At 69.3% G+C, this 230,686-nt stretch carries 191 protein-coding genes, 13 tRNA genes, 3 rRNA genes, 1 other RNA gene, 6 pseudogenes and 1 riboswitch (2 of these 215 cut by a window edge); of the genes and pseudogenes, 104 read left to right on the top strand and 110 right to left on the bottom strand.

What is annotated here, in order from left to right; all coding sequences use genetic code 11:
• The 6 genes from OG507_RS22170 to pstB all read left to right on the top strand — a co-directional run.
• Positions 1–683 carry the 3' portion of a CHAD domain-containing protein gene (locus tag OG507_RS22170; RefSeq protein ID WP_327368929.1) on the top strand. It extends 316 nt beyond the left edge of the window, so only the last 683 of its 999 coding nucleotides appear in the window; its start codon lies off the left edge, out of view; it ends in the stop codon at positions 681–683.
• Positions 680–1,111, top strand: coding sequence for an NUDIX hydrolase (locus OG507_RS22165; protein ID WP_327368928.1), 432 nt, complete (start codon positions 680–682; stop codon positions 1,109–1,111). Before OG507_RS22170 ends, OG507_RS22165 begins: the two co-directional genes overlap by 4 nt.
• 211 nt (positions 1,112–1,322) lie before the next feature.
• Positions 1,323–2,462, top strand: a complete 1,140-nt coding sequence (gene pstS, locus OG507_RS22160) for a phosphate ABC transporter substrate-binding protein PstS (protein WP_327368927.1) — start codon at positions 1,323–1,325, stop codon at positions 2,460–2,462.
• Between the two features lie 141 nt (positions 2,463–2,603).
• Positions 2,604–3,599, top strand: a complete 996-nt coding sequence (gene pstC, locus OG507_RS22155; RefSeq protein WP_327368926.1) for a phosphate ABC transporter permease subunit PstC — start codon at positions 2,604–2,606, stop codon at positions 3,597–3,599.
• Complete coding sequence (pstA, locus tag OG507_RS22150; protein WP_327368925.1) at positions 3,596–4,681, top strand: phosphate ABC transporter permease PstA; 1,086 nt, start codon at positions 3,596–3,598, stop codon at positions 4,679–4,681. Before pstC ends, pstA begins: the two co-directional genes overlap by 4 nt.
• 28 nt (positions 4,682–4,709) lie before the next feature.
• Complete coding sequence (gene pstB, locus OG507_RS22145; protein WP_327368924.1) at positions 4,710–5,486, top strand: phosphate ABC transporter ATP-binding protein PstB; 777 nt, start codon at positions 4,710–4,712, stop codon at positions 5,484–5,486.
• A gap of 172 nt (positions 5,487–5,658) precedes the next feature.
• Here the strand turns inward: pstB and OG507_RS22140 are convergent, their stop codons facing one another.
• Together OG507_RS22140 and OG507_RS22135 are read right to left on the bottom strand one after the other, a co-directional pair.
• A complete protein-coding gene (locus OG507_RS22140; RefSeq protein WP_327368923.1) occupies positions 5,659–6,657 on the bottom strand; it encodes an inorganic phosphate transporter in 999 nt (332 codons plus the stop codon).
• Between the two features lie 5 nt (positions 6,658–6,662).
• Positions 6,663–7,283, bottom strand: a complete 621-nt coding sequence (locus tag OG507_RS22135; protein WP_327368922.1) for a DUF47 domain-containing protein — start codon at positions 7,281–7,283, stop codon at positions 6,663–6,665.
• A gap of 200 nt (positions 7,284–7,483) precedes the next feature.
• Between OG507_RS22135 and OG507_RS22130 the strand changes: the two genes are divergently transcribed.
• Positions 7,484–7,876 carry a metal-sensitive transcriptional regulator gene (locus OG507_RS22130; RefSeq protein WP_327368921.1) on the top strand — a complete coding sequence of 131 codons (393 nt, stop codon included), beginning with the start codon at positions 7,484–7,486 and terminating at the stop codon, positions 7,874–7,876.
• Positions 7,877–7,898: 22 nt separating this feature from the next.
• On the opposite strand, the gene OG507_RS22125 is transcribed toward OG507_RS22130, so the two are convergent.
• Positions 7,899–8,093 carry a hypothetical protein gene (locus OG507_RS22125; RefSeq protein ID WP_327368920.1) on the bottom strand — a complete coding sequence of 65 codons (195 nt, stop codon included), beginning with the start codon at positions 8,091–8,093 and terminating at the stop codon, positions 7,899–7,901.
• Positions 8,094–8,224: 131 nt separating this feature from the next.
• A complete protein-coding gene (locus tag OG507_RS22120) occupies positions 8,225–9,133 on the bottom strand; it encodes a hypothetical protein (protein WP_327368919.1) in 909 nt (302 codons plus the stop codon).
• Positions 9,134–9,266: 133 nt separating this feature from the next.
• Between OG507_RS22120 and OG507_RS22115 the strand changes: the two genes are divergently transcribed.
• Together OG507_RS22115 and OG507_RS22110 are read left to right on the top strand one after the other, a co-directional pair.
• Positions 9,267–9,455 (top strand): hypothetical protein, encoded by a 189-nt coding sequence (locus tag OG507_RS22115; protein ID WP_442811110.1) that lies wholly within the window; start codon positions 9,267–9,269, stop codon positions 9,453–9,455.
• A 69-nt stretch (positions 9,456–9,524) separates the two neighbouring features.
• Entirely contained in the window at positions 9,525–11,153 is a 1,629-nt protein-coding gene (locus OG507_RS22110; RefSeq protein ID WP_327368918.1) for an FAD-binding oxidoreductase, read from the top strand.
• A gap of 74 nt (positions 11,154–11,227) precedes the next feature.
• Here OG507_RS22110 and OG507_RS22105 read toward each other — a convergent pair whose 3' ends face one another.
• The 6 genes from OG507_RS22105 to OG507_RS22080 all read right to left on the bottom strand — a co-directional run bounded on the left by OG507_RS22105 (position 11,228) and on the right by OG507_RS22080 (position 19,323).
• Complete coding sequence (locus OG507_RS22105; protein ID WP_327368917.1) at positions 11,228–11,959, bottom strand: phosphatase PAP2 family protein; 732 nt, start codon at positions 11,957–11,959, stop codon at positions 11,228–11,230.
• 268 nt (positions 11,960–12,227) lie between these two features.
• Entirely contained in the window at positions 12,228–13,238 is a 1,011-nt protein-coding gene (locus OG507_RS22100) for a bifunctional lytic transglycosylase/C40 family peptidase (protein WP_327368916.1), read from the bottom strand.
• A 111-nt stretch (positions 13,239–13,349) separates the two neighbouring features.
• Entirely contained in the window at positions 13,350–13,940 is a 591-nt protein-coding gene (locus tag OG507_RS22095; RefSeq protein WP_327368915.1) for a hypothetical protein, read from the bottom strand.
• The gene (locus OG507_RS22090; protein WP_327368914.1) at positions 13,937–16,210 is read right to left on the bottom strand and encodes an alpha/beta hydrolase; all 2,274 of its coding nucleotides are present in this window, start codon (positions 16,208–16,210) and stop codon (positions 13,937–13,939) included. Before OG507_RS22090 ends, OG507_RS22095 begins: the two co-directional genes overlap by 4 nt.
• Before the next feature lie 840 nt (positions 16,211–17,050).
• On the bottom strand, positions 17,051–18,922 hold the full coding sequence (locus tag OG507_RS22085; protein ID WP_327368913.1) for an alpha/beta hydrolase: 1,872 nt from the start codon (positions 18,920–18,922) through the stop codon (positions 17,051–17,053).
• Positions 18,919–19,323 (bottom strand): hypothetical protein, encoded by a 405-nt coding sequence (locus tag OG507_RS22080; protein ID WP_327368912.1) that lies wholly within the window; start codon positions 19,321–19,323, stop codon positions 18,919–18,921. Before OG507_RS22080 ends, OG507_RS22085 begins: the two co-directional genes overlap by 4 nt.
• A 310-nt stretch (positions 19,324–19,633) precedes the next feature.
• Here OG507_RS22080 and OG507_RS22075 point away from each other — a divergent pair, with 310 nt between their 5' ends.
• On the top strand, positions 19,634–20,107 hold the full coding sequence (locus OG507_RS22075) for a carboxymuconolactone decarboxylase family protein (RefSeq protein ID WP_327368911.1): 474 nt from the start codon (positions 19,634–19,636) through the stop codon (positions 20,105–20,107).
• A gap of 60 nt (positions 20,108–20,167) precedes the next feature.
• Here the strand turns inward: OG507_RS22075 and OG507_RS22070 are convergent, their stop codons facing one another.
• The 3 genes from OG507_RS22070 to OG507_RS22060 form a co-directional block, all read right to left on the bottom strand.
• Positions 20,168–20,812 (bottom strand): GNAT family N-acetyltransferase, encoded by a 645-nt coding sequence (locus OG507_RS22070; protein ID WP_327368910.1) that lies wholly within the window; start codon positions 20,810–20,812, stop codon positions 20,168–20,170.
• An 86-nt stretch (positions 20,813–20,898) separates the two neighbouring features.
• On the bottom strand, positions 20,899–21,267 hold the full coding sequence (locus tag OG507_RS22065) for an iron chaperone (RefSeq protein WP_327368909.1): 369 nt from the start codon (positions 21,265–21,267) through the stop codon (positions 20,899–20,901).
• Between the two features lie 9 nt (positions 21,268–21,276).
• Positions 21,277–21,747: an ATP-binding protein gene (locus OG507_RS22060; protein WP_327368908.1), complete on the bottom strand. Its 471-nt coding sequence runs from the start codon at positions 21,745–21,747 to the stop codon at positions 21,277–21,279.
• Between the two features lie 209 nt (positions 21,748–21,956).
• On the opposite strand from OG507_RS22060, the gene OG507_RS22055 reads away from it, so the two are divergent.
• Genes OG507_RS22055 through OG507_RS22045 form a run of 3 tightly spaced genes read left to right on the top strand, consistent with a single transcriptional unit; the run spans position 21,957 to position 23,254 of the window.
• Positions 21,957–22,808 carry a helix-turn-helix domain-containing protein gene (locus OG507_RS22055; RefSeq protein ID WP_327368907.1) on the top strand — a complete coding sequence of 284 codons (852 nt, stop codon included), beginning with the start codon at positions 21,957–21,959 and terminating at the stop codon, positions 22,806–22,808.
• A 13-nt stretch (positions 22,809–22,821) separates the two neighbouring features.
• Complete coding sequence (locus tag OG507_RS22050) at positions 22,822–23,013, top strand: DUF397 domain-containing protein (RefSeq protein ID WP_327368906.1); 192 nt, start codon at positions 22,822–22,824, stop codon at positions 23,011–23,013.
• Positions 23,006–23,254, top strand: coding sequence for a DUF397 domain-containing protein (locus OG507_RS22045; protein WP_327368905.1), 249 nt, complete (start codon positions 23,006–23,008; stop codon positions 23,252–23,254). Before OG507_RS22050 ends, OG507_RS22045 begins: the two co-directional genes overlap by 8 nt.
• Before the next feature lie 78 nt (positions 23,255–23,332).
• Here the strand turns inward: OG507_RS22045 and OG507_RS22040 are convergent, their stop codons facing one another.
• Positions 23,333–24,169, bottom strand: coding sequence for a hypothetical protein (locus tag OG507_RS22040; RefSeq protein ID WP_327368904.1), 837 nt, complete (start codon positions 24,167–24,169; stop codon positions 23,333–23,335).
• A gap of 152 nt (positions 24,170–24,321) precedes the next feature.
• Here OG507_RS22040 and OG507_RS22035 point away from each other — a divergent pair, with 152 nt between their 5' ends.
• From OG507_RS22035 to OG507_RS22005, 7 genes are all read left to right on the top strand, one after another.
• Positions 24,322–24,948, top strand: a complete 627-nt coding sequence (locus tag OG507_RS22035) for a DUF402 domain-containing protein (RefSeq protein ID WP_327368903.1) — start codon at positions 24,322–24,324, stop codon at positions 24,946–24,948.
• A gap of 286 nt (positions 24,949–25,234) precedes the next feature.
• On the top strand, positions 25,235–25,543 hold the full coding sequence (locus OG507_RS22030; protein WP_018101695.1) for a hypothetical protein: 309 nt from the start codon (positions 25,235–25,237) through the stop codon (positions 25,541–25,543).
• Positions 25,544–25,722: 179 nt separating this feature from the next.
• Positions 25,723–26,595 (top strand): hypothetical protein, encoded by an 873-nt coding sequence (locus OG507_RS22025; protein ID WP_327368902.1) that lies wholly within the window; start codon positions 25,723–25,725, stop codon positions 26,593–26,595.
• Positions 26,585–27,943, top strand: a complete 1,359-nt coding sequence (locus OG507_RS22020; RefSeq protein WP_327368901.1) for a hypothetical protein — start codon at positions 26,585–26,587, stop codon at positions 27,941–27,943. The genes OG507_RS22025 and OG507_RS22020 overlap by 11 nt, the downstream gene beginning before the upstream one ends.
• Positions 27,940–29,490 (top strand): SCO6880 family protein, encoded by a 1,551-nt coding sequence (locus OG507_RS22015; RefSeq protein WP_327368900.1) that lies wholly within the window; start codon positions 27,940–27,942, stop codon positions 29,488–29,490. Before OG507_RS22020 ends, OG507_RS22015 begins: the two co-directional genes overlap by 4 nt.
• A gap of 56 nt (positions 29,491–29,546) precedes the next feature.
• Positions 29,547–30,965 carry an ATP-binding protein gene (locus OG507_RS22010; RefSeq protein WP_327368899.1) on the top strand — a complete coding sequence of 473 codons (1,419 nt, stop codon included), beginning with the start codon at positions 29,547–29,549 and terminating at the stop codon, positions 30,963–30,965.
• 1 nt (position 30,966) lies between these two features.
• Positions 30,967–32,502, top strand: a complete 1,536-nt coding sequence (locus OG507_RS22005) for a type IV secretory system conjugative DNA transfer family protein (RefSeq protein ID WP_327368898.1) — start codon at positions 30,967–30,969, stop codon at positions 32,500–32,502.
• Between the two features lie 56 nt (positions 32,503–32,558).
• On the opposite strand, the gene OG507_RS22000 is transcribed toward OG507_RS22005, so the two are convergent.
• From OG507_RS22000 to OG507_RS21980, 5 genes are all read right to left on the bottom strand, one after another.
• Complete coding sequence (locus OG507_RS22000; RefSeq protein ID WP_327368897.1) at positions 32,559–33,119, bottom strand: GNAT family N-acetyltransferase; 561 nt, start codon at positions 33,117–33,119, stop codon at positions 32,559–32,561.
• A gap of 103 nt (positions 33,120–33,222) precedes the next feature.
• Positions 33,223–33,339, bottom strand: a 5S ribosomal RNA gene (gene rrf / locus OG507_RS21995).
• A gap of 77 nt (positions 33,340–33,416) precedes the next feature.
• Positions 33,417–36,538, bottom strand: a 23S ribosomal RNA gene (locus OG507_RS21990).
• A 299-nt stretch (positions 36,539–36,837) separates the two neighbouring features.
• Positions 36,838–38,363 (bottom strand): 16S ribosomal RNA (locus tag OG507_RS21985).
• Together the 16S, 23S and 5S rRNA genes form the textbook arrangement of a ribosomal RNA operon.
• A gap of 690 nt (positions 38,364–39,053) precedes the next feature.
• Entirely contained in the window at positions 39,054–39,611 is a 558-nt protein-coding gene (locus OG507_RS21980) for a MarR family winged helix-turn-helix transcriptional regulator (RefSeq protein ID WP_327368896.1), read from the bottom strand.
• 155 nt (positions 39,612–39,766) lie between these two features.
• Here OG507_RS21980 and OG507_RS21975 point away from each other — a divergent pair, with 155 nt between their 5' ends.
• Positions 39,767–41,068, top strand: a complete 1,302-nt coding sequence (locus tag OG507_RS21975) for an MFS transporter (RefSeq protein ID WP_327372050.1) — start codon at positions 39,767–39,769, stop codon at positions 41,066–41,068.
• A gap of 54 nt (positions 41,069–41,122) precedes the next feature.
• Here OG507_RS21975 and OG507_RS21970 read toward each other — a convergent pair whose 3' ends face one another.
• On the bottom strand, positions 41,123–42,853 hold the full coding sequence (locus OG507_RS21970) for an ATP-binding SpoIIE family protein phosphatase (RefSeq protein WP_327368895.1): 1,731 nt from the start codon (positions 42,851–42,853) through the stop codon (positions 41,123–41,125).
• A gap of 186 nt (positions 42,854–43,039) precedes the next feature.
• A complete protein-coding gene (locus OG507_RS21965; protein WP_327368894.1) occupies positions 43,040–44,464 on the bottom strand; it encodes an NAD(P)/FAD-dependent oxidoreductase in 1,425 nt (474 codons plus the stop codon).
• Between the two features lie 339 nt (positions 44,465–44,803).
• Between OG507_RS21965 and OG507_RS21960 the strand changes: the two genes are divergently transcribed.
• Together OG507_RS21960 and OG507_RS21955 are read left to right on the top strand one after the other, a co-directional pair.
• A complete protein-coding gene (locus OG507_RS21960; RefSeq protein ID WP_327368893.1) occupies positions 44,804–45,676 on the top strand; it encodes a TetR/AcrR family transcriptional regulator in 873 nt (290 codons plus the stop codon).
• A 500-nt stretch (positions 45,677–46,176) separates the two neighbouring features.
• The gene (locus tag OG507_RS21955; protein WP_327368892.1) at positions 46,177–48,162 is read left to right on the top strand and encodes a sigma-70 family RNA polymerase sigma factor; all 1,986 of its coding nucleotides are present in this window, start codon (positions 46,177–46,179) and stop codon (positions 48,160–48,162) included.
• Positions 48,163–48,182: 20 nt separating this feature from the next.
• Here the strand turns inward: OG507_RS21955 and OG507_RS21950 are convergent, their stop codons facing one another.
• Both OG507_RS21950 and OG507_RS21945 read right to left on the bottom strand, forming a co-directional pair.
• Positions 48,183–51,635 carry a BTAD domain-containing putative transcriptional regulator gene (locus OG507_RS21950; RefSeq protein ID WP_327368891.1) on the bottom strand — a complete coding sequence of 1,151 codons (3,453 nt, stop codon included), beginning with the start codon at positions 51,633–51,635 and terminating at the stop codon, positions 48,183–48,185.
• A gap of 73 nt (positions 51,636–51,708) precedes the next feature.
• Entirely contained in the window at positions 51,709–53,820 is a 2,112-nt protein-coding gene (locus OG507_RS21945; RefSeq protein WP_327368890.1) for an asparagine synthase-related protein, read from the bottom strand.
• 1,203 nt (positions 53,821–55,023) lie between these two features.
• Here OG507_RS21945 and OG507_RS21940 point away from each other — a divergent pair.
• The 4 genes from OG507_RS21940 (at position 55,024) to OG507_RS21925 (ending at position 60,672) form a co-directional block, all read left to right on the top strand.
• Complete coding sequence (locus OG507_RS21940) at positions 55,024–56,601, top strand: sporulation protein (RefSeq protein WP_327368889.1); 1,578 nt, start codon at positions 55,024–55,026, stop codon at positions 56,599–56,601.
• Positions 56,602–56,756: 155 nt separating this feature from the next.
• Positions 56,757–58,013, top strand: coding sequence for an L-2-hydroxyglutarate oxidase (lhgO, locus tag OG507_RS21935; protein WP_327368888.1), 1,257 nt, complete (start codon positions 56,757–56,759; stop codon positions 58,011–58,013).
• Positions 58,014–58,152: 139 nt separating this feature from the next.
• Entirely contained in the window at positions 58,153–58,926 is a 774-nt protein-coding gene (trmB, locus tag OG507_RS21930) for a tRNA (guanosine(46)-N7)-methyltransferase TrmB (protein WP_442811109.1), read from the top strand.
• Positions 58,927–59,016: 90 nt separating this feature from the next.
• Entirely contained in the window at positions 59,017–60,672 is a 1,656-nt protein-coding gene (locus tag OG507_RS21925) for a PrsW family intramembrane metalloprotease (protein WP_327368886.1), read from the top strand.
• Positions 60,673–60,690: 18 nt separating this feature from the next.
• Here OG507_RS21925 and OG507_RS21920 read toward each other — a convergent pair whose 3' ends face one another.
• From OG507_RS21920 to OG507_RS21895, 6 genes are all read right to left on the bottom strand, one after another.
• Positions 60,691–61,635, bottom strand: coding sequence for an aldo/keto reductase (locus tag OG507_RS21920; protein ID WP_327368885.1), 945 nt, complete (start codon positions 61,633–61,635; stop codon positions 60,691–60,693).
• 200 nt (positions 61,636–61,835) lie between these two features.
• Complete coding sequence (locus OG507_RS21915) at positions 61,836–63,083, bottom strand: M23 family metallopeptidase (RefSeq protein WP_327368884.1); 1,248 nt, start codon at positions 63,081–63,083, stop codon at positions 61,836–61,838.
• A gap of 11 nt (positions 63,084–63,094) precedes the next feature.
• A riboswitch (cyclic di-AMP (ydaO/yuaA leader) is annotated at positions 63,095–63,247 on the bottom strand.
• Between the two features lie 340 nt (positions 63,248–63,587).
• A complete protein-coding gene (locus tag OG507_RS21910) occupies positions 63,588–64,751 on the bottom strand; it encodes a PP2C family protein-serine/threonine phosphatase (protein WP_327368883.1) in 1,164 nt (387 codons plus the stop codon).
• A 234-nt stretch (positions 64,752–64,985) separates the two neighbouring features.
• Positions 64,986–65,059, bottom strand: a tRNA-Met gene (locus OG507_RS21905).
• Between the two features lie 118 nt (positions 65,060–65,177).
• Positions 65,178–66,380, bottom strand: a complete 1,203-nt coding sequence (locus OG507_RS21900) for an SPFH domain-containing protein (RefSeq protein ID WP_327368882.1) — start codon at positions 66,378–66,380, stop codon at positions 65,178–65,180.
• A gap of 55 nt (positions 66,381–66,435) precedes the next feature.
• On the bottom strand, positions 66,436–66,657 hold the full coding sequence (locus OG507_RS21895) for a hypothetical protein (RefSeq protein WP_327368881.1): 222 nt from the start codon (positions 66,655–66,657) through the stop codon (positions 66,436–66,438).
• 252 nt (positions 66,658–66,909) lie between these two features.
• On the opposite strand from OG507_RS21895, the gene OG507_RS21890 reads away from it, so the two are divergent.
• From OG507_RS21890 to OG507_RS21855, 8 genes are all read left to right on the top strand, one after another.
• Complete coding sequence (locus OG507_RS21890; RefSeq protein ID WP_327368880.1) at positions 66,910–67,335, top strand: SHOCT domain-containing protein; 426 nt, start codon at positions 66,910–66,912, stop codon at positions 67,333–67,335.
• Positions 67,336–67,432: 97 nt separating this feature from the next.
• Positions 67,433–68,848 carry an FAD-binding oxidoreductase gene (locus OG507_RS21885; RefSeq protein WP_327368879.1) on the top strand — a complete coding sequence of 472 codons (1,416 nt, stop codon included), beginning with the start codon at positions 67,433–67,435 and terminating at the stop codon, positions 68,846–68,848.
• A 48-nt stretch (positions 68,849–68,896) separates the two neighbouring features.
• Positions 68,897–69,556: a hypothetical protein gene (locus OG507_RS21880; RefSeq protein WP_327372049.1), complete on the top strand. Its 660-nt coding sequence runs from the start codon at positions 68,897–68,899 to the stop codon at positions 69,554–69,556.
• 1,546 nt (positions 69,557–71,102) lie between these two features.
• Positions 71,103–71,441, top strand: coding sequence for a MerR family transcriptional regulator (locus OG507_RS21875; protein ID WP_266359503.1), 339 nt, complete (start codon positions 71,103–71,105; stop codon positions 71,439–71,441).
• A 765-nt stretch (positions 71,442–72,206) separates the two neighbouring features.
• The gene (locus OG507_RS21870; protein ID WP_030304224.1) at positions 72,207–72,410 is read left to right on the top strand and encodes a cold-shock protein; all 204 of its coding nucleotides are present in this window, start codon (positions 72,207–72,209) and stop codon (positions 72,408–72,410) included.
• A 320-nt stretch (positions 72,411–72,730) separates the two neighbouring features.
• A complete protein-coding gene (locus OG507_RS21865; RefSeq protein ID WP_327368878.1) occupies positions 72,731–74,245 on the top strand; it encodes a DEAD/DEAH box helicase in 1,515 nt (504 codons plus the stop codon).
• A 44-nt stretch (positions 74,246–74,289) separates the two neighbouring features.
• Positions 74,290–74,700 carry a CBS domain-containing protein gene (locus OG507_RS21860; protein WP_327368877.1) on the top strand — a complete coding sequence of 137 codons (411 nt, stop codon included), beginning with the start codon at positions 74,290–74,292 and terminating at the stop codon, positions 74,698–74,700.
• Between the two features lie 54 nt (positions 74,701–74,754).
• A complete protein-coding gene (locus OG507_RS21855) occupies positions 74,755–75,066 on the top strand; it encodes an SCO5918 family protein (protein ID WP_327368876.1) in 312 nt (103 codons plus the stop codon).
• Positions 75,067–75,201: 135 nt separating this feature from the next.
• Here the strand turns inward: OG507_RS21855 and OG507_RS21850 are convergent, their stop codons facing one another.
• From OG507_RS21850 to OG507_RS21835, 4 genes and pseudogenes are all read right to left on the bottom strand, one after another.
• Positions 75,202–75,396, bottom strand: coding sequence for an IS3 family transposase (locus tag OG507_RS21850; protein ID WP_327372048.1), 195 nt, complete (start codon positions 75,394–75,396; stop codon positions 75,202–75,204).
• A gap of 44 nt (positions 75,397–75,440) precedes the next feature.
• Positions 75,441–76,124 (bottom strand): annotated as a pseudogene (locus tag OG507_RS21845) (IS3 family transposase); the annotation flags it as partial.
• A gap of 41 nt (positions 76,125–76,165) precedes the next feature.
• Complete coding sequence (locus tag OG507_RS21840; RefSeq protein WP_327368875.1) at positions 76,166–77,296, bottom strand: IS110 family transposase; 1,131 nt, start codon at positions 77,294–77,296, stop codon at positions 76,166–76,168.
• A 126-nt stretch (positions 77,297–77,422) separates the two neighbouring features.
• A complete protein-coding gene (locus OG507_RS21835; protein WP_327368874.1) occupies positions 77,423–77,704 on the bottom strand; it encodes a hypothetical protein in 282 nt (93 codons plus the stop codon).
• A gap of 276 nt (positions 77,705–77,980) precedes the next feature.
• Between OG507_RS21835 and OG507_RS21830 the strand changes: the two genes are divergently transcribed.
• Positions 77,981–78,544: an HD domain-containing protein gene (locus OG507_RS21830; RefSeq protein ID WP_327368873.1), complete on the top strand. Its 564-nt coding sequence runs from the start codon at positions 77,981–77,983 to the stop codon at positions 78,542–78,544.
• Here OG507_RS21830 and OG507_RS21825 read toward each other — a convergent pair.
• Together OG507_RS21825 and OG507_RS21820 are read right to left on the bottom strand one after the other, a co-directional pair.
• Positions 78,532–78,999 carry an NUDIX hydrolase gene (locus OG507_RS21825; RefSeq protein ID WP_327368872.1) on the bottom strand — a complete coding sequence of 156 codons (468 nt, stop codon included), beginning with the start codon at positions 78,997–78,999 and terminating at the stop codon, positions 78,532–78,534. The two genes, OG507_RS21830 and OG507_RS21825, sit on opposite strands and share 13 nt — an antisense overlap.
• Complete coding sequence (locus OG507_RS21820) at positions 78,986–79,759, bottom strand: helix-turn-helix transcriptional regulator (protein ID WP_327368871.1); 774 nt, start codon at positions 79,757–79,759, stop codon at positions 78,986–78,988. Before OG507_RS21820 ends, OG507_RS21825 begins: the two co-directional genes overlap by 14 nt.
• 97 nt (positions 79,760–79,856) lie before the next feature.
• On the opposite strand from OG507_RS21820, the gene OG507_RS21815 reads away from it, so the two are divergent.
• The 5 genes from OG507_RS21815 (at position 79,857) to OG507_RS21795 (ending at position 83,361) form a co-directional block, all read left to right on the top strand.
• Positions 79,857–80,549, top strand: coding sequence for a haloacid dehalogenase-like hydrolase (locus tag OG507_RS21815; protein WP_327368870.1), 693 nt, complete (start codon positions 79,857–79,859; stop codon positions 80,547–80,549).
• A gap of 107 nt (positions 80,550–80,656) precedes the next feature.
• Positions 80,657–81,559 carry a radical SAM protein gene (locus tag OG507_RS21810; protein ID WP_327368869.1) on the top strand — a complete coding sequence of 301 codons (903 nt, stop codon included), beginning with the start codon at positions 80,657–80,659 and terminating at the stop codon, positions 81,557–81,559.
• Positions 81,552–82,193: an AAA family ATPase gene (locus OG507_RS21805; protein WP_327368868.1), complete on the top strand. Its 642-nt coding sequence runs from the start codon at positions 81,552–81,554 to the stop codon at positions 82,191–82,193. The genes OG507_RS21810 and OG507_RS21805 overlap by 8 nt, the downstream gene beginning before the upstream one ends.
• On the top strand, positions 82,111–82,758 hold the full coding sequence (locus tag OG507_RS21800; RefSeq protein ID WP_327368867.1) for an SAM-dependent methyltransferase: 648 nt from the start codon (positions 82,111–82,113) through the stop codon (positions 82,756–82,758). The genes OG507_RS21805 and OG507_RS21800 overlap by 83 nt, the downstream gene beginning before the upstream one ends.
• A 15-nt stretch (positions 82,759–82,773) precedes the next feature.
• Entirely contained in the window at positions 82,774–83,361 is a 588-nt protein-coding gene (locus OG507_RS21795) for a class IV adenylate cyclase (RefSeq protein WP_327368866.1), read from the top strand.
• Positions 83,362–83,872: 511 nt separating this feature from the next.
• Here the strand turns inward: OG507_RS21795 and OG507_RS21790 are convergent.
• The 5 genes from OG507_RS21790 to OG507_RS21770 all read right to left on the bottom strand — a co-directional run bounded on the left by OG507_RS21790 (position 83,873) and on the right by OG507_RS21770 (position 89,428).
• Positions 83,873–85,606 carry a relaxase/mobilization nuclease domain-containing protein gene (locus OG507_RS21790; protein WP_327368865.1) on the bottom strand — a complete coding sequence of 578 codons (1,734 nt, stop codon included), beginning with the start codon at positions 85,604–85,606 and terminating at the stop codon, positions 83,873–83,875.
• Positions 85,603–86,151, bottom strand: a complete 549-nt coding sequence (locus OG507_RS21785) for a MobC family plasmid mobilization relaxosome protein (protein ID WP_327368864.1) — start codon at positions 86,149–86,151, stop codon at positions 85,603–85,605. Before OG507_RS21785 ends, OG507_RS21790 begins: the two co-directional genes overlap by 4 nt.
• Positions 86,152–86,459: 308 nt before the next feature.
• The gene (locus OG507_RS21780; protein WP_327368863.1) at positions 86,460–87,287 is read right to left on the bottom strand and encodes a DUF2637 domain-containing protein; all 828 of its coding nucleotides are present in this window, start codon (positions 87,285–87,287) and stop codon (positions 86,460–86,462) included.
• Positions 87,288–87,656: 369 nt separating this feature from the next.
• Positions 87,657–88,982 (bottom strand): DUF3631 domain-containing protein, encoded by a 1,326-nt coding sequence (locus tag OG507_RS21775; protein WP_327368862.1) that lies wholly within the window; start codon positions 88,980–88,982, stop codon positions 87,657–87,659.
• Between the two features lie 215 nt (positions 88,983–89,197).
• Entirely contained in the window at positions 89,198–89,428 is a 231-nt protein-coding gene (locus tag OG507_RS21770) for a hypothetical protein (protein WP_327368861.1), read from the bottom strand.
• Positions 89,429–89,522: 94 nt separating this feature from the next.
• Between OG507_RS21770 and OG507_RS21765 the strand changes: the two genes are divergently transcribed.
• From OG507_RS21765 to OG507_RS21755, 3 genes and pseudogenes are all read left to right on the top strand, one after another.
• A complete protein-coding gene (locus OG507_RS21765) occupies positions 89,523–90,203 on the top strand; it encodes a helix-turn-helix domain-containing protein (protein WP_327368860.1) in 681 nt (226 codons plus the stop codon).
• A pseudogene (locus tag OG507_RS21760) lies at positions 90,200–91,069 on the top strand (site-specific integrase); the annotation flags it as partial. The gene OG507_RS21765 and the pseudogene OG507_RS21760, both read left to right, overlap by 4 nt.
• A gap of 271 nt (positions 91,070–91,340) precedes the next feature.
• Positions 91,341–92,171, top strand: coding sequence for an IS5 family transposase (locus tag OG507_RS21755; RefSeq protein WP_327368859.1), 831 nt, complete (start codon positions 91,341–91,343; stop codon positions 92,169–92,171).
• Here the strand turns inward: OG507_RS21755 and OG507_RS21750 are convergent.
• The gene (locus tag OG507_RS21750; protein ID WP_327368858.1) at positions 92,089–92,655 is read right to left on the bottom strand and encodes a hypothetical protein; all 567 of its coding nucleotides are present in this window, start codon (positions 92,653–92,655) and stop codon (positions 92,089–92,091) included. The two genes, OG507_RS21755 and OG507_RS21750, sit on opposite strands and share 83 nt — an antisense overlap.
• Before the next feature lie 120 nt (positions 92,656–92,775).
• Here OG507_RS21750 and OG507_RS21745 point away from each other — a divergent pair.
• Positions 92,776–93,521, top strand: a pseudogene (locus OG507_RS21745) (site-specific integrase); the annotation flags it as partial.
• 34 nt (positions 93,522–93,555) lie between these two features.
• Here the strand turns inward: OG507_RS21745 and OG507_RS21740 are convergent.
• The 5 genes from OG507_RS21740 to OG507_RS21720 form a co-directional block, all read right to left on the bottom strand.
• Positions 93,556–93,628 (bottom strand) — tRNA-Lys (locus OG507_RS21740).
• 81 nt (positions 93,629–93,709) lie between these two features.
• Complete coding sequence (locus OG507_RS21735) at positions 93,710–95,251, bottom strand: amino acid permease (protein WP_327368857.1); 1,542 nt, start codon at positions 95,249–95,251, stop codon at positions 93,710–93,712.
• 250 nt (positions 95,252–95,501) lie between these two features.
• A complete protein-coding gene (locus OG507_RS21730) occupies positions 95,502–97,763 on the bottom strand; it encodes a DEAD/DEAH box helicase (protein ID WP_327368856.1) in 2,262 nt (753 codons plus the stop codon).
• 198 nt (positions 97,764–97,961) lie between these two features.
• The gene (locus OG507_RS21725) at positions 97,962–98,531 is read right to left on the bottom strand and encodes a hypothetical protein (protein ID WP_327368855.1); all 570 of its coding nucleotides are present in this window, start codon (positions 98,529–98,531) and stop codon (positions 97,962–97,964) included.
• A gap of 196 nt (positions 98,532–98,727) precedes the next feature.
• Positions 98,728–99,078, bottom strand: a complete 351-nt coding sequence (locus OG507_RS21720; RefSeq protein WP_030929660.1) for a metallopeptidase family protein — start codon at positions 99,076–99,078, stop codon at positions 98,728–98,730.
• A gap of 263 nt (positions 99,079–99,341) precedes the next feature.
• Between OG507_RS21720 and OG507_RS21715 the strand changes: the two genes are divergently transcribed.
• From OG507_RS21715 to OG507_RS21705, 3 genes are all read left to right on the top strand, one after another.
• A tRNA-Glu gene (locus OG507_RS21715) sits at positions 99,342–99,414 on the top strand.
• A gap of 38 nt (positions 99,415–99,452) precedes the next feature.
• A tRNA-Asp gene (locus OG507_RS21710) sits at positions 99,453–99,527 on the top strand.
• Positions 99,528–99,549: 22 nt separating this feature from the next.
• Positions 99,550–99,626: transfer RNA gene (locus tag OG507_RS21705), tRNA-Phe, on the top strand.
• Positions 99,627–99,664: 38 nt separating this feature from the next.
• On the opposite strand, the gene OG507_RS21700 is transcribed toward OG507_RS21705, so the two are convergent.
• The 3 genes from OG507_RS21700 to OG507_RS21690 are packed head-to-tail and all read right to left on the bottom strand — an operon-like array spanning position 99,665 to position 101,766.
• The gene (locus tag OG507_RS21700; RefSeq protein ID WP_327368854.1) at positions 99,665–100,513 is read right to left on the bottom strand and encodes a cytochrome c biogenesis CcdA family protein; all 849 of its coding nucleotides are present in this window, start codon (positions 100,511–100,513) and stop codon (positions 99,665–99,667) included.
• Entirely contained in the window at positions 100,510–101,325 is an 816-nt protein-coding gene (locus tag OG507_RS21695; RefSeq protein WP_327368853.1) for a DsbA family protein, read from the bottom strand. The genes OG507_RS21700 and OG507_RS21695 overlap by 4 nt, the downstream gene beginning before the upstream one ends.
• 60 nt (positions 101,326–101,385) lie before the next feature.
• Complete coding sequence (locus tag OG507_RS21690) at positions 101,386–101,766, bottom strand: hypothetical protein (protein WP_327368852.1); 381 nt, start codon at positions 101,764–101,766, stop codon at positions 101,386–101,388.
• Positions 101,767–101,921: 155 nt separating this feature from the next.
• Here OG507_RS21690 and hrpA point away from each other — a divergent pair, with 155 nt between their 5' ends.
• From hrpA to OG507_RS21675, 3 genes are all read left to right on the top strand, one after another.
• Entirely contained in the window at positions 101,922–105,857 is a 3,936-nt protein-coding gene (gene hrpA, locus OG507_RS21685) for an ATP-dependent RNA helicase HrpA (RefSeq protein ID WP_327368851.1), read from the top strand.
• Between the two features lie 136 nt (positions 105,858–105,993).
• Positions 105,994–106,068: transfer RNA gene (locus OG507_RS21680), tRNA-Asp, on the top strand.
• Positions 106,069–106,205: 137 nt separating this feature from the next.
• Positions 106,206–106,472, top strand: coding sequence for a DUF6274 family protein (locus tag OG507_RS21675; protein ID WP_327368850.1), 267 nt, complete (start codon positions 106,206–106,208; stop codon positions 106,470–106,472).
• A 555-nt stretch (positions 106,473–107,027) separates the two neighbouring features.
• On the opposite strand, the gene bldC is transcribed toward OG507_RS21675, so the two are convergent.
• Positions 107,028–107,234, bottom strand: a complete 207-nt coding sequence (gene bldC, locus OG507_RS21670) for a developmental transcriptional regulator BldC (protein ID WP_003949541.1) — start codon at positions 107,232–107,234, stop codon at positions 107,028–107,030.
• A gap of 523 nt (positions 107,235–107,757) precedes the next feature.
• Complete coding sequence (locus tag OG507_RS21665; RefSeq protein WP_327368849.1) at positions 107,758–108,603, bottom strand: hypothetical protein; 846 nt, start codon at positions 108,601–108,603, stop codon at positions 107,758–107,760.
• 176 nt (positions 108,604–108,779) lie between these two features.
• Here OG507_RS21665 and OG507_RS21660 point away from each other — a divergent pair, with 176 nt between their 5' ends.
• Both OG507_RS21660 and OG507_RS21655 read left to right on the top strand, forming a co-directional pair.
• Positions 108,780–109,862: a Leu/Phe/Val dehydrogenase gene (locus OG507_RS21660; RefSeq protein ID WP_327368848.1), complete on the top strand. Its 1,083-nt coding sequence runs from the start codon at positions 108,780–108,782 to the stop codon at positions 109,860–109,862.
• Between the two features lie 312 nt (positions 109,863–110,174).
• A complete protein-coding gene (locus OG507_RS21655) occupies positions 110,175–110,432 on the top strand; it encodes a DUF3073 domain-containing protein (protein WP_030929682.1) in 258 nt (85 codons plus the stop codon).
• Between the two features lie 266 nt (positions 110,433–110,698).
• Here OG507_RS21655 and purM read toward each other — a convergent pair whose 3' ends face one another.
• The 8 genes from purM to purS form a co-directional block, all read right to left on the bottom strand.
• Positions 110,699–111,772, bottom strand: a complete 1,074-nt coding sequence (gene purM / locus OG507_RS21650) for a phosphoribosylformylglycinamidine cyclo-ligase (protein WP_327368847.1) — start codon at positions 111,770–111,772, stop codon at positions 110,699–110,701.
• A 60-nt stretch (positions 111,773–111,832) separates the two neighbouring features.
• Positions 111,833–113,359: an amidophosphoribosyltransferase gene (gene purF, locus OG507_RS21645; protein WP_327368846.1), complete on the bottom strand. Its 1,527-nt coding sequence runs from the start codon at positions 113,357–113,359 to the stop codon at positions 111,833–111,835.
• A 388-nt stretch (positions 113,360–113,747) separates the two neighbouring features.
• On the bottom strand, positions 113,748–114,575 hold the full coding sequence (locus OG507_RS21640) for an META domain-containing protein (RefSeq protein WP_327368845.1): 828 nt from the start codon (positions 114,573–114,575) through the stop codon (positions 113,748–113,750).
• 50 nt (positions 114,576–114,625) lie between these two features.
• Positions 114,626–115,426 carry a maleylpyruvate isomerase family mycothiol-dependent enzyme gene (locus tag OG507_RS21635; RefSeq protein ID WP_327368844.1) on the bottom strand — a complete coding sequence of 267 codons (801 nt, stop codon included), beginning with the start codon at positions 115,424–115,426 and terminating at the stop codon, positions 114,626–114,628.
• Positions 115,427–115,455: 29 nt separating this feature from the next.
• Positions 115,456–116,094: a TetR/AcrR family transcriptional regulator gene (locus tag OG507_RS21630; protein WP_327368843.1), complete on the bottom strand. Its 639-nt coding sequence runs from the start codon at positions 116,092–116,094 to the stop codon at positions 115,456–115,458.
• Between the two features lie 387 nt (positions 116,095–116,481).
• On the bottom strand, positions 116,482–118,731 hold the full coding sequence (gene purL, locus OG507_RS21625; protein WP_327368842.1) for a phosphoribosylformylglycinamidine synthase subunit PurL: 2,250 nt from the start codon (positions 118,729–118,731) through the stop codon (positions 116,482–116,484).
• A complete protein-coding gene (gene purQ, locus OG507_RS21620) occupies positions 118,728–119,408 on the bottom strand; it encodes a phosphoribosylformylglycinamidine synthase subunit PurQ (protein ID WP_327368841.1) in 681 nt (226 codons plus the stop codon). Before purQ ends, purL begins: the two co-directional genes overlap by 4 nt.
• Positions 119,405–119,665: a phosphoribosylformylglycinamidine synthase subunit PurS gene (gene purS / locus OG507_RS21615; RefSeq protein WP_176729353.1), complete on the bottom strand. Its 261-nt coding sequence runs from the start codon at positions 119,663–119,665 to the stop codon at positions 119,405–119,407. Before purS ends, purQ begins: the two co-directional genes overlap by 4 nt.
• 382 nt (positions 119,666–120,047) lie before the next feature.
• Between purS and OG507_RS21610 the strand changes: the two genes are divergently transcribed.
• From OG507_RS21610 to OG507_RS21590, 5 genes and pseudogenes are all read left to right on the top strand, one after another.
• The gene (locus tag OG507_RS21610; protein WP_327368840.1) at positions 120,048–120,383 is read left to right on the top strand and encodes a histone-like nucleoid-structuring protein Lsr2; all 336 of its coding nucleotides are present in this window, start codon (positions 120,048–120,050) and stop codon (positions 120,381–120,383) included.
• Between the two features lie 199 nt (positions 120,384–120,582).
• A tRNA-Gly gene (locus tag OG507_RS21605) sits at positions 120,583–120,654 on the top strand.
• A gap of 98 nt (positions 120,655–120,752) precedes the next feature.
• Positions 120,753–120,825, top strand: a tRNA-Gly gene (locus OG507_RS21600).
• Positions 120,826–121,054: 229 nt separating this feature from the next.
• A pseudogene (locus OG507_RS21595) lies at positions 121,055–121,561 on the top strand (response regulator transcription factor); the annotation flags it as partial.
• Between the two features lie 22 nt (positions 121,562–121,583).
• Positions 121,584–121,656 (top strand) — tRNA-Gly (locus OG507_RS21590).
• Between the two features lie 59 nt (positions 121,657–121,715).
• Here the strand turns inward: OG507_RS21590 and OG507_RS21585 are convergent.
• From OG507_RS21585 to ffs, 6 genes are all read right to left on the bottom strand, one after another.
• On the bottom strand, positions 121,716–122,630 hold the full coding sequence (locus OG507_RS21585; RefSeq protein WP_327368839.1) for a phosphoribosylaminoimidazolesuccinocarboxamide synthase: 915 nt from the start codon (positions 122,628–122,630) through the stop codon (positions 121,716–121,718).
• A gap of 89 nt (positions 122,631–122,719) precedes the next feature.
• A complete protein-coding gene (locus OG507_RS21580) occupies positions 122,720–124,183 on the bottom strand; it encodes a N,N-dimethylformamidase beta subunit family domain-containing protein (RefSeq protein WP_327368838.1) in 1,464 nt (487 codons plus the stop codon).
• Positions 124,184–124,364: 181 nt separating this feature from the next.
• Positions 124,365–126,158 (bottom strand): hypothetical protein, encoded by a 1,794-nt coding sequence (locus tag OG507_RS21575; protein WP_327368837.1) that lies wholly within the window; start codon positions 126,156–126,158, stop codon positions 124,365–124,367.
• 351 nt (positions 126,159–126,509) lie between these two features.
• Positions 126,510–127,760, bottom strand: a complete 1,251-nt coding sequence (gene purD, locus OG507_RS21570) for a phosphoribosylamine--glycine ligase (RefSeq protein ID WP_327368836.1) — start codon at positions 127,758–127,760, stop codon at positions 126,510–126,512.
• A gap of 102 nt (positions 127,761–127,862) precedes the next feature.
• On the bottom strand, positions 127,863–130,016 hold the full coding sequence (locus tag OG507_RS21565; protein WP_327368835.1) for a DNA polymerase III subunit gamma and tau: 2,154 nt from the start codon (positions 130,014–130,016) through the stop codon (positions 127,863–127,865).
• Between the two features lie 66 nt (positions 130,017–130,082).
• An RNA gene (gene ffs, locus OG507_RS21560) (signal recognition particle sRNA small type) lies at positions 130,083–130,179 on the bottom strand.
• A gap of 132 nt (positions 130,180–130,311) precedes the next feature.
• Here ffs and OG507_RS21555 point away from each other — a divergent pair.
• Positions 130,312–130,399, top strand: a tRNA-Ser gene (locus OG507_RS21555).
• 91 nt (positions 130,400–130,490) lie between these two features.
• Here the strand turns inward: OG507_RS21555 and OG507_RS21550 are convergent.
• The 4 genes from OG507_RS21550 to OG507_RS21535 all read right to left on the bottom strand — a co-directional run bounded on the left by OG507_RS21550 (position 130,491) and on the right by OG507_RS21535 (position 134,622).
• Positions 130,491–131,753: a hypothetical protein gene (locus OG507_RS21550; RefSeq protein WP_327368834.1), complete on the bottom strand. Its 1,263-nt coding sequence runs from the start codon at positions 131,751–131,753 to the stop codon at positions 130,491–130,493.
• Positions 131,754–131,876: 123 nt separating this feature from the next.
• Positions 131,877–133,649, bottom strand: coding sequence for a tyrosine-type recombinase/integrase (locus tag OG507_RS21545; protein ID WP_327368833.1), 1,773 nt, complete (start codon positions 133,647–133,649; stop codon positions 131,877–131,879).
• Entirely contained in the window at positions 133,646–133,945 is a 300-nt protein-coding gene (locus tag OG507_RS21540) for a helix-turn-helix domain-containing protein (protein ID WP_327368832.1), read from the bottom strand. Before OG507_RS21540 ends, OG507_RS21545 begins: the two co-directional genes overlap by 4 nt.
• A 131-nt stretch (positions 133,946–134,076) precedes the next feature.
• Positions 134,077–134,622, bottom strand: coding sequence for a helix-turn-helix transcriptional regulator (locus OG507_RS21535; protein WP_266770085.1), 546 nt, complete (start codon positions 134,620–134,622; stop codon positions 134,077–134,079).
• A 275-nt stretch (positions 134,623–134,897) separates the two neighbouring features.
• On the opposite strand from OG507_RS21535, the gene OG507_RS21530 reads away from it, so the two are divergent.
• The 5 genes from OG507_RS21530 to OG507_RS21510 all read left to right on the top strand — a co-directional run bounded on the left by OG507_RS21530 (position 134,898) and on the right by OG507_RS21510 (position 140,824).
• Positions 134,898–136,427: a DnaB-like helicase N-terminal domain-containing protein gene (locus OG507_RS21530; protein WP_442811108.1), complete on the top strand. Its 1,530-nt coding sequence runs from the start codon at positions 134,898–134,900 to the stop codon at positions 136,425–136,427.
• 250 nt (positions 136,428–136,677) lie between these two features.
• Complete coding sequence (locus OG507_RS21525; RefSeq protein WP_327368830.1) at positions 136,678–137,517, top strand: DUF2637 domain-containing protein; 840 nt, start codon at positions 136,678–136,680, stop codon at positions 137,515–137,517.
• Positions 137,518–137,836: 319 nt separating this feature from the next.
• Entirely contained in the window at positions 137,837–138,388 is a 552-nt protein-coding gene (locus OG507_RS21520) for a MobC family plasmid mobilization relaxosome protein (RefSeq protein WP_327368829.1), read from the top strand.
• 5 nt (positions 138,389–138,393) lie between these two features.
• On the top strand, positions 138,394–140,130 hold the full coding sequence (locus tag OG507_RS21515; RefSeq protein ID WP_327368828.1) for a relaxase/mobilization nuclease domain-containing protein: 1,737 nt from the start codon (positions 138,394–138,396) through the stop codon (positions 140,128–140,130).
• Positions 140,131–140,296: 166 nt separating this feature from the next.
• On the top strand, positions 140,297–140,824 hold the full coding sequence (locus OG507_RS21510) for a hypothetical protein (RefSeq protein ID WP_327368827.1): 528 nt from the start codon (positions 140,297–140,299) through the stop codon (positions 140,822–140,824).
• A 46-nt stretch (positions 140,825–140,870) separates the two neighbouring features.
• Here OG507_RS21510 and OG507_RS21505 read toward each other — a convergent pair.
• From OG507_RS21505 to OG507_RS21485, 5 genes and pseudogenes are all read right to left on the bottom strand, one after another.
• Positions 140,871–141,011, bottom strand: a pseudogene (locus tag OG507_RS21505) (NUDIX hydrolase); the annotation flags it as partial.
• A 135-nt stretch (positions 141,012–141,146) separates the two neighbouring features.
• A complete protein-coding gene (locus OG507_RS21500) occupies positions 141,147–141,713 on the bottom strand; it encodes a hypothetical protein (protein ID WP_327368826.1) in 567 nt (188 codons plus the stop codon).
• A 3-nt stretch (positions 141,714–141,716) separates the two neighbouring features.
• Entirely contained in the window at positions 141,717–148,139 is a 6,423-nt protein-coding gene (locus OG507_RS21495) for an RHS repeat-associated core domain-containing protein (RefSeq protein ID WP_327372047.1), read from the bottom strand.
• Between the two features lie 221 nt (positions 148,140–148,360).
• Entirely contained in the window at positions 148,361–151,915 is a 3,555-nt protein-coding gene (locus OG507_RS21490; RefSeq protein ID WP_327368825.1) for a LamG-like jellyroll fold domain-containing protein, read from the bottom strand.
• Positions 151,916–153,084: 1,169 nt separating this feature from the next.
• A pseudogene (locus tag OG507_RS21485) lies at positions 153,085–153,282 on the bottom strand (DNA-binding protein); the annotation flags it as partial.
• Between the two features lie 866 nt (positions 153,283–154,148).
• Here OG507_RS21485 and OG507_RS21480 point away from each other — a divergent pair.
• On the top strand, positions 154,149–154,979 hold the full coding sequence (locus tag OG507_RS21480; protein WP_327368824.1) for an IS5 family transposase: 831 nt from the start codon (positions 154,149–154,151) through the stop codon (positions 154,977–154,979).
• On the opposite strand, the gene OG507_RS21475 is transcribed toward OG507_RS21480, so the two are convergent.
• On the bottom strand, positions 154,897–155,463 hold the full coding sequence (locus OG507_RS21475) for a hypothetical protein (RefSeq protein ID WP_327368823.1): 567 nt from the start codon (positions 155,461–155,463) through the stop codon (positions 154,897–154,899). The genes OG507_RS21480 and OG507_RS21475 overlap by 83 nt on opposite strands.
• Before the next feature lie 923 nt (positions 155,464–156,386).
• On the opposite strand from OG507_RS21475, the gene OG507_RS21470 reads away from it, so the two are divergent.
• The 6 genes from OG507_RS21470 to OG507_RS21445 all read left to right on the top strand — a co-directional run bounded on the left by OG507_RS21470 (position 156,387) and on the right by OG507_RS21445 (position 163,840).
• The gene (locus OG507_RS21470; RefSeq protein ID WP_327368822.1) at positions 156,387–157,460 is read left to right on the top strand and encodes an LLM class flavin-dependent oxidoreductase; all 1,074 of its coding nucleotides are present in this window, start codon (positions 156,387–156,389) and stop codon (positions 157,458–157,460) included.
• A 103-nt stretch (positions 157,461–157,563) separates the two neighbouring features.
• Complete coding sequence (locus tag OG507_RS21465) at positions 157,564–157,815, top strand: ferredoxin (RefSeq protein WP_327368821.1); 252 nt, start codon at positions 157,564–157,566, stop codon at positions 157,813–157,815.
• Complete coding sequence (locus tag OG507_RS21460; RefSeq protein ID WP_327368820.1) at positions 157,805–159,199, top strand: NAD(P)/FAD-dependent oxidoreductase; 1,395 nt, start codon at positions 157,805–157,807, stop codon at positions 159,197–159,199. The genes OG507_RS21465 and OG507_RS21460 overlap by 11 nt, the downstream gene beginning before the upstream one ends.
• A gap of 74 nt (positions 159,200–159,273) precedes the next feature.
• On the top strand, positions 159,274–160,509 hold the full coding sequence (locus tag OG507_RS21455) for a cytochrome P450 (protein WP_327368819.1): 1,236 nt from the start codon (positions 159,274–159,276) through the stop codon (positions 160,507–160,509).
• 52 nt (positions 160,510–160,561) lie between these two features.
• Entirely contained in the window at positions 160,562–162,319 is a 1,758-nt protein-coding gene (locus OG507_RS21450) for a helix-turn-helix domain-containing protein (protein WP_327368818.1), read from the top strand.
• 162 nt (positions 162,320–162,481) lie between these two features.
• Positions 162,482–163,840: a diaminopimelate decarboxylase gene (locus tag OG507_RS21445; protein ID WP_327368817.1), complete on the top strand. Its 1,359-nt coding sequence runs from the start codon at positions 162,482–162,484 to the stop codon at positions 163,838–163,840.
• A 32-nt stretch (positions 163,841–163,872) separates the two neighbouring features.
• Here the strand turns inward: OG507_RS21445 and OG507_RS21440 are convergent, their stop codons facing one another.
• From OG507_RS21440 to OG507_RS21400, 9 genes are read right to left on the bottom strand one after another with little or no spacing between them, the layout of a single operon-like run.
• On the bottom strand, positions 163,873–164,835 hold the full coding sequence (locus OG507_RS21440; RefSeq protein ID WP_327368816.1) for a discoidin domain-containing protein: 963 nt from the start codon (positions 164,833–164,835) through the stop codon (positions 163,873–163,875).
• Positions 164,832–165,365 (bottom strand): phage tail protein, encoded by a 534-nt coding sequence (locus OG507_RS21435; RefSeq protein ID WP_327372046.1) that lies wholly within the window; start codon positions 165,363–165,365, stop codon positions 164,832–164,834. Before OG507_RS21435 ends, OG507_RS21440 begins: the two co-directional genes overlap by 4 nt.
• 50 nt (positions 165,366–165,415) lie before the next feature.
• Positions 165,416–167,392, bottom strand: a complete 1,977-nt coding sequence (locus OG507_RS21430) for a putative baseplate assembly protein (protein WP_327368815.1) — start codon at positions 167,390–167,392, stop codon at positions 165,416–165,418.
• The gene (locus OG507_RS21425) at positions 167,389–167,802 is read right to left on the bottom strand and encodes a GPW/gp25 family protein (RefSeq protein ID WP_327368814.1); all 414 of its coding nucleotides are present in this window, start codon (positions 167,800–167,802) and stop codon (positions 167,389–167,391) included. Before OG507_RS21425 ends, OG507_RS21430 begins: the two co-directional genes overlap by 4 nt.
• 6 nt (positions 167,803–167,808) lie before the next feature.
• Positions 167,809–168,102, bottom strand: coding sequence for a PAAR domain-containing protein (locus OG507_RS21420; protein WP_327368813.1), 294 nt, complete (start codon positions 168,100–168,102; stop codon positions 167,809–167,811).
• A 37-nt stretch (positions 168,103–168,139) separates the two neighbouring features.
• A complete protein-coding gene (locus tag OG507_RS21415) occupies positions 168,140–170,110 on the bottom strand; it encodes a VgrG-related protein (protein ID WP_327368812.1) in 1,971 nt (656 codons plus the stop codon).
• Entirely contained in the window at positions 170,110–170,919 is an 810-nt protein-coding gene (locus OG507_RS21410) for a CIS tube protein (RefSeq protein WP_327368811.1), read from the bottom strand. The genes OG507_RS21415 and OG507_RS21410 overlap by 1 nt, the downstream gene beginning before the upstream one ends.
• Positions 170,920–170,924: 5 nt before the next feature.
• Positions 170,925–171,362, bottom strand: coding sequence for a phage tail protein (locus OG507_RS21405; RefSeq protein WP_327368810.1), 438 nt, complete (start codon positions 171,360–171,362; stop codon positions 170,925–170,927).
• 53 nt (positions 171,363–171,415) lie between these two features.
• Positions 171,416–171,871, bottom strand: a complete 456-nt coding sequence (locus OG507_RS21400) for a hypothetical protein (protein ID WP_327368809.1) — start codon at positions 171,869–171,871, stop codon at positions 171,416–171,418.
• Between the two features lie 996 nt (positions 171,872–172,867).
• On the opposite strand from OG507_RS21400, the gene OG507_RS21395 reads away from it, so the two are divergent.
• Positions 172,868–173,137 carry a hypothetical protein gene (locus tag OG507_RS21395; RefSeq protein WP_327368808.1) on the top strand — a complete coding sequence of 90 codons (270 nt, stop codon included), beginning with the start codon at positions 172,868–172,870 and terminating at the stop codon, positions 173,135–173,137.
• Here OG507_RS21395 and OG507_RS21390 read toward each other — a convergent pair.
• From OG507_RS21390 to OG507_RS21375, 4 genes are all read right to left on the bottom strand, one after another.
• The gene (locus tag OG507_RS21390; RefSeq protein ID WP_093896703.1) at positions 173,124–173,267 is read right to left on the bottom strand and encodes a DUF6760 family protein; all 144 of its coding nucleotides are present in this window, start codon (positions 173,265–173,267) and stop codon (positions 173,124–173,126) included. The genes OG507_RS21395 and OG507_RS21390 overlap by 14 nt on opposite strands.
• Positions 173,264–173,728 carry a hypothetical protein gene (locus tag OG507_RS21385; protein ID WP_327368807.1) on the bottom strand — a complete coding sequence of 155 codons (465 nt, stop codon included), beginning with the start codon at positions 173,726–173,728 and terminating at the stop codon, positions 173,264–173,266. Before OG507_RS21385 ends, OG507_RS21390 begins: the two co-directional genes overlap by 4 nt.
• Complete coding sequence (locus OG507_RS21380) at positions 173,728–174,171, bottom strand: phage tail protein (RefSeq protein WP_266747442.1); 444 nt, start codon at positions 174,169–174,171, stop codon at positions 173,728–173,730. Before OG507_RS21380 ends, OG507_RS21385 begins: the two co-directional genes overlap by 1 nt.
• A gap of 101 nt (positions 174,172–174,272) precedes the next feature.
• Positions 174,273–175,823: a phage tail sheath family protein gene (locus OG507_RS21375; RefSeq protein ID WP_327368806.1), complete on the bottom strand. Its 1,551-nt coding sequence runs from the start codon at positions 175,821–175,823 to the stop codon at positions 174,273–174,275.
• Between the two features lie 262 nt (positions 175,824–176,085).
• Here OG507_RS21375 and OG507_RS21370 point away from each other — a divergent pair, with 262 nt between their 5' ends.
• The 4 genes from OG507_RS21370 (at position 176,086) to OG507_RS21355 (ending at position 181,759) form a co-directional block, all read left to right on the top strand.
• On the top strand, positions 176,086–180,111 hold the full coding sequence (locus tag OG507_RS21370) for a phage tail protein (RefSeq protein ID WP_327368805.1): 4,026 nt from the start codon (positions 176,086–176,088) through the stop codon (positions 180,109–180,111).
• A 13-nt stretch (positions 180,112–180,124) separates the two neighbouring features.
• Complete coding sequence (locus tag OG507_RS21365) at positions 180,125–180,799, top strand: hypothetical protein (RefSeq protein ID WP_327368804.1); 675 nt, start codon at positions 180,125–180,127, stop codon at positions 180,797–180,799.
• 262 nt (positions 180,800–181,061) lie between these two features.
• The gene (locus tag OG507_RS21360; protein ID WP_327368803.1) at positions 181,062–181,445 is read left to right on the top strand and encodes a type II toxin-antitoxin system RelE/ParE family toxin; all 384 of its coding nucleotides are present in this window, start codon (positions 181,062–181,064) and stop codon (positions 181,443–181,445) included.
• On the top strand, positions 181,442–181,759 hold the full coding sequence (locus OG507_RS21355) for a helix-turn-helix domain-containing protein (RefSeq protein ID WP_327368802.1): 318 nt from the start codon (positions 181,442–181,444) through the stop codon (positions 181,757–181,759). The genes OG507_RS21360 and OG507_RS21355 overlap by 4 nt, the downstream gene beginning before the upstream one ends.
• A gap of 126 nt (positions 181,760–181,885) precedes the next feature.
• On the opposite strand, the gene OG507_RS21350 is transcribed toward OG507_RS21355, so the two are convergent.
• The 4 genes from OG507_RS21350 to OG507_RS21335 all read right to left on the bottom strand — a co-directional run bounded on the left by OG507_RS21350 (position 181,886) and on the right by OG507_RS21335 (position 187,672).
• Positions 181,886–183,967 carry an ATP-binding protein gene (locus tag OG507_RS21350; protein ID WP_327368801.1) on the bottom strand — a complete coding sequence of 694 codons (2,082 nt, stop codon included), beginning with the start codon at positions 183,965–183,967 and terminating at the stop codon, positions 181,886–181,888.
• Positions 183,964–184,743 carry a DUF4255 domain-containing protein gene (locus tag OG507_RS21345; RefSeq protein WP_327368800.1) on the bottom strand — a complete coding sequence of 260 codons (780 nt, stop codon included), beginning with the start codon at positions 184,741–184,743 and terminating at the stop codon, positions 183,964–183,966. Before OG507_RS21345 ends, OG507_RS21350 begins: the two co-directional genes overlap by 4 nt.
• Positions 184,744–184,771: 28 nt before the next feature.
• Positions 184,772–186,877 (bottom strand): HYR domain-containing protein, encoded by a 2,106-nt coding sequence (locus tag OG507_RS21340; RefSeq protein WP_327368799.1) that lies wholly within the window; start codon positions 186,875–186,877, stop codon positions 184,772–184,774.
• Positions 186,878–187,045: 168 nt separating this feature from the next.
• The gene (locus tag OG507_RS21335; RefSeq protein ID WP_327368798.1) at positions 187,046–187,672 is read right to left on the bottom strand and encodes a response regulator transcription factor; all 627 of its coding nucleotides are present in this window, start codon (positions 187,670–187,672) and stop codon (positions 187,046–187,048) included.
• A 211-nt stretch (positions 187,673–187,883) separates the two neighbouring features.
• Between OG507_RS21335 and OG507_RS21330 the strand changes: the two genes are divergently transcribed.
• Entirely contained in the window at positions 187,884–189,206 is a 1,323-nt protein-coding gene (locus tag OG507_RS21330) for a COG1470 family protein (protein ID WP_327368797.1), read from the top strand.
• A 40-nt stretch (positions 189,207–189,246) separates the two neighbouring features.
• Here OG507_RS21330 and OG507_RS21325 read toward each other — a convergent pair whose 3' ends face one another.
• Positions 189,247–190,041, bottom strand: a complete 795-nt coding sequence (locus OG507_RS21325; protein WP_327368796.1) for an eCIS core domain-containing protein — start codon at positions 190,039–190,041, stop codon at positions 189,247–189,249.
• A 259-nt stretch (positions 190,042–190,300) separates the two neighbouring features.
• On the opposite strand from OG507_RS21325, the gene OG507_RS21320 reads away from it, so the two are divergent.
• Entirely contained in the window at positions 190,301–190,918 is a 618-nt protein-coding gene (locus OG507_RS21320) for an HhH-GPD-type base excision DNA repair protein (protein WP_327368795.1), read from the top strand.
• Between the two features lie 49 nt (positions 190,919–190,967).
• Here OG507_RS21320 and OG507_RS21315 read toward each other — a convergent pair whose 3' ends face one another.
• The gene (locus OG507_RS21315; RefSeq protein WP_327372248.1) at positions 190,968–191,261 is read right to left on the bottom strand and encodes a helicase HerA-like domain-containing protein; all 294 of its coding nucleotides are present in this window, start codon (positions 191,259–191,261) and stop codon (positions 190,968–190,970) included.
• A gap of 103 nt (positions 191,262–191,364) precedes the next feature.
• Here OG507_RS21315 and OG507_RS21310 point away from each other — a divergent pair, with 103 nt between their 5' ends.
• Both OG507_RS21310 and OG507_RS21305 read left to right on the top strand, forming a co-directional pair.
• Positions 191,365–191,661: a type II toxin-antitoxin system VapB family antitoxin gene (locus OG507_RS21310; protein ID WP_072488263.1), complete on the top strand. Its 297-nt coding sequence runs from the start codon at positions 191,365–191,367 to the stop codon at positions 191,659–191,661.
• 165 nt (positions 191,662–191,826) lie between these two features.
• Positions 191,827–192,420, top strand: coding sequence for a LytR C-terminal domain-containing protein (locus OG507_RS21305; protein WP_327372045.1), 594 nt, complete (start codon positions 191,827–191,829; stop codon positions 192,418–192,420).
• Positions 192,421–192,469: 49 nt separating this feature from the next.
• On the opposite strand, the gene upp is transcribed toward OG507_RS21305, so the two are convergent.
• On the bottom strand, positions 192,470–193,105 hold the full coding sequence (upp, locus tag OG507_RS21300) for a uracil phosphoribosyltransferase (RefSeq protein ID WP_327368794.1): 636 nt from the start codon (positions 193,103–193,105) through the stop codon (positions 192,470–192,472).
• A 104-nt stretch (positions 193,106–193,209) separates the two neighbouring features.
• Here upp and OG507_RS21295 point away from each other — a divergent pair, with 104 nt between their 5' ends.
• The 9 genes from OG507_RS21295 (at position 193,210) to OG507_RS21255 (ending at position 198,731) form a co-directional block, all read left to right on the top strand.
• Positions 193,210–193,437, top strand: coding sequence for a hypothetical protein (locus OG507_RS21295; RefSeq protein ID WP_327368793.1), 228 nt, complete (start codon positions 193,210–193,212; stop codon positions 193,435–193,437).
• Between the two features lie 187 nt (positions 193,438–193,624).
• On the top strand, positions 193,625–194,191 hold the full coding sequence (locus tag OG507_RS21290) for a tRNA adenosine deaminase-associated protein (protein ID WP_327372044.1): 567 nt from the start codon (positions 193,625–193,627) through the stop codon (positions 194,189–194,191).
• 123 nt (positions 194,192–194,314) lie between these two features.
• Positions 194,315–194,743, top strand: coding sequence for a tRNA adenosine(34) deaminase TadA (gene tadA, locus OG507_RS21285; protein ID WP_327368792.1), 429 nt, complete (start codon positions 194,315–194,317; stop codon positions 194,741–194,743).
• A 78-nt stretch (positions 194,744–194,821) separates the two neighbouring features.
• Positions 194,822–194,906 (top strand) — tRNA-Ser (locus tag OG507_RS21280).
• 195 nt (positions 194,907–195,101) lie between these two features.
• Positions 195,102–195,323 (top strand): hypothetical protein, encoded by a 222-nt coding sequence (locus tag OG507_RS21275; RefSeq protein WP_327372247.1) that lies wholly within the window; start codon positions 195,102–195,104, stop codon positions 195,321–195,323.
• Positions 195,324–195,332: 9 nt separating this feature from the next.
• Positions 195,333–195,626 carry a Dabb family protein gene (locus OG507_RS21270; RefSeq protein WP_327368791.1) on the top strand — a complete coding sequence of 98 codons (294 nt, stop codon included), beginning with the start codon at positions 195,333–195,335 and terminating at the stop codon, positions 195,624–195,626.
• A gap of 197 nt (positions 195,627–195,823) precedes the next feature.
• Entirely contained in the window at positions 195,824–196,741 is a 918-nt protein-coding gene (locus OG507_RS21265) for an RNA polymerase sigma factor SigF (protein ID WP_327368790.1), read from the top strand.
• A gap of 236 nt (positions 196,742–196,977) precedes the next feature.
• A complete protein-coding gene (locus OG507_RS21260; RefSeq protein ID WP_266747420.1) occupies positions 196,978–197,844 on the top strand; it encodes an RNA polymerase sigma factor SigF in 867 nt (288 codons plus the stop codon).
• Positions 197,845–197,912: 68 nt separating this feature from the next.
• Complete coding sequence (locus OG507_RS21255) at positions 197,913–198,731, top strand: hypothetical protein (RefSeq protein WP_327368789.1); 819 nt, start codon at positions 197,913–197,915, stop codon at positions 198,729–198,731.
• A gap of 31 nt (positions 198,732–198,762) precedes the next feature.
• Here OG507_RS21255 and OG507_RS21250 read toward each other — a convergent pair whose 3' ends face one another.
• Positions 198,763–198,972: a hypothetical protein gene (locus OG507_RS21250; protein ID WP_327368788.1), complete on the bottom strand. Its 210-nt coding sequence runs from the start codon at positions 198,970–198,972 to the stop codon at positions 198,763–198,765.
• A 348-nt stretch (positions 198,973–199,320) separates the two neighbouring features.
• Between OG507_RS21250 and OG507_RS21245 the strand changes: the two genes are divergently transcribed.
• The 5 genes from OG507_RS21245 (at position 199,321) to OG507_RS21225 (ending at position 204,803) form a co-directional block, all read left to right on the top strand.
• Complete coding sequence (locus OG507_RS21245) at positions 199,321–199,842, top strand: MarR family winged helix-turn-helix transcriptional regulator (RefSeq protein WP_327368786.1); 522 nt, start codon at positions 199,321–199,323, stop codon at positions 199,840–199,842.
• A 23-nt stretch (positions 199,843–199,865) separates the two neighbouring features.
• On the top strand, positions 199,866–202,379 hold the full coding sequence (locus OG507_RS21240) for an MFS transporter (protein ID WP_327368785.1): 2,514 nt from the start codon (positions 199,866–199,868) through the stop codon (positions 202,377–202,379).
• Between the two features lie 154 nt (positions 202,380–202,533).
• Positions 202,534–203,349 (top strand): YceI family protein, encoded by an 816-nt coding sequence (locus OG507_RS21235; RefSeq protein ID WP_327368784.1) that lies wholly within the window; start codon positions 202,534–202,536, stop codon positions 203,347–203,349.
• A gap of 9 nt (positions 203,350–203,358) precedes the next feature.
• Positions 203,359–203,829 (top strand): PPOX class F420-dependent oxidoreductase, encoded by a 471-nt coding sequence (locus OG507_RS21230; protein ID WP_327368783.1) that lies wholly within the window; start codon positions 203,359–203,361, stop codon positions 203,827–203,829.
• Positions 203,830–203,843: 14 nt separating this feature from the next.
• The gene (locus tag OG507_RS21225) at positions 203,844–204,803 is read left to right on the top strand and encodes an NAD(P)-dependent oxidoreductase (protein ID WP_327368782.1); all 960 of its coding nucleotides are present in this window, start codon (positions 203,844–203,846) and stop codon (positions 204,801–204,803) included.
• Between the two features lie 16 nt (positions 204,804–204,819).
• Here the strand turns inward: OG507_RS21225 and OG507_RS21220 are convergent, their stop codons facing one another.
• Positions 204,820–205,578, bottom strand: a complete 759-nt coding sequence (locus OG507_RS21220; RefSeq protein WP_327368781.1) for a TetR/AcrR family transcriptional regulator — start codon at positions 205,576–205,578, stop codon at positions 204,820–204,822.
• A 95-nt stretch (positions 205,579–205,673) separates the two neighbouring features.
• Complete coding sequence (locus tag OG507_RS21215; RefSeq protein WP_327368780.1) at positions 205,674–207,203, bottom strand: MFS transporter; 1,530 nt, start codon at positions 207,201–207,203, stop codon at positions 205,674–205,676.
• Positions 207,204–207,332: 129 nt separating this feature from the next.
• On the opposite strand from OG507_RS21215, the gene OG507_RS21210 reads away from it, so the two are divergent.
• Positions 207,333–208,190, top strand: coding sequence for an endonuclease/exonuclease/phosphatase family protein (locus tag OG507_RS21210; protein ID WP_327368779.1), 858 nt, complete (start codon positions 207,333–207,335; stop codon positions 208,188–208,190).
• Positions 208,191–208,193: 3 nt separating this feature from the next.
• Here OG507_RS21210 and OG507_RS21205 read toward each other — a convergent pair whose 3' ends face one another.
• The 6 genes from OG507_RS21205 to OG507_RS21180 form a co-directional block, all read right to left on the bottom strand.
• The gene (locus tag OG507_RS21205) at positions 208,194–210,389 is read right to left on the bottom strand and encodes a glycosyltransferase family 39 protein (protein WP_327368778.1); all 2,196 of its coding nucleotides are present in this window, start codon (positions 210,387–210,389) and stop codon (positions 208,194–208,196) included.
• Positions 210,386–211,717 carry a bifunctional glycosyltransferase family 2/GtrA family protein gene (locus OG507_RS21200; RefSeq protein ID WP_327368777.1) on the bottom strand — a complete coding sequence of 444 codons (1,332 nt, stop codon included), beginning with the start codon at positions 211,715–211,717 and terminating at the stop codon, positions 210,386–210,388. The genes OG507_RS21205 and OG507_RS21200 overlap by 4 nt, the downstream gene beginning before the upstream one ends.
• 26 nt (positions 211,718–211,743) lie before the next feature.
• Positions 211,744–213,318: a HAMP domain-containing sensor histidine kinase gene (locus OG507_RS21195; protein ID WP_327368776.1), complete on the bottom strand. Its 1,575-nt coding sequence runs from the start codon at positions 213,316–213,318 to the stop codon at positions 211,744–211,746.
• Positions 213,319–213,322: 4 nt separating this feature from the next.
• Positions 213,323–214,060 carry a response regulator transcription factor gene (locus OG507_RS21190; RefSeq protein ID WP_327368775.1) on the bottom strand — a complete coding sequence of 246 codons (738 nt, stop codon included), beginning with the start codon at positions 214,058–214,060 and terminating at the stop codon, positions 213,323–213,325.
• Between the two features lie 135 nt (positions 214,061–214,195).
• Positions 214,196–215,074, bottom strand: coding sequence for an amidohydrolase family protein (locus OG507_RS21185; protein WP_327368774.1), 879 nt, complete (start codon positions 215,072–215,074; stop codon positions 214,196–214,198).
• A 63-nt stretch (positions 215,075–215,137) separates the two neighbouring features.
• Positions 215,138–216,019 (bottom strand): DUF2797 domain-containing protein, encoded by an 882-nt coding sequence (locus OG507_RS21180; RefSeq protein ID WP_327368773.1) that lies wholly within the window; start codon positions 216,017–216,019, stop codon positions 215,138–215,140.
• Between the two features lie 297 nt (positions 216,020–216,316).
• Between OG507_RS21180 and sigJ the strand changes: the two genes are divergently transcribed.
• Both sigJ and OG507_RS21170 read left to right on the top strand, forming a co-directional pair.
• Positions 216,317–217,261: an RNA polymerase sigma factor SigJ gene (gene sigJ, locus OG507_RS21175; RefSeq protein WP_327368772.1), complete on the top strand. Its 945-nt coding sequence runs from the start codon at positions 216,317–216,319 to the stop codon at positions 217,259–217,261.
• A gap of 93 nt (positions 217,262–217,354) precedes the next feature.
• Positions 217,355–218,551: an NAD(P)/FAD-dependent oxidoreductase gene (locus OG507_RS21170; protein ID WP_327368771.1), complete on the top strand. Its 1,197-nt coding sequence runs from the start codon at positions 217,355–217,357 to the stop codon at positions 218,549–218,551.
• Positions 218,552–218,688: 137 nt separating this feature from the next.
• On the opposite strand, the gene OG507_RS21165 is transcribed toward OG507_RS21170, so the two are convergent.
• Positions 218,689–218,761, bottom strand: a tRNA-Arg gene (locus tag OG507_RS21165).
• Between the two features lie 229 nt (positions 218,762–218,990).
• A tRNA-Ser gene (locus OG507_RS21160) sits at positions 218,991–219,081 on the bottom strand.
• A 234-nt stretch (positions 219,082–219,315) separates the two neighbouring features.
• Here OG507_RS21160 and OG507_RS21155 point away from each other — a divergent pair.
• On the top strand, positions 219,316–219,777 hold the full coding sequence (locus tag OG507_RS21155; RefSeq protein ID WP_327368770.1) for an SSI family serine proteinase inhibitor: 462 nt from the start codon (positions 219,316–219,318) through the stop codon (positions 219,775–219,777).
• Positions 219,778–219,992: 215 nt separating this feature from the next.
• Positions 219,993–224,012, top strand: coding sequence for a PAS domain-containing protein (locus OG507_RS21150; protein ID WP_327368769.1), 4,020 nt, complete (start codon positions 219,993–219,995; stop codon positions 224,010–224,012).
• Between the two features lie 132 nt (positions 224,013–224,144).
• On the opposite strand, the gene OG507_RS21145 is transcribed toward OG507_RS21150, so the two are convergent.
• The 4 genes from OG507_RS21145 to OG507_RS21130 form a co-directional block, all read right to left on the bottom strand.
• Positions 224,145–225,776, bottom strand: coding sequence for a long-chain fatty acid--CoA ligase (locus OG507_RS21145; protein WP_327372043.1), 1,632 nt, complete (start codon positions 225,774–225,776; stop codon positions 224,145–224,147).
• Positions 225,661–227,487 carry a recombinase family protein gene (locus OG507_RS21140; protein ID WP_327368768.1) on the bottom strand — a complete coding sequence of 609 codons (1,827 nt, stop codon included), beginning with the start codon at positions 227,485–227,487 and terminating at the stop codon, positions 225,661–225,663. The genes OG507_RS21145 and OG507_RS21140 overlap by 116 nt, the downstream gene beginning before the upstream one ends.
• Before the next feature lie 74 nt (positions 227,488–227,561).
• Positions 227,562–227,861 (bottom strand): hypothetical protein, encoded by a 300-nt coding sequence (locus OG507_RS21135; RefSeq protein WP_327368767.1) that lies wholly within the window; start codon positions 227,859–227,861, stop codon positions 227,562–227,564.
• A 17-nt stretch (positions 227,862–227,878) separates the two neighbouring features.
• Positions 227,879–228,274 carry a helix-turn-helix domain-containing protein gene (locus OG507_RS21130; RefSeq protein WP_327368766.1) on the bottom strand — a complete coding sequence of 132 codons (396 nt, stop codon included), beginning with the start codon at positions 228,272–228,274 and terminating at the stop codon, positions 227,879–227,881.
• A 321-nt stretch (positions 228,275–228,595) separates the two neighbouring features.
• Between OG507_RS21130 and OG507_RS21125 the strand changes: the two genes are divergently transcribed.
• The 5 genes from OG507_RS21125 to OG507_RS21105 all read left to right on the top strand — a co-directional run.
• Entirely contained in the window at positions 228,596–228,814 is a 219-nt protein-coding gene (locus OG507_RS21125; RefSeq protein WP_327368765.1) for an XRE family transcriptional regulator, read from the top strand.
• Entirely contained in the window at positions 228,811–228,990 is a 180-nt protein-coding gene (locus OG507_RS21120; protein WP_327368764.1) for a hypothetical protein, read from the top strand. Before OG507_RS21125 ends, OG507_RS21120 begins: the two co-directional genes overlap by 4 nt.
• Positions 228,991–229,056: 66 nt before the next feature.
• On the top strand, positions 229,057–229,440 hold the full coding sequence (locus OG507_RS21115) for a hypothetical protein (RefSeq protein WP_327368763.1): 384 nt from the start codon (positions 229,057–229,059) through the stop codon (positions 229,438–229,440).
• Positions 229,437–229,814: a hypothetical protein gene (locus tag OG507_RS21110; protein WP_327368762.1), complete on the top strand. Its 378-nt coding sequence runs from the start codon at positions 229,437–229,439 to the stop codon at positions 229,812–229,814. Before OG507_RS21115 ends, OG507_RS21110 begins: the two co-directional genes overlap by 4 nt.
• A protein-coding gene (locus OG507_RS21105) for an ERF family protein (protein ID WP_327368761.1) crosses the window boundary here: on the top strand, positions 229,811–230,686 show its 5' portion. It continues 204 nt past the right edge of the window; only the first 876 of its 1,080 coding nucleotides appear in the window; it begins with the start codon at positions 229,811–229,813; the stop codon falls past the right edge of the window. The genes OG507_RS21110 and OG507_RS21105 overlap by 4 nt, the downstream gene beginning before the upstream one ends.

The raw sequence follows: 230,686 nt of genomic DNA, 5'->3' as shown, positions 1-230,686 counted from the left end.
GCCGGCTCCTCGAAGCGCTGCACGCCCTGTCCGGCACCTCGCTGCCCGCCGCCCGTACGGGATCCGGCGCCGATGCGGCCGACGACAAGGAGCGCGCCGCCCTCGGCGTCGGCGCCGCCCGGGCCGGGGCGCTGCTGGAGCGGCAGCTGACCCTCGCCCGGACCCGCGCGCACTCCGCGGCGCTCCAGGCGCTCGGCTCCTCCCGCTTCCACGCGGTGGCCGACGGGGTCGCGCTGCTCGCCTCCGAGGTACCGCTCGCCGCGGCGGCCACGGCCCCGGCGGAGGAGATGCTGCACGGGCCGGCCGACCGGGCCGAACAGCAGCTGCTCGGCGCGGTGGCCGCGCTCCCCTCGGACGAGGCGGTCGAGCCGTACAACGAGGCGCAGGACGCGCCCTGGCACCGGACCCGGCTGCTGCTGCGCCTGCACCGGTACGCCCACGAGGTGGTACGGGGCGCACCCGACCCGGTCCTGGCCGCGCCGGGGCACGCGCTCGATCTGCACCGGGATGCGGCGGAGGCGGCCGCGGCCGCGGCGTCTGCGGCCCGAACGCCCCGGATCGCGCCCGCGACCGCGTACGCCCTCGGGGTGCTCCACGCCGACCAGCGGCACGAGGTGGAGGCGGCCCGCGCCGTGTTCCGCGAGAGCTGGCCGTACGCGACCGCGGCGGTGACCGCGCCGTGAGCGGGCCCGTGCTCGCCGCGGGGTGCGTGCTGTGGCGCCGCTCGGAGCACTCCGGCGAGCTGGAGGTCTGTCTGGTCCACCGGCCTCGTTACGACGACTGGTCGCATCCCAAGGGCAAGCTGAAGCGCGGCGAGTCGACGCTGGACGGCGCACGGCGCGAGGTCCTGGAGGAGACGGGCCACCACTGCGCACCGGGCGCCGTGCTGCCCACCGTCCGGTACGTGGTGAACGGGCGCCCCAAGGAGGTCGCCTACTGGGCGGCCGAGGCGACCGGCGGCTCCTTCGTACCGAACGCCGAGGTCGACCGGGTGAGCTGGCTCTCCCCGGCAGCGGCCCGCACCCGCCTCACCCAGCCGCGCGACCGGGACCTGCTGGACGCCTTGCTGATCGGCCTGCCGCACAGCACATCCAGCCCTTCCGGCGACTGAGGCCACAGGCCCGAGCCCGTACCGGCGGTGCAGAACCGCACCGTCCGACACGGTTCACCTTCCGTTCACTCTCCTCCGTAGGCGCCTTCACCTGTTCTGCCTAACTTCGGCTGTGCACGGTGCGCGGCGAAACCGCCGCAGCACCCACCACATCGCACGCCGTCGTAGAACAAAACTGACCTCGGCGGCTCCTGGAAGGAAACACCCGAAAGTGAAGCTTCAGCGCAAGAACCGGCTTCGTGCCACCGCGCTCGGTGCCCTCGCCGTCTCCAGCGCCCTGGTCCTCACGGCGTGCGGTTCCGACAACAACAGCGGCGACGCGACCACCGGTGGCAACGGCGGCAAGACGACCGCCGCGTCGGACATCAAGTGTGACGACGCCAAGGGCCAGCTGCTCGCCTCCGGCTCCAGCGCGCAGAAGAACGCCATGGACCTCTGGGTCAAGAACTACATGGCCGGCTGCACGGGCGTCGAGGTCAACTACAAGTCGTCCTCCTCCGGTGAGGGCATCGTCGCCTTCAACCAGGGCACGGTCGGCTTCGCCGGTTCCGACTCGGCGCTGAAGCCCGAAGAGGTCGCCGACTCGAAGAAGATCTGCAAGACCGGCCAGGGCATAAACCTTCCGATGGTCGGCGGCCCGGTCGCCATCGGTTACCACCTGGAGGGTGTCGACAGCCTCACGCTGGACGCCCCCACCCTTGCCAAGATCTTCGACGGCAAGATCAAGAAGTGGAACGACGCGGCGATCGCCAAGCTCAACACCGGCGCCAAGCTCCCGGACAAGGCCATCCAGCCCTTCCACCGCTCCGAGGACTCCGGCACCACGCAGAACCTGGGCAAGTACCTCGGTGCTGCCGCCCCGAGCGACTGGAAGTACGAGGCCGAGAAGAAGTGGCCGGCCCCCGGTGGCCAGGCCGCGTCCGGCTCCGCCGGTGTCGCCGCCCAGGTGAAGCAGGTCGACGGCTCGATCGGCTACTTCGAGCTCAGCTACGCCACCTCGCAGTCGATCTCCACCGTCGACATCAACACCGGTGGCTCCGCCCCGGTCAAGGCCTCCTCGGAGAACGCCTCCAAGGCCATCGCCGCCGCCAAGATCAAGGGCACCGGCAAGGACCTGGCGCTCGACCTCGACTACACCACCAAGGCCGAGGGTGCCTACCCGATCGTCCTGGTGACGTACGAGGTCGTCTGCGACACGGGCAACAAGGCCGAGACCCTTCCCACCGTCAAGTCCTTCCTGACCTACACCGCCGGTGACGCGGGCCAGAAGCTCCTCTCCGAGGCCGGCTACGCGCCGATCCCGACCGAGATCAACGCCAAGGTCCGCGAGACCATCGCGTCCCTCAACTAGTAACAAGCAACACCAGCAGCACCCGCAGCAACACAAGGCAGGCCGGCCCGGAGCACCCCTCCGGGCCGGCCATCGCCACCACCCATCCGGTGCACCGCCGCCAGGGGAGCCCGCCGCTCCCCCACACAGACCGGAAAGACCATGGCTTCCACCACACCGATAGACACGCCGCCGGCACCGCCGGTGGCGCGCAGGCGCGCCAAGCCCAAGACCGGGCGCGCGGGCGACAAGGTATTCCTGGGCCTCTCCAGGGGCTCGGGCATTCTGCTGCTCGTGATCATGGCGTCGATCGCCGCGTTCCTCACCTACCGCGCCACGCTCGCCGTCACGAAGGACGAGGGCAACTTCCTCACCACCTTCGACTGGAACCCGGCCGGCGACCCGCCGGTCTTCGGCATCGCGGTCCTCCTCTTCGGCACGGTCGTCAGCTCGATCGTCGCGATGGCCATCGCCGTCCCGGTCGCTGTCGGCATCGCCCTGTTCATCTCCCACTACGCGCCGCGCAAGCTGGCCGCGCCCCTCGCATACGTCGTCGATCTGCTCGCCGCAGTACCGAGCATCGTGTACGGCATCTGGGGCGCCCTCTTCCTGGTCCCGTACCTGGAGGGCCTGAACCTCTGGCTCGACCAGTTCTTCGGCTGGACCTACCTCTTCGAGAAGACCGAGGTCGGCGTCGCCCGCTCGCTCTTCACCGTCGGCATCCTGCTCGCGATCATGATCCTGCCGATCGTGACCAGCGTCAGCCGCGAGGTCTTCCTCCAGGTCCCGAAGATGCACGAGGAAGCCGCTCTCGCCCTCGGCGCCACCCGCTGGGAGGTCATCCGCCTCTCGGTGCTCCCCTTCGGCCGCTCCGGCGTGATCTCCGCGTCGATGCTGGGCCTGGGCCGTGCGCTCGGCGAGACGATGGCCGTCGCCACGGTCCTGTCGCCGAGCTTCGTCATCTCCGGGCATCTGCTCAATCCGGGTGGCGGAACGTTCGCCCAGAACATCGCCGCGAAGTTCGACGAGGCCGACCAGTTCGGGCGTGACGCCCTGATCGCCTCCGGCCTCGTGCTCTTCATCCTCACCCTGCTGGTCAACGGCGCGGCCCGGCTGATCATCGCCCGCCGCAAGGAATACTCGGGGGCCAACGCATGAGCCAGGCAGCCAACACCGGCATCCAGGAACGCCCCACTCCGATGGCGCCCGCACACAGGACCAGCCTCAGCAGCCGGTCCCTTCCCCGCTGGGCCCCCCTCGCCTTCGCGGCCGTCGCGCTCGCACTGGGCGTGGGCACGGGCGCGGCGGCGGGCTGGCACAGCCGCACCCAGTGGGGACTGTTCTCCGCCCTGCTCTTCGTCGTCATCTCCTACGTCACGACGACGGTCGTCGAGAACCAGCGCCAGGCCAGGGACCGGCTCGCCACCAGCGTCGTCTGGGTGTGCTTCCTCCTCGCCGTCGTCCCGCTGTTCTCGCTGATCTGGACCACGGTCAGCCGTGGTGCCAAGGTCCTCGACGGTTACTTCCTGAGCCACTCCATGGCCGGTGTCCCCGGCATCGAGCCGGGCGGCGGCGTCTACCACGCGCTGATCGGCACCCTGGAGCAGGTCGGCATCGCCACCCTGATATCCGCCCCGATCGGCCTGCTGACCGCGGTCTATCTGGTGGAGTACGGCAAGGGCGCGCTCGCCAAGGCCGTCACCTTCTTCGTCGACGTGATGACGGGCATCCCGTCCATCGTCGCCGGTCTCTTCATCCTGTCGATCATGCTGATCGCGAAGCTCCAGCCGTCCGGCCTGATGGGTTCGCTCGCGCTCACGATCCTGATGATCCCGGTCGTGGTCCGCTCCACCGAGGAGATGCTCAAGCTCGTCCCGAACGAGCTCCGCGAGGCATCGCTCGCCCTCGGCATCCCGAAGTGGCGCACCATCCTGAAGGTGGTCATCCCCACCGCGATCGGCGGCATCACCACCGGTGTGATGCTCGCGATCGCCCGGATCGCCGGTGAGACCGCGCCGATCATCCTGCTGGTCTTCGGCAGCCAGCTGATCAACTCCAACCCCTTCCAAGGTGCACAGTCCTCGCTCCCCTTCTACATCTGGGAGCAGTACAAGATCGGCAGCGAGGCGTCGTACGACCGTGCCTGGGCCGCTGCTCTGGTCCTGATCGCCTTCGTCATGATCCTCAACCTGGTGGCCCGCGGCATCGCCCGCTGGAAGGCCCCGAAGACCGGCCGCTGACCGCGGCACGAAAGAAGCAGTGATTCAGATGGCCAAGCGCATCGACGTCAGCGGTCTGTCCGCCTATTACGGCTCCCACCTCGCCATCGAGGACATCTCGATGACCGTGGAGCCCCGCTCCGTGACCGCCTTCATCGGCCCGTCCGGCTGCGGCAAGTCCACCTTCCTGCGCACCCTGAACCGCATGCACGAGGTCACCCCCGGTGGCCGCGTGGAGGGCAAGGTGCTGCTGGACGACGAGAACCTGTACGGGGCGAACGTCGACCCGGTCACCGTGCGCCGCACGGTCGGCATGGTCTTCCAGCGTCCGAACCCGTTCCCGACCATGTCGATCTTCGACAACGTCGCGGCGGGCCTCAAGCTGAACGGCTCGTACAAGAAGAACCAGTTGTCGGACGTCGTCGAGAAGTCCCTGCGCGGCGCGAACCTCTGGAACGAGGTCAAGGACCGGCTGAACAAGCCCGGTTCCGGTCTCTCCGGCGGTCAGCAGCAGCGCCTGTGCATCGCCCGCGCGATCGCGGTCGAGCCGGACGTGCTGCTGATGGACGAGCCGTGCTCCGCCCTGGACCCGATCTCCACCCTCGCCATCGAGGACCTGATCGGCGAGCTGAAGGAGCGCTTCACGATCGTCATCGTGACGCACAACATGCAGCAGGCGGCCCGAGTCTCGGACCGCACGGCGTTCTTCAACCTCTCAGCGGTCGGCAAGCCCGGCAAGCTCATCGAGATCGACGAGACGGAACGCATCTTCTCCAACCCGTCCGTCCAGGCCACCGAGGACTACATCTCGGGCCGCTTCGGATAAACCCCAAGGATGGCCTTTGGGTGCTGCATGGCGGTGCCACCCGTAAGGCAAAGGGTTCGCCCCGCTCCCTGTACAGGGGGCGGGGCGAACCCGTCTGGCCGGCCGAACTCAAGCCCGTACGGCGATCGAGGACAAAGCGGCCACCGGACGACCCGGGTGACCCCACGTCCCGTCACCCGAACAGCAGCACCACAACCCCATAACTCGCGGCAGCCACCAACCCCGCGGCCGGCATCGTGATGAACCACCCCAGGATGATGTTCTTGGCAACCCCCCACCGCACCGCGTTCACCCGCTTCGTGGCGCCCACGCCCATGATCGCCGAGGTGATCACATGCGTCGTGGAGATCGGCGCATGGAACATGAACGCCGAGCCGAACATGATCGACGCACCCGTCGTCTCCGCCGCGAACCCCTGCGGCGGGTCCAGCTCGATGATCTTCCGGCCGAGCGTACGCATGATGCGCCAGCCGCCCGCGTACGTACCCAGCGAGAGCATCAGCGCGCAGACGAGCTTCACCCAGACCGGAATCGGGTCGCTCGGGCTCTCGACATCGGCGATGACCAGGGCCATCACGACGACACCCATCGTCTTCTGCGCGTCCTGCAGACCATGACCGAGCGCCATGCCCGCGGCCGAGACCGTCTGGGCGATCCGGAAGCCGCGCTTGGCCTTGTGCGGGTTGGCCCTCCGGAACATCCACATGATCGCGACCATCACCAGATAGCCGACGATCAGACCGATGACCGGCGAGAGGAACATCGGGATGACGACCTTGTCGAGCACCCCGTCCCAGTGCACCAGCGTTCCGCCGGCGAGCGCCGCACCGACCATGCCGCCGAACAGCGCGTGCGAGGACGAGGACGGCAGCCCGAAGTACCAGGTGACGAGGTTCCAGATGATCGCACCGACGAGCGCGGCGAAGAGGATTCCCATCCCCTTGTCCCCCTCGGGGGTCGCGATCAGACCCTCGCTCACGGTCTTGGCGACACCGCTGCCGAGAAACGCACCCGCGAGGTTCATCACCGCGGCCATCGCCAGCGCCGCACGCGGTGTCAGTGCACGGGTGGAGACGGACGTGGCGATCGCGTTCGCCGAGTCGTGGAAGCCGTTGGTATAGGTGAAGCCGAGCGCGACACCAATGGTCACGATCAGCGCAAAGGTGTCCACGTGGTTCAGGACTCCTTGACCGCGATGGTCTCCACCGTGTTGGCGACGTGCTCGAACGCGTCGGCCGCCTCTTCCAGCACGTCCACGATCTGCTTGAGCTTCAGCACCTCTATGGCGTCGTACTTGCCGTTGAAGAGGTGGGCGAGCAGCTTGCGGTGGATCTGGTCCGCCTGGTTCTCCAGACGGTTGACCTCGATCCAGTATTCGGTGAGGTTGTCCATGGTCCGCAGACTCGGCATCGCCTCGGCGGTCAGCTCGGCCGCCCGTGCCAGCACCTCGATCTGCTGCTCGACTCCCCTGGGGAGTTCTTCGACCTGGTACAGCACGACCAGGTCGACGGCCTCCTCCATGAAGTCCATGATGTCGTCGAGCGACGATGCGAGGTTGTAGATGTCCTCACGGTCGAACGGCGTGATGAAAGAGGAGTTCAGCTGGTGGAAGATCGCGTGGGTGGCGTCGTCCCCCGCGTGTTCCGCTGCCCGCATGCGCTCCGCGATCTCGACTCGGGAGGCAGAGTCCGCCCCGAGCAGTTCCATCAGGAGTTTCGAGCCCGTGACGATGTTGTCCGCGGATGCGGAGAACATGTCATAGAAGCTCGTCTCCCTGGGGGTCAGACGAAAGCGCACGTGGGGTCCTCGGGGTGCTTTGGATTTGGTCAGGCTGATGCTAGGCGCATCATCCGGCCACGGCTAACCGGCATTCTTCAGTGTCGCGCATCGGGCCCGGTGATCAGCACGGGCCCCCGGTCACGTTTCGGCAGAATTCGTTAGGATATACCCACCAGGGGTATATAAACGGCAGGGTAAAGGGAAAACGGGAGGCAGCAATGACCACCACCGAGGCCGCCGGGACCACCGCCTCCACCACTGTGGAGAAGGAACCCGCGGAGAAGGAAGCGGTGGAGACGGGAGCGGTCGTCACCGACCACGACCGGGGTATACACGGCTACCACCACCAGAAGGCCGAGCACCTCAAGCGGCTGCGCCGGATCGAGGGCCAGATCCGCGGTCTGCAGCGCATGGTCGACGAGGACGTCTACTGCATCGACATACTCACCCAGGTCTCGGCGTCCACGAAGGCGCTCCAGTCCTTCGCGCTCCAGCTGCTGGAGGAGCACCTGCGCCACTGCGTCGCCGACGCGGCGGTCAAGGGGGGCGAGGAGATCGACGCGAAGGTCGAGGAGGCCACGAAGGCGATCGCCCGCCTGCTCCGTACCTGACCGGGTGCGGGCCGCCCCGCACTCACCCCCGGTGCTCGGCCTGCCGGGGGACGGTGGTTCGCTCGGCGGTCACCCGGACGTTCAGCACCTCGTCGATACGGTCCGCACTGAGCCGTTCCCCGACGGCGGCCGACGCGGCGATCATCAGCTCTCCGCAGAGCTCGATCTCGGCGAGGGCCACATGGTCGGATACGGTCCGCGCGCTGAGCGTCACCACGTCACTCACCTCTCACTGCCGTCGCCGGCTTCCTAGCGTAGGGAGCGGACCACGTGCCGCGCATGGCACGGACGGACCATTTCGCGCCACCGGCCTGCCTACGTCCCCGTCTTCGTCCGTCTGTCGCGCGGCTACCGCTGCTGGATCCTCCCGGTGTAGATGTCGCGTTCGTCCGGCAGCCGTACGGTCACCGGCACCCCGAATCCGTACAGCAGCGTCGTCGACACCACCTCCGCCGCCGGTCCCTCGTTGGCGAAGCTGAACCGGTGGCGGACCTTGCGCAGCCGCCCCTGGTCGTCCAGATACGCATCGAACGGCACCGTGTCCGTATGGAAGCCCTTCGCCGCCGCGGCGAGGGCTCCACGCGACTGCGGCGAGGCCTCGCTCGCCGCCCGGCCGATGTCCGAGATCCCCCGGTAGTGCCGCACGGCCACCCCGGCGAGATCGGTCGTCCCCACGTACGTCGCCTGCTGCGCCCCGCGCAGCAGCTCGGCGGCGGCCATCGGATCGGTCACCCCGCCGGTGACCAGATTGCCGTCCTCCAGGGTCGTCGTGTCGATCCTGACCCACTTGTCCGCGGGCACTCCGGCGCCGCGGTTCATCATGTAGAGAGCGCCGGGGGTCAGCAGTTCGGTGATGGGGCGGTGCTCGTCCTCACCGGCGGCGTCCTTGGGCAGCACGACCTTGAGCCGGCCCATCTGACGGCGGAAGTCGTACGTGCCCCGGCCCCTGATCGTCACCCGCGTCCCGCCCGCCGCGGTCTCCATCGACGTACGCACCTCGGCACTTCCGGCTCCGGCCCCGGGCGTGGCCCCGGTCATCCGCCCCGCCCCGGTCCCGCTCGTCGTCCCCGCCAGCACGGCGGCCGCGCGGTGGACCGCGTCGAGGGAGGTGTCGGCCCCGCCCCGTTCGTCGGCCATGGCACGGTCCCCGCCGCCACCGCCGCCCGCGCATCCGGCGGTCGCCGCCATCACGCCCACCACGGCAAGGGCGCAGACAGCGCGCGCCCCGCCTCCGGACCTGTGCTGCTGCACCACCATCGCCTGCCAACCCCCAACGACGTACCGCTTGCCCGAGCCCCCCACCCGTTCCGCATAACGACAGCCCGTGTCCCCCGTCACGCCGCTCCCCTACGCCACGCCGCCGGGTGGCCGCGCCCAGTACCGTGGACGGGTGTACGTCCAACACACCGAAGAGGCCCCGCAGACGTCCCCCACCCCCGCGTCCTCCGGACACGAGTCCACGACCGTGGAACGCGGCTCCTTCTGCACCGCCCGCTGCAGCTGCGGCTGGTCCGGACCGGCCCGCCGCTCCCGGGACCGGGCGCGCACGGACGCCGCGGAACACAGCGCGGCGCCCTGACGTCGTACCCCCTCCTCCTTCCTCTTCCCCCCACCGACCGGCCCATGAGTGCCCTGCCCCGGAGGCCCGATGAACCTGCCGCTCCTGCCCGACCGGCGCACCCTGCTCACGGCGGGCGTCGCAGCAGCGCTCACCGGCGTCACGGCGACCGCCTGCAGCGGCGCGTCCGGCTCCGGTCCGAACTCGGGCGCCGAATCCGGCGGCGACCCCTCGGGCACATCGGCCACCAAGGGCAGCACTCCCGCCGCACCGGCCTCGTCGAAGCCCTCCCCCTCCGGCCCGGCGGACTGGTCAGCCCTGGCCAAGAGCCTCGACGGCACCCTTGTCCGTCCTCAGGACGCGGCCTACCCGACGGCCCGTCAGCTCTACAACACCCGCTTCGACGGCCAGAAACCCGCCGCCGTCGCATACGTCAGGCACGAGGCGGACATCCGCGAGTGCCTGGCCTTCGCCCGCCGCACCGCCACCCCCGTCTCCATCCGCAGCGGCGGACACTCCTACGCGGGCTGGTCGAGCGGCAACGGCCGTCTGGTCATCGACGTCTCGTCGCTGTCCCGCGTCGAGAAGACCGGCGCGATCGGCGCGGGCGCCAAGCTCATCGACGTCTACCAGGGCCTCGTCCGCCACGGCCTGACGATCCCCGGCGGCTCCTGCCCCACGGTCGGCATCTCCGGCCTCACCCTCGGCGGCGGCCATGGCGTCGCCTCCCGCGCGTACGGGCTGACCTGCGACAGCCTCACCGCGGCGACCCTCGTCACGGCCGACGGCAAGACCCTCACCGTGGACGCCAAGCACCACCCGGACCTCTTCTGGGCGCTGCGCGGCGCGGGCAACGGCAACTTCGGCGTGGTCACCGAGCTGAGGTTCCGTACCCGCCCGGTCCCGCAGACCGTCACCGCGTACATGTCCTGGCCCTGGTCGCGCGCCCGCTCCGTCATCACGGCCTGGCAGGAGTGGGGGCCGTCCCAGCCCGACGAGATCTGGTCCTCGGCCCATCTCGACGCGGGCCCGGGCGGCGTCGACCCGACGGTCTCGGTGGCCGCGTTCAGCCTCGGTGCGTACGGTGACCTGCAGAACGCCGTCGACCGCCTCGCCGACCGGATCGGCGCCCCGGCATCCTCCGTCTCGCTGCGCCGCCGCAGCTACCAGGAGGCGATGCTCGGGTACGCGGGCTGCGCGGGCATCTCCGACGCCCAGTGCCATCTGCCGGGCACGACACCCGGCCGCACCCCGCAGGGCACGCTCCAGCGCGAGACGTACGCCGCCGCATCCGATTTCTACGACCGCTCCCTGTCCCCGGCGGGCGTGAACGCGCTGCTCGACCGGGCCACGGCATTCACACGGATTCCCGTGAGCCAGGGCGCAGGCGCCGGTTCCATCGCGCTCACCGCGCTCGGCGGGGCGATCAACCGGGTCTCCCCGCAGGCGACGGCGTTCGTCCACCGCCGCTCACGCGTACTCGCCCAGTACATCGGCGCCTGGAGCCCCGGCACGGCGGGCAAGGCCCAGCAGGACTGGCTGAAAAACACCCACGCGGCGATGCGACGGTACGCGTCCGGGGCGGCGTACCAGAACTACACCGACCCGACGCTGACCGACTGGCGCCAGGCCTACTACGGTTCGGCGGCCGACCGTCTCACCCAGCTGAAGAGGCAGTACGACCCCGGCCGTCTCTTCACCTTCCCGCAGGCTCTCTGACTCCCGAAGGTCTCTGACGCACGGTCAAGGGCGCGGCATGACAACGGCCTGCCGCGCCCTTCCTGTCCTCTTCCCTACGCGGCCAGGTCCTTCTCGCCGTTCCCGCCGCCCGTTCCCGGGCGCGGCTCGGGGATCCCGAGCGCCCCCGACCGCCCGTCGGCCGCTGCCGAGGACACCGGCCGGCGCGAACGCACGAGCCGTCCGAGCCGGTCCGAACAGGAGACGGCCGTCACCAACGGGGTCAGCAGCATCATGGCCAGCGGGGCGAGCAGCAGCGCGGCTGCCGTGCCGAGGGCGAAGCCGCCGATGACGTCGGTCGGGTAGTGGACACCCATGTAGATCCGGCAGAAGCCTTCCAGCAGGGCGAGGCCGATCGCCGCGATGCCGAACTTCCGGTTGGCCACGAAGAGCCCGACGGCCAGGGCCATCGCCATCGTGGCGTGGTCGCTCACGAAGGAGAAGTCGTTCTTCCCGTCCACCAGGACATCCAGCCCCTGGTGGTCCCGGAACGGGCGCGGCCGCTCCACGAAACCGCGGATCGGGATGTTGATGAGCAGTGCGATCCCGGCGGCGAGCGGAGCCCACACGATCCCGGCGACCGCCGTCACCGAATCGTCGGCCGTGCCGCGCCGGCGTACGCTCCACCAGCACCACAGGACCACCAGGACCATGCCGAGCATGATCCCGTACTCGCCGACGAACTCCATGACCCGGTCGAACCAGGTGGGAGCGGACTTCGCGAGTCCGTTGATGTCGTAGAGCAGGCTGACGTCGGGGTTCGACCCATCCAGTGCGAGTCCAGCCATCTGCTGCGGCCCCTTGCCTTGTCTGCTGCCGCGGGGCACGTCCATGTGCACCGCTTTGACGAACCCCCGTGTCGGTTCGATCACTATGTGGATCGGTAATTCGGTCGTGCGTGGTGGCTGGTCTGCCGGTCCACCCAGGGAACGACGCGCTCCGGGTGTACGTTCCACTCTCCACCGAATGATCACCATGACGTTATCGAAGAGTGACTCATCATCGCAGCTCAGGGCCCAGGCTTCACGGAGAGTTCCGGCCACCGCCGCCCGTGCATCATCCCGTCGGCAGGGCGGTCGGAAGAGCCGCGGCCCCGTCCTTGGTCACGCGCGTCGCGCCGAAGTAGTCGGGTGTATCGATCTTGTCGAACCGGATCACTGCACCGGTGTAGGGGGCGTTGATCATGTACCCGCCCCCGACGTAGAGCCCCACGTGATGGATGGCCCGCGAGTTGTTCAGATCGTCCGAAAAGAACACCAGGTCTCCGGGGAGCAGCTCGTCCCGCGAGGGGTGCGGCCCGGCGTTGTACTGATCGTTCGCCACGCGCGGCAGCTCGATGTCCACGGTGCGGTACGCGGCCTGGGTCAGCCCCGAACAGTCGAACCGCCCGCCCTGCTCGGCCGTTCCGTTGCCGCCCCACAGGTACTTCGTACCGAGCTTCTTCTGCGCGAAGTAGATCGCCCCGGCCGCCTGCTGCGAAGGCTGCACCCGTCCGACGGGCCGGGCGAAGCTCTTCTCCAGGGACCGGATGACGGTGACGTAGTTCTGCGTCTCCGCGATGTCCGGGACCCCGCCCGCGCGGATCACCCGGTACGCACCGGCGTTGTACGCGGCCAGCATGTTGTCGGTCGGGTCCCCGGGCACCTTCTTCACGTACCCGGCCAGTTCGCAGTCGTACGAGGCGGCGGACGGGATCGCGTCGGCCGGATCCCATACGTCCCGGTCCCCGTCGTTGTCCCCGTCGATCCCGTGTCCGGCCCAGGTGCCCGGGATGAACTGGGCGATGCCCTGAGCGGCGGCGGGACTCTGGGCCCGGGGGTTCCACCCGCTCTCCTGGTACAGCTGGGCGGCCAGCAGGGCCGGGTTGATGGCGGAACAGAGGTTGCCCCACTTCTGCACCAGCGGCTGGAACTTCGCGGGCACGGCCCCCTTCGCCAGCCCTACGGCCCCACTGCTGCCGGAACCGACGAGTCCGGCAGCGGCCGAGTACGTACCGACGACGAGCAGCGCCACGAAGCACATGGCCATGCCTGCGCCGATGCCACCGACCACCCAGAATTTCCGCACCCCTCAACCATCCCCCATCGGAGCCGGGTTCATGGGCGGTTTCGCGGGTGTGTACGAATCATCCGGGTCGTCAGGGTCGTTGACCGGCCACTCCGGCGTACTGACCTGACGTCAGGACGCTCCGGCGGACCAGTAGTCGGAGTGCACGTTGGGGCGCGGAAGCGGGTAGACCCCTTCGTAGGCAGGTCCGTTCGGCTCGGAGGCGGAATCGGCGACCTTCGACTCCTTCACACAGGGACTGTCCGCCTCGAAGAACGCCTGTCCCTTGCCGCGGAAACTCACACTGATACCGAAGCCGTCCTTCGTCTGCGCGTAGACCGCCGGGAACACCTTGTCGTTGTTCTTCGCCTTGATGCGGTAATCGCTCTTGCGCCAGAACTGCTCGACCTGGTCCAGGAAGCTCTGCCGGCGCTCCGCCGACACGATGGTCATCACGGTGCGCCTGCGCGTCACATCGCAGCTGCCCGTCGTCGTCGGGCCGTGCGCCCACTGCACCTCGGGGTCGATCTGGTCGAGTACGGCGTCGAGCATGCCGTCGGACCGTTCGGCGGCCTCCTGCATGTTCATGTCGCTGGTCTCCTCGGTGCTCCCGGTGGAAGCCTTTGTGCTGCTGCCGCCCGACCGTCCGTCGACGCTGCCGCAGCCGGCCAGCGCGAAACCGACAGCCAGGGTCGCCGCGACGATCTGGAACCTTCGCTTCATCGCTGTTCCTCCATCTTGAGCCTGTCGGAGTGTCCCGACACGATCAGAGCGATGCCGTCCGCCGACATGGCGTCCCGTACCGGATCGAAGTAGTTGGAGTGCGCGTCGAAGCTCACACCGTTCGTGCTGATCAGCGGCTGGCCGGGGGCCACCGGGAATCGTGTGGCCCCGAAGGCCCTGCTCGCCGGGTCCTTGCCGAACCAGAGGTCGTCGTCGCCCGGATCGGCCAGGTCTCCGGCGAAGTATGCACCGGCGGGGCCACCCAGGATCATCCCCACCGCGCCCACCGCGGCCTGCGTCTTGGACGGGAGCTGGGTCACCGGGTCGTTGGCCGCGGCGCCGACGAAGACGTGCCCGCTGCCGACGCCGAGGTCCACGGCACGATCCACTCCCACCCCCGGGCTGCCGACCAGGATGATGTCGTCCACGCCCGGAATGCCGCCGTCGCGCTGCGTCGCGGCACCCACGGTGCGTGAACCGTAGGAGTGCCCGATCGCCGTGATGTGCGGGTCCTTGTTCTGGTTGGTGGCCGCGATGCCGCCCATGAAGTCGCTGTAGGCCACGCCGCCCTTCTCCGCCCGGCCGGTGCCCGCGACCGCCAGGCTCCGCAGCCCGTCGGGGGTCTGCGGTGCGTCGTAGCCGAGCCAGACGATCGACGCGGTGGACTGCTCGTACCCCTGGGCGCCGATCGCCGTGTCACGGGCACGCTTGAGGTCGTTCTTCGCGAACTCCTCGTCGAGGGAGGTGTTCAGCCCCGGCACATAGGCCGACACGTTCTTCGAGGTGTCGGGGTTCCCGAAGGAGACGATCGCCCGGCCGTTCCCCTCGTCGCTGATGCCGAGCAGATACATCGGCGGCGAGCTCCCCTCCTTCAGCTGCCGGTCGATCTCCCGCAGGCCCGCCAGCTGGTCCTTCGACTTGGAGTCGGTCTTCCCCTCCAGCTTCGACATCAGCTCCGGGAGGTTTCTCCGGTTGGCCGCGTCCCTGTCCGCCGCGGGAATGCCGTCGAGATTTCCGATCCGGTCCGGGGAGAGCTCCAGGTACTGATCGCGCTGTTGCTGCGTCAGCCCGTCCCACCAGTCCTTGCGTTGAGCGGCGGTGGCATTTTTCGGGATGCGGTCGTTGAGGTAGTCGCGCTCCGCGTCCCGTACCGCCGCCTCGACGCGCGTACCGGAGCCGGGCAGCCCGGCAACCGCGCCGCCGCCCCCGCCGGACGCCTCGGTCATGTCCCAGGCGGCCGCGACGTATTCGCCCTTGCCCCACTTGTCCCCGGCGCCGTGTGCGGCCTGGGCGTACTGGTCGGCGATGCCCTTTGCGCTGTCGACGGGGTGGATGACCGTGTCGACGACGCCGCTGACGTCACCCCAGAGCCCGTCGTCGCCGACGACGCCGGTGAGGAAGTTGCCGTCGGAGGGGCGGGAGGAGGCCGGGTCAGGGGTTTGTCTACCCGCGTCGACCTGCGAAGAAGAAGAGCCGGTGGCCGAGCCGGAGGATGAGGAGGTGTCGGCGCCACCGGCCGAGGTGGACCCACCGGAGGTGTCAGATCCTCCTGCCCCGGTGCCACCGGTCACGGTCGAGCCTTCAGAGCCCGCGCCTCCGGCGGAATCGGATCCGCCGCCGGTCGAGGTGCCGCCACCGCTACCCGTATCCGTATCCGTATCCGTGCCCGTATCCGTGCCCGTATTCGTGCCATTGCCGGCGACCACGTCGACATCGGGTGCCGGGCAGGCGCTTCCGGTCAGTCGGCAGATGGCGTTCCGGATCTCCCCGGTCAGCTGCCCGCCGATGCCCGTAGCCACGAGCCCGCCGACGAGGGCCACGACCACGAGGGTCATTCCCAGGTACTCCATCGCGGTCTGACCGGAGTCCCGACGCCACTTGATCAACCGCGCGATGCTGAACGGCCGGTGCCCGGCACGCTGTTCAGGACCGAGCCCGAACCATTCGCGCGAGCCGGACCGCAACAGCAGAACGACGACGACAACCGGCACCACCAGCTGCGCCACACCTTGCCCACCGGTGTCCTCACCCAGCACCGCCAGGGCGCCGAGGATGAGCCAGGCATGTACGGCGAGGAGCCCGCGCCGGATCCAGACACCGCCGGTGCGCAGGTACAGCGAGAGTACGAATCCGGTGACGCCGGGCAGTGCGGCGTACAGCACCATGCCCAGGAGGTGACCGTCCACCGCGTCGACGGACGAGGCCACGACCAGCGCGTCGATCGCGCCCACGACCGTGACGACGAAGAGCAATCGAACGAGAATCAGCACCGCCTGCAGCGAGCGCGACAACGACTGCCTGCCCGGACGGGCGTCGGCACCACGCACATCGGCGCCATCTGGAGCGGCTAATTCTCGTATGCCAGACACGACGAGTCTCCCAGCTTTGTGAGTGGGCGCAGCGACAGTTCGATCGGTCTCTGTATGCGACCACACCAACACGGGGCGCGGCATGGGCCCCAGGGCCCAATGCCAGACTCAATGTCCCCGGTGACCAGCACGTCCTTTATCCGCACCGAGCGGCTGGTTACGGGTCATTGGGGACGATGAGACTGCGTCAGGGAGCCCCGGCGGACCAGAAATCGGAGCGGACGTTGGGAGGCGGAACTGGCTTCCCAACGTGCACCTCTTCGCCAGGAGCCGGGGTTGGCGGCGCAACCCTGGACTCTTCGACGCAAGGTGTCGCCACTTCGAAGAATGCCTGGCCGCGTCCTCCGATGAGGAGCCTCACTCGGAACCCATCCGGCGTCTCGAAATAGGTTGCAGGACTTGCAGCGTTGGCATTGACTCCGAGTTGGCGATATCCAGATTCCTTCCAACCTCGCTCCACGATTCCGAGGAAGCTCCCTCTACGCTGTTCGGAAATTACGGTCACCACAGCACGACGCCGAGAAACGTCGCAACTTCCTTCCGTGCTCTCTCCGTGAACCCAATTAACTGGCGGATGAATTCTCGCAAACGTATCATCGAGGATCCCATCTGCCCTGTCCGCAGCTTCTTGCATATTCATGTTCACGTTGCCTCCACCATCACTCGAAGCTGGCGAGCCATCCACGGATTCACACCCGAAAAGAAGCATCGATGCCGCGATCAAAAGAGCGGCGGACACCCTCATCTGGGACGCTCCCGTTGAATCTCTTCCGACTTCCCCGAAACGATTCTTGCGATATTGTCCGCTGACATCAGATCCTTAGAAGGGTTGAAATAATTTGAATGCGCCTCCACCGGGCCATGGCCTCGCTCGAACGGGCGCGGACCATCACTCACGGCAAACCTGTTTGCCCCGAAGTCTCGGTGTGCCGGGTCAGTTCCAAACCAGACCTCGCTGTCGTCAGACTGTGCATCCTGTGACGCGTATCCGGCGAATCCGCCAGCAAGCCCCCCTGCTGCACCACCGATGACAGCGCCAACTGGACCCGCGCTCGCGCCCAGCACGAAGCCCGTCGATGCCCCGCCAGCAACACCAGCCCCGATTCCGCTCGCCTCCTTGCTATTGGGCAATTTGGTAACCGGGTCATTCTCAGCCGCCCCCACGAAGACGTGATCCTTACCAACACCTAGATCTTCGGCGGTTCGTGCACCCGTCCCCGGGCTGCCCACCAGAATGATGTCATCAGCACCTGGAATGCCACTTCGCTCCTGTGCAGCCAAGCCGACAGTCAAGGACCCATACGAATGACCAATGGCCGTAACGTGCGGGTCTCCGTACTGACTGGTGGAAGAAATTCCAGCCATGAATCTGTTATATGCATGAGCGCCAGCCCTAGCATTTTGTTCACCCATTACATCCAAGTTCCCCAAAGGATCACCGGCTGACGTCTGCGGTGCGTCGTATCCAAGCCATACAATCGAAGCGCTCGGAGACTCGGGGTTCATTTCCTTGGCCCCTAGAGCCGTATCCCTAGCCCGCTTCAAATCACTCTTCGCGAATTCCTCGTCGAGGGCCGTCCCCAACCCCGGCACATACGCCGAGACATTCCTTGCCGTATCCGGATTCCCGAACGAAACGATCGCCCGTCCATTCCCCTCGTCCCCGATGCCGAGCAGGAACATCGGAGGCTGACGGCCCTCCCTCAGCTGCCGGTCGATCTCCCGCAGGCCTGCCAGCTGCGTCTCCGATCTCGGGTCGTCGCGCCCCTCCAGCTTCCCCATCAGCAGCTGCAGGTTGTCCCGGTTCGCCGCGTCCCGCACCAGCGCCGGAATGCCGTCCAAGTTTCCGATCCGGTCCGGGTACACCGCCAGGTACTCCTCGCGCTGTTCGTCCGTCAGGGCGGACCACCAGGCCTTCCGCTCGGCCGGGGAGGCGTCGTGGGGGATGCCGGCTTTCAGGTAGCCGCGTGCCGCATCCCGTACCGCCGCCGCGTCGCCCGCCGCGTCGGCCCACGTGGTGTCGGGGACCTTCAGGCCCTCCTCGGCCCTCAACTTGCGCAGGATGCGGGCGTACCGCCAGTCGATCTCGGCCGCCGTCCGCACGGCCTTGGCCACCCGGTCCGCGATGTCCCGCGCCTTCGCCGCGTTCGGGTTGGGCGCGACCAGGCCCGACGGCGGCAGCAGGCCGGGCGCCTCGCCCACCGATGCCTTCCCGCCCGGCAACGGCTTGCCGTCGATCAGGCCCTCGCCCGCGGCCGGGTACGTCACCGAACCGTCCGCGTGCACCGTGAACTTCAGGGACTCCGCATCATCCAGCGCCTCCCGCAACGCCCGTTGCTGGGCCCGCAGTTCGTGGGCCAGGCTGTTCAGCGTCGTACGGAGCAGACCGCACTCCGTGTAGACGTAACCCAGGTTCCGGCTCATCTGCTGGAGCCGCCCGACCGCCGCCTCCGCCGCCGCACCCCGCTGCGTACCGCGCAATCCGTTCAGGAGCTGCGTCTCGATCCGGTCCCGCCCCGCGTCGGCACGGTTGCTCGCCTTGCCCCAGCCGTCGGCCGCGCCCTCCAGTTCGCCGCACTTCAGGTCCTGTAACTGCGCCCAGGTGAGGGTCATCGCGCCCCACCCCGGTCCGGCGACGCCACCGGCGCGAACGACGACTTCACGCTCTCGTTCGTCTCGCCCTGGGCCCGCGCGACGGCCCTCAGCTTCCCGGCCAGCGCCGCGCACTCCCCCCGCGCGGCCTCGAACCGCCGCTCCCACGACTCCCGTACGGACCCCAGCTCGGCCAGCGCGGTCAGACCGGCCGTTCCGGCGAGCAGACCCTCGTGCGCGGCCGCCAGTTCCGACCTCACCGGGCCGAGGTGCGTGCACATCCCCTCCGCACCACCGGCGGCCCGCAGCCAGACCCCGTCGCTGTGCTTCAGCACGTCTCGCACGGCACCGGCACCGGCACCACCGCCACCCGCCCCGCCCGCCAGATCACTCAGCCGCTCCCGGTCACCCGGCTGTCCCACCGCTGCCACTCCGACCACCCCGCTCCGTCCTCGACCGTGGACTTGGTCGTGGAGCGGCACTGTGCCAAATCACGTGTGCGCGACACGCCGCGCCCGCACACGCCACAAGGCGTAACGCCCTTTGAGGCCCGGCACGCCGGACCAGGTCATTCACCCGAACGAAGTGGCCGGAATGACGTGGATGGCGGGGAAGGGCGTCTCGGCAGCGGTCCGAGCGACTCCGAGACGTACGTCACATCCGTTCCCGTCACATCTTGTCGAGCAGCCCCGTCAAGGAGGTGTAGCCACCGAAAACGGCAAGGAGTGCACCATGGATGCTCGCTTGAACCTTCTCGACAACCCGGTCGCGGCCAAGGCCCTGAGGCACCTCGCCTCGGCGGGCAAGGTGATCGCTGACTCGACACTGCCGGCCGCGACGCAGGAACTGGTGAAGATCCGCGCCAGCCAGATCAACGGCTGCGGCTTCTGCACCGACATGCACACCAAGGACGCCGCACACGCCGGGGAGACCTCGGTGCGCCTCAACCTGGTCGCGGCCTGGCGGGAGGCCAAGGTGTTCACCGACGCCGAGCGTGCCGCCCTGGAGCTGACGGAGCAGGGCACCCGCATCGCCGACGCGTCCGGTGGCGTCACGGACGAGGTCTGGGCGAATGCCGCCAAGCACTATGACGAGGACCAGCTCGCCGCCCTGGTGTCGATCATCGCCCTCATCAACGCCTTCAACCGCGTGAACGTCATCGTCCGCCAGCCCGCCGGCGACTACCAGCCCGGCCAGTTCGGATAACTCGGTCACACGCCCCCGGGCACCCCTCGCCGGGGCCCGGGGGCGTCCGAACGAACCGGCCTACGCGCGCTGTCCTGGCACGCTGTCCGGTTCCGGGTCGGTGGCGAGGCGGGCATGCAGATGCTCGTCGTGGTACACGCCGTCGCCGTAGCGGTGGGACGCCCGCAGGGTGCCCTCGGGGAGGTAGCCACAGCGGTCGGCCACCCGGCAGGAGGCCTCGTTGCCGGCGGCGTGGGCGATCTCGATCCGACGCGCGTCGGCCGTGGCGAAGGCCCAACCGGTCACCGCCCCGGTCCCCCTGGTGGCCAAACCCCGTCCACGGGCGGCCGGGAGCATCCAGTAGCCGATCATCGCGAGACCGTCCGCACGGTCGACCCAGCGCAGGGTGACATTGCCCAGCAGAGCGTCGCCGGTGGCGTCCAGCACGGCGAAGAGAGCGGCGTCACCGCTGTCCCAGATGGCTTCGCGATGCTCAAGCGCCGCCACGGCCTCGCTGCGGTCGGCTGCGCGAAAGGGGTTCCAGCGGGCGATCAACGGGTCCGCCGCCGCGGCGACCAGCCCGTCCAGCAGCACCTCCAGCTCGGCGGCCTCCCGCCCCCATGGGCGCAGCAGTACGTCCCCCAGGTCGAGCGTGGTACGTACGAAATTCCGTCGCTCGCCGGGGCCCTGTACGGCGGGCGGAGGCACGGGCAGAGAGGTACTCATGGTCCCTTCCTACGCGGCGGCCCGGTCCAATGCCAATGGTTTTCCACCGGTGTACGGGTACGGAAGCACGGGCCTGACCGACCCGCTCAGCAGACCGCGCCCGGCCCCGCGGCCGCCGTGGCCCGGAGCAGATCCCGCAACAGGTCGAAGTCGATGGCCTCCGTCCTACGGAAGCGCAGACAGCCCTTGCCCATGTCCTGCCCTGCCAGCCGCTCCGCGAACGCCTCACGCACATCGCTGCGCATCAAGTAGAAGGAGACGTACTGCTTCTGCGAGGCGAACGCGATCTCCGCGGTGCCGTCCCGCTCGTACGCGGGCATCCCGTACGCCATGACCTCGTCGAACCCGGCCAGCTCCGCCCGGCACAGGCTCCGCAACCTCGCCAAGGCGTCCCTGCGCTCCTCGGGTACCTCGGCCAGATACCCGGCCACGTCCTTCGCCTCGCTGCGCACCATGCAACGAGGCTATGCCCGCCCCGCACCCCTGTCGCCCGCCCCGCCGTCCCCCTTCGCCGCACACTCCACCCAGAGCAGCTTCCCGCCCTGCCCCGGCAACGCACCCCGCATGGGATACGCGCCCCAGCTCTCCGCGTAAAGGGTGACGAGATAGAGCCCCCGCCCCCGCTCAGCCAGCTCCGCCGGAGCCTCGGCACTCCAGCGGAACGGAGCGGGAATGTGCGGATCGGTGTCCCAGACGCTCAGCCGGACACGGCTGCGCCCGGCATCGCGCATGCGCAGGGAGTACGGCCCCGAGGAGTGCAGGTACGCATTGGTGACCAGCTCGCACGCCAACAGCTCCGCGATCTCGATGAGTTCGCTCATGCCGTGCACGCGCAGCACGGTACGAAGCGTCGAGCGGGCCACACCGGGGGCGCGGGGATCCTGCGGGAGTTGGAGGGTGTATGTCCAGGGCGGGGATACCGTGGCACTGACCATGGAAGTCTCCGTTCACGGAGGGAAGTTGGATCATGCGTTTCCGGTTGCCCGGTGACGAGGCCGCTCCGTCGAGCGGGGTGCTTCCGGGCGGGTGGCCTGAGTCAGACACTAGATTCCCGGCAAAGAAGTTTTGCGAAACTACGAGAAAATCCATTCCGATTACCTCGTGTGAGTGACATCCCAACCAGACGGGAACCAGGAGGAGTCAAATGGCAGCAAGGCCCACGTCCACGGCCCGCCGCAGCCGCCTGGCAGCTGAGCTCCGCAAGCTCAGGGAGCGGGCGGGGATAACCGCGCGCGAGGCCGCCCAGCAGGTGGGAACCAGCTCAGGGCAACTGAGCAATGTGGAAAGCGCCCGCTTCGGCGTGAGCCCCGACCGAGTGCGCATCATGGCCCGCGTCTACGCCTGCTCCGACGCGGTGTACGTCGACGCACTGGCAGCCATGGCGAGTGAACGGTCGACCGGCTGGTGGGAGCAGTACCGGGGCATCCTCCCGACAGGAATGCTGGACCTCGCGGAGTTCGAGCACCACGCAGTCGCGTTGCGTACCGCTTACACATGCCATATTCCCGGCCTCCTCCAGACCGCGGATCACGCACGCGAGGTCTTCGGCCAGGTGGTGCCCGAACTGACACCACCGGAGATCGAGCACCGCGTCTCCCACCGCATCAAGCGGCAGGACGTCATCTACCGGGCATTGCCCATCGCTTACTCCACGGTCATACACGAGGCAGCGCTACGGATGAGGTTCGGCGGACACACCACAGCACGCAGACAGCTGGAACACATCCTGGAGATGAGCGACCACGCACACATCAGTGTCAGCGTGATCCCGTTCGATGCCGGCGCCTACCCGGGCTCCGGCCAGTCCGTTGCCTACGGAGTCGGTCCCGTTCCCCAGTTGGACACCGTGCATCTCGACCAGTCCCACGGGTCCGTACTGCTGGATGCCGAGCCTCAGCTGCTGAAGTACCGCACACTCCTTGACCGGATGGAAGCTGTCGCGCTCACTCCGAAGAAGTCTCAGGACTTTATCCGCCGTATCGCAAAGGAACTATGAAAGGGACGTCATCATGTCCACATCCTTCTGGCAAAAGTCGTCGTACTGCGGGGAAGGGGACGCGTGCATACACATATCCACCTCGCCCACCCGCACCGTGAGTCTGACCGAGTCCGGCGACCCCGCCGGAGCGATACTCCACACCACCCCCGCTGCCCTCGGCACCCTTCTCCGCGCACTCAAGGAGAGCCACGCCCATGGCTGACACTCCCGCCGACCTGACGTGGATCCGCGCCGCCCCCGAGGGCGAGGACGGGCCCGGGCCCTGGTTCGAGGTCGCCTTCGGACCGGACGAACTCGTCTGCCTCCGCGTGAGCGACGACCCCACCAACATCGTCACGACCACCCGGACGAAGTGGGACGCCTTCACCAAGGGCGCCCTCGCCGGCGAGTTCGACCACTTCGCGGAACTCGACGGCGGCCGGGACACGGCGACGCCGGTCTGATCCGAGCCGCGTCCCGGCCGGTGAATAGTGACGGAGCCCGGCATGCGTCCGTACACCTGACACCTGGCAGAAGTCGTCCTACTGCGCACGGGCGGCGGGCGTGGTCACCGTCACCGGGCGGCCGAGGAGAAGCTCGTCCGCGACGAGCGTCAGCACGTCGGGGCGGTGCACGGCCAGGGCGGGGGCTGCCGTGTGCCAGGTGTCCAGGCGCAGGGCCTGGGCGATCAGCGGGCCCGCGCGATCAGCCCCGGCCCGGGCGGCCACGCTCACCAGCGCCTCCGCCTGCCGTTCCGGGAAGTCGATGGACCGAGCCACGGCCTCGGCGCCGTCCACATCGCCCGCCCGGGCCATCGCCTCCACCAACTCCGCCAACGCCGATGCCCGGTCGTCCAGTTCGGGGATGGCGCGAGCCAGGGGCTCGGCCTCACGGAAGAGGCCTGCGGCACGGTCCGCACGGTCCGCTCCCCCGCCCCCGGCCCCGGCCCCGGCACTGACCATCACCCCCGCCACCTCCCACAACGAGCGCGCGCTCTCGTACGGGTCGTCGACCATCCGGGCCAGGGCCCCCGCCTCCCGGGCATCCACGACAGGAGCCGGGCCCTGCCTGCCGGGCACACCCAACTCCCGTAGCAGCGACCGCGCGGCGGCCAGGATCTCCGGGTCCTGATCGGCTCCGGAGGCCGACAGCAGCTCGCCCAGCCGGGCCTGCCACACCCCCGGCTCCTCCTCGCTCGCCTCCAGCACCTGCGCGCTGTCCTCGCCGCACTCGCCGTCCGCGCCGCGAGCGAAGAAGCGTCGGCGCACCGCCTCACGCAGACTGTCGTACGTGTCGCGGACCGCGCTGCTCGCGGTGTCCGTGAGCCCGGCCGACGCACCCGCCGCCAGCGCCGCCACCACCAGGTCGACCCCGGCCATACCCGCCCCCAGTCGTTCGCCCGCCCCGATATGACACAGCGTCACCCTTCCCCGCAAGGCCCGTGACACCGCCGCCCAGCCTGACAACCGCCGACGGGCACGGCGGGCCCGTTCACGTGTCCGCCCGCCCCACCGCGGGCATGATCAACGACATGAACGACGACCCGGGCCGGATACTCCGCTGGAACTTCTTCATCGGCGGACACCTGAGCACCTCGGTGCCCGTACGTCTCGTCGAGCGCACCGACGTGGGTCAGCTCGTATGGATGGAGACCGGTACGCCGATGTGGCGTACGGAACTTCCGCGCGGGACGCACCTGCGGGACATCGCCCCGCAGGACCGCCCGGCCGGCGGGTACCCCTTGGTGGCCGACCGATGGCCGATGGGCAGCGCGCTCTTCTACCAGCCGACCGGGGCGGCGCACTCCGTCCTGTGGCTCTTCGGGCGCAGACGGAAGTTCCTCGGCTGGTACGTAAATCTGGAGCGCCGCGTCCACCACGGCGACGACATCGACATCGCCGACCACGAACTCGACATCAATGTCGCTCCGGACCGGTCCTGGCAGTGGAAGGACGAGCGGTCCTTCGCCGAGAAGACCGGCCACCCGGCCTACTGGTCGGCCGACGAAGCGGCGGCCATCCGGACCGAGGGCGCAAGAGTCGCACGGCTCGCCGAGGCCGGAACGTTTCCCTTTGACGGCACCTGGTGCGATTTCCGGCCACCACCGGCCTGGACCACACCGCCCCGGCCACCCGTTCCACGCCACCCGCTGCTCTGACCGGGGCCCGTGCCGACCATGCCCTGCCCAAAGGGTCTCGGCCAGGGTGGCGGGATGACAGTCATTGCCCGGGGTCACCCCCCGTGATACACAGAGTAACCATACATATTCGGTCATACACCGATTCGATCCGCAGGTCAGGGTGGTCAAACCGGCCACACGTGCGAGATCCGGGTAAAGAGAGCCGTCAAGCCGTCGTACGAGAGCAGTTTCATCAGCGAAGATAGAGAGCGACCCATGTCGTGTGGCAAGGGCAGTGAACTACCCAACAGGGGCGGTGACTTACATGATCCTGGCAGCTGAAAAGGGCGACATCACCACCATCATCGGCGGAATCGCCCCGAACTGGGGGCCGTTCGGGACCTTGGGCAACGAGGCCCGCGTAATGATCGAGGTCGTGATGGCCATTGCCATCCTGCTCTGCCTCGGCATCGCGGTCTGGGGTGCGGCAAAGCAGCGCATCGGCGCCACGGCACTGCGTGACACGTTCAGCGCCGAGCAGGGCAAGGGGCTGATCGTTGCCGGTCTGACCGGTGTGTTCATCATCGGATCGCTGGGAACTCTGTTCACCATCGTCTACGGAATGGCTGTCTGACCGCCTGTCATCCCGCGCCAGGGGCAGTCCCGCCCACCCCCACACCATCCGCCCGTCGTGCCCACCGGCAGAGGTTGCGTCTCCCTGATGTCGAGTCACCACACCGCGCCCGCGCGAGAACCCGCACGGCTACCGTCGTACTACCCGGTTCAGGAAACGGTTGAGGGGGCGTACGCGGCATGAGTCTCGGCGACGAGAACGGCTACGGCAGCGGTTCGGGTCGTACGGACGATGGATACAGCACCATCGGCGGTACGCGCCAGACCCGTACCCGTCTACCCGACGGCGAGGGCGGCGACGGCTACGGCACCCCCCGCCGCCCCGCCCGCAGCTCCCGCTCCCTCGTCACGGTGGTCGGCGTGGTCGTCCTCCTGATCGCGGCCATCGCGCTCGCCAACATGGGCGGCGGCGACAAGGACGGCAGCGGCGACGGCCCGGGAAACGGGGGGAACAAGGCGGGCGCGGCACCCACGGCGGCCACGGGGACGAAGCCGGTGACGGGGAAGAACGGCTCGATCCCTTCGGGGTTCGCCCACGACGAGCAGGGGGCGCAGAGCGCGGCGTCCAACTTTGCGGTGGCGCTGGGGTCTGTCGGGATGTTCAACGCGGACACGCGCCGGAGCATCGTTCAGGCCACCCACGACCCAGCCGTCGTGGACGGCCTGCTGGCCGCCATGACGAAGGCATACTCACCGGGCTTCCTCGAAAATGTCGGCCTCAACGAGGACGGCACCACCCCCAGCGGCCTGACCTTCGTCTCTCGGACCATCCCGGTCGGCACGAAGGTGATCGAACAGAGCAGCGACACAGCCACCGTTGAGGTCTGGTGCACGGGTCTCGTCGGAATGGCCGGACAGGGTTCCACCAAACCTGTCACCGCAACGTGGTTCACCATCTCGGAGAAGCTCAAGTGGGTGGGCGGCGACTGGAGGATCGAGTCGTCGAGCCAGACGGAAGGCCCCACACCCGTCAATGGCGACAACAGGGCATCTACCGCGGACGAGATCGCCGGTGCGGTTGAGGGATACGGAGGCTTCACCTATGCCCGCTAGCTATCGCTCGCGTGCGCGCTCCCTCGTAACGCTTCTGGGCAGCCTGCCGGCCACAGCGATCCTGCTGACTTCGTCGGCCGCTGCGGCCCCGTCTCCATCGCCCTCGCCCACTCCCAGCGAGAGTGACAATGCCTGCGACCTCATCGTGGGACTCGCCAAGGACTACTGCGAGAACGGCGACGCAGGCGCCCCCAAAACCGACCCCTCCAGCACCCTCGACAACTCCCTGGACCCCCTCTCCTCCCTCGCCCGCGGCTGCGCCGACGCCGCCGCATGGGTCGTCGACAAGCTCAGCGAGGCAGTGAAGCAGACCGCGAACGTCGACTTCACCAACGAGACCTTCCGTCAGCAGTACGCCATCGTCTTCGCGGCCTCCGCCATCCTCACGCTCGTCCTGTGGCTGTTCGCCGTCGCCAAGCGCGCCATCCGTGGCGTCCCGCTCACCACCGCGATCTCCGAAGCCGTCGGATTCCTCTGGCTGACCGTCATCGCATCAGCCTTCACCCCGCTGATCCTGTACGTGGTCGTATCCGCCACCGACGGCGTCAGCGACGTGATCGCCGCGGCCACCGGGAACAAGGCCGATGTCTTCTTCGGGTCGTTCGCCGAAGCACTCAAGAGCGGCTCGGACATCGGCGGCGGGCCGATCATGCTGATCGTCGTCTCGCTCGTCTCGATCCTCGCCGCGGGCGTCCTCTACCTGGAGCTCGTCATCCGGGCCGCCCTGCTCTACGTCGGCGCCCTCCTGGGCACAGTCGTCTACGCGGGCCTCGTCGACAAGAACATGTGGGGCCATGTACGCCGCTGGGCGGGCATCATGATCGCGGTGATCATGGTGAAACCGGTCATCGTCATCGTCCTCGGTCTGGCCGGCGCCCTCTCCACCGACGACGGGCCCAACGCCTTCTCCTCCGTCGTGTCCGGCCTCGCCATCATCATCCTGGCGATCTTCGCCTCCGCGATGATCTACCGCTTCGTCCCCGGCTTCGGCGACGAGATCCAGGGCGCCCGCACCAACCGCAAGCAGGCCACCGACGGCTCCCAGGCCGCCGCCCTGATCAGCTCCCCCGCCGCCCTCGTCTCCCAGGGCATCAAGACCCACAGCGGCCGGAACGGCGGAGGCGGCGACAACGGCGGACAGGGCAGCACCGGAGCCCGGCCCGCCAACCCCGTCAGCGGCGGCGTCGCCGCCCACGGCTCGCGCAACCCCGGAGGCGGCGGATCCGCCACACCTCCGCCCCGCAGCGGATCGGGGCCGACCTCCGGCACCCCCCACGGCAGCCGCTCCCCCCGAGGTGGCGGATCAGGCAGTTCAGGTAACAACAGCACGGGAGGTGGAGGGCGTTGACGACTCAGTCCCACACGATCGCGCCCCGCCGTACGTATCTCATCGGCCGCGCCCGGCCGAACGCGATCGTCGGCAAGAACCGCGAGACCGGCGAGATCGCGCTGATCATCGTCGGTGCGTTCCTCGGCATGATGAGCGGGCTGCTCGTCCCCTACCTCGCTGCGCGGATCGTGCTGCTCACGGGCTTCCCCCTCCTCGCCCTCGCGGTCGTCTACCTCCCGTACAAACACCGCACCCTCTACAAATGGTTCGAAATCAACCGCAGCTACAAGCGCACCCTGCGCCGCGGTACGACCTACCGCTCCACCGCCATGGAGGCGGGCGTCAGCGCCGACGGGCGTGAGGTCGAGATCGGGCCGCCCCCCGGCATCGGCCGGATCAACTGGCTCGCCGCCCCCTTCGGACCGGACGAGATCGCCGTACTCCTGCACGCCGACCGCCGCACCGTCACCGCGGCGATCGAAATCGAGGGGCCCGGCGTCGGGCTGCGCGACAGCGAGGACCAGGAGGCACTGGTCGACCGGTTCGGCACGCTGCTCAAGCACGTGGCCAACGGCGACGGGTTCGTGACCCGCATTCAGATGCTGGCGCGGACCCTTCCCGCCGACCCCGACGCGCACGCCAAGGACGTCGCCCAGCGCGGCGACAAGGCGGCCCCGGGCTGGCTGCAGGAGTCGTACGACCAGCTCCAGTCGATGGTCTCCACCTCCAGCGAGCAGCACCGCGCCTACCTCGTCGCCTGCATGCACTACACCCGCGAGCTGGCCGCCGAGGCCAACGCCATGGCCCGCGCCGCCCGCCCCACGGCCGGCCGCAAGCTCGACCGGGACGCGGGCCTCGCCGTCGTCATGGCGCGCGAACTCACCGACATCTGCGCCCGCCTCGCCGAGGCCGACATCCGGGTGCGCCAGCCGCTCGGCCAGAGCCGTCTCGCCTCCCTCGTGCACTCCATGTACGACCCCGACCACCCCATCGACCACATCCAGGCCATGACCAAGCGCAATGCCTGGCCCGCCGAACTGGACGCCGTCGAGCCGACGTTCCTCCAGGCCAAGACCCGCGAATCGGCCACCCGCGCGCCCTGGTGCCACTCCACGGCCTGGGTGAAGGAGTGGCCGATGACACCCGTCGGCGTCAACTTCCTGGCCCCGCTCCTCGTCCACACGCCCGATGTGATCCGTACGGTCGCGGTCTGCATGGACCTCGAACCCACCGAGGTCGCCATCGAGCGGATGCTCACCGAGAAGACCAACGACGAGGCGGAAGCCAGCCGCCAGGCCAAGATGAACCGCACAGTCGACCCGCGCGACATCGCCGCGCACGGCCGGCTCGACCAGCGGGGTGAAGATCTTGCGAGCGGCGCGGCCGGAGTGAACCTGGTGGGGTACATCACCGTGTCTTCAAGATCACCCGAGTCCCTCGCCCGCGACAAGCGAACGATCCGCGCCTCTGCAGGAAAGTCGTATCTCAAGCTGGAGTGGTGCGACCGCGAGCACCACCGCGCCTTCGTGAACACCCTGCCGTTCGCCACCGGCATCCGCCGCTAGTCGCACGCAACGCCGCAGACAACCGAGAGAGAAACGAGAGGGAGGTCGGTCACGCCATGCGAGATCCGCTGTCCGCGCTGTCGGACGCCTTCACCGCCTTCCTCTTCGGGAAGGTGGAGACGACGAGGCTGCCCGTCCGCACGTCGACGGGACAGGCCCAGGCCGTCTATCTGCCCACCGCCGCCCCCGGCCTCGGCGACTCCGGCGTGATCATCGGCCGCGAGGTGTACTCCGGCAAGGGCTACATCTACGACCCCTTCCAGCTGTACGGACAGCAGCTGCCCGCCCCGCACTGGCTGGTGCTCGGCGAGTCCGGCAACGGCAAGTCCGCGCTGGAGAAGACGTACGTGCTCCGCCAGCTCCGCTTCCGCGACCGCCAGGTCGTCGTCCTGGACGCCCAGGGCGAGGACGGCGTCGGCGAATGGAACCTCATCGCCCAGGAGCTCGGCCTCACCCCGATCCGCCTCGACCCGACCTCCGCACTCAACGGCGGCATCCGGCTCAACCCGCTCGACCCCGCGATCACCACGACCGGCCAGCTCGCCCTGCTCCGTACGATCATCGAAGTCGCGATGGGACACGGCCTGGACGAACGGTCCGGCTTCGCGCTGAAGGTCGCCCACGCCTACGTCAACGAGACGATCACCGACCGGCAGCCCGTCCTGACCGACATCGTCGACCAGCTGCGCCACCCGGAACCCGAGTCCGCCGAGGCGATGAACGTCGACATAGATGACGTACGGGCCTGGGGCCTCGATGTCGCCCTCGTCCTGGACCGGCTGGTCGACGGCGACCTGCGCGGCATGTTCGACGGCCCCACCTCCGCCGGCATCGACCTCGACGCCCCGCTGATCGTCTTCGACCTCTCGCACATCGACAGGAACTCGATCGCGATGCCGATCCTGATGGCGATCGTGGGCGTCTGGCTGGAGCACACCTGGATCAGGCCCGACCGGAAGAAACGCATCTTCCTGGTCGAGGAGGCCTGGCACATCATCAACTCGCCCTTCGTGGCCCAGCTCTTCCAGCGCCTGCTGAAGTTCGGGCGCCGACTGGGGCTGTCGTTCGTGGCCGTCGTCCACCACCTAAGTGACGTCGTCGACGGAGCGGCCGCCCGCGAGGCCGCGGCGATCCTCAAAATGGCCTCGACCCGCACGATCTACGCCCAGAAGGCCGACGAGGCCAGAGCGACGGGACGCGTGCTCGGCCTGCCCCGATGGGCCGTCGAGATCATCCCGACCCTCACCCCCGGCATCGCCGTCTGGGACGTCAACGGCAACGTCCAGGTGGTCAAACACCTGATCACCGAGGCCGAACGACCCTTGGTCTTCACCGACCGCGCGATGACCGAGTCCTCCGCGACCGAACTCCTCCCGGAGGACGTACGCGCCGCCGACCTGGAGGCGGAGCAACGCGCGGCACGCATCGAGCACCAGCAACGACTGAACGAGTCGTCCGAGTCAACGGTGGCATGACATGGCAGGGCGCGGCGAGGTACGCACCGGCGGCAGCGCAGGCGATGGAGGCGGCGGAGGCGGCATTCCGGACGGACTGCTGATCGGCCTGCTGGCCTTCCTGCTCGGGCTGACGCTCCTGGCCTGGACGGCCACGGGCCTGGCCGGACTGTTCACGCACGGCGCCTGGCCGAAGGGGGTCACCCTCGCTGAGACCCCCCTGGCGATGCGTCAACTCGTCACCACCCCGCACGACCTGCCGGCCGCCTGGCCGCACACCCCTGCGGACGAGCTCTCCGGGTACGGGCTGTTCTGGGGCCTGTTCATAGGCGAACTGATGGTGCTGCTGGTGCTGACGGTCTTCGTCCTGGGGGTAGTGGCCCGCTGGCGAGCGGTACGGGCACGGCAACGGAGCGAACGCTACGAATACGGGGACGAGTCCGATCCCGTACGGCACTGGCAGGCCCCCCACCCACGGCAGCCACAACCGAAGCCGGAGCCTGAGCCTGAGCCGACGGTCCATTCCATGAACCCCGTCCTCCCCGCTCCCGCTGTCGTGCCCCTGGAGCACACCCGGCCCGAGACCACACCACCCGCGCCTCCCGTACTCCCCACGCCCCCCTCCCCGCGCATCCCCCTCGTCGTCTACGGACCGGCCGCCACCCGCCGCCCCACCGTCGTCCAGGCGATCCAGGAGGCCGATGGGCCCGCGCTCGTCGTGATCTCCGACCCCACGGTCTGGGCCGAGACGAAGGACGCCCGCGCCAAGCTCGGCCCGGTCCTCGTCTACGACCCGGGCCACCTCTGCGACACCCCGGCCCGCCTCCACTGGTCGCCCACGGCCGGCTGCGAACAGTCCGACACGGCCGCAGCCCGCTCCACCGCACTCCTGGCCCCGGTCCGGCCGCAGGCCCGTATCGACGCGACGACGGCCGATACCGCGGAGACGCTCCTGAAGTGCTGGCTGCACGCCGCCGCCATCGACGGCCGCCCCTTCCGCCAGGTCCACCGCTGGGCCCTCGGCGGCAGCGCCCACGAACCGGTGCGGCTGCTCCGTACCCACCCCAAAGCGGCATCCGGACTCGCCGGCGTCCTGGAATCGGCGCTCACCGCCCACCCGGAACGCCGCGAGATGGCACAGGAATTGACGGTACGAGCCTTCGCCGCGCTCTCCTCGGTCCACATCCGCGAGACCTGCACACCGAACCGGGCCGATTCGCTCGTGCTGGAATCTTTTGCGGGCGAGGGGGGCACCCTCTATGTGGTCGGTGAACCGATCGAGGATCCCCGATCGCGCCCCGGAGCGATGCCTCTGCTCACGGCACTCGCCTCACACGTGGTCGAGCACGGCCGCCGCATGGCCGCACGGTCAACCGACGGTCGGCTCGACCCACCAATGACGCTCGTGCTCGACGACGTCGCCGCGGTGGCGCCCCTCCCCGGGCTCCCGGAACTGCTGTCGACGGGCCAGGCCCTGGGCCTGCCGACCCTGGCCCTTCTCCGCTCCCAGGAACAGGCCCGCGCCCGCTGGCCCCAGGACCTCGCCGGATCGCGCTAGCCGGGCGGGATCCAGCGACCCGGCGCCCCAGTACCCCGGCGGCCGCCGACCCGCGCCTACGCCGTCCGCTCGACCGCGTACTCCAGCTCCCGAGCGGACGGGTCGCTGGGCACAGGCACCGTCTGTCCCGTGGCCACAAACCCGATCCGCCGATACAGCGCCGCAGCCCGCGCGTTGTCCTCGTGCACATACAGCCGCACCCGCTCGATCCGCGGCTCCCCCAACGACCACGCCCAGTCCGTCCCGGCCTGGAACAACGCCTCGGCAAGGCCCTTGCCCCGCGCCTCGGGGCGTACGAACACGCCGACGACATGCGCCTGATGGACATCGGCCCCCTCCCCGAACCGTGCCTCCGCATCCGGCCGCTCGATCAGCACGGTGACGCTTCCGTCCCAACGCCCATCAGGCGCCACAGCGACGAACTGCCGCACGTCGCCGCCCCCGTCCTCGGAGCCACCGAGCGCCCGGTCCTGCCAGAACTCGTCGGAGCAGGCCGCACCCTGCGCATACGTCTCCAGAAAGGCCAACGGCGCCGCCGGATCCTGCAGCGCGGCCAGCCGCAACTCCTTGACCAGGGGCCATTCAACGGCGCGTACAGCTCGAATCACATGTTCCATCCGCCGATCCTGCCCTTCCCGGCCCGACTTGCACAAACAATATTTGGGGGCAAACGCAGAAAAGCCCCGTGCCACAAGGGCACGGGGCTTTCCCGTAAAAGGAGTTCGGCGGCGTCCTACTCTCCCACAGGGTCCCCCCTGCAGTACCATCGGCGCTGAAAGGCTTAGCTTCCGGGTTCGGAATGTAACCGGGCGTTTCCCTAACGCAATGACCACCGAAACACTATGAAACAAACAAACACCGGAACAACACGGCCGTTCGTTATTTCAGAACTAACACAGTGGACGCGAGCAACTGAGGACAAGCCCTCGGCCTATTAGTACCAGTCAGCTCCACCCGTTACCAGGCTTCCACATCTGGCCTATCAACCCAGTCGTCTACTGGGAGCCTTAACCAATCAAGTTGGTGGGAATACTCATCTCGAAGCAGGCTTCCCGCTTAGATGCTTTCAGCGGTTATCCTTTCCGAACGTAGCCAACCAGCCATGCCCTTGGCAGAACAACTGGCACACCAGAGGTTCGTCCGTCCCGGTCCTCTCGTACTAGGGACAGCCCTTCTCAATATTCCTACGCGCACAGCGGATAGGGACCGAACTGTCTCACGACGTTCTAAACCCAGCTCGCGTACCGCTTTAATGGGCGAACAGCCCAACCCTTGGGACCGACTCCAGCCCCAGGATGCGACGAGCCGACATCGAGGTGCCAAACCATCCCGTCGATATGGACTCTTGGGGAAGATCAGCCTGTTATCCCCGGGGTACCTTTTATCCGTTGAGCGACAGCGCTTCCACAAGCCACTGCCGGATCACTAGTCCCGACTTTCGTCCCTGCTCGACCCGTCGGTCTCACAGTCAAGCTCCCTTGTGCACTTACACTCAACACCTGATTGCCAACCAGGCTGAGGGAACCTTTGGGCGCCTCCGTTACTCTTTAGGAGGCAACCGCCCCAGTTAAACTACCCATCAGACACTGTCCCTGATCCGGATCACGGACCCAGGTTAGACATCCAGCACGACCAGAGTGGTATTTCAACGACGACTCCACAACCACTGGCGTGGCCGCTTCAAAGTCTCCCACCTATCCTACACAAGCCGAACCGAACACCAATATCAAACTATAGTAAAGGTCCCGGGGTCTTTCCGTCCTGCTGCGCGAAACGAGCATCTTTACTCGTAGTGCAATTTCACCGGGCCTATGGTTGAGACAGTCGAGAAGTCGTTACGCCATTCGTGCAGGTCGGAACTTACCCGACAAGGAATTTCGCTACCTTAGGATGGTTATAGTTACCACCGCCGTTTACTGGCGCTTAAGTTCTCAGCTTCGCCGACCCGAAAGTCAGCTAACCGGTCCCCTTAACGTTCCAGCACCGGGCAGGCGTCAGTCCGTATACATCGCCTTACGGCTTCGCACGGACCTGTGTTTTTAGTAAACAGTCGCTTCTCGCTGGTCTCTGCGGCCACCCCCAGCTCACCGAGTAAATCGGATCACCAGTGATGGCCCCCTTCTCCCGAAGTTACGGGGGCATTTTGCCGAGTTCCTTAACCATAGTTCACCCGAACGCCTCGGTATTCTCTACCTGACCACCTGAGTCGGTTTAGGGTACGGGCCGCCATGAAACTCGCTAGAGGCTTTTCTCGACAGCATAGGATCATCCACTTCACCACAATCGGCTCGGCATCAGGTCTCAGACTTAATGTGTGACGGATTTGCCTATCACACGCCCTACACCCTTACCCCGGGACAACCACCGCCCGGGCTGGACTACCTTCCTGCGTCACCCCATCGCTTACCTAATACAAGTCTGGTCCGTCGGCTCCACCACTACCCTCAACTCCGAAGAGATCGGGCCGGCTTCACGGACTTAGCATCGCCTGATTCAGTACTGGGCGTTTCAAAGCGGGTACCGGAATATCAACCGGTTGTCCATCGACTACGCCTGTCGGCCTCGCCTTAGGTCCCGACTTACCCTGGGCAGATCAGCTTGACCCAGGAACCCTTAGTCAATCGGCGCACACGTTTCTCACGTGTGTATCGCTACTCATGCCTGCATTCTCACTCGTGAACCGTCCACAACTCGCTTCCGCGGCTGCTTCACCCGGCACACGACGCTCCCCTACCCATCCACACTCCCGTTGGGGATATATGTGTGAATGACACGACTTCGGCGGTACGCTTGAGCCCCGCTACATTGTCGGCGCGGAATCACTTGACCAGTGAGCTATTACGCACTCTTTCAAGGGTGGCTGCTTCTAAGCCAACCTCCTGGTTGTCTCTGCGACTCCACATCCTTTCCCACTTAGCGTACGCTTAGGGGCCTTAGTCGATGCTCTGGGCTGTTTCCCTCTCGACCATGGAGCTTATCCCCCACAGTCTCACTGCCGCGCTCTCACTTACCGGCATTCGGAGTTTGGCTAAGGTCAGTAACCCGGTAGGGCCCATCGCCTATCCAGTGCTCTACCTCCGGCAAGAAACACACGACGCTGCACCTAAATGCATTTCGGGGAGAACCAGCTATCACGGAGTTTGATTGGCCTTTCACCCCTAACCACAGGTCATCCCCCAGGTTTTCAACCCTGGTGGGTTCGGTCCTCCACGAAGTCTTACCTCCGCTTCAACCTGCCCATGGCTAGATCACTCCGCTTCGGGTCTTGAGCGTGCTACTAAAACGCCCTATTCGGACTCGCTTTCGCTACGGCTTCCCCACACGGGTTAACCTCGCAACACACCGCAAACTCGCAGGCTCATTCTTCAAAAGGCACGCAGTCACGACATGCAAGCAAGCTCGCATGCGACGCTCCCACGGCTTGTAGGCACACGGTTTCAGGTACTATTTCACTCCGCTCCCGCGGTACTTTTCACCATTCCCTCACGGTACTATCCGCTATCGGTCACCAGGGAATATTTAGGCTTAGCGGGTGGTCCCGCCAGATTCACACGGGATTTCTCGGGCCCCGTGCTACTTGGGAAATCCTCAAACGAGCCGTTGATGTTTCAGCTACGGGGGTCTTACCCTCTACGCCGGACCTTTCGCATGTCCTTCGCCTACATCAACGGTTTCTGACTCGTCGACCAATCGGCAGATTGATCAAGAGAACTCCCGCAACCCCGCATGCGCAACCCCTGCCGGGTATCACACACATACGGTTTGGCCTCATCCGGTTTCGCTCGCCACTACTCCCGGAATCACGGTTGTTTTCTCTTCCTGAGGGTACTGAGATGTTTCACTTCCCCTCGTTCCCTCCACACTGCCTATGTGTTCAGCAGCGGGTGACAGCCCATGACGACTGCCGGGTTTCCCCATTCGGACACCCCCGGATCAAAGCTCGGTTGACAGCTCCCCGGGGCCTATCGTGGCCTCCCACGTCCTTCATCGGTTCCTGGTGCCAAGGCATCCACCGTGCGCCCTTAAAAACTTGGCCACAGATGCTCGCGTCCACTGTGCAGTTCTCAAACAACGACCAGCCACCCACCACCCCACCCTGAAAGGCGAGTTCACTGGGGCCGGCAACTGAAGGCGACCTCACGGCCGAACCCTCAGACACCCAACAACGTGCCCGGCACAACCGGCCCCTTCCCACGTTCCACGCCGAAGCAGTACTAGTGAAAAACAACCTGTCGCACCGAATAGTCAACGTTCCACCCATGAGCAACCACCGCCGGACATTTGCCAGCGTAATGGCCTCTGACCAGGCCAGACCTGGTAAGAAGTGCTCCTTAGAAAGGAGGTGATCCAGCCGCACCTTCCGGTACGGCTACCTTGTTACGACTTCGTCCCAATCGCCAGTCCCACCTTCGACAGCTCCCTCCCACAAGGGGTTGGGCCACCGGCTTCGGGTGTTACCGACTTTCGTGACGTGACGGGCGGTGTGTACAAGGCCCGGGAACGTATTCACCGCAGCAATGCTGATCTGCGATTACTAGCAACTCCGACTTCATGGGGTCGAGTTGCAGACCCCAATCCGAACTGAGACCGGCTTTTTGAGATTCGCTCCGCCTCACGGCATCGCAGCTCATTGTACCGGCCATTGTAGCACGTGTGCAGCCCAAGACATAAGGGGCATGATGACTTGACGTCGTCCCCACCTTCCTCCGAGTTGACCCCGGCAGTCTCCTGTGAGTCCCCATCACCCCGAAGGGCATGCTGGCAACACAGAACAAGGGTTGCGCTCGTTGCGGGACTTAACCCAACATCTCACGACACGAGCTGACGACAGCCATGCACCACCTGTACACCGACCACAAGGGGGGCACCATCTCTGATGCTTTCCGGTGTATGTCAAGCCTTGGTAAGGTTCTTCGCGTTGCGTCGAATTAAGCCACATGCTCCGCTGCTTGTGCGGGCCCCCGTCAATTCCTTTGAGTTTTAGCCTTGCGGCCGTACTCCCCAGGCGGGGAACTTAATGCGTTAGCTGCGGCACCGACGACGTGGAATGTCGCCAACACCTAGTTCCCAACGTTTACGGCGTGGACTACCAGGGTATCTAATCCTGTTCGCTCCCCACGCTTTCGCTCCTCAGCGTCAGTAATGGCCCAGAGATCCGCCTTCGCCACCGGTGTTCCTCCTGATATCTGCGCATTTCACCGCTACACCAGGAATTCCGATCTCCCCTACCACACTCTAGCCTGCCCGTATCGACTGCAGACCCGGGGTTAAGCCCCGGGCTTTCACAACCGACGCAACAAGCCGCCTACGAGCTCTTTACGCCCAATAATTCCGGACAACGCTTGCGCCCTACGTATTACCGCGGCTGCTGGCACGTAGTTAGCCGGCGCTTCTTCTGCAGGTACCGTCACTCTCGCTTCTTCCCTGCTGAAAGAGGTTTACAACCCGAAGGCCGTCATCCCTCACGCGGCGTCGCTGCATCAGGCTTTCGCCCATTGTGCAATATTCCCCACTGCTGCCTCCCGTAGGAGTCTGGGCCGTGTCTCAGTCCCAGTGTGGCCGGTCGCCCTCTCAGGCCGGCTACCCGTCGTCGCCTTGGTAGGCCATCACCCCACCAACAAGCTGATAGGCCGCGGGCTCATCCTTCACCGCCGGAGCTTTCAACCCCGTCCCATGCGGGACAGAGTGTTATCCGGTATTAGACCCCGTTTCCAGGGCTTGTCCCAGAGTGAAGGGCAGATTGCCCACGTGTTACTCACCCGTTCGCCACTAATCCACCCCGAAAGGCTTCATCGTTCGACTTGCATGTGTTAAGCACGCCGCCAGCGTTCGTCCTGAGCCAGGATCAAACTCTCCGTGAATGTTTTCCCGTAATCGGGACAACACAACACGAGAGCGGAACAACCGGTCGGAATAAGACCGGTCATTCACAGCGTCCTCGCTGTGTACATTGCCCACCAGATCAGTGATCCGGCAGGACTTTCAAAGGAACCACCAACCTGCCGAAGCAGGCCGGGGTATCAACATATCTGGCGTTGACTTTTGGCACGCTGTTGAGTTCTCAAGGAACGGACGCTTCCTTCGTACTCACCCACAGAACATTCTCTGGGGCTTTCCTCCGGGCTTTTCCCTTCGGTCTTGCGTTTCCGACTCTATCAGACTCTTTCGTGTCCGATTCCCGGTCGAAGCGGGCTCCGCTTTCCAGTTCCTCGCTTTCGCGTCTCCCTTTCCGGCGAGTCCGACTCTATCAGATCCTTTCGGGCCTGATTCCCAGTCAGTGGGGCTTGTCTTCCCGGCCCTCGGGCCGTTCCGACGTCCAAACTCTAGCGGATTTTCCCGGGGTCTCATAATCGAGCCCCCGCAAATTAATTTCGGCATGCCGAAATTGCTCCGAGTAGGAGATCGTGCAGAGTTTTGGTTGCCGCATTCGCGGCGGGATCGGTTGTCGCAGAACCGTTCCGGCTCCGTGACAACTCGAAGAACTTTACGGATCGGCGAGGGGTGTGTCAACCCCGCCAGGTCAAGCCGTTTTCCGCGCTCGCCGGCGTGGGTCAGCCCAGATCGGTGAGGCGGCCGCCGGCGTCCGGCTGGGCGTGCTCCACGCGGCGCAGCAGGCGGATCAGCATGTCGCCGAGGACTCCGCGTTCGTCACTTGTGAGGTCCTGGAGCAGGTCCTCCTCGAAGTCGGAGGCCATGCGCATCGCCTCCAGCCACTTCGTACGGCCTTCGTCGGTCAGCTCGACGATCACGCGTACCCGGTTGTTCTCGTCCCGGTCGCGGGTGACCAGGCCCTCGCTCGCCATGCGGTCGATGCGGTGGGTCATCGCCGCCGGGGTGAGGCCGAGGCGCTTGGCGAGTTCTCCCGGACCCAGGCGGTACGGGGTGCCGGCCAGGACCAGGGTCTTGAGGACCTCCCATTCGGCGTTGCTGATGCCGAGGGCGGCGACCTGGCGTCCGTACGCCACGTTCATCCGGCGGTTCAGTCGGCCCAGGGCCGAGACGACCTGCTCGACCTGGGGGTCCAGGTCCCGGAACTCGCGCTGATAGGCGGCGATCTGCTCGTCGAGGCTCGGCTCCTGGGGGCCGGGCGGCTCGGTGGTGTCGGACATGGCGGGCAGTATCGCATGCCCCCCAAAGCCGTCGAAGTCCTTCGGTTCGAATTGTTGAGCTTCTAACTTTAGTGTTAAAGTCTTCGGGTTCGAGTCGTTCGGATGGCTCGGTACATCGCTTCGAGACCTTGAGGTAGGTGAGTGTGACCAGGGAGATGGGTGCAGCACTGCGGCGGATCCAGCTGGGCAGCGCGCTGAGCGCGTTCGGGCTCGGGTTCACCGTTCCGTATCTGTACGTCTATGTGGCGCAGGTACGGGATCTGGGTGCCGGCACTGCGGGCGTCGTGCTGGCGGTCTTCGCCATGGCCGCGCTCGCCGTTCTGCCGTTCACCGGGCGTGCCATCGACCGGCGCGGACCGCTGCCCGTGCTCGTCGTCGCCTCGGCCTTCGCTTCCCTGGGCGCGGTCGCCCTCGGCCTGTCGTCGAGCGTGACCGCCTCCGTGCTGTCGGCCGCGCTCCTCGGCGCGGGTACGGCGGTCATGCAGCCGGCACTCGCCACCATGCTTGTGTGGTGTTCCAGCACCGCCACCCGTACGCGTGCCTTCGCCATGCAGTTCTTCCTGCAGAACCTCGGACTCGGCATCGGTGGACTGGTCGGCGGGCAGATCGTCGACACGAGCCGACCGGAGACCTTCACCCTGCTGTTCCTCATCGAGGCCGTGATGTTCATCGTGCTCGGTGTCATCGCCTCCACGGTGCGGCTGTCCCGTACCCCCTCCTTCTCCGACGCCAGGCCCACCGACGGGTCAAAGGCGCCGGGCGGGCTGCGGGCGCTGCTCTCGCACCGGGCCATGGTTCAGCTGTGCGTGCTGGGATTCGTGCTGTTCTTCGCCTGCTACGGACAGTTCGAGTCCGGGCTCGCGGCATACGGCACCGAGGCCGCCGGGATCCAGCCGTCGACGCTCGGTATCGCGCTGGCCGCCAACACGGCCGTCATCGTCGTGGCGCAGTTCGTCGTGCTGCGTCTCGTCGAGCGCCGCAGGCGCAGCCGGGTCATCGCCGCAGTCGGCCTGATCTGGGCGTTCGCCTGGATCGTGGCGGGGTACGCGGGGCTCGGGCACGGCAGCCAGACCATGGCGACGGCCGCGATGATCTCCACGTACGCGCTGTTCGGACTCGGTGAGTCGATGCTGTCGCCGACCGTGGCGCCGCTGGTCGCCGACCTGGCGCCGGAGTCGATGGTCGGGCAGTACAACTCCGCGTTCGCCCTGTGCAAGCAGCTCGCGCTGGCGGTCGGTCCGGCAGTGGGCGGGCCGATGGGGGCGACGCTGCACGGGCCGTACATCGTGACGTTCGTGTTGTTCTCGCTGGGCATCACGGTGCTGGCGCTGCGGCTCGGCCGACGGCTCACTCCCGTACAGGACCAGCCTTCTCTGGAGACTGTGCCGTCCAGGGTGGTGGCCGTGTCTCTGCCCGAGGCCGAGTCCGTGGCCGCCTCTGCCGTCGGCACTCGCTGAGGCGATGAAGCGAAGAACATGAGCAGGGGTCCTGTTGCGGCAGGGCCCCTGCTGCTATTGCGGCAGGGCGAATTCGCACCAGACCGCTTTGCCTCCGCCCGGTGTGCGGCGGCTGCCCCAGGACGTGGCGATCGTCGCGACGATGGAGATGCCGCGGCCCGACTCGTCCGCCGGATCGGCCCGGCGGCGGCGCGGCAGGTGGTCGTCGCCGTCGGTCACCTCGATGATCAGGCGGCGGTCGGTACGGCGCAGGCCAAGGCGCATCGGCGGGGTGCCGTGCTTGAGGGAGTTCGCGACGAGTTCACCGGCGGCCAGTACGCCCAGGTCGCAGAGCTCGACCGGGAAGCGCCACGACGTCAGGACGCCGGTCGCGAAGGCTCGGGCGCGCGGGGCCGCTTCGACGCCGCCGAGGAGATCGAGCGAGGCGTTGTGGAACAGCTCCGCGTCCGCCCCTGTACGGGCGGGGTGCTGGACCACCAGCACCGCCACGTCGTCGTCGTGTTCCGCGGTGACGCCGAGGGAGCGGATCAGCCGGTCGCAGACCACCTGGGGTGAGCCCTTGGCACCGGACAGGGCCCGTTCCAGAGCGGCGACGCCCTCGTCGATGTCCTCGCTGCGGCGTTCCACCAGGCCGTCCGTGTAGAGGACCGCGGTGGAGCCGGGCGGCAGCGCGATCGCGCCCGAGGTGTGGATCCAGCCGCCGGTGCCGAGCGGCGGGCCCGTCGGGTCCTCGGCGCGGTGGACCGTACCGTCCTCGTGGCACACCAGGATCGGGAGGTGGCCGGCGGAGGCGTAGACGAGGCGGCCCTCGTTCGGATCGTGGACCGCGTAGGCGCAGGTGGCGATCTGGCTGGCGTCGATCTCGGCGGCGAGACCGTCGAGGAGCTGGAGCACCTCGTGCGGCGGGAGGTCGAGGCGGGCGTAGGCGCGCACGGCCGTGCGGAGCTGGCCCATGACGGCGGCGGCTCGCACCCCACGGCCCATCACGTCCCCGATGACCAGGGCGGTACGGCCCGCGCCGATCGTGATCACGTCGTACCAGTCGCCGCCGACCGCGGCGTCCGTGCCGCCGGGCTGGTAGGTGGCGGCGATCCGCAAGTCGTCGGGCTGCTCCAGCTCCTGCGGGAGCAGGGAGCGCTGGAGGGTGACGGCCGTTTCGCGGTGGCGGCGCTCGCTGGCGCGGAGCCGTTCGGCGGCTTCGGCGTGGTCGGTGACGTCGGCGGCGTACACGAGCACTCCGCCTTCGCTGCCTTTGTTCCTGTTCTTGTCGTTCTTGTCGTTCTTGTCGTTCTTGTCGTTCGTGATGTTCTTGTCGTGCCTGATGTCCCTGTGCACCGGGGTGCAGGTCACTGTGTACGAATTGCCGCTGCGGACCTTGCGGGACTTGACCGTACGAGGCGTGCCGCTGCGCAGGACCTGGTCCATGAGGGGCAGCAGGCTGAGCTCGGCGAGCTCGGGCATGGCCTCGGCCGCGGTGGCGCCGGATGGGCGGGATCCGAAGGCAGCGGCGTAGGCGTCGTTGACGTACGCGATCCGGTGGTCGGGGCCGTACACCAGAGCCACCAGGGCAGGGAGCTGGCCGAGGATGTCCCGGGCGGAGAGATCCTCCAGGTGGGGGCCGCCGGCCCCGGGAGGCTCGCTGTGCGCGTCGCCCTCCGGCGGGCAGGGACCGGTCTCGGGCTGTGCGTACTCGGCGCGGGCCGAGGGCACGGAACTGCGGTCGTCCCGTGCGGCGGCGCGGCGCTGCGTTCCGGGTAGGCGGGCGCTCCAACGCGTGAAGTTCACGGAATTTCTGGCCTCGTGTGTCGGTCTGGTCCGCTCGGGCGGGCTGCTCACTGTCGGTCACTGCCGGCCGGGTCACTCTGTGCAGGTGTGGGCCCACCCATGGTCACACGTCCAGTGTGACGGACCGTACTGACAGTTGCCGGTACGGCCGGTCCCGGGCGGGTGAGGTGGTGGGCCGACGCGTGGTCAGCCGCCGGTGCCGGGCGGGCCGTCGGTGTGCGACGGGCCGCCCTGGCCGGGGCGTTTGCCTCCTGCGGCGAGTTCGAATTCGGCGCGCGGGTGTTCCAGCGAGCCGAGGGAGACGATCTCGCGTTTGAAGAGCCCGGCGAGGGTCCATTCGGCAAGGACACGGGCCTTCCGGTTGAACGTCGGGACTCGGCTGAGGTGGTACGTACGGTGCATCAGCCAGGCCGGATATCCCTTGAGCTTACGGCCGTAGACATGGGCGACGCCCATGTGGAGACCGAGTGAGGCGACGGAACCCGCGTAGCTGTGCCGGTACTCCTTGAGAGGTCGGCCGCTGATCGATGCGAGGACGTTCTCGGCGAGGACCTTGGCCTGGCGTACGGCGTGCTGGGCGTTGGGGGCGGTCTCCTTGCCGGTTTCCGCGGCGGTCAGGTCGGGTACGGAGGCGGCGTCCCCGGCGGCCCAGGCGTGCTCGACCCCTTCGACGGTGAGCTCCGCCGTGCATCTGAGCCTGCCGCGCTCGTTGAGCGGCAGGTCGGTGGCGGCGAGGATCGGCGCGGGTTTGACGCCCGCGGTCCACACGAGGGTGCGTGTCGGGAAGCGGGAACCGTCGCTCAGGACGGCGATCCGGTCCTCGCAGGATTCCAGCCGGGTGTCGAGGCGTACGTCGATGTTTCGGCCGCGCAGCTCACGGATCGCATAGCCGCCCATCGCGTCGCCGACCTCGGGAAGGATGCGGCCGGTCGCCTCCACGAGGATCCATTTCAGGTCCTCGGCCTTGATGTTGTGGTAGTACCGCGAGGTGTAGCGGGCCATGTCCTCCAGCTCGGCGAGGGCCTCGACGCCCGCGTATCCGCCACCGACGAAGACGAAGGTGAGGGCGGCGTCGCGGATGGCCGGGTCGCGGGTGGCGGAGGCGATGTCCATCTGCTCGATGACGTGGTTGCGCAGGCCGATGGCCTCCTCGATGGTCTTGAAGCCGATGCCGTGGTCGGCGAGGCCGGGGATCGGGAGGGTGCGCGAGACGGAGCCGGGCGCGAGGACGAGTTCGTCGTACGGGATCTCCACGGCGCCGGTGCCGTCCTCCCCCGTGGCGAGGGTGGTGACGGTCGCGGTGCGCTTGGCGTGGTCGATGCGCTGTGCCTCGCCGATGACGATCTTGCAGTGCGCCAGGACCCGGCGGAGCGGCACGACGACATGGCGCGGCGAGATCGAACCGGCCGCCGCTTCGGGCAGAAATGGCTGATACGTCATATAAGGCTCGGGGGTGACGACGACGATCTCGGCCTCACCGCTTCTGAGTCTCTGCTTCAGCTTCCGCTGGAGACGCAGCGCTGTGTACATCCCGACGTAGCCGCCGCCGACGACGAGAATGCGCACACCCGGCGGGGGGCCGGGGGGTGTTCCCCCGGAATCTGAAGCCATCACCACCCCATGACGCAACGTGCTCAAGGGTTTGTCCACAGCCCCGGCAAATTGTGTGACCGGAGGTTCTGGACGGGCCGTGGCCGTTGATCGCGGCGGCGATACGGAAGCTGCGCAGGTCAGGCCTTGAAGTAGGGGTGCGGGGAGGGGGGCGAATCAGTGACCAACCGGTCCTTGCTCCGATCGGGGGGCGCTCCGTGCGGAACTACCCCTTCTGAATTGACCCGGGCTCAACTATGTTCGTATGTCGTCGGGGTGTCGGGCTGGGACCGTGATCCACACTCCGGCTCAAACGGCGGGAAGTCTCCGGGGGGAGACGTCATAACCGGGGGAACAGTTATGCACATTCAGGATTCTCATTGGTCGACTGCTGCTGCAGTCACGCCCCATTCGTCCGACGGAAACGGACGAAACGGAGCAGTGGGGACAGTGAACACGGCGAGTCCGGTCGGCACGGCCGGGACGGCCGGCCCAACAGGGACGACCGGAGCGGCCGCGCGCCCGGCGCCGCTTCGTGTGGACGCACAGCGCAATCTGGAACATGTGCTGCGGGCCGCGCGCGAGGTGTTCGGCGAGCTGGGATACGGGGCTCCGATGGAGGACGTGGCTCGGCGCGCCAGAGTCGGGGTCGGCACGGTGTACCGGCGCTTCCCGAGCAAGGACGTGCTGGTGCGGCGGATAGCCGAGGAGGAGACCTCCCGGCTGACGGACCAGGCACGGACCGCGCTGGGCCAGGAGGACGAGCCGTGGTCGGCGCTGTCGCGCTTCCTGCGGACGTCCGTGGCCTCGGGCGCGGGGCGGCTGCTGCCGCCGCAGGTGCTGCGGGTCGGGGTCGATGTCGACGCCGATGCGGCTGTCGGTGCGGGCTCCGGCGCCGAGGGCTCGGGCGGTGCTCGGGACGAGACGCGGGTGCCGCAGCAGCGTCAGGGCGCGGGTCAGGCCGACCCCCGACCGGCCGACGGGCACTCCGCTGCCGAGACCGGCATCGAGGACGACGGCACGGGAGCCGGTGAGCTGCTTGAGGTCGTCGGCCGCCTGGTGGACCGGGCGCGGGCAGCCGGTGAGCTGCGCCGTGATGTGACGGTGGCGGACGTGCTGCTGGTCATCGCGACGGCGGCACCTTCGCTGCCCGACCCGGCCCAGCAGGCCGCGGCTTCGAGCCGGCTCCTGGACATCCTCCTGGAGGGACTGCGCTCGCGACCGGCTGCGTGAGCGGGGCGGAGCCGGACCAGGTGGCCGGCGTGGTCGGGCCGGCGTGAATCGGGTGGGTGGTGAGCGGTCTGCGTGGCCCGATTCGGTCGGTCCCCCTTGGCAGCTCGTCGTCGCCCCTCCGGTTCCGTATCCGGCTGCCGCGTCCGTCCTTTCGAACGGGTTCGGCCAGGCGCTCTGTCTGCGCGCCGAACGGCTATCGTCCGGCTCCCGGGCGCCGCTCGAATAGCTTGTGATCGGTGTTTGACCGGTGTTTACCCCGTGATTGATCGGGATTTGTTCGGGCTCGATCGGCGCTCGCCGGTGGGGCTGCTGCCTGTTGTCTACGACCCACCCGTGCAGAAAAGCTCAATGAGCCTTCCCCGAATGGGTGACCGCTAGTGCTCACATTCGGGAAAACGCCCCGGATGAGTGGTTGCAGGGGCTGAAGGTTCGGCGTGATTGCGCCATGTGGCACTCTGGCTCGATGTTCGGGTCCGACAGCGCATACGGGGGCTTCCGCGATGAGCGGTGACGGGCAGCAGCAGGAAGAGCCGTTCGACGGCGTCTCCGCTGCAGGCGGTACGACGGAGGCCGGAGGGCCGGCCTCCCCGCAGGTACCGAGTCAGGCCGGACCCGGGCGGTCGGGTGCTGACGCCCAGGGCGGCACTGTCCTGCCCGGTCCATGGCCGGGACCCGTCGAGTCCGGTGCCGAGGCCGAGGTCGCGGTGCCGATGCAGCGGGAGGGCGGCAGCACCACCGCCGGCTCCTCCGGCTCCGCGTTCTCCGACGCCGAACTGATCAGGCAGATGCGGGAGGGTGACGATCTCGCGTACGAGGAGCTGTTCCGGCGGCACTCGGACGCGGTGCGCCGCTACGCGCGCACCTGCTGCCGGGACGCGCACACCGCCGACGACCTGACGGCCGAGGTCTTCGCCCGCACCCTGCAGGCGGTACGGAGGGGCAAGGGGCCCGAGGAGGCGGTACGGGCCTACCTCATGACGGCTGTCCGGCATGTCGCAGCCGCCTGGACCAAGACCGCCAAGCGCGAGCAATTGGTCGATGACTTCGCGGTGTTCGCCGCCCAGGCATCCCAGCCCTCCCAGATGTCGGACGCGGACACGCTCGACCTGGGTGCCGATGTGCTGGCGATGCACGAGGCCGAGCAGTCGATGGCGATGCAGGCGTTCCGCAGCCTGCCGGAGCGCTGGCAGGCGGTGCTGTGGCACACCACCGTCGAGGAGGAGTCGCCCAGCGAGATCGCCCCGTTGTTCGGCCTGACCGCCAATGCCACGGCGGTCCTGGCCAGCCGGGCCCGCGAAGGGCTCAAGCAGGCCTACCTCCAGGCGCACGTGAGCCAGGCGCTCACCTCGGGCGGTGACTGCGCGCGTTACGCCGACCGCCTCGGCGCGTACGCCAGGGGCGGGCTCCGGATGCGGGCCGAGCGCGGGTTGCGGGGGCATCTGGACGAGTGCGGGAAGTGCCGGCTCGCCGCGGGCGAACTGGCCCATGTCAACGCCGGGATTCCCGCGCTGCTGCCGGTCGCGGTCATCGGCTGGTTCGCCGCCGGATATGCGCTCAAGGCCGCCGGGATCGTCGCCGGAGGCGCGGCGGGTGCCGCTGGTGCGGGTGCCGCAGCGGCGGCGACCGGGGGAAGCTCGTCCGGGAGTGCGGCCGGTGGCGCCGCGGCCTCGGAAGGGCTCGGCGCCCCGGCGAAGGCCGGTATCGCGGCGGCGGTTGCCGTCGCCGTGGCGGGTGCACTGGCATGGGCCCTGATCAGCAACGACCGGCCGGAGCCCGAGGCCAGGCACGAGGACAAGCCGACTGCCGTGGCACCCGCGGTGCCGACACCCGCACCGCCGGAGCCGACACCGCCGCCGAAGCCCGAGGCACCCGCGCCGCCCGCGCCGCCCGCCTCCTCCACGATTCCCCCACCGAAGCCGACACCCACACCGACGCCCACACCGACGCCCACACCCGATCCCGCACCGACACCGACACCGACGCCCAAGCCGTCGACGCCTCCCGCGCCGAAGCCGTCCGCCCCGGCACCGCCGCCTCCGCCACCCGCCCCGACCGTCTATCAGGTCAGCGAGCTGAGCTACTCCGTGCTGGGTGACCACACCGGCCCGGAGGTGGTGATCAACGAGAGCAACTGGGTCTGGCAGCGCTCCAGTCTGTCGATCAGCGGCAAGCAGTACGCGCACGGGGTGACCGTCCACGGCCGGTCCTCGGTCACCATCCAGCTGAACCGGCAGTGCACGCGTTACGAGGCCGAGGTCGGGATCGACGACCTGACGATGGGCTTCGGCTCGGTGCGTTTCTCCGTCTTCAACGGTGACGGGGCGCGGCTGTGGCAGTCCCCGATCGTGAACGGCAACGACCCTGCCGTACCCGTCGGGGTCGGCATCTCCGGTCAGGAAAGGATCCGGCTAGTCGTCGAGCGGACACAGCCGGGCGGCGGCCTGGCGCTCGCCGACTGGGCGGATTCGACCATCAGCTGCCGGTGACGCGGCGGGGGGCGAGGCCGTCAGGCATGGCCGCGGTCATCGCATTCCGCCGTTTCCGCCGGGGCACCCGCGGCGTCCGGGAGTTCTGCGGTGATGCGGGTCAGTAGCTCGATGACGTCGTCGACCGTCAGCGTGCGGCCCGCGGCGCGCTCCGACTCGTACAGCCGAGGTCCCAGTTCCTCGTGCGCCTGCCGCTCGGCCTCGTCCACCTCGGCCTGCTGCGCCTTGGTTCTGGGACCGGACAGACGCCAGCCGTCGGCCGCCGCCAGGATCCGTACGGCGGCTCCGTGGCGGCCCACCTTCGGCAGTACGGTCGCCACGCCGTCCGCCAGATGCCCGGTGACCAGCTCGGCGCACTGGGCGTCCCTGGCCACACGCAGTGCGAGCGTCAGACCGCGCACCCCGGCCACCGGGCCGCCCCCGGGCCCCGGCTCGTGCACGGCGATCCGGGCGGCCAGCCCCTGGACCACCGCGGTGAAGTGCGACGGCGGGCTGCCGCGCCCTACCGAGGCCTCCGCCTCGGTGAGCTGCCGTCGCGCCTCCGCTGTCTCGCCGCGGTCCAGGGCCAGGGTGGCGCGCAGAAAATGGGCGTAGGCGCGGGCGTCGTGCACCTGGTAGCGCTCCGCCTCGCCCTCCGAATCCCCCAGCCGCCGCTCAAAACCCGCGATGTCTCCCGTGCGGTAGTCGAGTTCGGCGAGGCGGGCGAGGAGGAACGGCGCCTCGGCGTGCGCCCCGACCTCACGGGCGAGCAGCAGCGCCTCCTCGTACGCCGCACGCGCCTCCTCGTACCGTCCGCGCATCACGCCCGCCTCCGCGGCGGCGCCCGCGACCTGTGCGCGCATCCAGCGTTCGCCGACGCGACGGCTCAGCTCGCGCAGCTCGGCGAGATCGTCGTCGATCCCGGGCATGCCGCCTGGCATGTCGACGATCATGTGGGTACGGAACATCAGCGTGATGCCGTACTCCCAGGCCCCACCATGGATACGGGCGTTGGCGACCGCCGCCTCGATCCGCTCGTGTGCCTCGGCGGAGGTGCGGCTCACGAACGAGGTCATCGGCCAGAGCAGTCCCGGGAAACGGGCGGACTCCGGACCGGAGGACATGAACGCGTCGGCCACCCGGCCCATCAGGGCCTGGCGCCGGTCGTCACCGCGGATGTCGTTGACCGGGCCGCTCTCCACGGCGAAGAAGTACCGCAGTATTTCCAGATGCATGCGCGGCCAGAAGCGGGGGTCGCTGCTCTCGGTCGGTTCCGGTCCGAGCGCCACGGCCCGCTCGGCCCAGGTGAGACCCTCGGGACGGTAGTTCCGCAGGAACCAGAACCACCCCATGCCGAGCACCAGACGCACCGCATCCGGTTCGCACGGGCTGGTGACGACGGTGCGGTGGAGGGCGGCCCGGATGTTGTCGAGGTCCGTCTCCAGGCGTTCGATCCAAAGGAGCTGGTCGCCGGAGCGGAGGCGGGGTTCGGCCTCCTCCACCAGCGCGACGAAGTACGCGGTGTGCGCACTCGCGGCGGCGGCCCGTACATCCGGGGTCTCGGCGGCGCGCTCGGTGGCGTACTCGTGGATGGTCTCCAGGAGGCGGTAGCGCATCGCGCCGGAGGCGGTCGGGGTGGCGACGACGAGGGACTTGTCGACGAGGGCGCCGATCAGGTCGGCGGTGGAGTGCCGTGCAGGGGTTCCGGTGACGCGGGCTTTGCCGGTAGGGGCTGGTCCCGCGGTGGTGACGGCTTCTGCGGCGGGCAGGTCCCAGCCGCCCGCGAAGACGGAGACCTGCCGCAGAACCGTTCGTTCGTCCTCGTCCAGCAGGTCCCAGGACCAGTCGACGACGGCGCGCAGGGTCTGCTGACGCGGCAGTACGGTCCGGCTCCCGCTGGTCAGCAGCCGAAACCGGTCGTCGAGCCGGTCCGCGATCTGGCGCGGACCGAGCAGCCGCAGCCGGGCAGCGGCGAGTTCGATGGCGAGCGGCTGCCCGTCGAGCCGTCGGCAGATCTCGGCGACGGCATCCGGATCGTGCGCGGCCTCCTGCTCGGGGTCGAAGTCGGGCCGTACGGCGCGGGCGCGCTCCGCGAACAGCCGGTGCGCGGGGTCGGCCGGAAGCGGGCCGACCGGGCGTACGGATTCGCCGGGGACGCCGAGGGGTTCGCGGCTGGTGGCGAGGATGCGCAGCTGTGGGCAGTGGGTGAGCAGGGTCTCGGCGAGGGCGGCGGCCGCGTCGATGACGTGTTCGCAGTTGTCGAGGATGAGGAGGAAGGGGCGGATGCGGGAGCAGTGCGCCAGGTGCTCGACGAGGAGATCGGTCGGGTCGGTGCGCAGTGGCTGTCCGTCGCGGTTGTTGTCCCGCAGGAGGGCCGTCTCACGCAGACCGAGAGCGGAGAGTACGGCTCCGGGGACGTCCACGGGGTCGTCGACGGGAGCGAGCTCGGCGATCCAGGCGTCCGTGGGGACCGAAGCCGCCCGGCTGCCCGGGGCGGCGGCCTCCTCGGCGAGGCGGGTCTTGCCGGAGCCGCCGGGTCCGGTGAGGGTGACCAGTCGGGATCGGGTCAGATCGGCGCGGATGGAGCGCAGTTCGGGCTCGCGGCCGACGAACGAGGTGAGCCGGGGGCGGAGGTTGCCCAGGACGGTGGCGCGGGGCAGTGCGCCGGGCGCATCCGGTACGGCCGGTACGGGTGCTTCGGAGGGCTCGACCGGCGGCGGAGCGAGCAGTTCCCGGTGCAGTGCGATCAGTTCCGGTCCGGGATCGGTGCCGAGGCCGTCGGCCAGGGCACGGCGGGCGTCCTCGTAGGCGGCCAGCGCGTCGGCCTGGCGGCCTTCGGCGCGCAGGGCGCGGATCAGCTGGGCCCGGAAGCGTTCGTCGTACGGGTGGGAGGCGGCCAGCTCCTTGAGCTCCGGTACGAGGGTGGTGCGCGGTCCGGCAGCGAGCCGCTCGCCTACGCCAACTCCCGCACCCGCACCCGCACCTGTCGCAGCACACCGCAGATCGGCTTCGATCCGGCGTTCCAGCGCGGCCAGGCGGTGGGCCTCCGGGCGCAGCCCGTGGCCGTGCTCCCGGTCCGGCAGGTCGGCCAGGGCCGGGCCGCGCCACAGGGCGAGCGCGGTGCGGAGCGTGCGGGCGGCCGTCACGGGGTCGCCCGCGTCGAGCTCCTCGGTCCCCTGACGGGACAGCCGCTCGAACACATGCAGGTCGACCTCGTCTGGCGTGGCCTCCAGGCGGTAACCGCCGTGCGTGCTCCTGATCGCGTCCCTGCCCAGCACCCGGCGCAACCGGCCCACGAGGGCCTGGAGCGCGGCGGGAGCGTCGTACGGCGGATCATCGGCCCATACGTCGTCGACGAGATCGGCGACGGGGACGGGCCGGCCCGTACGCAGGGCGAGGGCGGCGAGGAGGGCGCGCAGCCGCGTACCGCCCACGGGCAGCGCACTGCCGTTCTCGTCTCGCGCCTCGGTGGCGCCCAGGATCAGGTACCGCACCCGGCCATTCTGTCCCGCGCGGCGGCCGGAGGCAGGCGCCCACCGCGAACGGACGCCGCCGCTGCTGCCGGTGCTACGGCTGCAGCGTCCGCCTCGCCGGGACGACTCCGCCCGCGACGGCGCGCTGGCGGGGTGCCGCCGTGCCCGTCCAGCAGGTGCCGCGCCGCGAGACGAGGCGGCGGAGCCAGAGTTCCGTGGACGCCAGGTGCGCCAGGCCGTCCAGCGGGAGCGGTTCGCCCTCCGAGGCCGCGCGCAGCGCCTTCCGTACGACGCGTGCCTCGACCAGGCCCGCGTCGGCGAGCAGCGGTGCGTCGAAGAGGGAGATCAGGTCGGGGAGCGCGGCGCGCAGGCCGGTGCGCGCGGTCGCGTTCGAGGTGGCGAGGGAGGGGGTGCCCCAGCCGGGCGGCAGTTCGTGGATGCCCGCGCCCGCGAGCACCCGGCGCAGGATCGCGGCGCGGGCGCCCGGCTGGACCCGGAGCGATTCGGGGAGCGCGCGGGCGGCGCGTACGACCTGATTGTCGAGGTACGGGGCGTGCAGCCGCTGGCTGCGGTTCTCCGCGGCCTGCTCCAGGATCCGGTGGTCGGCGGCGTACCGGGCGAGGGCCGCCCGGGCGCGGGCCTCGCCAGGGCGCTGGCCGGAGGCGGGACGGATCGCCGCCTCCTGCAGCCGGACCGATACCTCGGCGAGCGCCTCCCCCGTCAGCCAGCGCGCGGCGGGCCCGGGCCGCGACCAGGCGAGGGCGGCGAGCGAGGCGTCGGCGGGGGTATCGAGGTCGGGGCTGTAACGGTTGGCGTCCGGCAGCCGGTCGGCAGCCGTCTCCAGGCCGGTGCGGTACGACGTACGGGACAGCCGGCGGGCCGCGCGGTAGACGGTCAGCGGGACGAAAAGGGAGTGCGCGGTCGGGCCCTCGGCCCTGGCGAGCGCGGCGACCGGGCGCAGCAGATGGCGTCGGCGCCGGTCCATCAGCAGGTCCGCGAGACGGGCCGGGTGGGCGTCGAGCACCTGCCGGGCGCCGCCGCCGACGAGGTGGTCGGCGCTGCCTGAGGCGAGGCGGCGGCGGTGGCGCTCGGCGACGACGAGGGACGGGGCGGGCTCGTCGGTGAGTGGCCCGCCGCCCAGGTCGGCGTAGGGCAGGGCCTCTTCCCCGGCGGCGACGACGACGTGGTGCAGGCGCGGGTTGGCCGCGATGACGCGGGCGCGTTCGAGTTCGTCCTCGTGTCCGCGTGTGGTGAGGTCGTTGAAGGTGACGGCGAGCAGCCGCTCCCCCGCTCCCGTGCCGTGGCCGAGGAGGGTGCCGGGCAGGCCCGGCAGTCCGGCGGCGAGCAGTGCGAGGGTGGCGGAGCCGCTGCCTCCGGAGAGGTCGGCACCGATGCCGGGTACGGGTGCGCCGCGGGCGGCGCGTCGCTCGGCGGGCCCCATGCCGGGCACCGGTCCCGGGTCGGGCGGCAGGGTTTCGGGGGCGTGGCGCGGGGCCGTTAGCCTGGCGCGTACGGCTTCGACCAGGGCGTCGCGCACCCCGTCGACGGCGCTGACCGGGTCGAGTTGGGGCGCGGCGACGGCGAGGGAGGCCACGGCCTCGTACCCGGTGATCTCGCGCGAACCCTCGCGGAGGATGAGCGCGTGCCCCGGCGGGATGCGCTTCACTCCGGCGTACGGGGTGCCGTCGCGCAGCGCCTCCGGTGTTTCGGGGCAGGCGAGCAGGGCGGCCAGGTGGCCGATGTCCAGCTGGGCCTCGATGAGGTCGGCGAGCGGGAGCGCGGCGGTGGCGTACGCCGTACCGCCTGCCCAGGGCGTGTAGAAGACCGGGCGGGCTCCGGCGAGATCCCCGATGACGGTGATCCTGCGGCCGACCTGGACGACGGTCGTGTAACTGCCGGGCCAGGAGGTGAGATGGCGCAGGGCTCCGCCTCGGGCGGCGAGGAGGCCGGCGCGCAACTGCTCGTCGGTGGCGCCGCAGCAGCCGAGGACGGCGAGCCGGGCGGTGGGCGCACCTTCGGCGGTTTCGAGCGTGCTGGTACGGATCTCGTCCGGGCGCCAGTCGCCGACGGCCCAGAGCGGATCGGGGTCGCCCCACAGGAGTTGGGATCCGACGGGATGCATCGTGCGCCCCTCGTCGTCGGCGCCGACCGCACCGGCCGTGCCGAAGCTCGCGGCGATACTGCTCCACCCCACCAACCAACGCATCGCCGCCTCCACAGGCTGTGGACAAAACGGCGCAACCGAAAAATACGGGGAGAACTGCGGTAACGCGCAGCGCCGTTGCGAACATGCTGCCACGACAAAGGCGCGCAGGAGGGGCCACGGACGGCGCACGTCGTATGCGCATGCGCCCCTGGCAAAGGCCGGAGCGGAGGCGGGTGGCGGCCCGGTGCGGACGAACGCATGCGGGCGGAGCCCTGGCGGCGACCCTCCGGCGCGACAGCCGACACCGGCCCGCACCCGGCCCGCACGGAGTGACTCATGCGCCAACGGGCTTGCACGGGGGGCCTGTTGCCTTCCCCGTACGGGCAAGGTCTACCGGCCGAAATCCGGCCACGCCGCGAACGGCCACAGACCGGTGACGGGCAAACACCGAACGGTCGGCGGGATGTCCGCGAATCGGGCGATCCAACCTCGGCCGACCGACGACATTCGGCCATTCTCGGGGCGCGTTGCAACCCGGCGACAGCCAACTCGGTACATCAGAAGTCCCTTTTCGCCCCACTTCATTCCCGGATTCTTCCCGAAGACCTCCCGCGAATCCGCCGCCGGTCGCCGAAGGCCGCCGGCGGAGCGGCAAGGGCCCAGGACCGGCCCGGCGTCCGCCCCGCACCGGTGTCCACGCACGGTCCGGGAGATCTCGTCCACCTCCCGGACCGGTCCACCGCCTGCGGGGAATGAGGCGGCAGTGTCCCCCAGCCCACTGAGTCCAATGCAGTGGGCCGACCCACGCAGCACCCATGCAAGCGCCTCCGAAACGGCCGTACGAGAGCGCACGGCCGGGCGCACGGCCACACACCAGGAGCACGTCCGAGGCCCGGCGGGCGACGCCGCCACCACGCTCGAACAGCACCTCCGGGTGCACGCGACCGGGGCGTCGAACGGGTCCGGGCGGGGGGCCGAGCGGGGTGTGGGGCCGCTGCGCGGCGACCGCCGGAGCGGAGCCGCGCATTTTCTCCCGTCCGCACGGACAACAATCCCGCCATACGGACGTCTGCCCCTTAACGGTAGGGATGCGGCGAACTACGCTGGGTTTACTGAGGTTCTCGGCAGGAGGCATATTCCTCGGAGCTCGGCCATATGCGTGTGCGGCCGGAGTGCCGGGGTCCGTCCCTGGGGAGAACACGGTACGAATGCCGCGCGCCGCAACGGTGACGCGGCTGCCGTCTGTGTGTCGAGGGGTGGCGCATGTCCAGGGAGCAACGCGGACCGAACGAGAAGCTCGGAACCGTTCTCGCCCTCGCGGGAATCAGCAACGCCGGGCTCGCCCGGCGGGTCAACGACCTCGGGGCGCAGCGCGGTCTGACACTCCGGTACGACAAGACCTCGGTGGCCCGGTGGGTCTCCAAGGGCATGGTGCCGCAGGGCGCCGCGCCCCATCTCATCGCGGCGGCGATCGGCGCCAAACTCGGCCGCCCGGTACCGCTGCACGAGATCGGGCTCGCGGACGCCGATCCCGCGCCGGAGGTCGGGCTGGCCTTTCCGCGCGATGTGTCCGAGGCGGTGCGTTCGGCCACCGAGCTGTACCGGCTGGATCTGGCCGGACGACGGGCGGGCGGCGGCGGGATCTGGCAGTCGCTGGCGGGCTCGTTCTCGGTCAGTGCGTACGCGACACCCGCGTCCCGCTGGCTGATATCCCCCGCCGATCCGTCGGTGGCGCGCGACTCGGCAGCCGCCGAGGCGGCGATCCTCGGCACCCGGAACACAAGGGGCGCACACCCCGGTGCAGGGGCGCAGAGGACGCCGTCCATCCCCGCCCAGCCGGGCCCGGAGACCGCACCCACAAGCGCGACGGCGACAGCGGGCACGACTACGAGCACGACCGCAACCGCGAGCGACGTCTCCCCGCTGCGGGTCGGCCACAGCGATGTCTCCAAGCTGCGCGAGGCGGCCCAGGACGCCCGCCGCTGGGACTCCAAATACGGCGGCGGGGACTGGCGTTCCTCCATGGTCCCCGAGTGCTTACGGGTGGATGCCGCACCGCTGCTGCTGGGTTCGTACAGCGACGAGGTGGGCCGGGCGCTCTTCGGCGCGGCGGCCGAACTGACCAGGCTCGCCGGCTGGATGGCCTTCGACACCGGCCAGCAGGAGGCCGCCCAGCGCTACTACATCCAGGCGCTGCGCCTCGCGCGGGCCGCGGCCGACGTGCCGCTCGGCGGCTATGTGCTCGCCTCGATGTCGCTGCAGGCGACGTACCGCGGATTCGCCGACGAGGGGGTCGACCTCGCGCAGGCCGCCGTCGAACGCAACCGGGGGCTCGCCACGGCCCGCACCATGAGCTTCTTCCGCCTGGTGGAGGCCCGCGCCCATGCCAAGGCGAGCGACGCATCGGCCGCAGGGGCCGCGCTGAAGGCCGCCGAGGGCTGGCTGGAGCGGTCCAGGGACGGCGATGCCGACCCGTCGTGGCTGGGCTTCTACTCGTACGACAGGTTCGCGGCCGATGCCGCGGAGTGCCACCTCGACCTGAAGGCGCCCCGGCAGGTCCGGCGCTTCACCGAGCAGGCCCTGTCCAGGCCGACCGAGGAATTCGTCCGCTCGCACGGGCTGCGGCTCGTGGTGTCCGCGGTGGCCGAGCTGGAGTCGGGAAATCTGGACGCGGCCTGCGCGGCGGGCACCCGGGCGGTGGAGGTGGCCGGCCGCATCTCTTCGGCGCGGACCACGGAGTACGTACGGGATCTGCTCCACCGGCTCGAACCGTACGGGCACGAACCGCGCGTCGCCGAGCTGCGCGAAAGGGCCCGGCCTCTGCTGGTGGCGCCCGCGTAGCCCCCCGCGCAGCCGGATCGCGCAGAACGCTTCCTGCACCTCCCCCCACGGCGCCCGGCAGCCGCCAGGCGTAAGGATTCGGCGCCACGCTGGGCTTCGCTGGTTTGAGTGCGTTGTCAGTGGGTCAGTGCACTATCGGGGTGGGAGGTGGCGTGATGATGACGCACGCGGCGTACGACTGCGATGTGCTGGTGATCGGCGGCGGGATCGTCGGTCTGTCGACGGCGTATGCCATCACGCGCACCGCTCCGGGCGTCCGGGTCACGGTGCTGGAGAAGGAGTGGGGCCCCGCCCGTCACCAGACCGGGCGAAACAGCGGAGTGATCCACAGCGGCATCTACTACCGCCCCGGCTCGCTCAAGGCCCGGTACGCGGTGCGCGGCGCCGCCGAGATGGTCGACTTCTGCGCCGAGCACGGCATCGCGCACGCGGTGACCGGCAAGCTGATCGTGGCGACCGAGCGCTCCGAGCTGCCCCGGCTGCACGCCCTGGTCCAGCGCGGCCGGCAGCACGGGCTGCCGGTGCGCGAGCTGGGCCCCGCCCAGATCGCGGAGTACGAGCCGCAGGTGCACGGACTCGCCGCGATCCATGTCGGATCGACCGGGGTGTGCGACTTCGGGGCGGTCGCGGCGCGGTTCGCCGCCGAGGTCAGCGGGGCGGGCGGAGTGATCCGTTACGGGGCGGAGGTCACCGCCATCGACCGGCGCCCCTGGGGTGTGGCGGTGCGTACGGCGCACGGTCCGGTGGTGCGGGCCCGGGTGCTGGTCAACTGCGCGGGCCTGCACAGCGACCGGATGGCGCGGCTCGCGGGCGACGACCCGGGGGTGCGGATCGTGCCCTTCCGGGGGGAGTACTACGAGCTGGCGCGGCCGGAGCTGGTGCGCGGCCTGGTCTATCCCGTGCCCGATCCGGCGTTCCCGTTCCTCGGCGTGCATCTGACCCGAGGCCACGACGGCAGCGTCCACGTCGGTCCGAACGCGGTGCCTGCGCTGGCCCGCGAGGGGTACGGCTGGCCGGTCGTACGCCCCCGTGAGCTGGCGGACACCCTGTCCTGGCCCGGCACCTGGCAGATCGCGCGAAGACACTGGCGGTACGGGGCGGGCGAGGTGCACCGCTCGCTGTCGAAGCGGGCGTTCACGGCGGCCGTGCAGCGGCTGCTGCCCGAGGTCACGGAGTCCGATCTGAGACCGGCCCCGTCCGGGGTCAGGGCCCAGGCCGTACTGCGGGACGGCACCCTGGTGGACGACTTCCTGATCCGCGAGGCCCCGCACACCGTGCACGTACTGAACGCTCCGTCGCCCGCCGCGACGGCCTCCCTGCCCATCGGGCGGGAGGTGGCACGCAGGGCCCTGCTCCGGGCAGGGGGGACGGGGTGGAAGCCGCCCGCCGTAGAATCGGGGCATTGTGTCTGAGTCCTTGAACCCCGCAGATCCCGCCGCAGGTCCCTCCGGAGATCCCGCCGCGACCTCTCCCGCGAGCTCTTCCCCGAGCCCTGCCACGACCTCTTCCGCGAACCCTGCCGCCCCGGCGCCCGGGGCGGCCGCTGCCGGGATTCCGGACGAGTTGCGCGCCGCCTCCTTCGAGCGGCAGCGCAGGCTGCGCCAGGAGCCGCGCTTCCCCGGCGGACCCGCGATCGACCCGGCCGGATCGCACCACGAGCGCCGGATCCGCAGCTTCCAGCCGCGCCGCAGCCGCGTCACACCCGGCCAGGAGGACGCCCTGCTGAGGCTCTGGCCGAAGTGGGGCCTGGACATCGACGGGCAGCGCGTCCTCGATCTGCCCGAGCTGTTCGACGGGCTCCCGGTCGTGCTGGAGATCGGGTTCGGCATGGGCGAGGCCACCGCCCAGATGGCGGCCGACGACCCGGGCACGGGCATTCTCGCCATCGACGTGCACACCCCTGGCCAGGGCAATCTGCTCGGTCTCGCGGACCGGAACGGCCTGTCCAACATCCGGGTCGCCAACGGTGACGCGATCATCCTGCTGCGCGAGATGCTGAAGCCGGAATCGCTGGACGGGCTGCGGGTGTACTTCCCCGATCCGTGGCCCAAGAAGCGCCACCACAAGCGGCGGCTGATCCAGCCGGAGTTCCTCGATCTGGTGGCACAGCGGCTGAGGCCGGGGGCCGTGATCCACTGCGCGACCGACTGGGAATCGTACGCCGAGCAGATGCTGGAGGTGCTGACCGCGCACCCCCTCTTCGAGAACACCCAGGCTGACGGCGGCTATGCGCTGCGGCCTGCGTTCCGGCCGCTGACCCGGTTCGAGGGGCAGGGCCTCGACAAGGGCCATGTCGTGCACGACCTGCTCTTCGCCCGCCGCTGAGACCTGAGAGCTGAGAGCTGCGCGCCTGCATGTCTGCGCGCCGACGCCCCATGGCCAGCTGTCAGTGCTGCTGGTTAGGGTCATCGGGTGGTGTCCGACGGGTCTGTCCAGCAGCGACAGTCGCAGCCGGCCGTCCCGCTCCTCGAGGAGCAGCGGGTCGGCGAGATCCTGGCTGCCGTGCCGGAGCGCACGCACTGGCGTTACCGGCCGCGCCGCGTCGGCATGGTGTGGCGCAGCAGGACATTCCGCATCGCGGCCGTGTGCACGGTGCTCGCGCTGTGTGCTCTGGCGATCCTGGCCCTGGTCCGCGATCAGACGGGGACCGAGGGGTTTCTCGTGGGCCTCGGTCTCGCCGTGCTGCCCGTCCCGCTCCTGATGGCGGCGTTCCGCTGGCTGGACCGGGTCGAACCGGCGCGCTGGCGGAATCTGCTGTTCTCCTTCGCCTGGGGTGCGTTCGCGGCCGCCCTGGTCGCGATCATCGCCAATTCGTTCGCGACCCGCTGGATAGCCACGGCCACCGCCGACCCGTCGAGCGCCGACACCCTGGGTGCCACGGTCATAGCGCCGGTCATCGAGGAGAGCGCCAAGGCCGCGGCCGTCCTGCTGATCTTCCTGTTCCGAAGACGGGAGTTCAACGGGATCGTCGACGGTGTCGTCATCGCCGGCTTCACCGCGAGCGGCTTCGCCTTCACCGAGAACATCCTCTACCTGGGCACCGCCTTCGGCGAGGACCAGCAGATCGGCACCTCGGGTGTCGTCTCGGTGACCGCCGCGACGTTCTTTGTACGGGCGGTGATGTCGCCGTTCGCCCATCCGCTCTTCACGGTGCTGACCGGAATCGGCTTCGGGCTCGCCGCGGCCGGCGCGCGGCGAGCCCGGTTCCGCCGCATCGCGCTGCCGCTGATGGGTCTCGTCCTCGCCATGGGCATGCACGCCCTGTGGAACGGGTCGGCGTCGTTCGGCCCGTACGCCTTCTATGCCGTGTACGGGGTGTTCATGGTCCCGGTCTTCGGCCTGGTGACCTGGCTGGCGATCTGGTCGCGCCAGCGGGAGCTGCGTGCGCTCTCCGCCGAGCTGCCCGCCTACGCGGCGGCCGGCTGGCTGACCCCCGCCGAGCCGCTCGCCCTCTCCTCGATGCGGGCCCGCGGCATGGCGCGCGACGCGGCACGCCTACGACATGGCACCGCGGCGTGGACAAGCCCGTACGGACCGGCATACGCGCAGGCACACGTACCGGGACACATACCGGGATACGAGCCGGCATACGAACCACCGCGCGCACCGGGATACGCACCACCGTACGGACAGGGCTACGGACCGGGGTACCCGCCGGGCTTCGGGCAGGCACACGCGCCGCGGCGCGGTCCGTCGTCACAGATCACGGCGCACGCCAAGGCGCAGGCCAAGGCCCGCGGCAAGGCGGCCGCCCGCGCCGTCGCCGAGTACGAATCGTTCGCGACGTCCCTGGCCTCGCTGCGCCGGCAGGCCCGCCGCGGGGCGGCGGGCCCGGACTTCGCCGAACGCGAGCTGGAGCTGCTGCACCACCTCTGGCAGCGCAGGGACGTGGCCGCCCCTGCCCTGACCTACGCGGCGCAGGCGACGGGCCGCCTTCGTCCTCACCGCCTGCCAACACCCCCGTACGCGTATCCGTACCCGCGGCACGCTCGGCACGGCGGCAACACCGACAACACCGGCAACGGATTCAACCCTTATCTGAACCCGCCCCAGCCGCCCCAGCCGCAGTAGGGCCGTGGCTCAGCCGCGTCAGGCGGATGCCTCGGTGAGCTCCGCCAGTTCCTGCTCGGTCAGCGTGAGGTCGGCGACGGCCACCAGCGCGGGCAGCTGCTCGACCGTGCGGGCCGAGGCGATCGGCGCGGCGACGGTCGGCCGGGACGCGAGCCAGGCCAGCGCGACGGTCGCGACCTCCGCATCGTGCTCCTTGGCGACCTTGTCGAGTGCGGCCAGGACCTTCTGTCCCCGCTCCGACTCCAGGTACTGACCGGCCCTCTCGGCGCGTGCGCTCTCCACCGGAGCTCCCGGGCGGTACTTGCCGGTGAGGAAGCCGGCGGCCAGGGCGAAGTACGGAACGGCGGCGAGCCCGGACCGCGCGGCCGTGTCCTGGAGCTCGCCCTCGTACGTGTCACGGGAGACGAGGTTGTAGTGCGGCTGAAGGGCGACGTAACGGGCCAGCCCCTCGCGCTCCGAGAAGTCCAGGGACGCCCGGAGCCGCTCGGGGCTGATGTTGGAGGCGGCGATCTCCCGGACCTTGCCCTCCTTCACCAGGTGGTCGAGGGCGGTGATGATCTCCTCGACCGGGACGGTCTCGTCGTCGAAGTGCGTGTAGTAGAGGTCGATGTGGTCGGTACCGAGCCGGCGCAGCGACTCCTCGGCCGCGTCCTTGATGTTCGCGGCGGAGAGCCCCTTGTACGAGGGGTGGGCGCCGACCTTGGTCGCGACGACGATGTCGGAACGGTTGGAGCGGGCCGCGAGCCACTTGCCGATGACGGTCTCCGACTCACCGCCCTCGTTGCCCGGGATCCAGGCGGAGTAGGAGTCGGCGGTGTCGACGAAGTTGCCGCCCGCCGCGGCGTAGGCGTCCAGCACGGCGAACGACTGTGCCTCGTCGGCGGTCCAGCCGAAGACGTTGCCACCGAGGGCGAGTGGGAAGACCTGCAGGTCGGAAGTGCCCAGCTTACGAAGTGAAGTCATATGTGGATCAACGAACCCCGGCGGGACCGCTATTCCGTTCGCCCCGCCGTACGGGTGGCTGTGCCCCGTACGGGTGACTCCGCCGTACATACAGACCGGCAGCCCTGACGTCGGGGGGTGAGCGTCAGGACTGCCGGGGTTCAGCGGCCGGCGAACCGGCTCGGATCACTCAGATCATCATGCGGATCACGAGGGGGTCATCACGGGGTGAGGCCCTTGTCGCGCAGCCAGGCCATCGGGTCGATGCCCGTGCCGTCGGGGGTGTGGACCTCCAGGTGGAGGTGCGGTCCCGTCACATTGCCGGTCGCGCCGACCCGGCCGATGGTGTCACCGGTGGTGACCTTCTGGCCGACGCTGACGTCGATCGAGGACTGGTGGCAGAACCACAGCTCCGTACCGTCCTCGAGCTCCAGCACCGTGCGGTAGCCGTACGAACCGGACCAGCCGGCCGACTTGATGGTGCCGCTGTGTACGGCCTTGATCGGGGTGCCGGTCGGCGCCGCGAAGTCGAGGCCGGTGTGGTAGCCGGAGGACCACATCGAACCGGCCTGGCCGAAGGTCGAGGTGATCGTGTACGAGGAGGTCGGGATGGCGTAGCTGGCGGCGAGCTTGGCGAGCCGCTCGGCCTCGGCCTTCGCCCTGGCCGCCTCCTCCGCCTTCTTCTTCTCGGCGGCGGCCTTGGCCTCGGCCGCGTCCTGCTGCTTCTTGGCCTCGGCGGCGGCCGCCTCCGCGGCTTCCTTCTCCTGGGCCGCCTTGGCCTCGGCGTCGGCGGCGTCCTGCTGCTGCTCGGCCTGCTGGAGGATGCGGGCGCGGAGCGCCTCACCCGCATCCGTCGCGCCCTGCTCCGTCTCGGCGGTGGTGAGGCCGGCGGTGGTGAGCGGGGAGGCAGCCGCGGCCGCCTCGGCCTTGTCGGCCTCGGACTCTCCGGTGAACAGAGAGCCCACGCCGGGAAGGGACTTGGCGTCGGGAAGGTTGTCCGCGATGGAGTCGGGAAGGGATATGGAGACCGGCGGCTTGCTCTGCGCGGTGGCCATGCCGCCCGCGCCGACCGCCGCGATGACGCCGACCCCGAGCACCGTGGAGCTACGGGCGAGTCCGTTGCGCTGCTTGGCGACGCGGTGCTTGCCGCGTACGGGGCGTACGGACTCCTCGGTGGGGTTCCACTCGTCCCAGCTTCTGTCGGGCTCGCTGTTGCCGTCGGCGCGGAAGTCGCCGCCGAACTCACCGGCGAGCGCGCCGCCCTGCTCGGTGTCGTAATCGGCGCCGAACGCCGTTTCCGTCCCGGTGGTCGCGTAGTCCGAGCCGAAGCCGGTACCGAAACCGGGTCCCGTCCCGTAGTCGGATCCGTTTCCGGTTCCGTAGTCGGATCCGAAGTCAGCGCCGAAATCGCCACTGAACTCGGGGTTGAACCGAGAAGGGGCCTCGGAGGCAGGCTTGTTGGACGCCACGGGGGCGCACTCCTTTCCTTCCTTCTCGCCTACCGGGTTAGCTGACGGGTTCGGAGCAGGAAGGTCTCCTACGGGCCCCTCTGCCTCTCACGAGACACAGGTGTCCGATTCACCCCATGTAGGTGGTTCCCCGGTTCCCTTGCGGAATTCGGCGCTCGCGCACGGTGCCGCCACTGACGACGGCTGGGACGACCGCGCTGCGTTATCGAACGTTAATAGACACACGGGCCTGATTCCAAGCCGTTCCCACTGATCGTTCACGTCTTTGGCCCGGACTTTACGGGACATAACCGGCTGGAATCGGACGAGTTGATCGGCCCTCAGCCACTACCCGTTTTCTGACGTTGCGTCAAACGTTATGCGGAGCGGCGCCTCTCGGTTACGTACGGTGGCACCCCTCGTCCAGACGGTGGCATCCCTCGTCCGGGGCGACACCGTCCCGTACGAAGCACCTGCGCGCACACGAAGCACGCGGGCGCCCGAGCACCCCTCCCACCCCGCCCGTCACGTCTCTTCCCGGCCCACGATCCTCACGGTCCTGCGCCGGTCCGGCTGCCCCTCCACGGGACGTACGACCGCGAGCAGCGCCATGTCGTCGGTCGACTCTCCCCCCGTGTGCAGCCGTACGTCATCGGTGAGCGCGGACAGCAGTTCCTCGGGCCCGGGAAAGATCCGCCCGCGCAACCGGGCCGCAGGGTCGTAGAAGACCCCGTCGGCGTTCCGTGCCTCGGAGAGGCCGTCGGTGTAGAGAAGCAGCGTCGTCCCCGCCGGCAGGTCCCATTCGTCCGTCCGGTCGGGCCACACCCCCAGATCCATCCCGAGTGGCAGCGCGGGCACCGTGGGTGCCAGCACGTCCAGCGCCCCGTCCGAGTGCAGCAGGATCGGCTCGGGGTGACCGCGGTTGACGATCCGCACCCGGGACAGCCCGGGCGGGATCTCCGCCAGTACGGCGGTGATGAAGCCCTCGAACTCGTCGAGCCCGGCCCGCCGCGTCCCCTCCCGCGCCAGCGCCCGCTCCAGCCGCTGCGCCACGCCCTCCAGCGAACGCTCCTGCTCGGCGGCCTCCCGGAACGCCCCGATGACCACCGCCACCGACTCCACGGCGTCGAGCCCCTTCCCCCGTACGTCCCCGACCACCAGCCGCACGCCCTGCGGGGTGTCCGTCACGGCGTACAGGTCGCCGCCGACGAACTCGTCCGCCTGCGCCGCCTCGTACCGAGCCGCCACATGCAGCCCGCCGATCCGGTCGGACGGCTTCGGCAGCACCGCCCGCATGGCGGTCTCCGCGATGACCCGCGCGGAGGCCAGCTGCTGATTGCCGCGCCGCACGACCGTATTGATCACGACGGCGAGTACCGAGACGGTGGCCACGGTGAGCAGCTCGATCAGCGGCACGATCAGCGGCAACGAGTTGTTGTACACCCGCAGCACGGCGACGGCCACCATCGCGGCGACGCCGGTGAGGATGGTGCTGGCCAGCGAGAAGAACGGTGCGGCGATCAGCGGTGCCGCCACGAACAGCGGAATGGCGGTGAAGGCGGGCGGGGTGAGGATGTCGAAGGCCAGTCCGCCGAGGATCATCATGAAGGGCAGCAGGCGGACGAACCGCCGGGTACGCGCGACGTCACCCACTCCATGTCTGCCGCGCCGCTTCAGCCGCTTCCACACCTGTGGTCTCCTGCCCGGTACGCGCGCGGCTGCGGACGGTACCGCGCCCCACCCCCAGACTCGCCGGAGCGGAGCCGCACGGCGACTCCTCGTCGGCCAATGGGAGTACGTGTATGGCGCAACGCACACACCGCCCGGGCCTGCCCGTTCATGGACCCGCGGGCCCACCGACCCGGGCCGCGAAATGAATCAGACCCGGCACGCTGCGTGCGTGCCGGGTCTGACATTCTTCAGTAGCGGGGACAGGATTTGAACCTGCGACCTCTGGGTTATGAGCCCAGCGAGCTACCGAGCTGCTCCACCCCGCGTCGGTAAACACAACTCTACGGCATGTCCGGCGCACTCATGACCACTGAGCGAATCATGACCCCTGAAGCCCCCCGCCTCCCTCTCCTCTCCCTCTCCCTCCTCTCCTTCCCCTCCCCCTCAGTTCGTCTCGGTGATCCGGGGAGGGGCGGCCTTCCCGTCGACCACCGCCTGCTTCATCGGGCTCGCGCCGCGCTGGAGGGAGTGAAGGATCGCCAGTCCCTGGCTGACGACACCCGCCGCCATCTCGTTGACACCATTGGTGCCGTTGAGAACGGTGAGGTCGGCACCCGACATGCCGCGGGCGGCCGCGTCGGCCAGGGCGGGCAGGTTCTCCACGATGCGGTTGGCCGCGATGAGCTCCTGGTTGCCGTCGCGCAGCGAGGTGGCGCGCACGCTGTTGGCGTCGGCCTGCGCCTGGGCGAGGGTCCGCTCCGCGTACGCGCTGCCGTCGGCCTCGAACTTCGCCCGGTCACGGGCCGCTTCCGCGAGGGTGCGCTGGCGGTACGCCTCGGCGTCCGCCGGACGCCGGACCTCCGCTTCGAGCCGTTGCGCGGCGAGAGCCGCCTGCCGCTCGGCCAGCGCGGTCTGCTCCTCGATGACCTCCTGGGAGGCCCTGGCCTGGGCGAGCGGTCCGGCCTGGGCTGCGCAGGCGTTGTACTGCTCGGTCTCGGCGAGGAAACCGGCCCGCTTGATCGCGGTGTCCCGTTCGTACTCGGCCTTGAGCGCCGCGGCCTGCTGCTCGCGCTCGGCCGCTTCCTGGTCGGCCCTGGCCTGGGCGATCCGGGCCTGGCTGGCGACGGCGGCCGCGTGCGGGGCGGCGAGGTTGTTGATGTAGCCGGTGGCGTCGTCGATCTCCTGGATCTGGAGAGCGTCCACGACGATGCCGAGTTTCTCCATCTCGCCGTGGCTGCCCGCGATGACCTCCTGGGAGACCCGGTTCCGTTCCCGGATGATCTGCTCGACGGTCAGTCCGCCGATGATGGAGCGAAGGTGACCGGCGAAGATCCGGCCGGCGAGCTCCTCCATCTGTTCCTGCTCGGACAGGAAGCGGCGTGCGGCGTTGGCGATGGAGACGGCGTCGTCCCCGACCTTGAAGACGGCGACGGCCCGGACGTTGAGGCGGATGCCCTGCTGCGTGACGCAGTCCTCGGTGATCTCCGCTTCGCGCAGCGTCAGGGAGAGCATGCGCGCCTTCTGCTTCACCGGGAGTACGAAACTGCCGTGGCCGGTGACGATCCGGAACTGGGTGTCCAGCGTCTGCCCCTTGGAACCGGATATGAGCATCGCCTCGTTGGGGGCGGGAACGTGCCAGAAGAACATGAGAAGACTCCTGCCGTACGTGACTTGCCGTACGCGACCTGCTGACCGCTTCGGCTCAGGACGGCAGGCGTTCCACGATCACGCCGCGCGCCGAGACCGAGTCGACGACAACGACGCGTACGTCCCTGTCGATCGACGTCGCCGACCATGCGGTGTAGGCCTCCGACCCACCCCGTACGGCCACCAGTACCTCGCCCGGGCCATCGGGCGGAATCGGCACGGTGACACGCCCGATCGCCCCGACCGGGCTCAGGGCGGACTCATCCGCCGCGTGCATGCGCCCTCGCGAGCGTCCCTGCGTACGCCTGCTCACACCACTGCCCACGCCGCTTCATGAACACGAGGCGACCCCGCCTCCTGGAGGCCCGAACCTCCCTCGACATTTCCACGGTACTCCGCGCCCGCCCCCGGGGATCGCCCCTGTGGACAGTCCCGAACGACAACGCGCGAGGGTGAATTTGGGGTGATATGACTTATTTACCATTCAGCCAGTCGACGCGATGAAATCGCGGTGATCAGGGAGCCGACCGTGGACGATTACCCCCTGCTCAACCTCTTCTGGACCATGCTCTGGTTCTTCCTCTGGATCATGTGGCTGTTCCTGCTCTTCAAGGTCATCACGGACATCTTCCGCAGCGACGACCTCGGCGGCTGGGCCAAGGCGGGCTGGTTGATCGTGGCCCTGCTGCTGCCGTACCTCGGCGTCCTCCTGTACGTGATCGTGCGCGGCAAATCCATGGGGAAGCGGGACATCAAGGAGGCGCAGGAGCGCGAAGCGGCCTTCAAGGCGTACGTACGGGAAGCCGCAGGCACCCACGACGCGCAGGGGCAGGGCGCGAGGGGGCAGAAGCAGGGCGGCCATGTCGACGACCTGGCGAAGCTTGCCGAGCTGAAGGACAAGGGCGCCATCACGGACGAGGAGTACCAGCGGGCGAAGACGAAGCTCCTGGTCTGAGCACCCCGGTTGTCTCTCTCCTCGCGGTCCGGCGAACTGGCACGGTTCCCGGACCGCGGGAAGGCTTGAGACATCACCTCAGGGAGATGGCCGGACCATGAACGGGACCACGCTCGAAACCCTGGACGCGATGCGGAGCGCGCTGCGCGGTCCCGTCATCGGTCCGCAGGACCCGGAGTACCGGACCGCCCGCACGGTCTACAACGCCATGATCGACAAACGTCCGGCGGCCGTGGTGCGGTGCAGGGACACGGCGGACGTCATGGCCGCCGTCGACTTCGTCCGGGACGAGGGTCTCGTGCTCGCGGTCCGCGGCGGCGGGCACAGCGGGGCCGGCCTGTGCCTGGTGGACGACGGCGTCACCATCGACCTCTCGCCCATGCGCTGGGCGCACATCGACCCCACCGCGCGTACGGCGATGGCCGGCGGCGGAGCCACCCCCGGCGACCTCGACCATGCCGCGCACGCCTTCCGGCTGGCCACCCCCGCCGGAATCCAGTCGACCACCGGCCTCGGCGGCCTCACCCTGGGCGGCGGTCACGGCCACCTCACCCGCAGATACGGCCTGACGGCCGACAATCTGCTGGCCGCGGACGTGGTCCTGGCCGACGGCACCGCGGTGACGGCGAGCGGCACCACCCACCCCGACCTGTTCTGGGCGCTGCGCGGCGGGGGCGGCAACTTCGGCATCGTCACCTCCTTCACCTTCCAGATGCACCCGGTGGGCACCGTGGGCGTCGCCATCACCCTCTGGCCGGTCGACCGGACCCCCGACGTACTGCGCTGGTACCGCGACTTCCTGCCGCAGGCCCCCGAGGACCTGAACGGCTTCTTCGCCGCGCTCACCGTGCCGCCCGGTCCGCCGTTCCCGGAGGAGATCCACGGTCAGAAGATGTGCGGCGTCGTGTGGTGCTGGACGGGCGACCCCGGCCTCCTCGAAGCCACCCTGAAACCCGTGTCCGACCCCGGCCCGCCCGCATTCCACTTCGCGGCGCCGATGCCCTACACCGCCCTGCAGTCCATGTTCGACGAGCTGCTCCCCAGCGGCCTGCAGTGGTACTGGCGCGGCAACTTCTTCGACCGGATCACCGACGACGCCATCGCCGTACACGCCAAGTACGCCGAGAACCTCCCCACCGACCTGTCGACCATGCACCTGTACCCGGTCGACGGCGCCGCCCACCGACCGGGCCCCGACGACACGGCCTGGGCCTACCGGGACGCGATCTGGTCCGGCGTCATCGCGGGCATCGACCCGGACCCGGACAACGCCCAGAGTCTGAGGCAGTGGTGCGTCGACTACTGGGAGGAGCTGTACCCGCACTCCATGGGCGGCACGTACGTGAACTTCATCGGCGCGGGCGAAACCCCGGACCGGGTACGCGCCACCTACCGCGACCACTACGACCGCCTCGCGGCCATCAAGCGCACCTACGACCCGTACAACTTCTTCCACACCAACCAGAACATCGAGCCGGCGGACGGGAGTGTCGCAGCGTCTACAGTCCTGTAGACGACCTATGTTGCGCAGACGGATGCCACCGGTGAGCGCCGGTCCGTGATGAAGAAGCTCCCCGAGGTCACGCTCGCCTTCTGGATCATGAAGATCGCCGCCACCACGCTCGGCGAGACGGCCGCGGACCTGTTCTCCCAGACGCTGGAACTGGGCTACTTCCTCACGACCATCGCGCTGTTCCTGGTGTTCGTGATGACGCTGGCGGTGCAGCTGCGGTCCAGGCGCTACAACCCGTTCCTCTACTGGACGGTCATCCTCTCCACGAGCATGGCCGGCACCACCATGTCGGACTTCATGAACCGCGACGCCAGTTCCGCGTACCTCACTACAGGCACTTCCTCGCTGGGCCGGGGCCCGCAGGGCCTCGGCCTGGGCTACCCCGCAGGCGCCGCGATCCTGGTCTCCCTGCTGATCGCCGTCTTCATCGCCTGGAAGCCCACCGGACAGACCTTCGCCATCCGCGACATCGTCAACTTCCGCGGCGAGGCCCTCTTCTGGTCCGCGATCCTGGTGTCGAACACGCTCGGCACGTCCATGGGCGACTTCCTCACCAAGCCCGCCACCAGCGGCGGCCTCGACCTCGGTACCCCGGGCTCCTCGGCGGTACTCCTGACCGCCCTCCTCGGCCTCATGGCCTACGCCCACACACAGGAACGCAAAACACCCCGGAACGACGAAGCGCCCCGCCCGGCAGAAACCGGATGAGGCGCTTCCCAGCAGGTCGGAGGGGATGATCCCCGCCCCCGCCACACGTAGGCCGTGTGGGACTCGAACCCACAACCAACGGATTAAAAGTCCCGGCAGGGTCCTGCCGGGACTTCCGCCAGCTTCCACGCTGGTCCAGAAATGCCTAGTCAGAGGCATGTCGCATGCTGGCCGGTCCAAGGTTGTGTGCGCCATGTCAGCACGTCCGCTCACGCATCGCTCACGCATCCAGGCCCCGCTGAAGACGACCGAGCCAGCACACCTTCCAAATGTTCATCAGGGATCCGAGGTGGGTCGGTGGGCGTGCCGACCTGGAGCGGAGAGGTCGGCAGGTGGGTTCCTCAACGATCCCGGACACCGGTGGATGGGACCAGAACTGAGACCGCGGCGCGGCCGGAGCCTTGCCGGTCAAGAGCAGACAGCAGTCAGCCGTGGCGGGTTCGAGTTTGAACCAGCGGCCCTTTGTCCCGAATGAGGTTCGGCGAAGATCGTGACCTGCGAGGAAATCCCGGGCGCTCCGGCGCGCGCTGGCAATGCATGCCGTGGAGAGGGCAGTTGCCACGTTGACGCTCATTGTGTTCATCAGGCCACCCTGGTCCCTGGATCGTCACGCAGGTCCTATCTGGCGGCGCTTGTGCCCGGCCTGCGGTGTGTCAACCGCACGAGCCCCCGCGTGTCCTGAGCGATCATCCGCATGGCCAGACGTGGCGACTGCGGTGTTCGCGGCGTCGAGGCTGCGCGTAACGGCGCTGGTCGGAGCGGGCGAGCCTGGCTGGAGCGGGGCCGCCGCACACCCCTTCCGTGACCGAGGCCGACTATCTCTCCGCCTGGGTAACGGAAATCTATGTCGGCCAGAGTAGACATTGGGTGGTGGTGTGGTTATGGTTTCTCTCGTAGCCCAGAGAGACAGCAGGGCCCGGCAGAGACGAACTGCCGGGCAGCAGTAACCGTAGTTGCAGTTCGCAGGACGGTGCGGTGGTGGAGTTCCGAAGCCAGGGTTGTTGCAGGACGGCGACGGGACTGGCGACCGGACCGGGTGGCCCGCAGTGATCAGGGGCCGCCGTGAGCAGTACCCGCAAGTGCAGTACGCAGCAGTGAAGTCAGTGAGCAGCACCTCGGTGAAGGCGTCGGCTGCGGACGCGCGCACCGGGAGGTTCGGCAGTGGGGTTCTAAGCCAGAGCAGATGCAGGACGGGCGACGGGGCTGGCTGTCGAAAAGTGGCGCTGGCACAGGCCACAGAGCAGTACGCAGGAGAGCAGTACCAGCAGTAGGTAAGTGATGATCCCAGAGGGAAGAACGGAGGAGCCAGGCGCCATCAGGATCGCCCGGGTGGAAGTTTTGAGCCCGGGTACCGCAGGACATCGATAGCGAGGTGGTCTCCGGTCAAGCAACCGCGATCCCCGCACCCCCGACAACTTCCAGGTCGGGTCAGCGGAAATAGAAGGCCGGCGCAGTATCAGGGTCGGCAGATGGTGTAGCAGTTCCTTCGGGGCTCGGGTGCCGTACGGCACCCGAGCCCCTCCACGCGTTCCACAGAGAGGTGCAAATGACAGCAGACGACTCGTTCGGCCGTCTCAACGACGACGACTACCCTGCCTACACGATGGGCCGGGCCGCCGAGATGCTCGGTACCACACAAGGTTTCCTCCGCGCCATCGGAGAAGCCCGCCTGATCACCCCGCTGCGTTCCGAGGGCGGCCACCGGCGCTACTCCCGCTACCAGCTGCGCATCGCCGCACGCGCCCGCGAACTCGTCGACCAGGGCACCCCCATCGAGGCCGCCTGCCGCATCATCATCCTCGAGGACCAGCTCGAAGAAGCCCAGCGCATCAACGCCGAATACCGCCACGCCGCCGAATCAGAGAACCCGACGACCGCGGGCTGACGCGTGGCTTCTGGGTCAACTGCCTTGACCAGGATGCTCCCTTCGCCCACATCTTCGTCGTGGGCGTTCTGCTGCGGCGGAGGAGCCAGGGTGACCGCCTCCGTCTGCCGTATGTCGTAGGACGCTTCATCGGCAGGAAGGTGTGAGGCAAGGGCCGCGGGAACTGTGAAGTGGTTTGACGCGCAGAACGGCTGCGGCTTCACCGCCCGGACAGTGGCGGCTCGGACGTGTTCGCCCACCGTACGGCGATCAGCCCGCGCGCGGAGCGTACTGCTGCCCCGGGCAGGTCCTGCTGTCCGACTGGTTCGCACGAACGGTGGGCGTCGGCCGCCTTCAGTCTCAGTCCATGGTGGTGGGATCTGGGGCACTCGTGAGAGCGCCGCGCAGCAGCGCTGCGCTGATCTGCGTCGGGACCCGTATACGGGCTGATGGGCCGCCGTAAACGACGACCGCTCTTCCTGGAACGCTGTGTTCCGGGTGGATCAATATCTATGACCGCGAGACGAGAGTTTAATGTGCCGCGCGGACAGTGTGTTTACTGCAACGGGAAGAGCGGAATTATTGACCGTACGCAGGCCGCTACCGCATGCTACTGTCGATCTCAGTTGCAGTCGTGGTTCCCAAAAACCTCAACGCCTTTCGTCGGCATTTTTAGCCGCAGGGAGCGTTTTGTATTTCCGGTCATCTCCGGGCGGGGCATCATCGCGGCGACCCGGTATCCGTGGATTGCGGGTTCCGGCGTACTGCCCCACAAGGAGATATGACATGGCGTCTGGCACTGTGAAGTGGTTCAACGCGGCCAAGGGTTTCGGCTTCATCGAGCAGGACGGTGGCGGCGCTGACGTGTTCGCCCACTTCTCGAACATCGCCGCTCAGGGCTTCCGTGAGCTGCTCGAAGGTCAGAAGGTCACCTTCGACATCGCGCAGGGCCAGAAGGGCCCGACGGCTGAGAACATCGTTCCTGCCTGACGCTGACGCGCACTTCGTAGCTGGGGCCCGCATCCCTCGGGGTGCGGGCCCCAGCTACGGGCATTCCCCGGGGCTTCCCTGTGGGGCAACGACGCCCGCAGATCCCTCTCCAGGAATGCGGACCTCTTTGAAGATGCACCCGTAGACGTCCGGGATCTCACGTCCGCATGACGTCACCCATTTCATCGCCTGCACTTGCACCGGATTCACCGCGGGCCAGATCTGCTTTCGCATTTCGTTCGGCTCGTTCTTGTGATTCCCCGCGCTGTTCTTCTGCTGCGAGAATTCCTTGATACGTGCCGTATCAAGGAAGGTTCTGAATGAACCCCTCACGTACGAACAACCGCTCCTCCCGCAGCCGTACCGGCGGTCCCGCCTTCGGCTCCGGCGCCGGTTCGCACCGGGGCAACCGCTTCGGCACGCCCGCCCCGAGCCGTTCCGGAGGGCCGAGCCGCCCAGGCGGCCGCGGCCGGCGGCCCGCGGCGGCCTCGGGCGAGTTCGCCCTGCCCAAGACGATCACTCCCGCGCTGCCCGCCGTCGAGGCGTTCGCCGACCTCGACATGCCCGAGCAGTTGCTGGCCTCGCTCACCGCGCAAGGCATGAGCGTCCCGTTCCCGATCCAGGGCGCGACCCTGCCCAATACCCTCGCGGGCCGCGACGTCCTCGGTCGCGGGCGCACCGGCTCCGGCAAGACCCTCGCCTTCGGCCTGGCCCTGCTGGCCCGCACCGCCGGGCAGCGCGCCGAGCCCGGCCAGCCGCTGGCCCTGATCCTCGTGCCGACGCGTGAACTGGCACAGCAGGTGACCGACGCTCTTACCCCCCACGCACGCTCGGTGAGGCTGCGCCTGGCCACTGTCGTCGGCGGAATGCCGATTGGCAGGCAGGTCAGCGCGCTGCGCCGTGGTGCCGAAGTCGTCGTCGCGACGCCGGGCCGCCTCAAGGACCTCATCGACCGGGGCGACTGCCAGCTGAACCAGGTCGCGATCACCGTCCTGGACGAGGCCGACCAGATGGCCGACATGGGCTTCATGCCACAGGTCACCGCGCTCCTGGACCAGGTCCGCCCCGAGGGCCAGCGGATGCTGTTCTCCGCCACACTCGACCGCAACGTCGACCTCCTGGTCCGCCGCTACCTCACCGACCCGGTCGTCCACTCCGTCGACCCGTCCGCAGGGGCGGTCACCACGATGGAGCACCACGTGCTGCATGTCCACGGCGCCGACAAGCACCGGATGACGACGGAGATCGCGGCGCGCGAGGGCCGGGTGATCATGTTCCTGGACACCAAGCACGCTGTCGACCGGCTGACGCAGAATCTGCTGAGCAGCGGGGTGCGGGCCGCCGCCCTGCACGGCGGGAAGTCGCAGCCGCAGCGCACCCGGACCCTGGCCCAGTTCAAGACCGGGCATGTCACTGTGCTCGTCGCGACGAACGTCGCGGCGCGCGGTATTCACGTCGACAATCTCGACCTCGTTGTCAACGTCGACCCGCCGACCGACCACAAGGACTACCTCCACCGCGGCGGCCGTACCGCGCGGGCCGGCGAGTCCGGCAGCGTCGTCACTCTGGTCACCCCCAACCAGCGCCGCGACATGAGCCGCCTCATGGCAGCCGCCGGCATCGTGCCGCAGACCACTCAGGTCCGCTCGGGCGAGGAGGCACTCAGCCGGATCACCGGCGCCCAGACCCCCTCCGGCATTCCCGTGACGATCACCACGCCGGTGGCCGAGCGACGTCAGCGCAGCCGGAGCGCGGCCTCCCGCGGTCGACGCAGCCCCGCTTCGACTGCCCGGCGCACGATCGTGCGGCAGTCCTCTTTCGACGCGGCGGCCTAGAACTCTTGATCAGGAAACTGGCCCATCTCTGCAGGAGGCACATCTTGGCACTAGTTCAGATGCAACCCCGCCCGGCGAGCGCCACCCCCGCGCACAGGACAGTGGCCGACACCATGGACACGGCCGGACCGCAGGTCTGCGACGACATGACCATCGAAGTCGCCCTGGCCGTCATGACCAGTGCCCGCACCGAGCACCTGCTCGTCTGCGACAACGACGGCCTGTGCACCCAACTGGTCACCCAGGCCCAGCTCGCCGCGGTCCGTGACAGCCCCGCGTACACGGACCGGGTCCAGCTACGCGACATTCTCGACAACCGCGGGCCGTTCACCTCACCCGGTACCACGATCACCGAAGCCCAGCACGCGATGCGCGGCCGCCGGCCCGGTGCCCTGCCGGTCGTCGACGAGCAGGGCAGCGCTCCGGGCGTCCTCGCCCTTGCCCTTGCCCACTGAACCGCCTCACCGCGGCGAAACCATTCCCCTTCATTCTTCTCTCTGTGAGGCATCATGCGCTGCGTCATCGCCCGCTTCCCGTTCGACCTCACCAAGAGCGGCGTCCTGGAATCCATGAAGGGCATCAAGCCCGAACAGGTCATCGGCGAGTCCGTGATCATCGGCCGCCGCACCTACCCCGTCAAGCAGGTCGGGCAGGTCATCACACGCCAGGACCGCCGCGATTTCAGCGCCGGCGAAATCCTCCGGGCCATGACCCAACTCGGCTTCACCTGCCCCGGCCTTCCCCACACCGCCGCGCCCACACGCGTCCTCAACCCGTTCCAACAGGCTTCCGCGATGCTCGGCGCCCCTGCCGCCGTCTGACCGACGCGCAGGCGCAAGCCGCCACCAAAACAACAGTGAGGGTCCTCAGCGCAGCAGTGGATTCAGTGGTCGGAGTAGCTGAAGTCGCCCATGGTCCAAGCGCTGACGTGAACCGCCCCGGGTTCGGTAGAGATCTCAGATTGTGGTTGTGGCCTGGGGTTTTGTGAGTTCTGTGTAGTAGTTGGTCTCGTACTCGGCGGGTGGGACGTGGCCTATCTCACCGTGCAGGCGCCGGTGGCAGTACCAGTCGATCCACTCGGCGGTGGCCAGCTCGACCTGGGAAAGGGTCTTCCAGGGCCGTTGAGGCTTGATCAACTCGGTTTTGAACAGGCCCGATCGTGCTCTCCATCAGGGCGTTGACGCTCCTATAGTTGTCAACTCGCGGCGATGCCGGCCGCGTCCAGGTGTTCGGCCAGCTTGAAACTGGTGTACTGGCTGCCCGCATCGCTGTGGTGTATCAACTCGCCTCGAACGTGGGGATGTTCATCGCGGTCACGCTGCCACAGCGCCATCTCCAGAGCGTCCAGGACGAGCTGGGTCTCCTTCGACGTCGCGGCGGACCAGCCGACGATCCGGCGGGAGAAGGTGTCCACGACGAAGGCCACGTAGACGACGCCGGCCCAGGTCGCCACGTGCGTGAAATCCGTGACCCAGCAGCGGTTCGGTGCGGCGGCGACGAAGTCACGATCCACCCGGTCCGGTGCCCGCTCGGCCTGCTGGTCCGGTCTCGTGGTGATGACCTTCTTACCGCGGACCGCGCCGGCGATGCCCAGCTCGCCCATCAGCCGTTCGACAGTGCAGCGGGCCACCTTATGTCCCTGCCGGTTCAGCTCCCGCCAGATCTTCCTCGCCCCGTAGACGCGGTAGTTGGTGGTGTGGACCTGACGGATCAGTTCCCTGAGTTCCGCGTCCCGCACGGTACGGGCGGACGGGGCTGCCAGTCGCTTCTTGTGTGCGTAATAGGTGGAAGGGGCGATCTTGCAGTCGTGCTCGGTGAGCGTCCTACAGATCGGCTCGACCCCGCCGAAGCGGTCCCGGTACTCGTCGATGAACGCTACGAGCGCGTGTGTGGCCGGTCGAGCTCGGCGATGCTTCTATGTCAAGCCACCTGCGGCAGTTCCTGGATGATCTGCTGGTCGTCATGGGCAGCCTCGTCTGCCAGCAGAGCCCGGAAGACCCGGTCGGAGATGCGGCGCCGCAGCAGTCGCAGAGCCTCTTTCACGGTCTTTCCCGCGGCGAGCTGCTTGGCGTAGTACGCAGCGCCGGGCCCGTCTTGACGGACTTGGGTGACGGCAGCCATGTGCAGGGCGTTGTTGATGGTGCGGTTGCCTCCCCGATTGAGGCGGACGCGAACCGTGTTGGAGGACCAGACGGGTATCGGGGCGGTGCCGTTGAACCGGGCGAAAGCGTCCTTGGACTTGAAGCGAGTGGCCCCGGCCGTCTCTCCGAGGATCATCGCCGCCGACAGGGCCCCGCATCCGGGCACCGCCAGCAGATTCGGAGCCAGTTCGCGAACCAGATGCCGTAGCTGGGCCTCCATCGCGTTGATGCGCAGGGTCAGGCGCCGACAATCCTGGACCAGATCCAACGCGATCTCCGCCACGACTCCGCGTCGGGCGACGAGGCCCGCTTCCAAGCTGTCCAGGACGCACAGGCGCTTCAGACCGCGCGAAGGAACGACCAGCTCGGGGTCGATCTCGTGCAGGAACCAACGCAGCTTGTTGGCGATGGCGGTGCGCTGCCGGACCAGAGTGCGTCGGTGATCGGAGCGCAACTTGACCTCGCGGGTCGGGCCGTCCAACTCGGCCTTGGGCAGATCGGGCTCTCGCAGAGCGACTCGAGCCACCGCTTCAGCGTCGATCGGATCAGACTTGCCACGCTCGCGGGCCGAGCGCCGCGCGCCGGCCATCAGTCGCGTGTGCACGCGCACCACCGCGTACCCCGACACCAGTAGGTCCGCCTCGAAACGTCGGGTCAGATGCCGGCAGTCCTCGATAGCGAGTAGGACCTGCTCAAACTGTCCCAGCCAGACGCAGATCTGCCGGCGGCCCCTGGCGGTGGCGTCCACGGTCAGCTGCGTCAGGCGCCTTCCGACCTGGTCTACCGCGACCAGGGTGTGAGTCTTCTTGTGGGAGTCGATACCGACCACGATCACGGGATGCCTCCAACGGGAGTCGGACGAGGTGTCGTCGTTCTCCGCGGGGGCACGCCTCAATCGGGCGAACAGCACGCTTCTATCAGGCCACATCGCGAAGAACGGAGACGCCGACGGGGCGGCACATCGCCGAAAAGCCCTCAACTGGCGGGGCAGCAAAGAAAAGAGCCAGCCCCATCGGCATCTGTCACTGTCGCACCGTCACCGGGTCGACGTCTCCAACGATGGCATTGACGCGAAGAAACTCGCCGCCGCCTTCAGGATCTCGTTCGCCCACTTCAGCTCGGCCTTCTCCTTCTTCAACGCCTTGAGCTGGACCGACTCCTCCGTCGTCGTCCCGGGCCGCGTCCCCGCATCGACCTCGTGCTGCTTCAGCCAGTTCCGCAGCGTCTCGCGGGAGCCGATGCCGAGCTTCTCGGTGACCGCCTGCAAAGCGGCCGTCTCGTTCGGGTAGTCGTCGCGCACCTCGGCGACCATGCGCACCGCACGTCAGCGCAGCTCAAGCGCGTAACGGGAAGGTCGTGCCATGACTCGATCCTTTCACGAAATCAAGTCTCCATTCGAGCCGGGGCGGTTCAGTCTGCCCAGGGGCGGCAGCGGTGGACTTCGATGGCGTACGCGTTGTGGCTCGACCAGCACAAAAACTCGGGTGGCGCCGTCTTGGTCTCTCTAGCACCGTGTACCAGTGGCTGAGAATGCAAGGGACAGGGAAGACAGTCCTCTGGACTGCGCGAGGCAGATCTGGGCAGCATCCCGATCATGGATGGATCGATGGTGGACTGGGCGATACAGGTCGGCGAGACGGAGCTCAGTTCTGTGCTTCCTCGGCGATGGGCACATTCCCAAGGGGTCGCGCGTCGCGCGGTCGATCTCGGGAGGATCTTGAGGAGTGATTCCGGCCTTCTGGCTGCTGCCGCCACGCTCCACGACGTCGGATACGCGCCACGCCTGGCAGCTACGGGATTCCACCCTCTCGACGGCGCGCGGTTCCTCCGTGACGCTCACAGCGCTGATAGGCGGCTGGTGCGACTCGTCGCGAACCACTCATTCGCGGTATTGGAAGCCGAGGAACGCGGACTGAGGGACGTGCTTGAAGCTGAGTTCCCAGTTCTCGAGGATCAGCGGCTCGTGGATGCGTTGGTCTACTGCGACATGACGACGACTCCCGACGGGCGGCGGACCACTGCCGAGGAGCGGGTGACGGAGATCGTGGGCCGCTACGAGGCTGACAGCGTGGTCGGGCGGTTCATTCGTCGAGCGGCGCCGGAGCTCTTAGCCGCTGTGGAGCGGGTGAAGGCGGCGCTGGCTGCTCAGCCCAGGTAGGGGTACGTGCCGGCGAGGTAGTCGCCGATCTGTTGGCGCATGCTGGGGTGGATGTCGTACTGGTCCAGGTCGGATGGCTGGACGTAGCGGACGCCGTCGGCTTCGTCGTTGATGGTGGGCTCGCCGCCCACTGGGCGCCCGATGTAGGTGTTCTCGTACTGCTGGCGGATCTCACCGTCGGTGTAGGCGACGATGTGGTTGGGGTTCGTGTAGACCCCGAGGAAGCCGGTGATCTCGGCGATGATGCCGGTCTCTTCCAGGCATTCGCGCACCGCGCACTGTGCCGCTGTCTCGCCGATGTCCTGCGCGCCCCCCGGCAAGGCCCATTGGCCTGTGTCCCGACGGCGCTGGAGAAGGATGGCGCCGCTGTCGTCGACGACGAGCAGGTTGTTGGCGGGAATGAGTGTGTTCGCCTTGGGGGCTTTGGGATCGTTGTAGTACTCAGTCCTGCCCATGTGACGAGGGCCCTTCCTGGTCTGGCGTCCAGGGCCGCGCGGTGGCCCAGACAGCTTCGAAACTCTGAGCGTAGTTGTCGAACCACCCTGCAGCGTCAACTCGCTTGAGATGGAGCAGAGGGTTGGCGCTGGCCGGCTGGCCCCAGACATGCGGGTTGGCCAGTAGGTCGTCGTCGTAGCGGAACAGGGAGGTGTAAAGCGTGGTGTCGTGCAGCCTGACCTCGCAGCCTGCCTCGGACAGTAGGGGTCGGTAGTAGGTCAGGGAGGCGCGGATCTTGGCGGCGAGTGTGTCGCCGATGCCTTCTTCGCGGCCGCGGATGGCCGCTGCCTGGCCGTTCGAGTCGCCGAAGCAGAGACGCACTTGAACACCTTCGGCCGCGCGCTCGGCAAGCATCTTGGCGACGTGGGGGTTGGACTGCGCGAAGAAGGTGCCCGAGAAGACGAGGACGCTGATCTGCTCCTGGGCTCCCTTCAGCAGCGAGAGCCACATGTCCCGGGGAACACTGGCCCGGTTCTGATAGGTCCCGACGAGCTCCAAGCCTGACCCGTCACTGGGCTGTCCGGCACTCGGCGCTGGGGCTGGCCAGAGGAACACCTCCTCCACCCGTAAGTGCTGGGCAGCGCGGAATCGGTGGCGCGGATGGGGAACGCGCCCGCCGAGCCAGCGACTGACGGTCTTCGGGTCTACCTCGCAGACTTCAGCGAGTGACTCGGGCGAGACGCCGCGCTGGGCGAGTACGGAGTGCAGTCGCTCGTTCACAGACGCCATACAAGCCGAGGCGGCCAGGAGCGGGCAAGGACGTCATGGGACGTTCCTCGGAAGCCGAAGCGTCGACCACGGTACTTACGCTGGTCGTATGGAGCTCATCGTCCTGTGGGACATCGACCACACGCTCATCGAGAATGCCGGGATCAGTAAGGAGATCTACGCTGCCGCCTTTACGGCGCTGGCGGGAACCGCTCCGATCGAACCTGCGCGGACGGAGGGCCGTACGGATCGCCTGATCATGCGTGACATGTTCCAGCGGAACGGTCTGTCCGAGCCGGACTGGGCGGCTGTCGAGGCTGCTCTTGCCAGCGCCGGGGAGGAACGCCTCCACGATCTCAGCGTGCGCGGGACGGCGCTGCCGGGCGTGCGTGACGTCTTGAAGGTGACCTCGGTACACGAGGGCTGGGTGTCTTCGGTTCTCACCGGCAATATCGCGGCCAATGCCCGCGTGAAGGTATCGGCCTTCGGACTGGACCCTCTCCTCGACCTGTCTGTTGGTGCCTATGGGGCTGACGCTCTCCAGCGTCCGGGCTTGGTCGCTGTTGCCCGGGAGCGCGCCCAACGCCTCCGAGGCGCGTCGGATGACGTGCCTGTCGTGCTGGTAGGAGATACCCCGAGGGATGTTGAGGCCGCGCTCGCCACGAACTCCGGGATCATTGCGGTCGCTTCTGGCGTCCACAGCGTCGAAGAATTGGCCGCTGCCGGCGCGCAGGTAGTGCTACCGAACCTGACGGACACTGCGCATGTTCTCGGGGTCCTGGAGACCTTCGCGGCCCACTGAAAACGTCCCAGGACGTCCCCGGGGCGTCCGGATACGCGGTGATGCTGTCCGTACTCGTTCCGCCAGCATCAGGTCTCCCACCAGGCAACTGCCCGAAGGAGACCCACGTGATCGGGGAAGTCACCGGGATCCGCAGGATCCGGATGCTGTACCTGCAGCTGTTGTACCGCTGCAACTTCGAGTGCCTGCACTGCTTCCATGGCAAAAGGCTCCAGCACGCCGATGCCTTCACTGCAGACGAGGCCGTCAACCTCCTCACACTCATGCGCGACCAGTACGGCACCGAGGCTGTCACCCTGCTGGGCGGCGAGCCATTCGTCTACAAGGACCTCGCCTACGTCGTCCGGTACGCCAAGCAGGAACTGGGCATGCAGGTCGAGATCTGCACCAATGGTTATCGGATCGAGCGCCGGCTCACCGAGATCGCCCCCCACCTGGACCTACTGCGAGTGTCGCTGGAGGGCATCGGCTCGACCAACGACCACATCCGCAAGTTCGGCAGCTACCAGAGCGCGCTGAGCGCACTCGACATCGCCCGGGGACTCGGTGTCCGCACCGGCGCGACCATGACGGTCACCTCTCGCAACATCGGCGAGGTGCTCCCGCTTGCCCGCACCCTGCAGCGCTATGGCGTCGAGCAGTTGAAGCTTCACTGCCTCCGGCCGGTCGGTAACGCAGCAGATCACCCGGAGCTCCTCATCACCGACCCCGCTGCCTACATCCGTCTTCGAGCCCAGCTCCAGACCGCCGGGCTGACCATCGAGGTGATCGTCGACGAGGACCTGTCCGAGCACGGCGCCCCAGAGGTCTGCGCTCCTGCGGGAGGCCCAACGGAGATCGAGCGGATCGAGGCCGACCCGCGCGGCGCACTCACCATGTCCTGCAAGGCCGTCGGCAAGGACTCCCACGCCTTCTGGTACGACAAGCTCGCTGACCACATCGACCACCGGCCATCCGCCACCGACGAACTCACCCTCGCGGTACCGGACGTGGTGTACGGCCGTGTCTGACGCCCCGCTGTTCGAAAGCCTCGAAGGACTTCGCGGCACCGGCAAGTCGACCATCGCACCGATGCTGGCAGCAGCCCGTGAAGCCGTTCTGGTCCCGACCGTGCCGCTCTTCTACCAGCCTCTGCGGCGCGAGGTGGACCTGCGGGGGAATGCCGAGGCCAGGATGTCCTTCTACCTGTCCGCGCTGTTCACCGCGGCCGATGAGATACGGCGCTACCTGTCCTCAGGCACCCCGGTCGTCGTGGAGAGCTACTTCGCTCGCTGCCTCGCCACCCACCGCGCTCTCGGTGCCCGTCTCGGGGTCAGTCTGCCGCCCGACCTGCCGCAGCCCGTGACCTACCAGCTGATGTGCGACGAAGACGAGCGCCGACGTCGGCTCGCTGAGCGGACCAAGCCGGTCTCCCGCTGGGACACCCTCGTCGAGGGCGCTGCCGACCGGGTTACCGACGCCTATGCCCAGTTCCCGATGCACCGCGTGGACACCACGCGCCTGGACCCCGACGAGGTCCTCCAGGCGATCCTGGCCACCGACACGCAAGGAGCACACCACCGTGCAGACGCAGAGCCTGTGGGAGCACACCCTCACCTTCTTCCCCCAGTTCCTCGCCGCGCTGAAGGAACGTGCCACTCCTGACGCCACTGTCGCGGTCGTCGGCGCGAGCGACGGCAAGTTCATCCTGCCGCTGGCCGCAGCCGGCTATCGCGTGATCGCCGTAGAGCGTGATCCCTTTGCTCTTCACGGCGGCGAGGTCAGCCTCCCGGGTGACAACCGGGCTCACGCGATGGGCCTCATCGACCGCCTCAAGCTCGAATCGCTCTACGACAGCGTGCAGGTCGTGGAGGAGGACCTCCTTCAATGGGAGCCTCTGGACATGCCGTGCGACGCCATCTGGACGAGCTGCTCGTGGCATTACAGTGCCAACCACCATCGCCCGCTCGCCGAGTTCGTCACCCGCATGCAGGCTTCCGTACGCCAGGACGGCTTGTTCGGCGCGGAGTTCATGATGCCTGTCACCCAGCGCCAGCACCTGATCGAGCACTACACGTCCCCCGAGAAGCTCCGGCGTCACTTCATCGGCGACTGGGACGTTCTGCTGACCCTGCGAACGAACGAGTTCGCCGAGCGAGCCCACATCGGCCAGCTCCAGGACCACACCCACCGGATGGGCCTGCTCCTCGCGGCCCGCACCCCCTCGTAGCGCTAAGGAAAACCCATGAAGCACGAGTACGAGGCCAAGTTCCTCGCCATCGACGTCGCCGGCCTCCAGGCCAAGCTCACCGCTCTCGGTGCCGCCCAAGCGTTCCCGCGCACACTTCTCACCCGCAAGATCTTCGAAAACGATGCCCTCGAAGGAGGTGCCTGGGTGCGGCTGCGTGACGAGGGCACCCGATCGACGCTGACACTCAAGCAGGTCACCGACGCCACCACGATCGACGGCACCACCGAGATCGAAACCGAGGTCACGGACCTGCACGCCCTGGCCGAGATCCTCCGCAACCTCGGCATGCGCGAGGTCCGGTACCAGGAGAACTACCGCGAGGAGTGGCGCCTCGGCGAGGTCGCCTTCGACTTCGACACCTGGCCGGACCTCCCCACCTTCATCGAGATCGAAGGGCCTGACGAGGCATCGGTCCGACAGGCAGCTGCACTGCTCGACCTCGACTACTCCGAAGCCCGGTTCGGCAGCGTAGATGAGATCTACAAGAGCGAATCCGGCCGCGACATCCTGGCCGAACCCACCCTCCTCTTCGCGGACGCCGACAAGAGTGAGGCAGCCCCAGTGGCCGCCCATGGCCACTGACCTTGAGGGCTGAACTGTGCTTATGGAACTGGCCGTACCACACCGGGTGATACCCGGGATCGCCGAGTTCGCTCACGGTGGTCTGCCCGCACCGGCAGGTACCGACGACGGCAACCACTGGATCGATGGGCTCTGCTGGCTCTACTGCGGCCAGAAGTGGACGCGTGTCCTGTGGATCGGTCCCGTGAGCGTGGCCGGTGCCCAAGCAGCGATGTACGCGTGCGGCCCCTGCATCCGGGTACTTCAGGAGCAGGTCTGGCAATCCATCCTTCTCAACGATGATCCGGTTCGTTCGACGCGGCCCGGGATCCCCACTCAGGCAGAGCCTGTTGGCGGACGTCGGGCGGGGAAGCATCGAGCACGAAGTGGATTCTTGCGCCGCGGCTGAGCCTGCTTGGTCGGTGCGGTCACCGCGACTCTCCACAGCAATGGCTCTGCGCGAACGCCGTACCAACCAGCCGCAGGGGACGGTCACCCAACGGGTTTCCGTCCCCTGCGGCTGTGACGACTTCTATCGGCGGCGGGGCTGTTGGCGCTTGTCTGTGGGCGAGCCGGTTGCTGCGTGCTTTGGGGTTCGGTTCTGCTGGACGGGGGCTCCTGCGGTCGTGGTGGTGCGCAGGCGGGCCGCTTCGGCTCGACGGTTGCGTACGGGGTTGCGGCTGGTGTGCTGGATACGGGTGATCAGGACGCGGGCGGGTTGACGGGCGGTGGTCAGTTCACGTTGAGCGGCGGCTTCCTGGAGTAGCTGGTGGGGTTGGTGGCCGCGTGCTTCGGCATCGGCCAGGACGGTGGCGAGGGCGTGCCAGCCGGGGTCGGTGAGGATCCGGTCGGCGTGTTCGGGGACGGCGGCGCGTACGTCGCTGGCCAGGGTCCGACGAGTCTCGTCCTTGGGCCGTCGGGCTTCGAGTTCGGTGAGCGTGGGGGCGAGGGCGTGGTCGGCCGCTGCCTGAAGATGCTGGAGGGCCTGCCGGGCGGAGTCGGCCTGGTGGGCGTGGCCTTTGGCGTCGTGCCAGCGTCCGGCGAGGATGGCGGCCCAGACCATGGCGGCGACGAGGGCGGCAAGGGTGCCGTCGGGGCCGGTGGCGGTGTTGGCGATGTCGCGGGCCGCTGCCCGCAGAGCGTGGGCAGCTCGGTCTTCGGACCGGGTTTGGGAGCGCTCGGCGCGGGCGAATGCCTTGCTGGCCGCTTGTAGCTGGACACGCAGGTCCGCAGGAGCCTTCTCGGCAGTGGCTTGTATGAGTTCGCCGAGGGCAGTGATCTGGGCCTGGGCCAGCGCGTCACCCATGTCGCCGGTACTGGTGTCAGCGAGGTGGGTGTGGAGGGTGTCGAGGGCTTCGGTTGCCTGCTGCCAGGGGGTGCTGGGCCGGTTGCGGCGGGCGGTGGGGTGCTCCTCCGGCGCGCTGCTTTCCAGGCGCGTTTTCAGTTTGGGCAGGGTGAGATCGGGGGCGATCTTCCCGCCGAGGTGGAAGATCTGCTCGCCGTCCTTGTTCAGGTCGCCGGGCCGGCCGACCGCGTAGCCCAGGAGGTCACCAGAGGGTCCGCGGCGGGGCTTGACCTCCACGTCGCCGGCTTCGAGGTAGGCGAGGAGTTCCTCGGCGGTGGTGGCGTGCGGAATGGCGGCGCGGATGCGGTCCTGGAGCCACTCGCGGCTGGTCTGCTCCCAGCCGAGCCGGTCTGCCTTGTGCATCTCACCCTGGGACGGTCGGCGGGTGCCGGTGCGGTCGCCCTTCTTCAGTTGGCGGAGGCCGTAATCCTTCTCGATCTGGCGGCATGCGTCGCCGACGCGGATACCGCTGTCGTGGAGCTTGGGGCGGCGTCCGTCCTCGCGAACGGTGGTGGCGAGGATGTGAATGTGGTCGTCGGCGTGACGAACGGCTATCCAGCGGCAACCGAGGTCGTCGCCAGCCGGGGCGATGCCGGCCGCTTCGACTATGCGTTGGGCGATCTCGCCCCACTCGTTGTTGGAGAGGTGACGGTCCTCGGAGGCGGCGCGGACGGGGCAGTGCCAGACGTGGTCGGTGACCTTCTTACCGAACTCGCTGTTCCGAAGGTGAACGGGCTCGTCGAGGTGGCGGGCGAGCTGGGTGAGGGTGGCTTGCGCGTCGCGGCCGGGGTCGGGCATGCCGAGCATCGCGAAGCTGGCGACGATGTGCGGGTCGGTGTGCTCGTCGTGGCGGCCGGGGCCGTAAAGGTAGGCGAGCAGGCCACGGGTGTTGGACCCGGACGGTTTGATGGCAGCGATCATGCGGACAGGTCCTTCCTGGGGTCGGTCGGCTCTCGCAGGGTCTCTGCGATCAGCTCCATCAAGTGGTGCAGCTCGTTGAGGCGCTGGCGGATGTCAGGCGGGGTGAGGTCGCTGTTCAGCGCGCGGGCGATCTGGTTGACGTTGACGCCGATGCGGTTGAGCTCGCGCAGCACCTGGGCACGGAACATGTGCGTACGGCGGCGGTCCTCGGACAGCGGCAGGTTTGCCGTGAACCGACCGGATACGAAGGCGAGGACGATGTCGGCGGCGAAGCCGGATTCGCCCTTGTAGCCGTGCTCGGCGGCAGCCTCTTGGAGCTGGGTCTGTTCGTCGCCGGTGAACCGCAGTGGGCCGACGCGGACGGTCCGCTTGGTGCCGGTGAAGCGGCGGATCGTGGGCTGGACGTTTTGCACGGATCGCTCGCCGGCGGCGGGCACCGAGCGAAGGATCTGCTGCTGGACGGTGTGGAGCGTGTCCGGGTCGTGGCCGCCCTCGGCCCCAAGGCCCTGCTCCGGCGCCCCCTGGCGCTGGGCCGTCTCCGCCACCCCCGCGGCGGAGACCCCCGAAGACCGGCCTTGAGTCGGACTCGGGGTACTACTGGCTCCGCCAGGAGCAGCCCGTCCGAAGGCGCGCCGCAAACGCTCCAGCGTCGTCATCGGCTTCGTCGGTGGCTGTGGCTCGTCAGGGTCGGTCTCGGGGTGGTGCGGGTCGTACGTCACGGTCGGTTCTCCGGAGTGGCGCGGGTGGGCCGGCGGCGCGGATGGCCGTCGGCCCGTCCACAGGTGTGGAAAAGCGGTCGGGTGGCGAGGGCGAAGGCCGGTGGGCGCGCGAGTTGCGCCCACCGGCTGGGCGGTCAGGCGCCCTTCTGCCTGGTGCCGATCGTGGTGTCGAGTTCGCGTCGGAGGGTTTTCATCACTTCGGTGAGCCGTTTGCCGCCGACCGTATGTCCCTTGGCCCGTATGGCCTGCTGAACGCAATCACGGGTCAGCTTTCCTTCCTGGGCTGCGGCGACTCGCCCGATGTCCACGAGTTCCTCGACCGTCGCGCTGGCCGGACGGCCACCGCGTGGCTTGCCGCTCGGTGCCGGCGGAGCTTCCGCCTGCTGAGCGGAAATCGCCACCGGTCGCTCGGTGAGGGGATCGGACGGCTGAGCGGAAGGTTCCGGCGACAGGGCGGATTCCGATTCGGTTTCGCCCGTAGGCCGGTCGACGAGCTGGTGGATCTGCCGCATCAGGACGCCGAAGGCCAGCAGGGCCGCGGTCGGGGGTACGGCAGCGACGACGTAGTCGAGTAGGGGCACGGGGCCGGGATGGCCCGTGCCGCTGACTCCGGCCACGTTGAGCGCAATGGAGCCGACCGAGCCGGTCGCGGTCAGGGCGACGGCCCAGCCGTCGGAGACCGCGCGCAGCCCTGCGCGGAGCATGAGCAGTTCGCCGGCGACGATGAACGCGTCCAAGGTCGCGGGCCAGGCCCATTGCCGGGTGGGCGAACTGCCGAGGCCGTGCTGTCCGGCGACCTCGGCGAGGTGGGCGTAGGAGAGCCAGAAGCCGCCGGTGGTCAGGGCCACGATGACGACCCCTGCGGCGACGAGCGCGTACCGCTCGGCGGCATGCCTCGTCGGCTGCGGCCTTGGGGGTGGCGGGCTGGACTTGCGGTGGGAGGAGAGGGCGGAGAGGGACAAGCGGGGTTCTCCTGTGGTCCGTGGTCTGGTGGTCCGTCTTGGCCGTCTTGGCCGTTGCAAGCCCAGGTCAGGGCCGGGACGGCGCGGTGTGGCCCCTGGTGTCCCGGCCGGTGGGCGGGGCGATCCCGGCTCTGCGCCGGCCGGGACGGCGGGGCCCGTCATGCCGTCCCGACCGCTGCGGGTCTGACCTGCGGCGGTACGGCAGGGACGCGTGGGACGGCACAAGACGGATCTGGTCGTCGTCCGGGGAAGATCACGCCCTGCAGTGCCGCGCTGCCGTCTTGGCCGCGACTGCCGTCTTGGGCGCAGGCCGTGTGACCTGCGGGATCACGGCAGGGACGGCAGGGACGGCATCTGGGGCCGTGGGGCTCAGCCCGCTTCGGGGACGCCGGTCCCGTGGTCCACGGGGTGGACGGTGGGGCAGTAGCGCCGCCACGCGTCGAGGAACTTGTTGCGCGTGTACCCCTTGCGCTGGGTTCCGTCGGCGAGGCGGACGTTGCCGGGCTTGATGCCGAACTCGCGCAGCAGGTCCCCCAGGTGGCGGGAGGTGAGCCCGTCGCGTCCCCACTCCGCCCAGGGGCTTTCGGGGTCCTGACGGAGCAGACGGAGGATGTCCTCCGTGGTGAGGCTGTCGGGCTCGCGCTGAGCGGCGAAGGCCCTGCGGATGTCGGCCAGGATCCGCGCTCCGCCGGGCCGGTCCTCTTCCACTTCGACCTCCGTGGCGACCATCCGCCCGCATGCTGTGCGGGCGAGGCGGGGCCAGGGCCCGGCGGCGAGGTCCGCGACGATGACCAACGGCTCCCAGGTGTCGGCGGCCCGGTCCTCCACCGGCATGTCCGGCTCTCGTTCCGCCGCTACGTCCATCTGCGGCTTGGCCCACTGCGCTATCCGGTCCCGCAGCTCGTGCAGGGCGGGTATGTCGCGGCGTGACCGAAACGGCTTGACGCGCTCGCCCTCGGCCCGACGACGCATGCGGACCACCACGGCCCTGTCCATGATGGTGTCGGGCAGGTCGCCGATTCCGGCGAGCGCCGCCATCGCGAACGTCGCGAACCGATGCGGGATGTGGTCGTTGCCGACGACCCGCGTGACGTAACGGTTGCGCTGGTGACCCGCGTTGAGCAGGCCGCGCATCTCTTCGTTCTTCTCCGCCTGCTTGGGTGTGCCGAAGATCGTGTCCGCCTCGTCCACCAGCAGGGTGGGCGGTTCCTCCGTGATCGACCGGAAGACCGCGGCCGGCGTGGTGTTGATGGTGATCATCGGCTCGTGGACCGTCTCGGTCAGCACGTCGAGCAGCCGGGACTTGCCGCACCGCTTCGCCGGCCCCACCACGGCCAGCCGTGGCGCGTGCTGCCACGCGGGTTGAAGATGCGTCGCAGCCACCCACAGCGTGACCGCGTCCAGCGCCTCAGCGGAGGGAAGGATCACGAACTTCGCTATCTGGGAGCGCAGTTCGTCCAGCAGCGCCGACCCTGCTGTCGGCTCCGGGTCGGCGATCGACTCAGCGCCAGGTATCACCTCCGGGCCCGGTGCCGCCTGTGGGGCGGTGTGTCCCGCCGAGGTGGCGTACTGGGCGCTGCGGTCGGGGTGCTCGCGGGTTTCGCCCTGGAGGTGGTCCGGCCGCCCGGGTACGGCGACCGGCGGCCACGCGGGCTTGTCGGGGGTGGAATAGGGCTCGGCTTCCGCGTGTTCCACGGGGCAGCTCCTCGTCTGGCGGTGGCGGGCTTGCGCGCCCTGGCCGCCGGGTTGGTTCTTCCAGGGCCGCTCGGGGTTGCTCGGGCCTCCGGCGTTGCGTCGCCGGAGGCCCCCTTCGTTGCCCGAGGGAACACGGACCGTACGGCCACACCCGCCAACAGTCCAGCGATTCTGTGTCAGCTCAACGCAGAACCGTTTGCTATGGCACCGCCCGTTCACGCCGCCAGCCCGAGCAGATCCAGCAGATCTGCGGTCACAACCCGGTAGGCGTTGCCGAGCCGCAGGACCTTGCACGGGTACGCGCCCCTCTTCGCCAGCTCATACCCCTTGCTCCGGCCGAGACCCAGGGCACGATTACCGGTCTCCAGGTCAACGGCTACCGGCAGGGCCAGCAAATCCTCCCGGCTCATCCCCCCGGGTCGCCCTCCTGTGATGTTTTCGCACATGCGGCATCCCTTTCGGTACAGCCCTCGGCGAACGCGGTCATCACGTCCAGCTCCAGGCGTCTATCAATCAGCATCCTCAAGCTAATGTGTCTGTATGACACAACGCAGTTTCGATGATGAAGAGGACGACTTCCCGGAGTGGGTGGACCGGGTCCAGGCCAACGTGGCCGGAGAAGTCCGCCGGAGAAGGAAGGAGATGGGATGGAGCGCGCAGGACCTGGCCGACCGGTGCGAAGAACTCGGGCATCCCATTCCGCGCAACGTGATCGCCAACATGGAGTCGGGACGCCGGGCCAGCCTCCCGCTGGTGGACGTCCTCGTCCTGGCCGCTGCGTTGGAGACGTATCCGGCCTGCCTGGTCTTCCCGGTCGGCTACGTCGACCGGACCCAGGAACTCCCCTTCCAGAGCCTCGTGCCGACCTGGGACGCTCTGCGGCGCTTCACCGGAGAACAGGAAGTCCCCGGACACGACGCTGGCCTGGTCCCCGACTTCGAAGCCCACGCCAGTCTCGTGCGCACCGCCCTGGCCGCCCTCGACGAACAAGAGCAGGCGCGGTTCGCGGCCAGGACGGCAACCAGCCGCGCTCAGCAGGAAGAAGCCGAACGCAAGCGGAGTGCGTACGCCGACCAGGCCATCTCCGCCAAGTACAAGCTCCGTTACCTCCGCCGGGAGCTCCTCGACGACGGAGCCATCCCACCCGACCTCCCAGCCGCACTCCACGACGTCGACCCGCCCGAATGGGCCCCTGATATCACTACGGAGGAACGCCCTTGAAGGGCTCCACCCACCGCCGCTGCTACTGCCGCGACCCCAAGACCGGCAAGCCTCTCGGCAAAAAGTGCCCTAAGCTCGCCGGCCGAAAGCACGGCTCCTACTCCATACGCCAGGAACTCCCGCCCCGCGAGGACGGCACCCGCCGTTCCTTCAACCGAGCTGGCTACGCGACGCTGAAAGCCGCACAGACAGATCTGGACCACGTACGGGCTCTGATCTCCATCGCCGATTCGGACGACGCTCACGATCTCGCCCGCATAGCGGCCCTGCTCGAACAGGTCGCGGACGAGAAAACTCCGTTGCCCGGCATCGAGGACACCCGCAGGCGCTTCAGGGCGGGCTTGGACTTGATCGGCCGGCGGACTGTAGCCGAATGGCTCGATCAGTGGCTTTCCTCGAAGAAGTCACGGAAGACGACGCTCAACGGATACGCCTCGCACATCCGCGTCCATCTGAAGCCTCGCATCGGCCATGTCCGCCTCGACCGTCTCAACGTCGGCCACCTGGTGGAGATGTACGACGGCATAGCCGACGCCAACGAGGTGATCCAGGCGGAGAACCTCGAACGGCGCGAGCAGATCGCCAGGTGCAAGCCCAGCAAGCCCGGCCGCCCCGTCGCAGCCGAACGGGCACGGCTCGCCAGCGAGCGGGCAAAGCTCGCCGAGATGAGGCCGTTCCGGAAAATCACCGGACCAGCGACGCAGCAGAGCATCCGGCGCACGCTGCGAGCGGCGTTGAACGCGGCGATCGCCCAGCAGTACATCACCTTCAACCCGGCCTCCCACGTCGAGCTGGAGTCCGGCAAGCGCCCGAAGCCTCTGCTCTGGACCGAACAGCGAGTGGAACGCTGGCGTGCCACGGGTGAGTGCGTTGTGGCAAACCGGATCTCGTTCGAAGCCCGCGGTGCGGGTGATCATTCGGACAGAGATGCCGGTGCGGTCGTGGGCATAGAGAAACGGGCCCCTTGGTAGTGACGTGGTTGTTGAGGCCGGTCACGAGCAAGGAGGCCCGTTGTCGGACGAGTTGACCATCTCTGCTGTGCCTGCGTCCACTGCGGTCACCCTTGGGTGTGACTGCTACGTGCACCGGTTCGGTTCGATCGCTGCGGGGCGGCGGGCAGGCTGCTATCCGAGTGACATGACGGACGCGGAGTGGGCCGAGGTCCGCTCCGTGATGCCGGTGCCGGCCTGGCTCCTGAAGCGGGGCGGGCGTCCGGAGGCGTTTTGCCATCGCGAGATGCTCGACGCGGTGCGCTACCTCGTCGACAACGGTGTGAAGTGGACGGCTCTGCCGGTCGACTTCCCGTACTGGCGGGCGGTCTACGATTTCTTCCGCCGCTGGCGGTCCTACGACTACGTGCGTGAGCTGTACGAACGCCTGCGACGCTCGGCGAGGGAACGCACGGGCCGCAACGCCGAGCCCAGTGGGGGGATCATCGACAGTCAGTCGGTGGACGCCTCCGAAACCGTCGGTGAGGACAGTCGCGGATACGACGGGGGCAAGTCATGTGACGGCCGCAAGCGCCACATCCTGACCGACACAGAGGGCCTGCTCCTGGAGGTCACCGTGACCACAGCGGATGTGCATGACTCCAAGGCCGCCCCGGCGCTGCTGGAGGCATTCATGGAACAGCCGGGCCGGCTGCTGAAGCTGGTGTGGGTCGACAGCGCCTGCCAGGGTCCGGCGCTGGCGAAGGCGTTCGCCCGCCACGGGGTGCGGATCGAGGTCGTGCGCCGGTCCGACGGACAACGCGGATTTGTCGTACTGGCCCGCAGGTGGGTGGTGGAGCGAACGCTGAGCTGGCTCTCCCGCTCACGCCGCCTCAACCGCGACCACGAACGCCGCCCCGATCACCACCAGCAGATGGTGTGGTGGGCCGCCGTGATCAGGCTGTCGAGGCGCCTGGCCGCAGACGCTCCGCGCTGGCCGGAGAAGCGTCCCGAGCGACTGCTCCCGGCGCCGGCGTGAACCGCCCGTCCTCCGCCCGCAGCAGCCAGCCCCGCTTCTCCAGCACATAGGCACGGTGACGGATCTTCTCCACCTCGTTCTTGATCTCCGCCTCCCGGCCCACCGCCCGGGTCAGCTCCACCCCGTTCACCGGCCCCGAAGCGGCCACCACCGCGGCGAACACCTCCCGATACACGCCGCTGAGCACCTCCTCACCGATGCCCGGCCGCCACACCGGCGGCCGCCCACCATGCACCGGGCCTGAACCGTTCGGTCCCCCAGCGGCAGCCACCTCACCACCAGACAGCACAGAAACCGGCGTATCCACCGCGCTCTCCTCGGCCAGCACCGACACCAGCTCCTCACACCCCACCCGGGCCCGCTCGACCCGCTCCCGCGCGGCATCCACCTCCGCCTGAGCCTGCTCGAGGACCTCCGTCCAGGACTCCAGCTCCTGCCTCGCCCGCGCCTCACGCCGCTCCATCAACCCCAGCACCGACGGCATCACAACCTCCTCGATCAACAACAAGCCGCCCGCTGCCTGCCCCTACCCCTCCACGATCACACCCCGCACACGAAGAAGCCCCTGCTCATCGAACAGGGACTCCCTTTGCCACAACGCACTGAGCTTCCTTCACCAGTGATGGTCTGGACGCCAGCGCAGTTCGGAACGTTCCTGGACGCAGCCGAAGCCGACCGGCTCTACACGCTCTTCCACCTCGTAGGCACCCGCGGTCTCCGCCGAGGCGAAGCCGTTGGCCAGAACTGGACCGACGTCGACCTGAACGCCGGCCTCATCACACCGGCCAAAGAGATCGTGGTCGACGGCTGGGATCCGTACGAGTCCGCCCCCAAGACGGACGGCAGCGCCGGCACGATCGCTCTGGACAGCGTCAACGTCGCTCTCCTGCGAGAGCACCACACGGCCATGCTGAACGCCCGGGAAAAGTGGGGCACCGCTTGGAACGAGACTGGCAAGGTCTTCACTCGCGAAGACGGCTCCTGGTTGCACCCTGAGACGGTCTCCGAGACGTTCCGACGCATCCTCGCCACCACCGACCTGCCGCCCATCACCCTGCGCGATCTGCGTCACGTCGCGGCCACCCTCACCCACGGCGGGGGCGCGATCTGCACACGATCAAGGAGACGCTGCGCCACTCCACGATCACGCTGACCTCGGACACGTACACGAGCCTGCTGCCCGAGGTCGACAAAGCTGCCGCAGAAGCCGCCGCTGCTCTGGTGCCACGTGCTCGTAAAGCCCCCTCCGTAGCGCCTGCTGTCGGGCCGTCCGCTCACGCATCGCTCACGCAAGAGGCCGGGAAAGACGAAGCGCCCCGACCGGATGAAACCGATCGGGACGCTAAGTAGCAGGTCAGAGGGGGTTTCCCCTCCCTGCCGACAGTAGGCCGTGTGGGACTCGAACCCACAACCAACGGATTAAAAGTCCGCTGCTCTGCCAATTGAGCTAACGGCCCTCGGCGAATCACCCCTGAGCATAGCCCGCCGGGGCCCGGCCGCCGATCGGGTATTGGTTGCCGGGCCCGGTCGCGCTCGGATCAAGGGGTGTGGGAGGGGGTTCGGGCAGGAGCGTCGGGGGTGGTCGTGCGTGTGTGATCCGGGTTGAGGAACCAGTGGCGGGCGGAGGCCAGCCACCATGTCGCCGCGAAGCCGAGGACCACCAGGACCGCGATGGGGGCGTAGTTGAACGTCTCCCAGGTGACCGGCGAGACCTGCGGCAGCATGAAGAGCACCGTGATGACCACGACCCAGGCCACCGCGACGATGCCGATCGGGCGGGACCAGCGGCCCAGGTGCCAGGGGCCCGGGGTGAAGTCGTCGCCCCGGAGCAGGCGGAGCAGGGTGGGGATGACGTAGGCGATGTACAGGCCGATCACGGCGATCGAGGTCACCGCCGCGTACGCCGTGACGTTGATCAGATACGGGAGGCCCAGGGCCAGGGCGCCGATGGCGGCGAGCCAGACCGCGGCCACGGGGGTGCGGGTGCGCGGGCTGACGGTGTGCCAGAGGCGGGAGAAGGGCAGGGCACCGTCGCGGGAGAAGGCGTAGATCATGCGGCTGTTGGCGGTCACGGACGCCATGCCGCAGAAGAGCTGGGCGCCGATCACGATCAGCAGCAGAAACTTGCCGGTGGTCGCGCCGAGGGCGTCCAGGAGGATCTGGGCGGGCGGGGCGCCGGTCGGGGAGTTCAGCGCTCCGTCGTACGACTGGATGGCGAACGTGAAGCCGAGCAGGAGGACGAAGCCGGCGATCCAGGACGTCCAGATCGACTGGACGATGCCGCGCGGGCCCGCCGTGGCCGCGTCGTGGGTCTCCTCCGTCATATGGGCGGAGGCGTCGTAGCCGGTGAAGGTGTACTGGGCCATCAGCAGACCGATCATCACGACGTAGAAGCCGTTGCCCCAGCCGGTGTTGTTCACGAACTCGGTGAAGACGAACGACGCCGACTGATGCGAGTCCGGCACGAAGGTCAGCGCGCCGACGATGACGGCGACGCCGAGGACGTGCCACCACACGCTCACGCTGTTCAGGACCGCGACGATCCCCACACCGAAGGTGTTGAGCAGACCGTGCACCAGCAGGATCGCGGCGAAGAGCAGGATCGTACGGGTGGGCGTGACCTCGAATCCGAACTGGAGGTTCAGATACGCGCCCAGGAAGGACGCCGCCCCGAAGTCGATCCCGGCGGTGACGGCGACCTGGCCGAGGACGTTGAACCAGCCCGTGAACCAGGCCCAGGCCGCCGCCGAGCGCGGCGGGGCCAGCCGGTGGGCCCAGAAGTAGAGACCGGCGGAGGTCGGGTACGCCGAACAGATCTCGGCCATCGCCAGGCCGACGAACAGCGTCATCAGGCCGACTCCGACCCAGCCCCACGTGATGACGGCGGGGCCGCCCGTGTTCATGCCGAAGAGGTAGAGCGTGAGACAGCCGGAGAGCACCGAGATGATCGTGAACGAGACGGCGTAGTTGGAGAACGCCGACATACGCCGGGCCAGCGTCTGTGTGTACCCGAGCTGCGCGAGACGTTCCTCGTCGGAAACGCCCGTCGGCCGCCTGTCCTCGCCGGTGTCTTTTGTCATGTCCCCAGCGATGCCCTCGCGCCGGAGCACGCATGCGGTCGCCATGGTTACGACTGGGAAAACATGCCGGGCCCCGAAAGGAGCCTGCCCCGGCCCGTACCCGACGCGAAACATCCGTGTCGGAAGATCCCCTTGCAGATGTGACGGGCCGGCACATCGCCGTAGAAGACGGAAAGCGGGCCCGCTCGTCAAGAGCGGGCCCGCCTCCGAAGAACCTCAGCAGACCTTCAGCGGGTCCGCTTCAGCGTGTTCAGCCGTTGCGCTTCCAGCGCGGCTTGTCGTCACGGCGGCCGAAGGAACCGGTGTTGGTGCCGGTACCGGTGCCACGGTGGTCGTCGCGGCGGCCGGTCGGACGGTCGCCGCCACCGGAGCGGAAGCCGCCGGAGGGACGGTCGTCACGACGGTCGCGGTTGAACGGACGGTCGCTGCCGCCGGAGCGGAAGCCGCCCGACGGGCGCTCGTCACGACGGTCGCGGTTGAACGCCGGACGGTCGTTGTCACGGCGGTCGAAGGAACGGCCACCGCGGTCGTCACGACGGTCGTTGGAGCGGAAGCCGCCCGAGGGCCGGTCGTCACGACGGTCGCGGTTGAAGGAGGGACGGTCGTTGTCACGGCGGAAACCACCGGCCGGACGGTCGTCACGACGCTGGAAACCACCACGGTCACCACCGCGGTCGTCACGACGGTCGCGGCTGAAGGACGGACGGTCGTTGTCACGGCGGAAACCACCGGCCGGACGGTCGTCACGACGCTGGAAACCACCACGGTCACCACCGCGGTCGTCACGACGGTCATCACGACGGTCGTTGCCACCGCGGTAACCGCCACGGTCGCCGCCGCGGTTGTCCCGGCGCTCGAAGTTGCCGCGGTCGTCGCGACGCTCGTCACGGGCAGCGGGCTGCTCGGGCACGGACACGGCGGCCTCGATCGCGGCCTCCGCCTCGGCGGCGGCCTCGGCCACCGCCAGCTCCGGGTCGTCGCCCCGCTCGCGCGCGGCACGGGCGACCAGGCGATCGGCCTCCTCGCGCAGCTCACCGGCGCGGCGCTGGACACGCTCCAGCTGCTTGGTCAGGTCGGCGACCTCGCGCTCCGCCTGCTTGGCGGCGTTGTTCGCGGAGTCGGCCTGGACCTCGGTCAGCGAACGGGCACCGGTGATCTCGGCGACCTCCGGCTCGAAGACACCCGCGCCCTGCACGATGTGGCGGGAGGCGTCGACGCCCGCGTCCTCCATCAGGCGGAAGATCTGGCGGCGCTGGTGCGGCAGCGCCAGCGAGACGACGACACCGGACTTGCCGGCCCGGGCGGTACGGCCCGAGCGGTGCAGGTAGTCCTTGTGGTCACCGGCCGGGTCCACGTTCAGGACCAGGTCGATGCCGTCGACGTGGATACCGCGGGCGGCGACGTCGGTCGCGACGAGCGCGTTGACGTAACCCTTCTTGAAGTCCTCAAGAACGCGGGTACGGGCGCCCTGCGTCATGCCGCCGTGCAGCGCGTCCGCCTTCACGCCCGACTCGATGAGCTGCTCGGCGATGCGGTCCGCTCCCAGCTGGGTACGGACGAAGATGATCGTGCGGCCCTTGCGCGCGGCGATGGCGGAGGTGACCGGCGCCTTGTCCTTCGGCTTCACGACGAGGACGTGGTGCGACATGGTCGTGACGTTGCCCTGGGCGCTGTCGACCTCGTGGCTCACCGGGTTGTTCAGGTAGCGCTTGACCAGCGTGCCGATCTCGTTCTCCATCGTGGCGGAGAAGAGCATGCGCTGACCGCCGACCGGAACCTGGTCGAGCAGCTCGGTGACCTCGGGCAGGAAGCCCAGGTCGGACATCTGGTCGGCCTCGTCGAGGACGGCGACCTGGACGTTCTCCAGGGAGCAGGCGCCCCGGTTGATGATGTCGCGCAGCCGGCCCGGGGTGGCGACGAGGACGTCGACACCGCGCTCCAGCGCGTAGATCTGGTTGCCCATCGACGTACCGCCGCAGACGACCTTCATCTTCAGGCCGAGCACGTCGCCGTACGGCTGCAGCGCGTCCGCGACCTGCATCGCGAGCTCACGGGTCGGGGTGAGGATGACCGCGCGGGGCTTCTTCTTGTCGGTGTGGCCGCCGGCCAGCGTGGCCAGGGTCGGCAGACCGAAGGAGAGGGTCTTGCCGGAGCCGGTACGGCCGCGGCCCAGGATGTCCTTGCCGGCCAGGGCGTCCGGGATGGTCGCGGCCTGGATCGGGAAGGGCGCGGTCACACCGTTCTGCGCGAGCTTGCGGACGATGCCCTCGGGCAGGCCCAGATCGGCGAAGGAGACGGTCGGCTCGGCGTCCTCGGCCTCCTCGGCGGCGTCGGCGTCGTCAGAGGCCTCGGCTGCGGCGGAGGTGGTGTCGGAGTCGGTGGTGGCCTCGGTGGAGTCGACCGTCTCGGTCGACTCGGACACCGCGGCGGCCTCGGCCACTACGGCCTCGGCGTCGGTGGCAATCTCGTCGTTCTCGGGCATGACGGTGTTGTCAGAGCTGAAATTGGACATGCGAAATGCGAAACCTTCCGGAGTCTCGGCACGCGCCCGTAACTCCGTGATTCGCAATTTCGACCGCCTCAATGCGGTCCAGCCACGGCAAGGGAGAGTACGCGCCACACGGCGCGCTTCTGTTTCGGCGCCGGGCAATGGGATCAAACGATCTGCCACCATACGCACTCCCCCCCACATTGCGCAAACTGCCCTCCGCTATACCGGCCCCACCTGCGGTGATGCGTCCGGCGTCCGCAGCATCACCGGCTCCTCCGGCGCGGCCATCGCATGGCTGCGGAGCTGAGCCGCCGGCGAGGAGGACGGCTGCGGCGACGGCTCCGAGGGCTCCGGATCGGGCGAGGCGGGCGGCTCGGGAGTGGCCGGCTCGGACGGCGGCGGGGATTCGGGCTGCTGCGGCACCCCGGGCCCCGGCGGCGCGACCGAGGGCACGGGCAGCCCGCCGCCGCCCGTCGGCCCCGGCTCACCCGGGATCACGCCGGGGCGTACACCGCCCGGCGAGCCCGAAGGACGGGCGGAGCCGCTCGCCCCCGGCGATTCGGGCGTCTCCCGCTCGGAGTGCGCCTCGGCACCGCCCCCGCCGGTGCGGGCGCCGCCCGTGCCCGCCACGGTGCCGCCGTCCGGCCCGGCCGAGCTCCCCTCCGGCCCTGACGACGGCGACGTCGACGGTTTCGCTCCGTCGTCGCCGACACTCATGCAGCCTGTGGACGCGGCGACCGTCACTGCGATGACGGCCGCCCATCGGACGGGGGCGGGCAGCTGGCGCACGGGGGCACCTCCGGGGGTGCGAAGAGAGGGCGGAGCGGTACGGGGTGAAGCGGGGGGCGCTGTGCCCAACTCCCGTTGCCCCGCCCGGGACACGCCCCACGCCCGGCCCGCACACCTCCCGCACGCCTCCTGCACGACGCTCACGCGCCCGCTCGCACGCCCGCATGCCCAGCCGGCTCATCTCAGCCGGCTCACCTCATCCGTAGCCGAGCGCGTGCAGCCTCTCGTCGTCGATGCCGAAGTGATGGGCGATCTCATGGACGACCGTGATCTCGGTCTCGGCGACGACGTCCTCGCGCGACTCGCACATACGCAGCGTCGGCCCGCGGTAGATGGTGATCCGGTCCGGCAGCACCCCCGCGTACCACTCGCCGCGATCCGTCAGCGGCGTGCCCTCGTACAGCCCGAGCAGCTCCGGATCGCCGGGGTCCGGTTCGTCCTCGACGAACACCGCGACGTTGTCCATCAGCCGCGTCAGCTCCGGCGGGATCCGGTCCAGCGCCTCGGCGACCAGTTCTTCGAACTCTTCGCGCGTCATCTCCAGCACCCCGTCATTGTCCCGTACGGCCGCTCACCGCGCCCCGGACCGAACCGCCCGCCGCCCGCCGACCCCGGACGAGATTTCGGTTTGGCTGACGCCGAAATGCCGTAGTACAGTCTCCGACGTGCCCAAGGGCGCCGGTCAGGGCTTGACCGTTCTGAAACCCTAGAGGTTGAAGGAGAAGCGGAACCTCTTGAGGGAAAGCGGAGTCACATGCTTCTCACGTCCCCTGGGGCGACAGACGAAGAAGCAACAGCACCAGCAGTTCTGCCCTCATCGTCTAGTGGCCCAGGACGCCGCCCTTTCAAGGCGGTAGCACGGGTTCGAATCCCGTTGGGGGCACGCACAACCTTGTGCGACACTTAGTCGCACAACAGCTTGGTCCTGTGGAGCAGTTTGGAGTGCTCGCCACCCTGTCAAGGTGGAGGCCGCGGGTTCAAATCCCGTCAGGACCGCTGCAGCCCTTGTGAGCTGCGTGGCTGGGTAGCTCAGTTGGTACGAGCGATCGCCTGAAAAGCGATAGGTCGCCGGTTCGATCCCGGCCCCAGCCACCACCCGAAGGCCCCGTCCGATGGACGGGGCCTTCGCCGTGTCAGGCTTCTTCCCGCTCCGCCGAGTTCGCGCCCCGGCCGCGCCACGCCCTTACCGCCAGCACCAGCAGCACCACCGCGACCGCGGCCACCAGCGCCATCGCGTCCGGCACATGCTCTCCGATGCGCTGGGCCCACTGCTCGACGGCGAACGAGTCGTCCACGTCCAGCAGTCCGGGCAGCGCCGTCGTCCCGTCGTACGCGAGGAAGAGCGCGCCGAGACCGATGAAGAAGAGCCCGGACAGCAGCGTCGTGGTGTGCAGCTCGAAGCGGCCGAGCCGGAGGGTGCGACCGCGCAGCCAGGCGCGCCGGCCCAGGTCGAAGCGTTCCCAGAGCAGCGCGAGCAGGAAGAGCGGGACCGCCATGCCCAGGGCGTAGACGGCGAGCAGCAGTCCGCCGTAGACCGGGCTGCCGCTGACCGCCGCCACGGTGAGGACGCTGCCGAGGATCGGCCCCGCGCAGAAACCCGCCAGTCCGTACACGGCGCCCAGCGCATAGACGGATGCGGCGGTGGTCGGGCGGATCCGGCCGCTGAGGGCGACGATCCGGCGCGAGGCGAAGCCCAGCCCGACGATCTGCGCGATGCCGAGCGTGATGATCAGCCACCCCGCGCCGAGGACGAGCGCGTCGCGGTGGCTGTAGAAGAGCCGTCCGGCGTACGAACCGGCGGCGCCGAGCGGGACCAGTGTGGTGGCCAGACCGGCGTAGAAGATGCCGGTACGGGCCAGAAGCCGCGATGCGGAGTCGATGGAGTACGCGAAGAAGGCGGGCAGCAGCAGTGCGCTGCATGGGCTGACCAGGGCGAGCAGCCCGCCGAGGAGGGCTGCGAAGTAGCCGATGTCGGCCGTCATTTCGCGCTGCCCTCGGCGGCGCCCTCAGCGCCCTCGCCGTTCTTGGTGTCCTCGGTCTCGCGGGCCTTCTCGGCCGCCGCCTCGATGAGCTGGGTGAAGGTCTCCACGGGCTGGGCTCCGGCGACCGGGCGGCCGTTGATGAGGAAGGTCGGGGTGGAGGTCGCGCCGATCCCGTACCCCTGTTCCTGGTCCTTGGCCACGGCGGTGGCGGCGGCGGAGCCGTCCATGTCCCGCGCGAACCGGTCGAGGTCAGCGACCCCGGCCTGCTGGGCGAGCGCCTTCAGCCGGTCCTTGCCGAACCCCTTCTCCTTGGCGCCCTCGGCGTACGCGGCGCGGTGGAACTGCCAGAAGCGGCTCTGCTGCCCCGCTGCCCATGCGGCGCGCGCGACGGCCTCGGACTCGGCGCCGAAGATCGGGAAGTTGCGCCACTCGATGCGCAGGGTGCCGTTGTCGACGTACTTCTTCACCAGGGCGGGTTCGGTGTCGCGGGCGAACTTGCCGCAGTAGCCGCACTTGAAGTCGGCGTACTCGATGAGGACGACGGGTGCGTCCTCGCGGCCCTGCGCGAGCTTGTCACCGGCGTCGCGCCGGGCGAGCTTCTCCAGCTCGGGATAGACACCGGCGTCCGGGTCCGTGGTGACCTCGGCGACCGAGGAGGAGGAGGAGGAGGAGGAGGAGGAAGAGCCCGAGCGGTCGGGGGCGGTGGCCCGGTAGGAGACGTAACCGAGCAGGGCCGCGGCGAGTACGACTCCGGCGCCGTAGATCAGCGGCTTCCGGGACGACGGCGTACGTGAGGACTGGGACTTGGGCATGCGGGACTCCGTGCTGGTGATGCGGGAGGGAAGAGGGACGGCCGGTCGGAGAGCGGTCGTCTACACCCTCAGCACGGAGAGCTCGACCGGAGTGGGCGCGGCAGCCGCGGGGCCGTGCAGCCTTATCCATACGGACGGGCGGACCGGTCCCTGGCCGGTGGCGGCGGGCAGGCCCCACTGGGCGAGGCCGGGCGCCTGGTCGTACGCCGCACGGGCCCGGCCCGGCAGCGCGGGCTCGCCGTCCTCGTGCTTCCGGCTCCTGCCGCAGCCCGGGGCACCGTCCCGGTCCATGGCCGACACGACGACGGTGGGACTGTCCGTGGCAGCCACGCTCCCGGCGCCGGCCTCATCAGCAGCCACGCCGGCCGTCGCCGGTCCGCAGAGCAGTCCCAGTACGACCGCGAGCACCGCCATCAGGCAGCACCACTGCGTACGGGACACGGGACCGGCCTTTCCGGACAGGGGCAATGGGTGGTCAGCTGCCGGAAATGGTACGTGCTGTGACCCCGCGGCTGCGCGCAGTGCCGACATGGTGACCCGGACCGCACGAAATACGTTCGCCGTTCGTCGGGCCCGGGTGAGATCCTGGGCTCCGTATGTCTACTTCCTTCGCTGATCTCCAGTCCCTGCTCGGACAGCTCTCGCTCCGCGACGCGCACCGGCTCGGCCGTCGTCTCGAAGGGGCGCGCCGCATCCGCAAGCCCGAGGCCCGGCAGTCCGTGCTGGACGAGATCGCCACCGAGGCAGGAAGGGCTTCCGAGCGGCTCGCGCTGCGTGCCGGGCGGGTGCCCGCCGTGTCGTACCCGGAACAGCTCCCGGTCAGCCAGAAGAAGGACGAGATCCTGGAGGCGATACGCGACCACCAGGTCGTGATCGTCGCCGGGGAGACCGGCTCCGGCAAGACCACGCAGATCCCGAAGATCTGCATGGAGCTGGGGCGCGGTGTCCGGGGCATGATCGGGCACACCCAGCCGCGCCGGATCGCGGCCCGTACGGTCGCCGAGCGCGTCGCGGAGGAGCTGAAGACGCCGCTGGGCGAGGCGGTCGGCTGGAAGGTCCGCTTCACCGACCAGGTGAACCCCGACGCGACGTTCGTCAAGCTGATGACGGACGGCATCCTGCTCGCCGAGATCCAGACGGACCGCGAGCTGCGCGCGTACGACACGATCATCATCGACGAGGCCCACGAGCGGTCGCTGAACATCGACTTCCTGCTCGGCTATCTGGCCAGGCTGCTGCCCAAGCGCCCGGATCTGAAGGTCGTCATCACCTCGGCGACGATCGACCCCGAGCGGTTCGCACGCCACTTCGGCAAGGCGCCGATCGTCGAGGTCAGCGGGCGTACGTACCCGGTCGAGGTGCGTTACCGCCCCCTCCTCGAAGAGGAGGGGGACGACTCCGACCGCGACCAGATCACGGCGATCTGCGACGCCGTCGACGAGCTCCAGGCGGAGGGGCCCGGCGATGTCCTGGTCTTCCTCTCCGGCGAGCGCGAGATCCGCGACACCGCGGACGCGCTGAACAAGAAGAATCTCCGCCACACCGAGGTGCTCCCCCTCTACGCGCGCCTGTCGCACGCCGAGCAGCACCGTGTCTTCCAGCGCCATACGGGCCGGAGGATCGTTCTGGCGACGAACGTCGCCGAGACCTCGCTGACCGTCCCCGGCATCAAGTACGTGATCGACCCGGGCAATGCCCGGATCTCCCGCTACAGCCACCGCACCAAGGTCCAGCGGCTGCCGATCGAACGGATCTCGCAGGCCAGCGCCAACCAGCGCAAGGGCCGCTGCGGCCGTACGTCGGACGGCATCTGCATCCGGCTGTACTCCGAGGACGACTTCCTGACCCGTCCGGAGTTCACCGACCCCGAGATCCTCCGTACGAACCTCGCCTCCGTCATCCTCCAGATGACCGCGGCCGGCCTCGGCGACATCGAGAAGTTCCCCTTCATCGATCCGCCGGACCACCGCAACATCCGGGACGGCATCCAGCTCCTCCAGGAGCTGGGCGCGCTGGATCTGGAGGAGAAGTCCCCCCAGGAGGGGAAGAAGGGGCAGCGGCTCACCGAGCTCGGCCGGAAGCTCTCGCAGCTGCCCGTCGACCCGCGCCTGGCCCGCATGGTCATCGAGGCCGAGCGCAACGGCTGTGCCCGCGAGGTCATGGTGATCGCCGCCGCGCTCTCCATCCAGGACCCGCGCGAGCGGCCCTCGGAGAAGCAGACGCAGGCCGATCAGCAGCACGCCCGCTTCAAGGACGAGACATCGGACTTCCTGGCGTTCCTGAATCTGTGGCGGTACGTCCGTGAGCAGCAGAAGGAGCGCGGCTCGTCCAGCTTCCGCCGGATGTGCAAGCAGGAGTATCTGAACTTCCTGCGCATCCGCGAATGGCAGGACATCTATACGCAGCTGCGCACGGTCGCCAAGCAGATGGGCATCCAGCTGAACGAGGAGGACGCGCCCGAGCAGTCGGTGCACACCTCGCTGCTGGCCGGGCTGCTGTCGCACATCGGGCTGAAGGACACCGAGAAGAACGAGTACCTGGGGGCCCGCAGCGCCAAGTTCGCGATCTTCCCCGGATCGGCGCTCTTCAAGAAGCAGCCGCGGTTCGTGATGTCGGCCGAGCTGGTCGAGACGTCCCGGCTGTGGGCACGGGTCAACGCCAGGGTCGAGCCGGAGTGGATCGAGCCGCTGGCCCAGCATCTGCTGAAGCGCACCTACAGCGAGCCGCACTGGGAGAAGGACCAGGCGGCGGTGATGGCGTACGAGCGGGTCACGCTCTACGGGGTGCCGATCATCGCCCAGCGCAAGATCAATTTCGGCCGGATCGACGCCGAGACCTCCCGCGATCTGTTCATCCGCAATGCCCTGGTCGAGGGCGACTGGCGGACGCACCACCAGTTCTTCCACGACAACCGCAAGCTCCTCGGCGAGGTCGAGGAGCTTGAGCACCGCGCCCGGCGCCGCGACATCCTCGTGGACGACGAGACGCTCTTCGACTTCTATGACCAGCGCATCCCCGAGCACGTGGTCTCCGGGGCGCACTTCGACTCCTGGTGGAAGCAAAAGCGCCGCGACGAGCCTGACGCGCTGGACTTCGAGCGTTCGATGCTCATCAACGAGAAGGCCGGGGCCGTCACCAAGGACGACTACCCGGACTCCTGGCGGCAGGGGAAGCTCAAGTTCAAGGTGACGTACCAGTTCGAGCCGGGCGCGGACGCCGACGGTGTGACCGTCCACGTCCCGCTCCAGGTGCTCAACCAGGTCACCGCCGAGGGCTTCGACTGGCAGATCCCGGGCCTGCGCGAGGAAGTGGTCACCGAGCTGATCCGCTCGCTGCCCAAGCCGATCCGCCGGCACTACGTCCCCGCGCCGAACTACGCGGACAAGTTCCTGGACCGGGCCGTGCCGCTGCAGGAGCCACTGCCGGTCACGCTCGCGCGTGAGCTCCAGCGCATGGTCGGCGTCCCGGTCTCCGCCGACGACTTCTACCTGGACCGCATCCCCGACCACCTGAAGATCACGTTCCGGATCGTCGACGAGCGGCGCCGCAAGGTGGCCGAGGACAAGGACCTGGAGGCGCTGAAGCTCCAGCTGCGCCCCAAGGCCCGCCAGGCCCTCTCCAAGGCCGCTGCGGCCACCGCGGGCCCGTCAGGCGAGTCCATCGAGCGGTCCGGCCTCACGGACTGGACGATCGGCACCCTGAACCGGGTCTTCGAGACCCGTCGGGCCGGCCAGCCGGTCAAGGCGTACCCGGCGCTCGTCGACCAGGGCGAGACCGTGGCCGTACGTCTCTTCGACACCGAGGTCGAGCAGCAGCAGGCGATGTGGCTCGGCACCCGGAAGCTGATCATGCTGAACGTGCCGGTGAACCCGGCGAAGTTCGCCTCGGACAAGCTGACGAATCAGCAGAAGCTGGCCCTGTCCCGCAATCCGCACGGCTCCATCCAGGCGCTCTTCGAGGACTGCGCGACGGCGGCCGCCGACCGGCTGATCGGCGCGCACGGCGGCCCGGCCTGGGACGAGGAGTCGTTCCGGAAGCTGTACGACAAGGTGCGCACCGACCTCGTCGCCCTGACCGAGCACACGGTCAAGCAGGTCCAGCAGGTGCTGGCCGCCTGGCAGGCCTGCGAGCGGCGGCTGAAGGCCACCAGCAGCCTGGTCCTGGTCAACAACGTCACCGATGCGCGGGACCAGCTCGCGGCCCTCGTGCCGCCGGGCTTCGTCACGAAGACCGGGCTGCGCAGGCTGCCCGACCTGATGCGCTATCTGGTCGCCGTGGACCGCCGACTCCAGCAGATGCCCACGGCCGTCCAGCGGGACACCACGCGCATGGACAAGGTCCACGAGATGCAGGACGAGTACGCCTGGCTGCTCGAACAGATGCCGCAGGGCAGGCCCGTTCCTCAGGAGGTCCTGGACATCCGCTGGATGATCGAGGAGCTGCGGGTCAGCTATTTCGCACACGCCCTGGGGACGGCCTACCCCGTCTCCGACAAGCGGATCGTGAAGGCGATCGACGCGGCGGCCCCGTGAGACGGCCCTGCCCGGAGACGTAACGGCCCCGGTCGGAGGCGTAACGGGACCACCACCTTCGGTGAGGTCGACCGGACCCTCTGACCTGCTGTAGAGTCTGTCTTCGCAGCCAGCCGCGAGGCAGCAGCGAAAACCTGGTCCTGTGGAGCAGTTTGGAGTGCTCGCCACCCTGTCAAGGTGGAGGCCGCGGGTTCAAATCCCGTCAGGACCGCAGTAACGAAAGCCCGGATCCTCAAGGATCCGGGCTTTCGCGTGTCTTGACTCCGGCAACTGCCAACGAGTACTCAGAAACCAGGGGCCGCCCCTGTTTCCCGGTGTGGGGCGGCGGTCCACCGGGAGGTGGCGCGTATGGCGGCGTCCACTGGGCACGAGACCCGCGCGCTCCTGCGCGCTCATCTGGCCGCCGCTTCCGGCTATCGCCATCTCACTCACCACTGTCCGATCTGCCACCGGCTCCTGCGGCTCGCCATGGAGCCCGTGACGGCCTCCCAGGCCGCATTCCCCTCCGAGCAGACGGTGCTGTGCCCGGAAAGCGACGACGACCCCGGGAGCAGCCCCCCGAATGGCCCCCGGGAAGGCCGGGGGGCCCGGGACGAAAGCCCTTCACCCGGGTGACCAATGGCGCGATATTCCGCTTCTCGAAGGTGGCAGGCTCGCACTTGGCAAGACTCGTGCAGTGTGACGGGAGTCACCGAATGAGTTTTGAGAAGGGGTGGCTTTACTCCCTTCCTACAACTGGCGAATTTAATATGTGCAATTGCACCACTCGGAGGGCAGCGACGCGGAGCACCGCGGGACCCTCCGAACCGCCCCGTTCCGGCCTCCCCGGGGCGGCCGGGAACAGTCCCGCACAGAGTCGCGCAAGCCCGCACGGCGCCCGCCCGAAGCCGAACGGAGCCGACCGGACGGCCGGTTTCCAGCGGCGCCCATATACGGCCCTGTGCAGCTTCTGGCAGCCTTGAGAGGCGTGGGCGGGCAGGACCCCGAGGTCGTGAGAGCACAAAAAAGATCGCGCTGGACCCGGCGGAGTCCAGCGCGATCGAACGACGCACCCGTATTGCACAGGTATGGCGCCCGTTGGGGCGGGCGCCCGTCATGTGGAGCTATGGGTGGGCCTGTACGGGTTGGGGGACCCGGAAGCCCTGTTGTGGCGCGGCGACAGGGGGTGTGTCAGGCCTCGCTGCGCTGCTGCGGAATACCCGCAAGCAGTGCGCGGACCTCTGCCTCGCGGTACCGGCGATGTCCACCGAGCGTGCGGATGGACGTGAGCTTGCCCGCCTTGGCCCAGCGGGTAACCGTCTTCGGGTCCACGCGGAACATCGTGGCAACCTCAGCCGGGGTCAGCAGCGGCTCGGCATCAGGGGTGCGAGCGGTCATGAGCGGCCTCCTCGGGAGAACCGAACCATCTCGGTTCTTTCCTCTAAATTCTGCACCTTGACCCACGTTGCCCGAAATGGCGGACGCGGGCCGAGTCGGTTATAGGACGAACGGCTTGTCCTCGGCACTACAACTACACCATCCGTCCAGCCACGTCGGCCAAACCGATGGAATTGCCCTCCCAGGTGTTCATCAGCGACGGAAGCCGATGGACCATGCCATAGCGGACAGTCACACCATCGTGACGATCAGTCACAGAGCGATCAGGAGTCATCAGACCCCCCATAGAGTGCAATACCGAGTAATCCGCCCATACTTGGACGGATGAAGCCCTCCCCGGACTCCTTGTCCTATTTTGGCACGAGGAGTAGGGAAGGGCGCAAGGGCGCAGTTAGTGCTATCCGTCACGCTTGAGGCAAAGGCCCGGTTCGGGACGTAGGTCCTAGGACCACTGAGGTACGGTTCCGTCCCTTCATCCCCACGTGTCACAAGGGTCACAGGTTCAGACGCGGATGAGGTCTCGTCAGTTCGCGAATTGACGATCCCTTACCGCCCGCCAGCGCTCCGCCAGCCGCCCGTACGCCTCACTCGCCCCTTCGGCGTCACCGGCCTGCAGCGCCGCGATGCCCTCGGCCACATCGGCGGCCGAACGGTCACCCGCGAGCTGCTCCGCCGGCAGGGCGTGCACCAGCCCGGCATAGTCCAGCTCGACCAGTGCGCGCGGATGGAACTCCTCCAGCCAGCGCCCCACGTCCACGAGCCCCTCGGTCAGCGGCCCCTCGTCCACGGTCTCGCGCAGCGTCTTCAGCGCCCGGGCCAGCCGGCGCCGGGCCTGCACCATCGGCGTCCGGTAGCGCAGCACGGGCGCCCGGCCGTCCTCGCCCGCCTGCGCGTACTCCCGCTCCTCGTCGGAGAAGAGCACGAACCAGCGCACCGGAACCTGCCACACCGAGGTGAGGATCCAGGGCCGCGCGTCCGGATTGTGCTCCGCCCACCGCTCGTGGTCCGCGACCGCCTGTCCGCGCACCACCGGCGGCAGCACCGCGTCCAGCACCGGGCCGGGGAACATCTCCATCAGCTCGTCCAGCGCCAGCCAGCCGCGCAGCCTGGTCCGCCACGGGCAGACGCACACCACGCCGTCCAACTCGGCCACGAACGCGTCGCCGCTCTCGTGCGCCGGCACGCCGACCGGCGGAGTGGCCACCAAGTCGGCGAGCGAACGGCGCAGTTCGTCCTGGGCCGTGGGGATGCGGGAGCGCCCGGCGTATCGGGCCCAGTGGCCGCGTTCGGGCTCCGGGAAGGCGGCCAGCGGCTCGTACACCCGAAGGTAGGACGCGTAAGGGACGAGCACTGAAGACACCACCGACATGCAGCAAATCGTGTCATGCCCGTACTCCGCCGGGGGGTGATCCTCGGCACTGGAACAGATCTACGTCCGCGTAGGACTTACGCTCTTGCCCAGTCGGACCGGCCGTGCCGGCAGGTCCGCGGCCCTCCCCACCTTCAGGAGGGTCCTCCGCCGCTTCGTACTTGGGAGTCACCACAGTGACCGATGTGACCGACGGCGTCCTGCACACCCTGTTCCACTCGGATCAGGGGGGCCACGAGCAAGTCGTGCTCTGCCAGGACCGTGCCAGCGGCCTCAAGGCCGTCATCGCCATTCACTCCACCGCTCTGGGCCCGGCCCTCGGCGGCACCCGCTTCTATCCGTACGCCTCCGAGGAGGAGGCCGTCGCGGACGCCCTGAACCTGTCGCGCGGTATGTCGTACAAGAACGCCATGGCCGGTCTCGACCACGGCGGCGGCAAGGCCGTGATCATCGGTGACCCCGAGAAGATCAAGACCGAGGAACTGCTGCTGGCCTACGGCCGGTTCGTGGCCTCGCTCGGCGGGCGTTACGTGACCGCCTGCGACGTCGGCACCTACGTCGCCGACATGGACGTCGTCGCCCGCGAGTGCCGCTGGACCACCGGCCGCTCCCCGGAGCACGGCGGCGCCGGTGACTCCTCGGTCCTCACCGCGTTCGGTGTCTTCCAGGGCATGCGGGCCTCGGCCCAGCACCTGTGGGGCGACCCGACGCTGCGTGGCCGAAAAGTGGGGGTCGCCGGAGTCGGCAAGGTCGGGCACCACCTCGTCGAGCATCTGCTCTCGGACGGCGCGGAGGTCGTGATCACGGACGTGCGCGAGGATTCCGTCCGCCGCATCACCGACCGGCACCCCGAGATCGCCGTCGCCGCGGACACCGCGGCGCTGATCCGTACCGAGGGTCTCGACATCTACGCCCCGTGCGCGCTCGGCGGCGCGCTGAACGACGACACTGTTCCGGTGCTCACGGCGAAGGTGGTGTGTGGCGCGGCCAACAACCAGCTGGCGCACCCGGGCGTCGAGAAGGACCTCGCGGACCGTTCGATCCTGTACGCACCCGACTACGTGGTGAACGCGGGCGGTGTCATCCAGGTCGCCGACGAGCTGCACGGCTTCGACTTCGACCGGTGCAAGGCGAAGGCGTCGAAGATCTTCGACACCACGCTCGCCATATTCGCACGTGCGAAGGACGACGGCATTCCGCCGGCCGCCGCGGCCGACCGGATCGCCGAACAGCGCATGTCCGAAGCGTGCCGTAGCTGACGGTCGCCGGGGCATCACCCGGCGTCCTCACCTCTTCCTGCCTGCCGACCCGCCGACCGGCGAGACAAGACTCACGCCGGTCGGCGGGTCGCATGCCAAGAAGAGGTTAAAATCGCAGTTGACCAGCGAGGACGGGGCTTCTCGCCGGTCTTCTTCCGGGGCACGTGATGCGGGCGGCGTACCGTATGGCCGCGGAAGCAGGTACCGTTAAAGCCCTACGGGCACGGTCTCTCTGTCGAGAGTCCGTCCCGAAACATGAACGCGTGTCAAGACTCTGGGGCCGTCGAGCCCCGTCACCGAGGGGGTCGAGCCATGGGGCGCGGCCGGGCAAAGGCCAAGCAGACAAAGGTCGCCCGCCAGCTGAAGTACAGCAGCGGCGGGACTGACCTGTCGCGTCTGGCCAATGAGCTGGGCGCATCGCCTTCGAGTCAACCACCGAACGCAGAGCCGTTCGAGGACGACGACGAGGAAGATGACCCGTACGCACAGTACGCGGATCTGTACAACGACGACGAGGACGAGGACGAGGACGACCAGTCCGGTCCGTCGTCACAGCGCCGCGGCGCTTGACCTCGCGCTGACACATCAACCCGGTCCGGGCCTGCCCCGGACCGGGTTCTGTGCTACCCCGATCCGGTCCATCCGACGAGGCGTTTCCGGTGCCCGACGGGCGACTGACGGCGCTGGCATCGCCCGGTGCATCATCGGCATCGCTCGGTGCGCCACCGGCGTCTCCCGGCACTTCGAGGCGCATTCTCTCCGCGCATCGAGCCCGCCCGGCGTCCGAGGACGGCGCGGCGACCGGGCGGACCCGGTCGTCACCCCTCCGCAGCGCACTAGCGCGCGTAGCCGCCCACCAGCTCCGCGCCCGAGGCGTGCGCGCCGCGCTCGACGATCTCGCCTGCGACCCAGGAGTCGACCCCGCGGTCGGCCAGCGTCGTCAGGGCCGCGTCCACGGACTCGGCCGGGACGATCGCGATCATGCCGACGCCCATGTTCAGCGTCTTCTCCAGCTCCAGCTGCTCGACCTGACCGGCCTTGCCGACCAGGTCGAAGACCGCGCCGGGCGTCCAGGTGGAGCGGTCGACCCTGGCGTGCAGTCCGTCCGGGATGACCCGGGCCAGGTTGTTGGCCAGGCCGCCGCCGGTGACGTGGCTGAAGCCGTGCACCTCGGTCGTACGGGTGAGGGCCAGGCAGTCCAGCGAGTAGATCCTGGTGGGCTCCAGGAGCTCTTCGCCGAGCGTCCGGCCGAACTCCTCGACCTCGCGGTCCAGCGCCCAGCCGGCGCGGTCGAAGACCACGTGCCGGACAAGCGAGTACCCGTTGGAGTGAAGACCGGACGATGCCATGGCGATCACGGCGTCACCCTTACGGATACGTTCCGCGCCCAGCAGACGGTCGGCCTCGACCACGCCCGTACCGGCGCCCGCGACATCGAAGTCGTCCGGACCCAGGAGACCCGGGTGCTCGGCGGTCTCGCCGCCGACCAGGGCGCAGCCGGCGAGGACACAGCCCTCGGCGATGCCCTTCACGATGGCGGCGACACGCTCGGGGTGCACCTTGCCGACGCAGATGTAGTCGGTCATGAAGAGCGGCTCGGCGCCGCAGACGACCAGGTCGTCGACGACCATGCCGACGAGGTCGTGGCCGATGGTGTCGTACACGCCCATCTTGCGGGCGAGGTCGACCTTGGTGCCGACGCCGTCGGTGGCCGAGGCGAGCAGCGGACGCTCGTAACGCTTGAGGGCCGAGGCGTCGAAGAGGCCGGCGAAACCGCCGAGGCCGCCGAGGCCCGCGACCTCGGGGCGCTGCGTCTTCTTCACCCACTCCTTCATCAGCTCTACGGCGCGGTCGCCGGCCTCGATGTCGACGCCCGCTGCCGCGTAGGAAGCACCTGTTGTCTCAGACATTGCCTGGGATCTTTCGTGTGGAAGTACGGGGCTGGTGGCCGGAGGTGTATGGCTGGACCGTCACGGACGACGCAGTGCGTCGGCCGCGGCGGTCGCCGCGGGGCCTGCCGCCAGCTCGGTCTCCAGCAGCTGCTTGCCGAGCAGCTCCGGGTCCGGCAGCTCCATCGGGTACTCACCGTCGAAGCAGGCGCGGCACAGGTTCGGCTTGGCGATCGTCGTCGCCTCGACCATCGCGTCGAGCGAGATGTACGCGAGCGAGTCGGCCCCCATCGACGTGCAGATCTCGTCGACGGACATGCCGTTGGCGATCAGCTCGGCGCGGGTCGCGAAGTCGATGCCGAAGAAGCAGGGCCACTTCACCGGCGGGGACGAGATCCGGATGTGGATCTCGGCGGCGCCTGCCTCGCGGAGCATCCGGACCAGTGCGCGCTGGGTGTTGCCGCGGACGATCGAGTCGTCGACGACCACCAGGCGCTTGCCCTTGATGACTTCCTTGAGCGGGTTCAGCTTGAGGCGGATGCCCAGCTGGCGAATGGTCTGGGACGGCTGGATGAAGGTCCGGCCGACGTAGGCGTTCTTGACCAGACCGGCGCCGAACGGGATACCGCTGGCCTCCGCGTAACCGATGGCGGCGGGGGTGCCGGACTCCGGGGTCGCTATGACCAGATCGGCCTCGACCGGGGCCTCGGCGGCCAGCTTGCGGCCCATCTCCACGCGGGAGAGGTAGACGTTGCGCCCGGCGATGTCGGTGTCGGGGCGGGCGAGATAGACGTACTCGAAGACACAGCCCTTGGGCTTCGCTTCCGCGAAGCGCGAGGTGCGCAGGCCGTTCTCGTCGATGGCGACGAGCTCGCCCGGCTCGATCTCGCGGACGAAGCTGGCACCGCAGATGTCGAGGGCGGCGGACTCGGAGGCCACCACCCAGCCGCGTTCCAGACGGCCGAGAACCAGCGGGCGGATGCCCTGCGGGTCACGGGCGGCGTAAAGGGTGTGCTCGTCCATGAAGACGAGCGAGAAGGCGCCCTTCACCTCGGGGAGCACCTTGGCGGCGGCTTCCTCGATGGTGAGCGGCTTGTCGTCGTCACCGGTCTGGCCGGCGAGCAGCGCGGTCACCAGATCGGTGTCGTTGGTCGCGGCGACCTGGGTGGCGCGGCCGTCCTTGCGGGGAAGGTCGGCGACCATCTCGGCGAGCTGGGCCGTATTGACCAGGTTGCCGTTGTGACCCAGGGCGATCGAGCCGTGCGCGGTCGCACGGAACGTCGGCTGCGCGTTCTCCCACACCGAGGCACCGGTGGTGGAGTAGCGGGCATGACCGACCGCGATATGGCCCTGGAGGGATCCCAGGGACGTTTCGTCGAAGACCTGCGAGACCAGTCCCATGTCCTTGAAGACCAGGATCTGGGACCCGTTGCTCACTGCGATGCCCGCGGACTCCTGTCCACGGTGCTGCAGGGCATACAGTCCGAAATAGGTGAGCTTGGCGACCTCTTCGCCCGGAGCCCAGACACCGAAGACGCCGCAAGCGTCCTGGGGGCCTTTCTCTCCGGGGAGCAGGTCGTGGTTGAGTCGTCCATCACCACGAGGCACACCACCGAGTGTAGGCGAGATCGACCACTGGTCCGAATTCGGGACACCGGGCCGGAGCATTGGGAAAGCGCCTCCGGGGGCGGTTCGGGAGGCACTTCGGGTGATCACTCGGAGTGATGGATTCCGGGTTGGGGCGGGGTGCGGGAGCGGGCGCGGACCGGCCACAGGGCGTTGACGGCCCGGACCAGCGGCCGGTTACCGGCTGGTTTCGGCCACGCGGGGCACGGGGGCTCCAAGGCCCGGATTGTGGCGCTCGGTGAGGTGACCGACTCCCCGGTACGGAGTCCGGCCGAACGTCCGTTTCGTGGTGAGCCTCACACCGGAGAGCCCGGTATGCGGCTTCTCGGGGCTCGGGTGGTGAGGTGTTCGATGCGGCGTCGGGTGTGAGTCAGCTTGTTGCCGCGGTGGCCGATGCGCCGAGGCCCCTGCCGTTCGCCGCGGTGAGGGTCAGGGTGCGGTGATCGATGCGGTACGTCGTCCGGCCGTCCAGGACCGCGAGCAGTTCGCGCTCCAGCTTCATCCGGGGGGCCCGGCACATCATCTTGGTGCCGACGATCCGGCCGAAGGTGATGGTGGAGCCGGAGACCGTCGCGGTGCCGCGGAACGCGTTGCAGCCGAGGTTTCCCTGTACGGAGCCGTCCTCGTCGAAACTCAGCCGCGCCGTCTCCCGCGTCCCCGCGGGCGGGGACGAGGCGACCGTGCCGGAGACCAGGGTGGTGACGGTCCAGGTGGTGCCGGTGAGCGGGGCGGGCGGCTGCGCCGTGAGGGCGAGGGAGTCGCCGTTCTTCGCGGTCAGGGTGAGGGTCTTGTTCGCCACGGCGGCGCTCAGCTCGCCGCTGAGCACTCCGGACATGGCCGCCTCGAAGTGCTGTGCGTCCTTCTGGCAGGCCATTGCGGTGCTCGTGCCCGTACCGACGGTGATCGTCCCGCCGTCGATACGGGCATCGGCGGTGAAGTGGTTGCAGCCGTAGCTTCCCGAGGCCCGGCCCTTGGAGTCGATCTCGACATGGGCGCCGGGCAGGGCCGCGGTGCGCTTCCCGCCGACCGTCACCGAGTCGACGTCCCAGCGGACACCGGTGACGGGCGACCCAGTCCGTACGGCACCGCCGCCGGAACCGGAACCGGAACCGGATTCGCCCCCGCCTCCCGCTTCCGTACCGCAGGCGGCGAGGGTGAGGAGAGCCAGGACTCCGACGGCCGTACGTTGTGTCCGCATGGCCCTGGGACGGGGCGGGCGATCGTCCGGTTCCCCCTCGCCCCGTCAGGTCACCCCATCAGGGGCAGCAGCGCGGCGAGGTCGGCGCGCTCGCCGCTGGCGCTGACCTTCGCCTCGTCGAGCGCCCGCGCCCACTCCGTACGCCCGGTGGCGAGCCGGATCCAGGTGAGCGGATCGGTCTCGACGACATTGGGCGGCGTGCCTCGGGTGTGCTTGGGGCCCTGGACGCACTGGACGACGGCGAACGGCGGTACGCGCACCTCGACCGAGCCGCCCGGCGCCTTCTCCGCGAGGGCGTCGGCGAGCAGCCGGGTGCAGGCTGCGAGCGCCTGGCGGTCGTACGGGATGCCGAGGCCGGCCGCCTCGTTCAGGTCGTCGGTGTGCACGACGAGTTCGACGGTACGGGTGACCAGGAAGTCGGCCAGCCGCATCGCACCGGCCCGGGTCGGCAGCAGCCGTTCCTCGGGGGCGCCGGGCACCAGCTCCTCGAACCGCGCGGCGACCTCCCCGTACAGCGCGTCCAGATCCGGATGGTCAGCGGCTAGCGCCTTGGTGTCGTCGGCGATGCGCGCGGCCCGGTCCGCGGTGGAGAAGGGCCATTCGAGCAGCGTCAGCTCGGGCTTCGGCGAGGCGGGTTCGGGCAGCTCCAGATTTTGCGTCACGTGCGAGAGCCCCATGGTCAGATGGGCGGCCAGCTCGCGCACGGTCCAGTCCCCGAGCCGGGTCGGCAGCGCGAGCTGTTCGGGCGTCAGGGCGCGAACGGCTTCCCGGACATGGGCGAACTGCGCCAGGACCGCGGTCCGGGTCTTGACCGGGTCGTAGCGGCGGGCTCGTTTCTGGGACGGCGGCATGGTCAAGGAGCCTAGGGCCTTCCGGCGAGTCAGGGGCGGGTCGCGAAGCCGCCGAGGCCCTTGTCGAGCAGGTCGAAGCCGCGCTCGGCGAGTGCGACGGCATCCGGCGCGACCCTGTCCGCCGACTCCCCGGCCAGCAGCCGCAACTGGTTCGCGACGATGAGAGCGTTGCGGGTGGCGATGAGCTGAGCGGATGCGATCCGGGCGAGAGACGGCTCCTCCCCCTCCTCGACCAGGACCTCGGCGAGCAGATCCAAGGAGCGCAAGGAGAACGCGTGAGCCCGGATGAGCAGCGCCGGGGTCTCCTGGATCAGCCGGCGCAGTCCGAGGACCAGGGGGGCGTCGCTCATCCCGACGGAGGGGTCGCGGGCCTCGATGGCGGCCAGGAACTGATGCCGCACGGCGGACGCCGCCGACTCGCCGAAGGCCCGTTCCCGTACCACCCGCGCGACATCCCCGACGTGCTCCTCCATGGGTGCGAGGACCAAGTCCTCCTTGCCGGCGAAGTAGTTGAAGACAGTCATCTTCGACACCTCGGCCGCCTCGGCGATCTCGGCGACCGAGACCTTGTCGAAGCCGCGCTCGGCGAAGAGCTCGGTGGCCGCGGTCAGCAGACGGTGCCGCGTCTGGAGCTTCTTGCGCTCGCGCAGGCTCATCCCCTCAGTCATGGCGTCACTGTACCAGGATGAACATTGATCTCAGATTAATTCTTGACTCGATATACTTTTCTGGTCCATGGTGGTGCCTTTCCAGGACACCGCCCCGGCCCACCAGTTGGGCGTGGCAACCACCGGCGTCCGGTTCTTCCAGACCCTCGGCAGCGCACTGGGCACGGGCGCCCTCGCCCTCGACGAACGCACCGGTGGCCGTGTGAATTGCCCGCCCATTCGCCGAAAGCGCCACGCCACCGGTGAACGGAATTCTTCGGGCCGAAAATGCGCCCACCTGCGCGTACGGGCCGAATTCCCGGAGATCCGGAACCACCGACCGCCGGGACAAAACGTGAACGGCCCCGCCCGTCAACCGGGCGGGGCCGTCCTCGGACAGGATCGGCGTCAGGCGAGCAGACCCGGAATGGTCTCCTCGTGCGCCGTGCGCAGCTCGCTCAGCGGAATGCTGAACTCGCCCTGGATCTCGATCTCCTCGCCGTCCACGACACCGATACGGGTGACGGGCAGACCCCGCGCCCCGCACATGTCGTTGAAGCGGAGCTCCTCGCTGCGCGGAACGGAGACGACCGCGCGCCCCGCCGACTCGGAGAAGAGGAAGGTGAACGCGTCCAGACCGTCCGGCACGACGAGACGGGCACCCTTCCCGCCGCGCAGGCAGGACTCGGTGACCGCCTGGATCAGACCGCCGTCGGAGAGGTCGTGCGCCGCATCGATCATGCCGTCGCGGGAGGCCGAGATCAGGATCTCGCCGAGCAGCTTCTCGCGGCCCAGGTCGACCTTGGGCGGCATGCCGCCCAGGTGGCCGTGGATGACCTCGGACCAGGCCGAGCCGCCGAACTCCTCGCGCGTGTCGCCCAGCAGGTAGAGGAGCTGGCCCTCTTCCTTGAAGGCGACCGGCGTACGCCGGGTGACATCGTCGATCACACCGAGCACGGCCACGACCGGCGTCGGGTGGATCGCCGTCTCACCGGTCTGGTTGTACAGCGACACATTGCCGCCGGTGACCGGGGTGCCCAGCTCCAGGCAGCCGTCCGCGAGACCACGGGTGGCCTCGGCGAACTGCCACATGACGTCCGGGTCCTCGGGCGAACCGAAGTTCAGGCAGTCCGAGATCGCGAGCGGCTTGGCGCCGGAGGCGGCGACATTGCGGTACGACTCCGCCAGCGCGAGCTGCGCACCGGTGTACGGGTCGAGCTTCGCGTACCGGCCGTTGCCGTCGGTCGCCATGGCCACGCCCAGGTTCGACTTCTCGTCGATCCGGACCATACCCGCGTCCTCGGGCATCGCGAGGACGGTGTTGCCCTGCACGAACCGGTCGTACTGGTCCGTGATCCACGCCTTCGACGCCTGGTTCGGCGAGGCGACCAGCTTGAGCACCTGCTCGCGCAGCTCGGCGCCGTTCGCCGGACGGGCGAGCTTGCCCGCGTCGTCGGCCTGCAGCGCGTCCTGCCAGGACGGCCGGGCGAACGGGCGGTGGTACGTCGGACCCTCGTGGGCGACGGACCGCGGCGGCACGTCGACGATCTGCTCGCCGTGCCAGAAGATCTCCAGCTGGGAGCCCTCGGTCACCTCACCGATGACGGTGGCGATGACGTCCCACTTCTCGCAGATCTCCAGGAACCGCTCGACGTGCTGCGGCTCGACGATCGCGCACATGCGCTCCTGCGACTCGCTCATGAGGATTTCCTCGGGCGAGAGGGAGGAGTCGCGCAGCGGAACGGTGTCCAGCTCGACGCGCATACCGCCGGAGCCTGCGGAGGCCAGCTCGGAGGTGGCACAGGAAAGGCCCGCACCGCCGAGGTCCTGGATGCCGGCGACGAGCTTCTCGCCGAAGATCTCCAGGGTGCACTCGATCAGGAGCTTCTCCTGGAACGGGTCGCCGACCTGGACGGCCGGACGCTTCGCCGGGCCGGTCGACTCGAAGGTCTCCGAGGCGAGGACCGAGACGCCGCCGATGCCGTCGCCGCCGGTGCGGGCGCCGTACAGGATCACCTTGTTGCCGGGGCCCGAGGCCTTGGCGAGGTGGATGTCCTCGTGCTTCATCACACCGATGCAGCCGGCGTTGACGAGCGGGTTGCCCTGGTAGCAGGCGTCGAAGACGACCTCGCCGCCGATGTTCGGCAGACCCAGGCAGTTGCCGTAACCGCCGATGCCCGCGACGACGCCCGGCAGGACGCGCTTGGTGTCGGGGTGGTCGGCCGCGCCGAAGCGCAGCGGGTCGACGACCGCGACCGGGCGGGCGCCCATGGCGAGGATGTCGCGGACGATGCCGCCGACGCCGGTCGCCGCGCCCTGGTAGGGCTCGATGTACGAGGGGTGGTTGTGCGACTCGACCTTGAAGGTGACCGCGTAACCCTGACCGACGTCGACCACACCGGCGTTCTCGCCGATGCCGACGAGCATCGCGTCGTTGGCGGGGACCTTCTCGCCGAACTGCTTGAGGTGGACCTTGCTGCTCTTGTACGAGCAGTGCTCGGACCACATCACGGAGTACATGGCGAGCTCGGCGCCGGTGGGACGGCGGCCCAGGATCTCGCGGATCCGGGCGTACTCGTCCTCCTTGAGGCCGAGCTCCTTCCAGGGCTGCGCCGTATCCGGGGTCTCGGCCGCGTGCTTGACCGTATCCAGGCTCATGCGTTGACCAGCTTCTTGATGATCGAGGTGAAGAAACCGAGGCCGTCGGTGCGGCCGGTTCCGATCAGCGGCTCGACGGCGTGCTCCGGGTGCGGCATCAGACCGACGACATTGCCCGCGGCGTTGCTGATGCCGGCGATGTCGCGAAGCGAGCCGTTGGGGTTCATGTCCACGTAGCGGAAGGCGACACGGCCCTCCGCCTCCAGCTCGTCGAGCACGCGCTCGTCGGCGACGTAACGCCCGTCCATGTTCTTGAGCGGTACGGAGATCTCCTGGTCCGCGGAGTAGTCCGAGGTCCAGGCCGTCTCCGCGTTCTCGACACGCAGCTTCTGGTCGCGGCAGATGAAGTGCAGGTGGTTGTTCCGCAGCATCGCGCCGGGCAGCAGATGCGCCTCCGTCAGGATCTGGAAGCCGTTGCAGATACCGAGGACCGGCATGCCTGCCCTGGCCTGTTCGATGATCGTCTCCATCACCGGCGAGAAGCGGGAGATGGCTCCGGCCCGCAGATAGTCGCCGTAGGAGAAGCCGCCCGCCAGGATGACCGCGTCGACCTGGTGCAGGTCCTTGTCGCGGTGCCACAGCGACACGGGTTCGGCGCCCGCGACCCGTACGGCCCTCAGGCTGTCCTTGTCGTCGAGCGTGCCGGGAAAGGTGACGACTCCGATACGAGCAGTCACTTCGACTCCTCGGCCTTCTCCACCTTCACGGTGAAGTCCTCGATGACGGTGTTGGCGAGGAATGTCTCGGCCATCTCGTGAATACGGCTGAGGGCGGCGTCGTCGACCGGCCCCTCGACCTCCAGCTCGAAACGCTTTCCCTGACGTACGTCCGCGATTCCCTCGAAGCCGAGACGGGGCAGTGCACGCTGCACCGCCTGTCCCTGCGGGTCGAGGATCTCGGGCTTGAGCATGACGTCGACTACGACGCGTGCCACTGGCACTCCCGGTTTGGTGTGGTGCGGCTGTTTCTCCGGGGGGCTCCCCAGACCCCCGCAGGTCCCCTCAGCGTACCTGGCCAGAAATTCTACGCGGGTAGATATCGAGGACCCTTGATCACGCCCAGATTTCGGCCGTGACAACAGATCGGGAAAGTCCTGCAAAAAAAATCCTCACCAGCAGCACACATAGAAGGCTGACACGCGGAGGTAAATCGGTGGGCTTCACAATGCGGCACCCACCGCTGTACAAATGATTACCAGGGAATGCAGCATTGCCCGTAATCAGTCGACACCGGTCGGCTCGCATCCGCCTAACAGCCGGAAGGCCGGCATCAGCGCATGTCAGACGCGCCGACGCCGTAGGAAAGGACCGATATCCGTGGCTCAGCGCGTAGTGGTCTCGCTCTTCGACGACATCGACGGGGGAGCAGCGGCGGAAACGGTCACCTTCGCCCTGGACGGGAAGTCGTACGAGATCGACCTCAATCCGTCCAATGCAAAGAAACTGCGCAAGGCCCTGGCGCCGTACGTGGCGGCGGGCCGAAAGCAGACAAATGCCGGTAAGCGCGGCAGGGCGCCGGTGTCGTACCGGCACACCTCGCTCGAACCCGACCCGGCGGCCGTGCGCGCCTGGGCCCGCTCCCACCGGATGGAGGTGCCGGCCCGCGGCCGGATCCCCAAGAAGGTCTACGAGGCGTTCCGCGAAGCCAGTTGAGCCGCCCGCACGCGGGCGGCTCGCCCGGAGCGTGCGCCGGGGAGTGCGCCGGACCGTCGCCGGAGCCTGCCGGGGAACGCCCCGGCGCACGCCTCAGCGACACCCCGCAGCCACCGACTTGCGCTACACCCCTGCAGTTCGGCTAAAGTCTGGAGCACGCCGAGGGGCAAGGCCGAAAACGCCGAACCCCACGCAGCGTGCGGGTGTAGTTCAGTAGCAGAACATCCCCCTTCCAGGGGGAAGGCGCAGTGTGCAATTCCTGTCACCCGCTCTGCATCGCTCTTATCGGCCACTCCGGTGGTTCGGGTAGAGTAGTGCTCGCACCGCCCGATGGATCTCCTCAAGGGGAGTACAATGAGCGGCAGTAATGCGGACGTGGCTCAGTTGGTAGAGCATCACCTTGCCAAGGTGAGGGTCGCGAGTTCGAATCTCGTCGTCCGCTCTTGATCGTTCGAAGGCCCTGGTCGATATCGACCAGGGCCTTCGTCGTATTCGCGGCAGCGATCCGGCGGAAATCTGCGGGCATGACCAGCGAAGACATTCCCGGCGTCCGCGCGATCGGCGTCGTGGCGGACGCCACACACCGTCGAATTGCCGGCGGCCCTCACCCGGCCCGACTGCCACCGAGGCCGTACGGATGCCCGAACTCGTGAGCGCGGTGCGTGTTGCGGGCGGCCGGTCCGGAGGCGTGGGCCATGGTGCGGGCCCGTCACTCCGGTGTGGCGGTCCTCGATCTGGAGATGCCGCGCGCCAGCGGTGTGAGTGTGGCCACATCGCTGCGGACCGAACTCTCCGGCTGCCGGACGACGATCGTGACGGGTCGCGGGCGGTCCGGGCATCTGAAGCGGGCACTCGCAAAGGGCACGCGGGCCTTCGTACCGAAGAGCGCCGGCACCCGGCGGTCGACCGGGATCATCCGTACCGCGCACGCCGGAAACCGTTATGTGGACCCGGAGTTGGCGACCGACGCGGTCTTCGCCGGGGACTCGCCGCTGAGCGCGCGCGAGGCCGAGGTGCGGGAACCTGCGGCGGACGGGGCGCCGGTCGCGCAGATCGCGGAGCGGGCCGTGCTGTCGCGGGGAACCGTAAGGAACCACCTCTCGGTGGCCGTCTCGAAGTCCGGGGCGGAGAAACGTCGTGGGGTGGTGCGTCTCGGACGCGAGCGCGGATGGGTATAGTGGTCCTCGCGCTTCGGCGCTTGCGGACGTAGCTCAGTTGGTAGAGCGCAACCTTGCCAAGGTTGAGGTCGCCAGTTCGAACCTGGTCGTCCGCTCGGTTCAGCAAGAAGCCCCCGGCCTTTGGGCCGGGGGCTTCTTCGTGTGCGGACGGGCCCTACTGCCAGGGCGAGCCGGTGAGGAGTTCGTACGCCTCCAGGTACTTCGCCCGGGTCGCGTCCACGATCTCCTGGGGCAGTGCCGGGGGCGGCTGCTCGCTCCTGCGGTCCCAGCCGGAGGCGGGCGAGGTCAGCCAGTCGCGTACGAACTGCTTGTCGTAGCTGGGCTGGGCCCGGCCCGGCTCCCAAGTGGCCGCGGGCCAGAAGCGCGAGGAGTCCGGCGTCAGCACCTCGTCCGCGATGATCAGCTCCTCGCCGCCGTCGGCCGTGGGAGCGAAACCGAACTCGAACTTCGTGTCGGCGAGGATGATTCCGCGCTCGCGCGCGATGTCCCGGGCCCTGCCGTACACGTCCAGCGTGGTGCGGCGCAGCTGGGCGGCGGTCTCCGCGCCGACCTGGCGGGCCACCTCCTCGTAGCTGACGTTCTCGTCGTGGTCGCCGACGGCCGCCTTGGTGGCGGGGGTGAAGATCGGCGCCGGGAGCTCGGAGCCGTCGAGGAGGCCCTCGGGCAGCGCGAGGCCGCAGACCGTGCGGGACTCGTTGTACTCGACGAGGCCGGAGCCGGTGAGGTAGCCGCGGGCGACGCACTCGACCGGGACCATCCGCAGCGACTTGCAGATCAGGGTGCGGCCGGCCCAGTCCGCGGGGGCTCCGGCGGGGAGTTCCGTGGACAGGACGTGGTTCGGTACGAGATCGGAGAGCCGGTCGAACCACCAGAGCGAGAGCCGGGTGAGCACGCGGCCCTTGTCCGGGATCTCGGTCGGCAGGACCCAGTCGTACGCGGACATGCGGTCGCTGGCGACCATGACGAGGTCGCCCGCCTCGTTCCGGTACAGGTCGCGCACCTTGCCCGTGTGGAGGTGGGTGAGCCCCGGGACCTGCACTGGCTCGGGCTTTTCTACAAATCCGGACACGCTGCCTCCGCGTAGGTTGATCCAGGAGTCGCTCCGATTGTCCCGTATCCGGTGCGGCGGAGTGGAACGGGGTGGCGGTGACGTGTCGTTCAGGCGCGTTTGCAGATGCGGTCGAGGAGGTTGGCGGTGGCCCGCTGGATGCGGGGGTCCACATGGCCGGGGCGGTCCAGGGCCGGGGACCAGGCGAAGGTGCCGGAGGCGAAGACGAGCGCGCCGGACGGGGCCCGGTACAGGGAGGTCTCCTGGTGGCGCTTGGCTCCTTCGCTGTCCTGGTACGGGGAGTGGGCGAGGAGAATGCGGCTCTCGTGCTCGGGGAGCGAGGTGCGCGGGAAGTAGCGGTCGGCCTCGCCCGCGACCAGGCCGTCGATCTCGTCGCCCTCGCCCGCGCCCGTCGCGTCCCACAGCCAGTGCTCGGCGTTCCGTACGACCAGGGGGTGCGGGTCGGGGACCCGGCCCGCGTACTGGATGCCGAGGAGTTGCTGTTCGGGGCGGTCGATCTCGCGCCAGAGCGCGGGCTTTCCCGGGCCGCGGCGTTTTCGGCAGGTGAGCAGCCGGTCCGGGACTCCGGACGGCGACGGGGAGAGGCTGACCTGCCAGTACATGGTGTTGGCGGAGAGGAAGACGAGCGAGGTGCCGCCGTCGCGGGCGCGTTCGGCGGTGCGGCGCATGGGCACCGACCAGTACTCGTCGTGACCGGGGAAGACCAGGCCCCGGTAGCGGCCCGGGTCGATCCGGCCGGCGTGCAGATCGCGGGTGTCGGCGTACGCGATGTCATAGCCGTACCGCTCGGCCCAGCGGATGAAGTCGTAGGCATGACCGACGTGGAGCGGCAGGCCGGCGCCCGCGTACGGACGGTCGAAGGAGACGGTGACCGCGGCGTCCTCCTCGCCGAGGAGGCGGCCCTGCTCGTCCCAGGCGTGGTAGAGGCTGGCGCCTGTGCGGCCGTCCTCCGGGTAGAGGTTGTACGCCTGCCAGGTGATGTCCGGCAGGATCAGCAGCAGATCGGCCGGGTGCTCGTCGCGGACCGTGAACGGGATGTGGGAGCGGTATCCGTCGACCGTGGTGAGCACGGCGACGTAAGCGCCGATCGACCAGTAGGCGGGGATCTGCAGCCGCCAGGACTGCCACCAGTGGTGGCAGGAGACCGTGCGGTCGGCGGTGAGCGGGGCGGGCTGGACGATGCCGGAGAGCCGGGGACTGGTGGTGATCTTGGCGGCGCCGTCGCCCCCGTAGTGGCCGATGCGGTAGATGTCCACGGAGAACTGCTGGGGCGGATCGACGGTGATGTGGAAGTCGATCGCCTCGCCCGGGGCGGCGGCGCCGGTGGAGATGAAGCCCTTGATCTGGCGGTGCACATCGTCGGCCGTACGCGTGCCGCCGTCGGTGGAGCCGCGGGCGAGGGTGGGGTCCGCGTACCAGGGGACGACCTGTCCGGTGTCGTCGAAGTAGTTCTCACTGCCGCGCAGCCAGGGCAGCGGGCCCTGGCCGAAGGGGTCGGAGACGGCGTGCGCGAGGGCACCCGACTCCCATCGGCGAATCTGCTCCGCCCCCATACCGCTCCCCTCCCTCTCGTCCCCCGAGACAGCATCGATGCGCCGACTGTCAGCGTCGATCCCCAGCACATCACATAACGCATGCACTCCGTCACCGTTCGTCGCGAATTGACGTTAACGGAACGCCACCTTCCGGGTAAGGGTGTGCGGCGGCCTCGGTCGGGCGCCGGGGGTCCGTGGTTCAGACGAGACGGACGGGCTTGTCGAGGCGTACGCCGACCGAGGCGAGCCAGGAACGCAGCGGCCCCGCGTCCCCGTCCTCGACCAGGCTGAGGACGGGACTGCCCAGATCCGCCCGGCGCTCGCCGCCGACCAGCAGCGTGGGACCGTCCAGCCAGTCCAGCCCGGGCGCCCCGCCCGCCGTGTCGACGGCGGCGCAGCAGACCATGGCCGCGACGTGGTCGGCGAGGAGTTCCGTACCTGTACGGGGTGGCTGGAGCGGCAGGAGCGGGAGAGGGTCCGGGCCCCAGAAGTCCAGGATGTCCCCGCCCTGGTGAGCGGCGCTCCGGGGGCCGCTCACCGGACTCGGTGTGCCGCCGCCGGACGGGGGCTGCTGGGCCGCCGCCTCCTCGCGGGCCACCGCGGCGCTGATCCCGGCCGCGAGCTCCTCGCCGCTCCCGCACCGGCCCGCCAGATGCTCGACGACACGGGCCAGCGTGGGCACCCCGGCGTCGACGGGATACGCGGGACCGCCGGGACCGCCGGGACGGTCCGAGGAGTTGCCGGGACGGTCCGAGGAGCCGTCGGCGGGCGACGTGCCCATCGAGTCGAGGACCCGGTGCAGGCGGGCGGCCTCGGTGCGCCACTTCCGGTCGACGACCTCTTCCGGATACTGCTGCCAGTCGACCGGCGACCAGTCGGGACCGGTCTCCGCCGGGCCGCCGTGGAAGAGCCGGGCCGCCAGCAGCGACGCCGCCTCGTCGGCCGCGCCGGGCTCCTCCAGGAGGTCACAGGCGGGGCGCTCGCCGAGCCGCGAGGTGAATCCGTCGGCAAGGCGATCGCGCCGGGAGAGCTCGGTGAGGGCGGACACGACGCCCGCGTCCAGCCGGGACGGCCAGCGGCCCATCTGCCAGGCGGGCAGCGCGACCCGGGTGAGCAGCCGGTCCCAGCCCGCGTAGGCGAGGCCGACCTGCTCCTGGGCGACGATCCGCAGACCGTAATCCACACCCTGTGCACGGACCGACGCGGCGGCGGCGACGCCCCGCTCCATCTCCGCCGCATGGGTGCGACAGCTGCGCAGCAGCAGCCTGGCGACCCGGCCGACGAAGGCGCGCGGCACTCTGCGCACCCCGGACAGCGGGCCGGAAACGGGCGCGGCCGCATCGGCCACCGCTCCGTCCAGCCCGCGTACGAAACGGCGCGCCGCGGCTATGTCGGGATGCGCCGAGGGGCCCGTGCCCGCGACGACGGGGGCGAGCACCGCCCGTAGCTCCGCGACCCGCATCCACCACAGGAAGGGCGAACCGATGACCAGCACGGGAGCCGCCTGGACCCGACGCCGGGCCCGGCCCCCGGAACGCGCGCCCGGGTCCGCTCCGGGGGCTGCCGCGGGCTTTGCCGAGGGGTGTGTGCGGTCCTCCAGCCAGCTGTCGCAGTCGGGCGTGAGGGCTATCGCCGAGGGCGCGGGAACTCCGAGCCGGTCGGCGAGATCCCTGACCAGGCGGTAGAGATCGGGGGCGGCGCCCTCCGGGAGCGGGACGGTCGGGCTGACCGCCGGCCTCGCCCGTACGATCGCGGCCGCGACCGCCGCGGCGAGCAGGAGCACGACGACCGCGCAGGCCGTCACAACCCAGCGCGCCGCGTCCCAGCCGCTGCCGACGGCATGGCCCTGCGCGCCCGCGACGAGCAGCACGACGGCCACCGCCGCCGGCAGGACTGCCACGGCAGTGGCTCTGCCGCGGATGCGCAGCAGGGCAAGAGCCCGGGCGCGCGCACTCTGCACACCCAGCTCCTCACTTGTACCGGTACCGGACACGGCCGGACGTCACCCCCTCTGCCCCCGCGGCGGTGTTGTTCACTCCCCCACTGTGGCACCCGTCACTGACATCGCAATGCCAGTGGGCCAAGTGCCGGAATGCTTGCGCCGCACCCTAGTTGGGGCCTCGGCGGGCGTCATCCGGATAGCGCAGCCGTCACTCGATGGAATGGCTTTGGGCAAAGGTGCTGACGCGCCGCTGTCCTTGGGGCAGCGGCGCGTCAGTGGAGGTGGACGGGGGTGGGCGGGGGTGGGCGGACTTCATGCCGCGTGGTCCGGAGGGGACGGAGCGGGGCGGGGCGGGGCTGGTTCGCCCGGCCCCCCTCCGGTCCTGTCCGGAACCGGTCGGTCTCAGGCCTGCGCGGCCTTCCGGGCGATGTCCGTACGGAGCTGCGAGCCGTCGAGCCGGATCCGGGCCGCCGCCGTGTAGGCGCGCTCACGGGCGGCCGCGAGGTCCTTGCCGGTCGCGGTCACGGACAGCACCCGGCCACCGGCGCTGACGATCGCGTCGCCGTCCCTCCTGGTCCCGGCGTGCAGGACGTACGCGTGCGGGGCATCCTTCGACGCCACCTCGTCGAGCCCTTCGATCGGGTCACCCGTGCGCGGCGTACCCGGGTAGTTGTGCGAGGCGATGACCACGGTGACGGCTGCCTCGTCGCGCCATCTGAGCGGGGGCAGCTCGTCGAGGGTGCCGTTGGCGGAGCCCAGCAGGACACCGGCCAGCGGGGTCTTCAGACGGGCCAGGACCACCTGGGTCTCGGGGTCACCGAAACGGGCGTTGAACTCGATCACCCGGACGCCGCGCGAGGTGATCGCGAGGCCCGCGTACAGCAGCCCGGAGAACGGGGTGCCGCGGCGGCGGAGTTCGTCGACGGTCGGCTGGAGCACCGACTGCATGACCTCGTCGACCAGCTTGGGGTCGGCCCACGGGAGCGGTGAGTACGCGCCCATGCCGCCGGTGTTCGGGCCCTCGTCGTTGTCCAGGGCGCGCTTGAAGTCCTGCGCGGGCTGGAGCGGCAGCACGGTGGTACCGTCCGTGATCGCGAACAGGCTGACCTCGGGGCCGTCGAGGAACTCCTCGATGACCACACGGTCGCAGGCCAGGGCGTGGGCGCGGGCCGCTTCGACGTCGTCGGTGACGACGACGCCCTTGCCGGCGGCGAGACCGTCGTCCTTGACGACGTACGGGGCGCCGAAGGCATCGAGGGCGGTGTCGATCTCGGCGGGGGTGGTGCAGACGTAGCTGCGTGCGGTCGGGACGCCTGCCCCGGCCATCACGTCCTTGGCGAACGCCTTGGAGCCCTCCAGCTGGGCCGCCTCACCGGAGGGGCCGAAGCAGGGGATGGCCGCGGCGCGCACGGCGTCGGCGACCCCGGCGACGAGCGGTGCCTCCGGGCCGACGACCACCAGCTCGGCGCCCAGGTCAGTGGCGAGGCGCGCGACGGCGTCGCCGTCGAGTGCGTCGACCGGGTGCAGTTCGGCCACCTCTGCGATGCCGGCGTTGCCGGGAGCGCAGTACAGAGCGGTGACGTCGGGGTCGAGGGAGAGAGAGCGGCACAGGGCGTGTTCGCGGGCGCCGCCGCCGATGACGAGGACCTTCACGGGGTGCAGCCTAGCCGCCGGTCCACGGCGGCCTTGACGGACGCCGCTCCGTGGACGCGTCGGGACGACCCGGGGATCGCCCCGAGCGCCCGCCCCGGTCGGCTACTCGTTGGTGAACTCCTCGACGACCGTGGCACCTAGCTCGCGGACGATCAGGTCGTGCCCGGAGAGCGCCGAGTCGACGAGGTCCGGGTCATCGGCCTCGGGGGTGTCGTCCTCGGGGGCGACCGGGCGCGAGGGCTCGGGGGCGGAGGAGGGCTGCGCGGAGTAGGACTGTCCGGAGTAGGACTGCGGTGCGGGATCCTCGGCGGGTGCGGCGCTCGGCTGCTGATGTGCGGCGGGCGCGGGCCGGGACTCGTAACTCTGCTGGGGCGCGGGGGCCGGACGCTGCGGCGCGGGCTGCGCGGCGGAGGGACGGCCACCACCGGTCTGCGGGGGTGCGCCCGCGCCGCCCGACGGGTCGACGATCGCCTCGATCTTCCACTGTGCGTTGAACCGCTCGGCGAGGGCCTGCTTCAGCACCTCCTCGCTGCCGCTGCTCGCGAAGTTGTCGCGCGCGCCAGCGTTCAGGAAGCCGATCTGGAGGGTGGCGCCGTCGAAGCCGGTGACCTGGGCGTTCTGACTGAGCAGGATCCAGGTGAACCGGCGGCGGTTCTTCACGGCCTCCAGGATGTCCGGCCACATGTTCCGCACCTGGCCGGCGCCCTGCGTCATTCCCGCGCTCGGCTCGGCGGCAGCGGGCACCGGTGCCGCGGGCGCGGCCTGGTCCGGGGCGGGGGCCTGGGCCGGGGCCGCCTGCGGGGCCGGCGACTGGCCGGGGGTGGAAGCGGTCGGCCAGCCACCCGGGCGGCGGCCCGATTCCGGCGCGGCGGCACTGGGCCAGGCCCCGGGACGCTGACCGCCCGCGGGAGCCGGGGTCGGAGCCTCGGCAGGCGGCTGCGGAGCGGCGGGTGCAACGGGGGCCACGGGCTGAGCGGGTGCTACGGGCGGCGGGGCAGCGGCGTGGGCGGGCGGGGCTGCGGGGACGGGAGCATGGGCCAGAGCCTCGGGCCCGGGTACGTACCCCATGGCGGGTCCCGTACCGGCGGTCGCGAAGGAAGCCCCGCGCTCCAGCCGGTCCAGCCTGGCCTGCAGCGAGCGCTCGTCGTCGAAGGCGGCGGGCAACAGCACCCGGGCGCAGATCAGCTCGACCTGGAGGCGCGGTGAGGTCGCCCCGCGCATCTCCGTCAGTCCCTCGTTGACCAGGTCGGCGGCGCGGCTCAGCTCGGCGGCGCCGAAGACGGACGCCTGGGCCTGCATCCGCTCGACGACATCGGCGGGTGCGTCGATCAGGCCCTTCTCCCCGGCGTCCGGCACGGCAGCCAGGATCACCAGGTCGCGCAGCCGCTCCAGGAGGTCGGCGACGAAGCGGCGCGGGTCGTTGCCCCCCTCGATCACCCGGTCCACGACCTCGAAGGCCGCGGCCCCGTCACCCGCCGCGAAGGCGTCCACGACCGAATCGAGCAGCGAGCCGTCCGTATAACCGAGCAGCGAGGTCGCCATGGCGTATGTCACACCGTCGTCGCCGGCGCCGGCCAGCAACTGGTCCATCACCGACATCGAGTCACGCACGGACCCGGCCCCGGCCCGTACGACGAGCGGCAGCACCCCGTCCTCGACGAAGCTGTTCTCCTTGCCGCAGACCTCGGCGAGATATTCGCGCAGCGTGCCCGGCGGAACGAGACGGAACGGGTAGTGGTGCGTACGCGACCGGATGGTGCCGATGACCTTCTCGGGCTCGGTGGTCGCGAAGATGAACTTGAGATGCTCCGGCGGCTCCTCGACCACCTTCAGCAGGGCGTTGAACCCCGCCGATGTGACCATGTGCGCCTCGTCGATGATGTAGATCTTGTAACGACTCGACGCGGGCCCGAAGAACGCCTTCTCCCGCAGATCACGGGCGTCGTCCACGCCACCGTGCGATGCGGCGTCGATCTCGATGACATCGATCGATCCCGGCCCGTTGCGCGCGAGGTCCCGGCAGGACTGGCACTCCCCGCACGGCGTGGGCGTCGGCCCCTGCTCGCAGTTCAGGCAGCGGGCCAGGATGCGCGCGCTGGTCGTCTTGCCACAGCCGCGCGGACCGCTGAACAGGTACGCGTGATTGACCCGGTTGTTCCGCAGTGCCTGCTGCAGCGGGTCAGTGACATGCTCCTGCCCGATGACCTCGGCGAACGACTCGGGGCGATAGCGGCGGTACAGCGCAAGGGACGACACACATACGAGGTTATCCGGGCGGACTGACAACCGGCCCCGCACCGGACGAAGCCCGGCCCCCGGAAACACAAGGGCCCCCCACGCACCCGCCAGAGCCGACCTACCCTTGCTGCCTTCCGGCCCTGGGGGAGTTCAGTCAGATAGCGCCACGTGAGGGGCTGAAGCCCACCTTAGCCGATCCCCACCCCTGCCAGTCCACCTCCCCCACCTTCCGGAACCACCCCGGAAGAGCCCGAGCGGATCTTGAGGCGAACGGGTTCGCGAGCACTCCTCAACGTCTTGTATTGTTTGCCGCGGAGGATTCGCCTAGTGGCCTAGGGCGCACGCTTGGAAAGCGTGTTGGGGGCAACCCCTCACGAGTTCGAATCTCGTATCCTCCGCCATTGCTCTCACCGGGCAATACGTCGAAGGGCCCCACCGCTTGCGGTGGGGCCCTTCGACGTTGGTGGTTGCAGTTCTGGTTGCAGTTGCCGGCTACCGCCCGTTGAGGGCCGCCCGGCACACGTTGCAGTATATGGCCGCGTTCCGCCCGTACCGCCGCATCATCTGGGTACAGCTGGCGCACAGCCCGAGCTCCCATGGCGGACAGCCCAGCGCTGCGGAGGCTGCTGCCCGCTCGACGGGAGTGATCCGCGTCGGGTCGCTGGAACGTTGGGTTGGCAGACGGGGGAGGGTAAAGCCGCCCGTCGGTTGATCGAGATCGCGAAGAGGCCGGGCGTCACTGATGAACCAGCTGTCTTCGCCTGCCCGGCAGGTGCGGTCGACCTCCTGCTCAGCGAAGGTGATCACGTCGTCGTCTTCCTCGGCCGGGACTGCGGGCAGGGGTGTCTTCTCGTTGACGATCTCCTCCCACAGCGCACGATCGGCCGCCGACACCCACATGTGCCGCCCAGCGCGGCCACTGCCCCGACTGGGCACGTAGACCGGGACGCTCTCCCCTGTAGCGCTCTGCAGGACCAGGTCCTCGATGCGGACCGGCTTCTTCTCCGGGAGGCACAGCGCCGGCACGAACCAGTCCGCGTGAATCGCGCCACAATGACCGGCGCCCTCGCTGAGGAGGCAGTGGCGCTCGCTGCTCGGTACGCACTTCCAGACTTCGAGGTGCCGGTAGCCGCCGCGGATCACCATCTCCTTGCGGTCAACAATGTCCCTCCATGGCATGTCGTCGACGCGCGCCCAGGGGGCACGGTCGATCAGGGAAACCGTCCGGTCCTTCGCCACCCACAGCGGGGTGATGCCATGCTCCACGGCGTTGACCGAACGCCGGTGCACGCTGCTGGGGCTGAGGTGGTGGTACTGGATCTCCCAGCCGATCCTGAGACCACCAGGCCCGGTGACAACGGCGTCCGAGACGCTCCGCCGGTTCGCCATGGGAACCTCGGCCTCGGCGTCCAGACCGTAGCGCCCGGCGGTCTCGACGATCCGCTCCTTGGTGGCCTTGTGCTGGGCACTCTCCGCCGGGGTCGCCTTGTGCGTGATCGGCAGGTGTGAGGCCACGAGAGGTCGCCGGCCCCCAACCCTGCCTCGACGGATGAACATCCACGGGGACTTCCCGCCGGTCTCAGACAGGCATTCCCGCCCGTCGTGGTGTGCGAGGCATTCGAGCAGATGCGCGTCGCGGTCGGAGACCTTGGCGGTGATCTCCCGCAACAGATCGGGACGCCCCGGGTGACCGAGGTCAGGCAGTGACAGATTGATCTCTAGGCCATATCCGGTGTGCCACACCCCATTTGCCATCTCTCTACCATAGAAGCGACTACTGACACTCAACAGGGCGTCTCCCAGGGGGAGATGGGCAACAACAGCACGAAGCCGTGCGACGGATCCCCGTCGCACGGCTTCGTGCTGTTGATTCAGCGGCTACCACTCGTCTGCGTCGCCGTACTTCCCCGGGTTCTGCGCGCGGTCCACAGCTTGTGTACACGCCTCGGCGAAGGCGGCCCCCACGGCCACTTTGTCCGTACCGCGCGCGTTGGCCTCGACCTCTTGGCCCGTACCGGGGATTCGGACCGTGCGCCAGACCGACGGGCGGTTGGTGTAGGCACCGATTTCGAACTCCCAGGTCGGCACGGACCACTGTTCGGGGAGCGCTGTCGACTCTCGCTCTCCGCTGGGACGGAACAGCGCACGGGCGTGAAAGACCACCGTCCGCTCGGGCATCCGATCACGGACCTCCCGCACACCACCGGGGCCGTTGCGCTCCCAGCGCCCGCGATCCCACTCCTCGACCTCGGCCGTTCGGTCCGGCCAGTCCTCGCTCCACTGGGCAACGACCTCGGCAGCATGCTCTCGCTGAAGGAAGGGCACCCGCCGCTCACCAAGGCGGGCGACGTGGACCATCAGCTCAGCAGGGACAGGGCTCTGGTCGGCGCCAGACAATGAGCCTCCGACCGCCTGAGCCGGGGCATTGCCCCAGAGGAGCCCACCGACCTTGTCTGCCGTGTCCTTCAGGACACGGCTGGTGAGGTGCTGGTAGCGGCGGCGCATCCGCGCAGACTTTCCGGGCTCCCAGCCCATGATTCCGTCCACAACCGCGTCTGAGACACCGAGAATCAGCAGGACGGTCGCCGCGGTGTGGCGAGCATCGTGGAGGCGGCCGTCGCGGACTTTCGCCGCCTCCAGGAGGTCCTTCCATTTATGGAAGTCCGTGTTCGGGTTCAAGGGCTCGCCGGTCGGCGAGGTGAATACGTACCCCTTCTCCGTCCACAGATCGCGTGCGCGCTTCCGCTCGCGATCCTGTTCCTCCTTGTGCCGACGAAGCAGCTTCATCAACTCACCCGGGACACCGATGGGCCGCTGGCCGGCGCGGGACTTCACGGTCTTGGTCTCGCGACGCGTATTGATCTTCTGAGGGCAGAAGCCCGGCTTACGCCCGCAGCGGTCGCCGCATCCGTGCTGATAGCGGGGCCGCAGCCGACCTCGGCGCACGCGGATCACATCGAGTTCGAAGTCAACGTCACTCCACTGCATGCCGAGGACCTCGCCCTGCCGCAGGCCGAGCGCCAGGGCGATGACCCAGCGTGCGGTGTTGCGATGCTTGTGCGCTTCGGCGAGCAGGCGCTGGACCTCCTCGATCGAGTACGGCTCAACCTCCTCCTCTTCGACACGAGGGCCTTTGGCAATCGTGGCCGGATTGACCGTGAGGTGACCCCGACGCACCGCCTCGTTGAGCGCGGTGCGGACGGTCCGGTGCGTCTGGTGGGCGGTGCCGGCGGCGCTTCCGGTTTCCTGCATCTTCTTGTAGAAGCGCTCCAGGTGCTCCGGCTCCAGCTTCTCCAAGCGGTGGGCGCCCAGGCCAGGTATGAGGTGGTGGTAGACCGCGACGCGGTAGCCGTCGATCGTGTTCTCGGAGACGTTCGGCGCGGCAATGTTCTCGACCCAGTGGACGACCCAGGTCTCCAACGTCCAGCTCTGGCCGGCCTTGCGGACGGCCCCCTTGTCCCGCTGGCGCTCCAGCTCGCGGACAGCCTTGGTCACGTCAGGACGGGTCTTGCGGCTGATGTGGCGCCGGTCAGGTGCGCCGTCGTCCTTGGTGCCGACGGTGACGTATCCGTGCCAACGGCCGTCCTTGCCATGGAAAATCGAAGAGGCGCCGTTGGGCTGACGGCCCTTCGCCGTCGCGCCCCGCGTCATGCTGCGGTCCCGAAGTCGCTGGTCGTGAGGCGCCGGGCCAGAAAGTCGTTCACCGCCTCTGCTGGGATGCGGCGCAAGCTGCCGATCTTGACCGAGGCGATCTCGCCGGAGGTGACGTACTCGTACAGTTTCGTGCGGCCGATGCCGATGCGGCGCGCGGCTTCAGCAACGGTGAGGGCCACGAGGGTGGTGTCGCCTCCGGCGGGGCGTCGTTCGGCGAGCAGGTCTCGCAGGTCGGACTCGGGGACGTCCAGCAGGTCCGCTATCTGGGCAAGGGGCAGTTCGGTGCGATGCAAGGGAGGGTCCTCTCCTGGCAGGCCACGGGACGGCGAATCCCGAAAGGGCCGGCAAGTCGTTCAGGGATGGGCGTGAAGAGAAGGAACCGGAGACGGCAGGCCCTCGCTGTTCGTAGCAGCGAGGGGCCGAGTCAGCTCTGTTCGGACGGCGCGTCCATGCGCTCGCCGAGGTAGCTGCGGAGCCGAGTTGGCGCTCCGAGGTGGTGATGGAACTCGCCGTTCGAGGCGATGGTCAGCTCGTGGGTCAGCAGAGCCTTGACCATGTCTTCCTGGTTGGGGTTGGCGTCCGTGTACGCCGCGAGTTCGTCCTGGATCCGGCGCATGTCCTTGCCCAGGGCCCGCCATTCCTTCCATCTCGCGACGTAGTCGCCGACGAGACGACGGACCAGCGGGTTGGCGAGCTGGCCGGGGGGGCTGGTCAGCTCGTCGAAGGTCAGGTCGAAGACCTTGCAGAAGCCGAGCGCCTCATCGAGGTTGACCCGGCGGCGGGGCTTGCCGCTCTCGATGCGCCAGATAGCGGACTGGTTGACCGGGTGCCCGGCGTCTGCCATTCGCTCGGCCAGGGTGACCGTGCTCCATCCGCGCGCCTCGCGTTCGAGCTTGATGCGCTCCGCGACGTGATCTTCGGCCAGCGGCCGCTCCGGCCCCGCGCGAGAGGCGCCTTCGTCACTGCTCATCACTGCACCTCCTTGCCGGGGCCCGACGGACAGCCGGGGCGATAGTGAAAACTAAACACCATTCCAGAGCCGAATGCAACCGTTGCGCTTCCGAAAACGTCGGGTACTGTAGGCGTCCGCCCTCGAACGTGGGCGAACGCAAAAAGCCCCCGACGCTACGAACGCCGGGGGCCAAGCACGAACTCTCGTAACCGCCCATCCCTGAACGATTGACCCGCGTGGCCTGGGATTCGCCGTCCCGTACGGCCCGCAAGTTGAGGAGCTCAATGTCCAGTATGGACGAACCCCGGCCGACCGCGCCACACCTCGCGGGAACCGGCCGCCAGCCCACGGCCGGCGACCTCACCGCGGTTCCGCCGCACGACGTCGACGCCGAGGCCGCCGTGCTGGGGGCCTGCATGCACAAGGGCGCGGTGATCGACGAAGTGCGCCTGCTGCTCGACGCGGCCGATTTCTACCGCCCCGCGCACGAGACGGTCTGGCGGGCCATTCTTGCCCTACACAGCGAGGACAAGCCGACCGATCCAATCGCCCTGTCGCACCAGCTGCGCGCCCAGGACGACTTGGAGCGGGTCGGCGGTGTGGTGTACGTCCACCAGCTCGCCGACGCTGTGCCCTCCGCCAGCAGTGCCGCCTATTACGCGGGCATCGTGCGCACGATGGCCGACCTCAGGCGTCTGCGCGCCTCCGGCATCCGGACCGCTCAGCAGGCGATGGAGCCGGGCGCCGATCCGGATGCCATCCGCAGCGAGGTGGAGGCAGAGGTCCAGGCGGAGCGCGAGCGTGCGCTGGCCTCGGGGCCGGGGCGACTCTCCCGGTTCATCACTGACGGATGGCGCTTCGTCACCGAGACCGGCACTGACACCGAACCTCTCTGGGGCACTCGGGAGCAGACGGCCTGGTCGTCGGGAGAGAGCCTGATGATCGTCGGAGCGCCGGGAGTCGGGAAGACCACGCTGGCCCACCAGGTGATCCTCGCTCGGCTGGGCCTGTCGGACAGCGTCCTGGACATGCCGGTCGCGCCGAGCCGACGGGTGTTGTACCTGGCACTGGACCGGTACAAGCAGATAGCCCGCGCCATGGCCCGCGGCGTCGGACCCGAACACGAGCAGCGCATGCGCGACGGACTCGCTGTCTGGCAGGGACCTCTGCCCGCCACCCTGGACAAGGAGCCCGACCTCCTCGCCGACCTCGCCGCCGCTCACCAAGCCGACACCATCGTGATCGACAGCCTCAAGGACGCGGTGAGCACCCTGGTCGACGATGCCCTTGGTGTCGCCTACAACAACGCCCGCCAGCGAGCCATGCGCAACGGCGTCGAGATCATGGAGCTGCACCACCAGCGCAAGGCCACCGAGGGTGCCCCTCGCGCCCAGAAGCCCACCCTGGACCGGGTCTACGGCTCCACCTGGATCACATCCGGCGCGGGCAGCGTCCTCTTCGTCTCCGGGGAGGCGGGCGACCTCGCCGTCACCTTGCATCACCTCAAAACCCCCACCGGCGAAATCGGCCCCCTCCAGGTCATCCACGACCACGAACGCGGCACCTCGACACTCGACCCCGCCCTCGACCCGGTCGGCATCCTGCGCCAGCGTCCCGACGGCCTGACCGTGCGCGAACTCGCCATGATCCAAAGCGGCCAGAACAACCCGGAACGCTCAGCCACCGAGAAAGCCAGGCGCACCCTGGACCGCCTCGTCAGGGCGGGACTCGCGGACAAGGCCGAAGGAGCCGCAGGCGGCACCGGAGGCGGCCAGCAAGCCCGCTACCGCACCTCCGTCCGCCACATCGGCGCAGTCTCCTGACCCCACCGCCGGACGCCGGGACCGTACACGAGGGCGTACACGCAGACCTCCCCCACACACCGGCCCACGCCACACCGCAGGCGTACACGCAAAGCACAAAACCGCAGGTCAGACGAGCACGCGATCGTTCACGCCGTACACGCACGCCAGCGTTCACGCGTGAGCCCCCCCTTTAGAAGGGGGCTCACGTGTACGCCCCCTGCGTGAACGCCGTGATCGCCTCCGCAGAACCAACCCCGGAGAACCCCGCATGACCACACCCGCCACGCCCAACGACACCACCCGGCAAAGTCACGCGACGCCCGGTACCAGGCGCGTCCAGGAAGTGAGGCGGCAAGCAACGCCCCAGCACGCTGCCGAGGGATACGCCCTCGCCACAGCCGGAACGGTCATCATCGCCCTCACCGTCGGCGGCTTCTGGCTCTCCTACGCCCACCTCGCCCAGGTCGCCGGACAGCATGGGCTGGGAAGCTCCCCGGTTCGGCGATGGGCCTGGCCCGCGACCCTCGACGCATTCATCGTCGCGGGCGAACTGCTGATGCTCCGCGCCGGCCTACGCCGGGTGACCGACTGGTGGGCGATCACTCTGACCGCGACCGGATCGGCCGGATCCATTGCGCTCAACGTTGCCGGTGTCAGCGGCACGGGCAATGCGAGCGTCGTGCCCCTGCTCGACTACGTGGTCGCAGCGGTTCCCCCGACCGCAGCCCTACTGGCCTTCGGGGTGCTGATGCGGCAGATCCACCAACTGGTCGACCGGCCCCTCGACCACGCGGCCACCAGTTCCGTCGAGACGCCGGAACCACCTGCCACGCCATCCGCACACGCCACCAAACCGCAGGCAACCGCTTCCGGCATGCCGCCGCCCCGGATTTCGAAGCCCCAGCCGCGTGGCGGCCGTCCGGTCAGCGCGACGGTCGAGGAATTGGTTGAGATCGGGCGGATCGCTGCAGCCGAGAAGCGCAAGCTCACACGGTCGATCGTGCAACAGGCCATACGAGACAAGGGACATACGGTCAGCGGTCGACGGCTGACCGACGTCATGAAGATCCTTCGGCCGGAACCCGGCGCCGGTCGAAACGCCGACTGACCGCCCGCCTGGCCGGTGGCCGCCACTCGTGCGGCCACCGGTCAGGCGGCCCACGCTTTCCGCCCGATCACTCATCCACACCTGCGGGCGTAGTCATGGCCCCCGCACGCCATCATCCCGCCCGCACTTCTCCGGAGAACTATCCGTGACGCATGACCCGCACCACGCCGACGCCACCATCGACCAGCCGCTGACACTGACGAAGTCGACTACGCTGACGGAACGTTTGCGGCGGGCGTTCGGACGGGCTGCTCCTGGCGGAGCCAGTAGTACCCCGAGTCCGACTCATGGCCGGTCTTCGGGGGTCTCCGCCCCGGGGGTGGCGGAGACGGCCCAGCGCCAGGGGGCGCCGGACCGGGAAGTCGGGGGCGAGGGCGGCCCCGCCCCGGACACGCTCCACACCGTCCAGCGCGAGATCCTCCGCCCCGTTCGTGCCGCCGAGACTGCCGTCGGCGAGCCCGCCGTGAAGAGCGCACAGCCCACGATCCGCCGTTTCACCGGCAGCAAGCGCACCGTCCGCGTCGGCCCGCTGCGCTTCACCGGTGACGAGCACGCAGGGCTCCAAGAGGCTGCCATCGAGCATGGCTACAAGGGCGATTCCGGTTTCGCCGCCGACGTCGTCCTCGCCTTCGTCACCGGCCGGTTCACCGCCAACCTGCCACTGTCCGAGGACCGCCGCCGCACGCACCACTTCCGCGCCCAGGTCCTGCGTCAGCTCAACCGGATCGGCGTCAACGTCAACCAGATCGCCCGTGCCCTCAACAGTGACCGCACCCCGCCCGACGTACGTGAGCGCCTCGACGAGCTGCACCACCTGCTCTCCCTGATCGCCGAGGCCATGCGCGAGCCCGCCGACCCGACGGAGGTCTGACCGAAATGATCGCTGCCATCAAACCGGCCGGGTCCAACACCCGCGGGCTACTCGCCTACCTCTATGGCCGCGGAACCCACGACGAACACCTCGATCCGCACATCGTCGCCGCCTTCGCGATGCTCGCCATGCCCGACCCCGGCCGCAACGAGATGGCCACCCTGACCGAACTCGGCCACTACCTGGATGAGCCCGTCCGGCTACGCAACAGCGAGTTCGGCAAGCCGGTCACCGACCACGTCTGGCACTGCCCTGTCCGCGCCGCGCCCGAGGACCGCCACCTCTCCGACGCCGAGTGGGGCGAGATCGCCCGGCGCATCGTGGCTGCCGCCGGCATCTCTCCCGAAGACGACAACCTTGCCTGCCGTTGGATCGCCGTACGCCACGCTGACGACCACATCCACATCCTCGCCACTACCGTCCGCGAAGACGGCCGCCGCCCCAAACTCCACGACAGCGGTATACGCGTCGGCGACGAGTGCCGCGAGATCGAGAAGGACTACGGGCTGCGCCAGCTCAAGAAGGGCGACCGCACCGGCACCCGACGCCCCACCCAGGCCGAGATGCACAAGGCCGAACGCCTCGGCTGGGAGCAGACCAGCCAACAGTGGCTCGAAGACCGAATCCGCGCCGCCATCCCGCATGTCACCGACGCCGAGGAACTGCTCGCCTACCTCGAAGCCGACGACGTCCTAGTCAAGCCCAAGCGCGGGCCGTCCGGCGATCTCCTCGGTTATGCCGTCGGCCGCCCCGGCGACCTCAACAAGGACGGCGCGCAGATCTACAAGCCAGGCGGGAAGGTCGCCCCCGACCTCTCCCTGCCCAAGCTGAAGACGCGCCTGGAAACCAGCCAGCCGGAGGAACACCCCACCGCCCGCCGCAACCGGCCCACAACCCCCTGGCACCAGGCCACCGACGCCCTCGACACCCTCCACAGCGAGCTCGCCGACACCAGCACTGGTGACGAAGGCGGAGACGCGCGAGTTCAGGCTCACATCGCGGCCCTTGGCGAACTGATGGAAGCCACCGCGCAGAAGGCCCCAGCGGATCTGCGCGTCGAACTCCAGGCCGCGTCCAAGGCGTTCGCCCGAGCCCAGCGCTCTCAGATCCGAGCCGAAGACCGCGCCGCCGACACCGTACGCATCGCCGCCCGCGACATCGTCCACACCGCCACCGGCCCGGACGGCAGCGCCCTCGCCGCCCTGCTCGCAGCCCTCGTCTGGGCGACCATCGTCGCCGGACGCTGGCACGAGGCGAAGCACCACGCCCACCAGGCCGACGCCGCCCGCCGGGCTGTCCAGCACCTCCAGGTCGCCGCCGACCACGCCCTTGTCCCCACACTCGCTGAACTGGAACGCCGCCAGCCGAAACAAGAGGCCCGCCGCACTCTGGCCGGCGACGTCCGCGCAGTCGTCCCCGACCACGCCGAGCGGATCCTCACCGACGCCGGCTGGCCCGCACTCGCTACGGTCCTCGCCGACGCCGAGGCACGCGGCCACCAACCCCACCAACTGCTCAGGGAGGCCGCCGCGCAGCGCGAACTGGCCACCGCCCGCCAGCCCGCCCGCGTCCTGATCACCCGTATCCAGCACACCGGCCGCAACCCCGTACCCAACCGCCGTGCCGAAGCCGCTCGACGGCGCTCGACCACCGGGACATGGCCTGCGGGAAGCGCGACCTCTGCACCGCAGCAGGCCGGCCCTGCCGCCACCCCAGGACGGAACAACCGCCCCCGGCGGTAGTAGCCCGCCTGTGGCCAAGTGGGCTCCGGACTGGTCACGGCGTCCACTCGGTCGCGTACGACCATTGAGCTCTCGTCGGCCGTCAGATCTGCTCAGGGCGGCACTACGGCCGATCGGGAGCGAACTCTGCCTGCACTTTCCGCTGCCCAACGCTACGGTTTCGGCCATGCGGGAGGTGGAGTATGAGAGCTACGGCTGTCCGCTGGAGGACTACCAGCTCACCCGAGCCGATCACCGACAGCAGAAGCAGTGGGAGGACATCAGACGTCGCGTGGAGAAGCAGGCCGCTGAGGAGAAGGCCGAAGAGCGGGCAGACCCTGTGCTCGCAGCAGGTCGCCGTGCTGTCGTAGTCAAGGTGCTGGAGATGCTGCATAGCTGCCCGACGCCTGAGCGCGACATCATGCGGTGGCGCATACGGCTCTATTGCGGCCACATCGTCGAGACTCGGCGGCATCGTGAGAATGGCAAGCCCACGCTGCACGGCTCGTCGTCAGAGCGATGCCCGGAGTGCGGCAAGGACCCATCAGGGATCGTGGCCTTCGAGCCCATCGGGCTGGCCGGTCAACCGCCCTCTCCTCCGAAGCCAGCGGCTTCTCCGCCTCCGAAAAAGCCGACCCGTGCGGAGCTTGAACGACGTGTAGCCGCACTGGAGAGGGAGAACGAGCGTCTCCGCTCGCAGGGGAGCGAGGGATAACTTCCCCGCTCAGCAGCGGAGTTGCCAACCCATGCCCGGGTGGCGGTCACTTCAGCGTGGTGTCCAGGTGCTGCTGCACCGGCTCGAAGAGCCCGTACGGCACGTAGCCGGGGATATCGGAGAGGGCCACCCACGCGAGCTCGGCAAGCTCTTCGGTGTCCGCAACGTACGCCGTACCGCCAGCAACCTCGCAGGTGACGTTCTCCATGACGACCAGACACCAAACAGGCTCCGAATCACTGCCGCGGCTCGCGCAGTGATCGGTCAGCGGACGTGGTGTGCCGGCGTTCCTCCGGCACACCACCAGCCGATGTGTTCGACGTCAGGTGAACGAGACCGCACCTATGGCCAGAAGCAGTGCCAAGGCGAGCAGGGAATCCGCCGACCGGCAAGGGCGAATGCTCCGGGTCGTCTTCTCTTCCGCTCCTGAATCCGTTGGATTCCTCTTTCTTGCGAACTCGACCTGAATCTCCTCCGCAGCTCGTTGACTGGTCTTGAAGAAGGCGTCGACCAGCGAGCCACCGAAGGCGAAGGGCCGGACACTCCCCGCTCGGTGGGTCTCGATTTCCAGCCCACCACCAGAAGCCGTGTGCACTCCGCGCACATCCCGATAGGGAACCAGATAGGCCATGATGGGATTCTCGACCAGAATCGCGTCATCCAGGAGGACTATCCGGCAGCTTCCGATCCTGCGGAAAAGGGCCGTGATCGCCGAGATGACCGCTGCCACAAGTAGCGCATCGCGGTAGTTCTCGTGAGCCAAGAAAGACAGCAGGGCCAGAAGGTACAGGGCCCACAGGAAGCCAATTCCGCTCCAGCTCAGGACAGGCCAGGAGCGACGACGCAGAACGCGCCGCCGATCCTGGGCCTGAAGCCGATCCCGCATCATTGCTCAACACCCTCTGCCAGACAGTGCACTAGCGTTGCCGGCGCCGCAGAACCCCCATGAGAGCTGCGAGTTCACGCCGACGTTCAGGGCGGTTCTACCGGTGTCGACCACGCTGGCCGAGTAGGTGACGACACCCTTGCGGCCACCGCCGACTCCGGCGCCGAATCCCAGTTTCGTTCTGTACGCCGGAACCTTAACAGTGGCTCGTTCGATCGCGTTCCCGGTGAAGGCGCCGCGCCAGCTCCCGGCCCCCATCGCCCGAGCGGCACCACCCGCCACGACGCCACCACCGACGGTCCAGGCCAGGGTTTTGCCGTATCCGGCCCAGTCCATCGTGCCGGTTTTGAACGCGTCGCCGGCGTATGAGGCCGTGGCTCCGGCCACCCCGATGATCACGCATGCTCCTGCCGAGACCACGAGACATGCTCCGAACCCGACGACGGTGATGCCGAGCTTGATGTCCTCCCAATGGTCACCGACCCATTGCCCGACATCGGAGTTCTTGACGCTGTCCCATGCGCCTCCCCAGTCGCCGTTCTTGAGGCTCCCCCAGAAGCCGTCGTCCTTCTTGGGCGCGGGACCCGGGTTGGGCGGGGTGGTCTTGAGCCAGCCCTTGGGCGCCGGTGTCGAGGGCAGGGTGAGGTTGCGGCGGCCCGGGGTGCCTCCGAGGCCGGTGGGCTTCATGCCCTTGACGAGCGTGGGGCGCTTTCCGCAGCGGCAGGCTCGTACTGGGCCCTCGCTGCTGCTGGTGGCCTTCTTGCCAGTGCTGACCGGAATGCCGCCCCGGCACGTGATGCCATACTTCTGCGGCTCGTTGCACTCGGGGACGCCGAGGCCCGACGGGTCGGCGACGGTCGCCGGGTTCTGGACGGCGTAGCTGTAGCCGTTGAGGGTCTGCCCCACGCCCGTCTGCAGGAGCGGGTCGACGCTGAGGAACTGCCCGATCCCGGGATCGTACTGGCGTGCGTCGACGTGGGTGAGACCTGTGCCGGTGTCGGTGGTCTTGCCGAGGAACCCCTTGTCGTCGGGCCACGCCGACCCGCTGCCGCTGCCCCTGGATGCGCCGAACAGGGTCATGTAGCGCCGGGTGAACGTCTGGTCCGTGGCATTGATGGCGAGGGTGGCCGTGCCGTGCTGGTCCGCGGCCAGATAGCTCAGCTCGTTGGCGCCGCTCTCATTGGACCGGACGGCGACGGTCAGGCCGCCCGAGCCGTAGTGGCGCTGGGCCCAGGTGCTGCCGTTCGCCCGCAGGTGCAGCTCGGTCGCACCAACGTACAGGACGCGTTCCCCGCCCTCGGTGGCGCGGATGAGGAGGTCGCCGTCGGCGCCGTACAGGTAGTCGGTGGTCTTGCCGTTTTCGGTGAGGGTGTTCAGCCTGCCCTCGTCGGACCAGAGCAGGTCTTGGGTGGCAGTGCCGTCGGGACGGCTGGTGGTGTTGCCGGTGCTGTCGAACTCGTAGGCGCGCACCGGGGCGGTGCAGTCCGCCTCGGTGCTGGTGCCGGTCAGTGTGTGCGGCTGGCTCTCCTTCTCGTAGCAGTAGGTCGTGGTGGTGTTTCCTGTGCTGGCGTGTGTGGTTTCCGTGGTGCGCTGGCCGGCGTCGTTGTAGGTGTAGCTCGTCCAGTACGGTGCCCGCCCGCCCACGCTGCTCGCACCGCGGGGGTCGGAGCACTTCTGCGAAGACGGCGTCCATGCCTCGGTCAGACGCTGGTGGCCGTCATAGGCGAAGCACTGGGTGTCCGCCGCGGCCGTGCCGCCGAGGGTGCTGGTGTCGGCAATGGAGGTGACGGTGCCCGCCTGGTCGTAGGTGTAGATGAGGTTCTGCAGCTTGTACGGGTGGGTCTGGTCCGTGACGTAGCTTCCGAGGAGCCGTCCGGTGCCCTCCTCCCAGGTGTTAGCAACGTACGCCTTCTTGTGCTCCTCGGTGTTCGCGGTGCCGAGCACGAGCTGCTTGGCTTGACCGAGGGCGGAGTAGTCGACGTCGAGGAGGTAGCCGGTGCTGCCGCCGACGGAGGTGACCTGGCCGGTGCCGGTGTAGCCGTAGTCGACGATCTCCGAGGGCAGGCCGCCGAGTGCGGGCTCCTTGGCGCTCTGGAGGGTGCCGTCGATGTTGTAGTTGCTCTCGAACTGAAGGGTGGTCGCGCCCGCCGCGGCGAGTGGGTCGGAGTCCGGCAGGGTCAGTTCGGTGGTGGTGGGCCGGAACAGGCTGTCGTAGGCAGTGACTGTCTCGGTGTACGCCTTGCCCGTCGCGCCGCCGACGTAGCGGGTACTCGCGTCCGGCAGGCCCTTGAGCAGAGTGTCGTAGGTGAAGGCCGTCAGCTGGTTGGCGTCGGTCTCTGAGCCGGTCCAGGTGCCCGTCGTGCGGCCGAGCACGTCGTAGCCGGTGATGATGCTCTTGCCACGGGAGTCGGTGGTCTGGGTGAGCCGGTCCAGCTTGTCGTAGTCGAGTTCGGTCGCGCCTTTGTCCGGGTCGTCCACGTCGGCCTCGCGGCCGAACAGGTCGTATGTGTAAGTCCACTTGGCGCCGTCGGGACCTGTGACCTGGGACTGCTGGTCGTCCAGCGTGTACTGGAACTTGGTGGTTGCGTACGAGGCCGTCCCCGCGCCGCCGCCGAACTGAGGGTCGGCCGGGCTCGTGCCCGTGTACTGGCGGGTCTCGACGGTCCGGCTGCGGGCGTCGGTGATGGTGCGGGTTGCGGAGCCGCCCTGGACGGCGGTGGTGGCGGTGGAGTCACCGGTGTAACTGGTGGTGGTCGACCACTTCTTCACCCCGTACACGTACAGGGAGTTGGTGGTCGGCCGCTCCGCGCCGTCGTACACCGTCTCGGTCTGGGTGGGTGCCTCGCCGTACTCCTCGCGCGTGTAGGTGCCGTTGGGGGTGGCTGTGCTGTCGAAGATGTCCTCGTACGTCTCGTAGGCCAGTCCGCGTGTGTCGTAGCGGGTGTCGGTGAGCACCCGCCCGCCGAGCGGGGTGGGGGTCTGGTTCTGGAGCGGGCGCATCATCGAGTCGTACAGCTCGTAGGCGGTGTTGTAGGTCTCGCCGTCCTTCTTGAGGGTCGAGGTGGACACCCAGGACGGCTCAGTGCTGCTGATCCGGTACTTGAAGGTGGTGTTCGCGCTGTAGCCAGCGGCCTTGTTGCGGTTGGGCTGCCAGACCGCGGTCAGCCGGCCGAGGGCGTCGTAGGTGGTCTCGGTCTTTTTCAGGTTGGCGTCATACACGCGCAGGGGCTGGCCGTGCCTGGGGTCCAGGAAGCTGGTGACTTTGTGGCCCTTGGGATTGGTGACGATCGTCTTGGTCAGCGGCCCTGCGGCAACGGGGGTGTAGCCGGTGTTGGTGGTGTTGCCGTCGGCGTCGGTGACGTCAGCTGGGCGGCCGAGGGTGTCGTACGTGGTGGTCGAGGTCGTTTGCCAGCCCGAGGCCGCGCGCAGTCCGTCCGAGCCGGCGGTGGCGGCGTATCCGGTGGCGCGGCCGGTCCAGGTGGCCGCACCCTTGGTGGGCGCCTGAGAAGAGGACCAGGAGGTGGCGGAGCCGTTGTCGTAGACGGTGGCGGTATCGGACAGGACATCGCCGCGGGTCTCCGGGTTCGCCGGCAGGCTCAGGCTCGTGTCGGTCACCGAGCAGGACTGGCCGACCGTCCGGATACGGGAGACCAGGTCGGTGATGCCGGCCGTGTCGTTGCGGGCGTACCAGGTGCGGGTGCAGGTCTGGTCGCCGCCCTTGCCGGCCTCACCGGAGTCGTCGACGGTGACGGGCATGCCGTAGTCGTCGTACGTCGTGGCGATCGCGCGGGCACGCCAGGTCTGCGTGGCGGTCAGATACTGGTGGGTGGTGGTCTTGGCCGTGCGAACGTAGCGGGCCACGTGGTCGGCTGCGTCGGGTGCGCTCTGGCGTCCGGTCTCCTTCGACCACGGGTCGGTGACCTCGACCGTGATCGGTGTCGAGCCGTTGTAGGTGACGTGCTCGCGGCGCGTGCCCGCGTACTGGTCGCTGTCGGTGATGCTGGCGACCCCTATCGACGGGGAGGCCAGCGGGGTGAGTGTGACCGAGCGGGTGGTGCCGTCCTTCTTCTTGTCGCCGTGCATGCCCTGCATGTAGAGCGAGACGGTCTTGGAGCGCGTGGTGCTCGTGGCTCCTGTGTAGACGGTGACCTGGCGGTAGCCGCGCCAGTCGGACCAGGTGCGCTCGGCGTTCGGGGTGAAGGGGTCGTCGCTGTGGTGCCAGGCGGCGCCGCTGTAGTCGTAGGCGTACTCGACCGCGTCGTTGTTGCCCGCCGGGTCCGTGACGACGACGGCTTCGACCCGGTACTTGTGGAACCAGTCCACCGACGCCTCGGAGGAGCCGTTGATGTTCCAGTACTTCGGGTAGCACGAGCGGGTGTTGGCGTCCTCGGCTGCGCCGGTCACCTCGCTGCGCACACACTCCGGCGAGGACAGGGTCACCGTGGTGATCGACCCGGTCTCCGAGGTGACCGTGGAGATACGGGGCCTGGTCAGCGGCAGGATGTCGTCGGTGCCATCGACCCGGTTCTCCCGCCACTGGTAGGTGAACGAGACCGGGTTGAGGGCGATGGCGGTGTCACCGGCCTTGGCGGTCCGCCGAATCGACTTCAGGGTCAGGACGTGGTCGGAAGTGTCGCCGATGTCACCACCGTCCAGGTACTCCTGCGTGAAGTCCCAGGAGTCCACCGAGTCGTAGGCGCTGGTGGCGGCGTTCCACGAGGAGGTGGCGATGCCGGTCAGGCGCTTGCGGGAGAAGAACGAGGGGCCGCTGCCCAGGCAGTCGGTGTCCCCGTCGGTGCAGATCGCGTCGAAGGGGACGTCAGGCCAGTTCTTTGCGGTGTCGTTGGTCAGTGATGAGCAGTCCGAGGCGGTGCAGCGCTCAGCGTGGCTGAAAGTGACCTTGGCGTCGGCGTCGTCGGTGAACAGCGCGCCCTTGCGAAGACCGTACTTGATCTCCTTCAGGTAGCCGCCGCGTGTGTAGGCGGCGTTGGCCGTGGTGGCCTTGTTCTTCTTGTAGTGGTTGGTCTCTTTGGCGTACCAGTACGTCGAGGCGTTGGCGTGGGTGTCCTCAACGTAGTCGAGGTTCCACCGCCACGCCTGGGTCACGGAGCGGTCGGCGAAGGAGTCGCCGTTGCCGTAGCCGGGCTCGCCGGAGTCGTCGCCGAAGACCGGGACGGTCCAGGTGGAGTTGGTGCGCTGGTCGGCGGCGCCGTCGAGCTTGTTCAGACCCAAGACGTACTTGGTGCCGTCGCCGGTGGTGACGGTCCAGTACTCGCCGTTGTCATCGCCGTTGTCAGCACCGGTCGAGCGGGTCACCGTGGAGGCGTCGTCGTTCTCCAGCCGCCAGGTGCTCTCCCAGGTGCCGGACTTCTTCACCAGGCGGGTCGACTTGCCGTTCAGGACCAGCTGGGCGTTGTCGTACGTCCAGCAGTGGTCGAAGACGTCCTCGTGGCCGTCGTCGTCGCACGAGCCGTAGGACCGCTCGATGTAGGACTCGGTCAGGCTGAAGCCCTCACCGACCGCGCTGCCCTGGTTGTTGGTGGTGGCGGTGCGGCCGTCGACGCTGCCCGAGTCGTAGGACAGGGACAGTTCCGGCGTCGGTCCCGCTGCAGCGGGCGGCATGTTGAAGTCGTGATTCCAGCTGAACGAACCGGAGTTGTCGCCTGCCTCCCAGGAGGAGGACTCCGACAGTTCGGTGGCCGAGTAGTCGCCGGCGCCCGACGGGGATTCGCCCGCCCCAGGGTCAGCCGCGGTCACGGCGAACACCGCTGTCTCCGCAGTGACCGCGTCCGCCAGCTGTACCGAGGGGCCGTCACTGGTCCCCGCCAGTGGCACGGAGGCGGTGATGGTCTGGTCGGCAAGGTCGTTGTCGGACTTGACCGGGGTGGCGGTGCGGCACGCGGCCTTCTCCGGCGTGTCCAGGGCACAGCCGGGGAGCCGCACCAGGCGCAGCCGGGAGGCCCAGCCGCCGCCGATCGACGAGGCGAAGCCGCTGTAGTCGATGTCGAGTTCGGCCTGCCCTGCCTCGTCCGCCTCGACGGTCAGCAGCACACCGGTGATGCCGGCGTCCCTGGCGGCTTTCTGGTCAAGGACCGTGATCCGTGCGGTGGTGCCGGATTCGGCGCCGTTCTTGCTTCCGGCGGGAGCGATGCTGACGGGAAGGCCGCCGGGCTCCGCCTGGGCGCGCTTGCCAGCGTCCAGCTCGACGCGGACGTCACCCTGCTCGGGCCAGGCCGCCTCCCGCTCCGCACGGGCTTGCCGGGCGCGTTCTGCGTTGGCCTTCTTGTCCTTGGCGACCTTCGCGCGGGCTTCCTTCGCGCCGGGCCCGTCGACTTCCTTGACCTTGCTCACCCGCTGATCGGGAACGTCCGGTCGGCCGAGTCCCTTGTCGGCGGCCTGTGCCATCGGGGCCAGTCCGGTCGGGACCATCAGAGACAGGGCCAGGGCCGTCACGATCGTCCCGACACACGCTCTACTCCCCACCCGCAATCTGCTTGATGTGCCTATGCCAAAAGCCATGATTGTCCGCTCCCACCCCGTTATTCCGCGTCATGAAAGGCTGACAGAGCCGCGAAAGGCCGACAAATGATGTGCCGTGGTGCTTCGGTGCGGCGCTGCAACGGCAGCGCCGCACCGCCCCTCCGTGAAGGTCAGTCGCCTACGCGGACCTCGACCTGCTCCGGGCTCGCCATCGCCCCTGCCCACAGGCGCACTTCAGAGACACGGGCGGGCAGGTAGTGCCGCCATGTGCCGTCGGTGAAGCCCTTGCCGATAGCGAACTCCCCGGTGCCCAGCTGGACGGTGAACGCCTTCGCGTCGCCGTTCTGCCCGTAGCCCAGATAGAGGCTGATCGTGCCGTACAGCGAGTCGTAGATGCCGGTCAGCCGCACCGGGCTGTCCAGAGCAGCCACTTCATCGGAGACGACGGATGAGAAGGTCCCGTCAGCGTTCAGGCGACCGAAGTGCCAGACGCCGACCGGCATCGTGGTCTCCTCCAGCGTTTCCTCATCCAGGACCGTGTCCTTACCGGTCAGCTCGTACCAGAAGCCCCAGGCCGAGCCATCTTCCGTACGCTGGCCCAGGACCTGGCCGGTGTATCCGATGTCCTTGCTCAGCAACTTCGTGGAGTCCAGCTCGACGAGCGTGGACACGGTGAAGGGGGCATGGTCGTACACCAGCGGGCCCGGGGCCGTGGCCGCGTCATCCACTCCGTCCAGGACGATGGCCTCGTCGCTGAGGGCGGCGCCGCCAGCCAGGGTCAGACTCCTGCCGTAGCCGGACGTGGTGTCCGCCACGGTCGTTCCGCTTCCCCGAGCGGCGTTCCAGTCAGCCACCAACTCCACGCCGGCGAACTTCTCCGAGACCAACAGCCGTGTCTCGTCCGCGATCTCCTCGTGCGTCAGGACTCGCTGCCAGACAGCGACTTCGTCGATCGAGCCCTGAAAGTACATGCCGGGACCGGAGCTGTACTGGTGTCGGCCGAAGTCGAGCGGCGCAGTCGACGGGTATGAACCCTCCACGGTCTGCCCGTTGTACTGTCGTCGGCCGTCCACATAGAGCATGAGCTCGCCGGTCGCCGCATCGTAGGTACCCGCCAGGTGCGCCCATACGCCGACCTGCGCCGGATAGTAAGCGTACTGGCCGTAGTACCAGTCGGTCTGGCCCGGCTGGCGGATGCCGAAGAACCAGGTCTTCTTGCTGGCCGAGTACTCCAGGGTGAACGGGCTGCTGACACTGTCTTTCGTTGAGAGCACTGCTGCATTGCGGTCGTCGCGCTCCAGCCGGACCCACGCCGACACTGTGAACGCCGACCGGGTCTCAAGCACCGGCCCGCTGGTCGCCGCGTAGGCAGTGCTGCCGTTCAGCGACAGCCCCTTGTCCGTGATCGCGTCCTCCAGAGGCTGTCCCTCGGCGTCGTGTGTGATCAGTCCGCGCCGCCCTCGGTCATCGCGCACGGCACCGCCGCCCAGAACCGCGTCGTCGTTACCGTCGGAAGTGGCTGAGTCGACGGCGACTCCGCTCGCCTCGCCGAAGTGCCAGCGGCCGACCGGTCCCTCACCCGCGGCGACGAGGAAGTCCACCACGTTCTGCGCACCCCAGCGACCCACGCTGTCCTTCGCCCGCACATACAGGCTGTATGTGCCGGAGCGGTCGGGCGTGATGTCCTTCGACACGGTCAATCCGTTGATCGCCGTTGACCAGGCGTCCGCGGAGGACAGCTTGTACTGGTAGGCGTTGTTCGAGTCACCCGTGGCCGGGGCGAAGCTGAAGGTTCCCTTCTGGCCAGGACCGCCTCCGGCCGCACATGTCGTGTCGATGCAGGCGGAGTACGGGCTGCCTACGGTGATCTTCGGGGCCTTGGGTGCGGTCGGGTCGACCTTGAAGTAGCACCAGCCGGTCGTCGAGGCGTTCGACGGCCCCGAGAGGTAGCTGCCGCCGCTGTTGTAGTACGAACGCACCCAGGCCCGGTACCGGTACAACTTGCCCTCGGTCAGCGTCGACCAGGACTTGGTCAGCTTCACACCGTCGCCCACATACCCGGTGGAGGGGCTCAGATCACCGTTGCCCGCCGTGGTGTCCGACCACGTGCTGTCGCTGTTCTTGTGGTCAAGGTCGAAGTAGACCCGCAACTGAGCGTCCTTCTCACCGCCCGACGCGGTCTGCGCCGTCGCCGTCAGGGACGGGGTCGGGTCGGAGACGACCGCAGGGTCCGACTCGGCCGTCTCACACACCGTGCCCGAGCCGGTCACCAGGCCGATGCTCGTGGGCTTGGCAGGCAGGCCGACGAAGTCGACCGCCAGCACGGCATCGTTCTTGAACCGTTTCCACGCGCTGGTGTCCGACTCGTCCTTCGCCCGGACCTCCAGCGTGAGCCGGGAGAACTTACCCGCCGCGAAGCTCCGAACCGTCGGCGTCAGGTTCTCGTTCGTCTCCTCCGGGTTGTCGTTGAACTCGATTGGCGCATCGGGGGAGTTCGGATCGCACAGCGAGCCGCGACCCGCCGACACATGCCGGTCCCCCATCAGGTCAAGCGCCTTGGGCCGCGAGGACCAGGTGGTGGAGGAGGAGATATTGTTCGTGCGCACCAGATCCACCCAGCGCGGATCGCACTGGAACGCCCACGGCTCGGTCACCCGGAACGTGGCGTCCAGGACCTGCTTGCCCTTCAGGCTCGCCGGCGAGAACTCGAAGTACAGCCGCTGCACATACCCCGGCCCGCAGTAATAGCCGCTCCACGTACCGCACTTGCCCGCACCCTTGCCCAGGCCGTCGTCCCCGTTGCCCCAGCCGTACGACTCATAGCCGTCACTGCGCAGCAGCGTCCGCTCGGACTCGCCCCAGGTCACCGTCGGGTCGATGTACAGCGGAAACGCCGAAGCCTCCGTCCCGGCCAGCATCTCCGCGTCCGGGATCACCGTCAGCGCGTCGTCGGAGACCTTCACATCCATCGTGGTAACGGTGTCCCCCGCGCCAGGTTCAGCGCCCTCCGCGGAAGACGCACCCACCTCGGCGGGATCCGAGCCCTCAACGTCCGAGGCTGCCGCCAGGGACATCGGCTGCGCACCGGATGCCGTGCCGGCGGAGTCCCACATCTGGGCGGGCGGAGCCCGGAAGACACGGTTTCCGTCGTCGTCGATCGCTGTGAGATTGCCCGCCTTCCCCTTGAGCAGACTCAGGCCGGTCGCCTTCAACGAGTAGTCGACCTGCTTCAGCTCCTCCTGAGCCGCAGCCTCAGGAGACTTCACCACCAGCACATGACGGAACCCCTCCATAGATGCCGTGACCTTCAGATCAACGCCCGGAAGCACGTCGGCGTACACCGCGCTGGCCCCGTCCAGCTCCGGCTCGGGGAGCTTGCCCGGCCAACCCAACTGGAGCGACCGTCCCCGATCGGAGATCTTCACCAGCGGCTCGGCGTCCCCACCGCCGGAGAACTCCATCTCGACCGCCGCGGCCTTCGGCACCACCGTGCCGTCCCCACGGACCTCCAAGGTGGCGTCCGGCGCCTGCCAGCCCCCACCCACCGTGGGCACCCGCACGGGAACCGCAGACTCCTCCAGCGTGAAGGTGAAACCGTCCGGGTTGGCGAAAACCGTCGTACGTTCCGACCGCTCTCCCGTAACCTCGACCCGCTTCCCCGACTCCTGCGCCTCGGCGAGCGCCTTCTGCCCCTCCGACAGCGATGGCTGGGCCTCGTCCGCCACCGCCTGGGAAACCGGCCCCCAAGCAGGCAGAGCTGCCAAAACTGCCGCCGCAGCCACAGCCGAACCCAGCGTCCGTATCGGTCTTCCGTGCACGCCGCCAGCACGGCGCCCCCGTCTCAAGCTCACAACCCCACCCCAAGTTCACGACCCAGTCATGACTTTTGCTTGGCGCAATTTTTGCCATGCACATGAGAATGGAAACGTTGTGTGATGAATCTGTGACCGAAGGGGGCAGTGGTGCAGTGTGGCTGCATCTGGGCGGCGCTTCCATAAGAGCTACTCCTGCACCCGGCGAAGGGTGCGCAAGTTGCTGGTCCTTTGGCTCCTGGTGCCGACCCCGGCCAGGCAGGCGGCCGACCGTGACGAGCATGCGAGCACCGGATGAAGGGAGAAGACCCGGCCGCAGGCGGAAGCCTCTCGGCGGCACCGACGCGCGGCTCGTCCTCCATGACGCCACCCATGTCCCGCGACTGGAACTGGAGAGCGCTGCGGCAAGAGCCTACGCAACGCCGGTCGGGAACATCCGCGCGTGAGCGATGCGTGAGCGGATAGCCGAACAGCAGCCGTCACGGCCAGTACCGAAGATCATGCTGGGCAGCACTGACCTGCAAGGACAGCACCACCCAGCACGAACGAGCACCCAGGCCCAGGGATTCGATCCCACTCGTAATGCGTGGGCCTTGGGTACTGCGGTGGCTGTGGTCCGCTGAAGGAGCCGGTTTCGGTGGGGTTATGGTGATCGGCCAGGTGGCGCAGGTGCCAGAAGCGTGGACCACCGGCACCCCCGAGGGTTGCAGTTTGGGTTGCATTCGCCTCTGTTCAGAGGCGTCCTGGGTGCTTCCATCGGGCCCTCTCGGCCCAGGTCAGGACGTTGACGGGCCGCCCCGAACACCCGGACGAACATTTGGAAAGCGTGTTGGGGGCAACCCCTCACGAGTTCGAATCTCGTATCCTCCGCCATTGCTCTCACCGGGCAATACGTCGAAGGGCCCCACCCCTTGCGGTGGGGCCCTTCGACGTTGTCCGTCTCGGTTCAGGACGAGCCGTCCGGCCACGCCACCGTTCACGGATCCGGGCCCTACCGACTGGTTCACCGACCCCGCTACGCCGCGCTGAGACAAGACGTACGGACCGAGCTCACATGCCGACGTCAGGTTCTTGGGCGTCGGCTACTCTGCGGCGAGGCGCACTCTGTCGCCGCAGAGTTTCGCCATCTCGTCGATGTCCGAGGTGAGCATGACGACCGGGCGGCTCTGTCGAAGCGCCATCTCGGCCACGGCGGCGTCGATGGCGTATTTGTGACCATGAAGCCCGGCATTGATCAGCATGGCCGAGGCGGCCTCGGCCTCCTCGTCACCGATGTGCACGATCCGCACGCGGTTGATGCGATGCCAACTACACGCAGTTGAGAGAGCAACATAGACCACGTGGTACGTGTTCACAGCAAGCCTGCGAACATCGTCAACTGGGCTGCGATCGTGGCGAGTTGGCAGCAAGCCGCGATCGGCCTTGCGTCCGCTGTCCGGGCATGGACCCGCCCGATGGCGCGTGGACCCGCCGCCGGCTACGCGGGGGAGGTGAAGGAGTTCCCGTCGGGCACTCGTGGGCCACCCCACTGCGCCCCCGGAAGCGGGACAGGAACCCAATCCGGGCCACGACGATCCAGCCACCACCTGCCGATGGTGTGGAACTTCTCCTCGAACCCGCGATCCCCGCAGAGGAACCCGGTGATCGGTGCCCGCAGGCGAGTACGGCGGCCACCCGTTTCGTAGATCACCACGGTCCGGGTCCCCTGGGAACGTTCGACGCGGATGACCTGGACGTTCGACCACTGGATGGTTCGACGGCGAAGGCCGTGCACGATGGCCGTCGACTCCGTGAGAGTGACGCCGGAGTGCCACCCGACGATCAGCAATACGAACAACGCGGGGACCCACATACCCAACAACTTGGCCATCTCAGTGCGTTGTGGCAAACCGGATCTCGTTCGAAGCCTGCGGTGCGGGTGATCATTCGGACAGGGATGCCGGTGTGGTCGTGGGTATGAAGAAACGGGCCCCTTGGTAGTGACGTGGTTGTTGAGGCCGGTCACGAGCAAGGAGGCCCGTTGTCGGACGAGTTGACCATCTCTGCTGTGCCTGCGTCCACTGCGGTCACCCTTGGGTGTGACTGCTACGTGCACCGGTTCGGTTCGATCGCTGCGGGGCGGCGGGCAGGCTGCTATCCGAGTGACATGACGGACGCGGAGTGGGCCGAGGTCCGCTCCGTGATGCCGGTGCCGGCCTGGCTCCTGAAGCGGGGCGGGCGTCCGGAGGCGTTTTGCCATCGCGAGATGCTCGACGCGGTGCGCTACCTCGTCGACAACGGTGTGAAGTGGACGGCTCTGCCGGTCGACTTCCCGTACTGGCGGGCGGTCTACGATTTCTTCCGCCGCTGGCGGTCCTACGACTACGTGCGTGAGCTGTACGAACGCCTGCGACGCTCGGCGAGGGAACGCACGGGCCGCAACGCCGAGCCCAGTGGGGGGATCATCGACAGTCAGTCGGTGGACGCCTCCGAAACCGTCGGTGAGGACAGTCGCGGATACGACGGGGGCAAGTCATGTGACGGCCGCAAGCGCCACGTCCTGACCGACACAGAGGGCCTGCTCCTGGAGGTGACCGTGACCACGGCCGATGTGCATGACTCCAAGGCCGCCCCGGCGCTGCTGGAGACGTTCATGGAACAGCCGGGCCGGCTGCTGAAGCTGGTGTGGGTCGACAGTGCCTGCCAGGGTCCGGCCTTGGCGAAGGCGTTCGCCCGCCACGGGGTGCGCGTCGAGGTCGTGCGCCGGTCCGACGGACAACGCGGATTTGTCGTACTGGCCCGCAGGTGGGTGGTGGAGCGAACGCTGAGCTGGCTCTCCCGCTCACGCCGCCTCAACCGCGACCACGAACGCCGCCCCGATCACCACCAGCAGATGGTGTGGTGGGCCGCCGTGATCAGGCTGTCGAGGCGCCTGGCCGCAGACGCTCCGCGCTGGCCGGAGAAGCGTCCCGAGCGACTGCTCCCGGCGCCGGCGTGAACCGCCCGTCCTCCGCCCGCAGCAGCCAGCCCCGCTTCTCCAGCACGTTGGCACGGTGACGGATCTTCTCCACCTCGTTCTTGATCTCCGCCTCCCGGCCCACCGCCCGGGTCAGCTCCACCCCGTTCACCGGCCCCGAAGCGGCCACCACCGCGGCGAACACCTCCCGATACACGCCGCTGAGCACCTCCTCACCGATGCCCGGCCGCCACACCGGCGGCCGCCCACCATGCACCGGGCCTGAACCGTTCGGTCCCCCAGCGGCAGCCACCTCACCACCAGACAGCACAGAAACCGGCGTATCCACCGCGCTCTCCTCGGCCAGCACCGACACCAGCTCCTCACACCCCACCCGGGCCCGCTCGACCCGCTCCCGCGCGGCATCCACCTCCGCCTGAGCCTGCTCGAGGACCTCCGTCCAGGACTCCAGCTCCTGCCTCGCCCGCGCCTCACGCCGCTCCATCAACCCCAGCACCGACGGCATCACAACCTCCTCGATCAACAACAAGCCGCCCGCTGCCTGCCCCTACCCCTCCACGGCCATGCCCCGCACACGAAGAAGTCCCCGCTCATCGAACAGGGATTCCCTTTGCCACAACGCACTCAGCCCCGGCAGGCTTCCAGGTCAACCAGTCCACGACATTCGCGCCCACGACGACGACAACGAGGGGCAGAACAGGCAGTACGCGTTGCAGACGCGTCAACCGGTATCGGATGCGCTCCGGGGGCACGGCCTCGACCTGCGGTTGCTCCACCAATACCCCCTCACACGACGCAGCCACCGCTGGCGCATCATCGCCAAGGGAGCATGGCGGACCGGGGGCGTGCTGTCCATCCGCCTACGGCCGTCGGCCGAGCGAGCATGAACGGCGTCTCGACGCACATGCACACATGCAGTCCCCGGTAGTCCGTCTCAGTTCCATGAGTTTTCAATCGTCGTTGAAAACTCCGAGAACGAGTGGGGCTGCCGGGGGCCTGGCCAGAGCCAACGAGGGGGTCACTCGGATCGGCGAACGTCTTCACCGATGGTGCGGCTCGCTCTGGTTTTCTGGTGTATTGAAGATTCTCCTCCCTATTTGTCACGGGTCAAGAGTTTTCCGGCTTTTTCTTGACAAAACTCCGACCGACCGCGCCCGCCCGTCAGTGGATGTCACCTCGCAGGATGCGAGCGGCACGGGCGTCCAGTTCGGCCAGGTGCCGCCGGCCGTGTCCACCCTCGCCGCCAGGTTCCACCGGATCCACTTGTCCCGGGCGCACTCGCGCCGCTCGGTGGCCATCTCGGTGTTCAGGGCCGCCCCCGTCGCGGTGGAGCCCCGCCCACGCGCTGATCATCCGGTCGCTGAACCAGCGACAATCGGAGCACCGCTGGTGTACGCCAGGGCATGCCGTGGACATTGGAGGAATACCGTGTCGCCGAACCCGAACCCGAACCCGAATCCGAGCCCGAACTCGAACCCAAAGCCGTTGCGGAAGCTGGGCTTTCTGACCATCGGGCTGTTCGACGGGGCCGATCCGCGGCCGGGGCACGAGTCGACGCTGTCGATCATCGAGCTGGGGGAGCGGCTGGGCTTCGACAGTGCGTGGGTGCGGCATCGGCATCTGCAGTACGGGATCTCCTCCCCCCTCACCGTGCTGGCGGCGGCCTCCCAGCGCACCAGCCGCATTCAGCTGGGCACCGCGGTCATTCCGCTGGGCTGGGAGAACCCGTTGCGGCTGGCCGAGGATCTGGCGACCGTCGACATCCTGTCCGGGGGGCGTCTCAACCCAGGGGTCAGCGTCGGGCCGCCGATGCACTACGAGCGGGTGAAGCAGGCGCTCCACCCCGACACCGCCGATGCCGAGGACTTCAGTTACGAGCGGGTGCGACGGCTCCTGTCGTTCGTGCGCGGGGAGCCTGCCACCGACTTCAGCGGTGCGGAGGGCTTCGAGGCGTACTCCGACCGCGTCCAGCCCCATTCCCCCGGCCTGGCCCGCCGGATGTGGTACGGGGGCGGCAGTCTGCGGTCGGCCCGCTGGGCGGGTGAGCAGGGCATGAACTTCCTGACCAGCAGCGTCGTCAAGGCGGAGGAGTCCGAGGACTTCGCCGGGATCCAGCTCTCGCACATCCGGGCCTTCCGCGACAGTCACCCCGACGGCGAGCGTGCCCGCGTCTCCCACGGGCTGGTCGTCATCCCCACCGACAACGCCTCGGCGCGGCAGCGTGCGAAGTACGAGGAGTACGCCCTGAAGCGGCTGCCACGCACCGCCACGCCGCAGGGGCCGGCCCGCATGATGTTCGCGCCCGATCTCGTCGGGACCTCCACCGAGATCGCCGAACGGCTGCAGGCCCAGGCCGCCTTCCGGGAGGTCGACGAGGTCGCGTTCGCGCTGCCCTTCTCCTTCGACCACGACGACTACGTCCAGATCCTCACCGACATCGCCACCGGGCTCGCACCCGCTCTCGGCCGGCAGCCCCCTCGTACGTCTCCTGCATCCGCCTGACGCCGTACGGACCGCCCGTGACCCCATTGGCCGCCCCTGCTCGCGGAACCGCGGCACTGCTCGCAGGCTGAGCCGGGAGCACTACTGGAAGGGCGGCCACTTGATGAGGCTTGTCGTCGATCTCAACCGGTGTCAGGGGTACGCACAGTGCGCCTTCCTCGCACCCGATGTCTTCACCATGCACGGTGACGAGGCGCTGCTGTACAACCCGCATGCCGACCGGACGCAGCGGGAGCAGGTGATGCGCGCCGCCACCGCGTGTCCGGTGCAGGCGATCCTGGTGGACGACCTGGGTGATACGGCGGACGCGGCGGAAGAAGACGGCGTACGGGAAGGGTTGTCCGGTGTCCGGTGACAAGGCTCTGGAGTGGCTGAGGCGCGAGGGCCGGATCGTGATCGTCGGCGCCTCCCTGGCCGGTCTCCGGGCTGCGGAGACCCTGCGCGAGGAAGGCTTCACCGGTTCGCTCACGCTGATCGGCGACGAGCCCCACGAACCGTACGACCGGCCACCGCTCTCCAAGCAGGTGCTGCTCGGGCACGCCACCGCCGACCGCACCGCGCTGCCCCGGCGCCGGGAGATCGATGCGCACTGGCGGCTCGGTGTCGCCGCCACCGGGCTGGACATGGCGGCCAGGCGGGTGCGGCTGGCCGACGGGGACGAGGTGGAGTACGACCGGCTGCTGATCGCCACCGGTGTCCACGCCCGGCCCTGGCCGCACGAGAGCGAGGCCGCACTGGACGGGGTCTTCGTCCTGCGTACGAGCGACGACGCGGCCCATCTGCAGCGGCGGCTGGCGGCATCTCCCCGCCGGGTGCTCGTCATCGGCGCCGGATTCACCGGTTCCGAGATCGCTTCGGCCTGCCGCGAGCGCGGGCTGGCGGTGACCGTCGCCGAACGCGGCCCGGCGCCCCTCGTGGGCGCGCTCGGCGGTGTGATCGGCCGGGTGGCCGCAGAGGTGCAGCGCGAGCAGGGCGTGGACCTGCGCTGCGGGATCATGGTCACGGGCCTGGAGGGCGACTCGGCGGGACGCCTGCGGCGCGCCCATCTGTCCGACGGCACCACCCTCGACACGGATGTCGCGGTGGTCTCGCTCGGCGCGAAGCGGAACACCGAGTGGCTGGCCGGATCCGGGCTCGGCGCGGGACCGCGCGGTATCGCCTGCGACGCCGGATGCCGGGCCTTCGACGTCCGCGGCATCGTCACCGACGACGTCTTCGTCGCCGGAGACGTCGCACGGTCCCCGCACGCGCTCTTCGGGTACCAGTTCCTGTCCCTCGAACACTGGGGCAACGCCGTCGCGCAGGCCGAGACCGCGGCCCACAACATGATCAGCAGCAGCTCGGAGCGCCGCCCGCACCTGTGGGTGCCGGCCTTCTGGTCCACCCAGTTCGGGGTCAACATCAAGTCCGTCGGCGTCCCGTCCCTAGGCGAGGAGATCATCGTCGCCCAGGGGTCGCTCTCCGACCGCCGCTTCACCTGCGTGTACGGCTACCAGGGGCGCGTGATCGCCGCGGTCACCTTCGACCAGACGAAGTGGCTGGAGTTCTACCAGCGGCAGATCGAATCGGCCGCGCCGTTCCCGCCCGACTACTCCTCGGTGGACCGCCGTCCCGAAGGTCTGCGGCCGGTCCCGGCCGAATTCCCGGACCCCTCGCTGCCCACCCACGGGCCGTCCGTCACCGTGAGCGGCTACTCGCCCACCGATCAGCAGATCACCTTCACCCCCGCACGGTTCTGACCGCGGAACCCGCACGGTTCCGACCGCGGAACGGAAGCCCGCTGTCCCACGCCACGCCCAGCAAGGACGCCACCATGACGCACGACACGCTCCTGCGGCAGATCACCGACTACGCCAACCGCGCCGACCCCTACCCGCTGTACGCCGAGCTCCGCAAGGAACCGGTGCGCCAGGAGGGGGACGAGCTGTTCGTCGTCAGCACGTACTGGGAGATCAAGAGTCTGCTGCACGATCCGCGGATCAGCTCGGACGCCCGCAACCTCTCCCCCGGCGCCGCGGGCACCCTCCTTGAGGAGGAGGAGGCCTCGGCCCTGCCGCCCGCCTTCCTGAGGCTCGACCCTCCCGAGCACGACCGGCTGCGCCGGATGACGATGCGCCCGTTCGGGCCGCCGGAAACCCCCCGGCGCATCCACAACATGCGCGGCGAACTGACCCGGATCGTCTCCGACCTCGTCGACGGTTTCGGGGACCGCAACCAGGTCGACGTCGTCGACGACTTCTCGTACCCCTTCCCCGTGACCGTGATCTGTCGGCTGCTCGGGATTCCGCGCGAGGACGAGGCGCTCTTCCACTCCTGGGCCGACACCATCGCCGCCGGTCTCGACCCGGACCCGGACCAGGACGCGGGCGAGCGGCGCCGCGTCACCCAGCAGGCCCGTACCGAACTGGCGAAGTATCTGTCCGCGCTCATCGACGAGCGCAGCGCCGCACCCGGCGACGACATGCTCTCCGCGCTGGTCACCCAGCACGGCGAGGACGGGCAGATGACCCGGATGGAAGTGATCACCACCGCCGCCCTGCTGCTGATCGCCGGTCACGAGACCACGGTCAACCTCATCACCAACGGGACGCTCACCCTGCTGCGCAACCCCGACGTCCTCGAACGGCTGCGGAACGACTCCGAGCTGGCCGTCCCGCTCGTGGAGGAACTCCTGCGCTTCGAGCCCCCCGTGCAGTTGCTGCCGCAGCGCACCACCCTCGCGGACATCGACATCGCGGGCGTCACCATCCCCAAGGGCGCCTCCGTCTGGCTCGTCCTGGCCTCCGGCAACCGGGACCCGCAGCGGTTCACCGACCCCGACCGCTTCGACCCCGACCGCAAGGACAACCAGCACCTCGGCTTCGGCAGCGGCATCCACAACTGCTTCGGCGCGCCCCTCGCCCGCCTGGAGGCGCAGCTCGCCCTGACCGCGCTCGCCCGCAGGCTCGACAACCCCCGCCTGGTGGAGGACCCGCCTCCGTACCGGCAGAACGCCGTGCTGCGCGGTCCCCGGCATCTGAACGTCGCCTTCGACGGACTGCGCGCATAGGCAGTTACGGCAGCCGTGGCACCGGCCGGGAACCGGCGACCATGATGGGCGCATGCCGACGCATGAACCGGACCGGCGCGACACCGGTCCCTCGCTGGAGCGGATCCTCGGACTGATCGCCCCCGGAATGCTCGATGTCGTCGTGGCGCCGCGCGGTACCGGCGTGCCGGTGGCCGATGTGGTGCTGCACGATCCGGGCGAGGAACGCGAGGAACGCGAGGAACGCGACGAGCGGGAGGAGCAGGTGGAGCGGGAGGGCGATGCCTGGGCGGCGGCTTCCGGGCTGATCCTGCTCGCCGTCGGGGTGGAGGTCGCCTCGCCCGAGGCTGTCGACGTGCTGCGCGGTGCCGACCGGGCCGGGGCCGCGGCCGTGGTGATGCGGAGGGGCGGTCGCGGGCCGCGGGCAGCGCTCGTGGAGGCGGCCGAGCGGGGGCGTACGGCGTTGCTGACCCGGCGGCCGGGGCAGGGGTGGACGGAGCTGCTCGGTCAGCTGCGGACCGCTCTGGCGCACAGTGCCGCGGCCGGGGCTGCCACCGGATCGGCCGGCCCCGACGGGGTGGGCGGGCTGCGGCTCGGCGATCTGCCGGGGCTGGCCAATACGGTCGCGGATCTGGTCGGCGGCGCCATCACGATCGAGGATCCGCAGTCGCGGGTACTGGCGTACTCGCGGATGGACCACGAACCCGATCCGATGCGCAGGCTGACGATCCTCGGGCAGGAGGTCCCCCGCTGGCGGGTCGACGAACTGCGCGAGAGCGGCTTCTTCCAGGCGCTGTGGAGCACCGACGACGTGGTGCGCCGGCCCGCCGACGACCGGTCCGCCGAGCGGCTGGCCATCGCCGTGCGCCACGGGTCCGAGGTGCTCGGCTCCATCTGGGCCGCCGCCGACGGGCGGCCGCTCGCCGAGGGCGCGGCGGCGGCGCTGCGCACGGCGGCCCGGGCGGCGGTGCCGCATCTGTCCCACCACCGGACGTGGGGCCGGGCCGCGGCCAGGGCGCGCGAGGGGGCGGTGCACGCGCTCCTGCGCGGGGCCCCGCACGCGGCGCAGTCTGCGCACGATGCCGGGATCGCGGCGGACCGGCCGTACGCGGTGATGGTCGCGGAGGTGTACGAGAACGGGGCGCCCTCCACCGCGGTCCCGGGCGCCACTGCCGGGCAGCGGGTGCTGGATGTGCTCGCGTTGCAGGCCGCCGCGTACCGGCCGGGCTGCGTGACCGCACGGGCCGGGCGGCGGCTGTACGTCCTGGTCCCGGCGGGGGACGGTGAGGCCGATCCGGCGCGCACCCTGCTGGCGACGGCCCGCGCGGTGCCGCGCGGTGCGGTGTTCGCGGGCGTCGGGCCTGTGGCGGCGGACCTGTCGGGGCTGCCCGCTTCTCGGGAGGCCGCGGAGCTGGTGGTGCGGGTGTTGCGGGAGCGGGCCGCGGGGCTGCCGGCTGCGGAGACGGGGTCGGCGGTGGTGTCGGCTGCGGCGGCGTTCACCGAGGTCGTCGCCGACACCTCGGTGCTCCAGGTGCTCGACCGGGTCGAGCCGCTGTGGAAAACCCTGTCGGGGCCTGTGCACGCGATGGTGGAGCACGACCGCGTACACGGTTCGCAGTACGGCGATTCGGTCGCCGCCTATCTCGACGCGTTCGGCGATACGGGTACGGCCGCGCGGCACCTCAATGTGCACCCGAACACCTTGCGGTACCGGCTGGGCCGGGCCCGGGAGTTGTTCGGCGTCGATCTCGCCGACCCGGCCGTGCGGCTCCTGGCGGACATCGGGCTGCGGTTCGCGGCCCGCAGGGCGCGTGGGGCGAGCAGCCGTTGATCGTTCCGCTGTCCGGTGCGACAAAGGAATCGGGCAGGCATCGTCGTGTCGGTGGAAGACGTGGCTTCCCCTCCGCGTCGAAGCTGTCCTAAGCGATCCGCAGCGGTCCGTGGCGGTTCGTACAGCCGATGTGGCAGGTGGAGGGTTGTTGTGGTGGTTCATATGACGTCCGGATCGGCGGCCCGCCCGGCAGCCCGGGAACGCGCTGCCCGGCGGGCGGCGGCGCTCGCGCGTGCCGTCGAGGACGGGCTGCTCGGCCCCCGCTCGCCCGTGGTGGGCCTCCTCGACGTGGACGGGGTGCTCGCCGCCGTCGACGCGCTGAACGAGGCGTTCCAAGGGCCCGCCCCGGTACGGCACGCGTTCGCCGCCAAGGCGTGCGGCCTGGTACCCGTGCTGCGGCTGCTCGCCGAGGCGGGGATGAGCTGTGAGGTGGCCTCGCCCGGTGAGCTGGAACAGGCGCTGGCGGCCGGGTTCACCTACGACCGGCTGGTCTTCGACAGCCCCGCGAAGACCGTCGAGGAGCTGGAGTTCGCCCTCGCCCACGGCATCGCGATCAACCTGGACAACTTCCAGGAGCTGGCGCGCGTCGACCGCCTGCTGGCCGGGCGGCCTGCCGCCGGGCCCATCGGACTTCGGGTGAACCCCCAGGTCGGTGCGGGTGCCATCGGCGCGATGAGCACCGCGACGGCCACCTCCAAGTTCGGCGTCGCGCTGCGCGACCCCGGGGCCGTCGACGCCGTGATCGACGCCTTCGTGCGCAGGCCGTGGCTCGACCGTCTGCACGCACACGTCGGTTCCCAGGGCTGCCCGCTGCCGCTCATGGCCCAGGGCATCCGCGTCGCGTACGAGCTGGCCGAGCGCATCAACGACCGGCTGGGCCACGCCCGGATCACGGGGATCGACATCGGCGGCGGCCTGCCCGTCAACTTCGACAGCGACGACGACCGTCCGACGTACGCCGATTACGTCGCCGAACTCCGCGCGGCCGTACCCGGTCTCTTCGACGGGCGCTACACCCTGATCACCGAGTTCGGCCGCTCCCTGCTGGCCAAGAGCGGAACCGTCGCAACGGTCGTCGAGTACACCAAGACGGCCGGGGGACGGCCGATCGCGGTCACGCACGCGGGCGCCCAGGCGGCCACCCGTACGGTGTTCATGCCCGACGCCTGGCCGCTGCGCATCGAAGTGCTCGACGCCGGAGGCCGCCCCAAGCAGGGCCCGACCGAGATCGTCGACATCGCAGGCCCGTGCTGTTTCGCCGGGGACCTGACCGCGACGGGGCGCGAGCTCCCGGTCATCGAGCCCGGCGACGTGGTGGCGCTCCACGACACCGGGGCGTACTACTTCTCGTCGCACTTCTCGTACAACTCGCTGCCCCGGCCCGCCGTGCACGGCTACCGGACGGGTGCCGACGGGCGGGTGCGCTTCGCACTCGTGCGCCAGGCGCAGACCGTGCGCGAGGTCGTCGAGGAGAGCGGCCTCGCACAGGCGGGCGCGCTGGTGGCCCTGCGCGCGGACTGAGCGGACCGAAACGGGTCACGGCCCGGGCCCGATCACGGCCTGCGGCCGAAGAACTCGACCTCGGCGACGGCCAGTCGGCGGCCGGGGCCCGCCCCATAGGTGGTGTCCGTCGTGAGGCGGGCACGTACGATCTCCGATCCGCGCAGGTCGAAGGTCTGCTGGCCCGGCTGGTCCTTGACCCTGATCTTCTTGACGGCCCGGCTTCCGTCGGCGGAGGTGAGCAGTACGGTGATCCGCGCCGGGCGGGCCTGGGTGAGGAACTCGTCCGCCTTGGCCGAAGTGCCGGAGAGGACGACCAGCTTCAGCACCCGTACCGGCTGCTCGAAGTCGCACTCCAGGTACTGGCCCACACCCGTGTCGGGGCCTGCGGCCGAGGGCGCCCAGTAGCGGTTGTTGAAGCCGTCGAACGCCGCGCCCGCCGGGTGTCCCGGGGCCGTGCTGGAGGCCCGGAACCGGGTCGGCACCACCGCCTCAGGCGTCCCGGTCTCGTCCTTGGCGAACCCGAACCAGCCCTGCACATGAGGAAGGGCGAACCAGACGCCGCACGCCACCACGACCAGCACGATCGGCAGCGCCAGGCCCGGGCGGCGCCACAGCCGGCGCCTGGGCCGGGTGCCGGCGGCGGGCGCCTGGCGCGGTCGTCGGCGGAGCATCCGGCGCCACCACGGAGGCCGGACCGCGGGCGGCGGCCCCGGGTCCAGGACCAGCGCGCAGCGGATGCACAACGTGCGGTCCGCGGCGTTCTCCGTACGGCAGTTGGGGCAGCGGACGGCCGGGGCGGGCGGCGGGGCCGGGGGTGTGTGCGTGGGGTCCGGCGGTACGTCGGGCAGCGCCTCGGGGCCCGGAACCGACTCGTCCGGCTCGTCACCGGGGCGGCGCGGGGCGGCCGTGGTGACGGGGGGCCCGGGCTGCGGCTCCCACTCCAGGAACGCCCGGCACGACGTGCAGAACTGCGTCCCCGGCGCATTGCTCTGCCCGCACGCATCACAGATCACGAGACCTCCAGGTCGAAGCCCACATGCGCCGGAATCTCCGTACGGATCAGCTCCTCCAGCCGCACCCGGTCGACCTGGTACGGCTGCGCGGCCCTGACCCGGACCGTCACCCACGGCCGGGGGCCGCCCGGGAACTGCGTGTGCGGCGTCGACGACCACGCCGTGCCGCCGCTCTCGACGATGTCCGGCTCGATCCCCGTCTCCAGGAACACCGCCTCCGCGAGACCGCGCCGGGTGCCGCGCCTGCTGTGCCGCTCGACCGCGCCCCGTACCGCCGCGCGCCGCTGCTCGGCCGGGTGGTCCGGGCTGATGTCGACGGCCACCCACTGGGCCAGCCAGGCGAGGAAGTCCTCGGGCGCGCTGCGGGGGTCGAGGTGGGCGGGCAGATTGTCGATGGAGAGCAGGACCGGGGCGAGCACGCCGTCGAGCGCCGCGAGGAACCGCCTCAGGAAGTCCTGCTCCAGATAGACGGCCGGGAGCTGTTCGATCAGCGGGTGCGGTGTCGGCAGGCCGGTCACGGCCGTGCGCATGGAGGTTGCGGCTGTGCCGCTCGTGGCGGTCGCGGCTGCGCGCATGGCGGTCAGGCCTCCCGTACCCGGAGCTGGTGCTCGTAACTGAAGACCAGCGCGTGCCGGTCCAGTGCGATCTTGGTGGTGGGTTCGCCGCGCTGCCCGGTCACGGGATCCGCGGGGAAGAGGCGTACGTCCTCCACCAGATCGACCCCCTGCACCTGCTGCAGTACGGCGAATGCCTCGCCCGACTGGACCGGCCGGCCGAACGGCCAGCCCTGGCCGCCCGGTCCGCCGCTCAGCGGGTTGAAGTAGCCGTACAGGGCCGCGAGCGCCTCCTCACGTACCTGTTCCAGCACGACGCCCCTGCGGGCCTGGACCGAGGCGACGACGGTGACCCCCTGGTAGTAAGGCGGTTCGACCACCAACCGGGCGCCGATCGGCCGCCGTTCGTCGAGATGGCCCGCGATGAGGGCGAGGGTGTGCTGCGGCGGGATGAGCTCGTCGAACCGGATCCGGCCCTGCTCGTCGCTGCGTCCGGCCGGTACGACGAGCAGCCGCACCCCGCCCGCCTCGACGTCCGAGTCCCCGCCGGCCGGGATGCACTGCACCCGGGACGCGTCGGGCGCGACCTCGCGGGCCAGCAGTTCGTAGTCGTGCGGCACGACGGCCCGGTGCAGGGTCCGCAGCGTCATCGGGCCGCGCACCCGTGCGCTGTCCACCGTCTCGCCGTCCACTCCGCCGAGCGCGGGGCGCCGGTTCTCGACCCGGGCCACGTACGGGATGGCGCTGCGCAGCACCCGGAGCGTGGAGCGGGCGACATTGCCGCGCAGACCGCCGCCGGTGCGGTACGAGCGCACGCGTACGGTGGCGCCCTTCGGCGGTACCGCGCCGTAGTAGCGGATGGAGCCGTCCCGCTCCCGTACCGCCGGACCGAATTCGACCCGCCCCGAGTTGGGGTCGAGCGTGATGTGCCGGTCGTCGGGGCCGGAGTGCGCGAAGTCGTCGACGCGGGTCCACTCCGTGCCCTGCGGACCCCCCGCCGGGGCGGCGTCCTCGACGCCCCCGGCGGCTTCGACGACGAAGTCGCCGGGCACGACGGGCGGGCGGCTCACCGTGAAGGCCTGTCCGGGTACGCCCTCGGCCGAGCCGAGCACCTCGTCGGTCACGGTCTCGGCGTGCACGGCCCCGACGGTCGCGCCGATCGTGAACGCCGTGATCCGGCGCACCACCGGAGACGCCATGTAGGTGGGCTGCCCGGGGACGGCCTCCAGCAGACGGCAGCGCAGCCAGCCGCCGGTCCGGCGCACGACGACCGCCGGAGTATGTCCCTCCGGAAGGTGCAGGATCAGCTCCCCGGACCTGTTGAAGCCGCCGGTGTCGTCCTTCTCGACCTCGCAGACCGTCCAGGCGCTGCCGTCCCAGGCCTCCCAGAGCAGCGGCGGCCGCAGCGGGTCCACGCCGACGCCCTCGACCGCGCAGTCCAGCCGCAGCACGACAACGCCCGAAGGAACGGCCGCGGACAGGCCCACGTAGAGGGCGTCTCCGGGCGCGGGCGTGGTGTCGAAGCAGGGGACGGCCCGGCCGAGTGTGAGTTCCTCGGTACGGTCGACGGCGTCGCCGGACGTGGGCCAGGTGGCGAGATGGGCGAACTCACAAGGTACGACGGACAGTTCGCGACTGGTCGTGAACACGACCGCTTCCTCGGTCTCCGTGCGGACGGTGGCCACCTCCGTGCCCTCCCGCACCCGTACCGGCTCGCTCTGTGGCGCGGAGAGCCGGAACGTCACATCGGTGCGGGCGGCCGTGGGCGGGTGGAGCCGGACCCCGATCAGGTCGAGGAAGGTCAGATAGCTCTTCTCCGGAACCCGGTTCACCCGGTAGACGAGTTGGTCGACCATGGTCGCGAAGGCCTCGATGAGGGTCACGCCGGGATCCGACACATTGTGGTCGGTCCACTCGGGGCAGCGCTGCTGGACGAGCCGTTTCGCCTCGTCGACCAGGCCCTGGAAGCGGCGGTCGTCCAGATGCGGGCTGGGCAGCGTCACGCGCCGTCCACCTCCTCGTGCTGCGGGATCACGTAGAACGGGAAGACCAGGTTCCGGGGGTCGTTGGCGCCCCGCACGGTGTAGCCGATGTCGATGTACAGGACCCCGTTGTCGACCTCGTCGAACCGGACGACGACCTCGGTGACCTCGATCCGGGGCTCCCACCGGTCCAGCGCGAGACGCACCTCGTACGCGAGCTGCCCGGCCGTGCCCGCGTCCGCCGGTGCGAAGACGTAGTCGTTGACCGCGCAGCCGAACTCCGGGCGCATGGGCCGTTCGCCCGGCGACGTCGCCAGGATCAGCCGGATCGACTCCTCCAGCTCGTGCTCCCCGCGCACCAGGGCGATGGAACCGGTGGCGTCCGTGCGCGGCGGGAACGCCCAGCCCGCGCCGATGAACTGCTGCCCCATGGCCGCTCAGCCTCCGATCAGCACCGTCGGGCACCCGGACACGACGGGCGATCCGCAGCCGGCCAGATCCCCGACGCGGGCGGCGGGCTGCCCGCCGATCAGCACGGTGGTGCTGCCGGGCGGTGCGATCGTGGACGGCGGATGCACCGCGGGCGGCGGCATCGCGCACAGATGCGGGGTGCCGACCGTCGCGGCGGGCAGGCCGCCGATGAGCACGGACGGAACACCGGGCGGGCCGAGGGTGCCGGGGTGTCCGGTGGGGTCGCCGACCCGTGCGGCTGCCGCAGCGACTGCTGACATGGGGGGTCCGTTCCTCTCGCTCAGCGCGTCCGCGCGGTCAATTGATCTTCACCAGGGGTGCGTTGATGGCCAGGGAGCTGCCGCCCCTGATGTCGGTCCGCTGGGTTCCGTTGACCGCCACCTGGGCGCCCTGGACGTCCACCGTGCCGCCGGTGGAGAGCTTGACCTCGCCTGTTCCGCCGTCGACCCGTACTCCACTGCGGGACGTCAACGTGACGCTGTCCCCGCTCAGTTCGAGCGTTCCCTGCCCGCCGTCCAGCGCGACGCCGTGGACCGCCCTGATGGACACCTGCTGCTTGGCCTCGATGGTCACGCTGCCGTCGCTGTTGATCACGATCACGGTGCCCCTGCGGTCGAGATCGATCTTCAGCTTTCCGTCGCCGGTGAGCAGACGTACGCCCTGCGGTCCGTTGGCGCCGTCCAGGAGTTCCAGCTGGTTGCCGCTCCTGGAGGCGAGGGAGCGGCGGTTGACGGCCCCGGTGGTCGGGTCGACCAGTCCGTCTCCCGGGGCTTGCGGGCCGGAGGTCCGGGAGGACGATCCGGTGGCCGGGGCACCACCGGCCGGAGCGCCGCCGGACGAGGCGCTCCCGGCGCCACCGCTGCCCTGCGACGGCCGGTCCTTCCCGTTGTACAGACCTGCGAGTACGTACGGACGGTCCAGATGCCCGTGCTCGAACCCCACCAGGACCTCGTCCCCGACCTCGGGAATGAACGCCTCGCCTCCGCTCGTCCCGCCCGACTGCGCCGTACGCGCCCAGTCGCTCGCGTACTCGTCCGACAACCAGGGAAACCGCACCTTGACCCGGCCCGAGCCCTCCGGGTCCTGGGTGTCGGTGACCGTCCCGTTGACCAGCCCCGCGCACCGCGGACCGCCACCGGACCCCGCTCCCGACCCGCCGGACCCGGGCCCTGCACCGGTCAGCCCGAACAGCGAACGCTCCTGCTGCCCGGAGACCGTCAGCCAGGTCTCGTACCCGCGCACCGGGTCGAAGACATGCCGCGAGGACGTGACCGTGTACCGCCCCTCGAAAGGCGCCCCCACCGCGTTGAGCGCCACCGCACTGCCCGCCCGCACCTCCGGGTTCCCCCGGATCACCGCCTCCAGCTCCGCGAACGACCCGGCGATCCGCTCCGCCAGCGCCTTCGCCGCCCGGTCCACCTGCGCCTGCGCCCCGTACGCCGCATCCGTGACCACGAAACGCGCCTCACCGAAGGGCGCGGTCACCTCGGCCGCGCTCACCCCCAGCTCCAGCGTCGCCGACCTCCCCGCGGGCGCCCGCCCGACGAGCGGCTGCTTGGCCCTGACGTCCCAGCCGCGCACCTCGACCTCGGAGACCTGCTCCGCCGAGGACACCCCGGCCCGGCAGCGCAGCAGATTGCTGCCCATCTCCAGGACCAGCGGATTCCGGTCGGCCCGCGCCGAACCGTCGGGCGCGCCGCTCGCCTCCGCGGGCCGGGTGATATGCAGCTGGCCGTCGAGTACGTACGCCTGCGCGCCCGCCTCCTCCGCGAGATCGCGCACGAACTCCCAGTCCGTGACGTTGGGCTGGGCGATGTGTTCGAGTACGGGACCGGACACGTCGACCGTCCCCGGCTTCAGCCCGGCGCGCTGGGCCACCTGGGCGCAGATGTCGGCGAGCGTCATGTTCTGGTAGCTGGCCACCCGACGCCCCCGGAACAGCCGGTGCGACTCGTCGAGCCCGCGTACGACGGTGAAGGTACCGGTCGCGTCGAGCTCCACCTCCAGGGCGGTGACCACCCCCTTCAGCAGCGGCTTCGGGACCGTGTCGCCGCCCGCGCGGGCCAGCAGCCGGGCCTCGCTGCCGATCTTCAGCCCCGTCTGCTCCAGCAGCACCCGGTCCGGGTCGCGGAAGCGCAGAAGGAACAGGTCGGGGAGCGTCCGGCTGTCGTCGACGTACCCCTCGACCAGTGTGTTCACGAACCTGGGCGGCAGCGGACTGCCGTCGAACTCCACCACCAGCGCCGTGGCAACGCCCGGCGGCGCCATCAGGACCGCCCCCCGTCCCGGCCCGCCTCTTCGAGCCGGCTCAGCTCGTCCAGCGCGGGAAGCAGCAGCTGCTGCCCGGGGGTCAGCCGCATCGGGTCGTCGATCCCGTTCGCCTCCGCGATCACCCGCCAGGCCGCCGGATCGCCGTACTCGCGCTGGGCGAGCGAGGGCAGCGAGTCACCGGCGCCCAGCCGATGGACCCGGCGGGCCGCGAGAGCGCCCGAGGTCGGGTTCTGCCCCGGGGTGTCCCCGCTGATCTCCTCCATCGTGACCTGGCAGACGGCCCGGATCGGCACGCCCGAGGTGGTGAACAGGGTGTATTTCGCCTGCACTTGACTGACGTAGCCGGGGAACCCGGTCAGTCCGCCCCAGTGGAAGACCACCCACGGCGGCGACGAACGCTGCTGCTGACGGGTCTCGTTCGTCGGCACACAGCACGCGAAGAGCTGCTCCACCGAGGTCACCACCCGGGTGTCCTGGGTGTCGCTGGCGTCGAAGAACATCTCCACGGTGAGCTTGCTGGGCTGCGAGCCCTGGTACTCCGGCGGACCCGAGCTCTTGGCACCCTTGGCCGGACTCCGCTTCCAGGAAGCGGCCTTGGTGAGGCTCAGCTCCTTGGGATTGAACTGGAAGTCGATCCGCCCGCACGGACCACCGGGCGTGAGACCACCGCCGGTCGGCGGCGTACGCAGTTCCAGATAGGCGTGCTCCAGCTTGGGCCGGGCCGAACCCCCCTTGCCCGCCCTCGCAGCCGCCGACGCCCCGGACGTACCGGCGGCGCTGAAAGCGATGGGGCCCGCGCCACTCACGACGGTCAGCCCTCCATCACATAGCCGTGATGGGCGATCTCGATCGTCTCCATCGCGACCTTCGGCGATTCCGGGGTGAAGGAGGGACCGGTCCAGCGAACGGGCACGACCTCCAGCAGCCCCCACTGGGCCACTTTCTGCCCGTCCCCGGTCCGCGCCTCGATGTGCGCCGTCTTGCGGCTGAACCCGGTCGTCATGGTGGCGAACCAGCGGGCCACCTTCTCGGTCTCCTTGGTCAGCGGCCTGGACAGCTTCACGTTCGAGTACTTCAGCCGGGTCGGCAGCTGCCACAGATGCCCGTTGTTGCCGCCCTCCTCGCGCGTTTCGAGCACCACTTCGCAGCCCAGTCCATCGCATGTGTTGAACGACCCGAGCTCGATGTCGTCGATCGTGACGACGAAGCAGACGCTGACGGCGGGATCGTCGTCCTGGGCGGTGGCCATGGCACGTACCTCTCAATTCCCTTTGGTGTCGCAGTCGTTGGCGGTGCCGTTCATCAGTGCCGGGTGTTGATGAGAAACCCCGCTCGCTCGCGTTCCAGCCGCAGATCCGCCTTGAAGAGCCGGCTGAGCGGCGTGTACAGGGCGCGTACCAGCTCATCGGTGACGACGGGCGGCCCGCCGGGAGCGGCCGCGGAAGCGCCCGGAGCGCCGCCGGCCCCGGCCAGGGGGCTGGAGTCCGGTTCGGATTCCGGTACGGGCTCGGGCCCTGGTTCGTCTTCGGGTTCGGATACGGATGCGGGTTCGGGGTCCTGGGGTGGCTCCGGAGGCGGCGGTTCCGCGGTCTCCGTCTCGCGCTGGACGACGGGTGTTGCGGACGAGTACGGCGATGACGGGGATGACGGAGATGACGGCGAGCGGAACACCACACTGCCGTCCGCCATCCGCTGAGCCACCCCCGCAGCCACGGCGACCGAACCGGCGGAGGCGGTACGGCTACCGGAAGCCGGCAAGGAACGAGGCACCGGCGGCCCCCCGACTGCCCGACGCTGCGGGGCGGGAGGCGCGGCAGTCCGTTGCAGAGCTGCCGGTACGGGTGCCGATGCCACGACCGACGGCACCCCTGACGCGACGGACGTCCAGCGCACCGGAACGACATCGGGCGGGGACGCGGGTACGGACACCGGACTCGTACTGACAGGTGGAGACGCAGCCGCACCACTCGCGACGGAACGCTGCACGGCGGCGACGCTCTCCCTTGAGCCGCTTGAGCCGCTTGAGCCGCTTGAGTAGCCGGAGTAGAGCGTCACGGGCCGGTCGGCGAGCAGCGGCGCGACCGGAGCGGTGGCCGGGGGCGGTGCCATGGGTGCCGGTGTGGGCGCATCCGGCTCGGGTGTCGGCTCCGGGGCCACGGGCGCCTTCTCCCGGACCTCAGGGACCTCGGGAGCCTCCACGCTCCGGGCAACCGGAACCGGAACCTGAACCGGAATCGCCCCCGTCTCCGTCTCCGTCCCTGCCCCCGTCTCCGGGGAGGCAGCGGTGGCGCGGTGCTGTGCCGTGGGCGGCAGGGCCGACATGGGCGCACCGAGACCGGGCACTCTCCGAGCCGGTTCGGCCACCGGAGGCGTCTGCGCACGCTGAACAGCCGACGACGGCGGCTCCGGAGCGGGGCTCGAAGCCGGTGCCAAGGCCCGCTCGCCGACCAGTTGACGTACCGGCAACTCCGCCGCAGCAGCCGACTCCCCGGCCGAAGTCATCGCGGGCGCACCACCGCTGACCACACGCTGTACAGAAGCGGAATCGGCAGCGGGACCGTCAACAGGCACAGGAACGGAAGCAGAAGCGGAAACAGAAGCGGGTCCGGGAGCGGACGAAGCAACAGGCACGGACGGCACAGCCCTGCCCCGACCAGGAAACTCCACCGCCCGCTGCACCGGCGAAGGCCGGTCCACCGCCACCGGAGCAGTGATCGCGTGCACAAGCCCCGTGGGCGCATCCGGGCTGACCAGATGCCCGAGAGGCGTGCCGAGTACGGTGTCCTGCCGCGTGGAGAGCGATCCCTCGAACCCGGAGGGATCGATGACCAGATCCTGACCGCCCAACGTCCGCTGGAGGGGCGGAAGTCCACTCAGGTCGACCCGCTCGCGCCGTACGGCGTCCGGAGCAGCGGTTTCCCGGGCAGCCGTCGCGCCCGTCTCCGTACGCCCGCCACCGCGCAGCCAGGACATCAGGCCCATGGATTCTCCGCCCTCCCCGCGCTCTTCGCTACTGCCCGTTGAGGCGAGCGATCTGTGCGACGAACCTCAGTCGTTCCGGGTGCTCCAGGTCCAGCAGCTCATCGAGCGGCCAGTGGAAGTGGTAGGCGAGGTACGCGACCTCCTCGTAGAGCAGGTCGGCCGCGTACGTCACGATTCCCCCAGGCGACCACCGGCGACATCCACCGCGAACTCCTCCTGGCAGGACGGACAGGTCACGGCGGCGCGGGTGTGGCCCTCGGCGTTGATCCGCCGGTAGAAGTCCTGCAGAAAGGCCAGGTCGGAGGCGAAGAGGTCCTCGATGATGCCGGGGTGGATATCATCGATCGTGCCGATCCGCGTGACGACCCTCGCGATGAGTACGACCGAGAGATACGCGGAGTTCTCGCGCACCCGGTCGTCCCGCAACGGCACCAGTTCGTCGCGGGCGGTCGCGAGGCGCATGACGCCACTGCGGTGCACGACGCCCGCGTCGTCGACGTACCCACGGGGCAGCTCGAAGGCGAACTCGGTACGCAGGGTGTCCCGTTGGCCGGACCGTTCGAGAGTCGCAGTCGTAGCGGGAGATGCTGCTTGGGCCTGGGCTTGGGCCTGGGCCTGGGACGTACGCCGCATCAGTCGACTTCCATGCTCTCGTACGTGATCGCGAGCTTCTCCGTCAGGACCGAGGTGTCACCGGCCTTGAGGGTGCCGATCTCCAGCGACTTCGGCCAGGCGTTGATGAGCTTGTAGCGCTTGATGGCGACGCCCTCGTGGTCGTACACGATGACCGCACCGTTTCGGCGGGCCGCGGTCATCCGGCCGAAGCGGGAGTCCTTGATCCACCGTTCGAAGCTGTTGTCCTCGGTGAGGCCCCGGGTCACGGTCACCTCCCCGGCCTTCGGCCGGCCCGGGAGCTTCTTGATGGCGTAGCGGCCGTCGGCGGTGTTCTGCTTCAGCTCGATGACGTCCTGCTCCATCTTCAGACCACTGACCTCGGTGATCTGCTTGATGACGACGCTGTCGAATTCGAGGCCGAAGGAGGCCCCGACGGTGCTGTCGAGATCGGGAAGTGGCACAACAGGCTCCTTTACCGCTCTACCGCTCTACCGCTTACTTGCTCTACCGCTCTTGCCGCTCTTGCCGCTCTTGCCTCTTGGAGGGCCTCAGGGCGCCCGCGCTATTCGTCGACACCGCCGGTGCCTCCGGTCATCTGGGAGAGCCGGAAGACGACGAACTCGGCCGGCCTGACCGGTGCCACCCCGATCTCGCAGATGACCTGACCTGCGTCGATGCTCTCCGGCGGGTTGGTCTCACGGTCACATTTGACGTAGAACGCCTCTTCCGGGGTGAGCCCGAACAGCGCGCCCCTGCGCCATTCGTTGACCAGGAACGCCGAGACCGTGCGCCGGATACGGGCCCACAGGGCGTCGTCGTTCGGTTCGAAGACGACCCACTGCGTGCCGGCGAGGATCGACTCCTCCAGGTAGTTGAAGAGGCGCCGGACGTTCAGATAGCGCCAGGCCGGGTCCGAGGCCAGCGTGCGCGCGCCCCAGACCCGGATGCCGCGGCCGGGGAAGGACCGGATGCAGTTCAGCCCGATCGGGTTGAGCAGATCGTGTTCGCCCTTGGTCAGCTGGGTCTGCAGGGCGACCGCCCCTCGTACGACCTCGTTGGCCGGGGCCTTGTGCACACCGCGCGACTCGTCGTTACGGGCCCAGACCCCGGCGATGTGGCCGCTCGGCGGGACCAGCTGTGCGCGCCCCGAGGACGGATCGGCCACCCGGATCCAGGGGTAGTAGAGCGTGGCGTACTTGGAGTCGAAGTTGGCGCGGTCGGTGCGCCAGGCCCGGATCTGCTGCGGGCTGAGTCCGGGCGGCGGGTCGAGGATGGCGACGCGGTCGCCCATCAGCTCGCAGTGGCTGATCAGCCCCTGCTGCACGGCGACGACCGACTCCAGGTCCAGCAGCCCGCGTTCGTACGAGCTCATCAGGTCGGGCACGGCGATCGTGGTGACCTCTTCGACGGCTTCGAGCCCGCCGATGCCGGTCCGGCGGTCGGGATCGCCGACGTACAGCTCGGGGGTCAGCGCCCCGGCGCCGGGTGACGCGGGCGCCGCGGGGGCCAGGGTCACGGTCTGCGGCCCGGGCCTGGCAGGAGCGGCGCCGCGGCCGGACTCCCGTATCTCGATCAGCTCGGACTTGGCATTGACGCGGGTGGCGACGTTCTCCTTGCTGCGCTTGGTCGTGACGCTCGGGTACGTCTCCGCGACCTGCCCGTCGCGCCTCACGATCAGCTGGAAGACATCGGACGGCGGATCGTCCCCCTCCGCCTCGGTCACCTCGACGGTGATCTCACCGGCCGCGCCGCGCCGGGGCTTCACGGCGTACGGGCCGAGCTGTGTCTCCGACCCGGCGGGCAGCTGTCCGGCGGCCGCGTCGTTCCCGTCCTCGGCCGGGGGCTCGGTGCCGTCACCGATGCGCACCACGTAACAGACACCGCCGCCGTTGGTGAAGAACCCGTGGACGGCGGAGGCGAGGTACGTACCGTCGACGAAGTCACCGAATGTGCCGGCGAACTGGCTCCAGTTCGTGATCAGCGTCGGCTCGTCGAACGGGCCCTTCTGCGCGAAGCCGATGAAGGCGGCGACCGAGGTGCCCACCCCTTCGATCGGCCGGGATCCGGACTCGATCTCTTCGACGTAGACGCCCGGGGACAAGTACGACGGCATATGAGTCTCTCCTTGGCCGGGAACGCCCGCAATTCTCGCGACAGCAGCGATCACCGGGAACGGACACACGGCCGCCCTCCCGTGCACCGGCCGATGCCCGATCAGGCAACGTCCTCACGCCGCCCGACCCAGCGGGCTCTGCCCCCGGCCGCCGTCCGCACGCGCTGCGTACGCGGCCCACGGCCCCCGCACCCTGGGACGGCGGCAGCGCCATGTGCGCCGAGTGCCGACTGTCCGGGGACGCGGTGGACCGGGAGGGCGGATGAAGGCGGTTCCGGGGAAGGACCCCGCCTCTGCCCACGCCCAGGACACTGCCACGCGTACGGACGTCTCCCGTACGACGACGCCACCGGAGCGCCCGCCGGGAGACCGCCCCGCCCCCGCACCCGGCCTGCGTGGCCTGCAACGACTGCAACGCGCGGCAGGCAACGCGGCCGTCTCCGGCCTGGTGGCCCAGCGCTACACGGCCCCGGTGAAACCCTCCCCGGCCCAGGCACCCGGTTTCCGCAAGGTCAAGGCCGATGTGACAGCGAAGAAGGTCCGTCTGGCCCACCACGCACCCGCCGCCACCGAGTCCAGGTCGGCGCAGGACGCGGCGGTCGCGCCCCCCGACGACAGGGAGGCGCAGGGCAAGGCGGCCAACGCGGAGAAGATGAACGCGGCGAAACCGGGCGAGTTCAACAAGCAGGCGTTCATCGATGCGGTGAACAAGGCGATCGACGCGCAGGCCCCGAAGAACCTCGACGACGCGGACAAGTTCTCCAAGTCGGGCAAGGTCGACAAGATCAAGGACGAGGTCGACGGCAAGGTCTCCGACGGCAAGGAGAAGTCCGCCAAGGACATCGACACGGCGACGAAGGCACCGCCGGACACTTCGGCGGCCAAGGAAAAATCCGTCACCCCCCTCACCCCTGACCAGCCTCCGCCCAACCCCGGCGCCCCCTCCGCCACCGACGCGATCCCGGCCGAGCAGCCGGCCTCGGTCACGGACTTCTCCCCGGGCCCCGCCGAGAACGACAAGGCCATGGCGGACGCCGAGGTCACCGAGGACCAGCTCGCCAAGGGCAATGAGCCGGAGTTCGACCAGGCCCTGTCCGCGAAGAAGACGGCCGAGACGGACTCCGCGAAGGCCCCGGCCAAGGGCAGGGCGGCCGAGGCCCGGCAGCTCACCACCGCGAGGACGAACGCGGCGGCCTCCGGCGCCCAGGCCATGACCGCCCTGACCGCCACCCGTGCTTCGGCGGGCAAGCAGGTCGACGGCGGCAAGGGCGAAACGAAGTCGAAGGACGAGAAGAAACGCGCCGAGGTCACCGCCAGGCTGCGGAAGGTCTACGACGCAACGAAGAAGGACGTCGAGACGACTCTCTCCGACCTGGACAAGAAGGTCGACGCCGCGTTCACCTCGGGCGAGAAGGCGGCCCGGGACGCGTTCACCGCCGACCACAAGCTCCGCATGAAGGCGTACAAGGACAAGCGGTACTCGGGCTGGACCGGCAAGGCCCGCTGGGTCAAGGACAAGTTCGCGGGCCTGCCCGAGGAGGCCAACAACCTCTACCGGGAGGCCCGCAAGCTCTATGTCTCCCGGATGCGGGGCGTCATCTCCTCCGTCGCCGACATCATCGGCACCGAACTCGGCAGGGCCAAGGCCCGCATAGCCAAGGGTCGTACGGAACTGAAGGCCGAGGTGGACAAACTCCCCGCGGACCTGCGTCAGTTCGGCGAGGACGCGGCGAAGGACTTCGCGGGGAAGTTCGACGACCTCGAAGCCACGGTCAACGAGAAGTCCGAACAGCTCGTCCAGGACCTCGCGACGAAGTACACCGCGGCGCTCAACAAGATCGACGAGGAGATCAAGAAGCTCCAGGAGGCCAACAAGGGCCTGATCGACAAGGCGAAGGACGCGATCGTCGGCGTCATAAAGACGATCAACGAACTCAAGAACCTCCTCCTGGGCATCCTCGCCAAGGCCGCCTCCGCGATCATGAAGATCATCAAGGACCCGATCGGCTTCCTGGGCAACCTCGTCCGCGCGGTCGGCGCCGGCCTCAACCTCTTCATCACCAACATCGCGGACCACCTCAAAAAAGGCGTCGTCTCCTGGCTCCTGGGCACCGCGGTCAAGGCGGGCCTCGACCTCCCCCAGAAGTTCGACCTCCGGGGCATCATCCAGCTCATCGCCTCCCTCCTCGGCCTGACCTGGGCCAACATCCGCGCCCGCATCACCCGCAAGGGTGTCCCCGACCAGGCGATGACAGCGGTCGAACAATCGGTCCCGGTAGCCCAGACCCTCGCCCGCGAGGGCCCGGCAGGCGCGGTCAAGGAGATCACCGAGGAAGCCGGCGACCTCAAGGCCACCATCCTCGAAAAGCTCACCGGCTATCTGATCCCGACGGTCATCGTCGCGGGCATCACCTGGATCCTCTCCCTCCTCAACCCCGCATCCGCCTTCGTCCGCGCGGTCAAGGGGATCATCGACATCGTCACGTTCATCGTGAACCAGGGCGCCCAGATCGTTGAATTCGTGGGCGCCGTCCTCGACGCCGTCATAGCCATAGCCAACGGCGGCTCGGCAGGCGTCCCCAAGATGGTCGAAGCGGCCCTCGCCGCCGGCGTCCCGTTGCTGATCGGCTTCCTCGCCTCACTCCTCGGCATCGGCAGCCTCGCCAACAAGGTGAAGTCCGTCTTCCACGCCGTCGCCCGCCCCGTGAACCGCGCCATCGACAAACTCGTGGCCTTCATGGTCAAGGCAGGCAAAAAACTCTGGGCGAAGCTCAGAGGAAAGGGAGGAAAGAACGACAAGAAAGACCCCGCAAATTCCACCGACTCCCGGAAGAGCAGGGATGTGAAGGACGAGGCCCGCAGAATGCTCGCCCAACACACTGCCTCACCACCGACAGACGAGAAGGAACTGGACTTCATCATCTCCGGCGTTGCAACCACACTTCGCCCTCACGGCCTCAAGTCCCTGCGCGCAGAGAAATCCAGCAATAATCCAGCAGAAATCAGGGTGATAGCAAAGGCCAGCCCAGAGGAACAGGTTGCCAAAGTCTCGCTCTTGAAGCCCGAGATCGACAAGTACTTGCCAAAGCACGGCACCAAGCTTGCCGGAAGCATCAAGGACCATTGGTGGAAGGAGCAGCTCAAAGAAACGAAAGCTTGGGACAGCATAGGGGTACTGGATAAATTCGAGGACTCCGCCATTGAATATTTGCGCGAATCAGCCACGCACGAAAACCTCAAAGGATACTTCGATCCGACGAAGAATGGCGGAACGAATCGCATCAAAAGCGCCGAAGCGGACTCATTCAAGCAGTACGCACTGCATCAGCTGGACCCAAATCCGAATCACTCGACTCGACCTGCGTTCTACGAGAAGGCAGGCGATGCTGCCGTTGAAAAGCTCAAGGCCGGTGCAAATAGCGCGACCACAACCGACTCCAACTTGAACGATAAACTCACCAAGTTGAGATTCGGGGCCGACAGCCAGTACGGGAGGTTCTCTTCCCTACCCGTAGCCAAACGCGAAGTGGACCCGCGCCTCAAGGCAGCTTCCGGAGGAGGGCGCATCCTCAAGTTCCTCAAGGAAATGGCGGCCGGCGGCCGATCCGGCGACCTCAGCCTGTCCGATCTGAAGCAACTTTGGGACGAAAAGGGGATTGGCGAGAACCCGCACAGGAAATGGCTCAAGGATGAATTTCGCGCACTGGCCGACGGCCACCACGAGTGGATCCCCACGGATCAGCTGCTCAAAATACTGGACATGGACATGCAGCAAGCGAACACTCGACGGTCTACCGGGTGGATCGACCTCCAGGATGACCTACGGTCACTCACCACCGATGTGATCTGGGAGATACGCCTCACGGACAACATGACTCAGGTCGACAGCCACGACATGGATGCCCACGTAGGGGCATTCATGACTCACAACGGAAACCCGATCTATAACGGTAGAGACAAAAAGTGGCATGACAGTCTGCGCGGATACTTCAAGGATTTCATCAACAACGATTCGAACGGAACCCCGGCCCAGTTTCTTGCAGAGTTGCGCAACTTACTGGAAGCGGGGAAGTTGATGTGGGACGGGAACACCTCCCAATTTTCCGATAAGCAGAAGAAGCTCAAGATAGTGGCAATCTATAAATCGATACTCATCGAGCCCGCCCGCATCGGCGAGGCAGCCCAAAAAGCGAACCCCTTTGACGTCGAGGAACTGGGTGCCGCCCAGGAAGCGGCCTTCACTCGTCTGCGCCACAAGCTGGATACACTGATCGCGAAATATTCCTGAACGGAGCGCATGTATGAATTCGGATCTGGATCCCGCAGTTTCCAAAGCGATGGCCCGCGCCATCGGGCATGAGCCGCCATTCACTGGTACGGAATACGAGGGGATCCAGGACCTGCACATCCGGAACTCCCGCGACCTGAGGGGGCTGGATCGGTGCAGCTCACTTGAGATACTGGTACTCGTGGCATGCGACCCGGTGCGCACGGAACAACTATCGGATCTTGATTCCCTGCGCTCCATCACTGTCAGAGACAGCGGAATGGATTCCGTCTCGGGGCTATCCGACCTCTCGCTTCTCAGCTGCTATGCACCGCGAAATTTAATCCACGACATCACCTCGCTGATGTCGATTCCAAGATTGCTCAACTTGGATCTGACGGGGAATCCCCTGTCCGAGGAATCATATCGCCGCCTCGTTCCGCAACTCGTCGAAAAGGGATGTCGCGTTATCCTTTCGAACGAGTTCGAGTGGAACCTCACGCGGTATCTCCACGCCAAAGGAGTCCCCGTATCCTGCTACATGAGCCAACAAGGCTATAGGCTTTGCCGCCCCGGGTTGAAGCTGACCGATTCTCCCGAATACGCCCACCCTGTGGTTCAAAAGAGTGACGTCGAGTCGCTCTTCGAAGGCGACCCCCGGAGAGTCCTCCAATATTTCGAGAACGAGGACCTGATCCCTTTTTCCTGAAAGTCCTGAGCCAATGTCAAGACCGCGGTCGAAGTGCCACGCCCCGCCCGCGCAACGCGGGTGCGGGCCGGCTCGCCGGGAGTCTCGGTCGGCGACCTGATCACAGGCGTCGAGCGCCGGTCGGATGATCCAGGACACGCTGGACGTCTGGTTCGCGTATCGGCACTTCACTCTTTCGGTGAGCGGCTGCCCGTTCCGGCTCCCGGCTCGCCGCCAGTATGCCAGCGTACTAGTATGCATACATACTGTCGGGTGAGGTTCCATGCCCTGGCGTCTTGAGATGGTGGGAGAGGTTCGCGAATGGTTGCTCCAGCTCAGGAAGGACGATCGCGACACGGCACGCCTCGTGGGGCAGGCGATTCAGGCCCTCATCACGGAGGGGCCGGACCTGGGGCGCCCCTTGGTGGACAGAATCAAGGGAGCGTCGCTCCACCACCTCAAAGAGCTCCGGCCCGGCTCCACAGGAAGCAGCGAGATCCGGATTCTGTTCGCCTTCGACCCCGAGCGCATTGCGGTGCTCCTGGTCGCCGGAGACAAGTCGGGAGAATGGACCCAGTGGTACCGCCGGTCGATCCCCGTCGCCGAGGAACGGTACGACGAGTGGCTGGCGCACATGGCCCAACGGCAGAAAGGCACGTCGGAATGACCACTTTCCACTCCTGGGACGAAGTGAAGCACGAGGTCTTCGATGCCGAGGATCTCGAAAAGATCGAACTCGGTGCCCGACGTATGGTCGCCGAGGCACGGGCGCACCGGCTGGTCGAGATGCGCAAGGAGCTCGGGCTGACACAGAGCGACATGGCTGACCGCATGCATGTGCGCCAGGAGCGCGTGTCCGCCATCGAGCGTGGCCGGACGACAGCCACGGAGGTGGGGACGATCGCGGCCTATATTGCGGCTCTGGGCGGTCAGTTGGAACTCGTGGCCGACTTCAACGGTTCCCGCGTGGTGATTGCTTGAAGGGGCGCCGGGCGTGCGGCTTTCTCCCGATCTCCAGTGGGGATGTCAGGCATCGGACACCACCCGAACCGGGAGCGGCTCCAGACCGTTGATGAAGTTCGGGGCTGCCCGCCCCCGGCGGCAGTGTCACGCCAGCAGTCCCAGATACGGTCCGAACTCCGACGCCAGCGTCAGGCGGCCCAGTTTCTGGTACTCGCGCTGGATCGCGTGGATCAGTGTCGGCATCGTCACCGGCTCGCCCGTGTCCGCCGCCAGGTACGCGGACGTGACCGCGATCGAGCGGATGTTGCCGCCGGCCAGCTCGAAGTTCTCCGCGCAGAAGGCGAGGTCGAGGTCCTTGCCCCGGGGGAGTACGGGGCCCAGGCAGCGTTCCCACAGCGACAGGCGCTGTTCGGGGTCCGGGACCGGGAAGTCGATGACGAGGTCGAGGCGGCGGGTGAAGGCGTCGTCCAGGTTGGCCCGGAGGTTGGTGGCGAGGATGGCCAGTCCGTCGAAGGACTCCATGCGCTGGAGGAGGTACGCGCTCTCGACGTTCGCGTAGCGGTCGTGGGCGTCCTTCACGTCCGAGCGCTTGCCGAAGATCGCGTCCGCCTCGTCGAAGAGGAGGACCCCGTTCACGCCCGCGGCCTCGGAGAAGATCCGCTCCAGGTTCTTCTCCGTCTCGCCCACGTATTTGTCGATCACCGTCGCCAGATCGACCGTGTAGAGGTCCAGGCCCAGATCCGCCGCGATCACCTCCGCGGACATCGTCTTGCCGGTGCCGGAGTCGCCCGCGAAGAGTGCCGATACGCCACGGCCCCTGCCGCCGCCTGGGCGCATCCCCCACTCCCCCAGGACCCGGTCGCGATGGCGCGCGCGGGCGGTCAGTTCGCGGAGCTGGGCGCGGGTGCCCGGAGGAAGGACCAGGTCGTTCCAGGTGACGGTGGGTTCGATGCGGCGGGCCAGCCGGTCCAGTCCTGCCGCGTTCTGGGCGCGGGCGCCCTGGCGGACGTGGTCGGGGGTGAGGGTGCCACCGTCCAGGTGAGTGGCCTCCGCGGCCCCCCGGGCGGCGCGGGTGATCTGTTCCGGGGTGAGGAGGAACGGCGAGAGCAGGCGGTCCACGTCGATGGTTTCGGGCACGGGGGCCTCGTACGCGTCGGCCCAGAGGGCGGCCCTGGTCGACGGTTCCACGCGCGGGGCGTGCAGGAGGAGGGGCGGGGCGGCGGACCAGGCCGCGTCCCAGGGGGCCCGGCCCACCAGGATCGTGGGGACCGGGGTGCCGGTGAGCTGCCGGAGGAGTTCCGGGTGTTCGCGGGAGACCGCGTCGAGAGGGGCGCAGACCAGGCCGGCGCCAGTCAGCCGGGCCTCACGGACCAGGGAGCGGACCGCCTCGGTGGGGGACGGGTCCTCGGCCAGCCGCGCCAGGTCCAACCCCAGGACCCGGCGGCCCGCGAGGGTCAGCGCGGAGGCTGCGAGAGCCGTGCCCGCGCCACCCTGGTCCTCGCGGAGGTAGGCGAGCGAGGCGCCCCCGGCGAGGGCCGCGGCCAGCGGGGCCGGATCGCCGACGCCCGGTACGGCGTGCCAGGGCGCGAGGAGATCCGCCAGACGCGGGTCGGCGGTGTCGTCGCCCAGCAGGTACGCGGTGACCCGGTCGGGGACACGGAGCGCGCGGCTCAGGAACGGACGATCCAGGTCCTCGACCAGGAGGAGGCGGCCCTCACGGAGCGGCGCGAGCGCCGACAGCCGGCCGCGTGCCGCCCGGTCGGCGGGGGACAGGCCACAGAGTCCCAGAGCCAGTCCGATGGACGGGCGGCGACGGGTGACGTCGTCGTTCAGATAGCCGTAGAACGCCTCGAAGCGGTCGTCGAGATCCGGTACGAGCGTGATGAGAAGGATCTCGACGTCGAGAGCGGTGAGCCCGAACTCCACGGCCAGGGCAGTGAGCCGGGAGGCTCCGGGCGGCCTCTCGGCCCACGTCTCGGGGGGCGCCTGGGTTCCCGTCTCGATCGGCCTCTCGTCGAAGTCCGGTACCGGGGACGGAAATGCGCGGGCCTCCTCCGCGTCCAGCAGGCGGGCGATGTTCTCATCCGTGAGGTAGAGGCCGCGGAAGGCGTCGTCCGGGTTCGGGTCGGTGCGTTGTCGGGCCTCGACCGCTCGTCGGATGCGCTGCTCCACCGCTACCGCGCGGGCGAGGAGATGGTGCAGGTTCGGGTCGCCCGCGGCTGTCATTCGGTGCCGCCCTCCGCCGTGTTGTCCGCCTCCGCGGCCTTGCGGTTCTCGGTGACGCGCAGAGTCAGGCCGCGCCGCCGTTCCGTGTCCGGGGCACGGGAAACACCACCGCCCGGACCACCCGGCCGGCCCGGACGCCCTCCGTACACCGGAAGTCCCCCGCGCCCCGGCGTCGCTTCGGACAACGGCTCGGCCCTCTCGGGTACGTCCCCGAACCGGGCCTGCAACCCCTCGTCCCCGACCGGCGGGCCGACCACATAGCTCGGCGACGCCGTCACCGGCACGCTGATCACCAGGTCCAGCGAGGGTTTCAGCTCACCGCCCAGCGCGCTCCACACATCGGCGAACGAGCGGTCCTCCGGCGGCGGCAGCGCGATCGACATCGGTACGGCCGCCCCGATCTCGGCCAGGGTGCCCGTCAGCCGCTCCGGCGGCAGCGCCTCGTACCGCAGCAGACAGCCAAGCAGCGACGAGAGCAGCCGGTGCTCGTCCTCCGGGCGCTTCGTCCATGCCGTGATCAGGTACGAAAGCTTGAAGAACCGGGGCGGGCGGCGGCGCGCGACGATCGTGCCGCGCTCGTCGTACTCGTTGTGCAGCCCCCGCTCGCGCCTGCGCATGTCCTCGCGGATGTCGTAGAGGTAGAGGTTGACCATGGGGGCGTTGACCTTCGCCGCCCACTCCCGGGTCGGAGCATCGAAGACCACCGCGATCTGGCCGCCTTCGAGCACCTCTGCCCTGATCAGGGCCCGTAGTACGTCGTCGACCTCGTGGATCACCCGATCCCTCCCGTACGGTCATCGGCGCTCATGCGCGCCCCGCGAAGTCCGGTGGCTGGAGATTCCGCTGGACCACCAGGACCGGTTTCTGCAGCCGGTCGAGGTCGCGCGAGTCCGCCCGCAGCGTGCGCGGGCCGAGCGTGTCCTTGCGCAGGACCAGGACCTGCACCTCGAAGGTGCCGTCGCGGCCCACCGTGGCGGTCGCTCCCTCGGGGGTGATGCCGATGTTCCACGTGAAACGTACGGTCGCTCCCGGCGGATAGTCCTTGCCGCGGGCCAGGACCGGCTGGCCCGGCTTGGCGACCTGTGGCGTGACGGTCAGCGAGGGCTTCAGGACGCGCAGCCGGTCGGTGTCCTGGTTGTCGGCCTTCCGGCGGTCGGGCAGCGTGCCGCGCACGGTGGCCCGTACATCCCCGGTGACGGCCGCGCGGTACGTCCCCGTCTGGGTCACCTCGATGCGGCCACCGGCCGGGATGGTGCACGGTTTCGCCGCCGTGCAGCGGGTCAGGGCAGGCAGGCTGCGGTCCTTCGTCCCGGGCGGTTTCGGCCAGGCCGAGTCGATGACCACGCCCGTCGCCGCGTCCGGTCCGGCATTGGTGACGGTGAGGCGGGCACGGGCCGGGCGGCCGGTGTACGTACGGTCCGGGCTGACGTCGACCTTGATCGCCACATCCGCGGAGGGCGGCACGGGGGCCTCAAGGACCTCGATCTGTGCCGTGTCCGTCCCCGTGTTGCCCGCCGAGTCGGTGGCCGAGCAGGTCACCGCGGTGCTGCCGACCGGGAAGAGCGAGCCGGAGGGCGGGGCGCAGGTCACCGGGAGCGTGCCGTCGGTGGCGTCCTGGGCGGTGGCGTCGTACGTCACGCGCGCACCCTGCTTGTCCTTGGCCCGGACGGTCAGGTCGTCCACGGTGACAACGGGCGCATCGATGTCGTTCACATCGATGTTGATCTGCTCCTGGAAGTCCGGATCCGCCGCCGCGGCCGGCCCGATCGTGTCCGTGCCCGGAGCCCGGGTGCCCATCAGGAACTGGACGGTGCAGGTCAGCCGGGTGCCCTGGGGCGCGTCCGTGGAGACATCGACGTTCTCCGCGAAGTGCGCCGTGTCGCCGCTGGTGATCTGCTGGGTGGGCGGGTCGAGACTGACGGACAGATGCGGATCGCAGTTGTCGAGGCGGTAGCTCACATTGGTGGGGAGGTTGCTGAATCCCTCGATGATGGCGTCCACGACGTCATTGCCCTCGATGCCTTCGAGCATCCGGCCGTTGGTGGCGGCGACCATGCGTCGGGCCTGGTCGGGCGGGTGCGGGTCGTCCTCGTACGGGGGTCTGCTGCCGTTCCCGTTGAGCCCGTCGCCCCGGTCGCTCGTCAGGTCGACCGCGATCAGCCGTACCCCCGCGTCCTGGAGGGCGAACTGCGCGTCGCTGAACGAACGGCCCATGCTGGGCTCATGGCTGGACGCATCGCCGACCAGCACGATGACGGGGCTCGAGTTGGGACGGAACACGGTCTGCCCGTTCCCGCCGTTGGCGAGCTTCCACAGGGCGTAGATCCAGTCCTCGGACGGGCCCTTGCTGAAGCCGCCCATGTCGGCCTGGAGCTGATCGACGCCCGTCTGGACCTCGCCGAGGTCGTACGTCAGTCCCTGAAAGACCTTGAAGCCGGCGTCGGGGTCGACTTCCTGATCGCCGAAGGTGGCCACGGCGAAGCGTGAATCCGCCTGCTCGTCACGGATCGCCTTCGTGATGTCGGGGATCCGCTCCTTCACCCTCCGGATCGGCGTTTCCATACTGCCCGTGCCGTCCACCAGCAGGATCACATCCGGACTCGGCGGAATCGCGGGCGTACGCACCTGCTTGGCCACGCCCGTGGAGCCGCCCGGATCGACCGCGTCGGTGAACTCGGCCGGGGTGACCCAGGGTTCGGGCACCACAGCCGACGGCACCCCGGACATGGCGGCCGAGCCGGAGCCGACAGCCGAGCCGGGGGCGATGCCGGTGGCCAAGAGGAGCAGGGCGAGCGCCGGGACACGGAGCAGGGCGAGGGTCCTGCGCCGGGCGGAGGACCGGGGCCGGGGAAACAGACCCGTCCGCGACCGCGACCGCTGCGTCCGCTGAAGCGGCTGGAACCAGCGCACGGAAGTCCTCCCCCACCCTCGGCCGATCGGCGTACCGCGGACCTCACGGTCCCGTACGCGCGGCCGCCCCGCAGCGGTGCGGAAGTCACACCCCCGGGAAGCGCCCACTGCCCTTTCGGGCAGCCGCGGGATGTGCCGCCCCCGGCGAGCGCCCCCGCACCGGACGGCTCAGATCAGGCCTTGCCGCATCGCGTACGCCACCGCGTGCGAGCGGTTCCGCAGCTGCAGCCGGGTCATCACGGAATGCAGCACGTTCTTGATCGTGCGCTCGGAGTAGGCCAGCTTCGTCGCGATGTCCGCGGTGTCGTACCCCTCCGCGACCAGGCGCAGCACGTCCACCTCGCGCGCCGCGAGACCGGTGAAGTGCAGGCCGCGCGGACCGAGCACCTGTCCCTGGAGGCGGCCGACCTCCTCCAGGAGTCTTCCCAGCAGGTCGGAGGGGAGATGGCCCTCGCCCCGCGCCACCGTCCCGATGACCTGCACCAGATGGTCCGGGGTCGACTCGGAGCGTCTGACGACACCGGCGACACCGCACTCCGCGGCGCTCACCAGCTTCTGCTCATCGATGTCCGTGGTGACGAGAACAGTGCGTGAGGTGCTGGTGCGCTGGATGTGGCGCAGCATCGTCAACACCTCCTCGTCGACCGTGTCCACGACGACGACCACGATCTGGGGTGAGGCGTCGCCCTCTCCCCATTCCGTCACGCCGACCTCGGGACGGGTCCGTAACTGACTGGCCACACCCGCCTGCGAGATCGGATCCTGGGCCCGTAATGCGACTGTGATGCGCTCCATGGCAATGCTCCCCCTGGGCAACAGCCGATGGCATCACACTGAACACAACCATCACGGCTGCTTTCGTGTGCCTCATTCGTCCTGAGGCGGTCAAACGATTCCCGCGTACACCTATCGGGAAACGGAAAAGCCGATCCGGGCACAGAATCTGCCCGGAAGTGTTCCTTCACGGCCGATGCCCGCGTTCGGCGCCGAACCTACGGTGCGCCCTATGAGTCTCACGGCAAGCCTCGACGATTCGTCCGTCACCGCCGCACCGGGCGAGGAGACGGCCCTCCCTCTGCGGATCCTCAACTCCGGCAGCACCGTCGAGGAGTACCGCTTCGAGGTGGTCGGTGCATGTGCCGCCTGGTCGACGGTGGAGCCGGCCACGCTGTCCCTGTACCCGGGCGACTCGCAGACGGTCTCTCTCGTGCTGCGCCCGCCCCGCGACTCGACCGTGCCCGCCGGGGAGACACCCTTCGGAATCCGGGTGGTGCCCACCAGCGAGCAGGGCGACACGGTGGTGCCCGAAGGCCGGGTGACCGTGCTCCCCTTCACCGAGACGACCGCCGAACTGGTGCCGCGCAGCTCGCACGGCGCCTGGCGCGGCAGGCACCAGCTCGCCGTCGACAACCGGGGGAACACCCCGGCCACCGTACGGCTGGGAGCACGGTCCGGTACGGAGCGGGCCCGGGTCTCCTTCGCGGCGGACGCACTGGAGATCGCGCCCGGCCGGGCGGAGTTCGGAAAGCTGCGGATCCGGCCGGCGAAGCGTGTGTGGCGCGGTACGCCGGTCACGCATTCCTTCCAGGTGGTCGCCACCCCGGATGTGGCGGAGGGTCAGGCCCCGGTCGCGCCGGTGGTCCTGGACGGCTCGTACCAGCAGGAACCGATCCTGCCGCGCTGGCTTCCCCGGGCGCTGATCACCGCGGCTGTCCTGCTGATCGCGCTGGTCGGGCTCTGGTACGCGCTGCTGCGGCCGGCCGTGAAGTCGGCGGCCCGGGAGGCGATCACGCCGGAGGCGGTCCGGTCGGCCGCGGCGGCCGACAGGAGCAAGTCCCCGGACGACGGCTCCACGGCCGGAACGGCATCGGGCGGGGGCGACTCCTCCGGTGCGAACGGGGGCTCGACCGGCCCCAGCCCCTCGCCGAGCCCCGGCGCTTCCGGCGGCTCGGCCGCCGCGGCCCCGACCAGTGCTCAGGTACAGGTCAGGGACTCGGTGGGCGGTGGTTCGAACACCTCCACGGCGCTGCAGGTGCCCAGCGGGCACACCTTCCAGCTGACGGACATCGTGGTCCAGAACCCGCAGGGCGACGCGGGAACGCTCGTGGTCTCCTCGGGCCGGGACGCGCCCGTGCTCCGGCTGGCGCTGGAGAACTTCCGGGACTCCGACTACCACTTCGTCACGCCGATCCTGGTGCCCGCGGGCGGCAAGGTCACCATGACCGTCGACTGCCGGAAGGTGGGCAAGCCGGTGAACGCGCCGACGCCTTCGCGGTGTGCGGAGTCGCTGTTTCTCGGCGGCACGATGCGGACGGAGACCGCGGGCTGACGACCGCGGGCTGACCACAGCGGCCCTGTCGCCGTACCCGTCAAGCGGGCGGAGCCTCTTCCTCCTCCTCGGCCCCCTCCTGCGCCCGCTGGACGAAGGAGCCCTGCACATCGGCCGGTTGCTCGTCCTCGTCCTCTGTCGCCGCCCGTTGCACAGCAGGCGCCGAGGCCGGGGCCGAAGCAGGGGCGGGTGCAGGGGCAGGAGCCGGGTCCGACAGCACCCGGTCCGCGTTCGCGACGGCCTCCCTTTCGAACCGGTCGGACGGATCGCTCACCCGGATGCCGCCGGGCGCCTCCGTACCCTCCACAGGGCCGCTGCGCTGCTGGATCACATGGGTGAGCTCATGCGCCAGCGTCGTACGGCCCTGCGGCGAGGACGGATCGTACGCGTCCCGCTGGAAGACCACGTTGTTGCCGACCGTGTACGCGTGGGCGCCCACGCCCTTCGCCGATTCGTGTGCGGCGGAATCGGTGTGGACGCGTACGTCGGAGAAGTCCGCGCCCATCCGTGCCTCCAGATCGGTGCGGGTATCGGTGTCCAGGGGCCGGCCTCCGCCCGATGCGACCACCTCGTGCACGGGGGAGCGCTCTTCCTCCTCCCGCCTCTGGAGCATCGACCCCACGGCGCTGTTGCCGACCGCCCGCTGGAGCGCGCTCATGCCGCCGGCCCCGACCACATCGGGCCGCCCGGCGGCCGCCGCACGGTAGAGGTGCGGGGTGTCCGCCGCCTCCCCGCGCTCGGTCGCCCTCGGCGCGTGCAGGGCCTCGTCGTGCTCCTGCCCGCGTCCGTGATCCCGCTCGTGGTCGTGCTCCCGGTCCCATTCCCGTACGTGCATCGTCGTCTCCCCTGACCGCGTCCGTCCTGACCACACCCCGGTCCAAGACGCGTCGTGATGGCCCACCACTCCACCTTCACGACGCGCCACTGCCCCGTCCAGCCCGGAGACCGCCGGCCGGGGGCAGCCGGTGCTGCCCCTTCGGGCATCCGGGACGGCCGCGGCCGCGTCGCCTCCTCGAACGGAATCCGGCGGCAAACGGCTGCATCGGCGGGCGGTGAAGTGGCCGCGCCGCACCGCCATCGGGATGATCGAAGGCATGACCAAGAGCAACAAGGGCCAGGACGTCACCCTGCGGATCGCCCAGCAGCCGGAGGCTGACGAACTCCTCGCCCGCAGCCCGCTCGCCGCCCTCGTCGGCATGCTGCTGGATCAGCAGGTGCCGATGGAATGGGCGTTCTCCGGCCCGTACACCCTGGCCGGGCGGATGGGCGGGGACGACCTGGACGCCCATGAGATCGCCGCGTACGACCCGGAGGCCTTCGTCGAACTCTTCACCGCCAAACCTGCTCTGCACCGGTACCCCGGCTCCATGGCCAAGAGGGTCCAGCAGTTGTGCCAGTACCTGGTGGCGGAGTACGACGGCGATGCGAGCGCGGTGTGGAGCGATGTCTCCAGCGGGGCCGAGCTGCGGAAACGGCTGAACGCCCTGCCGGGGTTCGGCACCCAGAAGGCACAGATCTTCCTGGCTCTGCTGGGCAAGCAGTTCGGGGTCCGGCCATCGGGCTGGCGGGAGGCCGCCGGGCCGTACGGCGAGGCGGGCTCGCACCGGTCGGTCGCCGACATCACCGGCCCGAAATCGCTCGCCGAGGTCCGCGCGTTCAAGCAGCAGGCCAAGCAGGCGGCCCGAGCGGCCAAACGCGCCGTGGACTCATAACAGCGCACCCTCCCCGGACACCCCCCGCCGCGCGCCCGCCGCTGTTCGACTACCGTCTGCGGCGGGCCGTACCGAAGAGCGAGCGCGAGATCTCCCGTCCCAGCTGTGTCCCCACGGACCGTGCCAGCGACCGGAACATCCCGCTCGCCACCACCTGTTCGACCAGCGAGGCATCCTCTTCGGACGCCTTCCGGGCCGCACCCGAGGAAGCTCCGTCTCCGGCCCGCTCCCCGCCCCTCACCGCCTCCTCCACCGCCGCCACGCCCGTCCCCCGCACATTCGCGTCCGGACCGCCGTCGGTGCCCCGACCCGGGCCCGGGCCCGCATTGTCGCTGTCACTCATCACGGCCCCTATTCCGGAATGCCCGCTTTTATGGCGTTCTTGCCAGCATTGCAGTCCCGCCCCATGGCTGCGCCCGGAGGCTCTTGCCCGGTAGGCTTTCCGTGTGATCTTCAAGCGCATCGGAAATGGGCGGCCTTATCCCGACCACGGCCGGGAAAGCACCCGACAGTGGGCGGATGTCGCGCCGCGCCCGGTCCGCCTCGATCAGCTGGTGACCACCAAGGGCAACCTGGACCTCGAAACCCTCCTCGCCGAGGACTCGACGTTCTACGGTGATCTGTTCGCGCACGTCGTGAAGTGGCAGGGCGACCTCTATCTGGAGGACGGACTGCACCGCGCGGTCCGCGCCGCGCTTCAGCAGCGCCAGGTTCTCCACGCCCGGGTGCTCGAACTCGGCTGATGGAGCCCGGCCGACTCGCTCCACGGACCCGCAGGCGCCATGGGCCGCTCCGGGGTTCGTTCGGGTGCATTCCCACCCGGACGGGTGCGATCCATTGATCATTTAGTAGGCATCATCACCAGGTCGCACTACGCTGCGCCCATGAGCATGCTCACTCCCCCCGGCATGGGCGGAAAGTACCGCATCACGGGCGACAAGTACCCGCGGATGCGCCGCCCCCGGCGTCGCGGCAAACTGATCCTCGCTGCCACCGCTTCCGTGGTTGCCCTCGGGCTGGCCGGCTGGGGCACGTTGCAGCTCATCGACGTCTTCACGGGCGGCGACAGGACGGCCACCGCCGCCGACCACAAGACGGACTGCGCCTCCGCCAAGCCGTCCGCGCCCGCACTGGCGCTGCCGAAGCCCGCGAAGATCACCGTCAACGTCTACAACGCGACGCCCCGCAGCGGGCTCGCCAAGAAGGCCGCCGACGAGCTGAAGAAGCGCGGTTTCACCATCGGCGAGGTGGGGAACGCCTCGGCCGCGTACGACAAGAAGGTCGCCGGTACGGGGGTGCTGCTGGGCGCCCCGTCGGCCACGAAGGGCTCGTTCCCGGTGCTCGGTGCGCAGTTGCAGGGGGCCGTTGCGAAGACCGACGCCCGCAAGACGGCGGACGTCGATCTGATTCTCGGTACGCAGTTCAAGGCGTTCAGCACGCCCCGGTCGGCCGCCGCGGCCCTCGCCGCACTGTCCGACCCGTCCCCCGCACCGTCCTGCTGACGGCTGCCGGGGCAACCCCGGCAGCCCAGCACATCCCGCCCGTGTCGTCCTAGTCGACCGTGCCGTACATCCGGTCGCCCGCGTCACCGAGGCCCGGGACGATGTAGCCGTTCTCGTTGAGCCGCTCGTCGACCGAGGCGGTGACCACGGTCACCGGCGTGCCCGCAAGCTCGCGCTCCATCACCTCGACGCCCTCGGGCGCCGCGAGGAGCACGACCGCGGTGACATCGTCCGCACCGCGCTTGATCAGCTCCTGGATGGCCGCGACCAGCGTGCCGCCGGTGGCCAGCATCGGGTCCAGGACATACACCTGGCGGCCCGAGAGGTCCTCCGGCATGCGCGTCGCGTACGTGGACGCCTGGAGCGTCTCCTCGTCGCGGATCATGCCCAGGAAGCCCACCTCGGCGGTCGGCAGCAGCCGCACCATGCCGTCGAGCATGCCGAGCCCTGCCCGCAGGATCGGTACGACCAGGGGGCGCGGGTGCGACAGCTTCACCCCGGTCGTCGCTGTGACCGGGGTCACGATGTCGACCTGTTCGGTGCGCACATCCCGCGTGGCCTCGTAGGCGAGCAGGGTGACCAGCTCGTCGGCGAGCCGCCGGAAGGTCGGGGAGTCGGTGCGCTTGTCGCGCAGGGTGGTGAGTTTGTGCGCGACCAGCGGGTGGTCGACAACGTGGATCCGCATGGGCTCAACAGTAACCGCGCCTCCCGTACCCGTGCGCTGGCATCAACCACACGTTCGGGGGGGAAGGTGAGGGCATACGGACCCAGCCTTGGGGTGATGAGCCGATGCCGGACGGTGAACAGCAAAAGCGGGGCCGGCCGGACACGCCGGTCCCTCAGGGTACGGAGGTCCCTCGGGACGCGCCGGACACGGACGCGGCGCGCCGTAGGCGGCGCGCCCAGTTCCTGCGCGAGCTTCACGAGGCGAAGGCGCTCCGCGACCGCGTCCAGCCGCGCCGGGCGAGGGCCGCCCGGATGCGCCAGGCCATGCGGATGCGGACCTTCCGCTGGTAGGTCGGACGGCGGCCCGGTGTCCCCCTGGTGGCGGCGTCCAGGAGAACTGATGGCCGACGCAACGGCCGAACTCCTCTCGCGAAGCCCTTGTTTCTGCCACGATTCCGATGGGCGGGACGCAGGACATCCGGGCCACCGGATGCCCTCCCGCCGGACCGACACCCCTATGACCAGTGGGAGAGTCACGGTGTACTTCGCCGCACTGCTCGCGCGCACCGAAGACGGGTGGGAAGCGAGCGACACGGAACTCGACGATGTGGAGACCCTGTCCGACCTGACGGATCTGGCCCGTGAGGCCTCGGTGGACGAGGACACCACGGTGCTCGTCTTCATCGAGCAGGAGGACGCCTGGTTCGGCGTCGTCCGGGTCGACGGTGAGGAGGACCCCCGTATCTTCATCTCGGACGCGACCGCCGCCGCCCGCTCCTCGTACGGGGAGATCCTGCTCACCGATGAACTGCTCGGCCGCGAACCCGGGGCCGAGGACACGATTGCCGCCCTCGAAGAGCTCGTCGGCCTCGACGGTACGGAGGACGGCGAACCGGACATCACCCCCGACAACGACAACGACAACAACGACGCTGACGACGACGGACTCGATGACGACGCGGTACCGGCGGGCCCGCTCGGTGACACCGGGATCCTGGCCGACCTCGGGCTCCCCGAGGCGGAGCTGCTGATGCTGCGCACGGACGCACTGGTGGAGATCGCGGACGCCCTGGGTGCGGCCGAGGTCCTGGAGACCGTCCGTTAGGGTCCGCGGGTGAGCGAACCACCGCACCCGCAGGGACCGCCGGAACCGCACGAACCCGTAGAAGAGCCGCACCAACCCGTAAGTGAACCGAACGATCCCGTGAGAGACCCGTGGCGGGCGCACATGCGCCTCGCCCTGGCCGAGGCCGATCTGGCGGCGCGGGCCGGCGATGTGCCGGTCGGCGCCGTCGTGCTCGGCCCGGACGGCTCCCTGCTCGCCACGGGGCACAACGAGCGCGAGGCGACCGGCGACCCGACCGCGCACGCGGAGATCCTCGCCGTCCGCCGGGCCGCGGCCGCGCTCGGCCGTTGGCGGCTGTCCGGATGCACCCTGGTCGTCACCCTTGAGCCCTGCACGATGTGCGCGGGCGCACTGGTGCAGTCCCGGGTGGACCGGGTGGTCTACGGGGCGCGCGACGAGAAGGCGGGTGCGGCAGGCTCGCTCTGGGACGTCGTACGCGACCGCCGCCTCAACCACCGCCCCGAGGTGATCCACGGAGTGCTGGAGGATGCCTGCGCCGACCGGCTGACGGCGTTCTTCCGCGACCTCTGACCGGGCTTCCGCACGTCCACGGCCTACTGCGGGGAATCGGATTTCGACGCACGCCCGGGATGGTCTAAGCTCTCTCTCGGTAGCGTGTCCGAGCGGCCGAAGGAGCTCGCCTCGAAAGCGAGTGTGGGGAAACTCACCGAGGGTTCAAATCCCTCCGCTACCGCTCTTGTGAAGGGTCCGGCGCATCGCGTCGGGCCCTTCGAGTTTTCCACGCCGCCGCTCGCGAACGGGGCCGCTGGTCTCACCGTCCGTCCTGCGGCTTCGCAGAAGCCCTATGAGCGGGCAAAGGGTTCCGATCGCCGGGCCCCTGGTCCTCAAAGGCCTTATGAGTGGTCGGAAACAGCAGCGGGATACGGCCATGCGTGCGGATAGAATCGCCCGACTGCACAGGGGATCGAAGGCGAGGCAGGGGCTGATGGTGCAAGCGAAGAAGATAGCTCTCTACGTGATAGTCGTCTTCGTGCTGTACACGATCATCACGTCCCCGGAGCGGGCGGCGGACCTCGTCCAGGTAGGGTTCGAAGGCGTTTCGAGTGCCGCACAGGGCGTCGGCGACTTCATGTCCGAGCTCGTGAAGTAGGAGTACCCCATGATCCGCCATCTGGTCCTGTTCAAGCTGAACGACGGCGTCGAGCGGGACGAACCGCGGGTCGTCGCCGGGGCGAAGGCCTTCCAGGAGCTGGCGGGGCAGATTCCCGAGCTGGAGTTCTGGGAGTGCGCCTGGAACATCACCGAGCGGCCGATCGCCTACGACTTCGCCATCAACTCCGCGGTCGCCGACGAGGACGCCCTGAAGCGCTACATCGAGCACCCGGCCCATCAGGCCGCCGCCGGACAGTGGCGCGAGTTCGCCACCTGGGTGATCGCCGACTATCCGTTCTGATCCCGCCGGTCAGCCTGACCGGGCCGGCCGGCCGAGCCCCTCACCATTGCGGTGAGGGGCTTTTCTTAGTGTTTAAACCAAGTTGACCCCAACACGAAGCTATACGGTGCTTGCACAGAGTGGACATGTCTTGTGATGCTATGACCGCTTTTGACGGATGAGTTGACCGAAGTTGACCGCAAAGGGGTGGCGTCACCGTGCCGGCCAGTACAGCGCCTCAAGTGCCTCCCCAGACCGTCCAGAGCGTCGAGACCGTCGAGCCGGTGCAGACCACACAGGCGGCACAGACCACGCAGACCACGCAGACCATCCAGACCGAGACGCCCGACAGCACGGCGCCACCCGCCAGGACCAGGGGCGCGGACACCAGGGCGCTCACCCAGGTCCTCTTCGGAGAGCTCAAGAACCTGGAACCCGGCACCCCGGAGCACGCCCGCGTACGCGCGGCGCTGATCGAGGCGAATCTCCCCCTGGTGCGGTACGCCGCCGCGCGCTTCCGCAGCCGCAACGAGCCGATGGAGGACGTCGTCCAGGTCGGCACGATCGGCCTGATCAACGCCATCGACCGGTTCGACCCCGAACGCGGCGTCCAGTTCCCCACCTTCGCGATGCCGACCGTCGTCGGCGAGATCAAGCGGTACTTCCGGGACAACGTGCGGACCGTCCACGTCCCGCGCCGACTGCACGAGCTCTGGGTCCAGGTCACCGGCGCCACCGAGGACCTGACGACCGCTCACGGCCGCTCACCCACCACCGCGGAGATCGCCGAGCGGCTGAGGATCTCCGAGGACGAGGTGCTCGCCTGCATCGAGGCGGGGCGCTCCTACCACGCGACATCACTGGAGGCCGCCCAGGAGGGCGACGGACTGCCGGGCCTGCTGGACCGACTCGGCTACGAGGACCCGGCCCTCGCCGGGGTCGAACACCGCGATCTGGTCCGGCATCTGCTCGTACAGCTGCCCGAGCGCGAGCAGCGCATCCTGCTGCTGCGCTACTACAGCAATCTGACGCAGTCGCAGATCAGCGCGGAACTGGGGGTCTCCCAGATGCATGTGTCAAGGCTCCTGGCCCGTAGTTTCGCCCGGCTTCGATCCGCAAACAGGATCGAGGCGTAACCGGAACGGGTAGATCACTCGAAGTCCGGTTCGGGCGGGCGTAAATGCCACACACCCCCTGTTAACTGCGCAGACGCCACAAAGACTTGTCGACATGTCACTACAGCGTGTTGCCGACATGTGACATTCTGCGGGAACCGCGTTTGCCGTGGCCTCGCCTCCGGTATTCAGGTGGAGGCTGCGTTCCTCCGATGGTCGCGGCTCAACGCGACCGTCCGCGACCTCAAGGGGGTGGCATGTCCGCAGAACAGGGCAGCTCGAAGGTGCTCACGCTCACGAAGAGCGCACCCGCACCCGTTGTGCTCACCAGCTCGCCGGAAGCCATCGACACCCGCACTCTGTCCCGCTCCCTGTTCCTGCGGCTCGCCGCGCTGGGGCCCGCACCGGGCCCCGACGGAACGGACAGTCCGGAGCGTGCCTACGTCCGGGACACACTCATCGAGCTCAACCTCCCGTTGGTGCGGTACGCCGCGGCGCGGTTCCGCAGCCGCAACGAGCCGATGGAGGACATCGTCCAGGTCGGCACGATCGGCCTGATCAAGGCGATCGACCGGTTCGACTGCGAACGGGGCGTGGAATTCCCGACGTTCGCGATGCCGACCGTCGTGGGGGAGATCAAACGCTTCTTCCGTGACACCTCATGGTCGGTGCGTGTGCCGCGCCGGCTCCAGGAGCTGCGGCTCGCGCTGACCAAGACCAGCGACGAGCTCGCCCAGAAGCTGGACCGCTCGCCGACCGTGCCCGAGCTGGCCAAGGCGCTCGGCGTCTCCGAGGAGGACGTGGTCGACGGCCTGGCCGTCGGCAACGCGTACACCGCCTCCTCGCTGGACTCGCCCTCTCCCGAGGACGACGGCGGCGAGGGCTCGCTCGCGGACCGGCTGGGATACGAGGACTCGGCGCTGGAGGGCGTCGAGTACCGCGAATCGCTCAAGCCGCTGCTCGCCAAGCTCCCGCCGCGCGAGCGCCAGATCATCATGCTGCGGTTCTTCGCCAACATGACGCAGTCCCAGATCGGCGAGGAGGTCGGCATCTCGCAGATGCATGTCTCGCGCCTGCTGACCCGTACGCTCGCCCAGCTCAGGGAAGGGCTCATCGCCGACTGACCGCCCGTGGAACGCCGCACCGTGGCACGAGGGTTCCGATTTGACGGACCGTCAGCCACACTGGCGCGATGCGACGTCAGATACTCGACTCGACCGGCCGCCGGGGCACCTTGATCGCCGCCTCGGCGGCCGTGCTGTGTCTGGGCGGCGCGCTGGCCGCCTGTGCCGACGGTACGGCGGACGACGGCTATGTGGCGATCGGCGCGGCGGGCGCGGGCCCCGAGAGAGTGCCGTCGGGGGCGGGGGCTCCCTCGGGGAAGGTGACGCTGGTACCGCTGGACAGGGGCGGCGCGGGCAGCGGGAGTGCCGCGGGCCCGGCCGACGGCGGCGGGTCTTCGCCGACCGCCTCCGCCAGCGGCGAGGGCTCAGGGGGTACGGGCGCCGAGGGCAGCGGGGCCGCCCGGTCGCCCGGCGCAGAAGGCGGCTCCGGCGGCGCGGTCGGCAGCACGGGCGGTACTGGCGGTACAGGTGGCGCAGGCGGTACGAGCGGCTCCGGCGGCGCGGGTGTCCCCGACAGCCCGGGAAGCGGTTCCACAGCCCCCGCAACCCCGTCGGCACCCGGCCCCACCGCGCCCGCCGAGCCTGCCGTGCTGGTGGTGGGCGCCCCGGAGCGGGCGGCCGCGGACCAGCGCTGGTGCGAGAAGGTGACCGTGGAGTTCCGTAACACCGGAGGATCACCGGCGGGCCCGGGGACCGTCACCTTCGCCACACACATCATCGGCGCGCTGGGGATCGACTGGGCGACCATCGAGTCGTCCGCGCCGCTGCCCGCGCCGATCGATGCGGGAGCGGCGCGGACGAAGACGTACACCGTCTGCGTGGACGCCTGGCGGGTGCCCCTGGGGATGCATGTCGAGACCCGGGACGTCACCGCCGTATTGAAGTGACGGGTGGAGGCGAGAGGTAGAGAGGAGCCGGTCAGCCGAGCGCGAGCCAGGCGACCGCCCCGAGGACGACGATCACCGCGACGACGGTGACGATCACCCCGGTCTTCGATCCGGACGGGGCGGCCGGCTGCTGCCGACGCTGCGGCTCGCCCTCGTCGACGAAGGCGCGGAACATCTGGGTGCTGCCGGCCGGGTCGTTGTTGCCCTCGGGGCCCTGCGGGGCGTGGGGGTTGTGTGCCATGGGCCAGGACCCTAGCGAACTCGGCGTCAAGGCCCAACCCCCGGGTCGGTGAAGGGCCGTGGCCGGAGCCGGTGAGCCGGTGAAGAAACGGGGAGGGACCGGGAAGGAGCGGGGAAGCAACAGGGGAGGAGCCGCGGGCACCGGAACCGACACCCGATCGCCTCATCTGTGGCACGGGACACACCAGGCACAATCCACACCCCACACGCTGGGCCTTTGACCCGAACCCTACGCAGCCTTTTGCGTTCCTTTACTTATGCAAGCCCCATTTCGTTTGCCTTCAGCAACCAACGGCTTCTATGGTTGCCCTAAGCAACAAGATGAACCTGTGAGATGTCTGGGGGGCCCGTGGCCGTACGAAGTCAGTACGAGGAGCTGGCCCGGCAGCTCAGCGCCATCGGGTCCGTCAAGCGGGGTCTCACCCGCTTGCTGCCCGCCGAGTGCCCTGCCGGCTCCGCCGCCGTACTCTCGCTCCTCCGTGAGCACGGTGAGATGCGGATCAGCAGGCTGGCCGAACTGATGGCCATCGACATGTCCGTGACCAGCCGTCATGTCGCCCATGTGGCGGAGCACGGCTGGATCGAGCGGTTCCCGGACCCGGCGGACAAGCGGTCCCGCATCCTGCGGCTGACCCCCGCCGGACGCGAGCTGCTCGGTGATCTGAACCAACGGGTCACCGAGATGTTCGTCCACAACCTCTCCGACTGGTCCGACGACGAGGTCGGACAACTGAACACGCTGTTGGCCCGGCTGCGCGACAGTTTCGCCTGCCGCGGCCCCGCCGGGTGCGCCCCCGGAAAACACCCGGGCGACTGCCGTACCCGACCCGCCGACAGCCACAACGACTCGTACACCCGTACACCTGTGTAACAGAAGCAAAGACAAGGAACTCAATGGCTACGACCACACCAACCGGTGTGCGGGGCGGCCACGCCAAGCACGGGGGATCATCCGATTCCGTGTCCGGCGCGCCGATGACACACCGGCAGATCATGGAAGCGCTCACCGGGCTGCTGCTCGGCATGTTCGTCGCGATTCTGTCGTCCACCGTGGTTTCCAACGCCCTGCCGGAGATCATTTCCGACCTCGGCGGCGGTCAGAGCGCCTACACCTGGGTCGTCACGGCCTCGCTGCTGGCCATGACCGCCACGACCCCGCTGTGGGGCAAGCTCTCCGACCTGTTCAGCAAGAAGCTGCTGGTCCAGATAGCCCTGATCATCTACGTCGCCGGATCGGTCGTCGCCGGTCTGTCGACCAGCAGCGGCATGCTGATCGCCTGCCGTGTCGTCCAGGGCATCGGCGTCGGCGGCCTCTCCGCCCTCGCGCAGATCGTGATGGCCGCGATGATCGCCCCGCGTGAGCGCGGTCGCTACAGCGGCTACCTCGGCGCGGTCTTCGCCGTCGCCACCGTCGGCGGCCCGCTGCTCGGCGGTGTCATCACGGACACCAGCTGGATGGGCTGGCGCTGGTGCTTCTACGTCGGTGTGCCGTTCGCGGTCATCGCGCTGATCGTGCTCCAGAAGACCCTGAAGCTCCCGGTCGTCAAGCGTGAGGTCAAGGTCGACTGGACCGGCGCCTTCTTCATCAGCGCCGCCGTCTCGCTGCTGCTCCTCTGGGTGACCTTCGCGGGCGACAAGTACGACTGGATGTCCTGGCAGACCGGCGTGATGCTCGCGGGCTCCCTGGTCCTCGCCCTGCTCTTCGTCTTCACCGAGTCCCGGGCCAGCGAGCCGATCATCCCGCTGCGCCTCTTCCGCAACCGCACCATCACGCTGGCCTCGGTCGCCTCGCTGTTCGTCGGTATCGCGATGTTCGCGGGCACCGTCTTCTTCAGCCAGTACTTCCAGCTGGCGCGCGGCAAGTCGCCGACGATGTCCGGCGTCATGACGATCCCGATGATCGCCGGTCTGTTCCTCTCGTCGACCGTCTCCGGCCAGATCATCACCAAGACGGGCCGCTGGAAGGCCTGGCTGGTCAGCGGCGGCTTCCTGGTCACCGCCGGGCTCGGGATGCTCGGCACGATCCGGTACGACACGACGTACTGGCACATCGCGGTCTTCATGTTCGTGATGGGGCTCGGCATCGGCATGATGATGCAGAACCTGGTGCTCGCCACGCAGAACCAGGTCGCCCCGTCCGACCTCGGCTCGGCGAGCTCCGTCGTCACCTTCTTCCGTTCGCTCGGTGGTGCGATCGGCGTCTCGGCGCTGGGCGCCGTCATGGCGAACCGCGTCACCCACTACGTCAAGGACGGACTCGCGGACCTCGGTCCGAAGGGCGCGGCCATGGGCCACGGCGGCACCGGCGGCGGGGGCATCCCCGACCTGGACAAGCTGCCCGCGCCGTTCCGTACGGTCGTGGAGAGCGCCTATGGGCACGGTGTCGGCGATGTCTTCCTGTACGCCGCTCCGGCCGCGCTGATCGCCTTCCTGGTCACGATCTTCATCAAGGAGGTCGCGCTGAAGACGAACGCCGCGAACGACGCCCCGGCCGAGGCCCCCGTCGCGGAGCCGGTAAAGGCTCCTGAGGCCGTTCACGCGCTGATCTCCCAGGCAGCGGCCCAGGCCGCCCCGGCCGCTGTCGCCTCGGCCTCTTCGGCCTCCTCGGCCGATGGCCTGGAAGCCCCGGTGGCCACTGTGCAGGGCACAGCCGTGCACGGTGTGGTGCGCGACGCCGAGGGCGCACCTGTCGCCCAGGCCGCCGTCACGCTGATCTCGCTGTCCGGCAAGCAGTTGGGACGCTCCGTCGCCCAGGCCGACGGCAGCTACGGTCTGGACGCGCCGGGCTCCGGCAGCTACGTCCTGATCGCATCCGCCGACGGCTTCCAGCCGCAGGCGTCCACGGTGGTCGTCGGTGACGAGCCGCTCCCGTACGACATCCTGCTCTCCGGTACGAGCGGCCTGGCCGGGATCGTGCGGACCGCCGAGACCGCCGCGCCGGTCGAGGGTGCCGTGGTCATCGTGACCGATGTGCGCGGCGATGTGCTGGCCACCGGCAAGTCCGGTGAGACGGGCGAGTTCACCTTCGGTGAGCTGGTTCCCGGTTCGGTGACCGTCGCGGTGAACGCCGCCGGGTTCCGTCCGCTGGCGCTGCCGGTGGAGATCGGCGGCCAGGGCGTCACCCGGATCGAGGCCGCACTGCAGTCCGGCGCGCTGGTGCAGGGCGTCGTGCGGGCCGGCGCCGACCGGCGGCCGCTGCCGGACGCCCGGGTCACGCTGGTCGACGCGGCGGGCAATGTGGTCGCCACCTCGATGACCGGGGAGGACGGGGCGTACGCCTTCGCCGACCTGGACGCGGGCGAGTACTCGGTCATCGCGACCGGCTATCCGCCGGTGGCCGGCGCGCTGACCGTGGCCGGTCGCGGGGTCGACGGCCACGACATCGAGCTCGCCCACCCCGGCGAGTAATCACAGACCCCTGGCGGGTGGGCGTTTCGAGCGGAGACGCTGTACCGGCCGGTGGAAATGGGCCCCGGTGGCGGGGACGGCAGGCAGGGGACGGCCTGCCGTCCCCGCCCCGGGGCCCGACTCATCGAGTCGTTGAGCAAGGAGAGAAAACGGGATGGGACTTCGCGCACAGGTACGGACGCGGGACGGCTGGGCGGTCCAGCACGCGGTCGTGACGGTGACCGACATGACCGGCACCCAGGTGCTGCGGGCCGCCGCCGACGAGGACGGGGCGGTGCGGACCGACACTCCCCTGCAGGCCGGCGCGTACACCGTGATCGTCACCGCGGTCGGGTACGCCCCCGCCGCCTCCACCGCCCTCGTCACGGCGAGCGGCCGGGTCGAGGCCGGCACGGTGGTGCTGGCCCGCCAGGGCGGCGTGGAGCTGCCGCCGCCGGGCGCCTGGTCGCTGGACCCGGCGCACTCCTCGGTGGGCGCGGTCGCGCAGCACCTGGGGATCTCCAGCGTGCACGGCCGGTTCACCGAGTTCGGTGGCCGGATCGAGATCGCGCAGGACGTCGAGCGGTCCCGGGTCGACGCCGTCATCGGGGCGGCCAGCATCGACACCGGAAACGGCATGCGCGACAAGCACCTGCGCTCGCCGGACTTCCTGGACTCGGACCGGTTCCCGGAGATCACGTACCGCTCGAACGGACTGACCCCGGCGGGCCCGGACCGCTGGCTGGTCCACGGCGAGCTGACGATGCACGGCATCGTGCGCCCGGTCGGCCTGAACCTGAACTACCTCGGGACGGGCCCGGACCCGTGGGGCGGGGTGCGTGCGGCCTTCAGCGCCACGGCGGAGCTGCGCCGCGAGGACTTCGCCATGAACTACAACCAGGTGGTCCAGGCGGGCATCTCGGCGATCGGGACGACGCTGCGGGTGGAGCTGGACATCCAGGCCGTGCAGGGTGAGTCCCTGCCGTCGTAGTCTGCGGACATGGCACCCAACATCGCGACGAACACCGCCGTGGAGCTCGATGAGCTGCTGGCGTTCGTACGGCCCAGGCACCGGGCGATCCTGCTGACCACCCGGTCCGACGGCCGCCCCCAGGGCTCCCCGCTGACCTGCGGCGTCGACGACTCCGGCCGGATCGTCGTCTCGACCTACCCCGAACGGGCCAAGACCCGCAACGCGAAGCGGGACGAGCGCGTCAGCGTGATCGTCCTGTCCGACGACTGGGACGGGCCGTGGGTGCAGATCGACGGCTCGGCCGAGGTGATCGACTCACCGGATTCGGTCGAGCCGCTCGTCGAGTACTTCCGGAACATCTCGGGCGAGCACCCGGACTGGGACGAGTACCGGGCGGCAATGGTGAAGCAGGGGAAGTCGATCATCCGGATCACCCCGGAGCGGTGGAGCCCCATCGCCACGGGCGGATTCCCCGCCCACCTGGCGCCCGGCAACTGACCGCTGTCCCAGCAATGAGTGAGAACGTTCCGGCGCCGGGTCTGCTCGCGCGGGCCCGGCTGCTGGCCGCACCGACGGTGGACGCCTTCGTCGTTGGCGAACTGGGCCGGATCACCGGCCGCCCCGTCGAACAGGGTTTCTCCGGCGCAGCGCCGCAGGAGCCCTTCATCTGTGTCGGGGCCGCGCTGCCGGACGCGCTGCGGGGCGGGAATCTGGTGTGGTTCCACAGCGTGAACGCCGGTACGGACGCCCTGCTGGCCGCCGGGCCGTGGCCGCCCGGCGCACTGCTCACCCGGACGGTGGGCCGCATGGGGGAGCGGATCGCCCAGTACGTGCTGGCCTGGGTGCTCGCCGACTGCCAGTCCGTCCCCGAGTTCGCCGCCCAGCACGCACGGGCGGAGTGGCGCCGTATCCCCTCCGAACTCGCCGCCGGGCAGACCGCCGTGATCTACGGGACCGGTCGCATCGGCTCGGCCGTCGCCATCCTGCTGCGGGCGTGCGGCATCCGGACCGTGGGCGTCGGGCGCGGGGCGGTCCGTACGGATGCGGCACCGGCGGGCTTCGACCGGGTCGTCGCGGCGGACGACGACGCACGGCCGCTCGCCGGGGCGCGGTGGGTGGTCTCCACGCTGCCGCTGACCCCCGCGACGGACGGTTTCTTCGGTACGGACCGCTTCGCGGGCATGGGCGGCGCCGCGTTCATCAACGTCGGCCGGGGCGCGACTGTGGACATGCGGGCGCTGGAGGCCGCGCTGCACTCCGGTGCGGTGGGGCGCGCGGTACTCGACGTACTGCCCGAGGAGCCCGCAGCGCCCGGCGGCCGGTGCTGGCAGCTGCCCCGTACGGTGATCACCTCGCACTCCGCGGGCATCACGGCGGACGAGGACATCGTCACCGACTTCACCGCGTGCTGGGAGGCGATGGCGCGGGGGCGGGTGCCGGAGACGGCCGTGGATGTGGGGCGCGGGTACTGAGGGGACGGACGAGGCCTCAGCGGTCCCGCATCGCCTCGATGCCGGCGATCAGCAGGTCCAGGGCGAAGGTGAAGTCCCGCTCGCGCATCTCCTCGACCGTGTCGCCGCCCCGCGCGTCCATCAGGTCCTGCGAGGACTCGACGATCCCGCGGAGCTGCGGCTGGGACCGGATGGTCCCCAACGCCTGCTGGAAGAACTCGTCCTGGCTGATCCCCGACTCCCTGCTGCGCTGCACGAAGTGGGCCTCGATGGTGCCGAATCCGTACACGAACTGGAAGACCGCGGAGAGCGCGCCCGTCTGCTGGTGCAGCGGAAGCCCCGTCGCCCGGATCACGTCCTGCATGGCGTGCGAGAACAGCATCGAGTACGGGCCCATGTTGAGGAAGTGACCGGCGAGCGGCGAAACCCAGCCATGCCGGACCAGCAATTCACGGTAGGAGACGGCGAGTTCGCGCAGGCGCTCGTGCCAGTGCGCGTCCTGCCCGGGGGGCGCGATCTCGCTGTAGACCGAGTCGAGGGCCAGCTCCAGCAGATCGTCCTTGGTGTCCACGTACCAGTAGAGGGACATCGCGGTGACGTCCAGCTCGGCCGCGAGCCGACGCATGGAGAACTTGGCGAGGCCCTCGGCGTCCAGCAGCCGGACGGTGGCCGCGGTGATCCTTTCCCGGTCGAGACCGGCCGGCTGGTCCGATCTGCGGGTGCGCGCCGGTGCCCGCTGGTCCAGCCACACACTGGTCCTGGCAGGGTTCTTCACACGGTCGGCCGCGGACACCATGGCGCTCTCTCCTCGTCTTGCCGGCGGGACGGACCGGACGGCGTACCCGTGCGCGTGAAGCGGATTCGTACGGTCCGATGCGCCCCGCCTCGATGCTATGCCGCTGCCGCCGTCCCGGCCGAGTCCGCCCGGGCAGATTCTGCCCGTTCCGCGCGCCGCAGAAGCACCGCTGCCAGCAGTCCGCCGGCCAGCACCGCCACCGCTCCGACCAGCTGACTGGTCTCCAGCCCCGACGCGAAGGCGTCCGTGATCCGTGCCCGCTCGCCGTCACCCGTGGCCGCGGCCAGTGCGGCGGGCAGCGAGGCGGCCCCGACGGCCGCGGGCACGAGCGCCGCGAACCGGGAGTTGAGCACCGCGCCGAGGACGGCGACCCCCAGACCGTTGCCGAACTCGGCGAGCGTGCCGTTGACCCCGGCGCCCACGCCCGCCTTCTCCGGCGGAATGGCGCTCATGATCGCGTTGGCCATGGCGGGCATGGCGAGCGCGATGCCCGCGCCCATCACGACCAGGCCGAGCAGCATGCCGCCGTAGCCGTTGCCGCCGAGCAGCGCGACCGCGGCGAGACCCGCGGCCAGCAGGCCCATCCCGGCCGCGATGGTGGCGGGCGTGCCCAGCCTGGGCACCAGCCTGGCGCCCAGTCCGGTGAGGTTGAGCGCGACGACGCTCAGCGCCAGCGGAGCCGTACGCAGACCGGCCTCCAGCGGCCCGTAGCCGAGGACGAACTGGAGCTGCTGGGTGAGCAGGAAGAGCGAGCCGCCCATCCCGAACGCGACCAGGATCGCGCCCGCGACCGCCCCGATGAACCTCTGATTGCGGAAGAAGTGCATGTCCAGCATCGGGTACGGGATGTGCAGCTCCCACAGCGCGAATCCGGTGAGGACGGCGACCCCGACGAAGGCGGTCAGCATCACCCGGCCCGACGTCCAGCCGTGCCCGGGGCCGGAGATGATCGCGTACACGACGGATGCCATGCCGATGGTGGAGAGCAGCGCGCCGAGCAGATCGGGGCGCTCGCCCCCGGGGTTCTTGGACTCCGGGACGAGCCGGGCGACGGCGGCCAGACCGATGACCGCGACCGGGATGTTGATCAGGAAGATCGCGCCCCACCAGAAGTGGTCGAGCATCACTCCGCCGATCAGGGGTCCGACGGCGAAGCCCAGCGAGCTGACGGTCGACCAGATGCCGATCGCCTTGATCCGCTCGGCGTCGTCGAAGATCTGCACGACGACGGCCAGGGTCGTCGTCATCAGCAGCGCACCGCCGATGCCCATGCCCGCGCGGGCGGCGATCAGCTGTGTGGACGACTGGGCCAGTCCGGCCACCAGCGAACCGATGCCGAACAGGGCGAGCCCCGCGATCAGCATTTTCTTGCGGCCGTAGCGGTCGGCGGAGCTGCCGGCCGTGAGCAGCAGGCCCGACTGGACCAGCGAATAGGCGTTGATCATCCACTGCACATCGGCGGTGGAGGCGTCCAGCTCCCGGGTGAGGGAGGGGATCGCGACGTTGAGAACGGTGTTGTCGAGCAGCACGGTGAGCTGGGCGAGACAGATGACGCCGAGGATCAGCCAGCGCTGCGGGTGGCTCGGTGACGTGAGGCGGTTCTGCCCGGGGGCGGTCGCCGTCATGCGGACTCCTGATGCCTTATACAGTGTACGAGAACGAGACGTACACCGTATAGCCATCCCCCATACGCTGTACAACCCTTTTCCGCGCGGTACCGTGCTCGCCGCTGATCCGACAAGGGCTGGAGTGGTATGTCACTGCGTCGTCGTACGGTGCAAGTGCTCGTCGCGGCAGGTCTGTCGGGGAGCGCCCTCGTGCCTCCCGCGGCGGCCGCCGGACAGGGTCAAGCGGTGCCGCTGCGCGTGGCCACGTACAACATCCATGCGGGCGCCGGCATGGACAACGTCTTCGATCTCGACCGGCAGACGGCCGAGCTGCGCTCGCTGGACGCCGATGTGATCGGGCTCCAGGAGGTCGATGTCCACTGGGGCACCCGCAGCGAGTGGCGCGATCTGGCGGCCGAGCTGGCCGAGCGGCTGCGGATGCACATCTCGTTCGCGCCGATATACAGCCTCGATCCGGAGACTCCCGGTGCGCCCCGGCGCGAGTTCGGGGTCGCGGTGCTGTCCAGGTACCGGATCGTGAGAGCCGAGAACCACGAGATCACCCGGCTCTCCACCCAGGTCCCGAACCCGGTCCCGGCCCCCGCGCCCGGCTTCGGAGAGGCGGTCCTGCGGGTGAAGGGGCTGCCCGTGCATGTGTATGTGACGCATCTCGACTACCGCGCCGACCCGTCCGTACGGACCGCCCAGGTCGCCGACACCCGCCGGGTCATGGCCGAGGACCGGGCGCCGGGGCGGCAGAAGGTGCGGCAGATCCTGCTCGGCGACTTCAACGCGGCACCGGCCGCTCCCGAACTCGCCCCGCTGTGGCAGGAGCTGACGGACATCGAGCCGGGCGGGCCGACGTACCCGGCGCAGGATCCGGTGCAGCGGATCGACTACGTGGCGGTGTCGAAGGATTCCGTACGGGTACGCCACGCGGCGGTGGCCGAGACTCTTGCCTCGGACCACCGCCCGGTTGTCGCGGATCTGCTGCTGCGGCGCTGAGTGCTATGCGCCGCTCTTCGGCTGCGTCAGGTCGTAGAAGGTGGCGCTGCCGGCCGTGACCTCCTCGAAGTTCGCCTCCACCCATGAGGAGATCTGCGACGAGGTGCCGCTGCCGCCGGCCATTCCGCCTCCGCCCATGCCGCCTGTTCCGCTCGCGATGAAGTAGTGGATTCTGCCGTCCTCGACGTACTTCTTGAACTGGGAGAGCGTCGGGGACGGGTCACTGCCGTTGAAGCCGCCGATCGCCATCACCGGGTATCCGGTGGCGAGTTGGTAGCTCGCGGCGTTCTGCGATCCGATGGCGGCGGCGGACCAGGTGTAGTCCCCGGCGTTCTTCTCCAGGAGCTTCTCGGCCTCGGCGCTGACGGACGAGCCGTTGAGCAGACCGCCCATGCCGCCGCCGGGGGCGCCGCCTCCCGGGGTGCCGCTCTCGCCCATGCCGCCGGGTGCGGTGCCGGTGGCGGGGCCTGCGCCCGCGCCTGCCCCCATGCCTGCGCCTGTGCCGGGCATGGCTCCCGGCTGCCGGCCGTTCTGCTGGTTGCCCTGGCCGGGAGGCCGCATTCCGCCGGCCGTGCCACCGCCACCGGGACCGCCGGGTCCCCCATCGCCACCGCCCCGGCCGCCGCCACCCGGGCCGCCCATGGAGCTGGCGCCGGACGGTCCTGCCGTCACGATCGAGCCCTGATGCCCGGTGTTCAGCGTGCTGAGGGTGTACGCCGTCGGCCCCGCCAGCGACGCGGCCAGGCTCACCCCCACCGCCGCGAGCGCCAGTCGACGCCCGAGACGCGCGACGAGCAGCAGCCCCGCCGCCCCGGCCAGACCGCCGATGAGGACGGCCCAGCGCAGCCACGGCACATAATCCGGGGTGCGCCCCAGCAGGACGTACGACCAGAGCGCGGTCACCGCGACCGTGACGCCGAGCGCGCCGCCTGCCCACCACCTGGCCCGTTCCTCCCACAGGACCGTGGCGCCCATGCCGACGAGCGCCGCGAGATACGGCGCCAGGGCAACCGTGTAGTACTGGTGGAAGATCCCGGCCATGAAGCTGAAGACGACCGCCGTCATCAGCAGCGAACCGCCCCAGGCGAGGAACGCCGCGCGGGCCGTGTCGGTCCGCCCGGCCCGCCAGGTCAGCCAGACGCCCGCGACGAGCAGGATCAGCGCGGCGGGCAGCAGCCAGGAGATCTGGCCGCCGATCTCGGAGTTGAACATCCGGCCGATGCCGGAATCCCCCCACTGACCACCGGCTCCACCGCCACCACCGCCGCCTCCTCCGACGCTGCCGGTCTCGTCGCCGTTGATCCGGCCGAGGCCGTTGTAGCCGAAGGTCAGCTCCAGGAAGGAGTTGTTCTGCGAACCGCCGATGTACGGACGCGAGGAGGCGGGCCACAGCTCGACGATCGCCACCCACCAGCCGCCCGCGACGACCATCGCCAGGGCCGCCAGCCCGAGTTGGCCCAGCCGCTTGCGTACGGAGACCGGCGCGAACACCGCGTACAGCACGGCCAGCGGCGGCAGGATCAGGAACGCCTGCAGGGTCTTGGACAGGAACGCGAGACCGACCGCGACACCCGCCCACACCAGCCACGTGGTCCGGCCCTTCTCCATCGCGCGCAGCACGCAGTAGACGGTGACGGTCATCAGCAGCGCCAGCAGCGCGTCCGGGTTGTTGAAGCGGAACATCAGCGCGGCGACGGGCGTCAGCGCGAACACCGCCATCGCGATCAGCCCGGCGGCGGCGCTGAAGCGGCGGCGGACGGCCGCGTACAGCACCCCGGCCGTGGCCACCCCCATCAGCACCTGCGGAACGAGGATCGCCCATGAGCTGAGGCCGAAGATCCGCACCGACAGGGCCATCGGCCAGAGCGTCGCAGGGGGCTTGTCGACCGTGATCGCGTTCGCCGCGTCCAACGAGCCGAAGAAGAAGGCCTTCCAGCTCCGGCTGCCCGCCTGGACGGCCGCGGAGTAGAAGGAGTTGGCGTAACCGGAGGCACTGAGGTTCCACAGGTACGCGAGCGCGATGACCAGCAGCAGGGTGAGGAAGGCGGGCCGGGTCCAGCGCGGGTCCTCGGGCCTGCCCCGCCACAGCCGGTGCGTCAGGGGTGTGTTCGGGCGCGCGTGGCCTGCGGCCGGTGTCGGTGGCGGGGGCGTCGGCGCATCCGGCGGGGCCGGAAGGTGGTCGGGATGCAGCGTGGTCATCGGACGTTCCCCAGTTCGTGGTGAGTGTCATCGGCGCGCCCGGCCGAGGCGGGAGCCGCGGAGGCCGCCGGCCCCCCGGAGGCCCGGTCCGGGAAGACCCAGGCACGGAAGAGCAGGAACCGCAGCACCGTCGCCGCGAGGTTGGCCGCGATCAGTACGGCGAGTTCCGTGCCGTGCGACGGCGATCCGGACGCCGCCCCCAGTGCGGCCAGCGAGCCGCTGGTCAGGGCGAGACCGATGGCGAAGACCACAAGGCCCTGCGCCTGGTGGCGTACGGCTCCGCCCCTGCCGCGTACGCCGAAGGTGAGCCTCCGGTTGGCTGCCGTATTGGCGACGGCCGACACCAGCAGCGCGCCGCCGTTGGCGATCTGCGGGCCGACTCCCAGCCGGAAGAGCGAGTACAGGGCGAGGTAGAAGAGGGTGGAGAGCGCGCCGACGACGCAGAATCCGACGAGCTGGCGGGCCAGGCCGCGCGGCACCCCGCTCAGCGCGCGGTCGCGCGGATCGTCTCCGAAGGGCCTCGCCAGCCGGTCCAGCGGCAGTGCGCCGACCGCCAGCGCCCGTCCCACCCGCCACACGCCCTTCAGGTCATCGGTCGCGGTCCGCACGATGTGGACGGTGGAGTCCGGGTCGTCGACCCAGTCGACCGGCACCTCGTGGATGCGCAGCCCGGCGCGCTCGGCGAGCACCAGCATCTCGGTGTCGAAGAACCACCCCGTGTCCTCGACCATCGGCAGCAGCCGCTGCGCGACCTCGCGCCGGATGGCCTTGAACCCGCACTGCGCGTCACTGAACCGCGCGGCCAGCGACGAGCGGAGGATGAGGTTGTAGGCCCGCGAGATGAACTCCCGCTTCGACCCGCGCACCACCCGCGAGCTACGGGCCAGCCGTGAGCCGATCGCCAGGTCGGAGTGGCCGGAGATCAGCGGTGCGACCAGCGGCAGCAGCGCGTTGAGGTCGGTGGACAGGTCGACGTCCATGTACGCCAGGACCGGAGCGTCCGAGTGCGACCAGACGGTACGCAGCGCCCGCCCGCGGCCCTTCTCCTCCAGCCGGTAGGACCGCACCCGCGGCAGCGCCGCCGCGAGCCGGGCCGCGACCTGCGGTGTCCGGTCGGTGCTCGCGTTGTCCGCGACAGTGATCCGGAAGGCGTAGGGGAAGGTGCGCGCCAGATGGTCGTGCAGGCGCAGCACACACGGTTCGAGGTCCTTCTCCTCGTTGTAGACGGGTACGACCACATCGAGTACGGGTGGGCCTGCCCCATCGGCCGCTCCGGCGAGGAGGTGGTCCCGGGCCGGCAGGGTGCTCCAGGGAGTGTCGGTTCGCATGCCGTCGACACTCGCCAACCCCGCTGTCACGCCGGTGTGCTGAGCCTGTCCCCCCGCTGTGAGTGCGGCAGGGTGTGCGCCGCTGCGGGCAGATGCACGGCGAACACCGTGCGTCCCGGGACCGAGGACACCTCCACCCGGCCGCCGTGTGCGGCGACGACGGCCTGCACGATGGCGAGCCCGAGCCCGGTGGAGCCCGCGCCGCGGGAGCGCGAGGCGTCGCCGCGCGCGAACCGTTCGAAGACATGCGGCAGCAGCTGGGGCGGGATGCCGGGCCCGTCGTCCTCGACCTCCAGCGTCACCCAGGGGTGGCCCGCCGCGGCCCGCACCCGCACCCGCACGGTGACGGTGGTACCGGACGGGGTGTGCGTACGGGCGTTCGCCAGCAGGTTGACCAGCACCTGATGGAGCCGGGTCGGATCGCCGTGCACGGTCGCGGGCTCGTCCGGCAGATTGAGGCGCCAGTGGTGCCCCCGCTGCCCCCGCTCCCCGGCGGCTCGGGCATCGCTCACCGCGTCGACGACGACCGGGGAGAGATCGGTGCTCTCGTGACGGAGCGGGCGTCCGGCGTCCAGCCGGGCGAGCAGCAGCAGATCCTCCACCATGCCCGTCATCCGCTCCGCCTCGGACTCGATCCGCCCCAGGGCGTGCCGGGTGTCGGGGCCGGTCTCCTCGCGGCCGCGCCGGGTCAGTTCGGCGTAACCGCGGATCGAGGCCAGCGGGGTGCGCAGCTCATGGCTGGCGTCCGCGACGAACTGGCGTACCCGCGTCTCGCTCTCCTGGCGCACCTCCAGCGCCGAACCGACATGGCCCAGCATCCGGTTGAGCGCCGCGCCCACCTGCCCGACCTCGGTCCGCGGATCGGCCTCGGCCTCCGGGACCCGCTCCAGGGGGGCCACCTCGCCGCTGTGCAGGGGGAGTTCGGATACCCGGGTCGCGGTCGCGGCGACCCGGCGCAGTGGCCGCAGCGCGACACCGACCATGGCGGCGCCCGCGATACCGGCCGCGATCAGTCCCGCGCCGGTGACACAGACCTCGACGAGGATCAGGGTGGTGAGGGCGGAGCGCACCTCCGCGGCGGGGATGCCGACGAGGATCGTCGTCCCGTGCAGACCGGCGACGGCCTCCACCCGGCCGGTACCGAGCCCGGGCAGGTCGATGCTCCGCGCCCCGCCGCCGACGGGCGTGTCCGCGGCTTCCAGGGCGCTCTGCTGGGCGCCGGTCATCGGCTGCCCGCTGTCCTCGGTCCCCTGGTCCGGCGTGGCGGCGCTGTCCACGACCACCCTCGACACCGTGACCGAGCCGCCGTCGGACAGAACGGCCCCGAACGCGCCGACGGGCAGCCCGCGCGCGTCGACGAAGGCCAGCGGGTCGTCGCTCTGCGGCACGCCGCCGGGCATCGGTCCCGCGCCGCCGCCCGGCGGCTTCGAGGCCCGCATGGCGATGGTGTGCAGCTGGTCGTCGAGCTTGCCGTACATGTAGCTGCGGTAGGCGATGGTCGTGACCGAGCCGATGACCGCGGCGACCACGGCGATGAGCGCCACCGCCGAGACCACGAGCCGGGTCCGCAGCGTCCACGGACCCCGCCGCCTCCGGTTCACGCGGCTACTCCCCGGGCTTGATGAGATATCCCGCCCCGCGCCGGGTGTGGATCATCGGCGACCGTCCGGCGTCGATCTTCTTGCGCAGATACGAGATGTACAGCTCGACGACGTTCGCCTGCCCGCCGAAGTCGTAGTTCCACACCCGGTCCAGGATCTGCGCCTTGCTCAGCACCCGCCGGGGATTGCGCATCAGGAAGCGCAGCAGCTCGAACTCGGTCGCCGTGAGATGGATGGACGTCCCGCCCCGGCTCACCTCGTGGCTGTCCTCGTCGAGCATCAGATCGCCGACGACGAGCGTCGACTCGCTGCGCACGGCCGTCGTACCGGAGCGCCGGATCAGCCCGCGCAGCCGCGCCACGACCTCCTCCAGGCTGAACGGCTTGGTGACGTAGTCGTCGCCGCCCGCCGTGAGCCCGGCGATCCGGTCCTCCACGGCGTCGCGCGCGGTCAGGAACAGCACGGGGACCTCGGAGAGCTCTCGCCGCAGTCGGCCGAGCACGGCGAACCCGTCCGTGTCGGGCAGCATCACATCGAGGATCACGGCGTCGGGCCGGAAGTCGCGCGCCATCCGTACGGCACCGGCACCGTCCCCGGCGCTGCGCACCTCCCAGCCCTCGTAACGCAGGGCCATGGAGAGCAGCTCGGCGAGCGGGGCCTCGTCGTCCACCACCAGCACACGGACGGGGGTGCGGTCCGCCCTCAGCAGTTCGGTACGCCCCTGGGGCGAGGTCGTCGTCATGCCTCAACCCTGTGAGGCCCCTCTGAGAGGGTTCTTTCCCGATTCTGTGAATTCCCTGAGAAAGCGGCCCTTCATGAGCCGTCGGTCCCGTCCGTCCTGTCCGTCCCGTCGGCCCCGTCAGCCCCGTCAGCCCCGTCAGCTCACGGGGAACAACGCGCTCGCGTTCCCGTGACAGACCGCGCGCAGCCAGTCGTCCCCCAGCTCCAGCCGTTCCAGCGCGTGCAGCTGATGCGCGTACGGATACGGGATGTTCGGGAAGTCCGTCCCCAGCAGGATCCGGTCCCCGAGCGCCGCGAGCCGCCCCCGCCCGGCCACCGGGAACGGCGTGAAGTCCTCCGTGAAGTCCGTGAACGCCATCGTCGTATCGAGCCGCACCTCGGGGTACGCCTCCGCCAGCGCCAGGAACTCCGCGTACTCCGGCATCCCCATGTGCGCCACGATCAGCCGCAGCCGGGGATGCCGGGCGAGCAGCCGGCCGACCGGTTCGGGCCCCGTGTACTTGCCGGGCGCCGGCCCGGAGCCGCAGTGCATCACCACCGGAACCCCGGCCTCCGCGAGCAGCCCCCACACCGGCTCCAGCATCGGGGCGTTGGCGTCGTACGCGCCGACCTGAAGGTGCGACTTGAAGACCCGAGCCCCCGACTCGACGGCCTCGCGCACATACCGCTCCACACCCTCCTCCGGGAAGAAGGTCGCGGTGTGCAGACAGTCCGGCACCCGGCGCGCGAAGTCGGCCGCCCAGCCGTTCAGCCAGGCCGCCATCCCGGCCTTGTGCGGGTAGAGCATCGAGGTGAACCGGAGCACTCCGAACGAGCGCAGCAGCGCGAGGCGTTCGTCCTCGTCGTGCCGGTACTCGATCGGCCACTCCATCCCGGTCAGCGGACCCGCGGAGTCGAAGTACGCCCAGACCTTGCGGAGCACCCGCTCCGGCATGAAGTGCGTATGGACATCGATGATCCCGGGCAGCCCCAGCCGTTCCCAGAACCGCACGACGTCGTCGGCGTCACCACTCATCCCGCGCTCCTCTCACCGTCCGGTCCCACCGCCCGGCCGCACCGCCCGGACGGTCCGACGATCTCAGAACAGCCCGCCCTGCACGCCACCGCCCCCGATGTCGGCCACCGGCACCCCCACCCCGGCACGCGCATCGGCTCCTGCCAGCTCCCACCCGGTCATCAGCCGGGTGTCCAGCACCACGACCCCGTCCGTCACCGTCTCCAGATGCAGATCGGGCCCGGCCGCCGCCACCAGCCGCCCCGCGACCACGCCCCCGTCCACCAACTCGGTGACCGCCCACGCCACCTCGACCACGCCGTCGAGACCGAACACCCCGGCGTGGTCGACCGCCTCGAACGGCAGCCGCTCCAACGACTCCGGCCACCCGGCCCCCTCCAGCGCCGCGGCCCGCCCGTAGAGCTCCGCCACCTCGGCACGCCGCTCCGCCACCCCCGGCAGCACCGCGCGCACGGCCCGCTTCCTGGCGTACGGAATCCGGTCCGGCACCCCGAGCGCCGACCGCAGCAGCTCCTCGGTCCGCCGCGCCGCCATCAACGGCCCCCGCCCCAGCCAGCTGAACACCACGGCCCCCTGCTCCCGCAGCCGCGCCGCCTCCCGCTCCTCGGCGGTGATCCCGACCTTCACCATCCCCGGCCCGAACCAGGCGAGATACACGCGGTACGTCCGGGGGTCGTCGGCGATCGTGTCGGCAGCCACCGAATGCGCCCGGTCCAGCCGTGCACACTCCGGACACCGCGCCCCCGTGCTCCGCCCCGACACCACGGCCCCCACCGGACACGCGTTCCCGCGCGCCCCGACACAGCGCCGCTCCCCCACGGCCCGGAACCCGAGTTCGGTCCCATAGGCCGGCGCACTCACCCGTACGGCCCCACCCTGCCGCCACCCGAGCACGGGCACCCCCCGCGCATCCGGCCACCGCAGCCCGGTGCACTGCCACCCCATGCGCGAACTCCCGGCTCCCGTTTCGGACGGTGGGAAGGCCAAGAGGCCCCAGCAGCCTCCCGTTCTGATCGCTCAGGATAGCGATCACAGGCCGCCGTGTGCCGCCGCAGCCACCGAGGTCCAGGCCACGACAACTTCCGTGCGACTGCCCCGAAACCTCCATCGCCGCCGGACGCGAAGAGGACCCCGAGACCGACCCGATCACCGCGTTCCATCGCGTCCGGGAAGTCGAACAGCATCGGCCGAACAGCAGGGCCGCAATACATCGGCCGCGCCGGGGGAGCTACGATTTCGGCCATGGCCCTGACCATGAACGACATGGACCGGTTCGAGGCCTCCATGCCCCGCCTGCAGGCCATCGCCTACCGCCTCCTCGGCTCCGCGAGCGAGGCCGAGGACGCCGTGCAGGAGACGTTCCTGCGCTGGCAGGCCGCCGATGTCGACCGCATCGAGGTCCCCGAGGCCTGGCTGACGAAGGTCCTCACCAACCTGTGCCTCAACCAGCTCACCTCGGCCCGCGCGCGGCGCGAGACCTATGTGGGCCAATGGCTCCCCGAGCCGCTGCTCTCCGGTGACCCGATGCTCGGCCCCGCCGACACCGCCGAGCAGCGCGAGTCGGTCTCGTACGCGGTCCTCGTCCTGCTGGAGCGCCTCTCCCCCAACGAGCGGGCGGTGTACGTACTGCGGGAGGCCTTCGACTACCCGCACCGGGACATCGCCGAGATCCTCGGCATCACCGAGGCCGCCAGCCAGCAGATCTTCCACCGCGCCAAGAAGCACGTCGCGGACGGCAGGGCCCGCACCGAGATCGACGAGGCCGCCGCCCGGCGGATCATCGACGGGTTCCTCGCGGCCGCCGCCAGCGGCCGGACCGAGCCCCTCGTGCGACTGCTCACCGAGGACGCCATCGCGATCGGCGACGGCGGTGGGAAGGTCCCGGCCCGTGCCAAGGCGTTCGAGGGCGCCCTCGCGGTCGCGAAGTTCATGCGGGGCCTGTTCAAACCCAGCAAGGCCAAGCGCGTCCTGGTCGGCGGCTCACCCGAGGTCTACGCCACGACCGCCAACGGCGACCCCGCCGTCGTGGCGGTCCTCGACGGCCGCGTCATCGGCGTCATGTGCCTGGAGGTCACCGCCGAGGGCATCGCCGCGTTCCGCAACCAGGTCAACCCCGACAAGCTCGGACGCGCGAACCGGCGTTGGGCGGCCACCGACCACGGGGAACCCCTGCTCCACGCCTTCTGACCCCGAAGTGAGCTGCTTCACATCGCATTCCTGTCAGGAAACGGCGGGCCGCCCGGTTCAAGTGGCGAACCCGCTCAAGACAGGAGCAAGGACATGCAGCATCGCGTCATCGTCCTCGGAGCCGGATACACCGGAGCCATCGCCGCCGGGCGCCTCGCCAAGCGGCTGCGCCGCGAGGATGTCGCCATCACTCTCGTCAACGCCGAGCCCGACTTCGTCGAGCGCGTCCGGATGCACCAACTCGCGGTCGGCCAGGACCTCAGGCCCCGGCCCTTCAGCGAGATGTTCGCGGGCACCGGCGTCGAACTGAAGCTCGCAAAAGTGACCGGCGTCGATGTCGACCGCAGGACCGTCGCCGTCCTCGACGCGAAGGGCGCCGAGGAGTTGGAGTACGACACCCTCGTGTACGCCCTCGGCAGTGGCTGGAACGACCAGGGTGTCCCCGGCACTTCCGAGCACGCCCACGAGATCGCCGGCCGCCCCGGAGCGCTCCGGCTGCGCGAGCGCCTGGCCCGCCTGGACGCCGGGCAGCGTGTGGTCGTGGTCGGCGGCGGCCTCACCGGCATGGAGGCCGCGACCGAGATCGCCGAGGCCCGCCCGGACCTCGACGTCGCCCTCGCCGCCCGCGGCGGCCTCGGCGACTGGCTCTCGCCCAAGGGCCGCGGACACCTACGGAAGGTCTTCGACAAGCTCGGCATCACCGTGCACGAACAGGCAGCCGTCACCGGCGTGCAAGCCGACCGGGTCACCACCGCCGACGGAACCTCCGTCCCGGCCGCGGTCACCGTGTGGACCACCGGCTTCGCGGTCCACCCGATCGCGAAGGCCACCGCTCTGAAGGTCACTGACACAGGCCAGATCGTCGTCGACGGGACCATGCGCTCGGTCTCGCACCCGGACGTGTACGCCATCGGCGACGCGGCCATGGCGATGGGCCCCGGCGACAAGCCGCTGCGGATGTCGTGCGCCTCGGGCACCCCCAGCGCGTGGCAGGCCGCGGACGCGATCGCGGCGCGCCTGACCGGCGGGAAGCTCCCCAAGGTGCCGCTCCGCTACTTCAACCAGTGCATCTCGCTGGGCCGCAAGGAAGGCCTGATCCAGTACGTCACCGCCGACGACCGAGCCGTCCGGGCGGCCCTGACAGGACGGCTCGCCGCCTTCTACAAGGAGCTGGTCTGCAAGGGCGCGGCCTGGGGCGTCGCCAACCCGACGCTCGGAATACCGACCCGACGCCACCGCACCGTGCGGGACCGGACCCAGAAGGACTTGGCCGCCAAGGCGCCGGCCTGACTCACACAGCGGCACGGAGGTACTCGACCCGATGGGCGACACGACCGGCGGACGCCGATCACCACGGCCGTCGCACTCCGTTGCCGTACGGCCCAACGCAAAGGCCCCGGACTCTTCGTCCGGGGCCTTTGCCACTGTGCACTCGGCAGGATTCGAACCTGCAACCTTCTGATCCGTAGTCAGATGCTCTATCCGTTAAGCTACGAGTGCTTGCCCGCGGTGTTAGCCGCTGGTCTTACCTCCCGGGCTTTTCTGCCTGGTCGGCGTTGCGGGAACAACATTACATGACCTGCGCCGTAGCGCGAAATCCATTAGCCATACGGGCTCTGACCTGCGAAAACGCCTCGTTTGGCGGTACTGCGGGCGCGCCGTGGAACCGCGGGTGCGCCCGGGGACGACCGAAGCCCCGTGCCAGTGGCACGGGGCTTCGACGGTGAAGCGGAGGCGGAGGGATTTGAACCCTCGATGGGCTTTAAGACCCAAACCGCATTAGCAGTGCGGCGCCATAGACCGGACTAGGCGACGCCTCCAGCACACCTCGCGCGAGCGCGAGTGGTGCGTGCAGATGATGACACAGCTGAGCGTTGCGTCACCAATCGCTGCCTACGGTACTAGGCAGTCGGGCACGAGAGCAAAGTGCCTGCGGTTGCGCAACGCCGTGGCGTGCGGAGCGTTAGTGAGGGAGGGAGGCACCGTCCCCCCGTTCTTCGGGTCGTTCCACTGCCCCGTACCTCTCGTCGAAGTACACGAGCACAGGAGTCCGCATGCTGCGCCGCCTCGCCCTCACCGCCGTCGCGTCCCTCGCCGCGCTGTCCGCCGCCGCACCGGCCGCGACCGCGGTCGGCGGGCCCCTTCCGCTGCCCCTGCCCATTCCCCTGTTGCAGGACGACGACGCCCATCACACCCGGCTGACGGTGACGGTCTCGGGCACGGGGGATCCCTCGGCCGAGGGTGTCTTCGAGCTGGAGTGCGGGCCGGCCGGCGGCAGCCACCCGGCGGCGCAGCAGGCCTGCGACCGGTTGGCGGAGCTGGCGGGCGAGGGCGCGGACCCGTTCGCCCCGGTGCCCAGGGACGCGATGTGCACCCAGCAGTTCGGGGGCCAGGCCACCGCCCGGGTCACCGGAACCTGGCAGGGGAGGAGCATCGACACGGCCTTCGACCGGACCAACGGCTGTGCGATCTCGCGCTGGAACGGCCTGCGGCCGGTGCTCCCCAACGTCCGGTGAACAGGGGCCCATACCCCTGTCCAGGGCATATCGAACGGCACGTGACGGGCTGGAGTCGTACAACGTATGCACAGAACCTTGGTGAGAGCTCCCCCTCATCCGCCGCCCCACGCCCCTCCCCTGCCTTTAGACTCCTTTCGTGACAGCCTGCGGCCCGAGGGGCAAGATGGGGCCCGTTGTCGGCAAGGTGCGGTAATCAGGGAGGAAGCGTCGTCGTGAGCAGCAGGCCATCCCGAGGCGCTGCTCGCCTCGCAGCAATACTCGATGCACTCCCTGACGGGCTGCTGCTCGTCAATTGCAACGGCACGGTCGTCAACGCCAACACCATCGCGCTGGAAATGTTCGAGACGCCGGGCACGGCGCTCGTCGGGCGCGGGCTCCTCGACCTGCTGCCGGAGTTCGACTCCAAGCTGATTCCGGGGTCGATGCGGCGTCCCGAGGCCGCCGACGACCGCGGCCGTACGAAGCCGACGCGGATGACCGCACGGCGGACCGACGGCACCGAGTACCCGGCCGAGGTGACCAGCGCCAGCCTGGAGGACGGTCAGGCCGCGTACAAGGACTTCCAGAACAGTTACAGCGGCAGCTACACGGGTGACGAGCTGTTGATGCTCGTCGTACGGGATCTGTCGGGCACCGTCGACACCGAGGCCGAGCTGGCCCGTTCGCAGCGGCAGACCGAGATGATCCTGCGGGCCGCGGCCGAGGGTGTCGTCGGTACGGACACGGACGGCCGGGTCGTCCTGGTCAACCCCGCCGCCGCGCAGATCCTCGGCTTCCGCGCCAGCGACCTGGGCGGCCAGGAGCTGCATCCGCTGATCCTGCACTCGCGGGCGGAGGGCGAGCCGTTCCCGTACGAGGAGTCGCCGCTCGCCGACACCCTCAGGTCCGGTCGCAAGCACCGGGTGCGCGGGCAGGTCCTGTGGGCCAAGAGCGGCGCGCAGGTGCCGGTCGACCTGACCACCGCGCCGGTCCGGGACGGGGACCAGCTGGTCGGTGCGGTCATGACGTTCACCGACCGCAGGCCGTACGAGGAGCTCAGCGAGCAGCACAGGACCGAGGTCGACGAACTGACCGCGGGCCACAAGGCCGAGGTCGACGGACTCACCGCGGATCACAAGGCCGAGATCACCGGGCTGACGGAACGGCACAGCACGGAACTGGCCGACCGGACCGAGCGCTACACGGCCGAGCTGGAGGCGCAGGCCGAACAGCGTGAGGTGCAGGCCGAACAGCTGGCGGCGCTGACCGCCCGGCACGCCCAGCTCACCGCCGTACTCGGCGAGTCGCTGCGCGGGCCGCTGGAGCAGCTGCGCGGCGAACTCTTCACGCTCGCCGCCGACCCGGCCGGCCAGCTGTGGCCGGAGGCCAACCAGATCCTGCACCACCTGGCCGCGGGCTACGCCCGGATGACGACGCTCGTCGACAATGTGCTCGGCTACCAGCGCCTGGACTCCGGCTCGGAGGAGCTGGTCAAGGCGAACGTGCTGCTCGACTCGGTCGTGACGGCCGGAATCGACGCGTCCGTCGAGCTGATCGGTCCCGGGCGCGCCCAGTTCGCGGTGCACGCGCCGCCGATCGAGGCCGAGGTGGACGCGGCCCGGCTGGTGACCGCGCTCGCCCATCTGGTCGCGGATGTCGCCGGGGTCGACTCGACCGGCAAGGCGCGCGTGGTGCCGGGCGGTGGCTACGTCGACTCGACGGTCGTCGTCGCGGCGGCGCAGCGCGGTGATGTCGTACGGATCGAGGTGCGCGGCCCGTTCGCCGGGGGAGACCCGGTGCACGAGCCGATCGTGCGCGGGATCGTACGGGCGCACGGCGGCGTGCTCCAGACGCACGAGGTGCCGGGGATGAGCGGCAGCGCGTACGTGCTCGAAGTGCCGCTGGGCGCGGGCTCGGGAATGGTGATGCCACCGGCGTCCGAGCCGGAGCCCGGCCCCGGGCAGACCCCGGAGCCGGAGCCGACGTCCGGTCAGGGCGCGTCGGGCGGACGGCGGCGGGCGCGGCGGGCGTCGACGGACGCGTTCCTGGAGAGCTCTGTGGGCGGTTCCGGGGACGGCGACACGGCGGCGGCCGAGCCGACGGGGCGGCGGCGGGCGCGTCGTGAGCCCGCGGTGCAGGACGCGCCGAAGACGCAGGACACGCAGGGTGTGCAGAGGCCGCAGAGCCCGCACGAGATCATTCCGGCCCAGCAGGGCGAGGGGTCGGGGCGCAGGCGGGGACGGCCGAGCCCGGCCGAGACCGGTGCTCAGCCTTCGCTTCCGGCTCAGCTGTCACAGGTGCCCCAGCAGGACCAGGGGCCGGGGCAGGCGCTGGCGCTGCCCGCGGGACCGGCGCCGTCCGAGGGGGCCGTGGTGACGGCGGCCGAGGGCGCGCAGGGTGGCGGGGGCCGTCCGCAGCGTGGACAGACCGTGCCGCCGCAGGGCGTTCCGGCCGAGGCGCCGACGCCTGTTCGGGTGCCTGCGGGTGGGCAGCGGGCGCGCCAGGGCGGCGAGGCCCAGCTGGCTCTCTCTCCGGCTCCCTCCCCCTCTTCCTCCGAGGGTTTCGCGCAGGCCGGTGACGGCCCGGCTCCGGCGGCCCAGCCGGCCGGGCGACGGGCGCGGCGGGCGCTGTCGGCCGCGCAGGAGCGGTCCGCTCAGGCCGAGCCCGCGGGGCCTCGTACCGCCTTCGCGCTCCCGCCCGCGGAGGCCGACCGGACCCCGTCCACGGCCGCCTACGCGGACGCCTCGCTGCCCGGACGCCACGACGCCGTACGCATCGCGCCGGACGACGACCGCACGCCGCCCGAGGCGCACCCCGTGCCGACCGGCCGGCGCCGGGCGCGCCACGGCGAGGCTCCTCAGCAGGCCGGGCCGGCCGTGGAGCAGCAGTCCGGCAGCTGGGCGGCGAACGACACATCGGGGCAGGGCCCGGCCGCGCTGACCGCACCCCGCGAGCAGGCCGACGACCGGCCCGGCAGCCACCCGGGCACCCGGTCCGGCGACGTTCCGGAATGGCCCGCAGCGGGACGTACCGCGCACACCACCGGCACCACGGCCGCCACAGGCGCGGCCGACGCGACCGGCGTCGCGGAGAGCCGTCCGCGGAACAACGTGCCCGTACCGGACGCGCGCAGGCAGCCGCTGCCCGCGGAGACTCCGATGCCCGACGGCTCGTCGGACTCGACGCAGGGGCGTGCCTTCAGCGTGCGGACGCTCGGGCAGGGCGTGCCGTTCGCCCAGCACATCGCGCACCAGCAGAACCAGACGCTCGGCGGTGCCGGACGGCGCCGTAAGCTCGCCGCCCCGCCGGAGGGCGAGCGCACTTCGAAGTCCGCGCCGACCCCGTCCCCGTCCGGCGCCGCACAGGGCCAGGGTTCGGGGCAGCTGCTCTCCGCTCCGGAGGCCGAAGGACGCGCGTACGCCATAGGCGCCCCCGACGAGGGCGCCGAGGGGCCGGAGCCGCTGGACGGTCCGGGTGGCGCGGTCGAGGTCGCCAACCGTCCCTCGCCGCAGCCGGTCGACGACGAGCTGCCCCCGGAGCCGCTGGACAACCCGCGTCGGCTGCTCGTCTGGCCCGCGCCCGATGTCTCCACCCAGCAGGCACTGAGCGACCGCGGCTACCGGCCGGTGATCGTGCACTCGCGCGAGGAGGTCGACGCCCAGATCGCGGCGTTCCCCGCCGCGCTCTTCGTCGACCCGCTCACCGGCCCCATCACCCGCAAGGCGCTGCAGTCGCTGCGTCAGGCGGCGGTGGCGGCCGAGGTCCCGGTGCTGGTGACGGCCGGTCTGGGGCAGGCGTCGCGGGATGCCGCGTACGGCGCCGACCCCGCCGTGCTCCTCAAGGCCCTCGCCCCGCGCGACAGCGAACAGCATCCGTCGCGGGTGCTGTTGATCGAGGAGCACGAGGAGATCGCGCTGGCGCTGACGGAGACGCTGGAGCGCCGCGGCATGCAGGTCGCGCGGGCCTCCACGGACAACGAGGCGGTGGCGCTCGCCACCCGGATGCGGCCCAACCTGGTGGTGATGGACCTGATGCAGGTACGCCGCCGCCGGGCCGGGATCGTCGACTGGCTGCGCGCCAACGGCCAGTTGAACCGGACCCCGCTGGTCGTCTACACCTCCGCCGACATGACCGGATCGGAACTGCCGAAGCTCAGCTCGGGCGAGACCGTCCTCTTCCTGGCCGAGCGCTCCACCAGCGACGAGGTGCAGTCGCGCATCGTCGACCTGCTCGCGAAGATCGGCACGAACTGACACGTACGGACGCAAACGGCACGTACGGACGCAAACGGACGGGCGGGAGTCCGCAGATACGGCGAGGGCGGTACGGGAGATCCCGTACCGCCCTCGCCGTATCTGCCTGAACGAGTGGGTTCAGAGCTGGGTTCAGAGCTGTGTGATGTCCAGCTCGCCCTCCGCGTACTGCTTGCGGATCACCTTCTTGTCGAACTTGCCGACGCTCGTCTTCGGCACCGCCTCGATGACCGTCCAGCGCTCCGGCAGCTGCCACTTGGCGATGCCGGACTCGGCGAGGAAGTTCTTCAGCACCTCGTACTCGGCGATGGCGCCGGCCTTGAGCACGACGGTCGCGAGCGGGCGCTCGCCCCACTTCTCGTCCGGGACGGCGACGACCGCCGCCTCGGCCACGTCCGGGTGCGCCATGAGGGCGTTCTCCAGCTCGACGCTGGAGATCCACTCACCGCCGGACTTGATGACGTCCTTGGCCCGGTCGGTGAGGGTGAGGAAGCCGTCCTCGCTGATCACGCCGACGTCACCGGTCTTCAGCCAGCCGTCCTCGCTGAACTTGTCCTCGGGGCGCAGGTCCTCGCCGTCCGCGCCCCCGTAGTACGCCCCCGCGATCCACGGGCCGCGCACCTCCAGCTCACCGGCCGACTCGTTGTCCCACGGCAGGTGCTCGCCGCCGGGACCGACCAGACGCGCCTCGACGCCGGCCGGGAAGCGGCCCTGGGTGATGCGGTAGGGCCACGCCTCCTCCTCGGTCAGCCCGGCGGGCGGGTGGGCCATGGTGCCGAGCGGCGAGGTCTCCGTCATGCCCCAGGCGTGGCAGAGGCGGACGCCGAGCTTGTCGTACGCCTCCATGAGGGAGGGCGGACAGGCGGCGCCGCCGATGGTGACGCGGGCCATGGAGGTGAGATCGCGCGGGTTGGCGGTGACCTCGGCGAGCAGCCCCTGCCAGATGGTGGGGACGGCCGCGGCGTGGGTCGGCTTCTCGCGCTCGATCATGTCGGCGAGCGGGGCGGGCTGCAGGAACCGGTCCGGCATGAGCATGTTGACGCCGGACATGAACGTGGCGTGCGGCAGGCCCCAGGCGTTGACGTGGAACTGGGGGACGACCACCAGGGTGGTGTCCTTGTCGGTCAGGCCCATCGACTCGGACATGTTGACCTGCATGGAGTGCAGGTAGATGGAGCGGTGGGAGTAGACGACGCCCTTGGGGTCGCCGGTGGTGCCGGAGGTGTAGCACATGGCGGCGGCCTGACGCTCGTCCAGCTCCGGCCAGTCATAGCTGGTCGGGCGTCCTGCGATCAGCTCCTCGTACTCGTGCACCCGGGGCGCCGCGCCGTCGAGGACGGAACGGTCGCCCGGTCCCGCGACGACCACATGCTCGATCGACGTCAGATGGGGGAGGAGCGGGGCGAGCAGCGGCAGCAGGGAGCCGTTGACGATGACGACCTTGTCGTCGGCGTGCTTGACGATCCAGATCAGCTGCTCGGCGGGGAGGCGGAGGTTGAGCGTGTGGAGGACCGCGCCCATCGAGGGGATCGCGAGATACGCCTCGATGTGCTCGGCGTTGTTCCACATCAGTGTCCCCAAAACATCCCCCTCGCCAATTCCGAGATCAGTAAGGGCGTGGGCAAGCTGGGCGGCGCGGTCGCCGATCTCAGAAAAGCGTCGGCGGTGCGGTCCCTGCTCGGTCCAGGTCGTCACCTGGGACCGGCCGTGCACTCTCCGGCCGTGCTCCAGAATTCGGCTGATCGTCAGAGGTACGTCCTGCATCGTCGAGTACATCGGTGGCCTCCTGGTGGTGCGCATCATCGCGTGGGATGAGTGTGCGCACCGCAGCCAGGGTTGTCACCGGGTCTGACGCTGCCTGATCGTCGGCCCATGGGTCCGGCTTCCACACGGGGTGGCATTGGATCTCGGCCCCGCCTGAGCCCGGCGCGTGCCGGATCAGGGCGACCCTGCGCAGGATCGACCTGTAAATCCCGTTCCGCTCGGCCGTGGAGTATGCGGGCCATTCGGCGATGTAGTCGCGCAGGAGTGGGATGTAGTCGGCCCGTGCGGGCAGTACCTCGGTCTGCGGATCGGGTGTCTCGGCGAGTACCCGCTCGGCGGCCTGGCGGCGGGTTCTCAGCTCTGTGAGGGCGTCGTCATATTCGCCGGGGCCGTAGTCGTCGGGGTTGGCGTTGTAGTCGGCGCGGAGTCGCGCGATGGCCTGCCGGACCTTGTCGATGTCGGCCTGTGCCCGTGTGTGGGCCCGCATGCGCTGTGCCTGCTCGCGGGCGGCGCGGTCCGCCTGGTCGTCGTTCTGCTGGGTCGGCGGGGCCGCGTTGATGCCGGCGGCGGCTTCGCGTTTCATCCATGCCATCACCTCGTCCTCGACGATGTCGCGGCGCACGTAGACGCCGACGCATCCGAGGGGGCCGAGCTTGGCGCGGGTTCCGCACCGATAGCCATGGCCGAGGGTGTGGGGCTTGCCCTTGCCGTTGCGATTCACCACGGAGGTTCCCTTGCGGCACTGCGCGCATTTGGCAAGTCCGGTCAGCTCGTACAGGCCGATGCGGCTCCGGGGCGGGGTGGCGCGGATCTCGGCGCGGCGCTGTAGGTATGCCGTCCATAGGTCGTAGTCGATCAGCTCTTCCCACTTGCCTTGGATTTTGACGTGCACCTTGCAGGTGCCGTCAGTCTTTCCGCATCGGCATTCCGGTTCGTGTACGGAGAGCAGTCCGGCAGGGAACCCGGAGTCCATGTACCGCCTGAGCGTGTCGGGCCCCCAAAGGCTGCCTTGGGTGGTGCGCCATCCGCCCGCGTTGAGTCGGATCGCCATGATTCCGAACCCGTCGCCTGCAACGTAGTCGCGGTAGCAGTCGGCGATTACCGGCCCGTATTTGGGGTCGATCTCGTATCGCTCTTTCTGGAGGCGGTAGCCCTCGGGCGATGCGGGGTCGGGCACGCGGCGGCGGTGCCAGATGTACCCGGCCCGTTTGCGGCCCTGCGCGGGCAGCCCCAGCTTGTATTTGCGGTGTTCGTGGGTTTCGCGCCACTGCTCTCCGGCACGATCGCTTTCGAAGGCGCCGAACTCCAGGATCATGCCGCGTTGGAAACGCCCGACTGCGGTGGTGGCGTCGATGCGTTCGGTTGCGCTCTCCAACTGCCCGCCGGCCTTTTCGAGGCGGGCGAGCCATAGGGCGTTGCCGGTGCGGTCGCGGCCGAAGCGGGAGTATCGCCAGACGGCCACGCCGCGGGCTTCGCCGCCCTCGACGGACTCGACACACCCGGTGATCTTCCGTTTGAAGTGGCGGCCTGATTCGTCGAGGTCTTCCACCCACTTGACGATGCGGGCGCCGACGTCTCGGGCCCATCGAAGGATCGAGTCCCGCTGGAGTTCGGGGCTGATCTTCTCTTCTTTCCAGGTGCTGACTCTGACGTATCCGATGTACGGGGTGAGGTTGTCGTCATCTGCGGGTGGCCGTTGTCGTGGCAGCACGGGTGCTCCTTTCTGCGGGTACAGGTAGGCCCCGGCGCGGTGATGCTGCCGGGGCCTGCGTCGGCGTGGTGCGGTCAGTGCATGGTGCCGCTGCGAGGCAGGTGGACGACCGGCGAGGCGGGTAGGGCGGCGTCCTGGGCCTGGTGCTGCTCGTAGAGCAGGTATCCGCGGTCGCGGGCCCATATGTAGAGGGCGCGGCAGGCCGGCGGCGCGGCGGCGAGGGTAGCGAGGAAGCCGGCGGCGGTAAGGGTGAGTCCGGTCGCGGTGGCGGTGCCCGGTTCGCCTATGGCGCAGGTGGTGAGCATGACCGTTACACCGATGAGCTGGGTGATGAGGGATGCGAGGGTGGCGAGGATGGCGGCGAGCTTGGGCACTGGTACCTCTCGGGGCGTTAGGGCTCCCGGTGTGAGGTGAGAGCCCGGATGAGCGCGAGGACTGCGGCGCGGTCTTCCTCGGTATGCACGCCGAGGGCGGCGAGGGCGTCGCGTTGGCTGATGTCTGCGGGTGTGATGCCTGTCGGTAGTTCGTCTGCGGGGAGGTGGCCGGCGCGGACGAGCACGGTGCCGGTAGGGATGCTCAGCGCCTTGGCGATCTTGCCGCACGTTTTGATGTCGGGTACGGCGGTGTCGCGTAGGACGCGGGAGACGATGGCGGGGCCGAGCCCGGCTTTGTCTGCGAAGGCGCGGCGTCCGCCGCCGCGTTCACGTAGGTCGTAGCCGCGGGCGATGAGTTCTCTGGTGAGCCATTCTCCGAAGGTTTCGTCTGGTCGGTGCGAGCCGGTTGTCATGGCCGCACTGTATCGCGCGCGGGATACGTGGCTCAGGCGGAACGGAACTTGTGAACATGCCTTTACCCCCTCCGCGCACCCTCAGGTTGATGGAATGCACAAACAGTATCCGTTGCCTGTTCGAACGCGCAACGCGATCTTCCTGTGCCCGCACGGGCGTTGACGCCTAAAAATTCGAACACCTCAGTAGCGCGAGCCCCTCCCTGCCACCGCGGGGCTTCACGTCACCTCCACGAAACCCTCTGATTCCGCGCGAGATCGATACGTGCTATGTTCCTACCGAGGTCGATACGAACCGACCTAGGAAGCGAGCAAGTCCGCATGCAATACGACCGCACCCTTCTCCGCCTCGCCGCTCAGGGCACCGGGGACAAGACCCCCGCCGCTGTCGCCCGTCGGCTCGGCGTCGGCCGTATGGCCGCCTGGCGCCTGTGGAACGGCCACGGCACCCCCGCCGCGACGACCGCCGCCGCCGCCGAGCGCGCCTACGGCGTCCCCGCCACCGCACTCGTCAAACCGCTTAACGAGGTTCCGGCATGAGCGGCGTCATTCCCCGCGAGCAGGCGTTTGCTGCCGCGCGCGTCCGCGTCGACCGGGCCCGCGTCCGCATCGCCGCTGACCGCGCCGCCGGACGCCTCACCCCGGACCATGCCGCGCTGATCGACCGCCTGTGGGGACCGGTCCCCATTCAGACCCCGCACCACGCCGCCGCCTGAAGGAAACAAAAAGGGCCGCCCGGATGCGACCCGGACGACCCACACGACCCGTAGGAGACACGAATCGTGAACACCCCGCAGAGTACCCGCCGGCCGCTCCGTGGCGCACTCGCCATCTACGGCGCCCGCTCCGCCCGCCGCGACATGCTGCACACCGCCGTAATCGGCCGCCAGCTTGACCAGATCGCCCCGGGGACGGTTGAGGTCCGCACCGTGCCCGTCACCATCGACGGCCAGCCCCGTACGTGGGCAGTACTGCTCAACGACCTCATCCAGCCGATCGGCGGCCACGACGCCCGCGCCGCCGCCGCCCGGCTCCTGCGCCACATGTTCCCCCGCGCCGACTGGTCAACCCCGCAGCGGTACAACGTCCGTACCGGCCACCTCACCCCGAACACACCGGCCATCCCGGCCGCCCTCGGCATCAACACCGCCGAGGCCGCCCGATGATGCGCCCCGGACTCACCGCCGACGGCCGCGCCGTCCGCCTGCCGATCGCCAAGCAGCTGCTCGCCCCGGTGCTCGATGACCTCGCCATCGCCTACGCCGAGAACCCCGTCGAGTTCGGGCACTTGCTCGCCGCTCACGCCGGATCCGTGCTGCGCCTCGACCACGCCGAGGTGTCCGAGGACATGCCCGACCACGTCCGGCACATGCGTGCCGCGGAGGCCGACGGCACCCGCGAGGCCCTGCTTGCCGAGCTCCCCGACGAGCACCAAGTCGATCCGCTGCTCGGGCCGGACGCCGCCATCACGCTCGCCGGGCGTCTGACCAGCCTTGCCGGACACATCCGCCACACCACGAACCGGAGCCCGCGCCCGTGACCGTCACCACACTGCCCATCCCTCACGCGACCGCCACGGCCCCGGCCGCCCCCGTCGCATCCACGATCTACCAGCCCGCCCCCGCTGGAACCCCTGCGGACACTCCCCGCGTGTTCGCCGCCATCGCCGCCGTAATGCGCGACGTGATGCCCGTTGCCAAGGACAAGGAGAACCAGGCGCAGCGCTACAAGTTCCGAGGAGTCGACGACGCCATGTCCGCCATGGCCGGACCGATGCGCGCACACGGCCTGTTCATCCTGCCTAGCATCGCCGACCACCGTGCCGAACGTCGCGGCGACAAAATGACGCACGTCACCATCACCATGCGGTACCACGTGTACGGACCCGCAGGTGACTGCCTCACGGCCGAAGTGCCGGGTGAGGCGTCCGACTTCGCCGACAAGGCCACGAATAAGGCCCAGTCCGCCGCGCTCAAGTACCTGTTGTTCACCCTGTTCATGATCCCCGTGGACGGCCGCAGCATCGACGACGGCGACCGCGACCACCCCGTAGAGCCCACCGAGGAGCACCGCGCCGAGCGGGCCGCACAACAGCAGCGCCGCAACCAGCGGCAGCAGAACGGGCAGCAGCGCAACCAGCAGCGGCAGGGTGGGCAGCAGCAGCGCCCCAACCGTGGCGAGCAGCAGGGCCCGCCCGCACCGGCCGCCCCGACCCGCGACTACCTCGCCGAGGCCACCACCGCGCCCAACCCGCAGGCGTTCGCCAAGGTGCGCGCCGATGCCGTCGCCGCCGGGGCGCCGCCGGAATTCCTCGCCCGTCTCGACGCCGTGGCCGCGCAGAAGAAGGCCGCCGCGAACCAGCCGCAGCGGCAGCAGGCACCCGCCGGTGGAACCACGTTCGTTGACCCGTCG

The organism is Streptomyces sp. NBC_01217, assembly GCF_035994185.1.
GTDB lineage: Bacteria > Actinomycetota > Actinomycetes > Streptomycetales > Streptomycetaceae > Streptomyces.
This window is presented reverse-complemented; position numbering and strand designations above follow the sequence as displayed.

Coding starts and splice junctions, on each gene's coding strand:
- pstC (WP_327368926.1), top strand. CDS start 2,604: ATGGCTTCCACCACACCGATAGACACGCCGCCGGCACCGCCGGTGGCG.
- pstA (WP_327368925.1), top strand. CDS start 3,596: ATGAGCCAGGCAGCCAACACCGGCATCCAGGAACGCCCCACTCCGATG.
- pstB (WP_327368924.1), top strand. CDS start 4,710: ATGGCCAAGCGCATCGACGTCAGCGGTCTGTCCGCCTATTACGGCTCC.
- OG507_RS22130 (WP_327368921.1), top strand. CDS start 7,484: ATGACCACCACCGAGGCCGCCGGGACCACCGCCTCCACCACTGTGGAG.
- OG507_RS22120 (WP_327368919.1), bottom strand. CDS start 9,133: ATGGTGGTGCAGCAGCACAGGTCCGGAGGCGGGGCGCGCGCTGTCTGC.
- OG507_RS22110 (WP_327368918.1), top strand. CDS start 9,525: ATGAACCTGCCGCTCCTGCCCGACCGGCGCACCCTGCTCACGGCGGGC.
- OG507_RS22105 (WP_327368917.1), bottom strand. CDS start 11,959: ATGGCTGGACTCGCACTGGATGGGTCGAACCCCGACGTCAGCCTGCTC.
- OG507_RS22095 (WP_327368915.1), bottom strand. CDS start 13,940: ATGAAGCGAAGGTTCCAGATCGTCGCGGCGACCCTGGCTGTCGGTTTC.
- OG507_RS22085 (WP_327368913.1), bottom strand. CDS start 18,922: ATGACCCTCACCTGGGCGCAGTTACAGGACCTGAAGTGCGGCGAACTG.
- OG507_RS22075 (WP_327368911.1), top strand. CDS start 19,634: ATGGATGCTCGCTTGAACCTTCTCGACAACCCGGTCGCGGCCAAGGCC.
- OG507_RS22070 (WP_327368910.1), bottom strand. CDS start 20,812: ATGAGTACCTCTCTGCCCGTGCCTCCGCCCGCCGTACAGGGCCCCGGC.
- OG507_RS22065 (WP_327368909.1), bottom strand. CDS start 21,267: ATGGTGCGCAGCGAGGCGAAGGACGTGGCCGGGTATCTGGCCGAGGTA.
- OG507_RS22060 (WP_327368908.1), bottom strand. CDS start 21,747: ATGGTCAGTGCCACGGTATCCCCGCCCTGGACATACACCCTCCAACTC.
- OG507_RS22055 (WP_327368907.1), top strand. CDS start 21,957: ATGGCAGCAAGGCCCACGTCCACGGCCCGCCGCAGCCGCCTGGCAGCT.
- OG507_RS22050 (WP_327368906.1), top strand. CDS start 22,822: ATGTCCACATCCTTCTGGCAAAAGTCGTCGTACTGCGGGGAAGGGGAC.
- OG507_RS22045 (WP_327368905.1), top strand. CDS start 23,006: ATGGCTGACACTCCCGCCGACCTGACGTGGATCCGCGCCGCCCCCGAG.
- OG507_RS22040 (WP_327368904.1), bottom strand. CDS start 24,169: ATGGCCGGGGTCGACCTGGTGGTGGCGGCGCTGGCGGCGGGTGCGTCG.
- OG507_RS22035 (WP_327368903.1), top strand. CDS start 24,322: ATGAACGACGACCCGGGCCGGATACTCCGCTGGAACTTCTTCATCGGC.
- OG507_RS22030 (WP_018101695.1), top strand. CDS start 25,235: ATGATCCTGGCAGCTGAAAAGGGCGACATCACCACCATCATCGGCGGA.
- OG507_RS22025 (WP_327368902.1), top strand. CDS start 25,723: ATGAGTCTCGGCGACGAGAACGGCTACGGCAGCGGTTCGGGTCGTACG.
- OG507_RS22020 (WP_327368901.1), top strand. CDS start 26,585: ATGCCCGCTAGCTATCGCTCGCGTGCGCGCTCCCTCGTAACGCTTCTG.
- OG507_RS22010 (WP_327368899.1), top strand. CDS start 29,547: ATGCGAGATCCGCTGTCCGCGCTGTCGGACGCCTTCACCGCCTTCCTC.
- OG507_RS22005 (WP_327368898.1), top strand. CDS start 30,967: ATGGCAGGGCGCGGCGAGGTACGCACCGGCGGCAGCGCAGGCGATGGA.
- OG507_RS22000 (WP_327368897.1), bottom strand. CDS start 33,119: ATGGAACATGTGATTCGAGCTGTACGCGCCGTTGAATGGCCCCTGGTC.
- OG507_RS21980 (WP_327368896.1), bottom strand. CDS start 39,611: ATGTCCGACACCACCGAGCCGCCCGGCCCCCAGGAGCCGAGCCTCGAC.
- OG507_RS21975 (WP_327372050.1), top strand. CDS start 39,767: ATGGGTGCAGCACTGCGGCGGATCCAGCTGGGCAGCGCGCTGAGCGCG.
- OG507_RS21965 (WP_327368894.1), bottom strand. CDS start 44,464: ATGGCTTCAGATTCCGGGGGAACACCCCCCGGCCCCCCGCCGGGTGTG.
- OG507_RS21960 (WP_327368893.1), top strand. CDS start 44,804: ATGCACATTCAGGATTCTCATTGGTCGACTGCTGCTGCAGTCACGCCC.
- OG507_RS21955 (WP_327368892.1), top strand. CDS start 46,177: ATGAGCGGTGACGGGCAGCAGCAGGAAGAGCCGTTCGACGGCGTCTCC.
- OG507_RS21945 (WP_327368890.1), bottom strand. CDS start 53,820: ATGCGTTGGTTGGTGGGGTGGAGCAGTATCGCCGCGAGCTTCGGCACG.
- OG507_RS21940 (WP_327368889.1), top strand. CDS start 55,024: ATGTCCAGGGAGCAACGCGGACCGAACGAGAAGCTCGGAACCGTTCTC.
- lhgO (WP_327368888.1), top strand. CDS start 56,757: ATGATGACGCACGCGGCGTACGACTGCGATGTGCTGGTGATCGGCGGC.
- OG507_RS21920 (WP_327368885.1), bottom strand. CDS start 61,635: ATGACTTCACTTCGTAAGCTGGGCACTTCCGACCTGCAGGTCTTCCCA.
- OG507_RS21900 (WP_327368882.1), bottom strand. CDS start 66,380: ATGTTCTTCTGGCACGTTCCCGCCCCCAACGAGGCGATGCTCATATCC.
- OG507_RS21895 (WP_327368881.1), bottom strand. CDS start 66,657: ATGCACGCGGCGGATGAGTCCGCCCTGAGCCCGGTCGGGGCGATCGGG.
- OG507_RS21885 (WP_327368879.1), top strand. CDS start 67,433: ATGAACGGGACCACGCTCGAAACCCTGGACGCGATGCGGAGCGCGCTG.
- OG507_RS21880 (WP_327372049.1), top strand. CDS start 68,897: ATGAAGAAGCTCCCCGAGGTCACGCTCGCCTTCTGGATCATGAAGATC.
- OG507_RS21875 (WP_266359503.1), top strand. CDS start 71,103: ATGACAGCAGACGACTCGTTCGGCCGTCTCAACGACGACGACTACCCT.
- OG507_RS21870 (WP_030304224.1), top strand. CDS start 72,207: ATGGCGTCTGGCACTGTGAAGTGGTTCAACGCGGCCAAGGGTTTCGGC.
- OG507_RS21865 (WP_327368878.1), top strand. CDS start 72,731: ATGAACCCCTCACGTACGAACAACCGCTCCTCCCGCAGCCGTACCGGC.
- OG507_RS21855 (WP_327368876.1), top strand. CDS start 74,755: ATGCGCTGCGTCATCGCCCGCTTCCCGTTCGACCTCACCAAGAGCGGC.
- OG507_RS21830 (WP_327368873.1), top strand. CDS start 77,981: ATGGATGGATCGATGGTGGACTGGGCGATACAGGTCGGCGAGACGGAG.
- OG507_RS21825 (WP_327368872.1), bottom strand. CDS start 78,999: ATGGGCAGGACTGAGTACTACAACGATCCCAAAGCCCCCAAGGCGAAC.
- OG507_RS21815 (WP_327368870.1), top strand. CDS start 79,857: ATGGAGCTCATCGTCCTGTGGGACATCGACCACACGCTCATCGAGAAT.
- OG507_RS21795 (WP_327368866.1), top strand. CDS start 82,774: ATGAAGCACGAGTACGAGGCCAAGTTCCTCGCCATCGACGTCGCCGGC.
- OG507_RS21790 (WP_327368865.1), bottom strand. CDS start 85,606: ATGATCGCTGCCATCAAACCGTCCGGGTCCAACACCCGTGGCCTGCTC.
- OG507_RS21770 (WP_327368861.1), bottom strand. CDS start 89,428: ATGTGCGAAAACATCACAGGAGGGCGACCCGGGGGGATGAGCCGGGAG.
- OG507_RS21765 (WP_327368860.1), top strand. CDS start 89,523: ATGACACAACGCAGTTTCGATGATGAAGAGGACGACTTCCCGGAGTGG.
- OG507_RS21755 (WP_327368859.1), top strand. CDS start 91,341: ATGACGGACGCGGAGTGGGCCGAGGTCCGCTCCGTGATGCCGGTGCCG.
- OG507_RS21750 (WP_327368858.1), bottom strand. CDS start 92,655: ATGCCGTCGGTGCTGGGGTTGATGGAGCGGCGTGAGGCGCGGGCGAGG.
- OG507_RS21735 (WP_327368857.1), bottom strand. CDS start 95,251: ATGACAAAAGACACCGGCGAGGACAGGCGGCCGACGGGCGTTTCCGAC.
- OG507_RS21730 (WP_327368856.1), bottom strand. CDS start 97,763: ATGTCCAATTTCAGCTCTGACAACACCGTCATGCCCGAGAACGACGAG.
- OG507_RS21700 (WP_327368854.1), bottom strand. CDS start 100,513: ATGACGGCCGACATCGGCTACTTCGCAGCCCTCCTCGGCGGGCTGCTC.
- OG507_RS21695 (WP_327368853.1), bottom strand. CDS start 101,325: ATGCCCAAGTCCCAGTCCTCACGTACGCCGTCGTCCCGGAAGCCGCTG.
- hrpA (WP_327368851.1), top strand. CDS start 101,922: ATGTCTACTTCCTTCGCTGATCTCCAGTCCCTGCTCGGACAGCTCTCG.
- OG507_RS21675 (WP_327368850.1), top strand. CDS start 106,206: ATGGCGGCGTCCACTGGGCACGAGACCCGCGCGCTCCTGCGCGCTCAT.
- bldC (WP_003949541.1), bottom strand. CDS start 107,234: ATGACCGCTCGCACCCCTGATGCCGAGCCGCTGCTGACCCCGGCTGAG.
- OG507_RS21665 (WP_327368849.1), bottom strand. CDS start 108,603: ATGTCGGTGGTGTCTTCAGTGCTCGTCCCTTACGCGTCCTACCTTCGG.
- OG507_RS21655 (WP_030929682.1), top strand. CDS start 110,175: ATGGGGCGCGGCCGGGCAAAGGCCAAGCAGACAAAGGTCGCCCGCCAG.
- purM (WP_327368847.1), bottom strand. CDS start 111,772: ATGTCTGAGACAACAGGTGCTTCCTACGCGGCAGCGGGCGTCGACATC.
- OG507_RS21640 (WP_327368845.1), bottom strand. CDS start 114,575: ATGCGGACACAACGTACGGCCGTCGGAGTCCTGGCTCTCCTCACCCTC.
- OG507_RS21635 (WP_327368844.1), bottom strand. CDS start 115,426: ATGCCGCCGTCCCAGAAACGAGCCCGCCGCTACGACCCGGTCAAGACC.
- OG507_RS21630 (WP_327368843.1), bottom strand. CDS start 116,094: ATGACTGAGGGGATGAGCCTGCGCGAGCGCAAGAAGCTCCAGACGCGG.
- purL (WP_327368842.1), bottom strand. CDS start 118,731: ATGAGCCTGGATACGGTCAAGCACGCGGCCGAGACCCCGGATACGGCG.
- OG507_RS21580 (WP_327368838.1), bottom strand. CDS start 124,183: ATGGGGGCGGAGCAGATTCGCCGATGGGAGTCGGGTGCCCTCGCGCAC.
- OG507_RS21550 (WP_327368834.1), bottom strand. CDS start 131,753: ATGGCAAATGGGGTGTGGCACACCGGATATGGCCTAGAGATCAATCTG.
- OG507_RS21545 (WP_327368833.1), bottom strand. CDS start 133,649: ATGACGCGGGGCGCGACGGCGAAGGGCCGTCAGCCCAACGGCGCCTCT.
- OG507_RS21535 (WP_266770085.1), bottom strand. CDS start 134,622: ATGAGCAGTGACGAAGGCGCCTCTCGCGCGGGGCCGGAGCGGCCGCTG.
- OG507_RS21530 (WP_442811108.1), top strand. CDS start 134,898: ATGGACGAACCCCGGCCGACCGCGCCACACCTCGCGGGAACCGGCCGC.
- OG507_RS21525 (WP_327368830.1), top strand. CDS start 136,678: ATGACCACACCCGCCACGCCCAACGACACCACCCGGCAAAGTCACGCG.
- OG507_RS21515 (WP_327368828.1), top strand. CDS start 138,394: ATGATCGCTGCCATCAAACCGGCCGGGTCCAACACCCGCGGGCTACTC.
- OG507_RS21510 (WP_327368827.1), top strand. CDS start 140,297: ATGCGGGAGGTGGAGTATGAGAGCTACGGCTGTCCGCTGGAGGACTAC.
- OG507_RS21500 (WP_327368826.1), bottom strand. CDS start 141,713: ATGATGCGGGATCGGCTTCAGGCCCAGGATCGGCGGCGCGTTCTGCGT.
- OG507_RS21495 (WP_327372047.1), bottom strand. CDS start 148,139: ATGGTCCCGACCGGACTGGCCCCGATGGCACAGGCCGCCGACAAGGGA.
- OG507_RS21480 (WP_327368824.1), top strand. CDS start 154,149: ATGACGGACGCGGAGTGGGCCGAGGTCCGCTCCGTGATGCCGGTGCCG.
- OG507_RS21475 (WP_327368823.1), bottom strand. CDS start 155,463: ATGCCGTCGGTGCTGGGGTTGATGGAGCGGCGTGAGGCGCGGGCGAGG.
- OG507_RS21465 (WP_327368821.1), top strand. CDS start 157,564: ATGAGGCTTGTCGTCGATCTCAACCGGTGTCAGGGGTACGCACAGTGC.
- OG507_RS21455 (WP_327368819.1), top strand. CDS start 159,274: ATGACGCACGACACGCTCCTGCGGCAGATCACCGACTACGCCAACCGC.
- OG507_RS21450 (WP_327368818.1), top strand. CDS start 160,562: ATGCCGACGCATGAACCGGACCGGCGCGACACCGGTCCCTCGCTGGAG.
- OG507_RS21445 (WP_327368817.1), top strand. CDS start 162,482: ATGACGTCCGGATCGGCGGCCCGCCCGGCAGCCCGGGAACGCGCTGCC.
- OG507_RS21435 (WP_327372046.1), bottom strand. CDS start 165,365: ATGCGCACGGCCGTGACCGGCCTGCCGACACCGCACCCGCTGATCGAA.
- OG507_RS21425 (WP_327368814.1), bottom strand. CDS start 167,802: ATGGGGCAGCAGTTCATCGGCGCGGGCTGGGCGTTCCCGCCGCGCACG.
- OG507_RS21420 (WP_327368813.1), bottom strand. CDS start 168,102: ATGTCAGCAGTCGCTGCGGCAGCCGCACGGGTCGGCGACCCCACCGGA.
- OG507_RS21415 (WP_327368812.1), bottom strand. CDS start 170,110: ATGGCGCCGCCGGGCGTTGCCACGGCGCTGGTGGTGGAGTTCGACGGC.
- OG507_RS21405 (WP_327368810.1), bottom strand. CDS start 171,362: ATGGCCACCGCCCAGGACGACGATCCCGCCGTCAGCGTCTGCTTCGTC.
- OG507_RS21395 (WP_327368808.1), top strand. CDS start 172,868: ATGCCCGAGAGGCGTGCCGAGTACGGTGTCCTGCCGCGTGGAGAGCGA.
- OG507_RS21385 (WP_327368807.1), bottom strand. CDS start 173,728: ATGCGGCGTACGTCCCAGGCCCAGGCCCAAGCCCAGGCCCAAGCAGCA.
- OG507_RS21375 (WP_327368806.1), bottom strand. CDS start 175,823: ATGCCGTCGTACTTGTCCCCGGGCGTCTACGTCGAAGAGATCGAGTCC.
- OG507_RS21370 (WP_327368805.1), top strand. CDS start 176,086: ATGAAGGCGGTTCCGGGGAAGGACCCCGCCTCTGCCCACGCCCAGGAC.
- OG507_RS21365 (WP_327368804.1), top strand. CDS start 180,125: ATGAATTCGGATCTGGATCCCGCAGTTTCCAAAGCGATGGCCCGCGCC.
- OG507_RS21360 (WP_327368803.1), top strand. CDS start 181,062: ATGCCCTGGCGTCTTGAGATGGTGGGAGAGGTTCGCGAATGGTTGCTC.
- OG507_RS21355 (WP_327368802.1), top strand. CDS start 181,442: ATGACCACTTTCCACTCCTGGGACGAAGTGAAGCACGAGGTCTTCGAT.
- OG507_RS21350 (WP_327368801.1), bottom strand. CDS start 183,967: ATGACAGCCGCGGGCGACCCGAACCTGCACCATCTCCTCGCCCGCGCG.
- OG507_RS21335 (WP_327368798.1), bottom strand. CDS start 187,672: ATGGAGCGCATCACAGTCGCATTACGGGCCCAGGATCCGATCTCGCAG.
- OG507_RS21330 (WP_327368797.1), top strand. CDS start 187,884: ATGAGTCTCACGGCAAGCCTCGACGATTCGTCCGTCACCGCCGCACCG.
- OG507_RS21325 (WP_327368796.1), bottom strand. CDS start 190,041: ATGCACGTACGGGAATGGGACCGGGAGCACGACCACGAGCGGGATCAC.
- OG507_RS21320 (WP_327368795.1), top strand. CDS start 190,301: ATGACCAAGAGCAACAAGGGCCAGGACGTCACCCTGCGGATCGCCCAG.
- OG507_RS21315 (WP_327372248.1), bottom strand. CDS start 191,261: ATGAGTGACAGCGACAATGCGGGCCCGGGCCCGGGTCGGGGCACCGAC.
- OG507_RS21305 (WP_327372045.1), top strand. CDS start 191,827: ATGGGCGGAAAGTACCGCATCACGGGCGACAAGTACCCGCGGATGCGC.
- upp (WP_327368794.1), bottom strand. CDS start 193,105: ATGCGGATCCACGTTGTCGACCACCCGCTGGTCGCGCACAAACTCACC.
- OG507_RS21295 (WP_327368793.1), top strand. CDS start 193,210: ATGCCGGACGGTGAACAGCAAAAGCGGGGCCGGCCGGACACGCCGGTC.
- tadA (WP_327368792.1), top strand. CDS start 194,315: ATGCGCCTCGCCCTGGCCGAGGCCGATCTGGCGGCGCGGGCCGGCGAT.
- OG507_RS21275 (WP_327372247.1), top strand. CDS start 195,102: ATGCGTGCGGATAGAATCGCCCGACTGCACAGGGGATCGAAGGCGAGG.
- OG507_RS21270 (WP_327368791.1), top strand. CDS start 195,333: ATGATCCGCCATCTGGTCCTGTTCAAGCTGAACGACGGCGTCGAGCGG.
- OG507_RS21260 (WP_266747420.1), top strand. CDS start 196,978: ATGTCCGCAGAACAGGGCAGCTCGAAGGTGCTCACGCTCACGAAGAGC.
- OG507_RS21255 (WP_327368789.1), top strand. CDS start 197,913: ATGCGACGTCAGATACTCGACTCGACCGGCCGCCGGGGCACCTTGATC.
- OG507_RS21250 (WP_327368788.1), bottom strand. CDS start 198,972: ATGGCACACAACCCCCACGCCCCGCAGGGCCCCGAGGGCAACAACGAC.
- OG507_RS21240 (WP_327368785.1), top strand. CDS start 199,866: ATGGCTACGACCACACCAACCGGTGTGCGGGGCGGCCACGCCAAGCAC.
- OG507_RS21235 (WP_327368784.1), top strand. CDS start 202,534: ATGGGACTTCGCGCACAGGTACGGACGCGGGACGGCTGGGCGGTCCAG.
- OG507_RS21230 (WP_327368783.1), top strand. CDS start 203,359: ATGGCACCCAACATCGCGACGAACACCGCCGTGGAGCTCGATGAGCTG.
- OG507_RS21225 (WP_327368782.1), top strand. CDS start 203,844: ATGAGTGAGAACGTTCCGGCGCCGGGTCTGCTCGCGCGGGCCCGGCTG.
- OG507_RS21220 (WP_327368781.1), bottom strand. CDS start 205,578: ATGGTGTCCGCGGCCGACCGTGTGAAGAACCCTGCCAGGACCAGTGTG.
- OG507_RS21215 (WP_327368780.1), bottom strand. CDS start 207,203: ATGACGGCGACCGCCCCCGGGCAGAACCGCCTCACGTCACCGAGCCAC.
- OG507_RS21210 (WP_327368779.1), top strand. CDS start 207,333: ATGTCACTGCGTCGTCGTACGGTGCAAGTGCTCGTCGCGGCAGGTCTG.
- OG507_RS21205 (WP_327368778.1), bottom strand. CDS start 210,389: ATGACCACGCTGCATCCCGACCACCTTCCGGCCCCGCCGGATGCGCCG.
- OG507_RS21200 (WP_327368777.1), bottom strand. CDS start 211,717: ATGCGAACCGACACTCCCTGGAGCACCCTGCCGGCCCGGGACCACCTC.
- OG507_RS21190 (WP_327368775.1), bottom strand. CDS start 214,060: ATGACGACGACCTCGCCCCAGGGGCGTACCGAACTGCTGAGGGCGGAC.
- OG507_RS21185 (WP_327368774.1), bottom strand. CDS start 215,074: ATGAGTGGTGACGCCGACGACGTCGTGCGGTTCTGGGAACGGCTGGGG.
- OG507_RS21180 (WP_327368773.1), bottom strand. CDS start 216,019: ATGGGGTGGCAGTGCACCGGGCTGCGGTGGCCGGATGCGCGGGGGGTG.
- sigJ (WP_327368772.1), top strand. CDS start 216,317: ATGGCCCTGACCATGAACGACATGGACCGGTTCGAGGCCTCCATGCCC.
- OG507_RS21170 (WP_327368771.1), top strand. CDS start 217,355: ATGCAGCATCGCGTCATCGTCCTCGGAGCCGGATACACCGGAGCCATC.
- OG507_RS21155 (WP_327368770.1), top strand. CDS start 219,316: ATGCTGCGCCGCCTCGCCCTCACCGCCGTCGCGTCCCTCGCCGCGCTG.
- OG507_RS21145 (WP_327372043.1), bottom strand. CDS start 225,776: ATGCAGGACGTACCTCTGACGATCAGCCGAATTCTGGAGCACGGCCGG.
- OG507_RS21130 (WP_327368766.1), bottom strand. CDS start 228,274: ATGACAACCGGCTCGCACCGACCAGACGAAACCTTCGGAGAATGGCTC.
- OG507_RS21125 (WP_327368765.1), top strand. CDS start 228,596: ATGCAATACGACCGCACCCTTCTCCGCCTCGCCGCTCAGGGCACCGGG.
- OG507_RS21120 (WP_327368764.1), top strand. CDS start 228,811: ATGAGCGGCGTCATTCCCCGCGAGCAGGCGTTTGCTGCCGCGCGCGTC.
- OG507_RS21110 (WP_327368762.1), top strand. CDS start 229,437: ATGATGCGCCCCGGACTCACCGCCGACGGCCGCGCCGTCCGCCTGCCG.